Raw genomic sequence first — 230686 nt, 5'->3', positions numbered from 1 at the left:
AGATCCGGTCGACCTGGTGGACGACGCCGGGGCGGCGGTCGCCCGGGGACTTGTCAACTACGACGCGGTGGAGTTGCCCGGCCTGCTGGGCCGCTCCACCACGGAACTCGCCGCCGCCCTCGGCCCCGGCTACGAGCGCGAGGTCGTGCACCGCGACGACCTGGTGCTGCTGGTCTGAGCGACCCGGTGCCGCCGGTCCGAGCCGGCCGACCGGCGGGTGCCGGGCCGCCGGCTCGGGTCGAAGCCCGTCCGGTGGCCTCAGGCCGAGGCCCTTTCGGCGGCCCCGATCCGGGGGAAGGGCTCGGTGGAGAAGACCACCTCCACCGGGACCTCGAAGTAACGCGCTATCCGAAGTGCCAGGTGCAGGCTCGGGTTGTATTCGCCGCGTTCCAGGTAACCGACCGTCTGGTAGTGCACCCCGAGCGCGTCGGCGAGATCCCGGCGTGAGATCCCGCGCTCGGCCCGGAGCACCGCGATGCGGTTGTAGATCGCCTCGCTCATCAAGCGATCCTCTGCATCGCCTTCTCCTTCCGAGCGGCGACGCTCGAACCGGATTCCCGCCGGGCCATCCGGCGCAACACGATCGGCGCCACCACCAGACCCAGCACGACCCAGCCGGCGAGCATGCCGAACGTCTCCAGGTGCCGCCAGGACCCACCGATCTCGACCGCCGCCAGCTCGGGCGGCAGCAGTGCCGACCGGGTGCCCAGGCCCAGCCAGTAGACCGGGAACGCCTGGCCGATCCACTGCAACCAGCCCGGGAAGTTGGTGATCGGATAGAAGATCCCCGAGGTCGCGACGAGGCCCATCATAGGCAACATGATGACCCCGACGTTGCGGGGGTTGGCGAAGAGCGAGCCGAGGACCGCGCCGAGCGGCAGGCAGGCGACCAGGCCGAGGACGAGTACCCAGAGCAGGGTCAGCCAGGCGCCGGGACCGCGCAGTTGCACGCCGTCCACCAGGAACACTCCGGGGACCAACAGGATGACGGAGCTGATCAGCGCCATCCCGGAGACCTGCACCACCTTGCCGACCAGATAGCCGAGCATGCCGTTAGGGATCGCCTTGGCCCGCAGCAGGGTGCCGTCCTCGCGCTCCACGGTGAGCGTCATCATCATCGTCACCAGCGCGCTGAACGCCAGCCCGCCGCCGAGCAGACTGGGCAGCGTACGGCCGCCGAGCGAGAAGCTCGTGCCGGGCACCGTGGCGTCCCGCATGAAGAACATGACGACCAGGAACACCAGGTTGGGGAAGAAGTAGTTCCACAGGTCCTGCACGCTGACCAGGCTCTGCCGCACCTCGATCCCGCCGCGACGCAGCCCGGCCCGCAGCGCCGTCACCATCGGGTTCATCGGCCCGCCTCCTCGAACTCGCGCAGCGTGGCGAGGCTCCGGCCGGACTCGACCTCGCGGACCATCGCCATGTAGGTGTCCTCCAGGCTCGCCCGGCGGACCTCCAGGTCGGCGACGGCGTCGCCGTACTGCTGGAACAGCTCCCGGACGAACCTGGTGGCGTCGGTGGTGGCGTGCACGAACCGCTGCCCGTCCCGGCTCCACTTGACCTCGGCCTCCGCGGAGATCCGCCGGGAGAGCTGGTCAGCCGAGCCGTCGGCGACGATCGAGCCGCCGGCCAGGATCAGGATCCGGTCGGCCAGCTTCTCGGCCTCGTCAAGGTCGTGCGTGGTGAGCAGGATCGTGGTCTGCTCCAGGTCGGTGAGCCGGTGCACCAGTTCGTGGAACTCGCGCCGGGCCTCCGGGTCGAACCCGGCCGTGGGCTCGTCGAGGAAGAGCAGCTCGGGGCGGCCGACGATGCCGATCGCGACGTCCAGCCGCCGCCGCTGCCCGCCGGAGAGCTGGCCGACCCGCTTGCCGGCGTGCGCGTTGAGCCCGACGGCGTCGACCAGCTCGTCGACGTCCCACGGGCGGCGGATCCGGTCGGTCGAGTAGGGCCGGTAGTACGAGCCGAGGTGGGCGAGCAGCTCGCGCACCCGCCATTTGGCGTGGTCGCGCCAGGACTGGAGCACCACGCCCAGCCGGGCCCGCCACCGCTCGTCGCCGTGCGCCGGGTCCACCCCGAGCACGGTGACCTCGCCGGCCGACCGCATCCGGAACCCCTCCAGGATCTCGATGGTGGTCGTCTTACCGGCACCGTTGGGGCCGAGCAGCGCCAGCACCTCGCCGGTCCGGGCGGTGAACGTGACGCCGGTCAGCACGTCCGTGCTGCCGTAGCGCATCCGCAGATCACGGACGTCCAGCACGGGCTGCTCGACCGGCGACCCGACGGGCTCGGAGATTCGGCCCGGAGTCTCGGCCATGGTCATAGATCTACACCTCCTCGTCCAATAACTGTGCGAGAAGATAGTACATCTACTACATGAGGCATCAGGGATGCTGTCGGCAACGCGACGCGGGGCAGTTCCGGAGGGAACTGCCCCGCGTCGGGGTGACCGGGCCGGGCCCGGTGCGGATCAGTACGCCGGCAGCGACGGGTCGATCTGCTTGATCCAGGAGAGCACTCCGCCACGGACGTGCACCGCGTCCCGGAACCCGGCGGCCTTCAGCGCAGCCAGCGCCTCGGCGGACCGTACGCCGGACTTGCAGTGCAGCACGATCTGCCTGTCCTGCGGCAACGTGGCCAGGGCGGCGCCGGAGAGGATGTCACCCTTCGGGATCAGCGTCGCGCCGGGGATGCGGACGATCTCGTACTCCGCCGGTTCCCGGACGTCGACCAGGAAGATGTCCTTGCCGGCGTCCTGCCACTCCTTCAGCTCCCGGACCGTGATGGTGGAGTCGGCCACCGCCTCCTCGGCCTCCGGCGACACCCCACCGCAGAAGTCCTCGTAGTCGGCCAGCAGCTCGGTGACGGTCGGGTTCTCCCCGCAGAGCGCGCAGTTCGGGTCCTTGCGGACCTTGATCTTCCGGTACGACATCTCCAGCGCGTCGTAGACCGTCAGCCGGCCGACCAGCGGCTCGCCGATCCCGGTCAGCAGCTTGATCGCCTCGGTCACCTGGATCGCGCCGACCGACGCGCAGAGCACACCGAGCACACCGCCCTCGGCGCAGGACGGCACCATGCCGGGCGGCGGCGGCTCCGGGTAGAGGCAGCGGTAGCAGGGGCCGTGCTCGGCCCAGAACACCGACGCCTGCCCGTCGAACCGGTAGATCGACCCCCAGACGTACGGCTTGCCGAGCAGTACGGCCGCGTCGTTGACCATGTAGCGGGTGGCGAAGTTGTCCGTACCGTCGACGATCAGGTCGTACTGGCCGAAGATCTCCAGCACGTTGTCCCGGTCCAGGGTGGTGTCGTGGATCTCGACCCGTACCAGCGGGTTGATCTCGCGGATGCTCGACGCGGCGGACTCGGCCTTCGACCGGCCGATGTCCGAGACGCCGTGGATGATCTGCCGTTGCAGGTTCGACTCGTCGACGGTGTCGAAATCGATGATGCCCAGCGTGCCGACCCCGGCCGCGGCCAGGTACAACAGGGCGGGCGAGCCGAGGCCGCCGGCGCCGACGCAGAGCACCCGGGCGTTCTTCAGCCGCTTCTGCCCCTCGACCCCGACGTCCGGGATGATCAGGTGGCGTGAGTAGCGGCGGATCTCGTCAACGGTCAGCTCGGCGGCGGGCTCGACGAGCGGGGGCAATGACACGGTGGACTCCCCGGTTCGGATCCTCGCTCAGCGGGCGGCTGAGCGCATTGACAGTGGCATGTCCGGCCCATTGTTCCTCGCCGGAGCGCGAACCGGCCATGAGCTGAAACACCTGCCCGAAATCCGGGAGCGGGAATAGGACTGCCGGTCGGGGAATCAGCCGAGCGCTCTGCCCCGGTCACAGCGAGGGGCCGACGTACCGCTTCCCCGACAGGTACGGCCACGGGTTGGCCACGCAACCGTCGAGGAAGAGCGTCTGCTGCATCATCACCGGGGCGGCCCGACCGTCGCGGGGACAGCGCTCGTGCCCATGCCCCAACTCGTGCCCGACCTCGTGGTTGACCACGTACGTCCGGTACCGGTCCAGCGGCACCTTCGCCTCCACGTAGTGCGGAACGGACCGCATCCAGCGCTCCAGGTTGATGATCACCCGGCCGCTGCCCCGACACGAGGTGTACGGCTTGCCGCCGACCCGGATGTCGACCCCGGACGCCGCGCACATCCGGCGGGCCGTACCGGCGGTGACCAGGTAGACCGTGAAGTCGTGGCCCGCCTTGTCCGGCACCCGCTGCAACCGCAGCCGCCCGCTGCCGATCCAACTGCGCGGGTCGGCCAGCGAGTCGTCCACCTTCGCGGTGAACTCCGTGAGGTGCTCGTCGATGTTGCGCTCCACCGCCACCCGATAGCGCCGCACCGTCCCGGCCCGGCCCAGCACCTCGCCCCGGCCGGTGGCGTAGATGAAGCTACCCGGCCCGGTCGACGGCACCGGGCCGGCGAGCCGCAGTGCCGGGGTCACCGGCTGACTCGGGGTGGGGGTGGGGGTGAGTGTCGGGGCGACGGTCGCGGCGGCCGGGGTCGCCGCCGCTACGGCCGGCTCGGCGGCGGCCGGCTGCTCGTCCCCGGTCAACCGGTCGGCGGGTGGCACCAGGATCCCGACCACCGCGACCGCGCCGGCCAGGCCCACCATGAGCACCACCAGCCTCCGGCCGGCTCGGAACCGCCGGGCCCGGCGTCGGCCGGGCGAGCCGGAGGACGGCGCTGGGGCACCCGGTGCCGGGGGTTGGTAAGGCTCTCGTCTCCACACGCTTCTTTAGTACGCCTGGCCCACCCGGTCGGTTGCACCGGGCGTCCCGGATCACCCGCCCGGGTCGGCGGACGGCGGCCCCCACCGGACCCGACCGGCCGACGGCGGTCAGCCGCCCCCGAACCGGTGGCGGTCAGCCGGGCCCCCGAACCGGTGGCAGTCAGCCGGGCCCACTACCGACGGCGGGCAGCCGGGCCTCGGCCGACGGTGGTCAGCGGGAAACGGTCGGCAGCTGACTGGTCTCGTCCAGCAGCGCCAGCACCGCCCGGGCAACCGTCCGGGGCACCTCCATCTGCGGGACATGCCCGACGCCGGCCAGCATCAGCAGCCGGCTGTCCGGGATCGCCCGGGCCACCTGCGCGGCCACCCGGACGTCGACCAGCCGGTCCTGCCCGCCGCCGATCACCAGCGTCGGCGCGGTGACCAGGCCGGCGATCCGCCACAGCGAGCCGGACCCGGGCAGGTACGCCCGGACGAAACTGCCGACCAGGCCGCGCAGCGTACGCAGATAGGCCGCCGGATAGTGGGCGGCGGTGTACCGGATCCGGATCTCCTCGACCGCCTCCAACCGGCGTTGGTCGCAGATCCGGGTGGTGTCGGCGACACACGCCTCCATCACCTGCCGGGCGATCTCCTCCGGCGGCAGGTGGGTCAGCCAGCGCGACGCGAACCGTTCCGCTCCCGGCACCGCCAGCAGGGGCAGTACCCGACCCTGGAGAGACCGGCGCGGGTCGAGGAACGGCATCGCCGGTGCGACCAGGGTGAGCGTACGGACCAGGTCGGGGCGGAGCCCCGCGACGCGTACCGAGACCGCCCCGCCGAGCGAGTTGCCGAGCAGGTGCACCGGTCCCCGGCCGGAGTGCTCGAGGTACCGGATGACCCGGTCGGCGAAGGCCGGGATGGTGTACTTCCGGGCCGGGTCGCTCCGCCCGAAGCCGGGCAGGTCGATGGCGTGCCCGTCGAGCCGGTCGGCGAGCAGGCCGGCGAGGTCCGTCCAGTTCTGGGCCGAGCCGCCCAGCCCGTGCACGTAGAGCGCGGGCTCGGCGTCGGGGCGGGTAGCCGGGGTCTGGCGGACGTGGGTGATCGAGCCGTCGATCCGTACGTCCCGGCCGGGCCAGGGCGGCGGGACCTCGTCCCGAGCGATCGACTCGTCCGCCGCAAGCAGCGCACGCTTCATCCGTCAAGTGTGCCTACCGTTCCGCTGCCCCGTCGCCGGGGCGGTGCGGGACGGAGACAACTTCTGGACGCCTCCGCCCCGCTTCGTGCCGTTTGCCCCGCCGCTCCGGTCGCCGAGGCGACGGGTCAGGTGAGCAACGCCTCAAGCCGGCGGTTGACCGCCGCCAGGGTGGCTCGGACCACTGCCTGACGCGGATCGCCGGAGACCAGCGCCGAGCCGGCGAGCTGCTCGACCCAGCCGTCGCAGACCAGCAGCACCACCACGGTGGCCACCTCGCAGCTGCCGAACGGCACCACCGCGGCATGCTCGACGAAGCACCGGCCCCGCTCGGTGACCCGGGCGGAGGCGTTGAGCAGCTCGTCGATGGCGGCGGCCGCCGCGACGGCACAGAGTCGCAGTACGTACCCGTCGACGGCGGGACCGGTGGCCAGCCCGGCCGCCGGCTGTTTCCCGGCGGCGAGCCGTACCTCGACGGTGGCGTCCAGGCCGAAGGTGCTGACCTGCACGTGGTCGATGATCACCCGGGGTCCGGGCGGCGCGCCCGGGTTGAGCGGCCGGGACGGCGCGGTCTCGGTGGTGGTGACCGGGCTGCCGGAGTAGAAGGTGCCGCCGGTGCTGGTACCGGCGCTGGCCGGTGAACCGCTCCGGCCCGGCTCGGTGGGCTGCGCCGTCGGTGGCTCGCCGACCGTGGCCCGACCCCGGTGACCCGGTGCCTGGTGCCGGCGACGTGTCTCCTCGGGCGAGGGCTCGGCCCGGCGCTCCGGCTCGGCCGGTGGCCCGTGCCGGGGCTGCGCCGCACCGGGCCTGGGCGGCGCGGCGGTGCCGGTGAAGCCGGGCGCGGCCGGTGCCGGCGTGCCGGGCAGGTTCTGCGGGGCGGCGGCCAGCCCCATCCGTTCCTGTAGCAGCCGTGCCACGTGCCGGCTCACCTCGGCGGGATCGGCACCGTCGGCGAGGTCCAGGCGCAGGCTGTGCGCACCGGCCGGGGTGGTACGCAGCGAGGCGTCGCGCACCCCGGCGACTCCCCGAACCGCGTCCAGAATCGCGTTGACGTCGAAGCCGTCCGGTCGCTCGTGCAGCTGTGCCGCTCCGTCCTCCCGACGCAGATGGGTGGCGATCCGGGCCAGTTCGGGCGTTTCGGCGGGCGGCTCCACGGCGGGTGGCTCCGGCACGGTGGGTACGTCTGGCTCGGCCGGGACGCGTTGCGGCAACACGTCACCGAGGTCTGCCGGCCGGGCGGCGGGCGCGGGCTCCGCCGGGGCCGACTCCGGATAGCGGTACGGCGCACCGGGATGGCTCGGGCCGGTCGGCAACGCCAGCGCCTCCCGCCGGTACGGATATCCCGATGCCGGCCCGACCGGCGAATAGCGGGAGGATTCGGCACCGGGCGGCGGCCCGGCCGGCCCGGACGGATAGCCGGACGATTCGGCACCGGAGGCGGCGCCGGGCGGCGAATGGGCCGCCGACTCCACCCCCGGGCCGGACCTGGACGGCGGGCCCGAGGGCTCGGGGCCCGGCCCCGAGGGCGCCAGCCCGGCCGGACCGGAGAGGTAGCGGGACGGTTCCGGCCCGAGCGGACCGGTCAGCCCGCCGGGACCCGGCAGGTAGCCCGGCGCATCCGGCCCTGGGCCGGCCGGGCCGGGGTAGCCGGTGGGCTCGCTCGCGGTGGCCCGCCGGGTCGCGGCCTCGGAGGCCGGCGGGAAGCTCCGGGCCGCCGCCGGGTTCGCCGCGAACCCCGGGTTGACCGACGGCGGCAGGGCGGAGCCCTCCCGGGGGAACGGCCCGGCCGGGGACTCGGGTACCCGCTGCGCCGGATGGTCGGCCCAGCTCGGGGACCAGTGCTGCTGCTCCCGGCCGCCGGGGGTCTCCGGTTCGTGGGCCGGCTCGACCTGCGCGACGGCCTCGGCGGCGTGCTGGCTCTCCGGCTGTCGGGCGCCCTCCTGGTCGGCGGGCGCGCCGGCCGGGGCCCACGGCGGGGCCCAGCCGGACGACCAGCTCGCCGGCTCCTGGCCACGGGCGTCGGCTGGATGGACCGGCGCCGGCCCGCGCTCGTCCGCCTCCGCCGGACGCCAGCCGGGTGCCGCCGGGGCGACCTGTTCGGGGCCGGGTGGCGGGGTCGAGGAACGGTCCGGCTGCCGGGGTACGGCGGGCATCATCGCGGTCATCTCGGTCACCGGCGGATGGTCGGGCTCGGACGGCGGTCGGAAGCCACCACGCTCGAAGTCCGCCGCGACCAGGTACTCGGGTGTGGCCGCGTACTCGGGTGTGGCCGCGTACTCGGGTGTGGCCGCGTACTCGGGTGTGGCCGCGTACTCGGGTGTGGCCGCGCCGGCCCCCTGCCCGGGCGGTCCGAACGGCGGCCCGGAGGTCACGGCGGGCGGTCCGGAGACGGCGGCCGGCGGCCCCGAGGTCACCACCGGGGGTACCGGCGCGGCGCCGGGCGGCCCCGAGACCGCGACCGGCGGTGCGGAGGTGGGTCCCGGATAGGCGGGTGACGCGGGCTCCCCCCAGCGCGGCGGTTGCCCGGCCAGGCCCGTGCCGGCGCGTTCCGGCTCACCGTAACCGGGCTCCCCGAAGGCGTGCCGGGCGCTGCCGGACAGATCCGGCTCGCCCTGCGGGAGCCGTCCCTGCTGGGCCGGATGGTCCGGGCCGGCGCCACCCAGCGGCTCTGGCCCGGCGCCCGCCCGGCCGGCCGGGTCGGCCCCCTCCGCCTCGTACGGCTGGCCCGGCCCACCGCTCCAGCCCCGCTCCGGCTCGGGCGCCTCGCCCAGGTGCACGCCGTTGACCGGCTGCCGGAACTCCCGGATCGGGATGGCGGGTGACGCCGGTAGCGGCCGGGGACCGTAGGCCGCGCGGTCACCCCAGCCGCGGCTCACCGCCGGCTCGACCGTCTGGTGCCACTGCCGCCCGTTCGGATCGACGCCGGTCTCGGCGTCGGACCAGCCTGTGTCGGCCGCCCAGCCGTTGACCGGACGGGCCGGGTCACCCTGCGGGCCTGCCCCGTTACCGTGCTCTCCCGGTGTGGGGGCTCCGGGTTGCCCTGTTTCGTCCACCGTGCGCTCCTTGGTCGCCCCCGCTGAGGCTACCGTGTGGTGGCAGTGCCGATAAGTTACAGCGGCGGGCTAATTCGGCAGTCGAGTGACGGTCCCTGCTCCGGTCGGAATGAGGTCGACAGCGTGCGAGGCGAAGCGGAGGTGACCATGACCCAGGTGGGAAACGGCGCGCAGACGGCCGGCCGCCCAACGCGCCTGCCGCGCTCGGCACGGCGTAAGCAACTGCTGGCGGCAGCCCAGGAAGTGTTCGTCGCCCAGGGATACCACTCGGCCGCGATGGACGACATCGCCGAGCGGGCCGGCGTCTCCAAGCCAGTTCTCTACCAGCACTTTCCCGGAAAGCTGGAGCTCTATCTGGCGCTGCTGGACACGCACTGCGACGCGATCGTGGCCAAGGTCCGGGAGGCGATGGCGGCGACCACCGACAACAAGGAGCGGGTCAGCGGTGCCGTGCGGGCGTACTTCGACTTCGTCGACCATGCCAGTGGCGCGTTCCGGCTGGTCTTCGAGTCGGACCTGCGCAACGATCCGGCCGTACGCGAGCGGGTCGAGCGGGTGGAGCAGGGCTGCATCGCCGCCATCACCGACACCATCATCTCGGACACCGGCGTGAGCCGGTCCCGGGCAGAACTGCTCGCCTCCGGGCTCGTCGGCGCGGCCGAGACCGCGGCCCAGTTCTGGCTGGCCGGCGGGCGGCAGGTGCCGAAGGCCGAGGCCGAGGCGCTGCTCACCGGGCTGTCCTGGCGCGGGATCGCGAGCTTCCCGTTGCAGGGCGAGGCGAGCCTTTCCACGCAGGGTGAGGCGAGCTTTCCGTCGCGGGGCGAGACGAGCTTTCCGGCGCAGGGTGAGTCAGCCTGAACGCAACCGGCGCGGATCGGATAGCCTTTCCGACGGCGGATCTTTCGCCCCGAACGAGGAGGCCACGTGGAGGTCAAGATCGGCGTTCAGTACGCGCCGCGCGAGCTGGTCCTGGAGAGCGCGCAGACGCCGGCCGAGATCGAGCAGATCGTGACCGACGCCCTCAGCACCAACGACGGCACGCTGTCGCTGACGGACGAGAAGGGCCGCCGGGTCATCGTGCCGGTCGGCAAGGTGGCCTACGTCGAGATCGCCGAGGCGTCGCCCCGGGCGGTCGGCTTCGTCGCCCGCTGACGCCGGAACGCCGGCCGCCGGCCGGGCTCAGTTGCGGACATCGGCAGCCGGCCGGGCTCAGTTGTTCAGTCCGACGGCCGACATCCGGGCGGTGTGCGCGGCGGTCAGGCGCTTGAACAGCACCTGCACCCCCGACTGGTCGTCGAAGCCGGTCGCGATCAGGGCGGTCAGCGCCACCCGCTCGCTGGCGGTCCGGCCGGCCTGGGACAGCCCCTCGCCAACCAGGCGCCGGGCCCACATCGAGAGCCGGTTCGCGACCTTCGGGTCGGCCTGGATGGCGAGCCGGATCTCCTGACCGGCGAACTCCTCGTACCGGGAGCCGTGCAGCACGTCGAGTACGAGTTGCCGGTCGGGGTCGGCGAGGAACGCCGCCATCTCCCGGAAGAAGTCGTCGGCGACGGCGTCCCCGACGTACGCCTTGGTCAGTGCCTCCAGCCAGTCCTTCGGCTCGGTCGAGTCGTGGTACGACTGCAGCGCCGGCACGAACGGCGCCATCGCCTCCTCGGGCGGCACGCCGAGTTCGGTCAACCGGTCGGCGAGCCGCCGATAGTTGGTGATCTCGACAGCGGCCATCTCGCTCAGCACGGCACGGCGGGCCAGATCAGGGGCCAGCCGGGCGTCGGCGGCCATCCGGTCGAAGGCCACCAGCTCCCCGTAGGCGACCAGCCCGAGCAGGTCGACGACGGCGCCCGGGACGGTCGGGCCGACGGGTTCGGCGACGCTGGGACCGACCGGTTCGGCGAGGGCGGCTGAGGTGATCGGGGCGGGCTCTGCGAGGGCGGACACGCCCGCAGGTTACCGTCCGGGCGCCCGGGCGGGGTCCCGACGGCAGGAGACCGGAGATTCGTCCCGGTTTTCCGGCGACCGTCCTACCTGTCGGAAACCAACCACCTCCAGAAGCGTGACGTACGTCACATCACCGACCCCCGGGCGACGGCCGCGTCCCTGGACCGAGGACGCCGTATGCCGGGCTCAGGTAGCATGGATCAGTTGCCGAAGGAGGCAGAGGACCGGAAGGCCTCAACCGATTCCGAAATCTGCCCTGCGGCGCGCGTGTGCGGCCCGGTCTTCTACTCGGCGTTCAGCCGTCGACCGTGTGGCCCGCGCCATACCGATATCGCGCCCTACGGACGAACGGGGCGCACCACGAGAGGGCACCCCCACAACCACATGAGCGATCACATCGAAAACATCATGGCCGGCCAGGCGCTTGCCGCCGACGCGCCGGTCCGACCCGAGGCACCCACCTTCGCCGAACTCGGCGCCCGTCAGGAGACCGTGGCCGCACTCGAAGCGGTGGGCATCACCCGGGCCTTCGCCATCCAGGAGTACGCCGTGCCGATCGCGATGCGCGGCACCGACCTGATCGGCCAGGCACCGACCGGCACCGGCAAGACCCTCGGCTTCGGCGTACCGCTGCTGGAGCGGGTCTTCGCGCCGGACGAGGGCAGCGACGGGCTGCCGCAGGCGCTTGTCGTCGTACCCACCCGTGAGCTGGGACTCCAGGTCGCCAAGGATCTCGCCGCGGCGGGCCGGACCCGGGGGGTACGGGTCCTGCCGATCTACGGCGGCGTGGCGTACGAGCCGCAGGTCGAGGCGCTGCGCAAGGGCGTCGAGATCCTGGTCGGTACGCCCGGACGGCTGCTCGACCTGGCCAAGCAGAAGCAACTCCGGCTGGACCGGGTGCACGCGCTCGTCCTGGACGAGGCGGACCGGATGCTCGACCTGGGCTTCCTGGAGGACGTCGAGAAGATTCTGGCGATGCTGCCGGAGGACCGGCAGACGATGCTCTTCTCGGCCACCATGCCGGAGCCGATCGTCGCACTCTCCCGCCGGTTCCTCCGGCACCCGGTGAACATCCACGCCGGGCACACCGCCGAGACCGGGCCGTCGCCGCAGACGGAGCAACTGGTCTACCGCACCCACTCGATGAACAAGATCGAGATCGTCGCCCGGATCATGCAGGCGCGCGGGCGCGGACTGACAATGATCTTCACGCGTACCAAGCGGGCGGCCGACCGGGTCGCCGAGGATCTCGACTTCCGCGGCTTCGCGGTCGCCGCCGTGCACGGTGACCTGGGTCAGGGCGCCCGGGAGCGGGCGCTGCGGGCGTTCCGGGCCGGCAAGATCGACATCCTGGTCGCCACCGACGTGGCGGCCCGGGGGCTGGACGTCACCGGGGTCACCCACGTGGTGAACTACGACTGCCCGGAGGATCAGGACACCTACACGCACCGGATCGGCCGTACCGGTCGGGCCGGCGCCACCGGGGTCGCGGTGACCTTCGTCGACTGGGACGACATGCCCCGCTGGCGGATCATCGACAAGACCCTCGGGCTGGAGATGCCGGAGCCGCCGGAGACGTACCACACCTCCCCGCACCTCTACACCGACCTGGACATCCCGGCCGACGTCGCCGGCACCCTGCCGTCCGCCGAGCGGACCCGGGCCGGGCTCTCCGCCGAGGTCGAGGAAGACCTCGGCGGTCGGTCCCGGGGTGTCGGTGGCCGGCGTGGGCCCGGTCGCGGCGACGGCGGCGCGGGCCGGTCGCGCAACCGGCGCGGCGGCGGTGGCCGCAGCGCCGGCACCGCCGATCCGGTCGGCCCGGAGGCCGAGGTGACCGGCGGGGACGAGCCGCGCCGCCGGCAGCGTCGCCGGCGCCGGGCGGGCGAGGTCGTCGGGGGCCCGCAGGGCTCCCCCGACGCGGCCGAGGCAGCCGCCACCCGGACCGAGCCGACCGAGGCCGGCGGGGCGCCGGCCGCGGTGGAGGTCGACGCCGACGGATCCGCCAAGCCACGGCGTCGGCGCCGCCGCAGTCGGCGGGGCACCGGTGCCAGCGACGCCGCCACCGGCGAGTAGATGCCGCAACAGCTCGACGCAGCGCTCGCACAGGTGCGGGCGCTGCTGCTGGATCCCGGGTTGACCCGCGCCGTCGCCGCCGGGCGGCGACGCGGGCAGCTCCCCACCGTGGTACGCGCCGAGCTGCGCCCGGTCGCCCTCAAGTCCGGTGCCCGGCTCCAGATCGTCACCGACGACGGCGCCCGCCCGTTCACCCGAAACGTGGTGCCCGGCCCGGAGGCGGACGCGGCCGTCGACGCGCTGCTGGCCGAGCCGTTCGGCAACTGGCACGTCGAGACCGCCTCCGCCACCCTGCAACTGCGGGTGACCAAGCGGGGCGAGGCGCAGCTGCACCGGGTCGAGGCGCAGCGGGCGGGCGCCCCGGCCACCCCGCACGACCGGGCCCGGGAACACCTGCTCGACCCCGGTGATCCGCTGTTCGCCGCGATCGGCGGCAGCGCGGCCAAGCGACGGCAGGTCGACGCGTTCCTGCGGGCCCTCGCGGCCACCCTGCCGGAGGAGCTGACCGGCCCGCTGCGGGTGGTCGACCTCGGCTGCGGCAACGCCTACCTCAGCTTCGCGGCGTACCGCTACCTGGCCGGGCGGGGCATCGACGTGCGCCTGGTCGGCGTGGACGTACGCGAGGACCAGCGGCGCCGCAACAGCGCGCTCGCCGAGCGGCTCGGCTACGCCGACCGGGTGCGCTTCGTCGCCGGCACCATCCTGGAGGCGACGGTGGAACCCGCCCCCGACCTGGTGCTGGCGCTGCACGCCTGCGACACCGCCACAGACGAGGCACTGGCCCGGGCGGTGCGCTGGGGGGCCCGCTGGATACTCGCCGCGCCGTGCTGCCACCACGACCTCGCCGCGCAACTGCGGGCACACCCAGCCCCCGACCCGTACGACCCGCTGGTCCGGCACGGCATCCTGCGGGAGCGCCTCGCCGACGTACTCACCGACGCGCTGCGGGCGGCGCTGCTCCGGTTGCACGGCTACCGGGTCGAGGTGGTGGAGTTCGTCGACTCGCAGCACACCCCGCGCAACCTGCTGCTCCGGGCGCGGCACACCGGCGCCGAGCCGACCGACCGGCAGCGTGCCGACTACCGGGGGCTGATCGGCGACTGGCGGCTCACCCCTCGGTTGCAGACCCTGCTCGGCCCGCCCTGACCCGCGGTCGCGCCGGAATCGGCCGGCTGCGGACCCGGACCGTCAGCCGGCTGCGGAACCGGGCCGTCGCGGCACACAACGCCCGCGTCGGTCGGCACAGAACGCCGCGTCGATCGGCACACAACGCCCCGGTCGGCCGGAACACGCCGCCCCGTCGGCCGGCACACAACGCCCCGGCCGGGCCGCCTACCGGCGGTTCATCCGCCGTACCGGCGGAACTCTTCAGATGATCGGATAGTCAGGTCCGATGCCGGCCGACCGATGGTACGGGCGGGTGGGTGCGATCAGTCGGGTTTCCCCGACGGGGTTCCGGACTACTCTCAGAAGACCACCCGAAGTCCGGGCGAAAGGGTTTTCCGCTGAGCATCGGTGCCGCACAGGACTCGCCGCAGGCGGCCTTCGCCCGCTTCGTCCGGCGGGCCATCGACGATGCCAAGAGCGAACGCGGCTGGACCGTCAGCGACGTGGCCGCGCACACCGGTGTGGGCCGATCCACGCTGTTCCGCTGGCTCGCCGGGGACTGGCAGGACTATCCCGAGCTGGCGAAGGTGCGCGGGTTCTGCACCGCCCTGGACGTGCCGGTCGGGGTGGCCTTCCGGGCACTCGGCCTGCCCGACGGCGAGCAGCCCGGCCCGGCCCGGCGGGACCGGATCGAGTCGTCCGTGGACGCCGACCTCCGGGTGATCGTGACCCGGCTCGCCGACCCCGGCGTACCGCCGGAGGAGAAGAAGCTGATCCGCGACATGCTGCGCTATCTCGCCCACCGGCAGGTAAGGCGCGCCGGCTGACCCGACTCGCCCCGGCCTCAGGCAACCGCCATGGCCTCAGGCAACCGTCACGGTGAACTCGGCCGTCTGCACCGCGCCGGCCACCTGGAAGTCGAGATACATCCGGTACCGCCCGGAACTCGGTGCGGCAAGCCAGAACTTCACCGCGCCGCCCACCAGCTCGGGCTCCGGGTGGACGTGCACGTAACCCAGGTCGCCCTCGCGCAACGCCACCAGGTGCCCGTACGCGCCGAGGTAGGGCTCCAGGGCGGTGACCGGGTTGCCGCCTGCGAAGACCCGGAACAACATCGGCTGGCTGGCACCGGCCTGCGGAGTGCCCTCGTAGGTGACGGTGAACCCGGCGACCGTCGCCTCCCGGGCCGCCGCCGGCAGCGGTCGCGGGGCGTGGTCGCCGGCGACCGCCAGGTCCACCCCGAGGGTCAACGGCAGCTGCCCGCCGCCGCCGTCGAGCACGGCGAAGTCGGCGTACACCCGCCACACGCCGGCCGACGGCAGGGTCAGCGGCAGACTCCAGGTGCCGTCGGGTGCCATCGTCGGATGCAGGTGCTGGTAGCCGCTGAGATCCCGGCGGACCACGATCATGTGCAGTGGCTTCTCGTGCACCACCGCGAACCCGGTCACCGGCTGGCGATCCGGGCCGCGTACCTGGAATCGGAAGTCCTCGGCCCGGCCCGCGGTAAGGGTCGTGGTGGTCGGCACCAGCGTGTAGCCGGCCACACTCACGCTCAGCCCGCCCGCGTCGGCCGGATCGCCGGACGCTCCGGTGGGGTGCTCGTGCGGCCCCGTCCCCGGCGGATGGACGTGGCCGCCGGCCGGGTCGGTGGCGCCGGCCGAGGGCTGGGTGCCACCGCCGGCCGCCGGAGTGGCGCCGCCGTTCGCCCGACCCAGCCCGAACCCGGCGAGCAGGGCGAGCACCAGACCGGCCACGGTGAGCGCGAGGCGTACGGTGCCCCGGTCCGGCACCGCCGACTCGGCGGAACCGGCGGGGCCGGCCGGCCGGCGACCCCGGGCAGGGCCGGCCGGCGGGCGGGCAGCGCCCGCCGCCAGATCGGTCCGACCGGTCTCCGGCGCTGCCGGCTGGTCACGGGTCACGACCCGCAGGCTACCGTCCCGGTCCGGCGGTGCCACCCGGCGGTCACCGTCGCCCTCCGGAGGGCGACGAACGTCACGGTACGAACCTGAGCAGCCTCGATGCGTGGCCTCCGCCGGCCATCGATCGTTGGACAGGTCGTGCCGACCACCGCATTGCCACGTCGCGCCGCAGCCCTCGCCGCCGGGATGACCGTGGCGTTGTCGCTGGCCCCCGTACCGGGCCGGGCCGCACCGGTCTCCGACCCGGCCGAGCGGATCGCCCAGGCGGCGGAGCAGTTGGAAATCGTCGTCGAGCAGTACAACGACCTGCGGGAGGCGCTGCGGGAGACCCGGGCCAGCAGCGCGGCGATCCACGCCGAGATGGGGCCGCTGGAGCGCGCGATCGAGGCGCACCGTACCGAGGTCAGTTTGATCGCCGCCCGGGCGTACCGCACCGGCGACACCCGCGCGCTCGGGGTGCTGGGCACCCTGCTCGGCGCCGCCACCCCGGAGAACCTGGCGGGCCCGCTGATCCTGCTCGAACGGCTGAGCCGGGAGCGGCACCGGACGATCGCCGCGCTGACCGAGGCGCTCGACCGGCTGGCCCAGGCCCGGCGCACCGTCGATGCGCTCGTCGCCCGGCAGCGGAGCCAGGAACGGCAGCTCGCCGCGCGGAAGCTGGCGATCGAGACCGAGCTGGCCCGCCTCGCCCGACTGCCCGAACCCGACGAGCCGGCCGCCGAGGCGGTGCCCCGGCTGCCCGAGGCGGTTCCCGGGGCCGCCGGTCGGGCCGTCCGGTTCGCGTACGCCCAGCTCGGCAAGCCGTACCGGTGGGCCGGGGACGGTCCGGACGCGTACGACTGCTCCGGACTCACCTCGGCCGCCTGGGCGGCTGCCGGCGTACGGCTGCCGCACAACGCGGCGCGGCAGTACCGGGCGGTGACCCGGATCAGCCGGGCCGCCCGGCAAGCCGGTGACCTGGTCTTCTACTACCGCGACCTGCACCACGTCGCCATCTACGTCGGCGACGGGAAGATCATCCACGCGCCGCGTACCGGCACCCGGATCCGGATCGACCGGGTCGACTACCAGCCGATCGCCGGGTACGGCCGACCCGGCTGAGCCTCGCCCGCGGTCGGACGACTCAGCCGGCGACGGCGAGCGCGAACGGGAGCACCCCCGGCGCACCTGCCCGGCGCAGCAGGCGGGACACGACCGTCATGGTCCAGCCCGACTCGACGAGGTCATCGACCAGCAGGACCGGACCGGTCAGCCCGGCCAACTCCCCGACCAGCGGCGCGGGCAGCTCGAAGGCGCCGTGCAGCGCGCGTACCCGCTGGGCGCTGTTGCCCCGCGGTCCGCCGCCGGCCGGTCTGTCGCTGCCGCCCGCCCCGGCGCCGGCCGGACCGTCCCCGTCGTGCGGTCCGGCGCCAACCGGACCGTTGCCGGCCGGCACCTCGCCGAGCAGCGGCAGCCGGCCGACCCGGGCGATCCGGTCGGCCAGCCCGTGCACCAGCCGGGGCCGCCGACGCGACCCGACGGCGAGTACCGCGACCGGCCTGGCCGGCCACGGATCGTCGCCGTGCGCCCACGCCTTCAGCACCTCGACGACGGCCGCCGCCACGTCCTCCGGCACCTGCCCGTCCGGCGCCTCCGGCCCGGTCAACGCACGCAGCCGGGCACCCCAGCCGAGGTCGGAGAGGCGCCCGACGGCCCGCCCCGGATACGCCTGCTCGGCCGGACCGATCCTGCCACGCAACGGCACCCCGACCGTCTCCAGCCCGGTCGGCCAGAGCTTCTTCGGCGGGATCTCCACCCCGGGGCGGCCGAGGAACGCCTGCGCGGCGGCGAGCGCCGGCGCCGACACGTCGATGTCGAACCGAGCCCCGGTGCACCGGTCGCAGCGCCCGCAGGCGGTGGCCGCCGGATCGTCCAGGCAGCGGCGGAGGAACTCCATCCGGCAGCCGCCGGTCGAGGCGTACTCCCGCATGGCCTGCTGCTCGGCGGCACGGGCCTGCGCCACCCGGCGCAGCCGGACCGCGTCGTAGTGCCACGGCTCACCGGTGGCGAGCCAGCCGCCCCGGACCCGGCGTACCGCGCCGTCGACGTCGAGCACCTTGAGCATCAGCTCCAGCCGGGTCCGGCGCAGGTCGACGATCGGCTCCAGCGCCGGCGTGGAGAGCGGACGGTCCGGACGCAGCGCGGCGAGGACCGCCCGGACCTGCTCCTCGGGTGGGAAGGCCAGCGAGGCGAAGTACCGCCAGATGGCCTGGTCCTCGGCGCCGGGCAGCAGCAGCACCTCGGCCGTGCCGACCGCCCGACCGGCCCGGCCGACCTGCTGGTAGTAGGCGATCGGCGACGGCGGTGCGCCCAGGTGCACCACGAATCCCAGGTCCGGCTTGTCGAAGCCCATGCCGAGCGCCGAGGTGGCAACCAGGGCCTTCAGCTTGTTGTCCAGCAGGTCCTGCTCGGCGGCGCGGCGGTCGGCGTCGTCGGCCTGCCCGGTGTACGACGCGACCGGGTACCCCCGGCCGCGCAGGAACTCGGCGGTCTCGCCCGCCGCCGCCACGGTCAGGGTGTAGATGATCCCCGAGCCGGGCAGCCGGTCGAGCTGGTCGGCCAGCCAGCCGAGCCGGTGCGCCGGGCTCGGCAGGTCGAGTACGGCCAGCCGCAGCGACTCGCGGTCCAGCGGCCCGCGCAGCACCAGTGCGTCGCCGAGCTGCTCGGCCACGTCGTCGGTGACCCGGCTGTTCGCGGTGGCGGTGGTGGCCAGTACCGGTGTGCCGGCCGGCAGCCCGGCAAGGAAGGTACGCAGCCGCCGGTAGTCGGGGCGGAAGTCGTGCCCCCAGTCGGAGACGCAGTGCGCCTCGTCCACCACCAGCAGTCCGGTGGTGGCGGCGAGCCGGGGCAGTACGCCGTCCCGGAAGTCGGGGTTGTTCAGCCGTTCCGGGCTGATCAGCAGGACGTCGACCGCTCCGGCCTCGATCTCGGCGACGATCTCGGCCCACTCGTCGAGGTTGGCCGAGTTGATGGTGCGGGCCCGGATTCCCGCCCGGGCGGCCGCCTCCACCTGGTTGCGCATCAGTGCCAGCAGCGGCGAGACGATCACCGTCGGCCCGGTACCCCCGGCCCCGGCCCCTGCCCTGCCGGACCGCTGCCGCAGCAACGCGGTCGCGACGAAGTAGACGGCCGACTTTCCCCAGCCGGTCCGCTGCACGCAGAGCACCCGGCGGCGCCGCACCACCAGCGCCTCGATGGCCCGCCACTGGTCGTCCCGGAGCCGGGCGTGCTCGCCGGCCAACCGGCGCAGTACGGCCTCGGCCCGGTCGCGTACCGCCGCCTGCTCGGCGCCGCCGGGTCCGGCCCGGTCGCGCACCGCCGCGTGCTCCGCGCCGCCCGGCCCGGGCTCGTCCGGCGTCCGGTTCCCGTCCATCCGGCCTTTCTACCAGGGTCCGGCCCGGACCGGCCGCGCCGGCACCGAACGGGGCCCCGTCCGGCCTTGTCCGAACCAGCGACACTGTGGTGATCTGTGCAACACACCGAGCAACGGCCGGAGGCGGACATGCGTCCAGTGGCGACCCAGGGGCAGCCGACCACGGAACGGGAACGGTTGCCGTCCGGCGGTTCGGAGTTCCTCGCCCTGCTGGCCCGGCTGCTGCGCCGGCCACGCCGGGGAGACCGGCGGTTGCCGCTGATCTGGCTGGTCCGCTCGCCGGCCTCGCCGGACCTGATCGCCCTGCTGCGCCGGGTGCTCGGCCGGGGTCAGCGGCGGCGGATCCCGCACGCCACCCTCGACCTGACCGGCCGGGGCGACCGGCCCGAACCCGGTGGCGAACCGACCGCCACCGACATCACCGGCGCGCTGCGGGAGGCGCACCGGCAGCTCGCGCTGGAGGCGTTCGGCGGCGAGCGGCTGCGTTTCCGGCACTACCCGCTGGCCGACTGGCTGCTGCACCAGCCCGTACCGGAGTCTGCCGCCGAGGCGGGCGAGGACCGCCGGCCGGCCCTGGCCCGGCAGCTCCGGGACCGGCGCGGCAGCCGGCCGGGCAGTGACCCGGCCGGCGGCGGCGACGGCGACGGGGACCTCTTCCACACCGCGTACCAGCTCGCGTTCTGGCTGGTCCGGCGGGCGATCCCGAGCGCCGTGTTCCGGGTGGCGGTCTCCGGCCGGGTGCCGCTACTGGGGCCGCACTACCGGTGGTTCATGCGGCAGCAGTACCTGGCGCCACGGCAGTCGGTGACGTTCCTCGGGTTCGCCGAACGACTCACCGCCGGGTGGCGGGACGGGGAACAGCCGGAGCAGGTGGACAAGCTGCTCGTGCACGCGTTCCTGGAGGACCTCCGGCAGGCGTACCGGCGGCGGCTCTGGCGGCCGTCGAGCTGGCGACGGACGGCGTACCCGGTGCTGCTGCTGCCCGACGTGGCCGTCGGCGATCCGGGGCACACCCTGATCCGGCTGATCAACGACGTCCGCAACGAAACCGGCCGCAACGACCCGCTGCTGGTGGTGGCGGCCGGCGCCGAGCCACCGCCGGAGCTGCCCGAGCCGTACGCCCTGGTCGACGCCGAGGAGGCGTACGACGAATGGGTGGACGTGCTGCCGGAGACCCGGCGGCTGCGCCGCCCGGCGGCCTGGCTCATCGTCCTGCTGCTCGGCGACCCGAGCGCGGGCTCGGAGCCGAGGGGCGGACTGCTCAACTTCGCCCCACCGGGCCCGCCGTGGTGGAGTCGCCGGTTCCTGCCGACCGCACTCGTCCTGCTGCTGGTCGCCGTCGCCGGGGTGTGGGTGAACTCCCGCTGGAGCCTGGACTGCCACCCTCGGCCGTTCGACGGGTCGGTCTCGGTGGAGCTGGTCGGCGGCGAGTGCGTCGGCTACAGCGACACGGCCGGGCACGTCTTCAATCGCGACCCCGGGCAGGACCGGCTCCGGGCCGTGCAGCGCCGGATCTTCGCGCAGAACGCCGCCGCCGAGCAGGTCTGGCAGCGCAGCGCGCGACGGCGCCCGCTGGTCACCCTGATCTACCTCGGCACCCTGACCGGGAACCGGACCCGGGCCGACGAGGAGTCGTACGTCTCCGAGCGGGAGGAACTGGAGGGCATGGCGACCGCCCAGTACGCGCTGCTGCGCGAGTCGGCCGGTGCCGACGGCGCGGCGCTGCTCCGGGTGGTGGTGGCGAACGCCGGAGCGCAGATGCGGCATGCCGGCCGGGCGGTGGCGATGCTCGAAGGGCTGATCCGGGAGGACCCGACGGTACTCGGCGTGGTCGGGCTGGTGGAGAGCCGGACCAGCACCGCGGCGGCCTTGCGGGAACTCAACCGGATCGGCCTGCCGGCGCTGGCCCCGACCCTCTCCGCGGACGGGATGTACCAGAACTCCAAGCTCTACCTGCAGATCTCCGCGCCGAACCGGGACCAGGCCGCGCTGATCGACGAGTACGCCCGCCAGGTGCTCCGGGTCGACGGCGCGCACGTCTACTACACCACCGGGGAGTACAGTTCCCTGACCGAGGACCTGTACGTCGCCACCCTGGTCGACGACCTGCGCCAGCGGTTCGGCGACCGGCTGGACCGGGTCGAGGAGTGGCGTACCGGCCAGCGGATGACCCAGGAGTGCGGTTATTCCGGCGTACTCGTCTTCGCCGGCCGGTGGTCGGAGTTCGACGGCTTCCTCCGGGCGCTGAAGGAGTGCGGCCCGAACCCGCCCCGGCACCTGGTCGGCGACGACTCGGTCAACCGGTACATGGCCAATCCAGGGTTGCGGGCCAGCGCGCCGGGCAACCTTCCGGTCACGTACGTCTCGAAGGCGGCCCTGGCCACCTGCGCCGCGCTGCGTACCGCCCGGGACCGGCGCGACGACGTACGCGGCAGTTTCCTCGCCTGGATCCAGGCCGACGACCTGCTCGACCAGCCCCGCTGCCGGGAGGACGGCCCGAGCGCCCCGGTCGGTGAACGGGTCAGCCTCGCCTACGACGCCGCGACCATGGTGGTCCGGGCGGTGGAGAGCCTCGCCGCCCGGTTGCGGCACGGCAGCCCGCGCGAGGAGTGGAATCCGCGGGCCGTCAACCCGGCCGGGGTGCACACCGAGGTGCTGCGGCAAAACGCCGAGAACGGCTACCCGGGGGTGAGCGGCCTGATCAGGTTCCCGGCCGACTCGGGCGAACCGGTGGCGAAGCGGATCTCCCTGGTCCGGGTGGACCGGGTGACCGACGTCGACACCGAACCCGTCGAGGTGTTCCGCTGCGGCTCGGCCGACGACCCCGCCGACCAGGGCTGCCGGCCCGCACCGTCCGCCCCGACCCGACCGGCGTGATCCCCGGTCGCCCGAGGTGCTCGTCCCGTCCGCTCGGCGGTCACGACCGGTTGGCGGCGCCGCGCTGTCCGCCGGTTTCCGGCTCCGCACAGGCGTCCTGGAACGACTCGGCGATCTCCGACATCCACGGTTCGGGTGGCACCGCGCCGGGCCCGACCACCTGCATCGCGGCCAGCACGGTGAGCAGCATCCCGATGCCCAGGAAGTCCCGGGTCTCGACGGTGTCCGCCCCGGTGAGCTCCCGGACGAGCCGGTAGATCCGGCCGAAGCAGTCGCGCACGGCACTGCCGATCGCCGGGTCGGCGCTGGCCGCGAAGCCGTGCAGGAGTACGGCGAGCAGGTCCCGTTCGGCCAGCAGTTCGTCGTACGCCTCGCCGAGGCTCTCCAGGTCGGGCGAGCGCTCGGCGGCGCCCCGGAACACCTGCTCGATCCGGGCGGCGGCGTGCTCGACCGCGGCGATGAAGAGCCGTTGCTTGGAGCCGAAGAGCCGAATGACGTACGGCTGGGAGACACCGGCCAGCCGGGCCACGTCGTCGGTGGAGGTGCCGGCGTAACCGGAGACGGCGAACGCCTGCACGGCCGCGGCGGCGAGTTGCTCGCCGCGTTCGGCAGCGGTCAGCCGGGTCCTGGCCATTCTCGCCCCTAACTGCCGTCCGCTGGGTCGGACGCTCCTCGACGTCGGATGTTGACATGTTATCAGCGGATAGCTACTTTGGGGAAACCTAGTTATTAGTGAATAACAACTAAGGAGCGATCATGACCAGCGCACCCGTCCTCGACGGTGCCGCGCCACCGGCCCCGGGACGCCGCGGCGGACCCGCGGCCCGCCCGCTCGGCGCCGTACTCGCGGCGGTCGGCGTACCGATGTTCATGGTCACCCTCGACAACCTGGTGGTGACCACGGCGCTCCCGGTGATCCGGACCGAACTCGGCGCCTCCCTGACCGACCTGCAATGGTTCGTCAACGCCTACACGCTGCCCTTCGCCGCGCTGCTGCTCACCGCCGCCGCGCTCGGCGACCGGGTCGGCCGGCGGCGACTCTTCCTCGCCGGCATCGCGCTGTTCACCGTCGCCTCGGCCGCCTGCGCCCTCGCCACCGAACCCTGGATGCTCACCGCCGCCCGGGCGGTCCAGGGCACGGCCGGCGCGGCCGTGATGCCGCTGTCGCTCACCCTGCTCGCCGCCGCCGTCCCCGAGCGGCTCCGGGACGCCGCCATCGGGATCTGGGGCGGGATCAGCGGCCTCGGCGTCGCGGTCGGCCCGCTGGTCGGCGGCGCGGTGGTCGAGGGCCTCGACTGGACCTGGATCTTCTGGCTGAACGTGCCGATCGGGCTGCTCGCCCTGCTGCTCGCCGCGACCGTGCTGCGGGAGTCACACGGTCCGGCGTCCCGGCTGGACCCGGTCGGACTGGTCCTCTCCACGGCCGGCGTACTCGCCCTGGTGTGGGGGGTCGTGCACGGGCAGGAGCACGGCTGGACCTCCGGCCGGGTGCTGGCCGCCCTGATCGGCGGCGGCGTACTGGTCGGCGCCTTCCTCGGCTGGGAGACCCGGACCCCGGAACCGATGCTTCCGCTGCGCCTCTTCCGGTCCCGGAGCTTCAGCGTGGTGAACGTGGTGGCGTTCACCTTCTCGGTCGGCGTCTTCGGCTCCGTCTTCCTGCTCGCCCAGTTCTTCCAGGTGGCGCAGGGGCACAGTCCGCTCGACGCCGGCATCCGGACGATGCCGTGGACCATGGCGCCGATGGTGGTCGCCCCGCTGGCCGGGCTGCTGGTCGGCCGGGTAGGCGCGCGCACCCTGATCGTCACCGGGCAGACGCTGCTGGCCGTCGCGCTCGGCTGGCTCGCCCTGGTCAGCACCGCCGACGTCGGCTACGGGGTGCTGGCCGCCCCACTGACGCTGGCCGGGGTCGGCATGGGCCTGACCTTCGCGCCGGTCACCACCGTCACCATGGCCAGCGTGCCCGCGGAGTCCCGTGGCGTCGCCTCCGGCACCAACAACACCATCCGGGAACTCGGCGTGGCCGTCGGGGTGGCCGCGCTGGCCTCGGTCTTCGCCGCCAACGGCGACTACACCAGCCGTACGTCCTTCGTGGACGGTCTCGGCCCGGCCGTCCTGGTCGGCGCGGCCGTGGTCGCCACCGGCGCCCTCATCGCCCTCCGCCTCCCCCACCCCAGGCCGACCGGTTCGTGTTCTCCTGCTGCCCCCGGGCGGGCAGCAGGAGAACACGGTCCACTCGGGCTAACCGTCGCGGCGGGTAGGGAGGAGGGTGCGGAAGGGGGCGAGCCGGGTGGAGAGGCTGGCGAGGCCGCCGGGGAAGAAGTAGACCGCCAGGATGAAGACCGTGCCGAGCACGAAGAGCGGCTGGGACAGCGGCGCGCTCAGCACCCCGGGCAGCGAGTCCACTGCCGACGAGGTGCCGAACGCGGTCAGCCGGTGGTCCAGGTACATGTAGAGCACGCCGCCGAGCACCGGGCCCCAGCGGGTCCCCGGACCACCCAGCACCACCATGACCAGCAGCGACAGCGTCAGCTCGGAGGAGGTCACGTGCGGCGAGGCGCCACCGACCAGTAGGCAGTAGATCGCCCCACCGGCGGTGGCGAGCCCACCGGCCAGGGTGAAGGCGAGCAGCTTGAACCGGTACGGGTCGAGCCCGAGGACCCCGACCCGCCGCTCGTCGTCACGCAGCCCGGCGAGTACCCGGCCGGTCGGCGAACCGGCCACCCGGTGCACCACGAAGACGACCACGGCCAGGTACGCCAGCGCCAGCCAGTACAGGTTGACGGTGTTGCCGACCCCGACCAGCATCGCCGGCAGCCCCGACACGTCCAGCGACAGTCCCTCCTCGCCGCCGGTGAGCCCGCCGAAGTCCCGGGCCACCAGGATCGCGCCGACCTGCGCGAACGCCAGCGTCACCATGGCGAACGCGATCCCGGCGGTACGCAGCGCGATCGCACCGAGCAGCGCGGCCAGGGTGGTGCCGCCGACCAGGGTCAACAGCGCCGCCTGCCACAGCGGCAGCCCGGCCCTGGTGACCAGGATGTCGGTGCCGTAGACCCCGGCCGCGAAATAGAGCGCGTGCCCGAAGGAGAGCATGCCGGTCCGGCCGAAGAGCAGGTCGTAGCCGGCGGCCAGACCGCCGAAGACCAGGCAGATGGCGAGCAGTTGCAGGGTCCCCGGTCCGTTCAGCGGCCCGTCGAAGACCCCCGGCACGGAGAGCGTCGAGTACGGCAGCACCGCGAAGACCAGCAGCACCAGCAGCGGTGACCAGGTCCGCAGGGCCGATCGCCAGCGGGGTGCCGCCGGACCTACCGCCGATCCGGCGGTCGGCGGTGCCTCCGGCGGGCTGTCCGCCGCCGTCTTCAACCGGGTCACGCCGGCCTGCTCGGAACACCCGGTCACGCCGGCCTGCTCGGACCGCCCGGTCATGTGGTCGCCGCCCTTCCGGCGATGCCCTGCGGACGGAGCAGCAGCACGATCGCCAGCAGCGCGACCACGCAGATGTCCCCGGCCCCGGAGGTGCCGTAGTAGTTGACGAACTGCTGGAGCAGGCCCACCGCGACGGCGGCGTACGCGGACCCGACGACCGAGCCCATCCCGCCGATCACCACCACGATGAAGGCGAAGATCAGCAGTGCGCCGCCCTGGCTCGGCGAGACCGAGCCGAAGTAGACACCGCCGAGCGCCCCGGCCAGCGCGGCGGCGGCGCCACCGATCGCGAATACCAGGGTGAACGCCTTCCGGACGTCGATGCCGAGCGCGGTGACCATCTCCCGGTTCTCCACCCCGGCCCGGATCACCAGCCCGTACCTGGTGTAGCGGAGGAATCCGAGCAGCGCGGCCAGCACCAGCGCGGCGGCGAGGATCAGCAGGATGCCGGAGTTCGGCACCTTGGCGCCGAGGACCGAGGTGACCCGCTGGGTCCAGTCCGGGCGCGGGAACGGGCGTGGGTCCGCGCCCCAGGTGGCCTGGAGCAGCGCCACCCCGGCCAGCGAGAGCCCGACGGTGACCAGCACCTGTTCGATGGTGCGGGAGTAGAGCGGACGGATCATCACCAGTTCGACGGCGATCCCCACCACCGCACCGGCGACGACCCCGAACGCGACCGCGAGGACGAACCCGAACCCGGACGGGCCGGCGCCGGGCAGGCTCCCCGCCGCCCACCAGGTGGCGTACGCCCCGACGGAGAGGAAGAGCCCGTGCGCGAAGTTGAGCACGTCGGCCAGCCCGAAGACCAGGGAGAGTCCGGAGGCGACCAGGAAGTAGAGCGCGGCCAGGCCGAGCCCGGTCAGCGTCAGCAGCACGATGGTGCTCATCCCGCCGGCACCTCCCCGGCGACCTCGACCCCGGCCGGCTCGCCGGCCACGCCGACCCCGAGCAGGGATCTGGTCAACTCCGCCTCCCGCAGTAGTTCGTCGGCGGCACCGGACCAGGCGACCCGGCCGGCGGCGAGCACCACCGCGTCGCTGGCCAGCCGGCGTACCACCGCGAGGTTCTGCTCGACCAGCAGCACCGGCACGGCGACCGCGACCCGCTCCAGCACCTCGGCCACCTCGGTGACCACCTTCGGCGCCAGCCCCTTGGTCGGCTCGTCGACCAGCAGCAGCCGGTTGTCGTTCAGCAGCACCCGGCCGATCGCCAGCATCTGCTGCTGGCCGCCGGAGAGCGAGCCGGCCCGCTGCCGGCCGCGCCGCTTCAGCTCCGGGAAGAGCGCGAACACCCGGTCGTACGCCGGGGTGCCGCCGCCGCGCCGCTCGGCGAGCCGCAGGTTCTCGGTGACGGTGAGGCCGGCGAAGACGCACCGGTCCTCGGGGACGTAGCCGAGGCCGTCCCGGACCAGCCGGTGGGTCGGCTCGCCGGCCAGCGATCGGTCACCGATGCGCACGGTGCCGCGTACCTCGCCGCCGCGCGGGGTGAGCCCGAGGATCGCCCGCAGTGTGGTGGTCTTGCCGACCCCGTTGCGGCCGAGCAGCACCGTCACCCCGCGCGGGGCGACGGTGAACGAGACGCCCTGCAGGATGTGCAGCCCGGCGATCCGTACCGACAGGTCGGCGACGGTGAGGACGGGATTTTCACTCACAGCGCCTCACCCAGGTACGCCTCCTGCACTACCGGGTTGGCCATCACGGTCGCCGGAGCGTCGCAGGCGAGCAGCGCGCCGTGGTGCATCACGGCGATCCGGTCGGCGAGCCCGAGGATGACGTCCATGTGGTGTTCCACCATGAGTACGGCCCGACCACTGTCGCCGGTCAACGACCGGATCACCGCGACCAGCTCAGGTACGTCCTCGGCGCTCACCCCGGCCATCGGCTCGTCGAGCAGCATCACCCTCGGCTCGCCGGCCAGCAGCAGTGCGATCTCCAGTTTCCGCTTCTCGCCGTGCGCGAGCGTGCCGGCCAGCGCGTCGGCCCGGTGTGCCAGGCCGACCCGGTCCAGTGCCGCGTCGGCGGCGGCGACCACCTCCCGATCGGCCGCCGCCCGCCGCCACAGTCGCATCGAGCCGCCCCGGTGCGCCTGCACGGCCAGCCGGACGTTCTCCCGCACGCTCAGCGAGCCGAAGACCGAGGACGCCTGGAACGTCCGCCCCAGCCCGAGCCGGGCCCGCCGGTACGGCGGCAGTGCGCCGACGTCGGTGCCGTCCAGCAGCACCTGGCCGCCGGTCGGCCGGCGCAGCCCGGAGACCAGGTTGAACAGCGAGGTCTTGCCGGCGCCGTTGGGGCCGATCAGCCCGAGGAACTCCCCGGGGGCCAGTTCCAGGTCGACGCCGTCCACGATGGCGACCTCGCCGATCCGCCAGCTCAGGTCGCGGGTGGCGAGCACACCTCAGCCCTTCATCGTCACGGCCGGCGGCGCCGTCTCGTCCGGGGTGAGCACCTTCTGCGACTCCGCCGTCATCGCGTCTCCGGTGCCGCTCAGCCTGGCCTGGAACATCGGCTGGAGCAGCGCGTGGTCCCCGGCCCGGACCGTCATCTTGCCCTTGACCCCGTCGAAGCTCCAGCCCTCCAGCGCGGTGACCATCTTGTCGACGTCGTCGCCGCCCTCCTGGACCGCCCGCACGATCATCTGCGCCGCGGCGAAGCCGTCCGGGTGGAAGAGGTCCAGCACCCCGCCGGGTACGGCGGCCTTGGCCGCCTGCGCGGCCGGGTTGTCGGCGGCGCCGTCGAAGAAGTGCGACAGGAAGGAGATCTTGGTGCCGGCCGTCCCGAAGGTGGGCCAGGACGCTCGGATGTCGAGCCCGGTCACCACGGTGGTGGAGCCGAGTACGCCCTGCTGGTCCAGGGTCTGCCACATCGCCGGGGCGGTGGTGCCGGCCCAGGCCACGAAGAGCAGGTCCGGCTTGGCCGCCGTCAACTGGCTGGCGAACGGGGTGAAGTCGGTGGCGCTGGCCGGGGCGAGCACGCTGCTCACGGTGGCGCCGGCACCGCCGATGACCGCCTTGACGGCCGCCTCGTTGCTCTTGCCGAACGCGCTGTCCTGGGCGAAGACCACCACCTTCTTGCCGGTCGCGTCGCCGATGAACGACTTCGCGGTCAGCACGTCCTGGTACGACTGCCGCCCGGAGCGGAAGGTGTATTTGTTGACCCCGGTGGCGCCGTCGGTGGCGGCCGGACCGGAGATGAAGAGCACCCTGTTCTGCGCGGCGATCGGCGCGACCTGGAGGGCGACGCCGGAGGCGGTCGAGCCGGCGAGGATCCTGTAGCCCTTGCCGATCAGGTCCTTCCCCGCCGAGACCGCCTTCGCCGGGTCACCCGCGTCGTCGACCTCGGTCACCTCGACCGTACGGTCACCGATCTTGTTGGTGCCGTCCGTGGCGTACGCCAGCCCGGCCCGGAACCCCTCGATGTACTGCTTGCCGTAGCTGGCCAGCGCCCCCGACTGGGAGTAGACCAGGCCGACCTTGACCGGGGCGGCGCTGTCGCCGCCGCCGTTCGCGGTCTCCTGTGGGCTGCCACAGGCCGTCGCGGCGAGCACCCCTGCCAGCAGCGTGGCAGCGGTGACCGCTACCCGCCGCGTCGTCCGGACCGTCATCATCGCTCCACGTGAGGGTGAAGGTGGGAGAAGCATTGTCGGCCCACGGTAGAAGTGACGTCACGCACGTGCTATGTGGCGGAAACCCACAAGTGGCGGCCAGGGGATGGCCGGCGCAGCCAGGCAGCCGGCGAACCGAACCCGGGTGCGGACGGGCTCAGGCCCCGCCGGGGCCCGCGCCCGGGTCGCCGCCGGAACCAGGGACGGAGCCGTCAGAACCCGGGACGGAGCCGCCGGAACCCGGGGCAGAATCGCCGGAACCCGTGGCGGAGCCGCCGGAGGAGTAGCGGTCGGGCTTCGGGCCCTTGCCCTTCGACTGCTTGCCCGGGCGCTTGCCCTTCGAACCGGCGTCCTTCGGACCGCCGCCCTTCGGCTCCGCACCCGTCGGGCCGCCGCCCTTCGCGCCGGCAGCGGGGTCGGGCCGACCCGCGGACCGGTCTGGCGCGGGCGCCGGTGGCACCGCCCCGACCGCGTCACCGGCCGCGGTGCCACCGGTCTCGCCCGGCACACCGGAGACCCGGGCCGCACAGGTGGTCTCGCCGAGCCGGAACTCGACCGGCAGCGGATTGCTGCCGGAATGGTTGCCGGCCAGCCCGAACCGCACGGCCCCGCCGGCCGGCAGAATAGCCTCCGGGCCGCTGGCCGGCCGGAGCAGCACGTCCCGGCCCTGCTGGCGGGAGGCCGGTGACGGGTTCCGGGTCAGCACCTGCTCGCCGGGGAACGCGAAGTGCAGCGTCCAGTCCCGCACCGCCACGGCGCCGAGGTTGGTGACCGTGATCTCGGCTTCGAACGACCGGCCGGTGTCGGCGCGCAGCACGTAGTCGACCTCGCACCGGGCGGTGTCGCCCATCGCCAGGTTCGTCGCCTCGCCGTCCGGCGCCGATCCGCCGGAGTTGCCCGCCCAGACGGCGCCGCCCAGCGCGAGCAGGCCGACCCCGACCGCCGCGACCCGGGCCCGGTTGCCGAGCCGCACCGACGGTCGGCGGGGGCGGGCCGGCGGGGGCAGCGGGTCGGTCGCCGGCCGGGGCAGCATCGCCGTCTCCGAGCGCACTCGGGCGGCCAGCCGGGGTATGGCCGGTGCCGGCTCGGCCCGGTCGGCTGCCGGGACGATGTTCGGTGACCCCGCCCCCGATGCCCGGTCGGCCCGGTCGTCCAGGTCGGCCCGGTCGTCCAGGTCGGCCCGGTCGGCCCGGTCGGCCCGGTCGGCCCGGTCGGCCCGGTCGGCCCGGTCGGCCCGGTCGGCCCGGTCGGCCCGGTCGGCCCGGTCGGCCCGGTCGGCCCGGTCGGCCCGGTCGGCCCGGTCGGCCCGGTGCAGCGGCACGGCGGGCGCCGAGCCGGCCGCGACCGGTAGCACCACCCCGGCCGCCCGGGCCAGGGTACGGGCCAGCTCGGCGCTCTCCGGCCGCTCCTCCGGCTTCTTCGCCAGGCAGCGGGCGATCACCGCGGCCACCTCGGCCGGCAGCCCCGGTACCGGTGGCATCGGCGCCGGCTCGGCGTGCAGGTGCGCACGGAGCGCCTGGGTACGCGTCGACGCCCGCCACGGCATCCGGCCGGTCAACGCCCGGTAGAGCAGCAGGCCGAGGGCGTACACGTCGGTGGCCGGACAGACCTCGCCGAGGTTGAGCCGCTCCGGGGCGACGTACGCCGGCGTGCCGTAGAGGCCGTTGTCGGCGTCACCCTCCCGCTCGCCGACCAGCGCCGAGATCCCGAAGTCGACGACCTTCGCACCCATTTCGGTGAGCATGACGTTGCCCGGAGTGATGTCCCGGTGCACCACTCCCCGGGCGTGCGCGGCGGTCAGCGCGGCGGCGACCTGGGCGCCCAGCACCACCCCGTCCCACCAGGGCAGCGTCCCCTCGCCGTCGAGCCGGTCCGCCAGCGACTCGCCGTCGACCAGCTCCATCACCACGTACGGCACGGTCCGGCCGTACCGGACCGACTCGCCGTAGTCGTAGACGGCGGTGATGTGCGGGTGGCAGAGCCGGGCCGCGGCCCGGGCCTCGGTCCGGAGCCGGTTCCGGAACACCCGGTCGGTGCGCAGCCGCGGGGCGAGCATCTTGACCGCCACCGGCCGGCCCAACACCTCGTCGTGGCCACGCCAGACCACCGACATGCCGCCCTCGCCGAGTTCCTCGATCAGCCGGTAGCGGTCGCCGATCAGCTCCGTGCCGTGCCGCTGTGTTCCGTTCCACCTGCCCCACCCGGTCATGAGGATCTCTCTTGCCCGGACGGCACCCGACTACACCTGCCGGAGCCGATTCGTGCCCGGTGGCCGGCGGATGTCCGGTCTCCGGCCGCCCGCGGGAACGCTCCGGGACGCGCGGCGGGTAGGGCCCGGACGGGTGCCTGAGGCGCGGCGGCTCAAGGCGGGGGTGGCTCAGACGGGGTGGCTCAAGCGGGGTGGCTCAAGCGGAATGACTCAGGCGCGCGCGACTCAGGCGGGAATGGCTCAGGCGCGCGACTCAGGCGGTGGCGAGGAGCTGGTCGACCGGGGCGTACTCGTCGGTCAGCACCATCGCGTCGTCGACGAACTCGTCGAGCGCGGCACCGGAGAGCACGGTGACCGGCTCGTCCGCCGAGGTGATCAGGCGTTCCCGCACCCGCTCCACCGGCAACGGCCGATCCGAGGCGAGGATCACGAAGTTCGCGCCATGCGAGCCGGCCAGCGCGGCCGGCGGCGCGACCAGGGCGATGTGCGGAAACTCGGCCGCCACGGTGGCCACCTCGGACCGGATGAAGCGCAGCGGCGGATGGTCGATGACGTTCTGCGCGTAGATGCCGCCGGGACGGATCACCCGGCGGACCTCGGCGGCCATCTCCCGGGTGGCCAGGTGCCAGGGCACCACCAGGTGCCCGAACGCGTCCCCGACCACCAGGTCGGCGCTGCGCGCGGCCCGTTCGCCGATCAGCATCCGGGCGTCGCCGACCCGGGCGCGCAGCTGCGGGCCGGTCCGCACGTCCAGCTCGCGGCGGCCCAGCTCGACCAGCTCACCGTCGATCTCGTAGACCTCGTTGTGGGTCCCGGGTCGGGTTTCGGTCAGGTAGCGCGGCATGGTGAAGCCGCCACCCCCGAGGTGTACGGCCGCAAGCGGTGCCCCGACCGGCGCCATCACGTCCGCGACCGCCCCGATCCACTTCGTGTACTCGAACTCCAGGTGCCCCGGGTCGGCCAGGTCCACGTAGGAGTGCCAGGCCGAGTTGAGCACCAGCAGCCGGCCGGTGGAGTTGTCCGGGTCCGGTTCGACGGAGGCGCAGTGGTATGCCGTCTCCACGTCGCACGGGTTCGGCGCGACGGCGGAGAGCGAGGCGCCGGCCAGGCCGAGCACGGCCGCGGCCGCGGTGACCCGGGACGCCTTCGGCAACCCGGCCGGGGACTGCCGGCGCAGGTAGCCGGCGAGCGCCAGGCCGGTCACCCCGAGCAGGATCGCCAGGCCGAGAATGATGGCGGTGCTCGGCAGGGCGGCGACCAGGACGAATCCGGTGCCGAGGGTCGCGGTGATCGCACCGAGCGTGCCGATGCTGGAGAGCCGCCCGACCACCTGCCCGGTCTGCCGCAGGTCACCGAGTTGCAGCTTCACCACCAGCGGAGTGATCGCGGCGAGCAGGGCCGCCGGCAGGAAGATCGCCAGTGCGGTGAGCAGCAGGATGCCGACGGCGGCACCACCGCGCAGCACCTCGCCGGCGTACCGGACGATCGGCAGGGTCAGCGCGGTGCAGATGCCGGCGAGCACCAGTGCCGGGGCGAGGAGCCGGCGCGGGTCCCGGCGGTCGGCGAGCCACCCGCCGATCCAGGCGCCGTAGGCGATCGCGGCCAGCGCCACCCCGATCACCGAGCTGGTGACCTGGAGGGTGACCCCGACGTACGGGCCGACGAGCCGCAGCGACGCCGTCTCCAGGACGAGCACGGCACCGCTGGCGACGAAGACCAGGGTGGCGGCCAGGCCGGCCGGCAGGGCCCGGGCCGGTGCCCCGGGCTGCTCGTCCGCGACGGTGGCGCTGCCCGCCGCCCCAGGTGGTGAAGAGTCCATCGCAGCGATGGTACGCATTCCACCGCCGGCTCCGGGCTACAACATCGACAGATGAACGTGGTTCGTGTGGTCGGAAGCCGGGTCGCCGTTGCCGTTGTACGCCCGCCACCCGTTACCGGGCATCCAGATCTGCCGGTACCAGATGACGTAGAGCACCCCGAGCCGGCTGGCGTTCTTGACGTAGAACGCGGCGACGTTGTTGCCGTAGGTCCGGTCACCGCCGCTGGCGTCGACGTTCTTGAACCCGCCGGCCGCGGCCGAGAAGTCGCAGGCGCGCCCCTTGGGGTGCTCACCGCCGCCGCCGCTGCGGTGGCAGGAGGTGTGTCGCCGGAAACCGTTCGCCTTGGCCTGGTTGAGCGCGTGCAGGGTACGCGGCGTGATGCACCCGTTGGTGGTCGGGTCGTCGATGGTGCAGGACTCCTTCGGCCAGGAGCCGTCGGAGTTGCGCGGCGCGGGCTTGGCCAGCGGCGAGTTGGCGCTGATCAGCCCTCCGGTGGGGTTGCCGCCGACGGCGGCCAGGGCACGTTCGGCGTCCTTCTTCTTCCGGGCGATGACCTCGACCTGCCGCTGCTGCTCGCGGACCTCGGCGTCGATCGCGTTCTTCGCCCGGGTCGCCTGGTCCAGCGACTCGGCGAGTTCGCGGAGCTTCCGGTCGTCGCGCTGGGCGATCACTTCGAGCCCGGCGGCCCGCTCCACGAACGACTGCGGAGAGGCGCTGTTCAGCAGGGCCGAGATCGGGGTGAGCCGGCCCCGGCGGTACGACTCGGCGGCGATCACCGCCACCTCCTGGGTGAGGGTGGCGATCCGGGTCTCGACCTGCTTGAGCTGCGCGCCGAGCTGGCTCTGCCGCTTCTTGGAGGCGTTGAGCTTGGCGGTCGCCTCGATGTGCCCCTTGGAGGCGGACTCCAGGGCGTCCCGGAGCTTCTTGGTGCCGCCCTCGTCGCCGGGCGAACTGGGCGCGGCGGTCGCCGGAGCGGTGGCCGTACCGACCAGGGCCGCCGGGGCTCCGGCGAGGATCGCGGCGGCGGCGAGCAGCGCCGTGAACCGGCGTGGCCGGGAGAGCCGGGCGATGGCCGTTGTGCGCACGAAAGCCGTTCCTTCCGTCGGTCGCCGACCCGGGAGGGTCCACACTTGACCATTGGACCCTCTTCGACCTGCCCCGGGCGGTCAGCCGGACCGCACCGTCGGACGCGGTGCGTGAGCGCCGCGCGGTCCAGGTCGATGAGGGTCTACTCGCGGCGGCCACCGCCGGCACCGTTTACGGCGCCACCTGGCGGAGACCGCCGGTCAGCCTACCGGAAGCCGGCCGCGCTGTCGGCCCGGTCACGGCCGCCGCAATATCACATGAAAGCATCGCATGACGACCAAATCGGACGATTGATTGCCCTCGGCTGGTCCAGTCAGTGCGTGGCAAGTCTGGTCAGTGCGTGGCGAGTCTGGTCAGTGCGTGGCGAGCAGGGCCGCGTGCACGGTGTCCCAGACCGATTCGTTGGCGGCGACCAGCAGCCCGGCCCGCCCGTCGACCGGGTCGTACGGGCTGCCGTCGAGCCGCCGGACCACCCCGCCGGCCGCCTCGACCAGCAGCGCTCCGGGCGCGTGGTCCCAGGGCAGGGTCCGCCAGAAGATCGCGAACTGCTGCCGATTGTCCACAATATCCGCATATTCCTGACCAGCGCAGTGCTGCCCGGGTAGCACCGTGCCGATCCGGCCGGCACCCTCGGTCACCCGTTCCCGCAGCTCCACCGGGAGGAACCGGCTCGCCACCACGCCGCGCAGCGACCTGGCGGGAATCGACTCGCCGGTCGTCCGCACCGCGTTCCCGTCCAGGTACGCCCCCTCCCCGGCGCGCGCCACCAGCAGACGGTCCGCCATCGGGTCGAGGATCCAGGCCGCCTCGGTACGCCCGCCCCGCCGCAGCGCCGCCATCACCGCGAAGGGCTGCCGCCCGGCCGCGAAGTTCGCCGTACCGTCCAACGGGTCGACCAGCCACGCCTCGGCCGGCCCGGCGAGCAGGTCCAGGACCGCCGGATCGGCGGCCACCCCCTCCTCGCCGACCACCTCGGACTCCGGCCGCAGCCGGCGCAGCCCGGCGGCGATGATCTCCTCGGCCCGGTGGTCGGCGACCGTCACCACCTCGCCCGGGGCCTTCTCCGAGACGTCGGATTCGGCCAGGTGCCGGAACATCGGCAGGATGGCCTCGGCGGCGGCCCGGCGCAGCAGCGCACCGACCTGCTCGACCAGCCGCGACTCGGGGTCAGCCACGCGGCGGAAGCTTCACGACGCTGACGAAGAACTCGTCGATCTGCCGCACCACCGAGATGAACCGGTCGAAGTCGACCGGCTTCGTCACGTACGCGTTCGCGTGCAGCTGGTAGCTGCGCAGAATGTCCTCGTCGGCCTGCGAGGTGGTCAGTATCACCACCGGAATCCGGCAGAGCTGCTCGTCCCGTTTGATCTCGGCCAGCACCTCCCGGCCATCCCGGCGGGGCAGGTTGAGGTCGAGCAGGATCAGGTCCGGCGGTACCGCGTCGGCATACTCGCCCTCCTGCCGCAGGTAGGCCAGGGCCGCCGCGCCGTCGGAGACCACGGTGAGCCGATTGCGCAGCTTGTGCTCCTCGAACGCTTCCTGCGTCATCAGCACGTCACCCGGGTCGTCCTCGACCAGCAGCACCTCGATCGGGCTCTTGCCGTCCGCCGGTGCCGTCATCGGCCCCTCCTCGTCGATCCACTCATCAGTCAGACAGTCTGCTTCATGTCACCGGCCGGTTGAGCCGACTCACCCGACGGTGTGGCGTCGGCCTCGTCCACGGCCGGCGTGCCGGATGCCGGCGCGGGCAGGGCCGGCTCGGCCCCTTCCGCCCCGGGCGCCCCGGACGGCTCGATCGACTCCCGCAACTCCGGCGGTACCGGCAGGGTGAACCGGATCATCGTGCCCTCGGCCACCGCGTCGGGGTCCACCCAGACCCGGCCGCCGTGGTACTCGACGATCTTCTTGACGATGGCCAGCCCGATGCCGGTACCCGGGTAGGCGTCCTTGGCGTGCAGCCGCTGGAAGATCACGAAGATCTTGTCGGCGAACTCGGGCTCTATCCCGATCCCGTTGTCCTGGCAACTGATCTCCCACTCGTCGTCCACCCGCCGGGCCGAGACGTGCACCTTCGGCGCGACGTCCGGCCGGCGGAACTTGAGCGAGTTGCCCACCAGGTTGGCCAGCAGGTTGGTCAGCAGGGTCTCCTCGCCGCGGATGACCGGCAGGTCCGACCAGGTCAGCTCGCCGCCGACGTACCGCCGGGTGGCCTCGGTCTGGCCGGCGACCTCGTCCAGCACCGCGTTCAGGTCCACGTCGGTGAAACCGCTGGTGAGCCGACCGATCCGGGAGAACTCCAACAGGTCGTTGATCAACCGCTGCATCCGTTGCGCCCCGTCGACCGCGAACGCGATGTACTGGTCGGCGCGCTCGTCGAGCTTGCCCGCGTACCGGCGTTGCAGGAGCTGGCAGAAGCTGGCCACCTTGCGCAGCGGCTCCTGGAGGTCGTGCGAGGCGACGTAGGCGAACTGCTCCAGGTCCCGGTTGGACCGGACCAGTTCCTCGGCCTGCTTCTCCAGTTGGCTGTTGACCCACTCGATCCGCTCCCGGGCCTGGCGCACCTCGTCCAGGTCGGCGGCGATCCGGCGACGCATCCCGTCGATGTCGCCGGCCAGCGCGGCCAGCTCCGGCGGCCCGACCTGCTCGATCTCCCGCCGGTAGGCCCCGCCGGCAACCTCCCGTACCTGGCCGGCGAGCGTGGTGACCGGACCGATCACCAGGCGGTTCAGCGAGGTCAGCAGGGCCAGCCCGGCCAGCACCACCACGACCGCGGCCAGGATCAGCAGCAGTACCAGGGTGTTGCCGGTCTCCCGGGCTTTCGCGGCGACGCTGTTGCGCAGCTCCCGGATCGACTGCTGCAACGCCTCCATCTCGCCGCGCAGCTCGGTGAAGCTGTCGACAGCCTCGGCGGCCATGTGCGCCTGCGCCGCCTCCGGCCCAACCCGCACCGTCAGCTCGATCGCCGGCTCGGCCACCGCAGCCCGCCACTGCCGGGCATGATCCCGCACGGTGTGCAGCTCACGACGGATCTCCGGCTGGTCGTGCAGGAGCGCGTCCATCGAGGCGATCAGCGCTGTCTCCCGCCGCAGGCCATCCCGGTACGGCGCGAGATCGGCGTCGTCGCCGGTGACGGCGTAGCCGCGTACCCCGGTCTGCTGGTCGACCAGCGCGCTGAGCAGCGCCTGGCCGTCGGTGCGCAGCGGACCGGTCTTGGTGAGCAGGGTGTTCAGATGTTGCCGGTTGCTGTTGGCGACGACCGCGGCGCTGACCGCCAGCATGCCGAGCACCACCCCGACGATCACGCACAGCGCGGCGACCCGACGACGCAGCGTCCACCGTACCGGCGACCTCACCGCCCCTCCCCCCGGCTCACCAGCAACATCGCCACGTCGTCGGCGAGCGGGCCGCCGTTGTACTCCTCGGCCTGCTCCACCAGCCAGCCGGGCAGCTCCGGCAGACCCACCCCACCGGCGTCCGGGGTGGCCACCAGCCGGCTCAGCCCCGGTACGTCCAGCCGCTCGTCGCCGTCGCCGATCCGCCCCTCGATGAGCCCGTCCGTGTACATCAACAGTGACCAGTCCTCGGTGTCGAAGCTCAGCTCGTACGGCACCGGCGGCCGTGGGCGTACCCCCAGCAGCAGCCCGTGCGGCGCCGGCACCGGGGCCACCCGCCCCCCGGCGAGCAGCAGCGGAGGCGGATGCCCGGCCAGCCGGACGGTGGCCCGGTTGCCGGCCAGGTCCAGCCGGACGGCGGCGACGGTGGCGAAGATCTCCCGTTTCGACCGCTCGCTCATCAGTACCTGTTCGAGCGCCGGCAACACCTGCTCGTCGGGGACCCCTGCGAGTACCAGGGCCCGCCAGGCGACCCGGAGTTCGACGCCGAGCGCGGCCTCGTCCACCCCGTGCCCGCAGACGTCGCCGACGATCACGTCGATCCGGTCCGGGGTGGTCTGCACCACGTCGTAGAAGTCGCCGCCGATCAGCGCCTCGTGCCGACCCGGCCGATAGAAGGGGTGCACCTGCACCAGGTCGGTGTCGATCAGCGGCTGGGGCAGCAGGCCGCGTTCCAACCGGGCGGACTCGGCCTGGCGCAGCTCCACCTCGCGCAGCCGCCGGGTGTTCTCGTCGGCCCGCTTCCGCTCCACCGCGTAGCGCAGCGACCGCGCCAGCAGGACCCCGTCGACCTGCCCCTTGACCAGGTAGTCCTGGGCGCCCTCGGCGACCGCGCCGATGCCGAGGTGCTCGTCCGAACGGCCGGTCAGCACACAGACGGCGGCGTTGCTGGACATTCCGAGCACCTGCCGGAGCCCGTCCAGCCCCTGCGCGTCCGGCAGGCCGAGGTCGAGCAGTACGCAGTCGACGCCGCGGATCTGCGCCCGGGCGGCGTTCAGACTGGTCGCGACGAGCAGGTCGATGCGGTCACCGGTCTCGGCGAGCAGCTCGCCCACGAGGAAGGCGTCGGCGTCGTCATCCTCGATCAGCAACACCCGCAGCCGCTCCCGGGGCGGCAGTTTGGCGTGCCGCCCGAGCCCGCCGTGCGGGTACGCGGGTGCGGGTACGACGGACGATCCGGTCACCGGTCCGCCCCCCATCCGGTCACGACGCCTCCTCGCTCCGTTCCTACCGCCACCATCGAGCCACCCCGTCACCCGGCCCCCGGTGCCCCGTCCGATCGTCTCCGACCCGTACCCACCACGACGATCCGCGCCGATCCTGTACCACCCAACGCTGCCACACAACACAGGTGGCGCCGACGCGGTGTCGCGGCGTCACCGGGGGTGCCACACCTCACCCCGGGGCTTCCGCCGAACCGGCCGGGTCCCGCAGGCGTACCTGTTCGGCTTGGTGGGCAATCACCTGGCCGAGCACCCCGTGCAACCGGTCGCAGTCGGGGCAGTGCAGGTTCTCGTCCAGCCGGCGACTCCCGCAGCCCGCGCAGCTGCCCCGGTCGGCCGGGTCCCGGTAACCCGCCAGCGCCTCGGCCAGGGCCCGGGCCAGGTGCGGGGTGAGCGACACCGTCCCGGTCGCCCCGGCGCCACGGACCTCGACGACGCCGACCGGCGCGGCATCCGGTCCCGGGTCGTACGGCGCCACCCGGGCGACGAAATCGCGCAGTACGGCGACGGGATCGGTCATTCGGTACGTGGACATGCGTATCACGCTATGCGACCGGTCGCCAGCGAGCTGACCCGGCCGGCCGGCGAGCCGCCCACCCGCGATGATGGCAGCCACTGCCGACCCCTGGAGGCACCCGTGCCCGCCGCTGACCACCGCTCCCCCGCCGACCGGCCCCCCGCGATCCGGCTGCCCGCTTCCGAGCGGGCGCTGGCCCGGCCCCGATGCCGGTTCCCGGCCGCGCTGGCGGCCCTGGCCGCGCTGGCGGCGGTCGGCCTGGTCACCGGGCTCGGCCTGGGTACGCCGAGCCCGGCCGGTCTCGACGCACCGGCCGACGAGTTCAGCGCGGACCGGGCATACCGGCATCTCCGGACGATCGCGGCGGAGCCGCACGCCGCCGGCAGCCCCGCCGCGGATCGGGTACGGAGCTACCTGGAGAGCACGCTGCGTGGCCTCGGCCTCACTCCGGAGCTGCAGGACACCGTCGCCGAGGAGGCGGGGCAGCTGCGCGGCGGGGCGGGCGGGGCGACACTGGCCCGGGTCCGCAACGTGGTCGCCCGGATCCCCGGCACCGATCCCACCGGTCGGGTCTTTCTGGTCGCCCACTACGACTCGGTGCAGGTCGGGCCGGGCGGCAACGACGACGGGGCCGGCACCTCGGCACTGCTGGAGGTGGCCCGCGCGCTGACCGTGGGCGAGCGCCCCCGCAACGACGTCGTGCTGGTCTTCACCGACGCCGAGGAGGCCTGCCTCTGCGGCGCATCGGCGTTCGCCGCCGACCACCCGCTGGCCGCCGACGGTGGCGTGGTGCTCAACCTGGAGGCGCGGGGCAGCACCGGCCCGGTGATCATGTTCGAGACCTCGCTGCGCAACGCCGGCCTGGTGGAGGTCTTCGGCCGGGCCGCGCCGTACCCGACGGGTACCTCGTTCGCGGTCGAGGTCTACCGACTGCTGCCCAACGACACCGACTTCACCGCCTTCCTCGACCACGGCTTCACCGGGCTGAACGCCGCCTACATCGACGGTGCGGCGCTCTACCACACCCCGCTGGACACCCCGGCCAACGTCGACCGGGGCAGCCTGCAACAGCACGGGGCGAACACGCTCGGGCTGGCCCGGGAGTTCGGCGCGATCGACCTGACCCGGCTGGACGCCGCCGGGGACGCCACCTACTTCCCGCTGCCCGGCGGGCTGGCCCGGTATCCCGGCTGGCTCACCCTGCCGCTCGCACTGCTGGCGCTGGCCGGCGTCGGGGTACTCGGCTGGGCCGTCCGGCGGCGGGGGCGCGCCTCGTGGCCCCGGCTCGCCGCCGGGTTCGGACTGGCGCTGCTGCCGATCGTGCTGGCGCCGCTCGGGGCGCAACTGCTCTGGGCCGGGGTCACCGCGATCCGGCCGGGCTACGCGACGCTGCTGGACCCGTACCGTCCATTCTGGTATCGGCTGGCCGTGGTGGCGCTCGCCGCGGCAGTGCTGTTCGGCTGGTACGCGCTGACCCGTCGGCGTACCGGTCCGGCGGCCCTCGCCGTCGGCGGGCTGGGCTGGCTGGCCGTACTCGGGGTGCTGCTCGCGGCGGTGGCCCCCGGCGGCGCGTACCTGACCACCCTGCCCGCGCTGGCCGGCGTGCTGGCCGGACTGGCGGCCCTGGCCGTACCCCGGAACGGCCCGTGGCCGGTGGTCGCGGTGACCGCCGGTGCGGCGGTCGGGGTACTCGTGCTGCTCCCCACCGTCGTGCTGCTCTTCCCGGCGCTCGGCATGGCGATGGGCGGTGTCGGGGCACTCTTCGCGGTGCTGCTCGGGCTGGCCGCGCTGCCCGTACTCGACCTGCTGCACCCGGCGGCCGGCGGTCAGCGCGGCATCGCCGCGCTCCGGGCCCGGCGGCGCGGTGCGCTGCCCGCACTGGCCGCGCTGCTCGGCGCCGTGGCGTGCACCGGGACCGGCCTGGTGGTGGACCGGTTCGACGCCGCGCACCCGGTGCCGACCCACCTGATGTACGCACTGGACACCGACACCGGTACGGCCCGCTGGCTCAGCGAGGAGACCGACCCACAGCCCTGGACCGCCCGGTATGTCGACGGCCCGACCCGGGTCGGCGACACCTTCCCGGTCTTCGGCGACGAGGTGCTGCGCGCCGGCCCCGCCGAACCGGCCGCCCTGCCTCCGCCCCGGCTCGACCCGATCGCCGACGTCACCGACTCCGGGGTGCGTACGCTGCGCGTCCGGCTCGTCCCGCAGCGCCCGGTACGGTTCGCCGCGCTGCACGTCGACCCGGCGACCGCCACCGTCGTCTCGGCCCGGGTCGCCGGCCGGCAGGTCAGGGTCGACGGTCCGGAGGTCCGGGGCGACGACGGCCCGGCCGCCGACCGGGAGCCGTTCGGGGTGGTGTTCCACGCACCGCCGGCCGAGGGGTTCGAGATCGAGCTGCGGCTCCGCCCGGCCGGGGACGCTCCGGTACGGCTGCGGGCGATGGACGCCAGTGACGGCCTGGCCGGGCTGCCCGGCTTCCGCCCGCGCCCGCCGGGCGTCGGGATCGTCGGATCGCACAGTTCGGAACTGGTCGCGGTGGCCCGGACGTACCCGTTCTGAGCCGATCTCCGGGCCGGCGCGGGTTGTGACGCCGAGGGCGGGTCCATCGCTGTAGTAGCCGAGATGAGAAAACGAAACGCCTACCGGCTCGACCCGCCCGCCGCCGAACGCCTGCCCCGCGGCGGGCGGGTTCCGCCGCCGTCGAATCCGGATCCGCTGGGCGGCCGGCTCGGCACGACACGCGGCGGGAACGCCGCCCAGGTCCCCGATCACCGGGGGAACCGGGCGGCCCCGCACCGCGCCGAGCCCTCACCGCCGACCATCCGGCACCCCGGCGAGCCGGGCGCCACGAGTGACCGGCCGACCGCCCACGGCCAGCCCGTCATCGCGAGCCGGCCGGCGCCACAGGACCGGCCGACCATCGCGAACCGGTCGGCGCCACAGGACCGGCCGACCATCGCGAACCGGTCGGCGGCCCGGGTCCGGCCGGTCTTCGTGGATCGCACCGGCCGACGGCGACGGGTCGTCGTGCTCGCCGGTCTCGGCCTCGGGGCCGGCCTGCTGGTCAGCCTCGGACTGCTCGCGCTCGGGCTGCTGACCGGCGGGTCGGCCTCGGTGCCGGGGTGGCCGGATGCGGGCGGCGGACACCTCCGGGACGAGGCCGGGACGGGACGGTCCGGGACCGACGCTCCGGCCACCACGCCCCCGACCGGTGGGGCGGCCCGGACCGCACCGGCAGCGCCCGGGACGGCCCGCCCGGCGAACCCGACCACCCGCCCGGCACCGCCGTCCGGGACACCCGCGACCACCGATCGCCCCGGACAGGGCGACCTGCGCCGCAACCCGTCGCCGGGCAATCCGGCCGCCGGCACCGACAAGCCGGGCAAATCCCGCCGATCGCCAGCGGCCGGCTGACCGATGGCCCTACACGTGGCGCGACGGGACCCCCGGGCGCACTGGCTGCTGCTGGTGCTCGGCCTCGCGGTGCTGCTCGCCGCGCTGTCGTTCAACGGTTACGTCTCGATCGCCGGAGGCGGCTCCGGACGGGCCGCGGCTCATCCGGCACCGGCCCCCGACGCGCTGACCCGGGCCGGCCCGATCCTCCGGCTCGACGGTCCCACCCCGGTCAGCCGCTCGATGCCGGCCGGCACGATCGCACTGACCTTCGACGACGGCCCGGACCCGAGGTGGACCCCCGAGATCCTCGACGTGCTACGACGGCACCGGGCGCACGCCACGTTCTTCGTCGTCGGCGCCCGGGTCAACGAGCACCCGGAACTGGTCCGGCGGATCCTCGCCGAGGGCCACGAGCTGGGATCGCACACGTTCACCCACGCGGACCTGGCGGCCCTGCCGGACTGGCGGCGCCAACTGGAACTCCAGCTCACCCGGAGCGCCGTCGCCGGGGCCACCGGGCGCTCCCCGATCCTCTTCCGGCCGCCGTACTCGTCCGGGGCGGGCAGCCTGACCGCGGACGACGCCGACGCGCTGCGGGCGGCGGCCCGGGCCGGCCACATCGCCGTACTCGCCGACCGGGACACCGTCGACTGGCGTCGCCCGGGTGTCGACCGCATCGTCGCCGCCGCTGAGGGCAGGTCGGCCGGGCAGCCAGGTCGGGGCCGGAAGCCGGTGCCGGACGAGCCGGGCGCGGTCGTGCTGCTGCACGACGGGGGCGGGGACCGGTCCCAGACCGTTGCCGCGCTCGACCGGCTGCTACCGGAGATGACGGACCTGGGCTACCGGTTCAGTACCGTGTCGGAAGGGCTCGGCACGCCCCGTTCGGAGCTCGTCGCCTCGACCGGCGACCGACTGCGCGGCACCGCCCTCCGGTACGCCCAGGCCGGCGCCGGCTGGTTGGCCACCGTGATGGGCTGGCTGCTCGCCGTGGCGCTGCTGCTCGGCCTGGCCCGGCTGGTGGTCCAGGTGGCCTGCGCGGAGGTGCACCGGCGGCGGACCCGTGCCCGGTCCCGGGCCAGGCCGGCTGGCCGGTTCTTCGCCCCGGTGACGGTGATCGTGCCCGCCTACAACGAGGCCGCCAACATCGGCGCGACGGTGTGGTCCCTGGTCAACAGCGACTACCCGGCGATCGAGGTGATCGTGGTCGACGACGGCTCCACCGACGGCACGGCCGAGGTCGTGGAGCGGATGCGCCTGCCCGGGGTACGGGTCGTCCGGCAGGCCAACGCCGGCAAGCCGGCCGCGCTGAACACCGGCATCCGGCACGCCCGGACCGAGTTGCTGGTGCTGGTGGACGGGGACACGGTGTTCCAGTCGGACACGGTGTACCGGCTCGTCCAGGGCTTCGCCGACCCCTCCGTCGGGGCGATCTCCGGCAACACCCGGGTGGCCAACCGGCGCCGGTTGCTCGGCCGCTGGCAGCACCTCGAGTACGTCATCGGGTTCAACCTCGACCGCCGGATGTACGACGTGCTGCGCTGCATGCCCACCATCCCGGGCGCGATCGGCGCCTTCCGTCGGGCGGCACTGCTGGACGCGGGCGGCGTACCCGGGGACACGCTGGCCGAGGACACCGACCTGACCATGGCCGTGCTACGCGCCGGCTGGCGGGTCCCGTACGAGGGGCGGGCCATCGCCTGGACCGAGGCGCCCGGTTCGCTGCGCCAGCTGTGGCGGCAGCGCTACCGCTGGTGCTACGGGACCATGCAGGCGATGTGGAAGCACCGGCACGCCCTGGTGGAGCGCGGTCCGGGCGGGCGGCTGGGGCGACGTGCCCTCCCGTACCTCGCGGTGTTCCAGGTGCTGCTGCCGCTGACCGGTTCGGCCGTCGACGCGTTCGCGCTCTACGGGCTCTTCTTCCTGCCGTGGAGCCATCTCGTGCTGGCCTGGCTCGGCCTGTTGCTGCTCCAGGCGGGGACCGCGGCGTACGCGCTGCGACTGGACGGTGAGCGGCTCGGTCCGCTCTGGAGTCTGCCGTTGCAGCAGCTCGTCTACCGGCAGTTGATGTACCTGGTGGTCGTCCAGTCGACGGTCACCGCGCTGCTCGGCAGCCGGCTGCGCTGGCACCGGATGGTCCGGACCGGCGAGGCGGCGGCACTGGTCGGTCCCGGCACCGCCGACCGCACACCGGCCTGGCCGGGGAACCCGAACGGCTACCGGTCGGGCCGGCGCGCGCCGGCCTCGCCGGGTTGAGAACCCACCCACCCACAACGGGCCAGGTGCGGTGGGGCGGCCCCCGGCCGGCGGATGCCCGCAGGCCGGGGGCTTCGCCCGAGGTGGCGGGGGCCCGGGTGCTCCGGGCGCCCCCGCCAGCTCTCGACGGGCGGTCAGTGCCGGTGGTTGCGGGCGTCCCCGTTGTCCTGGTCGGCGATGAAGGCGGCGATCCAGGACAGCGGCGAGTTCCAGTTGATGGTCAGCTCGTTCGTCGCCCAGGACTCGATGTCGTCGATGTAGCAGAACTGCGGCGCGCAGCCGCGCAGCTTCTGCTGGGCGACCGGGTCCTGGATGGCCGAGTTCGGGCCGCCGGAGAGGGTGCCCCGGGGCGGGTTGGGCAGGTCGGGGTTGAGCTGGCGGGCGTACCAGCGGCTGTGCTGGTTGCGGGAGGCCACCTCGCCGTAGCCGGTCACGTACGACTGGTTCAGGGCGTTGCGGCCGAAGATGTAGTCCATCGTCTCCAGCACCCCGTCCCGGTAGCGGTCCCTGCCGGTCAGGTCGAACGCGGTGGCCAGCACGATGGCGTTGTTGACGATCAGGTTGTTGGAGCCCCAGTCGAAGAGGTTGTCCGACGGGTTGTACGGGATGCCGTACGGGTGTGCCCGCAGCGTGGCCAGGTACCGGTCGGCGCCCTGGGCGACCGAGGCGCGTACCCGGGCCCGGTCCGGCAGCCTGTTCGGCACCGTTGCCAGTTGCAACCGGCCGAGCGCGGCGGTGTTGCCCCAGTCCATCCCCCGCTCCCGCCAGACGTCGCCGGTGTGGTGCGGGGAGCGGAGCACGAAGTCGCGGTACTCCTTCGCCCCGGTGGTCAGGTACAGCTCGGCGGCGGCCCAGTAGAACTCGTCGGTGACGTCGGCATCGTTGTACGCACCGCCGCCGTTGGCGTCGGCCGGGTCGGCGTACCGCTCGGGGTTGGCCAGGGCGGCGGCCCAGGCGGTCTTCGCGGCGGCCAGGTTCCGGGCGGCGAACCTCCGGTCGTACGGCCGGAAGACCCGCGCGGCCTGCGCGGCGGTGGCCGCCAGGTTGAGCGTGGCGGCGGTGGACGGCGGGTGCAGCTCCCGCCGCTTGTCGTCGAGGTGCGGCAGCAGCGGCAGCCCGGTCCACGAGTCGTCGTGGATCTTGTGGTGGGCCATCCCGGCCAGCGGCTTACCGGCCGGTACCTGCATGCTGAGCAGGAACTCCTGCTCCCACCGTGCCTCGTCGAGGATGTCCGGCACCCGGTTGCCGCTCTCCGGCAGGTGCAGGGTCCGGTCGCCGAGCCGCCACGGCTGACCGGTACCGGCCCGGATCGAGCGCTCGTACTCACTCATCAGCTGGTGCACCGAGATGCCGCCGTTGACCACGTACTTGCCGTGGTCCCCGGCGTCGTACCAGCCGCCGGAGACGTCCAGGGTGTAGTCGCAGACACCTGGCTGGCAGGGTACCGCCGTGTCACCCTGGTTCGGCGCGACCCCGACGTGTCCGGCCGGCCGGCCGTAGCCGGGGCGGAGCGCGTCGGAGATCTCGATGCCGCTGCGCTGGGTGTAGTAGAACTTCAACGCGTCGGTGCGGAGCCGCTCGTAGAAGCCGGCGCCGATGTCGAACGGCCGGCTGGTCTCGCCGTCGGCGGTCAGCGTGTAGCCGGTGCCGGGCCGGGTGAAGTGCCCGAAGTCGATGGTGTGCACGTTCTGCCCGGAGGAGCGGTCCAGGCCGCGCGGCGTCGTCCGGCCCTGCTTCACGAGCCGGCCGGCACCGTCGCGGAGCTGGTAGGGCAGCGGCCTGGTCGCCTCGGTGACCACCGTGGCGTTCTTCGGCCCCTTCGGCAGGTAGCCGACCTGGTTGACCCGGACTCTCGGTCCGGTGTCGGGGACGTATACGTCCGGCTCGGCGCCGCCGGTCAGCGAGACGTTGTCCAGGCAGACCGTCCACGGCTCGGCGCTGCCGCCGAGTTGGAAGACGACCTGTGCGTTCGGCAGGTCGACCGGGGAGGTGAAGGTGTAGCTGTACTCGTTGCCGGAGACGCTCAGCTCGGGGCTGGCCGACAGGTACTGGGTGTACGGGTCGACGGGCATCTGGACCAGCGCCCGGCCGACCCTGTTCGGGTTGGCCTGGCCGAAGAAGCGGAACTCGTACGACTCACCGGCGACCAGCGCGACGTTGTCCTGGCCGATGATCACGTCCCAGGGGTTGACCGTGTCGCCGGGGACGTCGGCGCAGAGCTGACCGGTGCTGGAGTCGAGGGTGAGGTTGGCAGTGCCCCACCAGGGGGCGTGACCGTTGTCGAAGGTGCCGTTGACGATCTGCTCCGGCGCATCCTCGGCAGCGGAGGCGGCGACGGGCGTGGTCAGCACGGTGGCGGCCAGGGCCGCGACGGTGGCGACGGCGAGTGGAACGGTGTGCGGCGAGCGGGGTCTGAGCACGTCATTCCTTCCGGTGGGCGCGGTGACCGGTTGGCCGGCACCGCCGGGCAGGGGTGGTACGACGTGAACCGAGATCTATGGAAGCGCTCCCAGTCCGGGAATACCGGGAGATTGACATCGACTTTCCGGCATGTCAACAGGCCGCCGGAGAGCCCGGTGCCGGATGACGGCGATAAATCCCGCCGAAGCGGGACAGCCCGACCTCGGCAACCCCGCACGACCGACCGATCGGCCGACCGGGTGCCCCGCCCGACCGACACCCGCTCGACCCGACACCCGACCGACACGGCGCCATCCCGGCCAGGCGCCGTCCCGGCCAGGCGGGGCGCGCCCCTGGCCCTGGCGGCGACCGGACCAGCATCGATGCCCCGCCGCAACCCCACGAATCCTTACCATAACTTTCCGTAGTCACGGGAGATCCGAGGCGAGTGAAACTCCTGGTCTTGGCGAATTCGGCCAGCCCGGCGTCGGAGACTTCCGCCACCGACCGTAATTCGACACCGCAATTTCCACCCGGCGCCGCCGCCGGCGATTCCACATTGACATGCCGAGGTGCCCAACGACGGCCCCGCAACCGGATATCCGGCACCGCGCCCCCGCTCGACGGGTAAGACCTCCGTTAATATGGCCTAATGGCGATATCCCGACGGCCCGACGTTCTGGTTATCGGCGCGGGCGTCATCGGACTGTCCACCGCGGTCCGGCTCGCCGAGGCGGGACTCTCGGTCCAGATCCTGGCCGCCCGGCCCCCGCGGGAGACCACCTCCGCGTCCGCCGGTGCGAGTTGGGGGCCCTACGAGCTGACCGACGAGCGCGTCGTGCACTGGAGCGAACAGACCCGACTGACTCTGGAGAAGATCGCCGAGGACCCGTCGTCCGGGGTACGGCTCGTCCGTGGTCTGGAGGTGGCACCCTTTCCGCTTGAGCCGCCGGCCTGCGTGCGCAACCTGAACGACTTCGAACTCTGCCCCGCCGACCAACTGCCGCCCGGCTACGTCAGCGGCTGGCGTTACACCAGTCCACTGGTGGACATGCCCCGGTACCTCGAACATCTCACCCGACGCCTGGTCGGCTACGGCGTCGAAATGGAAATCGCCGCGGTCAACTCATTCAAGGAACTCACCGGCAGAGCCGCCGTGCTCGTGAATTGCACCGGCCTCGGCGCCCGCCATCTGGTCCCCGACGATCAGGTCTATCCCACCAGGGGACAACTGGTGGTCGTGGACAATCCGGGAATAGAGACGTTCTTCCAGGACTGGGCCGAACACGAGGACATGACCTACATCCTGCCGCACGGCAGTCACGTCGTACTCGGCGGCAGCGCGACCCCCGGCTCGGACAGTCTCACACCCGACCCGGTCAGGGCGGCGGCAATCGTCGAACGCTGCTCGGCTGTCGAACCGTCCCTCCGGCACGCCCGGATCCGGCAGATCCTGGTCGGGCTACGGCCGAGCCGGCCGAGCGTACGGATAGAACGTGACCTCGTCGACGGGAACGTTCTCATCCACAACTACGGCCACGGTGGATCCGGGCTCGCCCTTTCCTGGGGTTGCGCCGACGAGGTGCTGTCACTGAGCGAGCTGACCTGATCAGGCGGGCCCGCCCCAAGGCGACCCGCTTCCCGCCGGTACCGGCCGGAGAGCGCACCGCGACACCACCGGCCGGAGATCCGACCGCAGAACGGCAGATGTCCGACTGACAGGCGCCGCCCGCTGTCGCATCATCCCGACAGGACAAACCGGCGGTATCCGTCTCCGGTAGGCCGGCCACGGAAAGGCAAGAAAAATGAACATGATCCACAAGTACGGCAAGGCCCTCGCCGCCGTCGCCGGGGCGGCACTCACGGTCGCCTACGGCGCCGTCTCCGGAGACCAGCGCATCGAGCCGGACGAGGCGGTGCAGATCGCCATCGCCGCCGCCACCGCCGTCGGCGTCTACCTGGTGCCACTGACTCCGCAGTACCGGTGGGCCAAGACCGCCGTCGCCGTGCTGTTGAGCGTGCTCCAGGTGCTGGCCACGGTGATCCTCGGTGGACTCGACTCGAACGAGTGGATCGCGCTGCTGCTGGCCGCGTTGACCGTGCTCGGCGTCGGCGCCGCACCGGCGGTCTCCAGCAACGGAACCAGCAACGCGGCACCCCGCCAGCCCACCAGCACCACCAGCCAGCCGGCCTGACCGCACGACCTCGCCGCCGGGCGCGGCCCGTCCTGGACCGGGCGGGCCCGCCGCCCGGCGAAACCGCACGTCCGGCTCCCCCGGCCGAGCCGCCTCGCCGGGGAGCTCACCGGTTCAGGCGGGCGACCAGGAACGCCAGGGCCTCCCGAGCCGCCCAGGCACGAACCTCGGCTCGGCTGCCCGCCGGGCCGCGCAGGGTCAGGTGATCAGCGCCGGCCCGGTCCGCGATCCCGATGTGCAGGGTGCCGACCGGATGGCCGTCCTGCTCGGTCGGCCCCGCGACGCCGGTGGTGGAGATGCCGATCGAGGCGGCGAAGATGTCCCGCACCCCCACCGCCATCTCGATCGCGGTCTGCCAACTCACCGGGCCGTGCGCGGCCAACGTCGCGGCACGCACGTGCAGCACCTTCTCCTTCGCCTCGGTGGCGTAGGAGATGATTCCGCCCCGGTAGTAGCCGGACGCCCCGGAAACGGAGGTGACCAGATTGCCGACCAGGCCACCGGTAAGTGATTCGGCGGTGGCCAGCGACAAGCCCCGCCCCGACAGGAGTGGGCCGATCTCTTCCTCGTGACGCAATTGTCCTCCCTTCTCCCCGCTTCGATTCCTCGGCGGTCACGTGGTGTGATCGAACAGGCTTCGGCCGTTGACCTCGATGAGCTTGATCGCCTCGTCGATGTCCCGATAGGAGTACATCCTGATCCGGGGGATCTCCGGATGGGTCGACCGTGCCGCGCCTCTCAGTACGAACGGCAGCTCGACGTCCGTACGCCCCAGATAGACGGATGACTTACTCATGGCCAGCGCGATCCCGGCCTCCACCCATACGCTCGACACTCTCTGCTCCGGCACCACCATCAGGAAGAATCGGCTGCGCCGCAGCGCCCGGAGGTCGTTGCGCAACGCCACGTCCTCGGCCTCGAACTCGCTCGCGGTCGGCCGGTTCCGCCCGGCGTAGTAACACCGGTAGTTGCACCGTTCCTCTATCTTGCGGACGAGTTTGAGCAGGCCGTCGCGGTGCGCGGTGTAGTTGGCCTCGTCCAACGACGACATCGGAGAGGAGAGGAAGACGTCGAACTCGTACTCGATGCCCGGATCCGTGGCCGTGGCCGTGGCCGGAGCGGGGCCGGCCGGTGCCGCCTCGCTCGGAAGCGCCGCCTTGGTCGCGAGCAGGGCCTGCGGACGAAGCACCGCGACGACGAGCACCCCCGTCGTCAGGAGCAGCACCGCGACCAGCGATATCATGGTGATTCGATCGGCATCGGCGACCTGTCCGGCCGTCCGTAACAACACGGCCTGGACGACCAGTAGGGCAACGGTGAGAAACCCGAGAACGGTACGAACGCGGAAGATCGATTTCATGTCGATTGGTGCACCGCCTCTCGCGGACCGCCCGACATCCATGATCGAATGAAAATGATCCGGTGGGGGCGCCTTGACGTAGCACAGACCTGATCGTGGATTGGAAGCGTAGTCCACGCGATCAGTGGTCGCTATGGCCGGTCGCGGCGATGATGTGTCGGCTACCCGTCAACTGTGTGCACAGTGGAGAATTTGGTTCCGGAAGGCAATGGGAGCTGGCCATGGTCCCCGGTTTCCCCGCCGGGGACCTCCCTGTTCCGCCCGGGCGTGGCCTATTTCCAGCGAAAATGCACGAAAAGGCGGCCGAAGTTCTTGGAATCCTTCTCGACCCGGTGGTATAGCTGCTTGATCTCCTTCTGGTCGAGGAACCGCAGCACCCGCTTCTTCAGCTGCCCCGACCCCTTGCCCGGAATGATCTCGACCATGGTCGCCTTCTTGGCCACCGCCTCGTCCATGATCCCACGCAGCGCCCGGTCGATGTCGTGGCCACGGTTGAAGATGTCGTGCAGGTCCAGCTTGAGCTTCATCGGTGGGTCACCGGCCGCGCAGCGTCCATGACATCCGATCGTAGGCGGAGCCGCCGGGGAGCGGTCACCGTCGACCGCCGACCCGGTTCTCGACGCGCTCCAGTGCGATCCGGTAGTCGTCGTTCTCCGCGTACATCGCGGCGGCGATCCGGAGGTGGCGGAGAGCCTCCTCCGGTCGGCCGTCCCGCTCCAGGGTGCGGCCCAGCACATGGTGCGCGTAGTGGTCGCTCGGGTCGCGCTGCACCAGTGTGCGCAGCTGCTCCTCGGCTCGACCCAGCTGAGCCGTCTGGAAGTACGCGCGGGCGAGCAACTGCCGTACGGAGGCGTTGTCGGGCTCGGCCTCGACGATGGGCTCCAGCAACCTGACAGCTCCGGACGGGTCCCCGGTCTCGAAGTACAGGGTCGCCCGCCGGTACTCGGCGAGAAGATCCACTAGACCCACCTCCTCGTATCGCGACTACTTCCCTCGACGCTGGCACAACACCGCCAGTACCGCGACTGTTCCGGGCGACGAGATCACGACGGAAACCGGCGGGCCCGGAGCACCCGGCCGAGCGGTAACGCGTCGACCACCCGGCGGTCGGCCGGCACCGCCGACCCGGACACCAGGGGCGCTAGCGCGGATAACGCCTCTGGTGTCAGGGCCGCCGGGAGCCCATTTCCCAGGCGCGTACGCCGCCGAGGATGCCGGCGCTGTTCGGCACCACCACCACGTCGTCACCCATCCGGGCGACCTGCTCCGGCCGGACCAGCCGGGAGTTGCCGCCACCCAGGTAGAGCCGGTCCCAGAGGAAGACCGGGCGGAGCCCGTCCACCACCCCCCGGACCCGGCGCGACCAGAACGCGTCGCCGAGCCGGCGCCGCTCGTGCTCGCCGATGTAGGTGTCGTAGCTCATCCTCCACCGGACCGGCGCCTGCGACAGTTCCAGGTGCGGGGCGAGCCGTCCGCCGTCGAAGAGCGCGCAGCCCAGCCCGGTGCCGAGGGTGAGTACCAGCTCCAGGCCGGTCCCGGCGACCACCCCGGCGCCGTGCACCTCGGCGTCGTTGAGCACCAGTGTCGGCAGCCCGAACGCGTCGGTGAGCGCGCTGCGGACGTCGAAGCCGGACCACTCGGCGACCAACTCCGGATCCGGTCTGGTGCGCGGCCCGGCCCGGGTGACGTAGTGCGGGGTGGCCACCACGACGCCGTGCCGCAGCATCCCGGGCATCCCGACGGTGACCCGGTCGGCCGTCGGCAGCCGGCCGCCGAGATCCAGCAGCGTCTTGACGAAGAGCGCGGTCGGCAACGGGTACGGGGTCGGCACCCGCAGCGGCCGGGTACGCATCGTGCCGGCGTCGTCGAGCACGGACGCCTTGATCCCGCCACCGCCGCAGTCGATCGCCAACGTGGTCATCACAGGAATCAGTCTGCTACTCCGGCGCCGGGTCGCGGCCGGGCGGGCGGATAGCATCTGAGGTCTCATGAGCGCCACACTGAACCTTTTTCAACCTGAACCACGCGGCGCTCACACACCGCGTCCGACCTTGCGCTCCGACGGACCGCAAGGGGAGGTTGAAAAAGGTTCACTGATCGCCGAGGATCCCACCGACCCGTCGAGCCCGGTTTCTGCCGCCGTACGGCTGGGCAAGAACTACGCCATGCTCAGATGGGAGTACGCACTGTTGGTGCGGCGGCGCCAGCCCCGGTTGGACGACACCGGCTGGGAACTCGCCTACACCTGGTATGGCCCGGATGGTGCCGTGCTCGACGTCTCTCCGTACGGGGACACCGCGCTCGCCCACCTCAACCGGGCCGGAGCCCAGGGCTGGGAACTGGTCTCGGTGACCGAGGACGGCAACATGAAGGGGAGTGCGGAACTGCACCGGTACCACCTGAAACGAGTACTCCGGACGGCGACGCCCCGGCCGAGGCTGCGCAGCCTGGGGCGGGCCGGCCGGCGCGCCGGCACCGGCTGACGGCGGCGGGCCGGGGTGGTGTGGGCGGGTCGGAGTGGGCGGTGCGGCGAGTCGCCAATCGGCGGAAAGCGACCAACTCCACCGACCCGCCGGGGCGAGGCGTAGACCGGAGCATTCCGGGTAGCCCCGGCCGGGAGGTGGTGATGGTCGCGCAACTGCACAGGGCGCCCTCCGGGGAACGGTTGCGGGCGATCGACGAGTTCCTCGGCACGGCGTACGCCGACCTCGTCACGCACGACGACCGGCTGCGCGGCACGGCGGTGGAGGTACGGTTCGACCGCGGTGTCGCCCACCTGACCGGCGAGGCTGCCCACCGGGACGAACTGGCGCTGGTCCGGCGACTCGTCGGCCGGCTCGACGGCGTACTGGCCGTCTGGTCCCGGGTACGGGTGGCCGGGCGGGACCCGGTGGTGATGGATCTCGGCTGCGGCGCCGCCAAGCAGTACCCGGGCAACCTCGGCCTCGACCTGCGGGTGGCCCCGGGAGTGGACGCCCAGGCGGACCTCTCCGGCCCGCTGCCGCTGGCCGGCGACTCGGTCGACGTGATCTTCACGGTGCACATCCTGGAGCACCTGATCGACTTCCTGACCCTGGTCGACGAGTGCCACCGGGTGCTCCGGCCCGGCGGCGTACTGCACGTGATGAGCCCCTGGTGGGGACATGTCAACGCGGTCGCCGACCCGACTCATGTACGCCTGCTGGACGTACAGACGATCAAGCACATCTGCCATCGCCATCCCGGTGCGCCCCGGTGGTACCCGCTGCACGCCGGCTGCGACGGTGCGTCGATCTTCGCCGACCTCACCCCGCTGGGCCCGGACGACCCCGGCCCGGAACCCAGCCACCTGGCCCGGTTCTTCGACTGAGACCTCACGACTCGCCGACCCGGAATCCGGTTATCCCCCCCGGTGGGAAGGCATGCGGCGGAGTCCGGCGGGAATGCAGCCGGGTCGAATCGGGCGGAGTAGTCGGGGAGGGCCGGTAGATGCGTGCCGTCATGTCTGAGTCGTTTGGGGCGATGCCGCAGGTCCGGGAAATGCCGGAGCCGACGCCCGGCGACGGCGAGGTGAAGATCGAGGTACAGAGCTCGTCCCTGAACGGCTTCGACGCGAAACTCGCCGGTGGGTTCCTGGACGGCGAGGTCGAGCACCAGTTCCCGGTGGTGCTCGGCCGGGACTTCGCCGGCATCGTCACGGAGGTCGGGCCGGGGGTCAGCGGGTTCATGCCCGGCGAGAAGGTCTTCGGCGTGGTGACCAAGCCCGGGCTCGGCGACGGGTCGTTCGGCGAGTACGTCGTCGTACCGGAGGACATCGGCCTCGCGCCGCTGCCGGCCGGGCTCGACTACCGCTCCGCGGGCGTACTCGGTCTGGCCGGCGTCGCCGCGCTGGCCAGCGTCGACGCGGTCGCCCCGGCACACGGCGAGACGCTGCTGATCTCCGGAGCCACCGGTGGGGTCGGGCACTACGCCGTCCAGCTCGCCGCCGCGCGCGGCGCGACCGTGATCGCCACCGCCGAGTCCGGGCCGGCCGCCGACCTGCTGCACGAACTCGGCGCCGCGCACACCGTCGACTACCGGGGCGACCTGGCCGCACAGGTCCGGCAGCTCGCCCCGGACGGGGTGGACAGCGCCGTGCACCTCGCCGGCGATCCGGAGCTGATCGCCGACCTGGTCACTCCCGGCGGCCGGTTCTCCTCCACCCTGGGGGTGGACTCCGAGCAGCTCGGCGACCGTGCGCTGAACGTCACGGCGGTCGAGGCGATCCCGGACCGGATCGTGCTCGACCACATCGCCACCGAGGCCGCCGCCGACCGGCTGCGCCCGTCGATCGCCCGCACCTACCTGCTGGACGAGGTACCGCAGGCGTTCGCCGATTTCACCAACAGCGGTATCGTCGGCAAGCTCGCCGTGGCGATCGGTTCGGCCGGGTAACACCGGTGCGGCGTGGCAGCCGCTGCCGTCGAGATCCCGTGTGTGGCCCGTCGAGCATCACGTCACCGCCGCGTCGGCGCCGGTGGTCAGCCGTCACCGTGCACGGCGCGGGCGGCCAGGAGTTCGGGTGCCAGGACCACCACCGCGCCCGGCTCGACCCGGAGCAGCCCGGCCTCGGCGAGGGTCCGCAGCGCCCGGTTGACCGACACCCTGGTCATCCCGATCGACTCCGCCAGCCCCTGCTGCGCCCCGGGCAGCGGCACCCGGCGCCCGCTCCGGCCGGCCGCGGCGACCAGCCAGGCCGCCACCCGGGTCCCGGCATCGGCGTACGAGGTGCGTACCAGCTCCGCCTGCCGGTGGCGCAGCCGTTGGGCCAGGTGCCTGAGTACGTGCCGCCGCACCGCCGGTACGTCGTCGATCAGCCGGAGCAGTTCGCCGGCCGGTACCAGTCGGTAGCGCAGTACCGTGGCGGCCAGCCAGGTAGCGGTGTAACCGCCGCCGTCCAGTACTGCGCTCTTGTCGACCGCGCACGGGCCGGCGAAGTCACCGAGCCGCAGCCGCTTTCCGTCGGCGGTGTCGTGCACCCCGGTCAGGATGCCCGCCTGCACCACGATCACGTGCTCGGCGGGCTGACCGCGTACCGCCAGCACCGCGCCGGGGCGGGCGGCCCGGAGCACCGAGCGGTCGAGTAGCCGGCGCAGCCGCACCGGCCCGAGGGCGGCGAAGACGGGTACGGCGGCCAGCCCGCGCAGGTCCGTCGGTTCCATCTGACGAATTGTTCCCGACCAACCGGGACTGCGGCCCGCCGAAACGGCCCGATCGGCTGTATACCCGGTTACAGCGACGGCTCGGCGGGGGTACGTATGGTCCTGCACATGATCGTTGTGGAACTGCACTTCACCGGCGACCCCGCCGCCCGGCTGGCCGCCCGGCCGGCCCACCGGGAACTGCTGGCCCGGCTGCACGCCGACGGCGACCTCGTGGCGGCCGGGCCCTGGGCGGACGACTCGGGCGCGCTGCTGCTCTTCGACGCGGACGAAGCGGCGGTGCGGCAGACTCTCGGCGCCGACCCCTACTACCGGACGCCCGGGGTCGAGGTGGTCACGTTGCGGCACTGGGCACCGGCGGTCGGCGGCCTGGCGCCGTGACCCGACCGCGCCGTCCGACGCCGGGGTCGGTGGCCCGAGCGGAACCGGAGCGCGGGTCCGCTACCGGTGGGGTTGCGGTCGGCGGGACAGCGCCGCCTGCACGGCCCAGTTGAGCGCGTAGTCGGCGACCTCCTCCCAGCCGGGCTGCCCCAGGATGTAGTGCGATCGACCCGGGAACTCCTTGTAGCCGGTGACCGCGGTCGACTTCCGGTACTGTCCGGCGGTCGCCTTCGTCACCGAGGGTGGCGCCACGTGGTCGGCGCCGCCGGCGATCAGCAGCAGTGGCGCCCGCCGCTCGTTGCCGAAGTCCACCCGCAGCGCGGTCCGGGGGTTCAGGTTCGCCAGCGCCGACTCGAAGAGCACGTGCCCGGCGGCCGGTACGTGGTGGCGCTGGTACGCCTGCTCCGCCTCGTCCCGGGACATGGTGTTGGCGAAGGCGTAGTGGAACTCGTCCAGACTCAGCGGTACGGCCCGGTGCCGGTTCGCCGGGTTCCGCAGTACCGGCAGGCTGGCCTTGAGCGAGGAGAGCGGCATCCGGACGACTCCCTTGACCGCCGCCGAGTCGATCGCGACTCCGGCCGCGCCCAGCCCGCGGTCCAGCAGCATCTGGGCGAACGCGCCGCCGAACGAGTGTCCCATGATGATCGGCGGGCTGGGCAGTTCACGGATGATCCGCTCGTGGTGGTCGACGATCTGGTCCGAGGTCAGCCCGGCGATCGCGGCCGGGTCGCGGCGCAATGCCTCGACGTCGGAGTCCATGCCGGGCCAGGCTGGCGTCAGCACCTGGAACCCGGCATCCCGGTACCGGTCGGCCCAGTGCTCCCAACTCCGGGAGGTCATCCAGAGGCCGTGGATCAACACGATGGCGTCGGGTCGGCTGGGTTCATCGGGTAGCAGGGGCATGATGTCCTCTTCCAGGCTCGCTCTCGCCGCGCTGGCGTCCTGGGATACCCCTCACCGGCCGCCGCAACCCCGGCCGTACGCCCCGGCCGAGCGGGGCGTACGGCCGTCGGGCCGCCGGCTACCGGTCGAGTCGCCGGTACAGCCGCACCGAGAGCGGTAGGAAGATCGCGGTCAGCAGGATCGGCCAGCCCAGCGCCAGTGGCACGGCGTAGCGGTCGAGCCGGGAGCTCTCCCCCCAGCCGGGGTTCTCGAAGAGCTCCCGGGTGGCGGAGACCGTCGCGGAGAGCGGGTTCAACTCGGCCACGACGCCCAGCCAGCCCGGCATGGTGTCGGGGGCGACCAGAGCGTTGGAGAGGAAGAGTACCGGCCAGACCAGCACCTGCAACGCGACCAGCGCCTCCGGGTTACGCAGCAGCAGGCCGAGGTAGATACCCACCCAGAGCACCGCGAACCGCAGCAGCAGGAGCAGCCCGAACGCGGCCAGCGCGGCACCGACGCCGCCGTGCCACCGCCAGCCGACCGCCAGTCCGCAGCCGACCATCACCGCCAGGCCGAGCGCGGCGTGCAGCAGGTCGGCGACGCTGCGGCCGACCACCACCGCCGAGCCGGCCATCGGCATCGCCCGAAACCGGTCGGTGATTCCCCGGGCGGCGTCGGTGGCGACCGCGGCGTAGGTGGCCTCGATGCCGAAGAGCATGGTCATCGCGTACATCCCGGGCATCAGGAACTCCCGGTAGCCGCCACCGCCGGGCACCGCCATCCCGCCGCCGAACAGGTAGCCGAACATCAGTACCACCATGATCGGAAACAGCAGCCCGAGGACGACCTGCACCGGTTGACGGACCCAGTGCGCCAGGTCCCGGCGGGTGATCGTCCAACTGTCCGCGAGTACCCAGCGCAGCCGCTGCGCGGCGTGTCGCGGCGGGGACGGAAATGTCATGGTCGTCGTCGTGGTCACCGTGCCACCTCCCGGTTCTCCTCGTCGGCCAGGTCGCCGGTCGGGCCGGCCGGCCCGCCCCGACCACCGGCGCGGGCTTCGCCGCCGGTGCCATCGGTGAGGTGCAGGAACACCTCGTCCAGGGTCGGTCGGCGCAGCGCGATGTCCTCGGCCGCGATGTCCCGCTCGTCGAGCCCGCGCACCAGCGCGCCGAGTGCGCCGATCCGGTCCCGCACCGGGGCGCTGATCCGCCGGTCGTCGTCGTCCCGGTTGACCGGCCCGTCGGCGATCCGGCCGAGCAGTTCCGCCGCCTCCGGCAGGTCGGCGAGGCGGTGCAGCACGATGTCGATCCGGTCGCCGCCGAGCCGGCTCTTCAGTTCGTCCGGCGTACCGTCGGCGACGATCCGGCCGGCGTCGACCACCGAGATCCGGTCGGCGAGTTGGTCGGCCTCGTCGAGGTACTGGGTGGTGAGCAGCACCGTCGTGCCGGCGCCGGCCAGGTCGCGTACCGCCGCCCACATCTCGTTGCGCCCGCGCGGGTCGAGCCCGGTGGTCGGTTCGTCGAGGAAGAGCACCTCCGGGGCCAGGATCAGCCCGGCGGCCAGGTCGAGCCGGCGTCGCATCCCGCCCGAGTACCGGCCGACGGGCCTGTCCCCGCTGTCGGCCAGGCCGAACCGGTCCAGCAGTTCGTCCGCCCGGCGGTCGGCGACCGCACCGGGTAGGTGGTAGAGCCGCCCGAACATCGCCAGGTTCTGCCGGCCGGAGAGCACCTCGTCCACGGCCGCGTGCTGCCCGACCAGCCCGATCCGGTAGCGGACCAGGTCGGGCCGGCGGGCCACGTCCTGGCCGGCCACCTCGGCCCGACCGGCGTCGAACCGGAGCAGGGTGGTCAGGATGCGTACCAGCGTGGTCTTGCCGGCGCCGTTCGGCCCGAGCAGGCCGTGCACGGTGCCGGCCGGGACGTGCAGGTCGAGCCCGTCCAGGGCGAACCGCTCGCCGTACCGCTTGCGCAGCCCCTCGGCCCGGATCGCCGGTGTGTTGTCGTGCATGACCACCCCAAATCATGTACACCGTACAGAGTCAGGCGGCAACTATAGCGTACGCCGTAAAGAATTCAAGTCCGGGAGAATGACGAGGTGACGACGGAGTACAGCGGCAGTGGCGACCCGAAGCGAAGCATGGAGCTGCTCTGGGGCGTACCGGACCGACCCCGGCGGGGACCGAAACCCAAGCTCACGGTGGACCGGATAGTCCGGGCGGCCATCGGGATCGCCGACCGCGAGGGGCTGGCCGGCCTCTCCATGCGGCGGGTCGCCGACGAACTCGGGGTCACCGCGATGTCCCTCTACACCTACGTGCCGGGCAAGGCCGAGCTGCTCGACGTGATGCTCGACACCGTCCATGCCCGGGCCGCCGACCCGGACGACGACCGGGGCGACTGGCGGAGCCGGCTCGAACGGCTGGCCCGGGAGAACTGGGACCGCTACCGCCGGCACCCCTGGCTGCTCCAGGTCGCGACCAGCCTTCCGGTGCTCGGCCCCAACTCGATGGCCAAGTACGACCGCGAACTCAGCGCCGTCGCCGGACTCGGCCTGACCGACATCGAGATGGACCTCCTGGTCGGCATGCTCGCCGACTACGTGCACGGCGCGGTACGCGGCGCCGTGGAGGCCGCCCAGGTGCGGCAGCGCACCGGAATGACCGTCCAGGAGTGGTGGGAGCGCTTCGCACCCCTGCTGGAGCAGGTCTTCGATCCCGAGCGCTACCCGATGGCGGCCCGGGTCGGCGCGGCGGCCGGCGCCGAGCACAACGCCCCGGCCGACCCGGCCCGTTCGTTCGAGTTCGGGCTGCAACGGGTGCTGGACGGGATCGAGGCGTTCGTCCGGGCCCGGACCGCCCGGTAGGGGCGCGCAGGGGTCGACCGAAACCCCTGCCGGGTCGCAGGCACGCCGTTGCCCACCTAGCCGGTACTGGATATATTTACCTTCGTCATCACATGGGAGCGTTCCCACGCTGCCCTGTACCCGGAGCACAGACGGGGTGAGGTCGGCGCACATGAGCACGATCCGGCTGCTCGTGGCCAACGGCTGCAGCTTCGCCCGGGGCGCCGAACTGGCCGAGCCGGAGCGGGAGGCCTGGCCTGCCCTGCTCGGCCGGGAACTCGGCATCGGCGTGGTCAACCTGGCCTGCGACGGCGGCTCCAACCGGCGAGCCGTCCGCACCACCGTGCAGCACCTGGAGTCGATCCGGGCGGCGCACGGCGTCGGGTACGACCAGATCCTCTTCGTCAACATGTGGACCGCGCTGAGCCGCAACGAGTACTACGACAGCGGGATCGAGGACGGTCCGGTCCGACCCGACCTCGGGGTACGACCGGCGCTCCCCGGCGAACTGCACTGGCAGCGGGTGGCCGACTGGAAGGCCGCCGAGGGGGACCGGCCGTCGAAGGCGTACCTCCGGCACCTGTTCAACACCACCGGCGAGACCGTCAACTTCTTCGTCGACTGGCTGCTGCTGGAGCACCACCTCACCGGTCTCGGCGTGCCGAGCCGGTACGCGTTCGCCTGGGAGATCCTGCCCGACCCGATCCCGGCCGAGGCGGTACCGGTGATGCGCGCCCTCCGCGCCGACCTGGTCTTCGGAACACTGCCACCCCGCCCCGAGCAGACCTTCCGGGAGATGGTCTTCGGCCGGGTGCCGTTCGGCGACTGGGACCATCCGCTCCGGGAGGGACACCAGCGGTTCGCCGCCGCGATGTCGCGCTGGCTCGGCGGGGACGAACGGTTGCGCTTCCCGGCGACCGGACGGGCCGGGCGATGACCGTACCCGGGCTGGTGTCGGTGATCATGCCGACCCGCAACGGCGCCGCGACGATCGGCGCGCAACTGGCGGCGCTGACCCGGCAGACCTACCCCGGACGCTGGGAACTCGTCGTGGTCGACAACGGCTCCACCGACGGTACGCCGGAACTGGTCGCCGCCTTCGCCAGCCGGCTGCCCGGGCTCCGGCTGCACAAGGCGGTCGACCGGGCCGGCACCAGCTACGCCCGCAACGAGGGCTGCCGGGTGAGCCGGGGAGAACTGCTGCTCTTCTGCGACCAGGACGACGTGGTCGCGCCCGGCTGGGTGGCCGAGATGGTACGCGGACTCGCCGAGTTTCCCGCCGTCGGCGGACACGTCGAACGCCGGCTGCTCAACGACGAGGTGTCCCTCGCCACCCGGCCCGAGAAGCCGGCCGGCTCGCTCCAGGAGGGATTCGACTTCCTCCCCTACGCGCTCGGCGCCAACTGCGGGGTGCGCCGGACCGTCTTCGAGGAACTCGGCGGCTTCGACCCCGCCTACCGGTACGGCTCGGACGAGGTGAGCTTCTTCTGGCGGGCGCAGCTCGCCGGGTACCCGGTCGGGGCGCTGCCGGAAGCGGTGGTGCACTACCGGCTGCGTCGCCGGCTCCGGGAGATGGCCCGGCAGTACTACTCGTACGGCCTCAGCCACCCCCGGCTGTACCGGGACTTCGCCGCCGCCGGGCTACCCCGCTCGGTCCGGCCGGCCGCCCGGGAGTGGCGCTGGCTGCTGCGCCACCTGCCCGACCTGCTCCGGTCCCGGCGGGCCCGGGCCGTCTGGGTGACCCGGTGCGCGATGCGCTGCGGCCGGATCGTCGGCAGCCTGCGCCACCGGGTCGTCTTCCCTTAGCCCGGCCGGCCCGGCGTCGTCCCGGGCCGGACCGCCGTCCGCACCGGTCGACCGGCCGTCCGACACCGCCGGCCAGTCGTCGTCGGCCGGATAGCGCACCCCGGTCCGGGCCCGTACGGCGTCCAGGATCCGCAGCACCGCCACGGTGTCGGCCAGGGTGGCGAGCGGGCTCTCGGTCAACCCGGCCCGCAGGCAGCGCATCACCTCGACCGCCTCGTGCACGAACCCCTCCCCCTGGTACGGCACCTCGACGGCCCGCGGCTCGCCGTCCCCCTGCCGCAGGGTCAGCCGGGCGGGCCGGAAGAAGCCCCGGTCCAGCTCGATCCGGCCGCCGCTGCCGCAGACCGTGGCCGTCCACGGCGTGTCGGCGACGATCGAACAGGAGAGGCTGGCCAGCGCCCCGTCCGGGTAGCCCAGCACCAGCGCGGTGGTCTCGTCGACGCCGTGTCGGCTCAGCGTGGCGAGCCCGGTGACCGAGTCCGGCGCCCCGAGCAGCAGGTGGGCCAGGGTCACCGGATAGACGCCGAGGTCCAGCAGGGCGCCACCGCCGAGCGTCGGGTCCCGCAGCCGGTGGCCGGGGTCGACCGGCCCCACCAGGCCGAAGTCCGCCTGGACCAGCCGGGGTACCCCGACCGCACCGTCCCGGACCAGGGTGACCAGCCGGCGGATCGCCGGTACGCAGCGCATCCACATCGCCTCCATCAGGAAGAGGCCGGCGGATCGGGCCCGGGTGACCAGGTCGACGGCCTGCCCGGCGTTGAGCGTGAACGGCTTCTCGCAGAGCACCGCCCGGCCCGCGTCCAGGCAGAGCGCGCTGGCCGCGTGGTGGCTGGCGTGCGGCGTCGCCACGTAGACGACGTCGACCCGATCGTCGGCGGCGAGCCCGGCCCAACTGCCGTACCCGCGCGGGACCGCGTACCGGGTGGCGAACCGCTCGGCCGCCTCCCCGGTACGCGAACCGACCGCGACCACCTCGGCGTCCGGCAGCCGCCGCAGGTCCTCGACGAACCGGCCGGCCATCCAGCCGGTGCCGAGCACACCCCACCGGACCGGCCGGGCGGTCGCCTCCGGGGCGTTCCAGGCGGCGGTCGTCGGCGAGCCGGCGCTCACCGACCGGACCCCGCCGCACCGGCCAGCGCCGCGCCGGTCACGAGTTCCCCGGCCGCCTCCGCCGCCGCGTGCCGGCAGGCGAGGTCGTCGCGGAGCGCCAGGCAGTCGCGTACGTAGTCGCCGGCCCGGGCGATCGGCGGATGCGGATCACCGTCCCCGCAGTACTCGACACAGATCGCCGGTACGCCGAGCGAGTCCGCCTTGGTGATCCAGGCGTAGTTGTCCAGCACGCCGTCGGCGGTGTCCACGTTGAAGTCCGCCCGCCCGCCACGCGGGTGCAGGTTCTTCAGGTGGAAGTAGCCGAGCCGGCCGGCGAGCTGGTCGAGCACGGCGGGATCCCGGTCGGCCAGGCTGACCACGTAGGCGTTGCCGGGGTCCGCCGTGGCGACCACGGCCGGATGGTCCACCATCGCCAGCAGCTTCGCGGTACCGGCCACCGTGTCGTGCACCGAGCCGGGATAGACCTCCACCCCCACCCGTACGCCGTGCCGGGCCGCGTAGTCGCCGAGCCGGCGGTAACCCTCGGCGGCCCGCTCGTAGTGCACCTCCCGGGCCAGGGCACTGCCGTTGACCCGCCAGTCGTCCGGATCCCGTTCCAAGGTCCCGGACCAGCCGTTGACCAGTTCGATCCCCTGCCGGGCGGCGGCGGCGACGGTGCGCTCGGCCAGGGCCAGCGAGGCGGCCCGGGTCGCCGGGTCGTCGCCGACGAAATCTCCGGTGTAGCCGACACAGTGCACACCCACCCCGTAGTGCCGGCCGAGCGCCACCGCGTCCGCGACCTCGGTCTCGACCCGGGCCGGGTCGAAGTGGAAGTGGACCAGCTCGATGCCGTCCCAGCCGTACCGCGCGGCGACCGCGAAGACGTGCCGCAGGGGGTAGCGGCGGAAGGTGTAGCTGTGCAGGACGAGCTTCATGGGTTCTGCCCTCCGGTCAATGCCAACCGCACTCCGCCGTTGGCGACGCTTCGTTCGAGTGCGTGCAGCACCCGCAGGTCCCGCAGCGCGCGGGCGACCCCCACCTCGACCGGTACCGGCTGTCCGGCCGCGCTGGCGGCGAACGCCCGGTACTGGGCGAGGTACGGATCCACCGGCTCGGGGCGCAGCCAGCGCCGTCCCCGCTCGTCGCAGACCAGCACCGAGCCGCCGGAGTCCATCGCCCACGAGTTCCGGACCACCAGCAGGCCCCGCTCGCAGACGACGGTGTAGCGCGAGACGCCGGTCTCCGGTGGTTCGGTGAAGGACGACTCGACCTGGAGCCGCCGCTCCTCGCCGAACCACACGGTGGCCTCGACGAAGATCTCGGTCTGCTCCCGGTCACCGGCCGGGTAGCCGGTGGCCCGGCAGGCGGTCGGCGCCGCGTCGAAGACGTCGGCCGCGGTCAGCAACGGATAGATCGCCAGGTCGCCGAGGCAGCCGAGGCCACTGTCGGCCCGCCGGTTACGCCAGTCCCCCAGCCGGTGCCCGAGGTGGCAGGCGGCGATCGACCGGGGCGCGCCGAGCCGCCCGGAGCGGACCAGTTCGACCACCGCCCGGTTGAACGCGTTGTACCGGGACATGTAGCCGACCATCGCCGGTGCGCCGGAGGCGGTCGCGGCGCGCAGGATCCACTGCCCGCCCGCCACGGTGTCGGCGAGCGGCTTCTCCACCAGCGTCGGGATGCCCCGGGCCAGCGCCCGGCAGGCGTACTCGGCGTGCCGTCGGTTCGGCGTCGCCACGTGCACCCCGTCCAGCGGCGTACGCAGGAAGTCGCGGACGTCCGTCCCGGCCCAGATCTCCGGCACCTCGGCGGCCACCGCCCGCAGCGCCGCCTCGTCGGGGTCGAGTACGGCGACCAGCCGCAGGTCGTCGGCGGCGGCGATCGCCGGCAGCAGCGCCCGGCGGGTCAGGAACCCGGCGCCCACGATGCCGATCCGGAACGTCATCGGATCCGCCCCGGCGGGCCGGACCAGTGCAGCAGCAGGCTGCGTGGGGCGAGCGAACGGTGGGTGGCCACGGCGATCGCGTCCAGGGTGTGCCGTTGGGCCGCCAGCGCATCGTCCAGGGCCGGATCGCCGGTGCCGACCGGCAGCTCCGGGTCGAGCAGTACCGCCACCCCGACCGAGCGGGTGTGCCAGACCAGTTGGTACGAGTGGTGGTTCCAGCCGCTGCCCTCGTGCACCTCGACGGTGCGGCCGAGCCGCTGCGCCAGCCGTTCCGCCCGGACCGCACCGGCCGGGCCGGCGCCGTAGCCGACGACGTGCACGGCGGTGAGTTCGGGCCGCCGGGCCAGCCATCCGGCGAGTACGGTGGCGAGTTCGTCGCCGCCGGCCACCGCCCGGCTCCCGACGGGCCGGTCGGCCGCGGTCGGTGTCACCGGCAACAGCCGCTTGTACCGCTGCACCGCGTCGTGGGTGGCGAAGCGCAGCCCGTGCCGTACCGCGACACACACCACCAGGGCGGCGACCGCGTAGCAGGCGGCCATCGCGGCGGCGACCGCGCCGGCCGGTCCGCCGGGCCGGCACAGCGCGGAGATGCCCGCCGCCACGTCGACGACCAGCGCACCCGAGGACGGCTCGGCCGTCACGTCCGGCCACGGCCGGAACCGCTCGGACTTGCCGCCCCACCCCTGCCGGGCCGCCTGGAGGGTCCAGAGCCGCAGCCCCGGACCGGCGCCGGGCGGCAGCCGGAACAGCACCCGGGGCCGGCCGGTGGCCGGGAACCGGCCCGACTCCTCGCCGGCCCACTCGCCGATCGTCCGTGCCGCCCCGGCGAACGCCCGGTAGGCGGCGTCGAAGTGCGGCCCGCTCAGCATCCGGGCGGTGAGCAGCGCCGGCACCGAGAGCGGGGCGTGGTAGAGGGCCACCTGGTCGCGGCCGCCGCTCACCGAGAGCGTCCCGTCGCGCTCGCGGAGCCAGGCCGGGGCCGCTCCGCCGGTACGCTGCCGGACCAGCGCCAGGGTGGCTGCCAGCAGCCGGGTCTCCCGGGTACGCCCGGAGGCGCTGACCGCGAACCCGGCGGCGGCCCCCGGCCCGTCCCACTCGCCCAGGGTCCGCTGCACCGTCGCCGGGTCCAGGGAGTCCAGCACCCGGACCGCGCTCTGTCCCGGCACCGCCTCGCAGATCGCCCGCAGCCCGAAGGCCCAGCCGCCGGTGCCGGCGAAGACGGCCCGGCGGCAGCCGCGCAGCAGCCGTCCGCCGCCCCGGTCGGCGGTGAGCCGGGAGACCCGCGGCCAGGCCGGTGGGCGTACCCAGCCGAGTCGGGGCACTCCGGCGAGGCTGGCGAGCGCGGCGACCGTACCGGCCGGCCCGTACCGCTCGCCAGCGGCAGCGGCCCGCACGTACGCCCAGAGTTCGGCTCCGCTCGGCTCGGCCCCCCGGTGCGGCCCGGTCACGGCGTACCCCGTCGGGCCGGTATCGGCGGCGCCGGAGCCACCACGGTGCCGTCGAGCCGCAGGTCGACCACGACCCGCAGTGCGCAGCCGCCGGCGACCGTTCCGTGGTCGAGCAGTTCGGTCGCCACACCCGGCAGCGCGGGCAGCGAGACGAGGTGGCTGACCAGCGGCGCCAGGTCGACCGCGAGGGTGGCCGAGGAGGTGTCGCCGCCGGTCCCGGCGGGATCGGCGGGATCGGCGGGTGACGCTCCGGCGAGCAGGTCCCGGGCGGCGGTGAAGTCGCCGGCCCGACCGCCCCGGGAGCCGACCACGGTGCACCGGCCACCGGCCGGGTTCTCCACCACCCGACGCCCGCCGCCGGCCCGTACCGCCGCCGGGTCCAGCGCCGTGCCGCCGCCGGCCCGGAGCAGCCGGCCGGGCCGGAAACCCCCGAACAGGTGCAGGCCGGCCCCGTCGGCCAGCGCCGGCCAGGTGAGTTCGGCCGCCGCCGGCCCGCCGTCACCGGCCACCGCCAGCACGGCCAGCTCGGCACCGCGACCGGCGGTCACCGACCGGACCCCGGCGGCGAGCCCGGGACCGAGCGGCAGCACCGCGTCCGGGGCCGGCAGTCCACGCTGGACCGCCGCCCGTAGCCGCCGGTCGGTCCGGGCGGCCACGGTCACGGTACGGGCGCCACGGGCGCGGGCGACCGCCACGTGCAGCAGGCCGAGTACGCCGGCACCGACGACGAGGACGTCCCGGCCGGCCCAGTCGCCGGCGAGTCCCCGGTGCGCCCGCAGTACCGCCGCCAGCGGCTCCAGCAGGACCCACTCCGGGCCGCAGCCGGGCGGAAGCCCGACGAGCTGCCCCTGGGCCAGCGCACCCAGATCGGTGACGAGGACGTCCCGGAACACCCCGGGCAGGTTGTGGCCGAGCTTGAGGTAGTCGTCGGTGGGGTGGTTCGGGTTGAGCGTCACCAGGTCACCGGGGCGGAGCCCGGAGACCGACGTACCCACCTCGACCACCTCGGCCACGCACTCGTGCCCGAGCACCCCCGGCTCCAGACCCCGCTCGCCGCGCAGGATCTGCAGGTCGGTGCCGCAGAGGCCGGCGTACCTGGGGCGGAGCAGCAACTGCTCGCGGCCGCAGCGCGGTCGGGTGCCGGTGGTCAGGACCAGCCGCGACTCGCCGACCGGCTTGACCACCTCGCGGATCTCGGCCTGGCGCGCGGCGAGGTAGCCGGCCATCCCGGCCAGGGTGGCCCGGTCCGCGTCGTCGGGGACGTGCAGCAGCCCGTCCCGCTCGGCGGCCGTCCAGCCGGAGAACCAGCCGGCGTCGACGCAGAGCTTCGCCAGCCACTCGCGTAGCGCGGCGAACCAGGGCGCGCCGACGCCGTGCGCGAAGCCGCCGACCACCACCGCGCGGCAGAGCCCGAGCTGGGCGCAGACCTGCAGGAGCGCCACCGCGAGGTGCCGGGTCGCCGCGCGCAGCAGGTCGGTGACGAACGCGTCGCCGGTCCGGGCCGCGGTGGCGAGCGCCGGCCCGTCGATCCGGTCCGGGTCGCCGTCGACGAGCCGGTGCAGTAGCGACGCGGCGAAGTCGGCCGGGTGCCGCCGGGCCCGCCGGATCGCCGCCCGCAGCACGGCCGGCCCGGAGCTGTACGCGCAGAGGTCGGCCACCGCACCGCAGTCGCACCACGGAAGGTCCAGTGTGGCCAGTCGCTCACGGGCGGACCGGTCCCCGGCTGCGGCGGCCCGACCGAGCCGGGCGGCTCCGGCCGGCCCGCCGGGCACCGCGTCGAGCCGGCTCGGCTCGACCGGCACGTGCCCGATCTCCCCGCCGAGCCCGGCCGGGTCGACGAGCACCTTGGCGGTGCCGGGCAGTCGGTCGTCGAAGACCTTGACCGCCACCCCGGTGCTGACGGTGACCAGTGCGAACCGGCCGAGCCGCCGGTAGTGCCAGGCGGCCGCGGCGACGTCGTTGACCACCGTGACCCTGGCCCACGGCAGCCGCGCGCCCAGCGCCGCCCGTACGTCGTAGCCGGCCGACCGCGCCTGCCAGAGCACGCTCGCGTCCCGCACCACGCCCTCGACGGTGATCACCGCACCGAACGCGACCCCTACCTCCCGCCGTCCGGCGGGTCCGGCGGTCCGGTGCAGCCGGTCGGCCTCCTCGGCGATCCGGTCCATCAGGAGGTCGCGGACGGCGGCCAGCGGAACGTCCGGCCGGTCCCGCCGGTTCGGGGTGGCGAACCGGACCACCTCGCCGACCGGCCGACCCGCCTCGGCCAGCGCCAGCCGGGTCCAGGTGCCGCCGACGTCGACCACCACGCCCTGCGGCGCCGGCACCCGGGTCCACCCCTCCGGTTCCGTCCGTCCGGTCACGGCCCGCTCCACGCCGGGGCCGACACCACCGGCCCATCTCCGCCGGGCGGGATCGGCGCGCCAGCGGATGGGATCGGCGCGCCGCCGGATGGGATCGGCGCGCCAGCGGGCGGGACCGGCGCGCCAGCGGCAGGAGGGTCGCCGAGGGGCCTCCGGCGGCGCAGCGCCGACCAGGCCCGGTGCAGGTCCGCCGGACCGATCTCGTCGATCGAGTCGACGAACCCGCCGGCCCCGATCCCGACCGGTACCGCCAGGTGCAGTTCGCCACCCTTGTGCGGCAGTACGTGGGTGCGCAGTGCCCGCCACAGCTCGTCGGCGTCGCAGCAGTCGTCGTACGTCGGCAGCCCGATCCGGCGCAGCAGCCTCTCGGCGCGGTCGGCGACGGCGTACGGCAGCCGCCCCGCGGCAACGCCCAGCCGGCAGGAGAGCGCCATCCCGACCGCCACCGCCTCGCCGTGCCGCAGCCGGTAGCCGGACCGCTCCTCCAACACGTGCCCGAACTCGTGGCCGAAGTCGGCGAGCCGGCGCAGCCGCCGCTCCCAGGGGTTCTCCTCCAGCTCGACCAGCATCGCGGCGACCGCGCGCCGGAGCACCTCGTCGAGCACCGCCGCGGCACCGGGGTCGCGCAGCACGGCGTGGTGCTCCTCGACCAGGTGGTAGAGGCGGGCGTCCCGGACCAGTGCGATCTTGACGATCTCGGCCAGTCCGCAGCGGAACTCGACCTCCGGCAGGGTCTGCAGGAAACCGGCGTCGCAGAGGCAGGCCAGCGGCGGATGGTACGCGCCGAGCAGGTTCTTCCGGCCGTCCAGGTCGACGCCGACCTTCAGCCCGATCCCCGCGTCGACCAGCCCGACCAGGGTGGTCGGCACGCGCAGGTACGGCGTACCGCCGGAGTGGCAGGCGGCGACGTAGCCGACCAGATCGAGCACGGTCCCGCCGCCGACCGCCAGGATCCGGTCGGCGGGCCCGAGGCCGAGCCGGCGTACCCGGCGCAGCAGCCGCCCGGCCGCCTCGAAGGTCTTGCCCCGGGAGGAGCTGCGCAGCGGCAGTACCGTGCAGCCGGCGAGCCGCCCCTGCCGGCGGCGCCGGGCGAGCATGTCCCGGACTGCGGCGGTGACCGCCGGCGAGTAGTCGTCGACCACCGCCAGCACCCGGGAATGGGCCGGCAGGTATCCGGAGAGCACCGGATTGTCCGGGGCGAGAACCCGGGCGGTGAAGGTGACCCGGTAGCCGAGCTTCCGGATCCGGTGTGCCCGTACCGGCGCCGGCACCGACCCCGGCCACCCCGCTCCGCCCGACGTCCGCGCACCGTCCGTCATGGGTGCCACCCACACCGGGGACGCCGGCCCGGCGGTGGAGGCCAGCCCGGCGGTGGACGGCGGGGGCATCGGCGGCGCGTCGGCTGCCGGTGGGGGTGCCGGCCAGATCCGGCGGTCGCCGGGGCCGTGCCGGTGCAGCAGCCGGGCCACCGCGGCCAGCGCCGCCTGCCGGACCAGGGCCGGCTCGCGCGCCCGGTCCAGCTGGTCGGCGAGTACGTCGTCGTGGCCGGCGAGGTGGCGGATCGCCGACTCCTCGTCGGGACGCACCGGAGTGGGATCGGCCAGCAGGGTGTCCACGTCGACCAGCAACACCGGATCCCGCGCCTCGGCGGCGAGCGCCGGTTCGCCGGCCACCACCCGGGCGCTCCAGTGCAGGGAGGCCAGCAACGAGGACAGCCCGTCGTGCACCCGGACCGCGTGGGCGTACCGGCGGTACATCGCGGCGGCCAGCACGGTGGCGGCGGTTGCCGGCGGCCCGGCGAGGGAGACGAAGGCGTCCCGCCGGCCGAGCCCGGCCGCGAGGGCGGCCCGCACCACCGCGCGTACCGGATCGGGGTTCTCCGGCGTGGCGAGGTCACCGGCGTCGACCGTCCGGTACCGGTCCAGCGCACCGCGCTCCCGCCAGTATCCGAGATAGGCGTCCAGCCGGCGGCCCCGCTCGGGCCGGTCGCAGACGGCGAGGATCCGGCGCGCGCCGCCGAGTGCCCGCAGCAGCGTGGTGTCGCCGGGCCGCCACAGTCCCCGCCGCATCCGCAGCTCGAAGGTGTCGATCAGCTCGGCCCGCAGCGCGTCCTTGGGACCCGGCGGAGTCGCCGTCGGCCCGGACAGGTCGCGGGGTCGGGCCAGGGCCGGAACCGGGGTGGTCGACGACATCGCCTCACACCGGCGCTTGCTGGGCGCAGGCCCGGCGCAGCAGCTCGACCAACGGCCCGCGCGGCCGGCACCGGTCGAACCGGAACGAGGACATCATCTCGTCGATCGCCACCTCGTCCATGCCCCGGAACAGCTCACCGAACTCCGGCAGCAGGGCCTCGGCGAAGAGGATCTGCGGCACCAGCCGGCCGATCAGGAACTCGCTGCCGAACGGAAACGGCCGGTAGTCCGGGAACTCCCGGGCGAAGAGCTCCTTGAGCGGGCGCATCACCTGCTGGATCTGGTCGTGCCGGCCGCCCCACAGGTCGACGCCGAGCCGGGCCTTCTTCTCCAGTACCGGCCGAATCCGGCGCATCCACGGGCTCTCCGGGTCGACGGTCAGCGGTGCCGCCACCCCGATGTCCTTGTAGGGCCAGAACGCCCAGTTGGCCCGGTGCCGGGTGTAGATCTCGAACTGGTCGGCGAGCAGGTCGAGCCGCATCCGGTCGCGCTCGGGTTCGCCGGTGAAGACGACGTTGAACTCGCCGACGTAGACCGGGGTGCCGGTGCGGAGCATGTACTCGCTGCGCTTGAGGTAGGTCCGCTCCAGCACGCTCGCGTCGAAGTACTGGTCGCGGGACTGGTCCGGCAGCAGGATGCCGTGTTCGTAGCCGATGCCGTCCGGCGACTCCCAGACGTGCGTCAGGTGCGCCACACCCGGGTAGCGACCGTCCGGGACGTAACCGGGCGGCGCGTAGTCGTGGTGCGAGTAGATCACGTTGGGCAGCGGTTCGCCGTACACGTCGAAGTCGTTGGAGTAGCGGTTGCCCTCCAGGATCACGATGTGCTCCGGGTCGACCTCGCGGATCGCCTCGACCAGCCGCCGCGAGTACGGCCCGATCACCTCCCCGGTCGGGTCGGCCGGTTCGTTGACCGGGTTGTACGCGGCCACCCACGGCTCGTCCCGGTAGCGGCCGGCGATCGCCCGCCAGAGGTGTACGACCCGGTCCTGGAAGTGCGGGTGCTGCCAGAACTGGGCCACGTGGCTGGGGTTGTCGCTGTGCCAGTCCTGGTTCTGCCAGCCGGGCAGCGCGTGCAGGTCGATGATGGTGCGTACGCCGCACGCGGCGAGCAGCTCGATCGCCCGGTCCAGGTGACGGAATCCGGACTCCACGATCTCGAACGGTCGGCGGTCGTCCTCCAGGTGTCGGTAGTTGACCGGGATCCGGACCACGTTGCAGCCGAGCCCGGCGATGAACCGGGCGTCGTCGGCGGTGAAGAAGTGCTCCAGGAAGCGGTCGAAGAAGAACGCCGACCGCTCCGGCCCGAGTACGTCCCGCACGGCGCCCCGCATGCCCTGCTCGTACGCCGGGAAACCGGTCATCCAGTTCTCGAAGTTGAGCCAACCGGCGAGGCCAATCCCCCGCCAGATAACCGACTGTCCGTCGCCGTCAACTATTTGATCGCCATTGGTCCGGAGAAATCCTCCGGGGCACGCCAAAGCGAACCGGGACACGGACATGCCACCCCCTGCCTTTCCCGTCGTCGGGTGCATTGCCCGTTCGGATCGATATTGACTCAATACGATGGCGCGACAATCGTCAAGAGGTCCAGCATGATCAAATGGACGCGCTCCCACGGCGTACCTTCCGAGCCCGGAGCGTTGCGGCCCGCGTCGGGGTAGCCGGCCGGAGGCCAACCGGTCCAGGTTGTTGCCGGGCACGATCCGAGGCGATATTTTGCGCGGGGATGTTAGCTATCCCGCGCCCGGTCCCGCCGCACACCCTGGGGGGAAAATGGTTTGGCCGCGAGCCTTGGGCTCGGTCCTATCCGTCGTACGACGCCTGATGCGGCGCCGTCGGCGGCGCAACCCTCGTGACCCGTTTCTCTACAAGTGAACCCCGAGGAAACGGGAATCGTCCGCCGCGGTCGCGGAGCCACGGGCACCGAGCCTGGGCGGCCGGCGCATAGCATCGGCGGATGACGAGCGCTCCCGACCCGCCCAGACGTGATCCGCGGCTGCGCCGCCCCCGGATCGCCACCCTGGTCGCGCTGGTCGGCACGCTGCTGACCGCGCTGATGATGCCGGGGATCGGACTGGCCCGCGAGGCGGACCCGGTGTGGACCGTGCTCGGCGCGGTCGGCATCATCGCCGTCGCCACCGCCCAGATCGTGGCGCTGTACGTCCTGCTCACGCCCTGGCTGACCACGTCGGCCCGGCGCCGGGCGCTGGTCGGGTACGCCGGTACGGCCGTCGCCTCCGTACCGCTGGTCGGTCCGGTCGCCGGCGGCGGCTGGCCGACCTGGGCCTGGCTGGGTGCCTCCATCGTCGGTACCGCGCCGCTGCTGCTCGGCCGCCGGACCGCGGCCATGGTGGTGGCGGCGACCGTCACGGTCACGGTCGCGGTGGCCAGGTCGACCGGTGGCGAGGTGTCGGACCACCTCCTGATCACCGGCGGCATCGGACTCTCCGTGGCGGCGATCGGCTGGTTCCAGGTCTGGTTCTGGGATCTGCTGGTGGCCGCAGAGCAGGGCCGGGCGGCCCAGGCCCGGCTGGCCGCCACCCAGGAGCGGCTCCGGTTCGCCCGGGACGTGCACGACCTGCTCGGACACCATCTCTCGGTGATCGCGCTCAAGGCCGAACTCGTGGCCCGGCTCACGCCGATCGACCCGGACCGGGCCGGCCGGGAGGCCGCCGAGGTGCAGCGGCTGGCCGTCTCCGCCCTGGCCGAGGTGCGGGAGGCGGTCCACGGCTACCGCACGATCGACCTGCGGGAACAGCTGACGGCAACCGCCGAGGTACTGCGCTCCTCGGGCGTACGGTGCACGGTCGAGCAGCCGGCCGGCGACGTACCGGCCGGGGTCGCCGCCCAACTGGCCCCGGTACTGCGCGAGGCGAGTACCAACCTGCTGCGGCACAGCCGGGCCACCTGGTGCACCATCGAGGTCGGTCGGGACGCCGACCGGTTCCGGCTGACCGTCGCCAACGACGGGGCGGGGCCGGCCGCGCCGGACCGGCACAGCTCGGGACTGCGCGGCCTCGCCGACCGGCTGGCCGACGCCGACGGGACGCTCCGGACCGAGCACCGCGACGGCGTCTTCACGGTCGAGGCCGTCGTGCCGGTCACCGGCGGGGCGGACGAGGCGACCGCGGGACGGGCGGCCGAGAGGACCGCGGGACGGACAGCCGAGGAGACGGCAGGTCGGGCGGGCGAGTCGGGGCCGCGGGTTCCGAGATCACGGAGGGGAGGCGGCGGTGGAGACGACGGCGGTGGGCGGGACGGGTGAGCGGGGGCGCACCGGCGCGGGCCGGCCGAGCATGATCCGGGTACTGCTCGCCGACGACGAGGAGTTGATCCGGGTCGCCGTCGCCGCCCTGCTCGACCTGGAGCCCGACGTCGAGGTGGTGGCGCAGGCCGGTGACGGCCGGGCCGCGGTGCAGGCCGCGCTGGCGCACCGCCCGGACGTCGCGGTGGTGGACCTGGAGATGCCGGCGCTGGACGGGCTGGGCGTCGCCGCCGAACTGGCCAGGGCGCTGCCGTCCTGCGCGGTGGTCATCCTGACCGGTCGTGGCCGCCCCGCGCACCTGCGCCGGGCCCTCGCCACCGGCGCCCGGGGCTTCCTGGCCAAGGGCGCCCCGGGCGGGGCGCTGGCCGACGTCGTCCGGCGGGTGCACGGCGGGGCGCGGTACGTCGATCCGACGTTGGCGGCGGAGGCGCTGACCGCACCCGAGTGCCCGCTGACACCGCGCGAACTGGAGGTGCTCCGGCTGGCCGGTACCGACGCGCCGGTCTCGGCGGTCGCCCGGCGTGCCTCCCTGTCGCAGGGCACGGTACGCAACCACCTCGCCGCCGTGGTCGGCAAACTCGGGGCCGGCAGCCGGGCGGAGGCGTACCGGATCGCCGTCGACAACGGCTGGCTGTGAGCCGTCGGAACGACACGACGTGGCCCCTCGGCGGGAGCACCATGATCCCGAACGGGAATTGAGTCGGGTCGACTCAAGTTGTCCTAGGTGCCGGTCGGGACGACCGGCCAGATTGCACCTGAGGAGAGCAGCCATGAGCACCCTGTCGCTGTGGACCCGGCGGGACCCGTTCGCGGAGTTCGACGCCCTGGTCCGCCACGCCTTCGGCACCACCACCGGCTGGCCGGCCGACCGGTCGACCGGCTCCACCCCGTCGACCTTCACCCCGTCGGCCGAGATCGTCCGGGACGGTGACGACGCGGTGGTCCGGGTCGAACTGCCCGGGCTCGACGTCGAGCGGGACGTGACCGTGGAGGTCGAGTCCGGCCGGCTGGTCGTCCGGGGCGAGCGGCGCGACGAGCGGGCCGAGGAGCGGGACGGACGCACCCTGCGCGAGGTCCGGTACGGCTCGTTCCGGCGCGCGTTCCGGCTCCCCGCGCACCTGACCGCGGACGCGGTCACCGCCTCGTACGAGGCGGGCGTACTCCAGATCCGGGTCACCGGCGCGTACGCCGACGACACCGGCGGAGCCCGGCGGATCGCCGTCACCTCCGGCAGCCCGACCACCCCGGCCCTCGGCTCGGGCGACGGGCAGCCGACCACCTGACCTGACCGTTCCTGACACCCGCACCACCGTTTCCAACCCTCGCACTCGCGGGCCCGGCCGGCTCCCGGTCGGGCCCGCCCCATGTCCCGATCGGGAAGCGCCGGACGGGTGCCCACAGTAGGACGTCGCTCCCGTACCGTGATGGCTGTGCGTGGCGTGGGCGCGAGACTCGGCATCGACTTCGGCACCTACAACACCGTCGCGGTGCTGGCCCTGCCGGGGCGGGAACCCAGGCCCCTGCTCTTCGACGGTTCGCCGCTGCTGCGCTCGGCGGTCTGCGCCGACACCGGTGAGCGGCTGCTGGTCGGCCGGGACGCGCTGCACACCGCGCTCTCGCTGCCACAGTCCTACGAGCCCTATCCGAAGCGCTGCGTCGACGAGGGCACCGTCCTGCTCGGCGGTCGGGAGATGTCGGTCGAGGAGCTGTTCGCCGCACCACTGCGCCGGGTGGCCAGCGAGGTACGCCTGATCACCAGCGAACCGGTCACCGAGGCGGTGCTGACCTACCCGGCCGCCTGGGGTACGCACCGCCGAGCGACCCTGCTGGCCGCCGCCAACCGGGTGTTGCCGACGGTACGGCTGGTCGCCGAGCCGGTCGCCGCCGCCAACTTCTTCGTCGATGTCGCCGGCCGGGACCTGCCGGTCGGGCGGTACGCCGTGGTCTACGACTTCGGCGCCGGCACCTTCGACGTGACCGTGGTGCGCCGCAACGCCGACGGCTTCGAGGTGCTGGCGACCGAGGGGCTCGCCGACTGCGGCGGGCTCGACGTCGACGCCGCGATCGTGGAGCGGATCGGTGCCGTGATCGGTCGCCGGGACGAGGCGCTGTGGGCCCGGCTGACCAGTCCGGAAACCACCTCCGACCGCCGGGCCAGCCAGCAGCTCTGGACCAACGCGCGGGCCGGCAAGGAGATGCTCACCCGCAGCACCACGACCCTGGTGCACGTGCCGCTCTTCGACGTGGACATGCCGCTGGGCCGGGAGGAGTTGGCGGAACTGGCCGCCCCGGTCGTCGCGCGTACCGTCGCTACCACCCGCGCCCTGCTCGGCCGCCTCGATGACGGCGCGTCGGCGGTCGCGGCGGTCTTCCTCTCCGGCGGGTCCAGCCGGATGCCGGCGGTCGCGACCGCGCTGCACCAGGCGCTGGACATCGCCCCCAGCGTCGTGGAACAGCCGGAACTGGTGGTCGCCGAGGGCAGCCTGCGGGTTTCGGTCGACTCCGGCGGTCCCGCCACGGTCGGGGCGACGGCACCGCTGCCGCCGGCCGAGCCCGCGACGGCCGGGACGGGTGCCGACCCCGCGACCGCCGGGGCGGGTGGCGGGGCACCGGGCGGGCGGTTCGGCCGGTGGGTGGCGCTGTCCCGGTCCCGGCGGGTCCAGGTCGCGGGTGCGGCCCTGGCGGTCGCCGGCATCCTGGGGGCGGTCGCCGTCGCCGTCGCCGGGACCCACGACCAGAACAGGGGTACGGAGTCGGCCGGTGCCGCCCCGGTCAGCGCCGGCGGGTCGGTGACGCCCAGCGCCAGCGCGTCGCCCCACCCGTCCGGCACGCCGACGGTGTCCGCCGCCGGGGTGGACAGCTGCATGATCGGCACCTGGCGGAGCCTCGGCATGCAGTCGGAGAAGAAGATCGACAACCAGTCCGTGCCGTTCAGCGGTGGTGCCGGAATCATCCAGACCTATACGGCGGACGGCAAGGTCACACTGAACTTCAACAAGTCCACCGACGAGATCGCGACCTACCGAGGAGTCCGGTGGCGGGAGCGGACCCGGGGCACCGCCTCGGCCAACGTCTACCACCGCAACGGCATCGAGTACGTCAGCGGCGTACGGGCCAAGGGAACCATCGTGCTCTACCGGGGCAGCAGCCGTAACGCCAGCGTGCCGCTGTCGCTGCTGCTGACGCCGACCGAGTACGTCTGCACCGGCGACACGATGCGACTTTTCGGTGCCGGTCCCAGCGAATGGGCCCGGGTCCGCTGACCGCGCCACCTCGGCCGGCAGGCCGCGGCGCCGGGGCCCGGGTCAGGGGTCGGGGGTCAGGGGTCCGGGGTCCGGGGTCAGAAGAGGGTCAGCGGCTCGGCCGGGATCGGCTCCGGCAACGCGTCGAGTTCGGGTACCCGGGCCCGCACCTCGTCGTGGAACCGGCGGGCGAGCATCGGCGCGTCGGCGTTGTCCGGAGTGTGCACGAAGACGGTCGGCGAGCGACCCTCGCGCAGCCAGCCGACGGTGACGTCGACCCAGTGCCGCCAGCCCTCGACGGTCCGGGCGGGGTCGTCGCGACCGAGGTACCGGACGATCGGCCGGTCGGTCAGCGCCACCGTCCGGAGCGGCATCCGGGGTTTCTTGGTCCAGGCGTCCCGTTCCGCGTCGCTGGTCGGAGGATTCTGGAAGAACGCGGTGGTGTCGAAGGGGATCCACTCGGCGGCCGCGTCGGCGAGTACCCCTTCGAGCAGCCGCGTCGCGCGCGGGTCGACGAAGAAGGCAGGGTCGCGGACCTCCACCGCGTAGCGGTGCGCGCCCGGCAACCGGCGCAGGAAGCGAGCGAGCACGGCGACGTCGTCGGGGGCGAACGATCCCGGCAACTGGATCCAGAGCGCGTGCGCCCGGGGACCGAGCGGCTCGACCGCGTCCAGGAAGACCCGCAGCGGCTCGTCGACGCCGGTGAGCCGGTGTTCGTGGGTGATGGCCTTCGGAACCTTGATCACGAAACGGAAGTCGGGGTCGGTCTGCCGTGCCCAAGACGCCACGGTCTCCCGGGTCGGAGTCGCGTAGAACGTGGTGTTCCCCTCCACCGCGTCACACCAACCGGCATAGCAGCGCAGCCGCTCGGCGGCCGGCAGCGGATGCGCCAGGAACCGCCCCTGCCAGGACTTGTGCGTCCACATCGCACACCCCACGGCCAGCCGCATCACAGATCCCTCCGTCGACGGAGCGGCCCTGGACCGGCCCGCCCCGCACCGGTCGGCTGGTCCGCCGCAATTCCGGTACGGTATACCGGCACCGCGCCGGGTTCTGCGCGCGTACGACGGGGTGGATGCGTGGATCGACGGCGGCCGGGTGTCACCCGCGTCGGCCACCCGTACGAGGTCCGCCCCGGCACGGGCGTGCTCTTCGACGTCGGATACCCGGTCGCGGTCCAACGGAAGGTCCTGCCATGCGTCATACCCCCTATGTCGGCAGCGGCCCGTACTGCTACGCCAACTCCTTCGCGATGTTGCTCGGCGAGCACGCCCCGTCGACGGCGGTCATCGAGGTCGCCACCGGTGGACCGTTCGGCATGCAACTCGTCGGCGGTAAGACGGTGTTCTTCGACGCGTACGGCTGGAATCCCGAACTGGGTTTCGACCAGGCACTGGCGGCGATCGGCTGGACCTCGACGGTCAGTGCGGGCGGCGACGCGGCCCAGGCCCTCGCCCGGCTCGCCGACGCGGCCGCGAAGGGCCCGGTCTGGGTCGGTCCGCTGGAGATGGGCCACCTGCGCCACCATCCCGAGCTGACCGGACCGATCGGCGCCGACCACTTCGTGGTGGTCCTCGACGTCACCGAGCAGCGGGTACTCGTGCACGATCCGCACGGATACCCCTACGTTCAGGTACCGGTCGACGACTTTCTGGCCGCCTGGCGGGCGGAGACCGTCGACTACGGCGACCCGTACACGATGCGTACCGACTTTCGGATGGTCGCGGAGGTCGCCGACGCCGACGCGATCCGGTCGATCGTGCCGACCGCGATCCGGCGGCTCAGCATGCGGGCCGAGTCGACGATGCCACCGGGCAGCCTCGGCAACGGCGAGGCGGCGGAACGGGTCGCCCAGATGGTGGAGGCAGGTGCCGGCGACGGGCTGCGGGAACACCTGATCTACTTCGCGATCCGGGTCGGCGCGCGACGGCTCGGCGACACCGCGGACTGCCTGCTGCTGGCCGGATACGTCGAGGCGGCGGAGATCGCCGCGGCCCAGGCCCGGCTGGTGGGCTCGATGCAGCATCCGATGGTGGTCCGGGACTTCCCGGCGGCGGCAGCCGCACTCCGCGAACTCGCCCCCACCTACGACCGGTTGCACGCCGCCCTCGTACGGCCGCAGCCCGGTACGCCGTAACCGCCGGGCCGGCGGACGGACGGCGGGGTCCGCCGGGCTGCCCCGGCGGACCCCCTACGACCGAGCCCTCGTTCAGACGTCCACCGAGATGCTGCCGATCGCGGGCAGCGGGGTGAAGTTGGAGTGCCCGGACTCGTCGTGACAGGACTGGGAACTGCTGCTGTGCATGCCGAGCGCGATCCGGGTGCCGTCGGCGTTGAGCTCGTACCATCCGCCACCGCTGTCACCGCCGCAGGCATCCTCGTTGTCGACGCGCACCATGCCCCGCCGGTCGGGGTCGCTGACCGAGCCGATCACGCCGCAGCGGTTCGTCCCGGTCAGGTCGGTGGCGTTCGCGGCCAGGCACGCCGTCTCGCCCACCACGAACTGTGCCATCGAGGTCGCGGCGCCGTTGATCCGAATGAAACGGTTGGCCGAGTTGTGGGAGTAGATCCGGCCGATGCTGTCGTTGGCGTAGGTGGAGTTGGTCACCTCGATGAAGGACACGTCGACCCGCCCGCTGTTCGTGGCGCCGCGCAGCGGGCCGATGTTCGTGCCGCCGGTCGACCAGGTGACCCCGACGCCGGTGGAGCAGTGGCCGGCGCTCATCAGCCACCGCACGTTGGGGGTGCGGGTGTCGTGCGCCATCCAGCCCAGCGAGCACCCCGACGGCGCGACAATGAGGCCGGCCCGGAGGCTGTCGTTGCAGTTGCTGCGCGAGGTGCAGACGTCCGGCACGTCCCGCACGGTGCTTCGCGCCACCAGTGCCACTCCGTCCCCCGCTGCCAGGGAACCCAGCGCGGACAGCTGTCGCGCCGGTACGGCGACCACCACCTGGTTGGCCTTGACGTCGATGCCCACGTTGTCCTCGGCGGCAAGACCGAGGGCGTCGGTACCGGCGCGCAGCGCCTCCGCCGAGCGCTCGAGTTCGGCGAAGCTGCGGCTCACGAGGTGGGTCTGTACGCGGACACCGAGGTCACGGCCGAGTGCCGCCGTGGCCGCCTCGGCAGCCTTGGTCGTCGTCGCGACGTGCAGTACGCCGGACGGCGGGTCGAACCAGGCACCGCCGAACGTCGCCGGGTCCTGGATGACCTTGCTGTGCAGTTGCCTGCGCCTGGTCTGCTGCGCGGCGGCGCTGCGTGCCGCCGCCGGCGACATCTCGGGGTGCGCCGCACGATAGGCCCGGGCGATGGTCTCCACGGCTCCGCCGGGCAGGCCCTGGTCGACGGCGGGTCCGGTCAACGCCGCGTCCGACACCGCGTCCGGGGCAGCGGCCGCGCTCGCGGGTCCCGCCAGCAGTGCGGCGAGGAGCATGGCCGCGCCGGCGATCATCAACCCACGCGGGCGACCACCGGTCAGAGGGGTTCTGGGTTCCATTCGCTGTCTCCTCCTAGCGCCCATCGGTGAATCCCGATGGCTGTGCTCCGAGGATGGCGGCGTTGCGGCGCCGGCGGCAGGGCTCGCGGCCGTCAGGACTGTCGCTGACAGTCAGCCGACCGCGTCCCCACGCGACTGACACCCCGTCGGGCAGCTGCGATACTCACATCGATGGACGCCTTTCCGGTTGTGCGTGGGGGTGGCACCGATAGGACGGCTTAGGATGCCCCTGGTGCCGGACGGGCCGATCCGGCTCTACTACCAGCGGCTGCATGACCTGCACGCGTCGGCAGGCTGGCCGAGCATGCGCGAGTTGCAGCGGGCCAGCCGCAGCGAGCGCCGGCCCCGGGGGATCAACCCGACCACCATCCACGACGCATTCAGCCTGCCCCGCCTCGCCAGGTGGGCAGTGGTGGAGGAGATCGTGACCCGGCTCGGGGGCGACGTCGACGAGTTCGGCCGGCTGTGGCGGCATGCCCGGGAGGTGCAGGCCCGCGAGGCGGACCTGGCGGTGGTCGCTCCCGGCGCACCCCCGCCCCCCGCCGCCGTGCCGAGGGAGTTGCCCGCGGAGGCATTCGGCTTCACGGGCCGTCGGGACCAGCTCAAATGGCTGGCTGAGCTGGTGGCTGGCGACGGGACGCCGGTGGTGGTCGCGGTGATCGCCGGTACGGCGGGAGTGGGCAAGACGGCCCTCGCCGTGCACTGGGCGCACCAGGTCTCCGAGCGGTTCCCGGACGGCCAACTGTATGCGAACCTGCGCGGATACGCGCGAAGCGATCCGGTACTGCCGGTCGAGGCGCTCGCCCAGTTCCTCCGCAGCCTCGGCGTGCCGGCCGACGAGATACCGACGGAGCAGGAGTCGGCGGCCGCGCGGTACCGTTCGCTGCTGGCCGACCGCCGGGTACTGGTGGTGCTGGACAACGCGGCGGACGCCGCGCAGGTCCGGCCGCTACTGCCGGCCGGCGCGGGTTCGCTGGTGCTGGTCACCAGCCGGGACCGGCTCTCCGGCCTGGTGGCGCGCGAGGGTGCCCGCCGGTTGAGCCTGGACGTGCTCGGTGCCGACGAGGCGCACCTGTTGCTGGCCCGGATCCTGGGCGCCGACCGGGTGGCCGCCGAGCCCGACGCCACCGGCGAGTTGGCCCGGGCATGTTCGTTCCTGCCGCTGGCGCTGCGCCTCGCCGCGGCCGCGGTGATCGACCGGCCAGGGCGCCGGATCGCCGACCACGTCGCCGAGTTGCGCCGCGACACCCTGGCGGGACTGGAGATCGACGACGAGCAGTCCGGGGTGCGGGCCACCTTCGACCTGTCGTACCGGGCACTGGCCCCTGACCTGCGGCGACTGTTCCGGCTCTCCGGACTGGTACCCGGCCCCGACCTCACCCCCGAGTCCGCCGCCGCGCTGGTCGAGACGACGACGACCGTCGCCGGCCGGCTGCTGGAGCGGTTGGCGGCGGCGCACCTGCTCACGGAACATTCGACGGGCCGATACACCAGCCATGACCTGCTGCTCCAGTACGCCGCGGAGAGTTCACGAACGGAGGACACCGCGGACGTACGACAGGCTGCGCTGCGCCGGTTGTTCGACCGGTACCTACAGCGGGCCGACGCGGCGGCGAGGCTGCTCTACCCGGACCGGCTACGCCTTCCGGTACCGGTGGCGGCGGTTCCGGCACCCGCCTTCGACGACGCCGCGACCGCGATGGCCTGGCTCGACGCCGAGCGGGGCAACCTGGTCGCCGCCATCGCGTACGCCGCCGCACACGGACCCCGGTCGACCGCATGGTTGCTGGCCGACACGCTGCGCAGTTACTTCTGGCTGCGCATGCACACCGTCGACCTGACCCGCGCCACCCGGGACGCGCTGCGCGCCGCCGAGGCCGACGGCGACCCGCGGGCCCGGGCCAGCACGCTGCTCAGCCTGAGCAACATCGAGCACCGTCAGCGGCGGTACGTCGAGGCGATCGCGCACTGCACCGCCGCCCTCGCCCTCGCCGAACGCAGCGGGTGGGAGCAGGGGCAGGCCACCGCCCTCGGCGTACTCGCGACCGTGCACCGGGACGCCGGCAAGCTGGAGCAGGCCGCCGAGGTCTACGGTCGCGCGTTGACGCTGTACCGCCGGGTGGGTTCACTCGACGGCGAGGCACTCACCCTCAACCACCTCGCCCGAACGTACTGGTATCTGGCCCGGTTTCCCGAGGCTCTCGAGTCGGCCACCCGAGCACTGGCACGGCGGCGGCAGGCCGGATCACGCCAGGCCGAGCAGGCAGGATCACGCCAGGCCGAGCAGGCAGGATCACAGGCCGAGCAGGCAGGATCACGCCAGACCGAATCACGCCAGGCCGAGGCCGCGGCTCTCAGCACCCTCGGCGAGATCTGTCACGCCACCGGCCGGCTCGACGAGGCCCTGGACCACCTCAGCCTTGCCCTGACGCTGAACCGGCAGGCCGGCGACCGCGGCGCGGAGGCATACACCCTGCGCGACCTCGCCGAGGTGTACCGCGACCACGGACAGTCCCGGCAGGCGCTGGATCTGGCACGTACCGCGGTTGCTCAGGCCCGTCTGCTCGGTGACGTCCGGATCGAGGCTGACGCCTTGAACACGCTCGGCGCCGTCTACCACCACCTCGGCCAGGAGCGGGACGCCGTGCAGCACCACGAGCTGGCTCTCGAACAGACCCGCGCCAGCCACGACCCCTTTCCGCGGATCGAGGCGTTCCTCGGCCTTTCCGCCGCGTGGCACGGCCTCGGCCGGGCGGCCGAGGCCCGCGAGTACGGGCAGCGCGCGCTCACCGAGGCCCGCCGGACCGGGTTCCGGATCCTTGAGAAGCGGGCCGACAGGCTGCTCGGCTCGTGGGGCCGGGACGACCCGCAGCGCAGATCCGAGGATGCTCCGCACCCCGGCGGAGAAAGCGGAGCGGATGTTCCCCGAACTGGTCAGGCCCGGTGAGCAGGTCGAGGAAGGCGTCCTCCCCGCGCCGGGAGCAGCCGGGATCGATTGTCGGTGCCGAGCAGGCACCGCCCAGGAGCGCCGAATCGGCCGCAATCGACCTGGCGGTGCCTCAGTCCGGGCCGCCGCCGTTCCGGCGAGTCCCTCGGGCAACACTGTCCGACCGGTGGCAGTGGGGCGCAGCCCGCACGAACGGCTGCTTGAGGTGCGCGGTGGCGAGCAGGGCACGGCGGGAGCCGGCCTCGGCCAGCAGCGCCTTTCGGCTTCGGCGGGCAGAATCCTGGTCGTCTTCGTACAGGTAGCCGACGTCGGGGTTGACCAACTGCACGGCGTGCACCAGAACGTCGCCGGTGATCGCAATCTGTCGTCGGCTGTGCTCGACGAGCACGGACTGGTGCCCCGGTGTGTGTCCCGGGGTCGGCACCACGCGAACCCTGGTACCAGCGCGGCCGGCGGGTCCGTTCGAGCGCCCGACCAGCGAGGCCGCTCCCCGCACCTCCCATAGTTGCCCGGTCCGGCGAAGCGGCTCGACAACGTAGCTCAGCAGCGCCGGGTCGCCGGCTTCCAGAGCCATCACCTCGTTGCGCTGGAGCACATACCGGGCATTGGGGAAGACTGGCGTACCATCCGGCAAAACCGACCAACCGATATGATCGCTATGTACGTGCGTCAGCACCACCATGTCGACGTCGTTGACTTCGATACCTGCCTCAGCAAGCCGCTCTGGCAGGTGGCCCGGTACCGGCGCCCAGCTCGACGCCGGGCTGCCGACCGGGCCCACACCGGTGTCGACCAGGATCACCCGACCGCCCGGCCGCCGGATCGCGTAGCACCGGAAATCCAGGTTCCACTCGTCGTTCGGGCCGAACGCGGCGGGATCCAGGTCCGCGGCTGCCTTCCAGTCGGCAGGTGTCGCGGTGGGGAAAGCGGTCTGCCGGGTCGTAAAGAACGAGCCGGCCGCGTCGTACAGTGCCATGACGTCGAAGCCACCGACCGACCGGATGGCGGTCGCGGTGTGGCCGTGCCTGGTACCAGCTGTGGTGTGGCCGAGGCCAGCGACGGTGCTGGTCGCCGACGCGGCGGTCTGGCTGCCAAACTGGGACGCGCCGACGCCAAGGGCGGTGGCTGCCAGCAGGAATGTTCGGCGTGCGATCGGGTGACGGCTGTTGCTCACTGCTCTCCCTCGGGTAATTGACCGCCGAACGGTTCCGGTTCGGCCGGCGGGTTCGGCTCCGACCAGCGGTAGTCGATCGGGTGCGGGCAAGTCGAGCAGCCCGCGATGGTACAGCGCCAACGATTCGAGGATTTTCGAAAGTACGGGGGGTGTTTGGGCCTGTGATCAGCGTGAGGGTGGACGCCGCTGGCCTCGGCAGGTCAAGATTCGTGCTGTCCCGGCTTGCCGAGCTGACGAACGGGCTGGAGGTGCTGAGCCATCCTGAGCGAACGCCGTACGCCCAGTGGTGGGTAACGGCGACCCGGCCGCTGACCGACGTCGCCGATCTCGCGGTGCTGGTCGGACTGATAAACCACTCGTCGTGGTACGTGCCCGATTTCCTGGTGCCGGTCTCACCTGAGTACGCCCCCACGCTGGCGCAGGAACTCGAGGCGGTTTCCACCACGTCGCCGGAATTGGTGCGGCAGCAGCTGCAGATGGCGTTTCGGATCGGCGCACCCTCCCCGGAGGTGTTGCGCCGTACCGGTGCTCGGCCCGGCCATGACCCCCGCGCTCCGCTGTCGCCTGCGGTCGCCGACGTGCTCGCGGCCGGAGAATCCACGCTGGCCGAGTGCGTCGCCGAGCAGCTGGCGCGCTGTTGGCGGCGGATCATGGCCGGTTCCTGGCCTGGGCTTCACCAGATCCTCGACGTGGACGTTCGGCACCGAGCGGAGGTGGCCAGTCGGGTAGGGTTCGGCGCGGTCTTCAACGATCTTCATGCTCTCCTGGACTGGGACGGTACGCGGTTCACCATGCGACGTCCGCTCAACATCAACCTCGATGCGGCGACCGCCGTGGTCCTGGTCCCGTCGGTGTTCCTCCCCGGACCGGCGCTGTGGCTCGGAACAGCCGGCCAGGCAATGTTCGGCTATCCGGCGCGGGGGCGAGGTCGGGTCTGGGCCGCCCCGGACGCACCGGCGGTTGAATCGGCACTGCTCGGAATCCGCCGGGCCGCCCTGCTCGACGACCTGGACACACCTCGCTCAACGAGCGAACTGGCTGCCCGTCACCACCTCAGCGCGGCAACCGTCTCCTACCACCTCGCCCGGCTCCGCCGAGCCGGGCTGGTCACCGGACGACGGTCCGGGCATCGCGTGTTGTACCAACGCACCGAACAGTCTGCCGCGCTGCTCGCCGTGGTGGACGCTGCCGGCCATGGCGGCGAGCCAACATCGGCATAACCGGGCCGCTACCACCAACCCCGTCCACCAGGTCAAAGCCCGACGACAAGGTCACACACACTCCAGGCGCCAGGTGAACGATCAGCCGAGACCGACGACGCGGCAGACTGACGACGCGGCATTCGCCGGGGGTGCCGGTGGGCACGAACAGGCCCGTGCAGAAGACGGGTTCGCCGGGTCACGTGCATGAGAGGTTGGAGCCGTCACCTCACATTTTCTCGCCGGGAAGGTTGCTGGCCTGCTCGATCCAGGACCGGAGCTGGTCCTCGTCCAGGACGTCGCCATGGCGGATATCGACGTAACGCACCTCGGCGTGCTTGGACGGCTTCGGGGGCATCGGGTCGAGCGAGGTCCCTTTGAGGAACGCCACCTGCACGTACTGCGTGTAGCAGCGAAACGACAGGAACCAGCCCTTGTCTTTGTGGCCGTAGTAGGGCTGGTTCCACTTCACGGCCTTGTGGACGTCGGGCACGGTGCCGACGATCAGGTCATCCAGGCGCTGCCCGATGTCCTGTTTCCAGTCGGGCATGGCGGCGATGTAGTCGCGCACCGGGCCGTTCCCCTCGCCCTTGGGGATCTGCGGGTTGCCGCCCGAGAGCAGCTTGGGCTCGGCGTCGGCCTTCTTCTTGCGGTCTGTCATGGCTCAGCCCTTCGGTGCTTCCCAGACGAATCCGTCCGGGTCGGTGAACGCTCCGGCGTTTCCGCGGACCAGGAGTCGGTGCGATCCGGCGCCGCCTTCCGGGACGCCGCCGGTCTTGACGAGCGCGGCGCGCTTGTCCAGTGCCTGACCTAAGCCGCCGCAGCCCCAGAGCGACTTCGCCGCCGGCTTCAGCACCGTGGCACCGGCGCTGGCCGCGATGTCGATAAGACTGCGCACGGTGGCCGGCTGGGACACCACCAGCGACGAAGTGAACCCCCGGAAGCCGGTCGACGGCGCCTGCGACGCGCCCACCAACACCCGGTCAGCCACATCGAAGGCCCTGGTATGGAAGGCCTCCGCCGCGGCGGTATCAGTGACCTCGATAGTCACGAACTCGATAGTTGTTGCCATATCGGCGAATATATAGCGGGCAGCGTGCCGGCGTACTGTTGGCGCTGCGAGCTGCGGTCCCGCTGGGATCGGGCATAGGAGGGCTGGGCGGGTCGGCGGGCGTTTCCGCTGATCTTCGGGGTGCCCCCGGCGGGGCATGTCACAGAACTGCAAATAGTCACCGCCCCCGCCGTCGTCGTCGGGGGCGGTGTCGTCTGTGCTGGTGTGGCCGGTGGCGGTACGGGGACCGGCGACGGTGGCGTGGGTTAGGCGGGCCAGGTGTGGGGTGGCGTGTTGGCTGACGGTGGTTCGGAACGAGACTTGGTTGGTGCGGACGTCGTGGTGGATCTGCACGGCGAAGGCGTCCAGGAGGCGACGGAGACGGTCCGTGGGTAGCAGGCTGAGTTTGATTTCCATCTCGGGAAGGTCGGCGAGGATGTCGGCGCTGCCGGGGTCGGCCGGCATGGTTTCTTCGAGGTGGGCGAGTTCGGCTGTCTTGATCTCGCGGTCACGGTCGAGTTCGGCTCGTCGCTCGGCGATCTCCGCGAACACGCTGCCGTCTGGGTCGTCGTTCTCCTCGATGACCCGTAGGAGGCGACGGCGGCGAGCGGCGATGTCGTCCAGAGTCCGTCGCAGTACCGCGATTTGTCGCCGCTGTTCCTCGGCGGCTTGTTGGGCGGTGATGTCGAGGCTGCGGGTGGCGAGTTGGACTCGGTCGGGGCCAAGGACGTAGGTGTTGAAGAACCGATCGGCGAAGTCGAGCAGCACCTCTTCGGTCACGGAGATCATGTTCGGGTGGCCTTCGGGGATGGCCCTCTCTCGGGGTTGGCAGGAGTAGTAGGTGTACTGGGTGACGGTGCGGCCGAACATGCGCCGCTGGCACGGCGCGCACCAGACGTAGGAACGAAGCGCGTAGACCCGTTTGGTCTGGCGGTGCCGGTTGGGAGAACCGTGGCGGGCGTCGGCGCGGGATCGTTCCCGCGATCGGCCGACGTTCTGCGCGGCGAGGAACGTCTCTATTGGCACGATGCCCGGGTGGGTGGGCTGTTGGGAGACGACCCACTGTTCACGGGGGTTGACCTTGCCGGGGTGCAGTTTGTCTTTGGTCGAGCGTCGGTTCCAGACCATGTGGCCGGTGTACTTGGGGTTGACGAGGATCTCGCGGACGGCCGAGCCGGTCCATCGTCCGACCGCGCGGGCCGGGTCGACGGGTTGTGGGGGCGGGTAGCGGTCGAGGTCGGTGTTGAGCCGGTCGGCGATGGCTCGGTAGGACAGCTTCTCGTCGATGCGCCAGGCGTAGATCTGCTCGACCACCGGCCCGCGATCCGGGTCGATCTTCAGCTTCGTCTTGTGCTTGCCCTGTGCCCGCTTGCCGGGGACAGGGTGTTTGTGCTTCTCGGCGAGGTAGCCGTACGGGGGCTTGCCGACGTTCCAGCCCTGGCTGGTGTGTTCCTCGAAGCCGTCCCACGACTTCTCCAGCATCTCGATCATGTACCACTCGGCCACGCCCTGCTTGGTACGCCGCAGGAGGACCTGGGCGGCGCGTTTGCGGCTGTTCGACTGCGTGATCGGCTCGTCGGCGGCCAGCAGGGGCACCCCGGCGAGTTCGAGGTCGTGCTCGATCTTGGTGCCCTGGTGGGTCCAGCGGGCGATGCGGTCGATCGACTCGCAGATCACGACGTCGAAGCGGCGATCCGGTGAGGTGGCCTCGGCGAGCATGTCGGCGAGGCCGCCGTCGCGGCGGACGCCGATGTTGAACTTCTGCCACGCTGTGCTTCGGCCCCGCTGGCTGAGTTCCTTGCGGGAGGACTCCACGTCCCAGAACCACGCGACGATGACCATGTTGGGCAGGAGCGCCCGTTCGGAGTTGGTCAATTGCCGGGGGATGGACAGGGTGGGGTCCTGCTGCTCGTCGGTGGAGGTACGCCCGAGGAACGCGACCCGTATCGTGCGCTGGGGTACGGGCGTGGTGGCGGGTGGGCGTAGCCAGTCGGGCAGGGTGCTCGTCACTGGTCGCCTCCTTCGGTGATGAGTTGGGTCAGGGCGTTGATGTAGTCGACGCTGCGCAGTCGCCATGGCATGACCGGCAGCCGGTCACCGTCGCGGATCTCGGGGGCGTGGAGGAACTCGATGCCGGCGACCGCGAGCGTGCGCAGGAGCGCGGTCCTCGTCACCGTGTCGCGGGACAGGCGGTGGAGGTCGGTGCTGATCACGAAGTCGAATCGGCGTTCTGGCCGGTTCGCCTCGGTGAGCAGGTCATCCAGACCATCGTCACGGCTGATCTCCCGCTCGTGGTCGAGGAACAGGTTGGCGGGTGCCCGCCGGTCGTCAGGCCGGGTACCGAGTTCGGAGAACACGGCCGTGATCGCGCCGTCGGGCAGCACCGAGACGCACTGCTGGTACTGACCGCCGACCACGAGGGCCGCCGTGGCGAGGTCGCTGGCCTCGGCGGTCCGGCCGTAGAACGCCACACGCGGAAGCACTGTCGCGCGGTGGATGTTCATGCCTCGGCCAGAGTGCCGGTAGTGCGGTCAGCGGCCCCCGATGGGCAGATGGCGACGGTGACGGCCCCATCGTTCGGTGCGATGGCCGGCGTGTGGTTGGGGCCGTAGACGACGATGCGCCCGGTGTCGTCGCGGGTGACAGTGGCGTACATGACGCGCGTACCTCCTGCGGTTGGTTGGTGCCTGGTCAGGCCACGGGCCGACCGCCGGCGTTGCCGGTCGGCCCGTGGACGTCGATCACCGCTCAACTCGGTGAAGGGATCAAGACCGCCCCGAGGGCAACACCGGCCACGGCACGCCGAGTGGCCCGGAGGGCGCCCGGTCAGACGGGTTCGGCGTGGTGCCGCTGCTCGTGAAGCCAGGTCAGCACGTCGAGGATCACCTCGGCTTGCAGCATGGCCAGCCGCCGACCGGCGTCGCCGTCGAGCACGGTGACGTCGAATCGCACCTCCGGTGCATCACCGCGGGCGACCGTGACCTCTGCCGACTGCCCGTCACCGCGAGCCGGAGACTCCCGACCGGGCGGGGCCGACGCCCTGCGTTGTCTGCCGTCGCCGGGCTCAGGGGCGGACGGTTCGTACCCGTCCGGTACGCCCGGATCGGGGGTGCGGGGGACGTGGGTAGGGGGAAGGAGGAACTCGGCAGGTGCCGGTTGGGGTCGGTCGCCGGGGGCGGTGGAACTGGGCTTCGGCATGGGCGTGTGAGCCACGTCCGCCGACGAGCGCTGACACTAAGGGATTACAAATCCGGGCCTCGGATTGGAAACCGCGCCCCGCGCCGAACAACTCGCGTCCCCGAGCCGCCCAGGTTGAACAAGATCCTCAACGGGTTGAACACACAGGTCAGACCCCTGAGGTGCCGACTTCCGCCGGCACGGGAGCGGCCTGAAGCTCCAATGCGATCAGTGACAGGTTGCACAGAATCTCCACCTACTTAAACAAGATCATCTCTTGCTTGAACGCGTGGCCTGGCTGACCACCTCGGGCCGTGGACGAGATCGCCATGAGGTGCGGTGCGCCGACACGCCCCGTCCGCCGACCCCGTCCGCGCCTCGTCCTGCAAGGCCGTCCGCACCAACCAGTACGACCCCCACCGTCCCCGTCCGCCGTCCGCGCCGGACGGCCTTCGTCCCCGCCGCCTGCTCGCCCCGTCCGATCGTCCCCACCGCAGCAGCGCTCGTCACCACGGAGAGGTGATCAGCCGTAAGCCCTCCACAGTGAGGAGGCCTCGATCAGGGCTCGGATGCCCGCAGCCACCGGGCGCCTTCATCGGATCACGATCGGCACGTCGGGTCGGCAGATGGTGATCCTCGCCGTGGTGGGTCGGGTCTGCTGCTCTACGCGGTGGGCTGCGCCCCGCTGTTTAGAGCGTGTCTCAGGTGGTGAGTTTGAGGTAGCGGTTGTGGCAGGTCAGGGCGGCGGCGAGGGTGATGAATGCGCAGTACAGGCCGGGGTCGCGTTCGTAGCGGATGGTCAGCCGGCGGTAGCCGGTGAGCCATGCGAAGGTCCTTTCGATGACCCATCGGTGTCGGCCAAGGCGGTGGGGGGATTCGATGCCGCGGCGGGCGATGCGGGGTCGGATGCCGCGGGCACGGAGCATGCGGCGCAGGTGCGGGTAGTCGTATCCCTTGTCGGCGTGCAGTTTGTCGGGGCGTCGTCGGCGGGGCCCGCGCCGGGACTTGACGGCGGGGATGGCCTGAACGAGAGACTCCAGGCAGCGGCTGTCGTGGGTGTTCGCGGCGGACACGCCCATGGACAGCGGGAGGCCACCGCGCTCGGACAGGGCGTGGATCTTGCTGCCGGACTTGCCTCGGTCGACCGGACTCGGACCGGTCAGACCGCCCCCCTTTTCGCCCGCACGTACGCGGCGTCGGCGGTGGCCCGGGACCAGTCGATCAACCCCTTCGCGCCGAGCTGGTCCAGGGCGGCGACGTGCAGCCTGCGCCACAGCCCGGCTCGGGTCCAGGCGACGAACCGGCGGTGCGCGGTGGCCTTGGACACTCCGAACCCGGGTGGCAGGTGCCGCCACGCGCAGCCAGTGGTCAACACGTACACGATCGCGGCGAACACCGCCCTCGCGTCGATCGGCGGCGTGCCCCCGCCCTGCGGACGGCGAGGCGGTGGTGGGATCAACGGACCGGCCAGGTTCCACAACTCGTCAGGCACCCATTGCAGGATCAACCGCTCGTCCACAGTAGAAACGATCTACCAGACCAGGCCGCCCAACCGCCACCCGAGACACGCTCTTAGGACCACACCGGCCTCGCCACAAAGGAACGTCGCGGGTTGCTCGGCGAGACCGCACCGCTGCGACAAAGCCCGAATCCTTGGCGCCCGCCGCTTGCATCGGTCGAGCTGGTTGGCCTCAACACGTTCGCCGTTCAGGGTGAGGGTTCCAACGAGAGGTCTAACGAGTGATCCAACGAGGAACACAACGACCACGAACAGCCGGGTGAACACGCCCCCTTGAACACGTCGTACGAGCACGTCAACGGGGGTGAGGAGGACCGGTGGACCGGAACCGACTGATAAGAGATATCCCTCCTACCCGCACATCTGCCACCGGCAGTTCCCGCCTGGCGGCGTCCGTCGTGGCCGCCGAACCCGGCCGACTCACCCCCGAGAACGGCCCCTGCTCGGCGCGCTTCCAGAAGCCACGGATGGTGGTGTTTCGCCCGAGCTCCACGTTCGCGACCGAGCTGCGGGATGGCCGTGCGCGCCTACGCCTCGGATCCCGTCCCGGTCAGCTCGTGACCGTCGCCGTCGGTCGCCAACGCGAACCACGAGGTCGGGGCAGCACCCACCGTGGTTGGCGCGGTGCGGCGTACCCCTGAAGCGCCTGGTCGACGGCGCGGCAGAAATCCGTACTTGATAATCGTGGTGCCGGCCTCTTGGCGTCCGGAGCACGGCTCGACCTCACCGCACGTCACGCACTCTCCGGTCGGTCGGACCGTCAGGTGGCGTTCAAGTTCCGCCTGGGCTCGTTCGACCTCCTCCAGTGCCACGCTGGCCAGGTAAGTCGTGCTCATAGCGACCCCGATGATGGCGTAACGCGCAAGGCGCGCATCCAAACGAGTGTCGGTCGAGGGCTTGGGCCGAGCTGCGTGCCGTCTACCCGTAGCGCCAGACCGTCCCCGTTCAACGACCCGTGGCCGTGCATCCGGACCTGGTCACCGACACGGGTGGCTCGTGGAGTCAGACTATTGTTTCCGTTCATGTAGTCCTGCTTCCCGACCTCAATCACGTCGCCCAGCTATCACGGTTCCGGCCAGGTCGAGCGCTACGGAAAGTGGATCACTCGCCGTAGCTGGCAGGTAGCCCTGGTCTAACCCGCTCGCCTTGATCAAGGGGCGTAGCGTCCCTTGGTGTTCGGCCGCGACAGCCGAGTGATTGATGAGGTCGCGCGCCGCGTTCGCGTCCTCGTCGTGGATAGCATCTGCCACCAACTGTTTGATCAGGCCGTCTACGACATCGGTTGGCAAGCCCACCGAGAGGTCCAGGGCCGCCAGCCCGAGGCGAACGCGGAACACTGCGAGCCCGGGAGTTCGCGGTACGGCTGACACTCGATCGATGAGGTCAGCGTGGTCGACGGCGACAGTCCCCACGGCCAACTCCTGCCAGGTGTTGAGGAGCCGATGCACCGATTGCTCCCACGGCGTTTCGATCTTGGTGGCCGCGAGGAGGGCCGCTGCAGCCGGCCCTTCGTCTTGCAGGAGATGGGCGACGATCGCAACCTGTCGTCCATCAAGGAGTGTCGGTCCAATCCCGTCGTATCGGCGTACATGGTTCACGGCGTCGTTCCACCGTCCGGCGAGGGTTAGGGCACGGGTTCCGTCGGAGAGGAGTGTGCCGCGCAGCCAACTGATGATCTGGTGGAGTTCTTCGGGATCAGCGGGAAGTTGTCGAGGGTGTATCTCCAGGTCCTCGAGAAGAGCTGGAGTGCCGCCGACGATGGCTGCGTACAGATGAGTGAGTAGGCGGTACGCGCCGTCACCATCGCCTTCACGAATGCGCAGGCGAGCGAGGTTGACGACTGGTTCGAGAGCGAAGCGGGCCGTGTAGCCGTTCAGCGGGGCCCGGTTGAGGTAGAGACTCGCGTGGCGGCGGCACCAGGCGCGGGCAAGGTTGCGGTCGCCACAGTCGGAGGCGACGAGGGCCGCCCCGTTGAACACCATGGACGCCTTGTCCGGATCGCTCTCGCAGTGTGCGGTCTCGGCGAGCCTGACGAGCCGGTCTACCCGAGCGTCCAGTGGTTTGGCGGGCGGTCGTTTGCGGGCGACGAGAGGGAAGCGGGCGGCGATGGTGGCGGCAAGAGACGGAGTCATGGTGTCCTCATCTGCTGCGGAAGGGCCGCATGGTGGCAACGAGGTGCGTCCAGGTCGTGCGTGACGTCTCAGCTGCGCTCGTCCCTGCGGCGCCGGGGCGGGACAGGGCACCGCCCCGGCCTGGATGCGGTCAGAAGGAGATCGTGAGGATGGTGTCGGATCGGCTGATGTCGTCGCGTCCGGCGGGCCGGATTCCTGCGCGGTGGGCGGTGACGGTGGGCTGGTTGGGGCGGCCTGCGGCGTCCCATTGGTCGAGCAGGTTGGTCAGGTCGGTGGCGAGCGTGGTGGCATCCGGTCCGTGAGCGATCGCGCCGAGTTCGTGGTGACCGTTGCCCACATCCTGAAAGGCGAGGTAGGCGATGGTGCCGCCGTGGTAGATGGCGGCACCGGCCCACCGGTAGGCGGGAGTGACCAGCCCGCTGGTGCGGGCGGTGTCGCCGACGCCGAGGCGGCCGAACGGTCTGTTGGCGTGCACGAGGAGCCACAGGTCGAGGTGGCCGATCGGGTCGGCGTCGCTGACCTGGATGCCGGTCCAGCGTTCGAACCGGGGGTGACTCAGAGCCTTGGCGAGGGCGGCGCGATCGGGCTGGTCGGTGGCGTCGAGTTTGAGGACCACGTCGGCGTCGAGGCGTACGTGGTGATCGGTGTGTTCGGTGCTGCCGCGCATGGGAACGAATCCGCACACCAGCGGTGTCGTGGTGCTGACCAACTGGTCGGGGCCGGTGCGGTCGAAGGCGAAGCATCGGGTCAGGCCGCTCTCGTGCACGCGCAGGGGCACGACGATGCGGCCGTGGTCGGCGAGTTGTTTCCACCAGGCGGCGGCGATGTCCCAGGCTCCGGCGGTGACGATGATCCGGTCGTAGGGCGCGTGGTCGGGGTCGCCGAAGGCTCCGTCGCCGCAGACCACCTCGACGGTGTCGTAGCCGGCGCGGTCGAGGCCGGCGCGAGCGCCGGCGGCGAGGTCCTGGTCGAGTTCGATGGTGACGACCGTGCCGCCGGGGCTGGCCAGCTCGGCGAGCAGGGCGGCGTTGATGCCGGTGGCCGCGCCGATCTCCAGGACGCGGTGGCCGGGTTGGGGTGCGAGTTGTTCGAGCATGTCCGCGACGAGGCTGGGGCTCGACGCTGATGACAACGCCGCACCGCTGGGGTCTCGTTTGGTGACGATCTGGCGGCGGGTGTACACGGTTTCCAGGTCGACGCCGGGGAGGAACTGCTCGCGGGGGACCGCACGGAACGCGTGCGCCACGGCGGCGGAGCGGATGTGTTCGCGCTGTTCGAGCGTGCTGACGAGCTGTTCGCGCAGCGTCGCGGCACTCGACGGTCCCGGTGCGGTGGGGAAAGTGTTCACTGCGTTGACCCTACTGTCGATCTTGGCGGTGGGCTGATAGCCGGATGGGGTGTCGAACTGGTGGTGGAAGGTGACGGTCACGGCCGCCATCGCGAGCAGCCAGGCATCTGCGGCGGAGATGCCGAGCCGGTTGAACAGGAACAGAAGGTGGTGGGTCAGCACCTCGCGTAGGTCGCGGGTCAGCGCACCGTGCCGGTCGAGGAAGCCGAGGTCCGCGCCCGCCTGCTCGTGGGCTTGTGGCCAACGCGGGGTGACGGCCAGAGGGCTTCCGGCCGTGTCGTCGGCTGCGGTGATCAGGCGCTGCACCGCCGCGATGAGCCGTGGGCTCGGTGCGGGGGCGTTCGGCTGGTGCCGGCGGGAGGCGAGAAGCCGCCAGACGTCGCCCTGCTCGGAGAACTCCAGTCCGGCGGCACGCATGAGGCGAGTGGCGAGCAGGACGCCGAGTTCACGCCGATGGGTGCCGCCGGCGGTGGCGAGATGGCCGAGGATGTGGCGGCTATCAGCGTGGAAGAGGGTGTGGGCGATCGTCATTGCCTGGCCCCCGCCGAAGGCGTACGCCTCGGGCCGGTAGATGGGCTCGGTGATACCGCGGATGCGGTCGTCGTCGGTGATGGAGGCGAGGAGGGCGTAGACCTGGGCGAGCCGGTCGCCGGGCAGGAGCCGCAGCCGCCACGTCTCGTTCTTACGGATGAACCAGAAGGCGGTAATCGCCCGGTGGTCTTCCGCAGCGATGAGCTCAGCGGCGAGCCGCGTTGCGGCGAAATCCTCAGCGGTCTGCCAGTCCGAGAGGGTCAGGTTGATCTGGCGCCATCGGCTCGCCGGTGCCACGCCTGGTGGCTCGGTGTCGGGTTCGGAATCGAGATCCACGACGCTCCTCGTCTAGTTGATCAGTAGGCTGGTGGCCCAGCGGACATCGGTGTCGGTCGCGACGGTGTGCAGGGTGAGGGCGATTCCGGCGGGGCCTGTGATCAAGCCGGATCGCGCCGGGGTGGTGTCCGTGGCGTGCTGGATCAGCAGGCGCACGATCTGGGGCAGCTGTTTCTGGAGGCTGGTGGTGCGGGCGTCGGCGGCGGCGTACCAGGCCGTAGCGGCAAGCCCTGCCCAGCCGTGGCACAGCGACGGATCGACGATCCGGCCGAGTTGGAGGGGATCGGCCAGGCAGCGGGTCAGGGCCTCTTCTGCCACCTCTTGCCGGGCGGCGTCGTCGAGAGCGATCCCGGCTAGCTGCTGGGCGCGGGCGACTCCGGGGGTGCCATAGCACCAGGACGGCCGCGCCGGTCCGCTCATCGAGGGTTTCCCGGCGTGCAACTCCGCGACGGTGATCTTCTCCGGCCACCACGGTCCCGCAGGGCTTGTCTGCTGCCAGCGGTCGAGCCACGTGCAGATTCGGCGGATCGCCTCCGCGTGCCCCGGCACCCGGATGTTCTGCCGCATCGCCAGGGCCAGGAGAGCCAAAGGGCCGGTGATGCCGTGCGCCATGCCAAAGTTGGCATGCCCGCCCTGCTCCGAACCTTCGCGATCGGCGGGGTCTGCGCTCCACCAACCCGGTGCGAGTCGGCCTGCGGTGTCGTCGGTGTGCACCGGCTCGGTGAGTTGGACCAGGTACGCCAGCACCCGCCGGAGCAGAGGTCCGTCCGGGGTGCGGCGCAGCAGGTGGGCTCCCAGGCCGGTCAGCCCACGTACGAGGTCGAACTCCGACAGCGAGGGCCGGGCACGTGCTGCGAGGCGTGCCGTGGCAGCGGACAGACGGCGTTCCACCAGGTCATCGAGGGCATGATCAAGCGCTTCCAGCGCTGCGGGGCGGGCGTGCGGCATGGCCATGGTCAGCGCGTGGGTGACAGCGGGTGCGCCGAACCAGAGTCCGGCTCCGCTGCCGTTGTTCAGCGTGTCAGCGGTCGCCCGTCGCAGCCAGGCATGGACCGGTTCACACCCACCGTGTCCTGTCTGCGCTCGCACCCCATGCAGGAGTGCCACCCCGGCGGCACCCCGAGACAGCGACTGGGCGTACCAGCGGGTACTGCGTGGCCCGTAGTCGTCTGCTGCGAAATCCGGGGGCGGCGGCTCGGTCAGGGTGTCGGTGATACATGCGGCCATCGCCTCGGCCGCCCGTAGCAACGGTGTCCTCAGCGGTGTTTCAATCATTGAGATGCTCCTACGGCCCGAACCCGGCGGCGCACCGCCGCCAGCGCGACATGGCGAGCCAACCGATACGTGAGCTGCTCGGCGTCGTCGTCGGGACCGAGAGCGCGAACAAAATGCAGGTGCATCAGCGACGCGAGCACCGAGGCGGGGGTGACCGGGCCGGCGACGGCGGACAGTTCGGCGGCGTACCGGTTTGCGGCCCTGGAGCGTTCTTGCCATGCGTGCTGGATGGGCTCGGGAAGTTCGCTCGGGTCGAGGGTGACCGCTTGACGCAGTACATCTCGCTGGATCGGTGCCTGCCCGGTCTGCTCGGGACGCGCCACCAGCCACTCGCATCCGTCGGTGCGGCTGCCGAGGATCGAGGCGGCCAGATCGACCATGCTCAGTGCGGCCAGTGCCTGCCGATTGATCCCAGACTCGGGCTGCGCTACCAGCTGTGCCAGGGCTGCGGTGGAATCGGCGGCGAACAACTTCTCGGCCGCTGCCAGCGCGGTGCCGCAGCCGTAGCGACCGGACTCGGGATGGTAGGGGTCCAGGCTCCAATCGCCGGCAAGGCGCTGCTGTCGGAGCCCGGCGACCCACCGCCCGACCCGTACCGCCGCGTCGCCGTAGTCACCGGTGTGCAGTCGTAGTCGAAGATGCGGGGTGGGGCGTCGCATGCGGACGAACCACCACAGCGGCGGCTCGGGCCAGTCGGCGAACAGCGCGGGCAGCCCTCGGGCCAAGACCAGCTCCACCGTCGAAGGGTCGACGGCCACCGAAGCGGATAGCAGGTCACTGGCACCCGGTATGACCGGCTCGGGGGGAGCGGGTGGCGGCCATGCGCCTCGCGCGGTAACCGCAGCCGGCGCGGCAACGGGCGCAACCGTCGAGGCGACGGGCACGACGATCTCGTGGGCGCGGCCTGAGAGCCAACCGAAGTCCTCCGGGCTCGCCGCGTCCACCACGGTTACCGGTCCGACGCTGGCGTCCAGGTGGGCACGCAGCAGGGCACGATCCATGGACTGATCGAGGTGGAGCCAAAGCCGCTGGTCACCGTTTCCGACCTGCACCCATGCCGGCAGCCGCAGCCTCGTCCGAAGCGCCTCCCAAGCGGTCAACCATTCGCCATCGCCTGCGTTCGCACCGGGCAGGGCCGTCGGATCGACGCGCCACCGGGCCGCCGCCAGGAGGACGCGGCCGTACCTCAGCGCGGGTCGAAACGGCAAGCAGGAAGCCGCACCCCAGTCGAACGGTTTCAGCCGGGCATCCGTGGCTCGTGGCAGTTCCAGGAGGAACCGGCCGAGCAGCGGCATCGTGTGTACGGCGGCAGCATGCGCCACTGTCGGCTCCACCACCCGCCGCCGCGACATCGACACCAGCACCAGCCGATCGCGTCCGGCGGTCACACCGAGGTCGTCGAGGCCAAGCACGTTCTCGGCCACGGGCCGGTGCTCGGCCAGGCTGACCAGCCACGGGAGTACCTGCCGGGAGTTGAGCACGTTCTGGGCGTGTAGCTTGCGCGGCGGGAAGCTCAGCTGCGCAGGCATGGCCCCGGCCACCGCGACTGGAAGGCGTGCGAACTCCCGGCACATCAACTCCCGATCGGCGTAGGGCAGCCCGTCGAGGAAGCGCCCGCTCGTAGCCATCGCCGAGCGGCCCATGCCGGTCAGCGCGACCGTGAACCGTCCCTGGGTCAGCGCCTCCAGCGAGACCGCACGGACCTCTGCCGAGACGTCGACGTGAGGGCTGACAGGCCCGGCGACTCCGCCAGTGCCGGCGAGCCATTCGACGTCCATGTCATCGAGAACCACCTCACGAGCACCGTCGACCAACGCCTGCTGAGCCATCGCGAGCAGGCGCTCGTCACGGCCGGACAGCAGAGCCGCAGGCGCGTCGGCCACAGTGCCGAAGTGTTCGGGGAAGCCCAACCCGACGAGCGGATCTACCAGCCGATCCAGCGGCACCACCGCCGTCATCCCGTAGCGGTCGACGAACCGGGCACGGTACGCACGCCACTCGGGCCGCCCCGACGGATCTGGCGTCAGCCGTCGCAGCACCTCCACCGATGCCGCGATCTCGGCGGCGACCTGCTCCGGCAGTGCGACCTGATCTGCGAGCTGAAGATCCACCGCGAGTGGCTGGGTGGCTGGTGCCACGTTGCGCATGTGGTCGGCGAGCCCACGAAGGTATATCGCGCTCCCCGCGCTGGTGACACCGAGACGATCATGCAACGAGCGCAGCTCGACCCGAAGGGCTCGCTGTCCCTCAGGATCACCGTCGAACACCGCATTGAGGGTGTCCAGGACATGCCTGATCGGGTCCGTGCACGTCGATGGTGGTCGGAGAGCGGAGATCAACACTCCATGGTCCACCAGGCCGGCAACCATCGCGTCAGCGGACGCCCATGGGAAGTCTGGAAACGCAGCAGCGACCGTGTCGACCAGCTCAGCCCACGGCACGGGGGCGCGGGCGAGTGACACCGCCATCCGTACCGCTTCGGTGTTCCTCACCGAGGTCGACTCCGCACGTGCAGAGGCGTGCGGCCGGCGTGCCACGACGATCCGAGGCCCGTTCACCAGCGCCAGGTTGTTCGCCTGCAGGGGTAGACGGCGGCGTACGTCGGGTTCAGCTTCAAGGCGCGCGATCAGGGACGCGAGCCAACTCGCGTCCGGCCGTACCCGGATCGCCGGCTGTCCCGCCGGCACCACCGCAGCCACCGTGTCGAACCGCAGGGTCGCCACCCCCGAGAACAACCCGAAGGGTGTCGCCCGCCGCTGCGCACGGACCAGGTACCGCGCCAGCGCCAGCGCCATCCGCCACCCTCGGTCCGGAGTAGCGCCTCCTGTGGCGAGGACCGCTTCTACGCGAGCAGCGAACTCAGGGCTGGCCGCCCAGACGGCCTCGGCCAGGCCGACCTTCCGCCACGTTGCGTGCAACCAGTCCGCGATACCGGAGGCGTCGCTCCGCTCCGGCCAAGGCGCTGGGCCGTCGGGCCATGAGTGAGCGGCAATGCGGATCGTCGCGGCATCGACTGACCGAAACATGAGTCGTTCTCCTTCCGTCACGAGGCGCTTCTCCGGGGACATGGCTGGATGTGGGGGTGCCGGTTCCGGCAGGCATCGGGGGATCGCCTGCCGGAACCAGCGGGGGTGCTCGGTCAGCAGTCGCTGCCCTTCACGGTGTCGCAGCCGTCGTCCGTGTCGGCCAGCAGGGCGGCGGCGACCGGACCCTCCGTGACGATCTGCACGTCGAGCTCGAACGGGTCGTCGCTGACGGCGAGCAGGCTGTTCATGGCAACCTCCAATGGGACTGGATGGTGGGTGGGCAGGTAGCCCCCGCAGCTACCGGCACGTTGGCTGGCGGATCGATCCGCCTTTGCTGGAACGGCGTCCAAGGAGAACTCGCGACGTTCGGCCTGCCCGCCGCCACGCCCTCCCCGGCAGTGACAGCGGGCAGGGGCCTTAGGTATGCCGAACGGCTATCAGCGTTGCGCTCGTGGCGTCCATGCCGTTCCTCCCGCACCTCGGATCGTCGGGACTACGCCGCGAACCTGTCGCCGCGTGCCCCCATTACAAGCCGTAGACACATCGCTTGTGGTGCATCCACGATCGCGGTTCTTGCGTAGCCCCGGGAACACCGGCCAATGGGGAAAGTTAGGGGGAGACTTACCGGTCGCCGTGCGCTTGACCAGGGGTTTCTATGCGGAATGCATGATTGGCGCTGGCGGTGGTCGGCGAAACAGGCGCTACGCTCTCGTCGCCGGGCTCCAGGCAGGATGGACCACCGGGCTATTCGTGTCTCTCGCCGGAGGTGTCGGTGATCAGTCCATATGTTCGTCGTCGCCGGCTCGCTGCCGAACTCGTGCGACTGCGGGAGGAACACGGCTACTCCGCTGAGCGGCTCTGCAAAGAGACAAAAATTGCCAAGCAGAAGCTGAGCCGTTTGGAGAACGCGAGAGTCCGACCAGATCAAGACGAGATCATGCGAATCCTCGACCACTTCCGGGTTGACGAGCAGCGCTGGGAAGAGATCATGGCCATCGCTCGCGAGTCCCAGGAGAACGGCTGGTGGGAGAAGTTCCGCGTCGAGATGGGACCACGGCAGGCCCTCTACGCGGACCTGGAAGCCGGTGCGGAGCACATCGCTGAGTACCACATCACCCTGCTGCCGGGCCTGTTGCAGATCCCGGCGTACACCGAGGTCCGCGCGGTGGCAGATCGTGCTGCCTACCCCCGGAGATTCACGGTGGAGCGAGCACTGGAAGCCCGAGCTGCCCGGCAACGGGTCCTCGACAGACCCGGCGGACCCACCTACGAAGTGATTATCGATGAGCTCGCGATCCGTCGGCACGCCGCACCGCCGGAGGTCGTCCGCGCGCAGCTTGACCACTTGATCAACGTCGGTCACGAGAAGCGGAAGATCACGATCCGGGTACTACGGCTGACGGCGCGAATCGCTGGCAACGTGGTACCTCGGTCGTCGTACTTCAGCTACCGATACCCCGACCCGAGCGATCCGGTGGTCGTCGCGGTCGACACCATCACCAGCGACCTCGTCCTCACCGACCCGGACGAGGTTGCCAACTACGCCTGCCTGTACGAGCGCCTGCGTTCCGCGGCCCTCAGCCCCGCCGACAGCCTCAACTTCCTCGCCAGGGTGGCGGAGGAACTGCCCGACTACACCAGGAGATGACCATGTACCCCGAGAAGTTCACCAACTGGCGGAAGTCCAGCCGCTCCGGCGGTGGCGACAACTGCGTCGAGGTCGCCTTCGCGCTCGACGGCACCGTGGGGATGCGGGACTCGAAGGACCGGACGGGACCAGTGCTGGGGTTCACCCGGGGCGAGTGGACGGCGTTCACTGACGGCATCCGCGACGGTGATTTTGACGCACACTGAGCTGCGGTCTCGTCGGCGCGCCCGGGAAGCCGGGCGCGCCGCGCTGGCCTCGGCCCGGCATGGGTGTCACCGCTTGCAGGCGCAGTTCATGCTGGTCGGCGTAGTGCCCTGCCCGCCAATCTCGCGCCGGCTCGGAACAAGCCGGACTCCGATGCGAGCATGAAGTGGGAGTTGCGCGCTCCTGTCGACTTGTTCTCAGCTCAGCGCATCGAGACCAACGTCTGCTCGATGTGTTCGAAGATGTCCGAGTCCGTCTCCTGCTGCCACTCTGGCATGTCTGACCAGTCGGCCACGTAGGAAGCCTTCGGGTTGGGAAAGTGTTTGAAGATCTGCGCAATCCAGCACAGGGCGACGAAGCGTCCTTTCTGTTCACGGGTCAGCTTCGCGGTTGCGCCGTCGGCGGCCTCGATGAACTGGCGGACCTGCTCATAGACTGCGGCGGCACTGTCCCGTTCCCATTCGGGCGTATCATCCCAGGGCGTGACGTAGCCCGGTTTCGGTTCGCCGGGGTAGTGCTTACGGACTCCCGCGATCCACGCCTCCCGGAACACACGCCCCGGTTCTTCGACCTGCACGCTGATCCTCCCTCTGGTCGTGTCAGTTCCCTGCCCTTATCAGGGCATTGATCTGGCTGTTGAGATGCCGCACGTGAGTGTCGGCAAGGAACGGCTGCAAGTGGTGGTGTAGTCGGTTGAGTTTGGAGCCGACCACGCCGGAGCCGCTTTGGCGGGCAGTATCGAGGGCGGCGCTGCCGTAGAGCACGATCTGGTGTACGTCGCTACGGTGAACTCCGACCAAGGCGAGGTCTGTCAGGACGGTTCCGCGTCGTCGTGTGGAGAGGCTTTGCGACAGAGCACCGGACAACACCGGCTCGGCCAGGTCTGGGCGCCTCAACTCGACGTAGCAGGCCCCGCGTTCCTCGGCGAGACGGGAGCCGTCGAAGCGCAACCATCCGCCGTTGTGCACCTGGCCGGGCAGGTGGTTGACCTCTTCGGCTTGGTCGAGCGCCCGCCGGCATCCGCTGAGGTCGCCAAGGCCCGCGAGAGCCTGCGCCTGCACGGTTCGTGCCCAGTGCCGGGTCGACAGCGCGCTGTCCCCGTTCTGGGCCAGGCCGGCGGCCACGTCCAGCATCGGTGCGGCGTGCCGGAAGTCGCGCTCGTAGACGCTGATGAAGGCGTGACGGATCATCGCGCACGCCCAAAGATCGTAGGCAGCGGCTTCTCGGGCGGCGGTCGCTGCCAGCGTGTAGCAGTGCGCGGCCTCGCCGTACGCGTTCGCGTCGAAGGCGACCTCGCCCGCGAGCTGGAGCAGGTCGGCGGTGACCCCGCAGAGCCTGCGGTGCACGGGTGTCGTGTGGGAGCGACGTAGGTTGGCCGTGAGCGTCGTCAGCTGACGGTTGACCAGCGGTGATACTGCTGCCTTGGACTCGGCAGCGCCGAAGGCCGCCCACAGCTGGGCGTTCAGTCCCTCGTACTCGTCGAGGGTCGCTGGGTCTAGTCGCCTGTTCCCGTCACTGGAGGACTCGATGCGCGCCCAGTCGAGCTGGCTGCCAGGGACGGGCGCGGCCAGCAGCGCACCTGTCAGGCTTAGCAGGCGTAGCAACTCGCGGCGGTTCATGTCGCCAGTGTCCGTGATCTCCCTGCCGGTCAGCGACTCGCCGGGGTGATCATCACCGGCGGCGAGCGGCTCACTCGGGAGTATCCGGTGCGCAACGGGGTCAGTATGGCGTTGGCCACGGGTGATGTAGAAGCCCAGGTCGGCGTCCCGCGATGCCTTCAGCACCACCCGGAATGCCTCCCGGGTTGTGGGCTTGGGCCAGCGGTGTTCTCCTCGCTCAAGCTTCCCAACGTGGTTGGCGTCCATGCTGGTTCTCGTGCCGTAGGTGTCCCACAGGTAGTTGTTGACCGCCTCGGCGACCTCCTGCCGGGACATCCGTCGGCCTGAACCGCTTGGGGACAGAAGTCGGCGGCGGGCGTCGCTGAGCAGGGTGTTGGGGCCGTCTGACGCACCCGACTTCGGTGCCAACCCATCACCGCCCGCCGAAACTCGCTGTAATCCTCACGGGCGGCCCTGCAAGATCGCTGCCACCCTCATCCCTGGTCCGCTGAACCTCGGGCCTCCATTGCGGAACGAGGCGACCCGACGGACCGATTTGCCGGAATGCCAGCCCAGCATGCCAGCGTGACTACCTGATCACAAGACGAACTACCAACGGAACGTCAGGCTGACCGCAACCGTCCGGGTGACCTGCTCGCCCCTGACAAGCACGGCAGTGCCGCCAAGGGCTGCCGCAACCAAACGGGTCTACTGATCTGCCGCCAAGCGAGCGTCACGGTGAGTGATGGAGTTGGCAATAACACCGCCTTCCCAAGAGGCATCTTCGGGTGCCGCACAAGCAACATGTGGACGGCCTGCCGCACACAAGCAAAATGTTGACAATCTGGACCAGAAATTGCAATCCCTTTCCAGGGGTCACGCAGTATACATTCGCAGGCCCTGACAGCAGAAGCGCCACTTGAGCCCGCTACCACAAGGGCAGGATCGGTAAGGGCCGGAGGTATAACCACTCGGCACCTGTACCGCAGGGTCAATCTCATCAAATAGTGCAATACCAGGAGAGACCTTTATATTCATAGAGGGTTCGCCGTCAATCGACCAAGGATCGGTTGCAGAAGCGGAGCCAGCCTGTGGTACGAGGCAGCGCAACTCGTCTGAAGCCTTGCGGTGATGCTTGTACAGCTTAGTCCATGCGGTCAATGGATCACGAGACCCTTGAAAGCGGACCTTGTCAGCGAACACACCGATCGTCTCCCGTATGGCACTGTTCCAACCTAACTGTCCTGTGTGCTGATCCCAGAGCAATCGAGCACCGATAGCGAATGCGCTTTCCGTAAGCCCAATACCGATGCGCTGCAATACACCGCGGTTGGCTTCGCGTTCGGCTTTAACGAGTACGGGGCGAAGGACAGTCTCCTCCGTCTGGGCAAGCTGACGCGCATAATCGTCGCCGGGGCCAAATCCGGGTACAGCACGATACACTTCGTAGAGCTTCTCGCGAAAGTCCGCGAAAGTGTCATCATTTCGAACGTCGGCGACGATTCTTGGTGTTAGTCCTTTGAAAATCGGGAGATCGGAGTGCAGCAGTGCGTTCGCGACCTTCTGGTGTTCACTGCCCTCCAGTAGCTTGTCAAGCCCTCGCTTGCATAGGTACTGCTCGTATGCCCATGGTGCGATGTACTCAGCACCATAGCTCTGCGCCAACAGCCACTCGCGAGAGAAGTATCGAAGTGAACTATCAATCGCACGGCGAAGCTGATCTTCCGGATCTCCGCCAGCGAAAACGAACAACCCTCGCACACGGTCGTCTACGGCGAGATCGGCCGGATGAAAGCGGCGAGTGATGTCACTTGGCTGCGCGGTGAGGCCCTGCAATAGTTCGGCCCTCAGTTCGTTGATGGTAACGCTATGCCGGGCATAGAAGCTTTCCCCCGGGACCAGGACCAACGTTCCGGTTTCAATAAGGGGGCGCAATTCTTGCAGCGCCGGAATGACAAGAGCCAAAAAACGACGCGTGCCCAGCACATTTGGGCTGCCCCTGGTCATCAACAAACCCGCGCCGACTCGCCATCACGTGCTCATTTTGATACCGCTCCGGCGCAAACCAGTCGGAGATTGGGTCTTTTGCCACTACCTGACCACAATAAAGTAGCGACGACAAGACGAGCTGACTCTGGTCTGTCACAAAGAAATTCGCTGACGGCCAGCCGCCCAGGTAGGCCGGGAACTTCCGCACCTCCAGCTTCGGCGGATCGTAGGTTGCGGCGAACCGTTGCACCTCTTCACCAAGCCGCCATAAGTCACGACCGGACAGACCATCCACCGCAGATACGCGGCGGCCGATGAGGTAATTGTCAAGCACGTCTAAGATGGTGGCCAATCCTGACTTCTCCTTTAGCGGGCGATACCACTTATTCTCAGGCTATGCTCGTTGTGTGACAACAACGCCAAGGCACGTGGTCTCTACTGCGACATCTCCTCCGGATCGAGTATTGCAGCAAGATTCTCGATGCCCAGGAACAGCTCATCATAGGTGATGATACTCAGATCTTTCATTCCGTTTCGGAATATTTCGAACGAACGCCGTTGCAGTTCCAGCAGCGGTGACATCTGAGTGTCGCCGATGATTACGATCGCGGAAGGGCTATGTGCCGCGAGTTCTGGCGTATGGAACCTAAGTGAATGCAGGTGATTCATTAGGCTCATGCGATATTCGAGCGCCTGAACACAGGCGCCTATCAGCTCTGGTGAGGGTGGATAAACGCCCGATCGGTATTCTGGGCCAACCAGGCTAGCTGTGGGAGTCTTGAGCTCGATGAGCACCGCATTGCCTTGGCATTGAACAAGGAAGTCCGGCACCTTTCCATTGCGATTATCTATCGCCTTGCCGCCCACGTAGCACTTCTCGTTCAGCACATACGGTCGGCCACTCAAGGTCGGCATTAGTAGCTCCGGGCGATCGGCCAGCAGCCTCTGCCAGAAATCCTCCAGCTTATTTTGGCGTTCATGCTCCCAAATTGCCAGCGCTTCCCGGAACCGGTTGACGCGTCCAGGCTGCTCCGGCACGCCCTTTCTTGAAGCCAGAATGTTGGCAACTCGCTCGACATGCTGTTGACGTAAGAGCAACAACTTATCGGCGGAATACTCCTCGGGTAGACGATCGAAGAATTGATGGTGATTTGGGCACACCAAGACCATGTTATCGAGCGAATGAAGCGCTTCGAGCGACTTTGAAGGGTCGTAGCGGATACTGCCGGGAGCAAGTGTATTTATGAAGACGACTTCGAGTATCGGTGTACCGTCAGGAAGGCGAGACGGGTAAGGGCAGTCCCCGATTGTGCAGGTGCCACCTTGCTGAACGTAGAGTGCCTTGATTGCGGCTCTCGGGATGGACCGGCGGAATCGGTGCGCGGGGCGAAGGTCGACGTCTTGGGTCACAAACGGATTTTTCCATCTCCTTGTTGCGGCGTCGAGCCCAGGAGCCGAAACTAGCTAGCCGTCGCAGCTCGGGCCAACCTCGCATCGCAAGCTGCTACAGCAGATCAGCTCAATGACTCGCAGCGGGCCAGCGAACGACCGTTGTCACACCGGACGCGGGTCTGCGGGCGGGGCCAGCCAAGGCCGGGGCTGTCATAGCGGGCTTGCACCATGCCGATATGCCGATCCCGGGGACCAAGCCGAGTTCCGGAATGCTGCTGCGCGTACTAGGCAAGGTGGGACCGTGCCCAGGTTGCGCGCACCAGATGCTGTGGGTCTTGGCCCTACTGCCGGTTCACCGGCCGGCTGTCGGGGAGTTCGTCAAGGTCGACCAGGAGGGCGCCGTCGCGCTCGCTGAAGAAATCCTGCGCGGCGCCGGCCAGGCCCTCGTGGTGCGACGGTGGCGGCCCCGGCCGTCCGGCGCACGCGACGCGAGCTTCAACCCGAACACGTGTACTGACTGCGGCGTGCAGCCTGACTGGCACGACTTCGAGGCCGTGGTGGACGCCTCGATTTACGAAGGGCGCATCGAAGTGGCGCACGGGCGCGTCGGGGTACGCGAGTGGCGCCGCGCGGTCGGCGCTCAGCACAGCGTCATCTGCTAAATGCCCGAGGACTGACAACGACGTACCCGTCGACCGTCGCCCAGCCAAGTGATCATGGCCCGGGTGCTCGCCGCCCGTGTCGGCGTGGCGGGCGCCACGTCTCCCGGGCGACCAACGATGGCGGACGAAGGGCTCGGCTTCAACATGCTGGGGCGTAGCCGATTCGACACCCGGCGAGTTACCTTGCGGAGGGCGGCTTGATCATCGTACTGTTGTGCGCACGGTGGCCTGCGCTGCCGGTTTCTCCTGTCGTCTGCCGGCCCACGCTCGGCGATGCGGCACAGAGGGACAAGGCGATCGTCACGCAGATGAGGTGACTCCGGTACGTCCAACAAGCCGGTGGTCGCGTGGGGTCCATCGGGAAGTGGATGAACCGTGAGCAGGGACTATCTCGCTAAGCGCCTGGCTCGGCAGTTGGGCATTCCGTACGCCGAGGCGCTCCGTCGCATCCAGTCCGGCGGCGGAGCCGAGCCGCCGCTGGAGCAGCGTCTCCTCGTCGAGGTCAAGCGCCAGTGCTGGGACATGGTTGGCGACAAGGTCGCGTACCGCTTCGGGGGTGGCGTGGTGGCCGGAAAGCATTTCGCCGACGAGTTGCGACTGCCGTCCCCGCCGCGCGTCGAGCAGATGAGGGTCCACGTGATGGACCCCGATTACGCGACGCTGAAGTGGGAAGCCGTGGAGGTCGTCCCCGGCGTCCGGGCCGGGGGAACTGTTGTCGCCGAGGTCCGGTCGGGCTACGTGACGGTCGAGTCGCGGGTTGGATTCCGTTGCGTCATGAAGACCTCGAACCCGATTGAGGACTCGACGCTGGGGTTTCCCGACGAGTACGTTGACGAAGACCACGTCCTCGTCTCGCTCGAACGTGACGTCCTGCTGCGCTGGCACGCCGTCTTGGTCGAAGGCAAGGACCCTGACCTGATCTTCGGAAGGGGCGAGCCGCGCACCTCGTCGGCGCGGCGGTCCCTGGCCAGGTAGTCAGCGGTCCGGGGCCGACCGGCGACACTACGGCTGCCCTGGCTCCCGCTGGGCTTCGGTACCACGCAGGCGCACGAGAGGATGATGGCCCCGAGGGTGTGCACCTGGGGCCATCATCCTCGACTAGTCGAGCAGGAACGTGGCTTCTACGGTCAGGGACCGTTCCATCACGCCACGTTGTTGCAGTTCTGTGATGTGCCCCCGGCAGGATTCGAACCTGCGACACACGGTTTAGGAAACCGTTGCTCTATCCCCTGAGCTACGAGGGCGTCATGATCCAGGCTAGCTGGCGGCGGCTGTCAGCGTACCGCAGGGAGCTACCGGGGTGGTCAGCGCTGGCACCGCCACCAGCGGATCGCACACCGACCGCACGTGATCAGGGTTCCGCTCGACTGACTGCCACCGGCGGGCACGACCTCTCGACGTCACTCACTGCTGGTCATCGCACCGGAGCACGTCCCGGGCACACACGAAGATCGTCGATTGGGATCGCCTTGAGGGCGATCGTTGAGAGGTGAGCCGGGAACAGGGGGCGGCAGCGGGAGTGGACGGCCACTCTGCAGCGCCTCCAACGCCGAGGTCAGCTCCGTACGCCCTGTCATGTCAGGGCCGTGCGTGGTGGACATCTGGCGTGGTACGGCCGGGTCCTTGGGGGTTGCCCGGATTCGTACGATGGCAGCGGCATGTGTATTGCGGCGGTTGCCGCCAGCTACGGCGCCGGCAGCGGGTCGACGCCGTGACTCTAATCCCTTCGACGGAGGGCTCTGCGAATCATGTCGCAAACCGACGCCATCGGTAACCAGTTGCGGTCGATGCAGGCAGGTATCGACCGCGCCAGGTCGACCGCGTCCGCTACCGGGCAGGAAGCCGAACAGGTGGCAACGAGGGCGGCGGCTGCCGGATTTAGTGGAATCGTCGCCGGCATGTCTCAGGTGCGGGAGGCGATCAGGAACATCCAGGCTGGCCTGAGCAACGTCGGCGGGGCCGTTAACGATGCTTCCAGCTCTCTCGTGGCGGTACCCAAAGAGGCCTCGCCAGCGGAGGTGATCGAGGCGTTGAACCGCGCGGCGGACAGGGTGAGCACCGCGCACGACGGAGTTGGTTCGTCGCTGAGCAACGTTGACGAGGCCCGTACTCTCGTCGCCAGAGTCCTGCAGGGCGGCGATCCCGGACCGCTGCTTTCCATGCTTGGAACCATCAAGGAGATCCTCTTGTTGGTGGCGCAGCATGCCGGCGCGGTCAAACACTCGCTCGCGTCTGCTGTGACCGATGCTCGCCGGACGGGCAGCTCGGGAAACTGACCGGGGCTGGCGGCGCCTTGCCGGCCAGCCCGTCTCCGGTCCCGAGCACCGTCCCTGGCGCTCCTCCTCAGACAACCGACGGCCGCGCTGACTCGGCCTGGGAAAGACAGCCGACCGGCCACACCGGCGGATCGCCGACCGGTCCACGAACGAGGATCCGCGAGCGAGAAGATCCCGATGTGCGTCGATCGTTAGAACGAGAGAACGAGTGTGCCGATATTCTGGCCGCCGGCGGCTACCGCGTACACCAGAACCCGACTCGGCCTGAGGTGGCCGAGTCGCGGGAACGCACCGGTGATCGCGGCGACCCTCGGAAGGACCCCGATTATCTGGTCGAGGGTCACGTCTTCGATTGCTACTCCCCCTCGCCAGGGAAGGCTGTGCGTGGCGTCTGGACCGAGGTTCGCGATAAGGTGACGAGCCAGCAGACCCAACGGGTTGTACTGAACCTCAAAGACTGGCGCGGGGACGTCGGGACCCTGCAGAAGCAGTTCGACGACTGGCCGATACCGAATCTTAAAGAAGTGGCAGCGGTCACACCAAGTGGGGCGACCATTCAGATCGTACGGCGCGATTAAGGAAGGTGCCAAAGATGGCTATCGAATACCGATTGACCCTCGCCGGCGACATCCCACTGGAGCAGGTCGCTGACCTCGCCGCGCCGGAAGCCACTGAGGCACCACCGCTACAACGATCTCCGCGATTGCTTGTCGCAGACCTGCACGAGCGGTGCGGCTACGTGATCAGCATCCACGCGGGCCGCGATGGCTACTATGATGCCGAAGACGACGACTCGCAGTGGGAGTGGGAGCCGGAAACATACCTCAACGTCAGCTTCCGCATGGCGAAGAACGAAACATCCGACGAAGGAACACGGAACATGATCGCGGTCGTCGCGCGGGTACTGGCCGGGCGGAAAGAAGACGCGGCCTTGGTGTTGAATGGCAACTGGCTGCTGCTGGCGCGCGTGAACGGAAAGATCCGCAAATCCAGGCGGAAGTGGTGGGATACCTACAACGTCAACGACCTCATCCCTCAATCAGCCGAGTAGAGTCGCACTGTTGGGCTGGTGTTTGCGCGGCCGATGAAGATGCGCGGCGCTGCGACCACGGTCTGCACCCGGTGAGCCATACCAGTAAACGAGGGACTTAACACCGACCTTCAGGACATTGGCACGCCGGAGCACGAGCACCGACAGTCGGGAGGTGACAACTGGCCGGGCGACGCGTTCCTGCGGATCGTCGAGCTTCACGACATCCGCAATGCGCTTCGTCAACTGGGACGGACGTCAGTGGCTACACAACCGCCCCGGTAGATCACCTTTGCATGAGCAGCACAAGAGGGCTCTTCGAAGTTACTGTAAGCGGGGTTGAGGTTGTCCGCGGTGGCGTCGGGTGGTGGCGGTGCGGGTGCGTAGGCGCTGGTTCTCGGTGTTACGGAAGCCGTAGGCGTCGCGGGTGACGGTCTTGATCACACGGTTGGTGCCTTCGGAGCCGGCGTTGGTGACCCCGGTGGTCAGGAACGCCTGGATCTGTGGCCACCAGGTCTCGATGGTGCTGGCAAGCCGGTGGAGTTCGGGCAGGTCAGTGGTGGCGCAGCGGGTGTAGAAGCGGTGCAGCAGCCGGTGGACGTGTTCCCGGTTGGGCTGGGTGCGGGCGGTCGCGAGCAGGTCGAGTAGTTCTTCTTTGGCGTTCCACGCGGTCAGGATGGGGGTGCCGATCGCCGGCGGGAGGGCTTCGAGGATGTCGACGAGGCGGTCGACGTGCTTGCCGGGCATGCGGGCCGCTGATCGAGTCAGCCGGTTGCGCATCCGCCATTCCGGGTCGGTGCCGCGGCCGCGGCGTCCGCGCTGGGTGAGGGTGACCCGGCGGCGGACCTCGGTGACGGCCCGGTTGGCCAGCTGAACGATGTGGAAGTGGTCGACGACCAGCACCGCGTGTGGCAGCACTTGCCGGATGGCGGCCTTGAACACGGTGCACATGTCGATCGCCACCGCCGTGACCTGCTCGCGCCAGGCTGGTGGGCGAGCGGTCAGCCAGCCGGTGACCGCCGCGGTGGTGCGGCCTTCGACCTGCGCGAGCAGGCCCTGGCCGCCTGACAGGTCGCAGAAGCCGACGTGCCACCGATCCGCGGTGGTGGTCCACGAGCCGGCCTGCTCGTCCCGGCTCCAGCGGGGCTTGCCCCGACGGACCTCGTCGATGCCCAGCACCGTGACCGGCTCCGGCTCGGCCGGCAACACCCTGCTCGCGTGGGCGGTGAACGCGGCAGCGACGACCGGCCACGAGACGCCATGATCCCGGGCGGCCTGCACGATCGTGCGCCCGGCGTCGGCGACCGCCGCCCCGGCCGCTTGCCGCAGCCGGCTGGTCAGCCGTGAACGGGCCGGCACCTGGGCGACCTGCTCGGTGAACGACCTACGGGCACAGGCCGCGCTCGGGCAGTACCAGCGTCGTTTGCGCCAGCGCAGCCGCACCGCACGGCCACCCACCGGCAGGTCCCGCGGCCGGGTCGTGGCCCACTGCTTCACCCGGACCGCCCGTTGCCCACACTCCGGGCAGCATCGCGCCTGTTCATCGCCGGTGGACAGGTCCACCACCGGGACACCGGTGGCGTCCAACTCGACCCGCTCCACCACCAGGCCGTCCAGCCCCAGCAGCCGGGTCGTATCGTTGACCATGCTCGCAGCTCTTCACTTGTGACCATCCGAACTCGACACTCAGATGATCACCAATGAGCTGCGAGCCCTTCACATCCGGGGCCGGCCCTCCACCCGCGAACCCCGCTCAACTTCGAAGAGCCCACAAGAGTCCACTGCCCCGCTTGATGATGATTGCCTAGTCAACACCGGCTAACCTTGGAGAATTCGGCAGGGCCGGACCCCGAACGTCAAACCCTGGTCAGGACAAGTGACGACCGGTGGAACAGAACTGTCAAAAGATTAATCTACTTCAGACTGGCCTTGCAATCGAACCGTTCGATTACGTCGACAGCGAGACCAGGTCCGTCACGCCGCCGGCTTCGACGTCACAGTCGGCTCACGTACTCGTCGAGCCGGCTTTCGGCGTGGATCAGCAGGGCCTCCGCGTCGTGTGCCAACCGCGCAGCGCGAGCATGTCGTCGTTGCTGCCGCCGACGAATCGCGATCGTGCTCGTCTGCGTGGGGAGGGCCTGGGTGACAGGGGCGAGGTGAGTGCGAGCGGCGGCGAGTTCAGCGCGCGCTCGTTGCACATCGGCCTTGAGCGAGGCGATTGTGCCAGCCGGGACGAGACGCTGATCGGTATCCGCCCCTGGGTTGTCGATCGACGCTGCGCGGCGCTGGTCGAGGCGGTCAAGGCCGGTCCGTAAGGCGGTCGCGAGCAGTTGCCCACACGCGTAGCCGACGATGAGCACAAGGACAGTGGCTACGGGCTCCCAGCGCCGATGCACGGCAAAGGCAAGGGCCACAGCAACACCCGACATCTCAGCAGCTTTGACAGCGGCCAGCTGCCCGGGGCGAGGCGCCTTGAGTAGTTCTGCACACTCGGCGAGATATTGGGCAGCGAGGTCAATCCGGCCTGCGACGCCACCACCGACGAGGTGGCGCACGCTCAGTGTCTCGACGGTACGCTCAAAGGCGCGTCGGGCTGATGCTGCAGCAGCTCGCGTCTGCCAGCCGAGACGTTCGGCAGTCGCCGCATCGACGGTGACCACCGGAGAACTCTCAGTTGACACCTGGCCGGCGTCCTCGATTTGTTGGTTGTTAACTGCGGCTGCCTGGTCCGGTGATGGCGTCATGACGTCTCCCAGTACGAATGGGGCATCTTCCCGCGCCTCAGCGACCGCCTCGAGGTACAACTCGCGTAGCGGCGGTGTCCCGTCCTGTTCGACAAGGTCGCGAAGCTGGTGCAGCGTTTCTGCGGCTTCGCGGTGGCGCCCCAGCCGGGCGTGCTGTAGCGCGACAACTCCCAGGCACAGCGCCAGGTCTTCCCTGTGGGCAGCGGGGTCGACGGCGGCCAGAGCACGGTACATATCTGTGGCGGTGTACAGGTCAGGCATCGCCTCGTCGTCGCGGCCGGCATCGGCCAGATAGGTGCCACGCCGGCGTAACGCAATGGCCAGGCCCTCCCGATTCGCATCGGCGTCCTCGTCAACCAGTAGGGTGCGGATGGCAATGGCTTCGTCCAGATGCCCGAGAGCTTCGTCCAAACGTTCAGCGGCCAACGGAACGGCGAAATTGGCCAGCGTGAGTGCGAGCGCTGCTCGGTGTTTGGGGTCGGTGACGTTGTCGCGATGGATCGCGGCGGCCTCCCTGTACGCGGCGATTGCCTCGCCGTCGCGGTCAGTCTCGATCAGCCTGTTGCCCAGGTGGATGAGACCGTTGCCAAGGTCCGCCCGGTACACGGCCGGCCGGGCCTCGGCCAGCCGGCGGCGGATGGCCACACACTCCTCGGCGATGTCCACCGCCTCTGGCCCCTGGCCGGCCCCGCTCAGAATGGTTGCCAGGAAATCGAGGCTGTTGGCGAGCAGCACCGCGAAGGTGCCGGGATCATCATCGGTAAGCCGCCGTGCCACAGTAGCCGCCTCTCGCGCGTCGGCGAGCGCATCTTCGAGTCGGTCAACCGCCCTCGACCGGGCCGCAGACGTCGTAAGGGCCGACACGAGCGCGGATTCGTAGCTCGGCTCCTCCTCGACAATGCGCCGGTACGCATCGACGGCCCGTCTGGCCACCGTGCTGGCCTGGCCGCGTTGGCCGAGCGCCCACAACCCGTCGGACCATGCAGCCAGGTCGCCGGCGAGTGCCACCGCCTGGCCGTCAGCCTCGGTCCTCGCCAGGCGAGAACGAATTGCTGTGACTTCCTCCAGCGCCGTGACCGCGTCCTCCGGATGGCCTGCGGCCGCACAGGCGTCGGCCCAGCAACGCAGCGCGGCGGCGAGGTGTGGCTCGTGGGTGGCCTCGTCCCGGTCCGCCAACCACCGGTACAGGGTGACCGCAGCTTGAGCCGCGTCTGCCGCCCGGCTGTGAAAGCCGAGGCCAGCGGCGACAAGCGCCTCGACGTGACGCATCCATGCCAGTGTCGGCCGGTACGTGGCGGGATGGAGCCAGGCCGCCGCCTCCGCCCACGAACTGGCACCCTCAAGAACCTCGATTGCCTCTTCGTACCGGGCGATCAACCGCAGTTCGTCGGCGAGCCGGATCCGGGCATTGGTGATCTCGACCGATCGACGAGCCCGCGTGGAGAACGGGAGCTTCTGGTAGAGGTTTACCGCCTCCAAGCCGGCAGCCACAGCCTCCTCGTGGCGGCCCAGCCCGCTCAGGCGACCGGCAAGGCAATTGAGCGCATGAGCCAGACCGGCACGATAATCGACTGGCTCGCCCGGCAGGTGATGGCGCCAATCGGCTACCCCCGCCTGTGCGGCGCAAAGCGCCTCTTCGTCTCGGCCAAGCTGTTCAAGCACCAGCGCGAGGATCACCCGAGCACCGGCCAGACCTACTCTCGACTGCGGCGACGTGGTCGGGTCGCAGCGCTCGAACCGGCCGATCGCCTCGGTTATGTCGGTCAGCGCCGACTCGTAGGCGCCAAGGTCGTACTGGCATGCCGCATGGCGGGCCAGCGCCCGCGCATACAGCAGGCCGTGACCGCCGGTCGACGTGTGCAACCGGCGTGCCACTCCGACCGCCTCAGCGGCGGCGGCCGCAGCCTCCCGGGTACGGCCGCGGAACGTCGCACCGCTGGACCGGCGCAGCAGGGCCATGACCAGGGGAGGCTGAAGCCATCTCGGCCGCAGTCCCGCCAGCGTCCGAAGGGCCGCCATCCGAACACCTTGCCGGCTCATCCACACCACCGCACGGCTGGCACCCGAGGCAGCATCTGGCGACAACACTCTGCTCGCCGCACGTGGTCGATCAACTTATTGGCCTGCCGACGGCTGGTGAGCGTGATCAGCTGTGCGTGCGACCCATGCTCCTGGATCAAGTCACCGACCCTGGGCCTCATCGTCCGGCGGTAACCGAGGACGTACCGGATGAAGTTCCAGGTGATCCGGTCGTAGACGCCCTCCGTCCGGTGTTGGCCGCCCCGGTAACGCCAACGCCGTTGGAGGACGCCACGTAGGCAGGTCACAGCGGGCAGGTCAAGGAAGATTACCGTGTCGGCAGCGGCCAGCCGGATAGGCAGGGTGCCGGCGTAGTTGCCCTCGATTACCCACCGCTCGGCAGCGGTGAGCCTCTCCTGCTGGGCGACGAACTCCTGCTGGGACAACGGATTCCACCGCCCGTCGTAGTAGATCCCATCAAGATGGGTCAGAGGTAGATTGAGGATGCCGGACAAGCGTCGAGCGAGAGTTGACTTGCCGCTGCCGCCGCAGCCGACAACGGCGATTCTCTTCATGGTCCTCGACCCGCCCGAGAGGACAGTACTGGGCTGCTTCGCCTCTGGTTCAACACCCTGGGGTCGACTGACCCGTCTGTCGACAATTTCCTGATCGGCACCGTCATCCCCTTGGGAAGTCTCAAGCGCACCTCTCTGGTGCATCAATGGCTGGTTGGCGCGAGCGCGTCTCCCAACCCAGGCAGCAGGTCGGCTACGGCATGGTGGCGGTCGCAACGACGTAGGCCCGCGCAACCGGGCCGAACAGCTCGTGTCCTCACTGGTCATGGCGTTCGCTCCCGTCCTGGTCAGTTTGCTGATCGCGGAGGGTGTGGTCGGCGGCGGCGGGGGGATGCCGCCGCCGACCACCCGGCGCCGGTCCGGCTACCGGGCTCCGTCGGCAGCTGGCCGGCCCCGTACGCCGCACCGCGACGGATCGCCGTCACCGTGCAGTGGGCACGGGGTAGGTCTTCGGGCGTCTTCCTGACTGATCTGGGGCGTGAACCGGCAAATCGTTCAGGGGCAATTGGATGCGGTGGGAGGACGCCACATCGGGTAGAACTTACTGCCATTTGGCAGTTGGAAGGCGTCTCGTCCGACGTAGCCCAGTCGGGCGTAGAGATCGCGGCTGCCGCTGTTGCTTGCTTCGAGATAGGCCGGCATGCCGATGCGGTCCAGCCGAGCGTGGTAATGCTGCAGCAGAGCGGTTCCGCGTCCCGTGCACTGTTTATCGGGTGTGACGGCGAGGATCGCCAGGTGGTGGTGCGCCTCGGTGGGGTGGTGGGTGTCGAACAGCTTGTCGAGCGTGGCGAACCGCTCCGTGTACGGGCCGCAGGCGGCGGTGAGCCGTCGTTCGTAGTCGCCGGGTGGGGGTATTGGACTGGATCGGTCGAACCACACCGCGACGCCGCTGCCATCTTCGAGAATCTGGACCTCGCCGAAGAAGAAGGCATGCTCGAGCAGGATACGGAAGTTCGCGGCGAGGATGGTCTTGCGCTGCTCGGAATCGGGAACAAGCCAGGCGACGGGGTCAAGGTAGTGGAACGCTTCGGCAATCAGTGCGGCGATAGCGTTGCGCTCGCGATAGTTGGCTCTCACAATCCGCGGAAGACTGTTCACCGAGATACCCCCTGTCCGGAGGTGGGCAGGCGGCGGCCAGGAGTGCGGGAGGTTGGGAGGGTGGCGCTGCGGGCGCCGAGACCGATGGCTGCATACACGTCGGGGCGGGTGCGTTGGAGGATAATTCCCCACGCAGTACCGAGAACGGCGGCGGCGAGGTAGCCGGTAGGGACAAGCCAGGCGAGTATGTGGCCGTCCGGGACGCCGAGCAGGGTGGATACGTTGCCAATGGCGAGTACGACCACCGCAGCCAGAGCGACGGACGCCACGGTGGGCGCGATGAGGCGTCGGCGCATGGGTTCACCGTGTGGGCGTCGGCTGAAGAAGACGATGACGGCAACACTGGTGGTGGTGATGAGGAACAGCACGCCGAGTCCCCCGGAGGTGCCCGCCCAGAAAAATAGGTGGATGAGCGGGTCCCAGCCGGCGACCGCGTAGGTGACGATCACGGTCAGGCCGATGAGGCTTTGCCACAGGGAGGCCGTTCGGGGAGCACAGCTGCCTTGGGAGACGCGGCCGAGCGCGGCGGGTAGTACCCGCTCGCGGCCGAGGGCGAACATGTATCGCGCGGTGGTGTTGTGGAAGGAGATCATGGCGGCAACGATGCTGGTGGCGAACAGTACGTGTCCGACGTCTACCAATGTGTGGCCGAAATGGGTTCCGGCAAGCTGGAAGATGACCTCGGTTTGTTCGGTATGGGCCACCTCGACGATCCGGTCCGGGCCGGTCGCGACGGTCATCGCCCAGGCGGACAGGGCGTAGAGAACGGCGATCAGAACTACGGACAGGTACGTGGCGGTCCGCACGGTGCGCCGTGGGTCGCGGGATTCTTCGGAGAAGACCACGGCAGCCTCAAAGCCGATGAACCCGAGCACGGCCAGGGTGAGGATCGCGCCGACGCCGGGACCGAACAGATTGCTCGGCGCGAGGGTCTCGGTGGTGAGCTGCCCTTGGGCGGGGTGGGTCAGGCTGCCGACGTTGTAGGTCATGATGATGGCGACTTCAGCGAGTAGGAGAACGGCGAGGACCTGGCCGTTGAGATCGATCCTCCGTACTCCGAGCGCGGCAGTGATCGCCCATGCGGCCAGGGCAATGGTCCACCAGTGCGGGTTGATGCCGAGCCATTGCTGCAGCAGCGGCTGGGTGGCCGCGCCGATGGCCCCGTACAGGCCAACCTGCAGGGCGTTGTACGCCAGCAGCGCTACCCACGCGGCGCCCACGCCGATCGGGCGTCCGATGCCCTGGGCCACGTAGGAGTAGAACGCCCCCGCGTTCGCCACATGCCGGGCCATGGTGACATAACCGATCGAGAACAGGCCGAGCACGAGCCCGATGATGAGAAAGGCAAGGGGAATCCCAGTCAGGCCGGTGGTCGCGTAGCCGGTGGTGATGACCCCGGCGACCACGGTGAGCGGGGTCGCCGCGCTCATTACGAAGAAGATCACGGCGGGCACGCCGAGTCGGTTTGCCGCCAGGGTGGCCGTCACCGGACTGGTATGACCCGGCGGAGTGGACAGGGGCATCGAGAAGCCTCCGGTTTCGAGGGCGAAAGAGATGAGACGGGAGGGCAGGCGTCAGGTGCGGTAGGAAAGGATGGCCTCCCCGAGTGCGACCTGTGTGTGCGTGAGAAGTTCACGCAGCGGTAGCGGCAGGGTGCCGGTAAGACGCCGTAGGTAGTGACGGCTGGAGGTCGGAGCGTCGCGGAGCAGTTCCTCATCCAGACCAGTCGCCGCGGCAAGGCCAGCGAGGAACGCGTTCGCATGGCTCATCGACGCCTGCTCCCGAAGCTGGATCGACAGTCGGGCGGCGGGCCAGTGTGCGTTGTTCCAGTCGACTGGCACCCAACGCACACCGTTCGGGCGAAGCAGCCGCCGAGACTTCTCCCGCCGGACGTGTCCGGCACGCCACAACCGCTGCGCGACCTGGTCTACGGCGTCGCGCGAGAGGAAATCGAGCCAGATTCGCACGGTCGTGTGCTGCGGCTGGGCAACGAGTTGTTCCAGGACGGTATGCGCCAGGACATCCTTGGGGGGACCCTTGTCCACCACCCAGAGTTGCCCGCGGTCTGCGTCGATTTTCCCGATCCACATCAGCTCGGCCAGCAGAGCCGCTGCCAGGCCGAGTCCAGCGCCGCGCCCGTTCAGCCGAGGATTTCCGGAGACGTCATCGTGGGCGAGACGCCAGAAGTCGTCAGCGAGTTGCACGAATGTCCCCCCATCAACTGAACTCGGTAGATCAGGTCAAGCTCTGACAGCCGTCCGCCGTGCGGCTGACGCAGGACGTATGTCTCCTCTGGACGCCTGCATCCGACGTCGCACCTAATCGACGATCGCTGGTCAAACCGCAGGGGTCGAGACCGTACGTGCGGACAGTCGACTTGTCCGCACGATCCGTCGTGAAACGGTGCTCTATTCCGCACAGCGAACAGCGGCGGCGGCACGGCGAAGTCGGGCACGGTGTTGCCGTTAGGCACTCGTGCTCGCCTGTCCGGGACGCCGACCGGCAAGGAGTGGCGCACCCTCGATGTGATGAGGGAGGAGGGCACGGTGCTGAGTGAGCGAGGGGCGGTTCACCCACCTGCGGAGCGCTTCCCGGCCGTACGGAGCTGCGGGTCACGTCGTGCCGAGGCGCCGTTGCGACGATGGCATTTTCGACGCTGCCACCGGTCAGCCGCAGCGCCGACGTGGATCTCCCCCAGGCGGCGGTGTCCCGATGAGATCGGGCGGGTATGGGCATCAATGTTGCGCGTGGCGGCAGGATCGGCGACAATCAGCACTTGCTCGGTCGCTGTGCGCGATGTCACGAGAATGGCCATCCAGGTGGGACAGGCTCCGAAGCCGCTGTTGCCGACACGGTCGGTGCTCGACTACGTCGGCGCCCATATCCGCTACCTGCGGACCAGGTGTGGTCTGTCGCAGGCCGAACTCGGCGCACGGATCTTCGTCCACCGCGATCTCGTCCGCAGGATCGAGACCGCCGAGCGGCTACCGTCGCGCGAGTTGGTTGAGCGCTGCGATCAAGTGCTCAACGGCGGTGGTTCCCTGCTCCGGCTGCTGCCGGTGATCGAGCGAGAACGACTGCTGCGGTCAGGCCGCAACGGTGAGGTGCAGTCGACCGTGTTCCGTAGTGCCGCCATGGATCGCCCGGTTCTCGACTGGTTGCTCGCCACGCCGTCGAGCGGCCGATGCCCACCCGTTCAGGATGACGCTGTAACGAGGGCTGCTGCCACGCTGGAGCAACTACGCAGCCAGGACCACGTACGCGGCGCCGGCGCCACCTATCCCGTGTTGGCGGCAACGCTGCGCGGGCGGCTGCCAAGCCTCGCCACCACGGCGCCGCACGTCGCTACCGGCATGCTCGAACTGGCTGGGTACGAGGCGGTGGACCTGGGCGCCGACGGTCTTGCGCAGCGGCACTACCTGCACGCACTCGACCTCATGACGCGGTTCGGGAATCGGCTCTACGGCGGGTACCTCGTGGCGGTCAGTCTGGCCCACCTGGCATTGCACTGTGGCGACCCGCGCCAGGCATTACGACTGGCAACCGCCGGCCTTCAGGGAACGGAGGGACACGCCACACCCGCCGTGCGGGCCGCGCTCCGCACAGTGCTTGCCCGCGCTCACGCCCGCCTCGGCGACGAAGCCGCCTGTGCCGCCGCACTGCTGCATGTCGAGGCCGACCTCGCACGCAGCCGGCCCGGCGACGAACCTGAGTGGATCACCTACTTCGGCGAGGCTGACTTAGCCGACGAAAAGGCCCACTGCTTCTTCGACCTGGGGTTGTACGAACTCGCATACCGCGAGACCAACACGGCCCTGCACCTGCTGCCACCGGATCGGGCGCGACGCATCAGCATCGACACCGCCCTGCAGGCTGCGGCACTCACCCGCGCCGGCCGGCTCGATCAAGCATGCGTGACCGCTCGCCACGCGATCGACCACGCCGCCGGGCTGGCATCTTTTCGTACCACTCATCGCATCGTGCTCATGCTCGCTGAACTGCAGCCGCACGCTGATCTGCCTGAGGTGCGCGAGGTCGCCGACTACGCCTGCGCGACCCTGCAGCCGCTCGTTACGCCGGCATAGCAATCCCCATCTTCAGAAGCACCGTCCGGTAAGCGGCTAGCTCTGCATCAAGGGCGATCTGCTGCACGGATGCCGACAGATAGTGGCCCACCCCGTCGAGCCGCACCAGGTCAGCCAATAGGCCGCGTCGCCGCAAGGCTGCCGCCAGCCCATCAGCGTCGCCGACCGGCGCCACCTGGTCGGCGGCCCCGTGCACCAGCAGGACAGGCCGCCGCACCTGCTCCGCGACCACGGGCGACGTCGCCGAGGCGAGGATCGTCGCATGCGGGCGTTGAAACCGCGGTGCAGTCGTCCGCCACCGCTGCGGATCAACGATGGCCGAACGGGCGACCGCAAGCGCGAACGGGCCGTCCTCACACACCGCTTTGAGAGCGGTGTAGCCGCCTGCGCTTGCCCCTGCGATGAAGACCGCGTCCGGGCGGACCCGCCCGGACGCGATGAGATGCAGGGCGGCGTTGCGGCAATCCTCCACGTCGAAGCGGCCCCAGTTCCCGTCGAGTGCCTTGCGGAACGCTCGGCCATAGCCAGTGCTGCCCCGGTAATCGACCTCGGCGACCGCGAACCCGCGGCTGGTGAAGAACTGCACGTCACGATCCAGCCGCAGCTCGTTGTGATATGTCGGGCCGGCGTGCGGCCGCACCACCAACGGTGGTATCGCACCAGGAGCGGACGCAGGAGGATGGAACAGCACCGTGATCGTTGTGGACCCGTCGGCTGTAACCTGGAGCCGTTCGGGAGCCGACACTACAGGCTCTTCGACCTGAGCAGTTGGGCGTCTGACTACCTCGATCTTGTCACTGCCGTCCGTCGTCACCAACGCGATCTCTGGCGCCCGTGTCGGTGACGCGCCGATCAAGGCGACCCTGCCAGCACATGCCGTCAAATAGGGTTTGATCGATGTGTACGGCACTCGGATGGTTCGGCTGCTGCCATCGAGCTCAACAATCGTCAACTCCTGCTCCGGTCCGGACTGCGCTGTCATGGCGATTCGTCCTGCTGGCAGTAGGACGAAGTTGGCGTAGCTGGACTCCCAGGGCGCCGTAGCGCACTCGGCTGGCATCGGTGCCACTGCTTCCACGGGACCGTTACGCCACCGGTACAGATTCCACCAGCCTGAGCGATCCGACATGAAGTACAGGGTGCCGTCGGTGTCCCAGCACGGTTGGACCACGGACTCTGCGGGACCTCCGGCTACGCGCCTTGACTCACGGAGACCCTGACCAGGGGTGTAGTCGGCCACCCAGATCTCGCAGGAGTCCCACGGCATGACGTCGTTGGCCCATTGCGTCCACGCCAGGCGGCCGTCGTGGTAGCGGGGTGATGCGACGAAGCCGTCCGTGGCCAGCAGCACTCGCAGCTCGCCTGAAGTCGGGTCAAGGACGACGAGTTGATCGCCACGATCATGTTCGCGGACAACGAGCACCTGATCGTCGCAGCCGGCAAGGTCACCGTACGTGAACTCGTCGTTGGTACTTCCGAATGGAGCAATGAGCTGGCCAGTGGTGGCGCTCACCGCCACCAGAGTTCCCGAGGGCGTGAACACGTACGGCATCCCGCCGTACGCGTGCAGGGAACTGCCCACGCTCTGATCCCGCACGGTGTAGCCGGCGAGTCGGCCGGCGTCCGAGAGCATCGCGACGCTTCGACCCGTTGACGGCTGGGTTTCAACCCAACTCAACCTGGCGCCGGTGCTCGCCAACCAGTCAAAACCGGCGTCAGCTTCCGCCGACTCTGGATCAATAGGTACCGCCTCGGCCTCGACTCCCTCGAACGCCGAATCACCCATATCGCGCACCTCTCGATCACAGCACAGTATGGCTGGGAAGGGCAGAACGATCTCCTCGCCCGATTGGCCGAGTCCGCTGCCCGGGATGCGACGCGCCCGCAGGTGTCGCCGCTCCACTGGCTAGGGCCGAAGCACCACGAGGCTGACGAGTCGGTGTGGTCGACGACCAACCACCGTGATGCGGATCCCTCGACCTGTCGGCCTCGGCGTCCGGTCTGGTTGAGTCGGCCTGGGGCGCGGTGTCGGGATTGCTCCCGGTCCGTTTCCCCAGGCCGCTCGCCGAACCCGCCGTGCCGGTCTCCCGGCAGCGGGCTCTCCACGGTTTCTGCCGTCAGGCGTGGTTGGGTGTTGCCCATGGGTTGGGGATCTTGCTGCCGCGGTACCGGTACCGAGTGATCGGGACTGATGCGATGTTGAACAGTTCGATCCCGTCCGCCGTTGGTCGTGTCCACCGGCCGTTGCGGCCGATAAGGCGACGGCGGACGTCTTTCCACCTCCAGCGGTGTAGTCGCATCCACCATCGGATCACCCGGTGCCACACGAAGTTCTCCAGGGCGTCGAGGGTGTGTTTGCAGACTGCGTGCCGGAAGTAGTTTGTCAAGCCCCGGGTTTGATGGAGAGTTGGTTAGCTGGTTTCCAGGGGTGCGGTGACCGGCTGGGTCATCGCGTGTAGTGCCTCGTGCTCGGCGGGCGGGACGTGCCCGAGCTCGCCGTGTAGGCGCCGGTTGTTGTACCAGTCGATGTACTCGACGGTGGCCATCTCCAGGTCGTCGAGTCCACGCCACGGGCCTTTGTTGCGGACGAGTTCGGCCTTGTACAGGGAGTTGAACGCCTCGGCCATGGCGTTGTCGTAGGAGTCGCCCTTGGAGCCGACCGAGGCGACGGCGCCGGCCTCGGCCAGCCGCTGGGTGTAGCGGATCGCTCGATACTGGACTCCCCGGTCGGAGTGGTGGACCAGTCCGCCCAGGTCAGCGCCTTGATTCTCGCGGCGCCAGATCGCCATCTTCAACGCGTCGAGGGCCAGACCGGTGTAGAGACTCGTGGACACCTGCCAGCCGACGATCATGCGGGAGTGCACGTCGAGGACGAACGCGGCGTACACCCAGCCCACGCTGGTGCGCACGTAGGTCAGGTCCGCGACCCACAGCTGGTTCGGCCCGGCTGCGGTGAAGTCCCGTCTGACCAGGTCAGCAGGGCGGCTGGTCTCGGCTGCCGGGCGGGTCGTGCGTGGCGACTTGTCGCGCAGCAGCCCACGCAGCCCGGACTCACGCATCAGCCGCTCGACCGTGCACCGGGCCACCCGCACCCCTTGGCGGTGCAGCTCGTGCCAGATCTTGCGGGCGCCGTAGACGCCGTAGTTGGCCGTGTGGACCTGCTCGATCATCGCGGTCAGCTCCTCGTCGCGCCGACAGCGGGCGCTGGCGGGGCGGGTCTTGGCGGCGTAGTAGGTCGACGGTGCGATCTGCGCCGGCGTGTCTTCGAGCGCCCGCAGGACCGGCTGGACACCGTGTTCGGCCTTCTGGGAGTCGACGAAGTCGACCTTCATCGCGACGGACGGTCCAGCTCCGCCGCGAAGAAACTCGCCGCGGACTTCAGGATCTGGTTCGCCCGCCGCAGCTCACGCACTTCCCGTTCCAGGGCGGCGATGCGTTCGGCGTCGCCGCTGGTGGTCCCCGGCCGCTGCCCGGCGTCGGTCTCGGCCTGCTTCACCCACGTGCGCAACGCCTCCGGATGAACCCCGAGCTGACCGGCGATCCGCCGGATCGCCCCGACCGCGGACGCCGGATCCCGGCGGGCCTCGACCGCCAACCGGGTAGCACGCTCACGCAGCTCATCGCTGTACTTCTTCGGTGCCGGCATCGCTAGTGTTCCTCCCAGGTTTCGATGTCTCCATCAAACCCGGTGCGGAACAGTTGGCCCAGCCGCGCATGATCTGGTTGAGCCGGATCAGCGCGTCCCCGGGCGGCTGCTGCGACAACCTGTTCGTCAGGGCACGGACCTTGTCCTTCAACGACCGGATGGGCCGGTCGGCGATGAACGTGTAGACGTACCACTTGCTCGTGCCTCGCTTGCGGCGCCACTGGATGCGGAACCCCAGGAAGTCGAGCGATTCGCTCATGTGCACGATACGGGTCTTGGCTGGAGACAGCCGCAGACCCAGCGGAGCGAGCACGGTGGCGATGTCTTCGTGCAAGGTTTCGACGTCGGCGCGGGTGCCGTGCACGAGGATGACGAAATCGTCTGCGTAGCGGACGATCCGCCAGTTCGGCAGGCCCTTGGCTCGCGTCGGGCGCGTCGGCTAGGAGTGCTCATCATCCCGCCTTCCGACCATGGCCCGTGCGCGTGCTCATCGAGCGCGCTCAGGGCGATGTTGGCCAGCAACGGGGACAGGATTCCTCCCTGCGGCGTGCCGGTGAAGCTGTCCTCGTGCCGGCGGGTCTCGGTGAGAACCCCGGCCTTGAGGAACGCCTTCACCAACGCGAGCACGCGCTTGTCCTTGACTCTGGCCCGCACCCGGTCCATCAGGGCCGTGTGCGAGATCGAGTCGAAGCACGCCTCGATGTCAGCGTCGAGCACCCACTGGTATCCCTTGGTGCCGTAACGCTGGATCTCGGCGACCGCGTCGTGCGCCCGCCGCATCGGCCGGAACCCGTAGGAGACGGGCATGAAGTCCGCCTCGAAGAGGGGTTCTAGCACGAGTTTCAGCGCCGCCTGGACGACCCGGTCGGTGATGGTGGGGATACCAAGTTTCCGCACCTTCCCCGACCCGCCCGGTTTCGGGATCTTGCGTTCCCGCACCGGAAGCGGCCGGAATACACCGGCCTTGAGTTGGCCACGTATGTTGTCCAGGAACCCGGGCACGCCCACCACGGTCTCGACCTCAGCGGCCGTCAGGCCGTCGATGCCGGGAGTGTTGGCGCCTCGGTTACCCGCGACCCGGTCGAACGCCACGATCAGCGTCGCCGGGTCGTACACGAAGTTGAACAAGTCGTCGAACCTGCGGTCGGGATCGGCCGCCGCCCAACGGTGAAGCTTGGCCTGCATCTCCGCTACCCGCGACCACGGCCCAACGGGCGTCTGATCGGGTGCGCTGCCATTCGGCGGCGCGTCTTGCGGCATTGCAGCCTCCTATCTCTTCTCGAAACCGCTGCCGCCCTTCCCCATGTGCGCGGGCTTTCCCCGGCTCGGAGTACTACGGCGGCTCCGTCCCACCCCGGACCGGTCGACGGTCGACGCGCCCAGCCCAACCGGCCGCACCGGACGCGCGGCCGTGGGCAGGACCGGGATGGTTCCCGTGTTCACTGTGATTCGCTTGACGAAGGAGGAGCCCGACTCGGTCCCTGCGGCATCACCACGGCTACCCCGCAGCACTTCACCGTGGTCTCCCGGCCAGTCGCCGAAGCCCAGCCCAGGAGTTCCCCACCCGAACAATCCGGACAGGTGCGCACCGCTCCCGGCCCATATCCACCAGGTTCGAGCCGGTACACGCTTGAGAGACGTAAACGCCGGTTCCTCGCGTACTCCTTTCCGTCCCGCTCGCCAGGCCCGCACCATCTGGCAGTACTGGCACGACCTGGCTTTGTCAGGGCCGCTTGCCACCCTCCCCGGCGTCACCCGGGTCGGGCTGCCCTCAGCTCCACCTCCCTGCTGCAACAGGGCAGGCGGTGAAGGTCTCTCACCTCCACTCGAATCAACAGCGCCTCACGGCGCACTCGGCTCCGCCTGAAACTGACTCGTGGTTTCGGAACCCGCCCGAACAGAGGGTCAAGGTTGAACACCCGTGGGCTGCAAGATCAGCTTGGAAAGGCTCCAATGGTTGATCATTCCGGTCTGGTGCGAGTCGGTGGGCGTGCGGTAGCCGCCGATCGGTAGTCGGCTCGCTCCCGTAGCGGCGACGGCGACGCTACAGATCAGATGGTTAGGGGTTCCAGCCCCTTTGGGCCGCCCCCAAAATCAAAGCCGTGACGAGCGGAGACCGGGGTAGGTCAGTGTCTGCACGTGGGCGATGCCACCCTGGTTCAAGCAGTCAAGCGCCAGGTCGTACACCTGCTGGCAAAAGTCTGTCGACTCCGCGTCTGCTCGTACCGTCACCTCGATGGGCGTGTACTGGGCGAGCGGGATGGTGCTGCCCGAGTACGAGAAGTTCATCCCGTCGGTGGTCCAGAGCTGGAGCCGCTCGGTCTTGTTCCACTCGAACCCGACCCTGACCTCGTACTCACCGAGTCCCAGACGGTCGCTGGCCTCACGGATCAGGCCCATAAAGTCTGCGATCGCCACCTCGACGTCTCGCGACTCGACGACATGGTCATCGTTGTACTCGGTGCTCGAACGCCGGTGACCGCCGACCGCTGCCGCGAGGCTCACTGAGCCGTTGTCGTGGATGCTGATCCAGGCTTCCCTCCAGCGCTGGCTGTCGCCGTCGATCATGGGTCTAGCCGTCCATCGGCGGAGCCCGGGGCGGGGGTTGTTCCGGTCGACGTTCTCAATCGGGTGCAGGCTGCCTCGTCCGACGTAGACGAGTGCGTTCTTGCTCGCCTCCTCGAACGCCATCCTGGCTGCCGTCTGATCTGGCCGGTTCGCGAGCGCCGACGGCAGCCGCGGGTGCGCTACTGCCACGATCCAGGCGGGGCTGTCGGGTGAGCGCATGGCGGCCGACTCGGCGTAGAGCTTGTCGAGCACCTCGGTGGATCGCCGGCGCTCGTCGAAGCGCGCTCGGTACATCGTCTCGATCTGACGCTCCTTCATCCAAACGGTGTCTGCGTCGTTGCGGATGGGCGCACCGAAGTACTCTTTCTTGTAGATCAGGTGCGGGCCGTCGACACTGGATGGGATCACGACGACTACGCACTGGTTGCCCGGTTCGCCGAGTTGGAGTACCCCGAGCCCGAAGACCGGCGGGCTGATCGCTGTCACGGCGGCGCTGCGCAGGCCGCGCTCGTAGACCTCAGTCAGCTCGCCCGTGTCCTTGCGTCCGGTGGCTGTCTTCTGTGCTTCGGTTACGCCGAAGACCAGTGTGCCGCCACCGCTGTTGGCCATGGCAGCAACGTCCTTGGGGAAGTCGGAGTTCGGGATCGCGCCGAGCGGCGGCAGCTCGGATTTCCAGTCCAGGTCGTCCGTTTCGCGGAGGCCCTGAGCGACGGCGCGGTCGATCATCTCGCCTGTGAGCGGACCGGACGGATCGCCGAGGTAGCGATGGAGCGATGTGAAGGTCATCGAGGTACACCTACCAATCGCGGCTGGTCAGGTGGTCCGAGTCCGGTGTGGTCACCAGCGACCTCTGCGACGTCTCGAACTTGTCGAGGATCTTCTTAAGCCTCTCGATGGCGTGCTCGGACTTGGACTGTCGGGCGTACGCGAGCACCAACTCGCGGTCGTAGGCACCACCTGCTGCGAGATCCTTGAGGAAGCTGAGGGTCACTAGCTCATCGGTGCCCTTAGCCTCGATCCACCGATGAATGCTGGGTTGGTGGTGCCCCGAAGATAGAAGGTGCCCTCTGAGCTGGAAGGATAGGAGTTGCGAAGCTTCTATCGTCTGGCTCGAAAGGGCACCTCGCAGGTGAGACTACGCCATGACGCGCCGGTGGTGCGCGCGACGTTCGATGATCCGAATCTGGTGTCGTGTGCCGGCCTCGTTCCGGTGATGCGCCTGGCCCAGCAGGCGGGTCTGCACGACGCGGTCACCGACCGGGTCCGGCTGCCGACGGACAAGGGCGCCAATCCTGCGGGGAAGGTCGCCACGATCGTGGCCGGGATGCTCGCGGGCGCGGACAGCATCGACGACCTCGACATCGCCCGACACGGTGGCATGCGGTCGCTGTTCACCAGCGTGTACGCCCCGTCGACACTCGGGTCGTTCCTACGCACCTTCACGCACGGACACGTGCGGCAGCTGCAGGCCGCCGCCCGTGGCACCCTGATCGGCCTGGCCGGGCGGGCGCCGATCCTCGCCGGCGCCGACGTGCTGACCTTTGTGGATATCGACTCGATGCTGCGGCGGGTCTACGGCAAGCAGAAGCAGGGCATCGGGTTCGGCCACGCGAAGATCGGCGGCTACAACGTCTACCTGCGCGGCTACAACCCTCTCGTCGCCACCGTCTCCACACCGCTGTCAGCGCCGGTGATCGCTGCTACCCGGCTGCGTTCGGGCAACGCCGGCTCAGCCCGGGGCGCCGCGAGCATGATCGCCGAAACGATCACCACCGCCCGGGCCTGCGGGGCATCAGGGGAGATCGTCGTGCGAGCGGACTCGGCGTTCTACGCCAAGACCGTGATCGACACATGCCGACGCCGTAACGTCAGGTTCTCGGTCACCACCCGGATCGACGCGAAGATCCGCACCGCGTGCGACAGCATCACCGAAGGGCAGTGGGCCGACATCAAGTACCCGCAGGCCGTCTGGGACGAAAACGCCGGGCGGTGGATCTCCGACGCGCAGATCGCCGAAACCACCTACACCGCCTTCGCGGGCACCCGGCACCAGGTGACCGCCCGGCTGATCGTGCGCCGGATCCGCCGCGACGACCCGGCACAGATCCCCGGCCAGGAAGAACTGGTGCCGACCTACCGGTATCACGCGGTACTCACCGACAGCCCGTTCACCCTGGTCCAAGCCGAGGCCCAACACCGCGGCCACGCCATCATCGAGCAGGTCAACGCCGACCTGATCGCCGGCCCGCTGGCGCACCTCCCGTCGGGTCGGTTCGCCGCCAACGACGCCTGGCTGACCTGCGCCGCGATCGCACACAACCTCACCCGTGCCACCGGACACCTCGCCGGCAGCGCCTGCGCGACCGCCCGGCCCGCCACCATCCGCACCCGAATCATCACCGTCGCCGCCCGGCTCGCCCACCGAGCCCGCCGCGTCCACCTGCACCTCCCCGAACACTGGCCCTGGCAAGCCGGGTTCGACAACCTGTTCACCGCCGTCCACCCAGCACCCAGCTGACCACGCCACATCAACCGAAACCGGCGGCCCGACCACAGGCCACAACCCCTGCCCCACCCCCACAGCCGAGCCCGGAGCAAGCCGAACGCCGTGGTCGGCCGCTTCCACACGGCCGAAAGTCACTCAACACCGAAATGATCAACCAGCGTTCGACGACAACTGCGTCGGTGGATCGAGGCTTAGTCCAGCCGTTGTATCCCTCGGACACGATGCCCTCCAACACCTTGGAGATCTCGGCGCTCAGACCCGCGTCCATGACCTCGCCAGTCACGACGTTGTACGCGCCACGAAGCCTCGCCCAAGCGTCAAACTCGCTAGGGATCCACTCGACGAGCACCACCACGCTCCGATCCAGGCGCTGGATCTTCTCCATAACCTTGTAGGTCGGGCACCAGGCAAGGACCACGCCGCCATCTTGTGGGTGGCCGCTCCGCTCGGTCACGATGTCGAGCTTGGCGAGTTCGGGGTGGTGAGTCGCCGAGTTCTTGTCGGGCGCTACGACCGTCAGATGGGCGCTGCGCTCGCGCGCTACAGCAAGGCCGAGCCGCTTCGGAACCTGTCAAGATCAATGAGACAGGGATTGGTCACATTGTTTGTGTGGCGGCTGGTGGTTGGTTGATCCAGGCAGCGCCGGGGATGGGTGGCGGCGTGGGCTGCCGTGGGAAGCGGTTGGGGTTGGCCGCGTAGGCGGCGTTGAGGACCTCGGCTCGCTGGAGGCGGACCTGGTCGGCAGTGCCGAAGTGCACTGATGCCGGGGTGTGCAGGCCGATGCCGGAGTGCCGGTGTTCGTGGTTGTAGTAGGTGAAGAACTCCTGGCAGAACGCGCGGGCGTCGTGGATGGAGCCGAACCGGTCCGGGAACGCCGGGCAGTGTTTGAGGGTCTTGAACGCCGATTCGGAGTAGGGGTTGTCGTTCGATACTCGTGGGCGGGAGTGGCTGCGGGCGATGCCGAGGTCGGCCAGTAGCACGGCGACGGGCTTGGAGGTCATCGAGGTGCCGCGGTCGGCGTGGACCGCCTTCGGGGCGGCGCCGATACGGGCGATCGCGTCGGCGATGAACTCCTCGGCCAACTCGCCGGACTCTCGTGGCGCGACCTGCCAGCCGACGACGTACCGGCTGTAGATGTCGAGCATCACGTACAGGTCGTAGTAGACGCCCCGGTACGGGCCGTGCAGTTTGGTGATGTCCCAGGTCCACACCTCGTTTGGGGCGTGGGCGACCAGTTCGGGACGCACCCTGGGCGGATGCGCCGCTTGGCGGCGGCGCTCGCGCACCTCACCGTGGGCGCGCAGCAGCCGGTACATGGTCGCCTCGCTGCACAGGTAGGTGCCCTCGTCGAGCAGGGTCGCCCAGATCTGGGCCGGGGCCTTGTCGGCGAAACGGGGTGAGCGCAACACCGCCAGGACCTGCGCCTGTTCCGCCTCCGACAGTGCGTTGGCCGGTCTGCGCCGCGGCGCCGGCGGCGCCTTCACCGCCGCGGGCTTGGCCTGCCGGTAGTGGGTGGCCCGCGACTTGCCCAGCAGGTCGCAGGCTCGCTTGGTCGAGGTCAACGGCGCCAGTTCGGCGAACGCGTCGTCGATCACCCGCGCCGCCGCCGTTCGGGTGTCGGCTCCGCGCTCTCGGAGAGCAACCCCAAGAGCGCGTGTGCTTTTCCCACCACGTCCAGCGCCGCTTTCGTCCGCGCCAGCTCCGCCTGCAGGCGTTCGTTGTCCCGCCGCAGCCGCTCGTTCTCCGCCTGCTCCGGGCTCTTGCCCGGCCGCCGGCCCGGCCTGGACGCCGGCCCCGCCAAGGCTCCCGCGTCGCGGGCGCGGCGCCACTCGATGATGTGCGAGTGATACAGCCCCTCCCGGCGCAGCAGCGCACCCCGCGCGCCGGCCTCGGACAGGCCGTCGTACTCGGCCACGATCGCCAGCTTGTACTCAGCGGTGAACGTCCGACGCTTCGGCCGATCCGAGCGGGGTGAAGAGGCTGAACTCATCCGCCCATCCTCGCCCAGGCCGATGCCCATGTCAGCGATGCTCAAGGTCACGATCGTTGATGATCCCGTCTCGCCCTACTTCAGAAAATCCGGTTCTCCGGTGTCTCACAAGATCCTGGCAGAGAGGGCTTGCCAGGCTGGATCGTGTCCGTTTCGGTGCCACGCGGCACGTAGATGTAGCGATGCCTGAGCACCTCTTCCAGCTGGCCCGACACAGCAGCTCCCTCCAGGTCGTTCTGCTCAGGGAGGCTAGACGGCACCTCCGACAGTTCCAGCACAGCCCCGAACAGGCCCGGAAACCGTCACCGACCAGCCGCCTGGCGGCTGACTCGCATCCGCACGCTGACTTCGCCGCCAGGGTTGGCGAGGCCGCCGGCGTCGACACCGCCGTCCGCGCGGTCGCCGCCCTGGCACCGCTAATCGGGGCGGCCGGGATCCAGCGGGCCTACCCGATCGCCAAGGCCCGCGCCGACCTGACCGGGCTGCTGTACGCCGACGGCACCCACGACAGCCTCTACCGCTCCGGTGGCTGCACGCTTCTGACCGGACCGGTCGCCGAGGTGGCAGCGATCCGACCTGGCACCGCAGCCGCCGACCGCTACGACGAGGCAGCGAGAACAGCAAGGCAGCGCGCACCCTCATGACGAAGGGTGCGCGTCGCCGGCGTATGTCAGTGCGTGTGAAAGCCGTCCTCCAGGTCGAACATCGTGCCCTCGGCCTTGGCGCACAGCGCGGCGATCACCCGGCGGGCCAGCAGCGCCGACATCCGTTCCCGAATCTGATCCTGATCGCACCACGCCCAGCTGCGCAGCTCGTCCGGCGGCAGCTGGATATCAGCGGTGCCCAGCTCGTCGAGGGCGCCACCGTCGTAGACGAACATGACACCCTCGGTGCGTTCCGGTCGGGGCGGCACCCAGTCGGTCACCAGCAGCCGGCCGGGGACCATCGACTTGCCCAACTCCTCCTTGACCTCACGGACCGCCGCCCGCCAGGGCGACTCGTCGGCATCGACTCACCCACCGACGAGCTCCCAGTAGTCCTTGTAGATGGGCTCAACCAGCAGAGCCCGCCCGGCAGCGTCGGTGAGCAGAGCCGCGGCGCCCATGGGCTCGGTGGAAGCGTCGCAGCTCTGGCAGAATCTCGTCACAACTTCGGGACAGTTCCGGCTAGGTTCCGCTGCTGCTCCGTCGGCGGCACGACGAGCGGCATCGACTTGATGATCTTCGCGTTGATGCTCGGTTTGACGCCCGGCAGCGTTCTCGCCACGATCCACTCCCGGACGCCGGGATGGGTGAGGTACCAGGCCAGATACTCTGCTCGAATTCCTTCCTTCGCGCGGACTCGGATGCACGTATTGCCGACCAGCCAGCCGCTGTGCTGGTCATCTGCGACTGCGGTTCTGCTGGTCTTGCCGACTCGTACCAGCAGCACGTCACCCGCATGGATGCGATACCGCCGGTCGAGTCCGGCGGCGGTGGCACTGCTCACGGTGAATTTCGGAGCGGTGGCGATCTCGTCGTCACGGACGTTGGTGGCGGTGACGACTGGGACACCTCCGGCGGCCTTCTTCGAAGGGGGAAGGGTTTCGCCGCTTACTCCCGGTTGCACCTCGCAAAAGTCGCCGAGGGGGCGGTTCTGCCAGTCGTCCGGCACGAGGCCGAGCAACGTGTCCATGGTGCCGTCGGTTCGCGGCAGCGGCCGGGCACGAGGCCGGCCTGCGTCGACCTGTAGGACGTAGTCGTTGTCGCGTAGTTCGGGGATGCTGACGCTGACGGCGTCGACACCCGCCCGCGCCGGCGTGAGCACTTCGCCGTTCTGCCAATTCCGGTAGACGCCGACGATCGTCTCGATACCGTCTCCAGTCAGCGCCCAGTGGGTCTTCTCGGTCCTTCGGGTGGCGGCGCTGGCGTCGATCAGCAGGACGTCACTTTGTGCGTCGTCTGGATGACCCAGCATCCAGATGCTGACTGCTGTCTTCGCCTCCCGGAACATATGCTCCCGGAGCTGGATTACGCACCTGATGACGCCCGCCTCGACCATCGCCGCTCGGACGTTCTGGTCTCTGGTGCTGCTTGCCTCGGTGGCGCTGGCCGGCATGATGACAGCGGCCCGGCCGCCAGGGGCGAGCGACAGGGCGGCGGCTTGCAGCCAGGCAAGGCCGGTGTTGTGGGGGTTCGGCTTGCCGTACGGCCATGACTGCGCGTCGTCCGCCGGCTGCCATTGCTCGCGGCTGAACGGCGGATTGAGCAGGATGGTGTCGAACTGTTCGGGTTCGGCGACGACTGTCGATAGCCCGGCCGCGGTGTCGTCGGTGATGGCGGCTCGGTAGCCGTGCACGGCGAGGTTCATGGTGGCGATGTGCCGGGTTCGTTTGGTGGCGGCGCGGCCGCTGACGACCGCCAACTCGGTGCTGGCACGCGACATGTGCTCGGCGGCGGCGACGAGCAGACCGGCGGTGCCGCAGCACGGGTCGTGTACGCGGCTCCCGGGCCGGGGATCGACCAGCCGCACCATCAGCTGCGCGATCTCGGTGGGCACAAGGTACTGGTCGAGCGTCTTGTGTCGCGCTTTGGCGAACCGGTCGAGCAGGTGGTCGAAGATCAGGTGCGGCGGTTGCCGCCGCTCGGACAGTACGGCGTCGATCTCGGTTACGGCATTCCTCCACCAGGGGTCCTTGAACGTGGTGCGGATGCGTCCCGTGAAGTATGCCGCGGCGGTCGTGGCCCGGGCGTGCTTCGCGTGGACGAGGGTGAGGACCAGCCGCTCGAACAGCCACGCATCGCTGCTGCGAAGCATTAGATCCTCGAGTGGCGCCGACCATTGCGCGTCAATCAGAATCGCTGAATTGGTCCGATGCCGCGTGTCATGGCCGTGGATCGCCTTGCGGAACCGGTCCCCGTAAATCGTCCCGTGCTGCCGGTCGAACCACTCCGCTACGAGGGCCGTCGGATAGGTGTGCGTTCTTCCGGTGCTGCTCGGGCGGGGAAAGTCGGCGTACCGCCTAATCCAGTTGCTGACGGCCTGCTCCGTGACGCAGACCGCAGCGGCGATCTGCGACCTGGTCACCGTGTCCGGCGGGACAGGCGTCACCGGCCTTGCCCGTCCTTGCCCTGGGGGTTCCGCCAGGCGCCAATCAGCCGCGCCAGGCGACGGGTCCGCTGCTCATCCACAATCACCCAAGCGGCGAACGCCTCCACGGCCATGAAGAAGGCCATGGTCAAGTACAGAATCTCCGGCTCACTCAACACTTCGGCCAGCCTCAGGAGCATGCGGTTCCTCCGGTGTGGTCGGTCACTGCATCCGACGATAGGTATCCCGCTCCCCGCGAGCAGCCGCGTACTCCGATCGTTTCTAGATCGTTTTTGAGGCAGCGCTGCGATACCTCCCGACGGTCGGGCTGATGGCTCCGGGATGCTCACTACATCAATGGCCAGTCGTCAACTGACCTGACCCGATATCGGAGGGATTGGCGCAAATTGTTGTGCTGGTTGAGCACGTAGCGGTCGAGCAATCGGTGGGCGCGACGATGTGGCTCGCTTCGCAGTGGGGAAGGTGGCCAGGGCCTCCACCATTTTGCGCCACCGTGGTTGACGATGGCGAACACCCGGTGGTGCTGGCGAACCGACCCGGAACGGCGACCACCTCGGTCCGCAGACCCCATCCGGCAGGCTGGAGCCGGTCATTCCGCCCAACGCAGACAGACTGCCCGACAGTTCGACAGTGACCCGGCGGTGGTCACGGTCGCGTCTCCCGACGGATTGGGAGGCGGTCGAAGGCGGCGTGCAGCAGCGGGTTGCGATCGGCCGCGCCGCGGAACTGCTGCAACGCGGTGCCCAACTCCCAGGTCTGGCGTTCATCGCCAGCCCGCACGATCTCCTGCAGGATCGAGGAGGCCGACTGGTGCTGCCCGATGCTGATCAACTGCTCGATGTCGCGCAGCGGCGCCACTACGGTCGGCAGCGCCGGGGTGGGCAGGAATGTCCGGCCGAGACTGTTGGCGACGTACCATGGGTCGAGCGTCGCGACCATGCCAATGAACGGCCGGTCGGTCGGAATCTCCGCGAACTCGGGCGCACCAGCCTGGATCTTGTCGAGGGTCCGGCCGAGTTGGTCGAACGCCTCACCCAAAGTCTTGACGTAGGCCTCTTGCACCGTGGCGTCGGCAGCGCGGGCTGCCAGCGGGGAGCGCGTCGCCTTGGTCTCGACCAGCAGCACCAGGTCGTTGAACACCACGAACCAATCTGTACTCGCTGCCTGCTGTCTGCGCTCCCGATACATGATCTCCGGATACACCCGAGCGTCCGGGAGGGTCGCGAACTGCCGTCCGACGTAGTCCTCATGCAGATAACCCAGCTCACGCGTGAACGACGTCCCCCATCGGGCGACTCCTACGTAGTAGAGCTCCAGTGGCGTCAGGCGCCGCGGAATGAGGTGGCGGACCGGCGCGATGAGCCGGCCGTCCGAGAGCCGCACGAACGGCCGTGAGGTCAGCGGATCGAAGGCGTAGCGGTCGAGGTGCGGCAACGGTGTTCGCTGCTCAGCCGAAGTGTTCTCCTGGCGGAACTCCTCCATGGACTGCCCGAAGACCGAACGGATGACACCCAGGATCTCGTCCCGCGGCAGCACAGCGAGCAGCTCGGTGAACTGCGGCTGATCGAGCCAGGCCGGATCGAAGAAGCCGCTGTTGCGTTCCGCCGAGGTGGCGAGCATGACCACGATCTCCGTCGCGGTGACCGTCGGGGCACCGAGAAGCTGAGCAATCGCCTCCGGCGGGATCACCTTCAGCCGCCTGCTGCCGGCGTAGTCGTCAAAGAACACCACCGGACGCGCGAGCTCGGCCAGACCGTGCTCCTGGTACGGGAACTGTTCGTAGAGGGTGCGCGCCATGATCGCGAAGGCCGAGTTTAGGTGGGAGTGATCGAGCTCCTCCGGAACGAGGTTCTCATGCATCCAGCATGCCGTCACAATGTCCCGCTCCTGCGGCACGCTCCGCCGGTGCGAGTTGCCATGCAGGATGGACGCCTTCGCGACGGCGGCCAGCGCCCATGGCGGTGTCTCCATAAAAATCCGCGCACCGGGCTCCTCAGGGGACAGCCGCAACGGCACCCGCAGCGATCGCCGCGCGAGTGCCTGCAGCAAGGCTTTTTGATTAAAACGCCGCACGAACGAACTAAACTGCTGGTACGAGAACTCGGGGACAGGACTCTGAGTCACCAGACCAGAATCACATGCCCGACAAGCTGTTTAGCTGAAGGCGCTGTTGCGTTGGTGGATCGGTGGGCACGCCGAGCCGCGCCAGCGGGCACTGGCCAGAAGGGTTCTACCGCTTGGTCGGGGGCTACGAGGCACTGTCTACCGTGGTTCATTGCTCACTGTTGGAGCATAACGAGCAACGCGTAGCTGATCTTTCGCAAGCGATCGCAGCAAGGCCTTCCTGCGACCTGTATACACCAGGTAGAAAAAGAAAAGCCGCAGGTCAGCGACCTGCGGACACCGGCGGAGCGTCAGGTTAGGAAACCGTTGCTCTATCCCCTGAGCTACGAGGGCGTCATGATCCAGGCTAGCTGGCGGCGGCTGTCAGCGTACCGCAGGGAGTTCTGGAGCAAGCTCCGAGAGCACCAAGATCAGGTGGACATCCTGAACGCGTCGACACCGGTCAGCTCGGCCGAGAGCGCCCAGAGCCGCGCCGCCCCGTCCGCGTCCGTCTCATGGTCGACCACCGCACAGTCCTCGCAGTACCGCCCGCCGGTGCCGGCGAGCCGGGGTGAGGTGGCCGCCCACACCTGGGTCGCCGCGCCCTGCTCCGGCGTCTTGAACTCGGTGTCGATCAGGTTGCCGTCCGCGTCCACCCATCCGGCGTCGACCATCTCCGCCCGGCTGAGGTGCCGCTGGAGCGGGGTGAGGATGTGACCGGGGTGCACGGAGAACGCCCGCACTCCCGCCGCCCGGCCGAGTGTGTCGAGCCGGTCGGCGAACAGCACGTTCGCCCGCTTCGACTGGGCGTACGCCTGCCACTTGTCGTATCCGGAGGTGAAGTGCGGATCGGACCAGCGGATCGCCGACGGGTGCTGGGCGCGGGAGGTGAGGACCACGACCCGGGCTCCCCCGCTCTGTCTGATCGCCGGCCACAGCAGATTGACCAGCGCGTAGTGCCCGAGGTGGTTGACGCCGAACTGTGCCTCCCAGCCCGGGCCGACCCGGGTCTCCGGGCAGGCCATGATGCCGGCGTTGTTCATCATGATGTCGATGTTCCTGCCCGAGGCCAGGAACCGGTCCGCGAAGGCCCGTACGCTGTCCAGGTCGGCCAGGTCGAGGTCGTCCACCTCCACCCCGTCGATTCCGGCCAGGGCGGTGCGGGCCGCCGCCGGCCGCCGGGCGGGTACCACCACCCGGGCACCGGCCCGGACGAGCGCCGCCGTCGTCTCCCGGCCGACTCCGGAGTAGCCGCCGGTGACGAGCGCGAGTCTGCCGGCGAGGTCGATCCCCCGCAACACCTCGTCGGCGGTACTCCGTGCGCCGAACTCGACCGTCTCCCCGGCCCCGACCCCGACCCGGGTGGTTCCCCGGCCAGCACATCCAGTATCCGAATTGTCTGCTGTCACTGTCACATGGGCGAAGCTATTTGCTAGACCGTGCTCTAGGTCAACACGCGTATGCTCCGGCCATGCTCGACACTCCAGTGGATTTCAGCATCGGGCAGGTGGCCGAGCGTACCGGCCTGAGCGTGCACACCCTCCGGCTGTACGAGCGGGAAGGGCTGCTGACCGGCCGGCTACGCCGCAACAGCGCCGGGCGCCGCGTCTACACCCAGTGGGACGTGCAGTGGCTCCACAACTGTACGAAGTTCCGAGCCTCCGGAATGCCACTGGCCACGATCCGCCGGCTCGCCGAACTTGTCGGCGACGGTCCGGGCAACGAGGCCGAGCGCCTCGAACTGCTGCGTACGCACCGGCAGCGGGTTACGGAGCGGATCGCCGAACTCCAGGACTGCCTCGACCTGATCACCGGCAAGGTCACCGCGTACGAGGCGGCGGTCCAGCAGGGCACCGCCGACCGGCTCTGGGGCACCCCGTCGACCGGAGCCGACACCGCCTCGGACACCAACCCCGGCACCGGCGCCAGCGAACGCCGATGACAGCAGCCCGCACCGAGACGAGCCCGATGCGTGGTCCCGGGGGCGCGGGCCGGCCGACGCTCGGGCGGCGACGAGCAGCACGTCGGGCGGCGGGGACGGGATTCACTCGGCAGCTCCGCCGGGAGTGACCAGCCCCGTCTCGTACGCCAGCATCACCAACTGGGCGCGGTCGCGGGCACCGAGTTTGGTGATGATCCGGCTGACGTGGGTCTTCGCGGTCAATGGGCTCAGTTGCAGGACCCGGCCGATCTCGGCGTTGCTGCGCCCGCCCGCCACCAGCGCCAGTACCTCGCGTTCGCGGACCGTCAACCCGGCGAGCCGCTCCGTCGAGCCCTGCGGCGGCCCGGGTCGCCGGCCGAACTCCTCGATCACCCGGCGGGTCACGCCCGGGCTGAGCAGGGCGTCGCCGGCCGCGACGACCCGGACAGCGTGACACAGCTCCTCCCGGCTTGCGGTCTTGGCCAGGAAGCCGCTCGCCCCGGCCCGCAAGGCCGTGAAGATGTACTCGTCGATCTCGTACGTGGTGAGCACGATGACCCGTACCCCGGCGGTGACCGGATCCGTGGTGATCCGCCCGGTGGCCGTCAGTCCGTCCACTCCCGGCATGCGAACGTCCAGTAGTGCGACGTCGGGTCGGACCCGCCGGACCTGCCGCAGTGCCTCCGCGCCGTCGCCCGCCTCCGCCACCACCTCGATGTCGCCGTCCAGCCCGAGCAGGCCACGCAGCCCGGCCCGGACGAGCGGCTGGTCGTCGGCGAGCAGCACCCGGATCGTCATCGCACGGTCCCGCCCACGGCAGTGATCGCCCGAGGTAGCCAGGCTCGGACGGCGTACCCGCCCCCGGGCAGCGGGCCGGCGTGCAACGTCCCGCCCAGCCCGGTCGCCCGTTCCCGCATCCCGGTCAGCCCGTGCCCGTCGGCGGCCGCCCCGGAACCACCACCTGCCCCGGAACCACCACCCGCGCCGTCGTCGCGAACGTCGAGGACGACGCCGTCGGCGGCGTACCGGAGCATCAGCGTGACCGATCGGGCGTTGGCGTGCCGAATCACGTTGGTGATCGACTCCTGGGCGATCCGGTACAGGGTCAAGCCGACGGTGGGCGGCAGCGGCCGGGGCTCGCCCTCGCGGTCGAACGCCGTCGTCAGGCCGGCCTCGGCCGCCCGGTCGAGCAGCGTGCCGAGGTGCGTCTCGTCCGGCGGGGACCGTGGTTCCGGCGTGGTTGCGGCATCTGGCTCGCGCAGCAGGTGTATCGCTCGACGCAGCTCGTCGATTGCCTCCAGGTTGACTCCTCGGGCGCTGTCCAGCAGTTCCTGTGCGGCGTCGGGGTCCCGCGCAACGAGTTCCCGCGCCAGGTTGAGCTGGATTCCGACCACCGCGACGGTGTGCGCGGTGACGTCGTGCAGCTCGCGGGCGATCCTGATCCGTTCGGCGAGGACCAGCCGGGCCCCCTCCCGGGCCTGCTCCGCCTGCTCGGCGGCGAGCCGGGCGTCGGCCTCCCGGGCGTACAGCTCGGCGGTGCGGAACGCGGTGCCGGCCACCAGGGCCAGGGCCAGCATCGCGGCCTCTCGGAGCGCCCCGTCGAGCAGCCGGAGCGGTTCGACCCCGGCGTTCAGCACCCAGCCGGTGGAGACCAGCAGGGTGGAGACGCCGACCGCCGCGCCGATCAGCGGCTGGCCCGCCCGGGCGACCGTGTAGAGCGGGACCAGCAGCGGCCAGATCGGTGATACGCCGGGAAGGCCGGTCAGGTTGTAGCCCATGATGGCGACCAGCGACAGCACCAGCACCAGCACCGGGTACCGGCGCCGGAACAGCAGCAGGGCGCCGGTCCCGACCCCGAGGACGGCCGCGGCGACCGTCGAGTCCCGGCTCGACGGCTCGCCGGCCACCTCGGTCGCCAGTGTCATGGCGACGGCGCTGGCCAGCGCGAGCAGTGCGTCGAGCCAACGCATCGGACCTCACTTCCCGTGCCCCGGATGCGCACCGGCGAGGTCGGCCGGCACCCGGGCTTCGTCCCGAGCCGAGACGGTAAGGAATTGTCCCATCATTCCGGCGTCCTCATGGGCGAGCAGGTGGCAGTGGAACATGTACGGCATCCGTACGTCCGAGTGCGCCAGGAACCGTACGGCGAGCCGGACCCGGCCGCCCGGCGGTACGTACACGGTGTCCTTCTCCCCCACCAGGTACGGTGCCGGCGGCCGGCCGTCGACATCGAGCAGGTGGAACGCCGCGCCGTGCACGTGGAAGTTGTGCGGGATCCCACCGGTGTTGGCGATCTCCCAGGTTTCCACCGAGCCGGCCCGGACGACCCGGTCGATCCGGGTCAGGTCCATCACCCGCCCGTCGAACCGGAAGTCCCCCATCGTCATCCGGTACGGCTCGGCCCGGGTCGGCGCGGGCGACGGCGGCTCGGCCCGGGTCGGCGCGGGCGACGGCGGCGCGGCGGTCAGCCGGGGCGGCAGCGCGGGCGACGGCCGCAGCGCCGGCACCGCGACGATCTTCAGCAGGTCGAAGGTGTCGGCACCGCCGACCATTCGCCGGATCAGCCAATTCCCGCCCATCGGTGCCGGGAATCCGCGCAGCAGTACCTCCTCGCCCGGCCGGAACCGCACAACGATCTCGGCGCGTTCGCCCGGCGAGAGCATCAGCCGGCGCAGCGGCAGCGGCGCGTCCCGCATTCCCGTGTCCGTGGCCACCAGCGAGAATTCGCGGTCGTCGGCGAACCCGACGGCGAAGACCCGGGCGTTGGCGCCGTTGAGCAGCCGGAACCGGACCAGTTCGGCGTCGACCTCCAGGTACGGGTCGTAGCCGCCGTTGACCAGGATCCGGTCGCCGAGCAGGCCGGTGATGGAGAACCCGCCGAACTCCAGACCGGACTCGTCGAGCCTGCCGTCGTCGTGCAGTTTTCGGTCCTGGAGGATCAGCGGGATGTCGTCGACGCCGTACCGGCGGGGCAGGGGCAGCGCGTCGGTTTCGTCGTCGTCGACCAGGAACAGGCCGGCGACACCCCGGTAGACGTGCGCCGCGGTGCGCTGGTGCAGGTGGGGGTGGTACCAGAGGGCCGCGGCCCGCTGCTCGATGGTCCAGTACGGCTGCCAGGTCCGGCCGGGTCCGATCGGCTGGTGCGGACCGCCGTCCATCACCGCCGGCAGCTGCATGCCGTGCCAGTGCACCGAGGTGGTCTCGGGCAGGTTGTTGGTCACGTCGACGGCCACCCGGTCACCCCGCCGGGCCCGAAGCGTCGGTCCGAGGATCGGCCCGTTGGCACCCCAGGTGGCGGTGCTGGTGCCGGGGAGCAGTTCGGTGTGGCCCTCGGCGAGGGTGAGCCGGAACCGTTTGCGTCCGTCGGCGTCGACGGTCGGCGGCAGCAGCGGCGGGATCGGCAGCCGGTTGCGGAACGACAGCGTGCCGACATTGCTCCGTCCGGACTGCGCCCAGAGGTAGCCGCCGAATCCGGCGGCCGGGACGACGAGCAGGCCGGTGCCCGCGCCGAGCCAGCCGAGCACCTTGCGCCGGGTGCTCACCGCCGGCGCCGCGGCCGCAGGCTCCAGGCGACGAGTGCGACGCCGATGACGATCACCCACCAACCGAGCAGCGCCTCGGGCATCGGTACCAGACCGGGATCGTCGAGCCAGACGTGCGGCGGGACGAAGAACCAGCCGAGGTTGAAGGCGAGCCCGGTCAGTGCCACGACCAGCCCGACCCAGCGCAGACGACGTTCAGTCATGCCTCGACGCTAGGTAGCCGACCTGCCCTGGCGCGTCTGCCGATCGGAGTCGAAACCCGTACTCCCCCCGGTGTACGCCCCCGACCCAGCCTCGGGGGCGGGTGCCAGCGGGGCCCCGGTCCGGGGCCCCGCCGAGCCGTCTCCCGCTCGTCCGGAACCGCTGGACGTCAGCCGGTGGGAAGCTGGTCGACCCATGCCTGCCAGGCACGCTCGACCCGGGCCTGGTCCACGTCCGCGTCGAAGAGGTGGTGGCCGAGGACCAGCGCGCTGCCCCGCTCGGTGCCGGAGTGCAGGAACCGGTAGAGCGCGTCGTCGGTGCGTACCCCGAAGTAGGTGGGCAGGCCGGTGATGTCGACGACTCCCTCGACCGGCGGCAGGCCGGCGAGGGTGAGCCGGGCCGGCGCACCCTCGGTGATCGGGCCGGCGATGCCGAACGCCCGGGCCACGGCCGCCCAGACCTGGTCCGGCTCGCCGGCACCGGGCCGGAACGCGGCGACGGGGGTGCCGTGCCGGCCGGGGAAGTGCCGCACGTACGCGGCCAGGGTGGCCAGGTACATGCCCCAGCCGACCTGCATCGCCTCGTACTCCGTCTCCCAGTTGTCGCCGAGCACGCCGCTCTGCACCAGGCGCAGCACGGTGCTGCCCTGGTCACGCCCCTCGATCAGGTATTCGAGCGCCATGAAGGTGCCGTCCGGCCCGGGTTCGGTGCCGTACGCGAACCGTTTTCCGGGCTCCCAGGCGGTCACCGTCGACTCCTCGGTCTGCCCGGCCATGGTGAACGTGTTCCGTCCACCCTCGCGCGGGTCCACCTCGGTGTGCCCCATGAACCAGGAGTCGATGCCGGGGCCGGTGGCGATCGCCGCCCAGACCTGCTCCGGCGTCGCGGCCAGTTCGACTTCCTTGCGCAGTTCGAATTCGTGTCCCACGGTTGAACTCTCCAATTCACTGACGTAATGGACGGGCCGGTCCCACCGGCCCTGCGGGTGGTCGTTACGGCGGTGCGGGGTGTCTGCGCGCCGAGGTGTCTGTGCGGCGAGCGCCGCGGTTGGGGCGGGCGCCGCGGCTAGCTGGTCGCGCCCGTGCTCTCCTGGTCAGGGACGTGCGGGTGCAGCGCGACCACGACGCGATGGGGACGGCCGCCGGGGGCGGACTCGTCGTGGTACCGGCCGACCAGGGCGCTGACCGTCCCTGCCAACTCCTCGGCGAACGCGGCCCGGTCGGCCGCCGAGGCGAATCTCACCTGTGCGTCGATCGCGAACGTCGCGACCCGCTTGTCGGCCCGGTCGGCGCCGGTGATCAGCGCACCCACGTCCTGGACGAGCCGGGCCGCGACCGCCAGCAGCCACCGGGCCGACAGCCGGTCCGGCGGCTGGCTGGGATTGGGTCGCACGGCGGAGAGCGCCACCGGGGAGATCACGTATGACGCCGCGGTGGCCCGCATCACCCGTTCGGTGACGTTGCCCTTGCGGCGCTCCTCGACCAGCTCGATCAACCCGTGCTGTTCGAGTGCCCGGAGATGGTAGTTGACCTTCTGCCGGGCCAGGCCGACCCGGGCGGCGAGCATCGTGGCGGACGCCGGCTCAGCCAACTCGGCCAGCAGCCGGGACCGGATCGGGTCGAGCGAAGCCTCGGCCGCCGCCGAATCCTCGATCACTGCGATGTCGAACATGGGCCAAGCGTGCCACCGACAACTCTTCTTGTCAAGGAAAGCTGAACTGTCGGCAGGTGTCCACAGACGGGACGGCGAAATGCCCGCACCGGCCGTCGCTCCGGGGTCGACGGCAGCGAGCCGACGTTCGGCCGGTCCGCAGTCCCGCCGCCGACCACGCTCCCGCCCGGCAGCCCGATCAACGCGCCACCCCGGTGGGATCACCGCGATCCAGCATCATCCCTCGCCATCGACAGATATCACTCATGCCAGACAATGCAGGCGATCTGTCGGAAGCGAAAGTTTCGGTGCTCGACTCCAAGGGAAGCCCTCGACCCGGCCCCATGTGGTCGAACGCTTCCCACCAGCGATCAGACCGAGATCAGGCGCCTTCGCGAGATGGGCGCCAACTGTCCCCATCCGCACCGACCTCGATATAACCGGAGCATGGGGCGATTGAAGTTTCGGAATCTTTCCGTTAGCCTCCTAAGATCGAGTTCTGTCGATACAACGTAAGGTTGAGCGCGCCCTGCGACACCGTCCGTCGAGCCGGCACCGCAGCGGACGGACGCATCGACGACACACCCACACCATCCCTTCGCGGACCCGAGAGGCAACAGACCATGAGCGACAAGACCGTCCCCGACCCCAGACGTCTGATGGCGAGACCCGGCCCGCGCGCCGCCCTGGTCTCGCTCGCCGTCGGCGTCCTCGCCGCCGGTGCGGCCCTCACCTTCGCCGGCTCCGCCAGCGCCGCGACGACGCTCGGCGCGTCGGCGGCAGAGCGGGGCGGCCGCTACTTCGGCGCGGCCGTGGCGGCGAACAAGCTCAGCGACAGCACCTACACAACGGTGCTGAACCGCGAGTTCAACAGCGTCACCGCCGAGAACGAAATGAAGATCGACGCGACCGAGCCGCAGCAGAACAACTTCACCTTCGGCAACGCCGACCGGATCGTCAACCACGCCCTGAGCCGGGGCTGGAAGGTCCGGGGCCACACCCTGGCCTGGCACTCACAGCAGCCGGAGTGGATGCGGAACATGTCCGGCAGCTCCCTGCGGCAGGCCATGCTCAACCACGTCACCCGGGTGGCCAGCTACTACGCCGGCAAGATCGACTCCTGGGACGTGGTGAACGAGGCGTTCGACGACGGTAACAGCGGTGCCCGCCGCGACTCGAACCTGCAGCGCACCGGCAACGACTGGATCGAGGCCGCGTTCCGGGCCGCCGACGCGGCGGACCCGAACGCGAAGCTCTGCTACAACGACTACAACACCGACAACTGGACCTGGGCCAAGACCCAGGCGGTGTACCGGATGGTGCAGGACTTCAAGCAGCGCGGCGTACCGATCGACTGCGTCGGCTTCCAGTCGCACTTCAACAGCGGCTCGCCGTACAACAGCAACTACCGCACCACGCTCTCCAGCTTCGCCGCGCTCGGCGTCGACGTCCAGATCACCGAGCTGGACATCGAGGGCTCCGGCACCACCCAGGCCAACACCTACCGCAACGTGGTCAACGACTGCCTCGCCGTCTCCCGCTGCAACGGCATCACCGTCTGGGGCGTACGGGACTGCGACTCGTGGCGTAGCGGTGGCACCCCGCTGCTGTTCGACTGCAACGGCAACAAGAAGCCGGCGTACGACGCGACGCTCAGCGCGCTGAACAACGGCGTTACCCCGACCAACCCGCCGACGACCCCGCCGACCAGCAACCCGACGAACCCGCCCACGACCCCGCCCACGACCCCGCCGACGCAGGGGCCGGGCGGCTGTTCCGCGACGGTGTCGCTGAACTCCTGGAACGGTGGCTTCGTGGCAACGGTACGGGTGACCGCCGGCTCCTCGGGTACCAACGGCTGGTCAGTGGGGATGACCCTGCCATCCGGCGCCACCGTCACCAACGCCTGGAATGCGAACCGCAGTGGCAACAGCGGCGCGGTCACATTCACCAACGTGAGTTACAACGGCCGGATAGCCGCCGGCCAGTCGACCGAATTCGGCTTCCAGGGGACCGGCAGCGGCGCGGGGATGGCACCCACCTGTAGCGCCAGCTGACCCACCCACCAGCACACCACCGGTGCGGAGGACCACCACTGTGGTCCTCCGCACCGTCGTCTCCGCCAGCCCACCGCCGAGCCCAGCCCCACCACCGGTCAGAGTCGACGCGGTGGGGTCGCCGCCACCTCCCGACGGTGGTCGGCGACGAACTCGGCCACGATCCGCTGGGCGTAGGCCGACCGGTCCGGGTCGGCGGCCGAGAAGTCCTTCGGTGCGGGCACCCGCATGGCCATCCCCCAGCCCCGGCCTCGCGCCCAGGTGGCGTCGTCGACCGATAGCGCGGCCCGGAACACGGCACGGCTGCGCTCCGGCAGCAGCGTCCAGGCGACCATCAGGTCACAGGCCGGATCACCCACACCCAGGCAACCGAAGTCGATGACGGCACGGAGCCGGCCGTCGACGGCCAGCAGGTTTCCGGACGCGAGATCTCCGTGGATCCAGACGCCCCGACCGTCCCAGGCCGGTACCGCCGCCAGGGCCGCCTCCCAGACCGCTGTCAGGGCGTCGGTGTCGACCAGACCGGTCAGGGCCGCGACCCGGGACCGGACCACGTCGTCCGCCGCTACCGACGGCCGGCTGTCCCCGAGGGGTACGCCCCGATACGCGTTGCTGGCCTCCGGCGCCGGACCGTCGGTCGGGTCGATCCGACGTAGCGCGATGATGAACTCCGCCACGTCCCGTGCCAACCGGTCCGGATCGGCGCCGCCCCCGCGGGGCGGGTTCTCGCCGTCCAGCCAGGGATAGACCGACCAGCGGAACGGATAGCCCTCGGCCGGCTGCCCAAGCGCGAGCGGAACGGGGACGGTCAACGGCAGATGCGGGGCCAGTCGGGGCAGCCAGCGCTGCTCCCGGTCGACCTGCGGAGCCCACCTGGCGAAGCGGGGCAGGCGGACCACCTTGTCGTCGCCGAGCCGGTACATCGCGTTGTCGGTCCCCCAGATCCGGGTCCGACGGATGGGCAGTTCCGCCCACCGCGGAAACTGGGCCGCGAGCAGGCGTCGGACGAGAGCCTCGTCGGTGCGCACGTGGCCGGGCCAGGACTCGACTGTGGACAATCGGATCTCCTTCGGCACCGGCGACGACTGACGGTGGCCGTCGCCACTCGCAGGATAGGCGCCGCCGGATGACCGGCCCAGCTCTTTCCGGCTCCGCGGGAGGCACGGTCTGCTCCGAGGTGCCGACGAGGTGCGTCCGGGGCTCCGCCGGCCGGCATCCGGACGACCGTGACCCGCCGAGCCGGGGACCGGGTGAAATGATCGCAGGATGCCGATCGACCAACACCTTCTGCTGGCGTTCACCCTCACCACGATCGTCGCCATGGTCACGCCCGGGCCGGACATGCTGTTCGTGCTCGGCTGCGGGATGCGCGGCGGCTCCCGCGCCGGCCTGCTCGCCACGGCCGGGGTGGCGACGAGCGAAGCCGTCCACGTGGCCGTGGCGGCGGCGGGACTGGCCGCCCTCTTCGCGGCGGCGCCGACCGCGTTCGCGGTGGTCCGGATCGTCGGCGCCGTCTACCTGGTCTATCTCGGTGTGCAGCTGATCCGGCGCCGCCGGGACAACCGGGCCGAGCTGTCGACCGAGGCCGGTGGGATGTCGGGCCGGAAGGCGTACCTGAGCGGGCTGCTGACGAACCTGCTCAACCCGAAGATGGTCACCTTCACGATCGCGTTCCTGCCACAGTTCATCAACCCGGGGCTCGGGCAGGTCTGGCTTCAGTTCGCCATCCTCGGCGCCATCCTGATCGGGCTGGAGTTCCTGGTCGACGGTGCCGTCGGAGTGTTCGCCGGGCGGATCGGCGGCTGGCTACGCCGACGGGCCGCCGCACGGCGCCGGATCGACGCGGCGACCGGTGGCATCTTCATCGGCCTCGGGGTGCGCCTCGCTGTCGAGCGGTGAACCTCGGCGTCGAGCGGTGAAGATGATTCTCCAGCATCTGCTCCGGTGGCTTCGGGTTTCCCGGCTCTCCCCCGGGGTAGCAGCGATGCTGCGTACACCTCGGCGGCGTCTCGCCGGCAGGGAAGGGAGCCAGGGTGATCCATCCACACCGGCGGCACGGAACCTCGGCGGCGGCGACCCGGGGCGCCACCCGGGGCGTGCTCGCCGCGATGGCGATGTCCGGCTTCCGACAGGTGACCAACGGCCTCGGGCTGGTCCGGCGTACCCCGCCGGAGGATGTGCTGCGGCAGACCGCACCCGGCCTGTTCCGCCGGGTACCGATGGACCGCAGGCAGGCCGTGATCGAGCTGGTCCACTGGGCGTACGGTGCCGGCGGCGGGATGCTCTTCGGTCTGCTGCCCCGGTCGCTGCGCCGGCGGGGCTGGACCGGCCCGGCGTACGGCTTCGCCTTCTGGGCGGTCTTCGAGGCGGGCATCGCGCCGCTGCTCGGCATCGCCGAGCGCCCGCAGCACGATGCCCGGGAACGGGTGGCGCTCCTCGCCGACCACCTGCTGTACGGCGTCGTGGTGGCCGTCTCACCCTGGCCGCACGCCGACTGACGGGGATCCACCCCGCCCCCGATTCAACTCCGCGCGCCGCGCCGCGCGCGGCGGCGCCGCCGGACCAGCCACCCGGCCGCCAGGCAGAGCACCACCAGCGCGGCGAGGCCGGCGCCGGCCTCGCCCAGGTGGTTCTCGAGCCGCCGCCAGGAGGCGCCGGCCAGATAGCCGACCATCACCACGGTGGTCGCCCAGGCCGCGCCACCGAGGGCGTTGTAGAGCAGGAACCGGCGGTACGGCATCCGGTTCATCCCGGCCAGCGCCGGCACCAGGGTACGGAGTACCCCGACCCACCGCCCCAGCAGCACCGCCAACGGTCCGTGCCGGGCGACGAACCCCTCGGCCCGGTTCCAGCGTTCCTCGCCGACCCAGCGTCCGGGACGGCTGCGCCGCAGCGGCGGTCCGCTCCAGCGACCGATCTCGTATCCGACGCTGTCCCCGGCGATGGCGGCGACGGTGGAGACCACGACCATCGCCGACAGGCTCACCCGGCCGGTGGCGGCGAGCGCTCCACCCAGCAGCAGCGCGGTTTCCCCGGGCAGGAACAGCCCGACGAAGGCGGCGGACTCGCCGAAGGCGAGCGCGCCGACCACCAGCAGCGCAGCCCAGCCGGAGAGTGCGGTGAGGATGTCGATGACGCGGTCCACCCGGGCCGCCTGTCAACCGGCACCGGCAGCCGACCGGGCGGCGGAGCCACCCGGGTGGCTGCCCGGCAGACAGCCGAGGACGCCGCACCGCACCGCACCACCGGGCCGGCGAGCGGGCGTTCCGGCCGAGGCGAACCCCACCCGGCCATCGTGCCCGAGCGGATGAACCGAAACGCCAGAAATGCCGTTACTGGTGCCGGGACTGGCCGGCCGCCCCGTCCCGGTGTCCGGTGGCCCGGAGCACCGCGCGGGCGAACCGGCTGACCTGTAGTGCGGCGAGTTCCGCGGGGTCGAACCAGCCGACCTCGCCGACCTCGTCGCCGTCTGGACGCGGGATGCCGGCGACGATCTCGGCCCGGTAGACCGCGGTGACGTACGCGGCCCGGTCACCGTGCGGATAGGTCACCTCGAACTCCGGCCCGCCCAGTACGTCGAGCAGCCGGGTCAGCCGCACCTCGACACCGATCTCCTCCCGGGCCTCCCGTACGGCGGCCTCGGCCGGGGACTCGCCGGGCTCGACGGCACCGCCCACCAGGCCCCACCCGTCGGTGTGCCCCCGGTGGCGTACCAGCAACAGGCGGCCGACCGGGTCGACGGGCAGCACCGAGGCGCTGGGCAGGAGTAGCAGTTCGGCGGGCCCGACGGCGGCACGCAGCCGGGCGACGTGCGGCGGGATCGGCATGTACGCCACGGTAGGCGGAGCGGCGTGTCAGCCGCCCCCATTGCCCGGGTTGGACGGCCTGACGGCGACCGGGAGCGCGGACCTGCGACGAAACGGACTTTCCGGGGCTTTCCCGGCGATAGGCTCGGCGGCGTGCGCCCCACCATCCAGGAGGATCCCCGGCTGCGGCCGGTGGCCGCCGCCGACCGGGTCTGGACCGGCGTGACCACCACCGGCGACGGACGGGTCTTCGTCAGCTTCCCGTCGGCGGACGGCCCCGGGATCCAGGTCGGGGAGGTGGTCTCGGACGGCCGGGTCGTGCCCTATCCCGACGCGGCCTGGAACGAGGTGCGCGACGTCCTCGATCCGGAGGGCACCTTCGTGCACGTGAACGGGGTGCGGATCGGGCCGGACGGCAACCTCTGGATCGTCGACTCGGGCAGCCCCGGGATTGGCCTGCCGGTCGTACCCGGAGGTCCCCGGCTGATCGTCGTGGAGCCGGACTCCGGCACGGTGGTCCGCAGCTACGACCTCGGCCCGGCGCTGCGGCCGAACAGCTACGTCGACGACGTCCGGTTCAACGGTCGGATGGGTTACCTGACCGACGCCGGCGCGCCCGGGCTGATCGTGCTGGACCTGGCGACCGGAGGGTGCCGCCGGGTGCTCGACGGGCATGCCAGCACCGTCGCCCACCGGCCGCTGCGGGCCGACGGGGCGATGCTGCGCGACGTGCACGGCCGGGAGCTGCGGATCCACGCCGACCAGTTGGAGGTCTCGCCGGATGGCCGGTACCTCTACTACCAGCCGGCCTCCGGGCCCCTGCACCGGATCGAGACACGCTGCCTCGACGATCCGGAGATTCCACCGGAGATCGTCGCCCGGCAGGTCGAGCCGTGGGTGGACACCCCGACCACCGGCGGTACCGCGATCGACGCGGCCGGCGTGATCTACCTGAGTGACGTGGATCGGCGGCGCATCCTGGCCATCGGGCTCGACCGCCGGATCGAGACCCTGGTCGCGGACCCCCGGCTGGTCTGGGGTGACGCGCTCTGGCTCGACGGCACCGGCCAGCTCTGGATCCCGGCGGCCCAGCTCAACCGCACTCCTGGGCTGGCCGGCGGCGCCTCCGACGTCGACTATCCGGTGTGGATCTACCGGATGCCGGTCAACGCGGTGCCACCCGCCAACGATCACGCCTGACACCGACCCCGAGACACGGCGGGCCCGGCCCGGGTGGGCGACGATACGACGGGCCCTGACTGGCCGGTAGGGCGGGCCCTGATCCCCGGTCGGGCTGGAGGTGGCCCCGGAAGGGGGCGCGCAGACTCCCGGCCGGGCGTGTGTTGACCTCCGGAACGGGTCGCGCTGACCCCCGTACGGCTGTCACACTGACCCCCGACCGGCCGTCACGTGGCCTCCGTTCGATGGTCAGGTCACGTGACGGCCGGTCCGGCTGCCCGCAGGTGGGAGACGGCCGGTCACCAAGAGCAATCTGGGACAAATTAGCCGTTATGCCTCTGCTATTCTTCGGCTTCGATGCGTAGGGGCGCGGTCCGGTGTGGACGTGCTGCCGCGCGGCGGCGGAGCGACGGGAGGGCCGGGCACCCCATGTCTGTCTCCGCCGCGAATGCCTCCGTCCCGGTCGGCTCTCCCGGACCGGTCGATCCGGCACCGACCGGCGCCGAGATGCCGGCCGCCAGTGCGCTCGGCTGGGTCTACACGATCTTTCCGGCCCTGCTCCGGCTCACCTGCGGGATCGCCTGCGCGGTGCCAGCGCTCGCGGTGCGCACCCCGCCGGTCTCCACCCCGCTGCTCGTCGGCGTGGTGGGTCTGCTGACCGCCTGGTCGGTGCTCTTCGCGGCAATGGTGGTCCGGTGGCGCCGGCCGGCGCCCGCGATGGCCGTCGACATCCTGCTCACCGTCGGCACCTGTCTGCTGGTCCGGGACGTGGTCGCCGCCGAGGTACTGCCCGGCGAGGTGAGCTGGGTGGCGATCCAGTCCAGCACCTCGGTGATCGTCGCCCAGTTCATCCTGCCGACCGCCCGCTCGGTCCCGGCCGGGCTGCTGGTGGCCGTCGCGTACGGGATCGGCGTGCACCTGGCCGGCAACGACACCGAGGCGGTCGGGCACGCGATCACCCTTACCGTGCAGACCGGCTGCGCGGCCGCCCTGGCCGGGGTGGCCCGGCGCAGCAGCCGGCTCGCCGACGCCGCCTTCGCCGCGTACCAGCAGACCGCCCTGGCCGCCCTGACCGCGCGGGCCGCCCGCGCCGCCGAGCGGCAGCAGAACCGCGACCTGCACGACACCGTGCTCTCCACCCTCACCGTGGTCGGCCTCGGCGCGGTTCCCGCACGGTCGCCGATGTTGCGCGAGCGGGCCGCCGCCGACCTGCGCACCCTGGCCGGCCTGGCCGGCAACCAGCCGGTGGTCGCCCCCGAGCCGGCGGCGGAAGTCCGACTGATCGCCCTCGACGAGCGGCTGCGTGCGCTGCTCGGCCGGCTGCCCGAGCTACGGGCCAGCGCTGCGCTGGAGCCGTGCGAGGTGCCGGCTCCGGTCGCCGAGGCGGTCACCCACAGCACCGGCGAAGCACTGTCCAATGTGCTTCGACACGCCCCCGGGGCCAGCGCCTCGGTGCGGCTGTGCCACAGCGGCGGCACCGTCGCGGTCGAGGTGGTCGACGACGGGCCCGGCTTCGACCCGGAGGCGGTCCCCCGACACCGGTACGGCCTGCGGGAATCCGTGCACGGCCGGATGGCGACGGTCGGCGGCCGGGCCGAGGTCTCGTCCGCGCCCGGTCGGGGCACCCGGATCCGGCTGGAGTGGTCGGATGCCCACTGACCTGGCCGGCGGCGCCGCAGGCGCGGTCACCGCCACCGTCGAACGAGGTCCCCGGATCGCGGCCGTGCTGATCGCCTTCGGCTGGCACCTCGCCATCAACCTGCCGGCGATACTCGGCGCCTGGCAGCAGCTGCGGCTGCCCTGGGTCGTCGGTGCCGGCTGGCTGGTCTTCGGGGCGGTCGGCGCGGTCGCCGCGGTCAACCTGCTGCGCGGCGCGCCCTCGCCGACCTGGCCACTGGTCGGGGTGCTGCTCCTGGTCGACGTGGTGGTCTTCGCCTGCGTACCACCCTCGCTGGTCTTCGGCGCCGTCAACTTCGGCTGGTCGACCCTCGGCTGGTTCGTCGTGCTCCTGCTCTGGGGACGTCGGATTCCGGCCCTGGTCGCGGTGCTGGCGGTCGGCGCGGCGATAGCCCTGGTCGGGGTACTCACACTGCGCGGTACCGAAGCGGCGGACCTGAGCCGGTACGCGATGGCTGTCTACGGCAACGCGACACTGCCCATCGCGATGATGATCGCGATCAACCTGCTCGGCACGCTCGCCGGGACCACCGCCCAGGCGGCGGCGGCCCGGACGGCGATCGAGACCGAGCGGGCCACCGCCGGCCGGACGCACCAGACCCGCCGGGACCGGCTCGCCGCGCTGGACCGGACCGCCGGGGCCATCCTGACCGAACTCGCGCAGGGACGGGCCGATCCGGCCGATCCGGCGGTACAGCGCCGCTGCGCCCTGGAGGCGTCCCGGCTGCGCCGGCTGATCGCCGAGTCGGACGACGTGCCGGATCCGCTGCTGCACGAACTGCGCGCCTGCGTCGACGTGGTGGAGCGCAACGGCCTGCCGGTCGACTTCGTGGCCGTCGGCGCGTTGCCACCGCTGCCGGTGGAGATCCGCCGGCGGCTCGCCGAACCGCTGACCACGACGTTGGCCGCCGCGACCCGGTGGGCCCGGCTGACCGTGGTCGGCCAGCCCGACGAGGTCGTGGTGAGCCTGACCACACCCGGCACGTCGGTGATCACGTCCGAGCCGGTCGGCGCCGGTGACACCATCGGAGGTTCCGGCGACGACCTCTCCGGCGCGGACGGCAAGGTCGAGTACATCCACGAGGAGAACGAGGAACTGGTATGGGTGCAGACCCGGTGGCGGGCGGCGTGACCCCGAAGGGATCGCGGATCCCGGTCGCGATCGTCGACGACCACCCGGTGGTCATCGAGGGGATCCGCTCGTGGCTGGCCACCGAGCCACGGCTGGTGGTGGTGGCGACCGGCGAGGACCCGGACCGGGTACTCGCCCCGGAGCAGCCGCCGGCCGACGTGATCCTGCTCGACCTGCGGCTGCGCGGCCGGATGGTGATCGACAAGGTGGCCGAGCTGAGCGGCGCCGGCCGACGGGTGGTGGTCTACTCCGAGCACAGCGACCCCGACACCATCCTGGCCGTCCTGGACGCCGGGGCCGTCGCCTTCCTGGCCAAACAGGAGGGACGCGAGCACTGCGTCGAGACCGTCCTGGCGGCGGCGAGTGACCGCCCGTACGTGCCACCGGCGCTGGCCGGTGCGATCGTCGGCGACCGGCGCACCGGGCGGCCCGTGCTGTCGGACAAGGAACGCGAGGCGCTGCTGCTCTGGTTCCAGTCGATGTCGAAGGCATCGGTGGCGCGTCGGATGAAGATCAGCGAGCACACGGTCAAGCAGTACGTGGACCGGGCCCGGATCAAGTACGCCCGGGCTGGCCGGCCCGCCGCGACCAAGGCCGCACTGCTGGCCCGGGCCATCGAGGACGGCCTCGTCCGGGCCGACGAGATCGGCAACTAGTCGACCGGGTCACCCCTCGCCGCGCGCCCGCTCCCGCACGGTCGCCCCGCCGGCCCCTGTCCCATGACTTGCCGGCGCCGCACGGCCATAGATCCAGCGTGCGTCACCCAACGGCCGTGCCCGGGTCAGCCGAGCGTCCGACCCCCCAACAACCGTCGTGACAGCGGATCGGAAGTCCGCCAGCCTTAGAGGTACGACGTCCCGTACCCGGGAGGCCCTCCCCAATGACCGAGAACGCGTCCCCGTTCTTCATCCGGCCACATCGTTTCGACGATCCGAACCAGGACGACACCTACTTCCCCCGGCTCGACTGGCACCGTCGGCTGGTGCTGGACACCGACGAGCGGGTGTTGTGGCGTGACCGGGTCGACGTCGCCGGATACCTGCTCGCGCCCAGCGCCGGCCCGGACGAGCTGGCCTGGTCGCTGCCCCGGCCCGCCGAGGTCCTGGTCACCGACCGGCGGCTCGCGTACGTCTGCGTGGACTGCCACATCGGACCGGCGCCGGGGATTCCGGCGGATCCACGGCACCGGCGCCGGATCGGGCCGGTCGGCAGCCGGGTGGTGACCGGGCAGATCCGCTGGCAGTGGCCGGCCGGGTTGCGCATCCTCTCCCCCGGCACCGGCCCGGACATCGGTCCGGGTACGTCGGGTTCGGCCACCGCCGGATCGGCGGCCACCGAGGAGCGCCTGCTCGTGGTCTGCGACGCGGTACGCGCCACCGGGCGGCCGGCGCTCGCCCTCTCCGGCGGCCCGCTCGACTCGCCGCAGAGCGTACGCCGGCTGGCCACCGTGATCCGGCGAGCGGTGGCCGGGTTCCGGCTCGCCAATCCGGCCATGGTGGAGCTGGCCCCGCCGGAGTGGGACGCGCTGCTCACCCGCGCCGGGCTGGCACTGCACGCCGACGCCCTGGCCGATCCCCGGCGCGGCGTCGACCTGCCCGGATCGCTCCCGGTCGAGTTCGCGCACCGGGACGACTACTACCGTCGCTCGCTGCGCCGCCGCAACGCGCCGACCGCCAGTCGGAGTTCCGCCGCGCCGACCGGCAACTCGTCGACCCCGGGCGCGGGCTCGCCGACACCCGGCCGGAACCTGCCGCCGTCGGCCCGGAACCCGTCGGGCCGGATGCCGGTCGTCTCACCTGGCCGCTGGCCGGAGCGGCAGCCGGGCTCCGCCTCCTGACCGCGCCGCCTCCGACTACTCCGACCGCCGAACCGCGCCGCTTCGGCAGGCCGGGCGGCGCCGCTCACCGCCCAGGCCGCCTCGCCTCGGCACCCGAGCCGCCTCGACCCCCGGCACCCGCCGCCTCGACCCTGCCCGGCCGTCTCTCCAGGGGAGGCGAGGCGGGTGTCCAGCGTCGTCGGAACCGAACAGTTCGCCCCACAGCGGTAGGTGTCGCCCGGGCATCCGGCGGGTATCCGGGACGCCGAGGGTCGACTGGGAGGCGGACATGGGCAACGCGGCCGGTCGGTCGAACGGGTACGGTGGGCGCCCCGGCCAACTCCTGGACCGTCTCCCCTGGTTGGTGCGCTGGACGGTGCTGGCCAGCGCCTGCCTGCTCGTCATCACCGCCGGGGCGTACGTCCTGGCACGGATCGCCACCCGGCTGGCACCGCTGAGCATCGCACTCGCGGCCACCCTGTTCCTGGCCGCGCTGCTCGATCCGGTGGCCAGCCGACTGCGTCGGCACCGCTTCCCATCCGCGCTCGCCGCGCTGACCTCGGTACTGCTGTTGTTGGGGCTGCTCGGCGGCGCCGTACTGCTGATCTGGCGGTTGACCGCCGACCAGTTCTCCGATCTGATCAAGCAGCTCGACCAGGGGCTGGAGCGGACCCGGGACTTCCTCACCGGCGCGTTGCCGATCAGCGAGCAGCAGGTCGACAAGTGGACCCAGCAGGCGGTCTCCGGGGTGCAGAGGTCGGCACCGGACCCGGTCAGCGGTGTGGCCACCGTGGCGGAGGCTATCGGCGGCCTGCTGTTGGTCCTGGTGCTGTTGTTCTTCCTGTTGAAGGACGGCCGCTCGATGTGGCGGTGGGTGCTGGACCGGGTCGCGCAGGGGTCCCGGGCCCGGACGGCGGCGGCCGGTCGGGCCGGCTGGCACACGCTGGGCGCGTACACCCGGGGCACGATGATGATCGCCGCGATCGACGCGATCGGCATCGGGATCGCGCTGGTGGTCCTCCGCGTCCCGCTGGCGCTGCCGCTGGCGGTGATCACGTTCCTCGGCGGCTTCGTGCCGATCATCGGCGCGACCGTGGCCGGCGGGGTCGCGGTACTCGTCGCGCTGGCCGCGAAGGGACCGACCACCGCGCTGCTGGTGCTGGCGGCGGTGATCGCCGTGCAGCAGACCGAGGGGAACCTGCTCGAACCGCTGATCATGAAGCGGCAGGTCCGGCTGCACCCGGTGGTGGTGCTGCTGGTGGTCGCCGCCGGTACGCTGCTCGGCGGCATCGTGGGCGCCTTCGTCGCGGTGCCGATCGCCGCGGTGCTCTACAGCGTGGTCAACTCGGTGGCGGCGGACCGGCACGCCCGGACCAACGACGACAACCGGACCAACGACGACGACCGGACCGACAACGACGACGACCGGACCGACAACGACGACGGCGACCGGGCTGGCAAGGACGGCGCGGGGGCAGCCGGACCGGCGGGCGAGCCAGCGGGTGAGGCGAGCCCGGCGCCCGGCGACACCGGCCGGAGCAGCCCGGAGAGCTGAGCCGGCGGCTACGGTGCGCCGAGCCGGCTGTGCAGTTCGGCGCCGTCCAGGTCGGCGAGATAGATCGGGGTACCGGGCTGGTGCCGGCGCCCCTCGGCCAGCCGGCCGGCGTCCACCGGCTCGTACCCGATCTGCTCGATCAGGTCGGCGACCTGCCGTTTCGCGCTGACGTCGTCCCCGGAGACCGGAATGCCGTAACGGCGCTGCGCCGAGGACTGCCGGCCGTACTCGCGCAGGTGGTCCCAGCGCATCGTGTTGAACGCCTTCACCACGTGCGCCTTCGACAGGTACCGCTGGAGCAGCTCGCTGGAGGTGGTCCGGTTCTGGTCGAGCTGCGGATTGTGGCCGTCGCGCTCCGGGTAGTAGTTCCCGGTGTCGATCACCGTCTTGCCCGCCATCGGCTCGGCGGGCAGTTCGGCGTACCGGCCGACGGGTACCGAGACCACCACCAGGTCACCGAACCGGGCCGCTTCCGCCACGGTTGCCGGATGCACCCGCTCGCCCAGTTCGTCCGCGAGTTCACTGAGCGTGTCCGGGCCCCGGGAGTTGGACACCGCAAGCTCGTGGCCCGCCTTGTTGAACAATCGGGCCAGGGTCTCACCGACGTGCCCGGTGCCGACGATGCCGATCCGCACGGTCCTCCCCTTTCCACCGCCTTGGCCGGGGCTACCCGGCGGGTCGGCCGGCAAACGCCCGCCTCTACGCCCCGGGCCCCCGCCCCGTCCTGCCTCCGCATGACGTCCTCCGCCCGCCGACACCACCGCCCCGACCTGCCGCCGCACGCTGACGGGCGGGGCGGCGAAGCGCGGGCATAGGCTGGCCACGTCCCGGAAGGGAGGTGACAGGGTGCGGACCGAGCCGAGGTCGGAGTTGGTCGGGCGGCGTCCCGCGCCGGCACTGATCAGACGGCCGAGCCGGTACGTGGAAACAGGCAACGTCCCGGACTCGTATCGCCGACGCGCGGTCGCGTACGAGACGCCGGTGGCGGCTGCCCATCCCTCAGGTTCACGATCCCGACCATAGCTTCGCTGTTGAACGCTACTGACGACCGATATGCCAACAGCTGTCACCCCTCCTGACCCGGTGGGGAGGGCCGGGAGCGGTGCAGGACCGGTGAACCGTCCCACCCCGCTCCCGGGCCGTTGCTACGCGGCGCTGTAGGTCAGGCAGCGGTCCAACCGGACGCTGTCGTCGTGGCTCCAGTACTCGACGATCCGGTCGCCGTCGACCCGCAGGATGTCGACCCCGGAGCAGGCCACGACGATCCGGTGTGGACAGAGGCTGTCCGGGTCGTCGCCGTCCCGGGTGAGCTTCCACCGACCGGCGATCAGGTCGGGTCCGATGATCGGGCCGACCTCGACGGCCAGCCGCGCGTCCGGGCAGCCGGCGTGCCGGCCGGAGACCCAGGCGACCAGCGCCTGACGGCCCTGGACCTGCTCCGGCGACCCGCCGGGCACCGGCAGGTGGGCGAGAACCGTGGGTGCGAGGATCTCCTCGACGAGCGACCGGTCGCCGTTGCGCAGCGCCATCCAGTTCTGCCAGAGCATCGGTCGGGAGTCGACGGGGACCAGGACCGAGCTGTGGTTGGTGTTGATGGTCATCGCGAGAGTCCTCCCGTGGGCGGTGATCCGGCCCGGTCGCCGAGCGCGTCGGCGTGCCGGGCCGGCCTCGTCACCCACCATTCTCGACCCTGGTCAGGACAGCATCCTGTCCGCTTTTCCCACCGGATCCGCCCGCCCGGGCAGGCGCAGCGGGGTCGCCGGCACGTCGAGCCCGCCCCGCCAGGCGGGCTCGATCGACCGGGGCGGCGCGGTCTCGTTGGTCGGCGCCGCCCGGCGCATCCGGTCCAGCCGGAAGCCGCGTACCTCCTGGCGGAGCCGGCACCAACCGACCAGATACCACAGCCGGCCGGCGCCGAGCAGCTCCACCGGCTCGATCAGCCGCTGTGAGGCGGCACCGTTACGGTCGACGTACTCGATCGCCAGCACGGTGCGGCTGAGCAGCGCGTCGCCGGCGGTCCGGAGCACCTGCCGGGCGGGCAGCGCCGCCGGCTCCGGTTCCAGCGCCGCCAGCCGGACCCGGCCGGCGAGCTCGGCTGCCGTCTCCACACCGGACGGTGGCATCACCGCGAGGATCTTGTGCAGCACCGACCGCGCCGCGTCGAGGAACGGGGTGTCGGCCATCGTGCCCAGCGCGACGGCGACGGCGATCGCCTCGCGCGGGGTGATGTTCACCGGCGGGAGCGTGTAGGCCCGGTCCAGGGCATAGCCGCCGCCCCGGCCCAGCTCGGGATAGATGGGCACGCCGGACTCCTGTAGGGCGCCGATGTCCCGCCTGATCGTGCGCGCGTCGACCTCGAATCGGTCGGCGAGCCAGCGTGCACTGCGCGGCCGGGGTGCGACCGCGCGCAACTCCTCCACCAGGGCATAAAGCCGATCGGTACGGTTCACCTGCCAAAACTACCGATCGGGTACGACGTTTCCAGGTGTAGGAAGGGCGCGCCCGGGGCCGGGGGGTCAGGAGCCGCTGGACACCAACCCCGGCGCGTCGGCCAGCCGCAGCACGATGCCGGCCAGCACCGGGGTCCGGGTGTCTCGGGGATCGCTGAGGATCCCGGCCCAGAACCGGGCGTCCCGGGCCGCGTCCCGGTCACCGATCTCGTCGTACGCCCGAGCCAGCATGTTCAGCGTGGCCGCCTGGGCCGACGGCATGCTCATCTCCTCGAACGTCCGTACGCAGCGGCGCAGCACGCCGACCGCCGCCGCGGCCCGCCCCTCGCCGATCCAGCTCACCGCCAGATCCCGGGCCAGGCCGGTGGCCCAGGGGCGGTCCCCCAACTGCACCGCCAGGTCGTGACTCTGCTGGAGCCGGTGCACCGCCTCGGCCCGCCGGCCCAGGCAGATCGCCGCCGAGGCGAGGTGGCGCAGGGCGGCCAGCAGCACGTACCGGTCGTTGACCGTACGCAGCAGCGCCACGGCCCGCTCCGCGGCGGCGTACGCCAGCGCCGGCTCGTCGCGGAGCAGCCGGGTGACCGCGAGCGCGTTCAGGCAGCGGGCGGTGACGATCTCGGCGGCGCCCAGCTCGCCGGCCTCGTCCACCGCCGCCTCGTCCACCGCCAGCGCCTCGTCCAGCCGCCCCAGCCCTCGGTACGCGGCGGAGAGCACCGGCGCGGCGAGCAGGGCGCCCAGCGGGTCCCCCTCGGCCCGAAACAGCGCCACCGCCCGCTCGGCGGTCGACGCGGCGTCCTCGGCGCGGTTCTGGTAGTCGTAGAGCACCGCCTCGTCGCTGAGCAGGCAGGCCAGGCCGTGCCGGTCGGCGAGTCGCTCGTACCGGTCCCGGCCGTCGCGCAGCCGCTGCGCCGCGCCCGCCAGGTCGCCCCGGGCCAGTTGGAGCAGCCCGATGACGAAGTCGGCCCGGGCGATGGTCCGGTCGTCGCCGATCCGCTCGGCTGCCTCCCGGGCCAGCCGCTGCACGGCCTGGAGCTCCGTCCAGTGCCCGTGCACCCAGCAGTACGGGGCGAGCCGCTCGGCGAGGTCGATCCCGGCCCGCTCGGCACCGCACCGCACGGCGAGCCGGAGCAGGCCGGTGAGGAAGTCGAGTTCGGCGGTGAACCAGCCGAGCGGGTCGGCGGCGACCCGCTCGGCGGCTCGCGGCGGGGGTACCCGCTCGGCCGGCTCTGCCAGACGGGCCCAGGTCAGGGTCCGGGGCAGCCGGCGGGCGGCGCTGCCGGCGAGCGCGGCGGCCGTGGCCACCAGCCGGCGCAGCGCCTCGGCCCGCCGCCCCGGCTGCCCGGCCGCCACGGCGACGGGACTGGCCGGGGCTTCCACCACCCCGGCGGCGCACCCCGCTGTCGCGGGTGGAGGGTCGTCGGTCACGGCGAGTTCCTCGGCGTAGACCCGAAGCAGGTCGTGCAGGCGGTAGCGGGGTTCGCCACCGCCGGCCGGCCGGGCCACCTCCAGCAGGCTCGCCTCGACCAGTTCGTCCAGCACCTGGTCGGCGTCGGCGCGCTCAAGCAGTGCGGCGACCGCCCAGACCGCGAAGCTGACCGGACCGAGCGAGCCGAGCAGGCCGAACGCCTCCCGGGTCGGCGCGGAGAGCGCCTGCACGCTCAGCGCCAGGCTGGCCCGGACCTGGAGGTCTCCGGCGGCCAGTTCGTCGAGGCGCTGCCGCTCGTCGTCGAGCCGGTCGGCGAGGATCGCCAGCGGCCACGATCGGGTGGCGAGCCGGGTACCCGCGATCCGGACCGCGAGCGGCAGGTTGCCGCAGGCGGCGGCGATCCTGGCCGCCTGGCCGGGCTCCTCCGCCACCCGTTCCGGGCCCACCACGTCGGCCAGCAGTTCCCGGGCCTCGTCGTCGCTGAGCGGGCCCACCGGCAGGTGCCGGGCGTCGATCAGACCGCTGAGCCGACGCCGGCTGGTGGTCAGCACGGCGCTGCCGGGGGTACCCGGAAGCAGTGGCCGGACCTGGGCGGCGGTGGCGGCGTCGTCGAGGACGACCAGGACCCGCCGGTCGGCGAGCCGGGCCCGGTAGGCGGCGGCCAGCGCGGAGAGGTTCTGCGGCAACGCCGAGCCGGACACACCGAGCATCCGGAGCAGGTCGGCCAGGACCGCGGCCGGGTCCCGGGGCGCGGCCGAGGCGCCGGCCAGGTGTACGAAGAGCTGCCCGTCCGGGAACCGCTCCCGGATCCGGTGCGCCACCGTCACCGCCAGCGCGCTCTTGCCCACGCCCGGCTGGCCGGAGACGGCCACCACCGGCACCCCGCCGGCCGCCGAGGTCAGCATCCGCTCGATCCGCTCGATGCTGCCGCCCCGGCCGACGAAGCCCGCCAGGGCCGGCGGCAACTGGCAGACCGGGAACGGCGACCGGGGCGCGGTCTCCGGCCGGTTGCCGGATCGGGCGATCGACGGCTCCTCGCCGCGCAGGATCGCCTGGTGCAACCGGCGCAGTTCGGGCCCCGGCTCGACACCCAGCTCGGTGACGAGGATCTCCCGGGCCCGCTGGTACGCGGCCAGCGCGTCGGCCCGGCGACCGGCGCGGTTCAGCGCCACCATCAGCTGGCCGTACGGCCGCTCCCGCATCGGGTGCTCGGTCACCAGTTGATGCAGTTCGGCGAGGACGGTGGCGAGGTCGCCGTCGGCGCTGAGGTCGGCGTCGACGCAGTCCTCCTGCGCGCCGACCCGTTCGAGTTCCCACTGCGCGAGTTCGGGCTCCAGCGTCGGCACCGTCAGGTCGGCCAGCGGGCGCCCCCGCCACTGCCGCAGCCCGCGCCGGAACCGGTCGGCGGCCAGCGCCGGGTCGCCGACCGCCAGCGCCGCCCGGCCGTCGGCGACCTCACGGCGGAAGACCAGCACGTCGACGTCGTCGGTCCGCACCCGCAGCAGGTAGCCGTCGCTGCGGTGCTCGATGCTCAGCCCGGGCAGGCGCTCGCGGAGCCGGGAGACGTAGGTCTGCAGGTTGGAGGCGTACGAGGCCGGTGGACGGTCACCCCAGAGCGTCTCCACCAGCCGGTCGACGGTGACGAGCTGGCCGGCACCGACCAGCAGCGCGCTCAGCACGGTGCGCTGGTGCCGGCTGCGCAGCACCACCTCGGTGCCGGAATCGGTGCAGACCCGCAGCGGCCCGAGCACCCCGAACTTCACGCGCCGTCTCCTGAGTACCGCCGGCAAATCACGGACATGAAACCGTACTACGGTGTCTGCCCAGGATGTGGCGGTGTACCGGCGCCGCCGTCGCATGGCGTGTGGCAATCGTGTGGCGGTTGTGTGGCGGGCATCCCCAAGCTGCTAGAGGCCCGCGGGGGGCGGGTCGGTCACGGGGGCCGGCGGTCGGGGGCTCGGGTACCGGGGGAGGTGTCCCCGACCCCTGCCCGAGCGCCGGGCACCCCTTGCATCCGGTGTGTACCGTGCCGTCCGGCCGAAATTCCGGCTGGAATTCCGGCCGGGTCGGGCAGACTGGCCAGGTCCGGCGGGCGGATCGGGCCCCTCCTGCCGTTGCGCCGACCGGTGCACCGACGACGCCCCGACCGTAGCCGACCCCGACTCACCGACCCCGGTAACCGATCCCGGCCATCCAGGTCCGGACGGCTCCCCCATGATGCAGTTCTACCGTGAAAGGCAATGATGTCCACATATCCACCACCGGGCTACGGCCCCGGTGAGCCGTCCCACGACCCTCGCCACTCCGGCCAGCCCGGCGGGTACGGCAGTCCGGCGGGCGGTGGTGCGGGCTACCCGCAGTCACCCGACTACCCGGCATCGGGCGCGTACCCGTCGGCGCCCTCGTCGCCGGCCGGACCGCAGGCACAGTTCGGCACGCCGGTTCCGCCGAAGAAGAGCAAGGCACCGCTGATCGTCGGCGTCGTCCTCGGCGTACTGCTGCTCTGCTGCGGCGGGAGCACCGCCGCGTACCTCTGGGCCGGTGACGACGATCCGTCGAACGTGGCCGCCAGCGACGAGACCCCGGGCCCGAAGACGAGCGGCAAGACGACCCCGCCGAAGGGCAAGCCCTCGCCGTCCCCGGACGAGGACTCGATCGAGGGCAACCTCGACCAGTTCAAGAAGGGCGACTGCCTCACCATCGACAAGGTGACCTCCGAGGTCGAGGAGGCGAGCTGCGGCGACAAGGGCGCGCTCAAGGTGCTGCTGCGCAAGAACGGCACCATCAAGGAGGCCGCGTGCGAGTCCACCGACTACACGCAGTACCTCTACCAGGACGGCACGATCGGCACGCTCAACGACTTCATCCTGTGCGTCGCCCCGGCGAGCTGATTCATCCTGTGCGTCGCCCCCGGCGAGCTGATTCATCCTGTGCGTCGCCCCGACATCGGGGGGTGCGGTGGCCCGGAGCGGGGAGCGTCCGGGCCACCGCACGGTCGCTTCCTTAGCCGCCAACCAAGCGATTCTTAAGACTGAACTAAGCGGGCCGCTCGGGCTTGGCTTCCGGTAGGCCGACCGGTACATATTCTTCGTGACTCGTCGTCGGGATGTCGAAACGGCCGAGCCGCTCACCGAATGGGTGACCGGCCTGCTTCCCCGGGTGCCGTCCGAGGACCCCTACGACCGGCCACCCCGGGGGCGGGAGCGCGAACCGTACGACGAGTTCGAGCGCTACGCCACGGCCGAGCCGGCACGGTCACAGGGTGGCTGGTCGACCCGGACACGTGACCGCGAGCCCTGGTCGTACGCCGAGGAGGCGCCGGCGCACCGGCCCAACCCGATCAGCGGGGCTGCGGAGGCGGCCCGGCACCGGGAGACCGCCGAGGTCGAGCCCTACGACCGCAGTGGCCGGCTCTTCTTCCACATCGTCTTCTGGTCGGCGCTGGCCACCAGCGTCGAGCTGTGGTGGCTGAACACCCCGGCCGGGTCGATCCGGACCACCGCCGACATCCTGATCGCCGCTGGTCGGCTCACCGGCATGGTCGGCGGGTTCCTGCTGCTCGCCCAGGTGCTGCTGATGAGCCGGGTGCGCTGGCTGGAGCGCTGGATCGGGGCGCGCTCACTGCTGATCTGGCACCGGGAGCTCGGCGCCTTCCTGCTGCTCGCCATCCTGGCGCACGCCGGGCTGATCGCGGTCGGCTACAGCAAGCTCACCAACACCCCGATCGTCGAGGGCACCTGGTCGCTGCTGAGCACGTACGAGGACATGATCAGCGCGACGGTCGCCACCGGCATCCTGGTCGGCATCGCGCTGCTGGCCATCCGGGCGATCCGCCGGATGATGAACTACGAACTCTGGTACTACCTGCACCTGAGCACCTACCTGGTGCTGCTGTTCAGCTACGGCCACCAGTTCGCCGCCGGGCAGGAGCTCTCCAAACCCGGCTTCGGGCAGTACTTCTGGGCCGGGCTCTACCTCTTCGTCATCGCCTGTGTCCTCTGGGGACGGATCATCTCCCCGATCGCGTTCAACCTTCGACACCGGCTGCGGGTCGAGGACGTGGTGCCGGAGGCGTTCGAGATGGTCTCGATCTACATTTCCGGCAACCGCCTCGACGAGCTGGACGCCCGGGCCGGCCAGTACTTCCGGTGGCGGTTCCTGACCAAGGGCTGCTGGTGGCAGGCACACCCGTTCTCGCTCTCGGCCGCGCCGAACGAGCAGTGGCTGCGGCTGACCGTCAAGGTGGTCGGCGACCACACCGAGTCGTTGCAGTACCTGGAGCCGGGTACCCGGATCTTCGCCGAGGGGCCGTCCGGGGTCTTCACCGCCGACCGGGCTATCCGGCCCCGCGCGCTGCTCATCGCCGGCGGCAGCGGCATCGCGCCGATCCGGGCGCTGCTGGAGGACCTGCCCGAGCAGACGGTGGTGATCTATCGCTCCCGCAGCGAGGAGGAGCTACTCTTCCGCGACGAGCTGGACTTCCTGGCCCGGTCCCGCAACGCCCAGGTCTGGTACGTCATCGGTTCCCGCGACGACCCGGCGCCCCGGCACCTCTTCACCGCCAAGGGCATGCGCGAGCTGGTGCCGGACGTACGCCGCCGGGACATCTACCTGTGCGGACCGCCCGGGCTGGTCGACGTCTCGATGCGGACGATGCGCAAGCTAAGGGTGCCGCGCCGGCAGATCCACCTCGATCCGTTCGAATTCTGATCCCCCGCACACCACCCCAACGGAGGTACATCCCGTGCGTCGCGCCGCCTTCGCCGTCCTCGGCACCGCCATCGGCGCCAGTCTGCTGATCGGAGCCAAGCTCGGCACCCCGACCGACGACCCCGGCACCCAGGTGGCGCTGGAGGAGGAGACCGGCGACGCCACCGCCAGCCCGGCGCCGAGCGGCAAGGCTCCGGCCGGGAAGAAGACCACCGCGCCGCCGGCCAAGAAGCCGGCCGCCAAGGCACCGGCGGGCGGCCTGAAGGACGGCACCTTCGTCGGGGCGGCGGCGAACTACGACTACGGCGCCGTCAAGGTGACCATCACGGTTGCCGGCGGCAAGGTCACCGCCGCCAACGCGACCTATCCCGAAGAGGACCCGACCAGCGCCACCATCAACGAGGGCGCGATCCCGAAGCTACGCAAGCAGACGCTCGCCGTCACCAGCGCCAACAAGGTGAACACGGTCTCCGGGGCGAGCCTGACCAGTGCGGCGTACAAGGCGTCGCTCCAGTCGGCGCTCGACAAGGCGAAGGCCTGAGTCCGATGGGTACCGCGGGGCTGCGCCGGGTCGAACAGATCATGGGTACGCCGATCAGCGTGCAGCTCACCGATCCGCTGCCGGCCCGGCGCCTGGAGGTGCTGGCCGAGCAGACGTTCGACTGGTTCCGCGAGGTGGATGAGCGGTTCAGCACCTACAAGGAGCACAGCGAGGTCAACCGGTTCGACCGGGGCGAGCTGTCCCTCCAGGACTGCTCCGCCGACCTGCGGCTGGTGGTGGAGGCCTGCGCCGACCTGTGGCGGGAGACCGACGGCTACTTCGACGCGTACGCGACCGGCCGGTTCGACCCGTCCGGTTACGTCAAGGGGTGGTCGGTGCAGGTGGCCTCGGATCGGCTGCTGGCCGCCGGCTGCCGCGCACACTGGATCAACGCGGGCGGAGACATCCGGGCCCGGGGCGGTCCCCGGCCCGGCGAGCCGTGGCGGATCGGCATCCGGCACCCCTGGCAGGCGGACAAGATCTGCTGGGTGCTCGGCGGCAACGACTTCGCGGTCGCCACCTCGGGGACGTACGAGCGGGGCTTCCACGTGATCGACCCGTACCGGGGCGCCCCGGCCACCGAACTGACCTCGGTCACCGTGGTCGGTACGGACCTCGGCCGCACCGACGCGTACGCGACGGCGGGGGTGGCGATGGGTCAGGCCGGGCTGCGCTGGCTGGCCGACCTGCCGGACCACGAGGTCGGCATCGTCACCTCCGACGAGCTGTGCTACCGCACGGACGGCTTTCCGGTGCTCCCCACCGAGCCGGCACGGCGGCCCAGCACCATCCGCTCCGACCTGCCCGGCCAACCGGCGCCCCGGCTGGGCTGACCGGCCGGCTCGGCTGACCGCCCACCCCTCAGGCGTGCTCGGTTCCACCAGCCGCTATCGACGAGGTGTCCAGTGAACCTTTTTCAACCTCCCCTTGCGGTCCGACGGACTGCAAGGTCGGAGGCGGTGCATGAGCGCCGCGCGGTTCAGGTTGAAAAAGGTTCAGTGTGGAGTCGCCGACGAACCGGGACCACGTCCCGCCGTCGAGCAGTCCGACGTCCCGGGCGAACTGCCGCATCTCCGGCGGCAGCCCGGCGGTACCGTACAGCGCCACCGCCAGCCCGGGATCGAGTCCGCCGTGCCGTCCGGCCGCAACGCCGTCCGGGCCGACCGGCAGCGGATGCTCCCGGCGGGCGTCCCGGAGCGTACGCCCGCCGGAAAGGGTAAGGCGGGGCAGGAACCAGCCGGCCATCCCGACCAACGCCAGCACCACCAGCAGGCCGGCTCCGACGCCGAGCAGGTCGGCCGTGACCAGCCGGGCAACCACCAGCGGCAGGACGAGCACCAGCGTGGCCGGCACCAGCAGCCGACGCCAGGCCGGGCGGAGCAGCCCCAGCCCGATCAGCCCCTCCCGCTGCTCGGCCAGGGCCTGCCGGACCCGGCGCTGGCTGGCCACCTCGCACGGTGACATCGAGCCGTACAGCGCGGCGAAGAGGGCCCGTTCCAGCGGCTCCGCGTACGCCGGCATGCTGCCGGTCCGGCTGAGCGCGCCGGGCCGGGCGGCTGACACACTGCCCCGGCCGTGCAGCATCACCAGTGCGGCCCGGACGGCGCCCCAGGAACCGCCATTGAGATAGCCGAGGTCCGTCGTGCTCAGGTCGCCGGGCGCCGCCGTCATCCTTCGAGTATGGAGAACGCATGCACGTCTGTCTCGGGCCGCCCGGTCGGGGCGCGGCTGGACCGGTACTGTCCCGGCCGCCCGGTCGGGGCGCGCTAGACGGTACTGTCACGCCGGCAGGTGGCCGACGAACCACTCCGCCGCCTGCCGGGCCACCTGGTCGAGGGTGCCGGGCTCCGAGAAGAGGTGGCTGGCGCCGGGCACCACCCGCAGTTCCGCGCTGGCGTCGAGCTCGGCCAACGCCTGCTCGTTGAGCCGCAACACCTCGTCGTCGAGGCCGCCGACCAGCAGCAACGTGTCGGCACGTACCCGGGGCAGGTCGGCGCCGGCCAGGTCCGGGCGGCCGCCCCGGGAGACGACCGCGTACACCTGCTCCGGGCGTTGTGCGGCGGTGGAGAGCGCGGCCGCGGCTCCGGTACTCGCCCCGAAGAGCCCGATCGGAAGCCGCCCCGCCGGCTCGCCGGTGGACAGCCAGTCGACGATGCTGACGAGCCGGCCGGTGAGCAGGCCGATGTCGAAGCGCAGCGCCGCGGTACGGTCGTCGACCGACTCCTCGTCCCGGGTCAGCAGGTCGACCAGCACGGTCGCCAGGCCGTACCGGTTGAGCGCCTCGGCCACCATCCGGTTGCGCGGGCTGTGCCGGGAACTGCCGCTGCCGTGTGCGAACAGGATGACCCCGCGCGCCTCGGCCGGGACGACCAGATCGCCGCTGAGTCGTACGTCTCCGGCCGGAATCGTGGTATCGCTGGCCCGGAGCTCCATCCGGCTGCCTCCCATGCCTCTTCCCGGCGCGACCTTCCGGTCCGGGTCGGTCGTGCCGCCACGCCGCCCTCTCCGCCACGCCGCCCCTTGTCGCCTTACCGGGCGGCCCTTGTCGCCTTACCCGGCGGCGTCGGGCTCAACCACGCGCCGGTAGCCGCTGCGGTGGTCGGGTTTGCCGGTACCCAGTCGGGGAAGGCCGGATCGTCCGACCAGGTACCGGAACGGCGTTCGCGCCGACCGGCAGAGGAACGTGAGGGACGTCATGGCCCGCCAGAAATCCGGCAAGGCGAAGTCCGGCTCGGCCCGCGCCGACGAGGCGGGGCAGCAGCAGAATCCCGACCGGAGCGAATGGGCGGACGAGGCGGCCAAGGCGAGGTCGCTGGACGACCCGCGCCGGACGCCGCCCCGCGACGCGGTGGGGATGCCGTCCAGCGGTGAGCGGTACTCCGAGGACCCCCGCGACCGCTGACCGCCGCCGGCCGGGGTCGACGGTTCTGCGGCGTGCCGCTCCTCAGGTCCGGAAGGTACGCCGGTAGGTGTCCGGCGGTACGCCGATGGTGCGCTGGAAGTGGCGGCGCAGGGTCGTCGCCGTGCCCATGCCCGCCGCCGAGGCGATCGTGTCGACGCTGTCGTCGGTGGTCTCCAGCAGCTCCTGCGCGCGGCGGATCCGCTGGGTCAGCAGCCATCGCAGCGGGGTGGTGCCGGTCACCGCGTGGAAGTGCCGGGCCAGGTGGCGTGAACTCATCCTCGCCTGGCGGGCCAGGTCCTCCACGGTGAGTGGCTGATCCAGCCGCCGCATCGTCCAGGGCAGCAGTTCGGCCAGCGGATGGTCGTCCTGGGCGGGCACCGGGGTGGTGACGAACTGCGCCTGGCCGCCGGCCCGGTGCGGCGGCACGACCAGGCGCCGGGCGACCACGTTGGCGACCGCCGAGCCGTGGTCGCGGCGGACCAGGTGCAGGCAGAGGTCCATCGCGGCGGCCTTGCCGGCGGAGGTGAGCACGCTGCCGTTGTCGACGTAGAGCACGTCCGGGTCGACCTCGACCCGGGGGTGGCGCGCGGCCAGTTGCGCGGTGTGCGCCCAGTGCGTGGTCGCGCGCAGCCCGTCCAGCAGGCCGGCTGCGGCGAGCACGAAGGCGCCGGTGCAGAGCGAGACCACCCGGGCGCCCGACTCGTGTGCCGCCCGTACCGCCTCGACCAGGTCGGCCGGCGGCTCCTCGTCGACGTCCGCCAGGGCCGGGACGATCACGGTGTCGGCCTGCGGCATCCGGTCCAGCCCGCAGTCCGGCTCCAGCAGGAACCGGCCGACCCGGACGGCGTGCGTGCCGCATACCCGGACGTCGTACCAGGGGCCGGGCAGGGCGTCCGGGGCGGAACCGAACACCTCGTAGGCGAGGGCCAGCTCGAAGTGCAGCATCCCGTCGGTGGCGGCGATCACGACGGAGCGCGGGCGAGAACTCATGTCGGAAATTGTACGGGTCGCGTCGTTCCGGACGCTGGCACCGGTGAGCTGACGGGGACAGGATCTTCGTAGCGGATCACTACGAGCTGGTGGGAGCGGTAATGGGATCGGGTCGGCAGGTGGCGGTGTTCGGCGCGTACGGGCACACCGGGCGGTTCGTGGTCGCCGAGTTGCGCGAGCGCGGGTACGCCCCGCTGCTCCTCGGGCGCGACCGGGACCGGCTGCTGGCACTGGCGCAGACCCGACCGGGGCTGGACGGGCGGCAGGCGTCGGTCGACGATCCGATCTCGCTCGACCGCGCGCTGGACGGCGCGGCCGCCGTGATCAACTGCGCCGGACCCTTCGCCACCACCGCCGCCCCGCTGGTCGAGGCGGCGCTGCGCGCCGGCATCCCGTACGTCGACGTCGCGGCCGAGATCGAGGCGAACGTCGACACGTTCGCGCACTTCGCCGAGCGGGCCCGTGCCGCGAACATCGTGGTGGTCCCGGCGATGGCCTTCTACGGCGGCCTCGGCGACCTGCTGGTCACCACCGCGATGGGCGACTGGACGGCGGCGGACGAGGCGCACGTCGCGTACGGCCTGAGCGGTTGGCACCCCACCGCCGGAACGCTCGCCTCGGGCACGGTCTCCGGGCAGCGCCGGGGCGGCCGGCGCGTCCGCTACACCGGCGGGCGGCTGGAGTACCACGACGACGCGCTGCCGACGCTGGAGTGGCCCTTCCCGGCTCCGCTCGGTGCCCAGGAGGTCATCGGAGAGTTCTCGATGGCCGACATCGTCACCGTGCCCAGCCACCTGGCCATCCCGGAGGTGCGCAGCTACCTGACCGCCAAGGCGGCCGCCGACCTGTCCGCCCCGGACGCCCCGACACCGACCGCCGTCGACGAGCGCGGCCGCTCCGCGCAGACCTTCGTCGTCGACGTCCTCGTCCGCTCCGCCGGCACGGAACGCCGGATGGTCGCCGCCGGCCAGGACATCTACGCGATCAGCGCACCGCTCGCGGTGGAGGCCGTCGACCGCATTCTCACCGGCCGGACCAGGACCACCGGCGTCGCCTCCGCGGGCGCGGTCTTCGACGCCCCGGACTTCCTTCGCGCCCTCGCCGCGCACCTGGAGCTGCACACCGAAGCCCGGTAGCTGGAGCCGCTGCCCGCTCAGCCTCAAATGGCCGAGTGATCTCCTCGCTCGGGCAGGTCAGCCCTGCCCGAGTCCCGGCGGAGTCGAGGTTGCCGTGCAGAAACGGCTTTTCGATGGTATCCGTTCGTGCTATCTGAGCCGGTAGGCGCGGATGGTGGTCTGGTCCACCGCGTTGCCGTCCGTATCGGTGGCGCTGACCCTCAGCGACACGTAGTCACCTGACCGCCCTCCCGAGGGCGGCGTGACCCGCCACCCGTCTGCGGCCTTGTAGACGGTGAGCGCTTGCCAGGTCCGGCCCTCGTCGAGCGACGACCACGCGCGTACCCGGTCGATCGTGGCCGGTTTCGCCATGGGCTGACGGGCGACCGAGATGGTGAAGGGTTCCTGGTGACCCGCCCGCGCCGTGTTCGACTCGTCGAGCGGGACCCGGCAACTCACCACCAGCAGCGGTAGGGCCCCGTCCGTGGGCGTCGACCGGAACGTCCAGGTGGCGCTGGTCCGCGTGGACAGCGGCCAGGCAGGCGAGTCGCGGACGCTGTCCAGCCGCAGTTGGTACGTCGCGGTGTCTGCGGGCACCTGCCACTCGCCGCGATCGGTCCTCCCCGGTTCGCCGATCTCCTGGCCGTTTCGACTCAGGCGGAGCGTGCCGCTGTCGTAGGCGGAGGCGATCAGCCCGTACCGGCCGGCAGTGGCGTCGGAGTATCCCCTGACCACCGTCGAGATGGTGTTTCCCGACCTGAGCGCGGCCGGCACGTCCGCGCCGGTCCCGGTCGGGACGGGCACGAGTTTGGGACCGATCACCGGGACGTTCCACTCCGAGTGATACCAGTCCCGGGGCCGGTAGGTCACCGGTTCGCTGGCCTGGATCGCGTCCGCGCCGTCCAGGTGGAAGTGCGCGAACCACTCCCCCGGGGTGTAGTAGCTCAGCCGGCGCATCGGCAGGTCGACGGTTAGCCCACTCACGAAGCCGGGAAACCCGCGCGGGAAGTCGAAGAGCCGTGCTGAGCCCTGGCTCGGTTCGCCGAGCGCACGGTACCGGGTGTCGACGGTGGCCAGTCGGGTCCGATCGAAGCGCCGGACCGCTCCGGCGGGCAGGCCGCGGTGCTCGACCGCCGCCAGGTGGTACGAGTACGGGCTGCGCTCGGCGTACCCGTGAATCTGGACGGTTGCCGGGTCGGCTGCGCTGAGTGCGGCGAGCCGGTAGAACGAGGAGGCTCTGGTGGCGAGCACCGGCACTGCGGTCGGCTCGAAGAAGGGCAGAGGGAAGATCCCCGACTGTGGATAGAGCGCCGCGGTGGCGCCCGCACGGACCACCGCGTCGAGCTGTTCGGCAGGGGCGATGCTGTCGTCGAGCCGGAGCAGGACGAGCTTTCCCCGCACGTCCACCTTGGTGAGGTCCTCTGGCCGCCCCAGAACCGCGTCCACCACCCGGTAGGTCCGGTCGCCCGTCACCCGAGGGCTGGTGTCGGCGTACCGGACGGGGAGTGCGAACTGCTCCGGTGCGGAAACCGTGAGTGTCAGGTCAGGGCGTGCCCAGGTGGCAAAGGTGTAGTAGTCCAGGCCCTCGATGTCACGGGCGCCCACCGCGTAGAACGGCAGATCCCCCCCGGTTATGGCGCCGAACTCGAAGGTGGTGGTGCCCAACCGGTAGGCGATGGCGTCGCTGCGCAGCACCTGCCGGGCGGTCGGCTCGCCGGCCACCCGCACCTCGACCGGCTGGCCGGCGCGCGCGTCCAGCGTGACGGTGGTGTCCCCACCGATGTCGAACTTCGGCTGGATCACCGCCGTTGCCGAGGCCGCCGATCCGTCGTTCGCCGGGGTGGCGATGAAACCGGCGATCGCGTACTCGCCCTTGGGCAGCCGCAACACCGCCTGTCCGTCCGCGTCGGGAAACGGATACTGGGCCGGCGACGAAGGGTCTGCCGGTAGAACACCCAGATCGACCAGGTCCGTCGGCCGGCCGTCCCGGCCCAGGGTACGCAGCGTCAGGTGGTAACTTTCGACTTCGAAGCTCGCCCCCAGCACGATTCGCACCGCCTGACCACCGGCGGAGGTAGCGGTCAGGGCCCCGCCGAACAGGCCTGGCGCGGCATCGGTCGGGTCGACCGTGACGGCTGCGGTGGCAGTGCCGCCGGCGGGCACGGTCAACGATGCGGGAGCAACCGAGAACACGCCTCCCGGGGCAGGTGCACCGCTGGAGTCACGGGTGCCGAGGCCGAGCGTCAGCGTCTCCGGCTCGGATCCGTCATTGCGAAACGTGATCTTTTTCGTTACCGAGCGCTGCGCGGAATAGGGCCAGCTGAACCGGCCAAAGCTGAGTGATCCGACGTCGGTGGAGATCGGCTGCCGGGCCGCGGCCCCGACGTCGATCCGGCCGGCGCCCTGCGCGTACACCGAGTGGCCGGTGGCGGGACGGGCGGTCGTCATCAGCGCCGTCTTGAGCCGGTCGGCCCGCCAGTCCGGGTGTTTCGCGGCCAGCAGTGCCGCGGCTCCGGCCACATGCGGTGCCGCCATCGAGGTGCCCGACAGCCGGGCGTAGTGGTCGTTGACCGGCGCGCGGTCACCGTCCGGAGTGCCGGCCGCGCGCGCAGCCACGATGTCGCTACCCGGTGCGGTGACGTCAGGCTTGACCGCGTCGTCACCGACGCGCGGCCCCTGGGAGGAGAATGCGCTGATGTCGTCGGTCTTGGTAACGCTGCCGACGGTCAACGCGGCGTCGGCGGCGCCGGGCGTGCCCACCGAACCGGCGGTGCCGTCGTTGCCGGCTGCGACGACGAAGAGCGTGCCGGATTCGCGACTGAGCTGGTTGATCGCCTCGCTGAGCGGGTCGGTGCCATCGGTCGGTGGCCCGCCGAGGCTCATGTTCACGACCCGGGCGTGCCGGTCGACTGCCCACTGCATGCCGGCGATGATCCAGTCCTCGAACCCGTGCCCGTCGTCGCCGAGCACCTTGCCCACCAGCAGTTTGGCGCCCGGCGCCGTGCCGGTGTATCGGCCGCCCGAGGCGGTGCCGCGTCCGGCGATGATGGATGCCACGTGGGTGCCGTGCCCCGTCTGATCGGTCACGTCCTGCCCGCCAGCGTCCGTGAATCCCCGCGCGTCGTCGACCGCACCGACCAGATCCGGGTGGGTCGCGTCGTAGCCGCTGTCGAGCACCGCAACGGTGACGCCGTCACCACGGAGTCCGTCCCGCCACACCTCGGGCGCGCCGATCTGCGGCACGCTCTGGTCCAGGGACGCCGCCACCCGCGCGTTGAGCCACACCTTGGCCACCCCGGGCGCGAGCGTTGGCGCGTCCGGCTGCGCCCCCCGCACCGTGCGCCAGAACTCCCCCGCCCTGCGCTTCGGCTCGGTCACCGCCGACATGCGCAGCCTGGGCAGGTCGCGACTGATCCTGGCCCCGGATGTCCGAACAGCGGCCGGCGCGGACCTGCCCGCCGTAAAGGAGACCAGCAGCTGGACGTCGCGGCTGTGAGCATCGTCGAAGCCCTGCTCGGCGAGAGCGGTGACGTCGAACAGGCGCCGGTCCAGCCGTCCGGCGGCCAGCGGCGCCCGCACGTCCTCGGGGATGACCACGACGTGCCCGGCGCCGTCTCGGTGGTGCTGGAACAGCAAGCTGTCCCGGCCCGGACCGGGGTCCACCGCCACAGCGTCCCGACCGTGCGCCGAACGGGTCAGGATGACCCGGTCCCCGGTGATGAGCGTGACGGACTGCCCGGACATTTGGGACGCCAGCACGGCGCGCTCGGGACCGGCAGCCAGGCCGGACGCAGGCGAATCGGCGACTGCCAGCGCCGTCGCCATGGCCAGCGCCACCGCGAGCACAGACTTCTTGAGTGTCATGCCCATCCAGACGCGCGTGCGCGCCCAGGTGCTGCCACCCGGATGGTGACGATCATCAAGCAGCAGCCGCGGCCCAGGCTGCGTCTATTGGGCATGACTGAACAACGCGCCCCCGCTTGCTGGCACCTGAAGCGTCTCCGGCACCTGAAGCGGTGGTCAGGTGGACGCTGAGACCGAGCGCGAATTCGTGTCGTTCGTCGAGGCCCGGTCTCACGTGCTGTTCCGTACGGCCCTGGCCCTGGCCGGGGACCGCCATCACGCGGAGGACCTTCTCCAGACAGTCCTGGCGAAAGCGCTGCGGCACTGGAAACGCATCCAGGGCTCGCCGGAGGCGTACCTGCGCCGCGCCATGTATCGCCAGCAGGTCAGCTGGTGGCGGCGGCCGGGACACAGCCGTGAACTGAGCACGGATCGTGTTCCGGACCAGCGGACGGCACCGGACGCCACCGCCCGGATCGATCTGAGCCTGGCATTGCAGGACGCGCTACGTCAGCTCGCGCCGAAGCACCGTGCGGTGCTCGTGCTGCGCTACCTCGAGGATCTTGCCGACGACGAGATCGCGCACCTGCTCGGCTGCAAACCCTCAACGGTCCGCAGCCAGACCACGCGGGCCCTCAGCCGGCTGCGCGCACTCTGCCCAGACCTTGACAGCCTTGAGTTACGGGAGACCCGACGATGAGCACCGACCTGGACCGAGCTGTGCGTGAGGCGTTCCACCGGCTCGGCGCCGTACCGCCGCCGGTTGGTATCGGACCCGCCGTCGTGCGCCGGGTCCGGCGCGAAAACCGCGTACGCATGGCCGTGACCACCGGCGCCCTCGTAGCGCTCGTCGCCGCCGCGGTCCCCCTCGGCCTGGGGGCGGCCGGCGGGAACAACTCGCAGTTCGGTGGCGCGACGAGCTGTCCGCTGGTCGTGAGTGCCTACAGCACAACCGACCCGCAGGACGCCACGACGAGATCCCTGTTGCGCAACGCTACCGGGACGTACATCGAGCTGCCGTACCAGAGCGTGGTGCCGTCTCCGGACGGGACCCGGGTGCTGGTGCAGGGAGGCCAGGACACCCCGACCAGCCCACTGCGCAGTGGCATCCTCGACCCGACCGACCCGGACGCTGTGCGCTGGATCGACGGCTACACCGGGCCGGGCAGTTGGTCGCCCGACGGCACGGAAATCCTGTTCACCGTAGCCCCGCGGCTCGGCGACCAGGGCTTCGCCATCGTCGACGCTGTGACGTTGAAGAGCGCCTTCGCCAAGGTGGACCTCTATGCGGACAACACCGGCGCCCACGGCTTCGTCTGGGCAGACGGCGGCAACCAGGTCGCACGCACCATCACCCAGGACGGCGGCGAAAGCCAGGCCGACCAGGTGACCGGCATCCGCTTCTACGACCGCTCCGGGCGGCTGGCGCGCACCCTGCCGGCGACCGCCGCACTGACCTCGGCGGACGCCTTCTCCCCCGATGGCACCCGGATCGCGCTGCACAACCCTCTCCCTGACGCCCCGATCAGGATCGTCGCGACGGACACCGGAGCCGCCCAGCGGACCATCCGGCTGAGCGGGCAGAACCAGATCATCGCCTGGATCGACGACGAGCATCTCGTTCTCCGGCACTGGACCGATGGCTTCGAGGGGTCGGAGGTGCGGGCCGTCAACCTCGCCGGCCAGGTCGTCCAGGTTGTGCCCCTGCGCCCCGATGCGGTGACTGCCAACGACATCACCGTCACCTGCTCGTAACTGGGGATCGAAGGTAGGGGTTCGACTCCCTCCGGACACTCCGGCTGGGTGCCGCCACGCCACGGCGGCACCCAGCGGATCGCGGCGCCGGGGGTCGGCCGGCGCCCGTACCGTTGGGATCGTCCGCTAGCGCAGTTCCGCGATCCTGGCCCGGGTGTTGGCCGGGGCATCGGGCTGCCCGCGCTCGACGTCGGCCCGGACGTCCGCCACGCTCTTACCGGCCAGCTCCCGTCGCCAGGCCAGCTCGGCGCCACGCATCGCCTGGGCGAACGCGCAGGACTGCCGATAGTCGACGCCGGCATGCTCCCCCGGCCCCTTGCGGAGGATCTGGTCGCACCGGAACAGCTCCTCCGGGCCCTCGATCGCGGCGACGATGTCCAGCAGGGAGACCTCCTCCGGGGCCCGGGCCAACCGGAAGCCCCCGCGAGGCCCCGAGGTCGAGGTCAGGATCCCGGCCCGGACCAGGGCCTGGAGCTGCTTGTTCAGGTATGCCGGCGGTAGCTCGTAGAACGCCGCGAGCGTGCCGGTCGGCACCGGGTCGTCCAGCCAGCTCAGGTTGAGGCACGTGTGGAGGGCCCATTCGACGCCCTGACTCATCCGCATAGTTCTGGACTCTACATGTCCAGAAACTGTGACGCCGGTCATGATCGCTAGCGCACACCAATCCTGGACTCGTAGTGTCCAGGAATCAGCGAGCAACGAAGGAGCCGACAATGACCCTGGTACGCGCAGCCGAAGCCGAGGTTCTGGAGAGCGACCCAACCAGCGTGATCACCCTGCTACTCGACCCCGAGCACACCGGCGGCACCCTGACCAGCAACCGCACCCTGCTCAGGAGCGGCACCGACGGCGCACCACCGCACCTGCACACCCGCTCCGGCGAGCTGTTCTTCGTGCTCGACGGCGCCCTCGAAATGCTCGTCGGCGACGAGCTGCACACCCTGAACAAGGGAGACACGCTCTTCGTTCCGCCCAACACCCCGCACGCCTTCGCCCCCGCCGCCGGTCAGGACGCCGACTTCCTCGTCGTGATCACCCCTGGCAAGCCCCGGTTCGACTACTACCGGCTCCTCGACCGGGTGCACCAGGGCGAAGCCACCTGGCAGGAGGTCGGCGAGACCCAGGACCGCTACGACAACCACTACGTGGAGAGCCCGGTGTGGGCGGCACGCGGCTGACCACGACCTCAGCTGGCCCCGGTGGATGGGCCGGGCGGCCGCAGATGACCGCCCGGCCCGGTGTCGCGTCGCTACCGGGCCTACCGACGGTCAGCAGGTCTGGGCGCAGTTGCGCAGGCCGTACCGGATCTTCAGTTGGGTACCGCCGTTGCCGTCCCAGTCATCGGCGTAGACGACCGTGAACATGCCGGTCGGATCCATCCCGATCGCCGGCTGGTCCTGGCGGTTCGCCGTGAAGACGCTCAGCCGGCTCTCCGGAAACGTGTTGCCGTTCGCCCCGTCCGGACCGATTCCCCGGGCCCAGACCTCGGTGCCGCTGCTGGCACTGGTCAGTCCGGTCACCTGGCCGCTCTCCTGCCAGGTGACCACGGCGTTGCCCGAGCCGTCCACCGCGATGTCCGGACGCGCCTGCCGGCCCACCCGGTCGGACTGGTACGGAGTCTGGGTGGTGACCTGGTAGGCGCCGTTGGCACCGGTACTCCACCGGTGGATCGGGCCGCTGATGGTCCGGGGCGCGAAGGCGGCCGTGGAGCCGGTGAATCCGCGTACGTAGATCTGTGACTGCGGGTTGCCGTCATAGCCGGTCCGGCCGGTGTGCCCGTCGTACCAGGCGACGTACCAGGTGCCGGACTCCGCGACGGCCACCGCCGGATCGCGCTGCTGACCGTCGGAGAGCGATCCGGTGTGCACCGCCACGGTGCCGCCGAAGGCGCCCGCCAGGGTGCCGGTCTTGGCCCGGATGCTGTACCCGCCGTTGCCGTCCTCGTCGTCCTCCCAGGCGATGGCCACCGTGCCGGCCGAGGTGACGGCCACGTCCGGCTTGCGGTAGGTGCCACCGGGCACGGCCTGGACCGGGGCGTCGTAGCCGCCGGTCAGCGGGGAGAGCCGGGCGTCGGACGCCGAGAACGAGGCGTACCGGATGGAGCTTGCACCGGCCGTCGAAACGTCCTGCCAGGTCACGGCGTACCGCCCGTCCGGCAGGACCGCGATCGACGGCTCGCTCTGGTCACCGTCGGCGATCGAGTTCACGTTGACCACCGGGCCCAAGGTGCCGTCCGGGCGGACCCGGCGGGCGCGGATCTCGTACCCGCCGTTGCCGTTGCTGTCGTCGGCCCAGGTCACCACCGCGTCACCGGTGCTGGCGAGGCCCACATCCGGAGTGCGGTAGTTCCATCTGGTGCTGCCTCCGGTCCGCACGACCACCTCGGACCGGCGGACTCCGTCGACGAACCGGCCCAGCCGGATCTCGTTGTTCAGCCCGCTCGCCGTGCCGGAGGCGAACGCGGACACGGTGACGTTCCGGCCGGCGGAGTCGCGGATCGAGGCGACCGCGGGGGTGAACTGGTCACCGGTCGCCACGGCGTTCGCGGTCGCGAACCCGGCGTTCGGGTACCGGTCCGGAGAGATGGTCACCGCCGCGTTCTTGATGGCGTTGAAGTCGGCGACGAATCCGTCGTAGATTTCCGGGTTGTCCAGGCGCATGAAGGTCTCGTCGTTCTTCTTCAACGCGCCGTTGGTGAGGTTCTGGGTGCCGGTGTAGACGTACCGGTGCGGCTGGTTGTCCTTGCGGGACACACCCTGGACCAGGAGGTACTTGGAGTGGATGCTGCCGTCGGAGCACTCGCCGTTGACCCCGGCCTCGACGGTGAAGAACGACTGCCGGCATCCGCCGGGATCCATCGCGTAGACACCGATGCCGCGTGCGGTCAGGCCGGGCAACGCGTCCTGGTGCTCGCCGGTGGCCACCTCGACGGTGCATCCGGCAGCCTGCTTGTCACCCAACGCGTCGATCACCTCGGGCCGGGCGGCCCGGAAACCCCACATGGCCATCCGGATGATGTCGTCGGAGCTGCCGGTCGAGCACTGCACGTCGTCGATGGCGGCGGCAACGATGTCGGAGCGACTGCTCTGCGGGTTGAACGACTCCGCGATCGTCGCGCTCTCGCTGGCGCTCGGCGACTCGCGTGGCGAGAACCAGAGCCGTGTGCTGCCCGCGTCGACGTGCCCGCGCTCGTACGACTTCGCCGTTCCGGTGACCTGGAGCTTCCGGCCGACGTAGCTGCGGAAAGCGCTGGCCAGCGCCGGGTCGTTGTCGACCCGCACCTGGTTCTGCCACATCTGCTGCTGGGGCTTGGTCGGGTTCGCCGAACTGACCACGGTGACGTCGGTACGCCCGTCGGAGAGCTCGCTGAACACCCAGAACTTGTTGTGGTTGATGCCGGTCCCGCCGGACGAGCAGGAGATGCGGCACTGCCAGGTCCAGGATCCGCCCGCGCCGACACGGTAGCTGCCCAGCTCGGTGACGAGTCGGTTCACCTGGTTGGACAGCGCCCCGCAGGACGCGGTGGTGCCGCTGGTGCAGGCCTCGACGATGAGCCGTACGCTGACGCCGCGGGCGTGCGCCGCCAGCAGGTTGTCGGTGATTCCCTGGTCGGAGAAGGTGTAGAGCGATCCGTACACGGTGGAGCCGGGGGCGGCGAGCGCGACCAGGTCGGCGATCTGATCCCGGAGCCCGGGGGTCTGGTAGGGAAGGAAGCGCGCGCCGTTCCGGCCGGGGTCGGGGGTCGCGTAGACCGAGTCGGGCACCGGGTCGAGGTTCGGCCGCAGGAAGAGCACGGTGCTGTCACCACTGGTGACGGTCGCGACGGAGGCGGCGGCGGGGGTGGCGGGCAGAATGCCCGAGCCGGCCGCGACGATGACGCCGAGCAGGAGCGATCGAAGACGCCGAGGCATGGATACTCCCCTCTGGGGTGGCGACGGAGGCCGCCGAAGGCCCGGCGGCGGATCAGGCTACCAAGATCGCCCTCGATTTCCAGCCCGTCCGTCGCACCGGCACCGCCGACGTACCTCCCGGCACGCCCCGAGGCAATTTCCACGCCGGATCACTCCGAAATCCACCTGTTCGACCCAGTTGATCAGGTACGCTGACCCCGGTCTCGCCCGGTGGCGCACCCCTCCGCGCCGGCGTGACCGCCGCCGAATCACTCTCGGGTGAGCCGGGGACCCAGGTAGGTGGGGTGAGTCCGCAACCGCGGTAGGGACTTGTTCCGTCCCGAACCCGTCAGCTAACTCGGTAGGCGGGCGACGGAGGGACATGCATGACGGGATCCACACGTCGGCGGCTACCGCTGGCCCTGGCCCTGCTCGCCACGTTCGGCGCGCTCACCGGGGCGGCGCTCCGGCCCGGCGTGGCGGAGGCGGACAGCCCCGCCATCCTCGGCGACGAGGGCGACACGCCGCTCCTGCGCGACCTGCTCGAATCGACCGGCCGAGGCTACCTACAGGCAAAGAACGCGCTGGCCAACGCCCAGGCTCGGCAGGCGAGGATCGCCGCCGAACTCCGCCGGGTGCAGGCACGCATCGCGGAGCTGCGCCCCCGGGTGGAACAGGTGGCCCGGGCGGCGTACCGGACCGGCCGGATCGGCCCGGTGATGGTACTGCTGCACAGCGGCTCGGCCGACGAACTGCTGGAGCGCGCCCGTGGCCTGGAGGCGGTGGCCCTGCGGGACAACGACGCGCTGCGCGGACTGCACCAGGCCCGGGAGCGGGCCACCCGGGCGAAGCAGGCGCTGGACGCCGAGGTACTCGAGGAGCGCCGGCAGCTCACGATCATGCTGCGGCAGAAGCAGGCCGCCGAGCGGGCGCTGGCCCAGGTCGGTGGCGCCTCCACCGGAGGCTTCGTCAACGCCAGGTCACCGGTGGCCCGGCCGGCGCCACGCGCCGCCGACGGCTCCTGGCCACCACAGTCGTGCAGCCTGCCCGACCCGACCACCACGGGCTGCGTCACCCCGCGCACCCTGCACGCCTACACCGAGGCGCGCCGGGCCGGCTTCACCCGGTTCACCGGCTGCTACCGCTCCGGCGGCCCGTACGAGCACCCGAAGGGGCGGGCCTGCGACTTCTCCGCCGAGAAGGGCGGCTTCCGGGGTGCCGCCAAGGGTGCCGACCGGATGTACGGCAACAACCTCGCCGCGTTCTTCGTCCGCAACGCCGACCGGCTCGGTGTGCTGTACGTGATCTGGTACCGGCAGATCTGGTTGCCGACGACCGGCTGGAAGTCGTACGGCGGGGCGCACGGCGACCCGTCCAGCGACCACACCAACCACGTACACCTGTCACTGATCTAGGTCCGCCGCCCCCCGGGGCGGGTCAGCTCGGCTCGCTCTCCGGGGTGCGGCGGGCCGGGGCGCGGCCGGCGGGCTGGGCCGGCTGCGGGCCGGTCGGGCGGGCCGGCGGGATGGGCCGGGTCGCCGACTCCTCGCAGCTGATCCGGACCTTCTCTCCGTGGTGCAGCAACTCCAGGGCGTCGTCCTGCTCGCCGTCGCGCAGCGAGTACGTCGCCTCGTCCCGCCGTACGTCGACCCGCAGGTGCACGCCCCGGTAGCGGAGCGAGAACTCCAGCCGGTCGATCCGGCTCGGCAGCCGGGGGGCGAAGGAGAGCGTCTGGGTGTGGTCGCGCATCCCGCCGAAGCCGGCCACCAGGGCGATCCAGGCCCCGCCCAGCGAGGCGACGTGCACGCCGTCCCGGGTGTTCTGGTTCAGGTCGTGCAGGTCCATCAGGGCCGCCTCGCCCAGATAGTCGTGCGCGAGTTCGAGGTGCCCGGTCTCGGCGGCCAGTACCGCCTGGGTGCACGCCGACAGCGACGAGTCGCGGACGGTACGCCGCTCGTAGTAGGTGAAGTTGGCCGCCTTCTCCTCGTCGGTGAACGCGTCGCCGCGCCAGTGCATCGCCAGCACCAGGTCGGCCTGCTTGATCACCTGTTTCCGGTAGAGGTCGAAGTAGGGGTAGTTGAGCAGCAGCGGGTACTGCTCCGGCGGCGTGCCGGCGAAGTCCCACTCCTGGAAGCGGGTGTAGCCCTCCACCTGCGGGTGCACGCCCAGGTCCCGGTCGTACGGGACGTGCATGTCGTGCGCCGCGTCCCGCCAGGCGGCCGTCTCCTCGTCGTCGACGCCGAGCTTCCACGCCTCCTCGGGATGCCGGGCGGCGGCGTCGGCGGCGGCCAGCAGATTCCGCTGGGCCATCAGGTTGGTGTAGACGTTGTCGTTCTTCACCGCCGTGTACTCGTCCGGCCCGGTCACCCCGTCGAGGTGGAACCGGCCGTGCCGGTCGTGGTGCCCCAGCGAGCGCCAGAGTCGCGCGGTCTCCACCAGCAGTTCGAGCCCGACCTCGCGTTCGAACTGCTCGTCGTCGGTCGCCTGCACGTATCGACGCACCGCGTCGGCGATGCCGGCGGCGATGTGGAATCCGGCGGTGCCGGCCGGCCAGTACGCCGAGGTCTCCTGGCCCCGGATGGTCCGCCACGGGAACGCGGCGCCGCGCAGTCCCAGCGTCCGGGCCCGCTCCTGGGCCAGGTGCAGGGTGGAGTGCCGCCAGCGCAGCGCGGAGTCGACGGCCGACGGCAGGGTGTAGGTCAGTACCGGGAGCACGAACATCTCGCTGTCCCAGAACGCGTGCCCGTCGTACCCCGGCCCGGTCAGCCCCTTCGCCGAGATCGGCCGCAGTTCGGCGCGGGCGCCGGCCTGGAGCACGTGGAAGAGTCCGAACCGGACCGCCTGCTGCACCTCCGGGTCACCCTCGAGCTGCACGTCGGAGTCGTTCCAGAAGGTGTCGAGATAGCCGCGCTGCTCGGCGCAGAGCCCGTCCCAGCCGGAGAACTTGGCGCCGGCCAGCGCCGCCGCCACCTGGTCGCGCAGCGCCGGGCGGGAGCGGCGGCTCGACCAGCCGTACGCGACGAACTTGACCAGGCGGAGCTGCTCACCCGGCTTGATCACCGAGGTGACGGTGGTCCGGGCCCAGTCCTCGTACGCCTCGGTGCCGACCAGCTTGCGTTCCGGCCCGTACACCTCGTGGCTCATCGAGACGGCCACCCGCAGTCCGCTCGCCTTGGTGCGGTGGATCATCAGCGCACCGTCGGTGTGCACCAGGTGCTCCTCGGACTGCAACGGCGACTCCAGCACCGCCGCCACCCGGGGATCCCGGCTCTGCGCCGGAAGCTGCTCGTTGGCGACCAGTTCCGACTGGATGATCAGCCGCATCGGGCCGTCCACCGGCTCCACCCGGTACTCGATCGCCGCTACCGAACGCTGGGTGAACGAGACCAGCCGGGTCGAGCAGATCCGCACGGTACGCCCGGCCGGAGAGCGCCACTCGACCGACCGTTGCAGGGTGCCGGCACGCAGGTCGAGCACCCGCTCGTGGTTGAGCAGTTCGCCGTAGCGGACGTCGAACGGCTCGTCGTCGACGAGCAGCCGGATCGGCTTGCCGTTGGTGACGTTGACGATCGTCTGGCCGGACTCGGGGAAGCCGTAGCCCGCCTCCGCGTACGGCAGCGGCCGCAGCTCGTAGAAGGAGTTCAGGTACGTCCCCGGCAGGCCGTGCGGCTCGCCCTCGTCCAGGTTGCCGCGCAGTCCGATGTGCCCGTTCGAGAGCGCGAACACCGACTCGGACTGGGCCAGTACGTCCAGGTCGAGCCGGGTCTCCCGGACCCGCCAGGGCTCGACGGGATAGGCCCGTTCCCGGATCATCGGCGCCTCCTCGCAGTCACCGGACCACCTCCGGCCCGGCCCCCGCCGTTCCGGCACCGCCCCGACCGGCTGCCGCCGGGTGGCCGCCATCCGCCTCGGGGAGTAGTTCGGACAGGTCGCGCACCACGATGTCGGCGCCGTGCTCGCGTAGCGCGTCGGCCTGGCCCACCCGGTCGACCCCGACCACGAAACCGAAGTTGCCGGCCCGGCCCGCGGCGACCCCGGCCAGCGCGTCCTCGAAGACCGCGGCCCGGTCGGGGCGGACCCCGAGCAGCGCGGCGCCGGCCAGGAAGGTGTCCGGCCAGGGCTTGCCGCGCAGCCCTTCCCGTCGGGCGACGACGCCGTCCACCCGGGCCTCGACCAGCGGTTCGAACCCGGCCGCCGCGACCACGTCCCGGGCGTTGGCGCTGGCCGAGACGACGGCCCGGCGCAGCCCGGCGGCCCGCGCGGCATGCAGGTAGGCCACCGATCCCTGGTACGGCAGCACCCCGTCGTCGTGGATCCGCTGGAGCAGGATGACGTTCTTGCGGTTGCCCACCCCGTTGACGGTGTCGACGGTCGGCGGGTCGTCCGGCTGGCCCTCCGGCAGGGTGATCTGCCGGGAGGCGAGGAACGTCCGCACCCCGTCGGCCCGGGGGCGGCCGTCGACGTACCGGTTGTAGTCGTCGCCCGGGTCGTACGGCCGGAACGGCTCGCCGGTGGCCTCGGCCCAGCGGCGGAGGAAGTCGTCGAAGGTCTCCGCCCAGGCGGCGTTGTGCACCCGGGCGGTCTGGGTCAGTACGCCGTCGAGGTCGAAGAGGCAGGCGGTCACGTGCGCGGGTAGGCCCAACACGCCTAACAACCTAACCGGGAAGGCCTCGTGCGGCACGTTTTCGGGTTCGGCCACGCCGACGCACGCGGGGCGGGCTCCCGCCCGGCCGATGCACGCGGGGCGGGCTCCCCCGGCCGACGCACCGGGGCGGGCTCCGCCGACGACCGTGCCGCCGGGCGGAGCCCGCTGGTTCAGCCGTGGGCGTGGCCGTGCCCACTCGGCGGTCGTCCCGGTCGCTGGCCGGGCTCGACCACCACGAACTGCCCCATCATCCCCTGGTCCTCGTGTGCCAGCAGGTGGCAGTGGTACATGTACGGCATGTTCGGGTCGGCGTGGTCGGCGAACCTGGCAATGATGCGCACCGAGTCCCCGGCGGCGAGCAGCACGGTGTCCTTCCAGCCGCGAAGCTCCGGCGGCGGCTCCCGACCGTCCACCGAGAGCACCTGGAACTGCACGTCGTGTACATGGAAGCTGTGCGGGATGCCGTCCAACTTCTTGATTTCCCAGATCTCGGTGGTGTCCCGGGTGACCGCGAAGTCGATCCGGTCCATGTCCATCGACCGACCGTTGATCTGGAAACCGGCCAACTGGAACCGGCGGGTCTCGACGGCCGACGCCGGGTCGAGCCGTTCGACCGGTACCAGCCGGTCCGGCGTCTCCGGTGCCGGCGTGAGGCTGCCGGCGGCCCGCAGTTCGAGTACGTCGAAGGTGTCGTCGCCGCCGGTGAAGCGGTCGACGGGGAAGCCGACGCCCTGGTCCGGCGGGTAGCTGCGCAGCACCAACCGCTCCGCCGGCCGCACCGACACCACGACCTCGGCCCGCTCGCCGGGGGAGAGCCGGATCCGGCCGGTCCGGTGCGGGCGTTCCAGCAGGCCGCCGTCGGTGCCGATCAGGTCGAACGCGCGGTTGTCGGCGAAGCCGAAGTCGTACGTCCGGGCGTTGGAGCCGTTGAGCAGCCGCAGCCGGACCCGTTCGGTGGTGACGTCCAGGTACGGCCCGACGGTCCCGTTGACCAGGAGTGTGTCTCCGAGGATGCCGACGCCGCCGAACGAACCGCTGTCGTCGAATCGCCCGTCGGACGTGAACTGCCGGTCCTGCACGATCACCGGGATGTCGTCGACGCCGTACCGGCGGGGCAGCGCCAGCGCGGCCGACGGCTCGTCGTCCAGGATGAACATCCCGGACAGTCCCCGGTAGACGTGCTCGGCGGTCTCGCCGTGCGGGTGCGGGTGATACCAGAGCGTGGCGGCGGGCTGGTCGACCTTCCACCGCGGCGACCAGGTGGCGCCGGGCCGGACCATCTGGTGCGGGCCGCCGTCCATCGCCGCCGGCAGGTGCATGCCGTGCCAGTGCACACTGGTCGGCCGGCCGATCCCGTTGACGACGTTGACCATCACCTGCTCGCCGCGCTTGGCCCGCAGGGTGGGGCCGAGGTAGTCGCCGTTGAAGCCCCAGGTCGGGGTCGGGCCGCCCTGGCCGAAGTCACGCTGGCCGGGCTGGGCCCGCAGGTCGAAGACCCGGCGTCCCTGGTCGTCGATCCGCGACTGCGCCAGCGGCGGTACGGCGAGCCGGTTGACGAAATCCACCTCGCCACGGGTGTCGACAGCGCTGCGGGTCCAGACCCAGGTGCCGACCGCCGTGCCGATCCCGCAGAGCAGTAGTACGACCGAGAAGACTCCGAGCAGCACCCGCAGCCACAGCCGCGATCCCCCGCCGGCCATGCCGACACCTCCCCATAACTCAGATGACTACATGTAGCCTGCCTTCATATCGGGGCGGTCGTCCATTCCGGGCGGCGGAAGTCAGGGACGGTTCAGGGAGACCCGGACAGAGCCTCGGGGAAGCACGTCCCCGGGGGCGCCGGGCGGTCAGCGCGGCTTGAGCGTCCAGTACAGGGCCATCTCGGTGGTCGGCACGCCGTCCTCGGTGCCGATCACCACCGGGATGGGGATCGCGGGGCGGGCGCCGGTCTCGAACTCGGCGCCCGCTTCCGCGGCCGGGCGGGCCCGGCCGGGCGGTCGCCCGGACCGGGCCCATCGCCAGCCGCCGGTTGCGGATCTCCGCCCGGGCAAGGCCCGGGGCGGCTTCAGAAGAGGCTGCCCAGGCTACGCAGAATCTCCGCGTAGAAGTTGCCGTCGATGGTGCGGAAGAACGCGAACGGCTGTGCCGGGTCACCGAAGAACGGCCGCAGCGTCCAGGCCAACTGGGTACCGACGAACCCGAAGAGCAGGATCCAGATGTAGAGCAGGGTCATGCTGGCCGGGCGGGGACCGTCGGACGGGAACTGCGCCACTCCCGGGCGGCCGATCGGGTACGGGTCCGCCGCGCGGTGGCCGTACGGCATCACGTGGTGCGCCGGCGCCGGCTGAGCCGGGACCAGGCCGGGAGCGGGAACCGCCGCGTCGGCCGGCGCCGGTGCGGTGGCCGCAGGCGCGGCGGGGGTGGCCGGTGCGGGCTGGGCGGGGGCGGCCGGCCCGTCCCCGTTGGCGGTGGTAGCCGGCGTCTCGCCGGGCAGCGCACCGACCGCGACCGGCACCGGCTCGGCACCGGGCCGGGCACCGCCCTGGGTGGTGGCGGCCGGCTGCACCGCCGGCTGCCCGGCGCCCGCCGCGACGGTCGCGGCGCCGGCCGACCGGGCTGCGGCGGTCGCGGTGCCGGCCGACCGGGCGGCGCTGGCGGTGAGCAGGCCGTGTGCGTTGAGCACCTGCATGCCGCCGGTCAGGAAACGCAGCCCGACCAGGGCCGACAGGGTCAGGATCGCCACGTTGAGCAGCTTGAAGAAGGCGTAGTCCGGTGCGGTGATCAGGAAGAAGAGGCTGATCGGCGCGAACGCCACGGCCAGCATCGAGGTGACCGTGATCGCCACCATCACCATCGAGATGGCCTGCCGCACCGAGAGCCGGGCCCCGAAGACCAGATTGAACAGGTACAGCGTCGGCAGGCAGATGGCCAGGGTGACCAGGAACAGCAGCGGCAGCTTCACCGCCGAGGTCAGGGCCATCAACACGCTGTGGAAAGCACCGAGCACGGCGCCGTAACAGGCCAGCGCGATCGCCGAGCTGGCCAGCATCTGGCCGGTGAGCGCATTGAGGTCGCGCTCGGCGACGATCTGCTGCCAGACGCCCTGCCGGTCACGGAGGATCCGCTCGATCACGAGCAGGCCGGGTCGTTCCTGTGACACGAGCGGCTCTCCTAACGGGGACAACCATGGATGGGAAATCGACAGACATTAAGGGATGCGGGTCGGTCAGCGCCACCCCACGTCGATCCGGTCGCCGCGCTCGTCGAAGAAGTGCACCGCGTCCATCCGTACCGAGACGGCCATCGGGTGGCCCGAGGTGACCGCCGGGTACGGCGCCAGCCGTACCGCCAGCTCGGCCGGGCGGCGGTGGTGCCGGCCCGGATCGAGCACGCTGCCCCGGCCGCCGCGCTCCTCCTGGGCCGGCTGCGCGGAGCCGACGCTGCGCCCGGTCAGCCGCTGCATCACCTGGCCGAGCCGGCGCAGCCCCCGGCCCCCGCCGGCCGGGCGCTCGTCGGTCACCGGGCCGCCCAGGTCGTCGACGACGATCGCGGTCGCCCCGATGTCGAGGAACGCCAGCGACTCGTGCCCGTGGTGCTCCAGGTACCGGATGCGCCCCTGCAACACGTCGCCCGGCGTGTCCGGAGCCACCGGGGTCAGCGCCTCGGCCCGCATCCCGACCACGATCCGCTCGCCGTGGTAGTGCGCCACCGCCCGGGCCCGGATGTCGTCCCAGGGCAGGTAGAGCGCCTGCTCCCCGAGGTTGAGCGCGACGTACCGGTCGAGGTGCACGTAGACGGTCGCCTCCAGCAGGTTCATCCGGGGGCTGCCCAGGAACGCGGCGACGTAGAGGGTGGCCGGCCGGCCGTACACCTGGGTCGGGGTCCCGACGTCCTGCAGGACGCCCTTGCGCATGATCGCCACTCGGTCGGCCATGGTCAGCGCCTCGGCCTGGTCGTGGGTGACGTAGACGGTGCTCACCCCGAGTTCGCGGACCAGTCCGGAGATCTCCGCCCGCAGCTCCGCCCGCAGGCCGCTGTCGAGGTTGGAGAGCGGCTCGTCCATCAGGAACAGCCCGGGGCGGCGGACGATGGCCCGACCCATCGCCACCCGCTGCCGCTGCCCACCGGAGAGTTGACTGGGCTTGCGGCCGAGTACGTCGGCGATGCCGAGCGCACTCGCCACGTCGGCCACCCGCTCGGCACGCGGCCCTTCCTCGACACCGGAGAGCCGGAGCGGGAAGGCAATGTTGGCCCCCACCGACATGTGCGGATACAGCGCGAAATCCTGGAAGACCATGGCAATTCCGCGGTCCCGCGGCGGCAGGTCGTTCGCCAGTTCACCGTCGAGCAACACGGCGCCGGTGGTCGGGTCCTCCAAGCCGGCGACCATCCGCAGTACTGTCGATTTTCCGCAGCCCGAAGGCCCGAGCAACACCATGAACTCGCCGTCGTTGACGTCGAGACTCACGTTGTCTACCGCCACGGTCCCATCCGGGAATACCTTCGTGACGTCTTTGAGCGCGACGGTGGTCACCGTCACCTCCCCGCAGCGTTATGGCCGGCCCCGGGAATGACTGTGACGAGGATCATCACGGAAGCCCATCGGGTAAACGTGCCATGTTCACGTTGTGACATGACGGTTACCAGACTCGATTCAACCCCCGCTGATGAAACTTCCACCGGCGGGTCGACGGCGCCGGATCGGTGCCGGAGCTGCCGAATTCGGCGTGCCGGGGCAGTCCGGTCCACTGCGCGCCGCTGTCCCGGAGGAAGTACTCCAGTCCGGGATCCCAGGTGTGCCCGGCCGGCCGGCGGCGGTAGACGTAGCCGAGCGGATGTGTCCGGTAGACCAGCCCACCCGCCCGGCGGACCCGATCGAGCAGGCCCCGGTCGACCGAACTCGGCACGGGGCGCCAACCGCCGACCTCGGCCAGGTCGCCCCGGCCGATCAGGATCGTGCCGCCGGCGACGGCCGGGGCGAAGCTCTCCGCGGCCCCGGCGTCCCGCCGTACGGTGGTGTCCAGCGCGCCGATGTAGACGAACTCGGCCGCCTTGCCGACCAGCGTCGCCCCGGAGTGGTGCCGGGCGAGGACGAGGTCCCAGACGTGTTCCGGCCCGTACGTGTCGTCGTCGTCGACCTTCGTCACCAGGGTGCCCCGGGCCCGGGCGGTCGCCGCGACCATCGCCTCGCCGAAGCTCTGCCCGGCCGGCACCTCGACGACCTCGACCGGCCGCCCGCAGTCGACCAGCCGCTGGCGCAGCTCGACCGGCAGGCCGACGCCGTGCAGGCAGAGCACGATCTCCAGCTCGGGATAGCTCTGTGCCGCCACCGCCGCGACCGCGTCGAGGACGTGCTCCAACCGGCGGGTCACCAGCAGCACCGAGACCGACGGCAGCCCGCCGAGGCCGGGAAAGGTGGCCGCCGCCAGCCTGGGCAGCGCGAAGCCCCGGGCGTGCCGGCGCAGTACCGCCCGGCGCTGGCGTACCGCCCGGGCCTCCCACTCCAGCTCGCCCCGCGGGTCGGGCCGGCCGGCCGGATGGTCCGGCAGCGGGGCGCGGAGCAGTTCGACCACCTCGTCGGCGAGCTGCGCCCGACAGGACACCGGCAGGCCGGGGGCCCGCAGCAGTACGCCGGTCAGCGCGAGGTGCAGCAGCAGGGCGGCCTCGGCCCGGGGCCGCAGCCCGGGGATCGGGCCGCAGTCGAGCAGCCCGATCCCGGCCAGCGCCGACCAGTCCCGCTCGGTCAGCCACGGCCGGTCGAGTCGACCCCGACAGTCCAGCCCGGCCGGTCCCCGGATCCGCCAACTTGCGCCGTCCGGCCCGGGTGCGAAGGTGAGTTCGGCCCGGGGCGCGTCCGGCCCGAACGGCCCGTACCGGCCGACCGGGACCGCGTGTTCGGCGTCGAGCAGTACCGGCCCGGTCCGGCCACCGTTCCCGGTCGCCGGCACGCCGAGCCGGTCGCCGTCCCCGATCGCCGGCACGCCGAGCCGGTCGACGGTCAGCCGCGCCCGGTACGCCGTCCGGGCCATGTCCCCGGCCACCGCCGGCTCGCCGCCGTCCGGCCGGAGCACCAGGTCGTACGGCCGGACGGCCGGGTTGCCGGGCAGCTCCCCCGCGACGACCGCGAGCCCCGGCCCGGCGCCGAGCCAGCCGGGGAGGACGTCCTGGGCGGTCACCTCCGGGCTGCCCGGGGTCGGCAGTGGACGGATCGGGGTGAGCAGCGGTAGCACGGCCGCCAGCACCGAGCGGAGCGGTACGGACCAGCGCAGCTCGATCTCGACCGCCGCCCGGCCCCGGTCGTGCCGGGGCAGCGCGATCCGCTGGGCGAGCAGGTGCGGCACCGGGCCGAGCCGGCCGGACCAGCCGCGCTGCGGGATCTCCCAGTCCTGCACGACGACGGCGACCCGGCGTACCCGGACCAGCCCGGCCGGATGGTCGAGCAGGTGTCGCAGCCAGGTCACCGACCGGGCGGTGACGGCCATCCGGCCGACGAACATCCGCTGCCAGGCGGGTCCGGCGCGGTTCTCGGCGGACCGGTCGGCCGCCGCCCGGTCCGGCGTGGCCTGGTCGGGGAGTCGGGTCGACGCCGACGGTCCGGGTATCTCGGTGAGCCGGGAGCCGAGCGTGCCCAGCGGCCACCGCCGCCGGCCGCGGGGTTCGCCGACGGCGATCCGCCAGCGGAGGTACTTCTCCGGGTCGTCCCTGCCTGGCACGCCGATCCCTTCGTCGGCCGACACCAACACCACGCTACGTGTCGCTATCACGAAGGCACTCACGGTAGTCGGCGCGGAGCCGATTTGGACCGACCCCCGCCACGCGGCGCGCGATTGTCAGCTCTGAGCAATCATATGATTACACTGTGCCGCGTGCCCATCCGCCCCCGGGCCGCGACGGCCCATCCGCCAATCCGGTTGTTCCGGAACGACTGGAGTCGGCTCACCCCACCCGAGCTGGGCGACTGGCAGCCGACCCGGTCCGTTTCGCTGATCGTCCCGGCCCACGACTGCCAACCCGCCCTCGACCTCACCCTGGCCGCGTTGTCCGCGCAGACGTACCCGTCCGGGCTGCTGGAGGTGGTGGTGGTCGACGACGGCAGCGACCCGCCGCTGGTCCTGCCCCGGATCCGCCCCGACAACTGCCGGCTGCTCCGGGTCGCCGACCACGCGGCCGGCTGGGGCCGGTCGGCCGCGCTGCACGTCGGCGCGGAGCACAGCGAGGGCGAGATCCTGCACTGGCTCGACGCCGACATGGTGGTCTTCCCGGAGCACGTGGCGGCGCAGGCTCGCTGGCAGCACGTCAGCGACGAGGCGGTCACCCTCGGCTACAAGCGCTTCGTCGACGCCGACTGGCCCACCCCGGAACAGGTCGCCGAGAGCTGCGCGGCCGGCACCGCCGATCGGCTCTTCCGGCTCGACGACTCCGAGCCGCACGACTACGTCGAACGCCTCATCGACGACACCGACCAGCTCCGGCGCGGTGACCACCTGAACTTCCGGGCACACGTCGGCGCCACCGCCGCCCTGGCCCGCGCCCTCTACACCGAGACCGGCGGCCTCAACCCCGAGCTGCGGCTCGGCGAGGACACCGAGTTCGGTTACCGGCTGGCCCAGGCGGGCGCGGTGTTCGTCCCCGAACCCCGGGCCCGGAGCTGGCACCTCGGGCCGTCGCACATGATGACCCGTGGCGAGGCACTGCGGCGGTACAACCGGCCGTTCCTGGCCGACCTGATGCCGCAGCCCCGCTACCTGCGCCCCGCCGCACACCGGAGCTGGGCCGTACCGCTGGTGGTGGCGGTGGTCCGGGCCGACGGGCCGTACGAGATGGTCCGCACCTGCGTCGACCGGCTGCTCGCCGGAGACCAGACCGACCTGCGGGTGGTGCTGGTGGCGCAGTGGACGGAACTGACCGACGACCGCCGATCGGTACTGGTCGACCCGCTGCTGGACCTGCGGCTGCTCGCCGCGACATACCGCTCCGAACCCCGGGTGGAACTGGCCGGGCAGCCGCCGACGACCGCGTACCCCGCGCCGTACCTGCTGGAACTCGGACCGCACCTGGGGGTCGACGCCGACACCGTACGCCGGCTGGTGGCGGTCGCCGACCAGTGGCAGGTCGGCCTGGTCCGGCTGCTGCCGATCGGGGCGACGGCACCGGACGACGGGCTCTCGCTCTGGCGCACCTCGGCGCTCAGCCGTGCCTTCCGGGTGCGCCGACCGGACGAGGCCCTCGACGAGGTGGTCGCCGAGGTGGCCGGGCGGCGCTGGGTCAGCGGCGACGACTTCGGGGTGATCGACCTGCGGCTGCTGCCGGAGAACAAGTGGGTCTCCCCCCGGCCCCGGCTGGTGGTCCGGCCGGACAAGCGGGCCCGGCGGGCCGCCCTGGCCGGGGTGGAGACGATCCCGGTCGGCGGGATCCGCTCGCTCGCCTCGGCCACCCGATTCGTCGCCGGCCGGTACGCCGGCCTCGCCGCCGAGAGGGTCCGGCAGCGGGTACGCCGCCGGTCCGCCCCGGTCGACTGACCGGATCTCGGTCGTGCCCCGTTCGACCGACCGGATCCCGGTGGTACCCCGCTCAGTCGGGCTCGTCGAGGAAGACCCGCCGGACCACCCGCTCGGCTGCCCGGCCGTCGTCCAGGGCACAGAAGCGGTCCCGGAAGCGCTTTCGGGCGAGCGCGGCCGGCGGGGCGTCCACCGCGTCGGTCCGGAACGCCGCCAGCAGTTCGGGGAACTCCGTCACCGCCGCCCCCGGCGCCTCGGCGAGCACGTCCAGGTAGACCCCGCGCTCGCGCCGGTACTCGGCCCAGTCGGGTGCGTAGACCACGATCGGCCGGTCCAGCGTGGCGTAGTCGAACATCGCGGACGAGTAGTCGGTGACCAGCACGTCGGCGGCGAGGTAGAGATCCTCCACCGAGGGATGCTCCGTCACGTCCCGCACCCGGTCCCGACCGTCCGGCGACGCCGGGGCGGGCCGGGCGCCCGGGTCGAGATAGTGGCCCCGGACCAGCAGCCGGCCCGCCGGACCGAGCGCCTCCAGCAGCGCACCGGGATCGAACGGCGGCGAGTACCCGGGCCGGTGCTCCCGATGCGTCGGCGCGTACAGCAGCACCCGCTCGCCGGGTTCGATGCCGAGCCCACGCCGGACCGCCTCGACCTCGGCGGGCCCGGCGTTCACCAGCCGGTCGTTACGCGGATAGCCGACCTCCAGGGTCCGGTACTCCGCCGGATAGGCCCGCTCCCACATCTGCGTGGAGAAGGTGTTGGCGCTGACGCTGTAGTCCCAGCGGTCGATCCGGCGCAGCAGCCCGGGAAAGTCCAGCCCGGCCGCGCCGTACGGATAGCGCTGCTGGTCCAGCCCCATCACCTTGACCGGGGTGCCGTGGTGGGTCTGCACGTGCACCGAGCCGGGCCGCTTGACCACGTAGTCCGGGAAGTTCACGTTGTTGACCAGCCACCTCGCCCGGGCAAGCGCCCGGAAGTAGGCCCGGCTGCCGGCCACCACGTACGGCACCCCGGGCGGCAGGCCGGCGACCCGGTCCCGGCGTACCACCCAGACGCCCCGGATCCACGGCGCCAGCTCGCGGGCCTTCCGGTGGATCGCCGCCGGATTGCAGGCGTAACCGCGATACCAGTACGCGGCGTAGAGCGCCAGCGCCGGATCGAGCCGCCGCCCCAACTGCGCGTGGTAGTACGCCCGGAGCAGCGCCTTGCGGGCCAGCCTGGCCGCCTTCGACGGTGCCGCCGGCAGCCGGACGGGCTCCGACAGTGCCGCCGGCAGCCGGACGGGCCCGGACGGTGCCGCCGGCAGCCGGTCCGCACCCACCGGCTGCCGCGCCCGGGACGCCGGGCGCCACGACGGCAGTACCGGCAGAACCCGCCGGACGAGGCGCCCTGCCCCGCCCCGCCGCGAGTGGTGCAGCGCACGCAGCACCGCGTATGTCCGCCAGTGTCCGCCGGCCACCAGCCGGTGCTTCAGCCCGTCGATCCCGCCCGGCATCCGGTAGCCGCCCGGCGGCAGCCAGCGCCGGTAGTCCGCCACCACCTGGTCGAAGAAGTTCCGGCGCAGCCGCGGGGAGAGCCGTCGCCCGTTGCCGAGCACGATCAGGTAGTGCCAGACCATCCGCTCGAAGATCAGCGGCCGGAGGTCGTCGTACGCCGGCCCCCAGCGCGCCATCAGCTCGAAGACCCGATGCCAGTGCGGAAAGACCTCGAAATGCCGGTCGTCCCGGGTCCGGGTGATGGCTCCGGAGCGCCGCTGGCGGTAGTTGACGCAGACCTGGTCCAGCACGCTGATCCGGTCCGCGGCGAGGAGCACCGGATAGCCGAAGGAGACGTCCTCGTACCAGCCGGGGCCGAAGCGCAGGTCGACCTCGACCAGGAAGCGGCGGCGTACCACCTTGTTCCAGGCGGTGTGCAGCACGCCGAGCACCTCCGGCCGGTCCCGCACGGCGAACACCTCGTCGCCGGAGTCCGGCACCGTCCGGTCCAGGCCGCTGCCGAGCGTCCGGTGGTCCCAGTACGCCCGCACGTGGTCGACGACCAGCACCTCGGGTTCGACCCGGCGCAGCCGTTCGGCCACCGCCGGCAGGCAGCCGTCGGCCAGCCAGTCGTCGCTGTCCAGGAACCAGACGTACTCGCCGGTGGCCCGGTCCAGGCCGATGTTGCGGGCCTCGCCCAGCCCGACGTTCCGGTCCAGGCTCACCACCCGGACCCGGTCGTCCCGGGCCGCGTACTCGGCGATGATCTCGCCGCAGCTGTCCGGCGAGCAGTCGTCGACCACCACCGCCTCGACGTCGCGCACCGGCTGGCCCAGGATCGAGTCGAGGCACTCCCGCAGATAGCCCTGCACCCGGTAGACCGGTACGACGAAACTGATCAGCGCCATCGGCGCCGTACTCCCGCTGGCAGCGTCATGCGTCCCTTCCCGCCGCGCGCCGCCCGCACAGGTGCCCGGTCACCTCGAAAGCGGCGTCATCCGTCCCACTCCCGCCGCTCCGGCGTCCCGGTCCGGTCCGGCCGTCCCGGGGCCGCGGCGTTCCCCTCCCCCGCCCCGGCGGGCGCGAACCGGTCGGGGGCGGCGGGGTGGCCACCGGACCCGACGGCGGCGTCGGCCGGCTGTCGTGGCGCGGGAATGTCCCTGGGTACCCAGCCACGGAGCGCGTTCACCAGGAAAATCACCGACAGGTAGCCGGCGAGCGACACCAGCGCCACCCGACCGACGACCGGACCGACGAGTACGGCGACGGCGAGCAGGATCAGCCGGCCGTCCCAGCCCAGCCCGAGCGCGTGCATCAGCGGTGCACGCTCCCGCTTCTCCAGCCGGGCGGTGAGGTCGTAGTGCCGCAGCGCCAGGACGAAGAGCAGCGCGAAGATCACCATTCCGTCCGCGTCGACCAGCAGCCCGGCCCCGATCACCAGCAGGTACTCGGCGGCCCGCAGCGCGGCCGGCACCAGCCAGTCCAGCGCGCCGCCGTGCGGTGCCGCCGCCGGTAGCCCGGCGACCAGCCCGACCAGTACCGCGAGCGGCACCAGCCAGCGCGCCGGCCCGGTGCCGACACCGGCCAGGCCGGCACCGAGCAGGGCCAGACCGGCCGCCACCCCGACCAGGGCGAGCGGCAGTGGCCCGGGCAGCCCGGCAGCCCGGCCGAGCGCGGCAAGCCAGCGGACCGCCGGCCCGTCGTCGCGGTGCAGCGTGGTGTCGACCCCGGTCAGCACCGACACCCGCATCGACCGGGCCCGCAGGGTACGCAGCGCCAGCGTGTACGCGGCCGCCAGAGCGCCCCAGACCAGTACGGCGACCAGGCTGACCAGCGGACTGAAGATCGCCACGGTCAGCGCGATCAGTGCCCACCGCTCGCCGATCGGGAAGACCACGGTGCGCTTCGCCCAGTACGTCAACGAGCCGGTGTCGGCCTGCACCCGGTTCGACGCCTGGCTGAGCCGGTCGCCGAGCCCGCCGGAGCCGGCCGGCTGCCCGGCCGGGCGGGGGCGCCTGGCCGCCTCGTCGTGCAGCGCGCCGTACCAGGTGTCGGTCATGTGCCGGACCGTCTGCAGGGTGATCGCCGCGATCGCCAGCGCCCAGCCGGGCCCGCCGGCCCGCTCGACCCCGATGCCGAGACCGGCGTAGACCAGGTATTCCTTGGCCCGGTCGGCGATGGTGTCCAGCCAGCCGCCCCACGGGCTGAAGTGCCGGGTGTACCGGGCCAGCTGCCCGTCCACGCAGTCGAGTACGAAGCCGAGGTAGAGCAGGATCGCGCCGCCGACCAGGGCAGGCCGGCCGCCGACGGCGAAGAGCACCGCCGCCGCCAGCGCGAAGGCGACCGAGATCGCGGTGACCCCGGTCGGGGTGAGCCGGAGCCGGGCACAGAGCTTGGTCACCCACGGCGACCAGGTGCTGACGAAGTAGGTGGTGAAGAAGTCGTCCTTCTCCTTGACCGAGAGCCGCAGTTCGGCCCGGTCCGGGTCGACCGCCGCCACCGCCGCCTCGGCCTCGGCCAGCGCCGTCGGGTCGGCCACCCGGCGGGCGACGAGCAGGCGTACCCGGTGGGCGAAGATCGTGATGCCGGTACCGGCCGCCGGGTTCCCGGTGTCGGCCGGTTCGGAGCGGGCCAGCGCGGCGAGCAGCCGGTCCAGCAGCGGGACCGGGTCGACGCCGCCGGTGACGGCCGCGGCCGTGTCGGCGGGCGCCCCGGCGAGGGCCGCGGCCGTGTCGGCGGGCGCCCCGGCGACGGCCCGGGCCGCGGCGACCAGGGCGGGCAGGTCGGAGACGCCGACGCGTACCGCTCCGCCGGAGGCGCCGGTCGGGGCGGCGGTCAGCGACCCAGCGGCGCCGACCTCCCCCCGGGGCCCGGCGGCGACGACCTGGTTGCGGTCCTCGACCACGCCGACCGGGCCGGCGCCCGGCTCGGGCAGCACCAGGGCAACGGTGCCGGGCATCGGACTGGTGGCCAGGTGCCGGAGTACGGCGGTGTGCGCGACCAGGTCACCGGAGCAGAGGAGCACCGGCTCCCGGGCGGTGCCGGCCAGCACGGCGACCTGGCCCGGGTCGTCGGTGATGACGACGTCCCGGGCACCGGCCGCGCGCAACTGCTCGCGGAGTCGGGCGGCCAGCGGCATGCCGTCGGGGCGGGTCAGCGGCCCGCCCGGCCGGGTGGGGGTGAGCAGGATCGCCAGCATCAGGGCCTGACCACGTCGTGGTATGCGTCAAGAGCCTCGCCTATGGTGCCGTCCACCCGCAATCGTCCTCCGTCGAAGTAGAGTCCCCGGCTGCAGAACCGGGTGAGATCGTTCTCGTTGTGCGAGACCAGCATTACGGTACGGCCCTCGGCGATGAGCCGGTCGATGGTGTCGTAGCACTTTTTCCGGAAGTCGGCGTCGCCGACCGCCGTAACCTCGTCCATCAGCAGCACCGGGTGCTGGAGCTGGGCGATCACCGAGAAGCCGAGCCGCACCTTCATCCCGGACGAGTAGTGCCGGACCGGGGTGTCGATGGCCTTCGCGATCTGTTCCCCGGCGAACTCGATGATCTCGTCGAAGTGCCGGCGCAGGAAACTCGGGCTGAGCCCGTGCAGCGAGCCGACCAGGTGGACGTTCTCCCGCCCGGTCAGGTCGCTGGAGAAGCCGGCGGAGAGTTCCAGCAGCGGCGCCACCGCGCCGCCGACCCGGATCCGTCCCTCGTCCGGGATCAGCACCCCGGCGATCAGCCGGAGCAGGGTGCTCTTGCCGGTGCCGTTGCGGCCGATGATCCCGACGGTGTCGCCGGGAGCGACCGAGAACGAGACGTTGCGCAGCGGCCAGAAGACCCCGGCGGCGGGCTGCCGGCCGCCCCGGTGGATGAAGATCTCCCGCAGCCGCAGGTTGCGCCGCCGGTTCCGGACGAACCGGATGCCCAGGTTCTCCGCCTGCACCATCGCCCCGGGCATCACAGCTCCTTCAGGACCGCGGGTTCGAGTCGGCGGAACACCCACCAGCCGGCGAGCAGCACGAGCAGGCTGCCGCCGACCGCCACCCCGAGCAGCCGGGCGTCGGGGAACTCGTCCGGGTACCAGATCGCGTGGTGGAGCTGGAAGATCCCGACCAGCGGGTTCAGCTCGTACCCGATCTTGACCCAGTCCGGCAGTGAGGAGTCCCGGACCAGGGCCAGCGGGTAGATGATCGGGCTGGCATAGAAGAGTACCCGGGTGACCAGCCGCATCAGCCGCTCGATGTCCCGCATCAGCACGTTGAGCGAGGAGAGCAGCAGCGCGACCCCGATCAGCAGGGTCGCCTGGATCAGCACCGCCAGCGGCAGCGCCAGCAGCGACACCCCGAACTCGATCCTGTCGAGCGAGGCGTAGGCGATCGCGACCGCGACCAGGATCGGCAGCCCGGCGAGGTACTCGGCGAACCGGCCGGCGACCCGGCCGATCGGGAAGACCTCGCGGGGCAGGTTCATCGTGGTGATCAACCGGGCCTGCCCGGTGAGCGCGGCGGTCGCCTCGCCGATCGCCGCGCTGGTCCACATCCAGGCGAAGATGCCGGTGATCAGGAAGAGCGGGTACGAGTCGGCGGCGTCACCGAGGTGCCGGTCGGTGGCGGACCGGTAGAGCACCCCGAAGACGAAGAAGTAGATGACGCCCATGCCGAGCGGCTCGATCAGCGACCAGAGGTAGCCCAGCACCGACTGCTGGTATTTCACGGCCAGGTCGCGGCGGACGAGCAGCCGCAGCGTGTTGCGGTGCGACCAGACCGCCACCACGCCAGACGCCACAGCCGCCTCCCGCGCTCGTCATGGTCCGACCGCTCGCGGCCGGATCCCGGCCCACGGCGGCATCCCGGACCGCGGCGGCACCGAGGCCCGAAAGCCCGACATAGGGTAGCAGTCGGAAAAATCGCCCAAATGAGGGTTGACCGGGCTGCGCCCCCCCTCCCCGGTAACGTGCCAACGCTACCCGACCGGCTTCCCCGACCGGGTCAGCCAGGGCTCAGCACTCGATGACGTTGACCGCGAGGCCACCCCGGGCGGTCTCCTTGTACTTGACCTTCATGTCGGCGCCGGTCTCCCGCATCGTCTTGATCACCTTGTCCAGCGAGACCGCGTGGTCCCCGTCGCCGCGCAGCGCCAACCGGGCCGCCGTGATCGCCTTGATGCTGGCCACCGCGTTCCGCTCGATGCACGGAATCTGCACCAGACCACCGACCGGATCGCAGGTCAGCCCGAGATTGTGTTCCATGCCGATCTCGGCGGCGTTCTCGACCTGGGCCGGCGTACCGCCCAGCGCCTCGGCCAGCCCGGCGGCCGCCATCGAGCAGGCGGACCCGACCTCGCCCTGGCAGCCGACCTCGGCACCGGAGATCGAGGCGTTCTCCTTGAACAGCACCCCGATCGCGGCGGCGGCGAGCAGGAAGCGCAGTACGCCCTCGTCGGACGCCCCGGGCACGAACCGGGTGTAGTAGTGCAGAACCGCCGGGATGATCCCGGCCGCGCCGTTCGTCGGGGCGGTCACCACGCGGCCACCGGCCGCGTTCTCCTCGTTGACCGCGAGCGCGAAGAGCGTCACCCAGTCCATCACCCGCAGCGGGTCGGTCGAACCGGGGTCGGCCTCCAGGCTCCGCCGCAGCTCGGCGGCGCGGCGCCGGACCCGCAGCCCGCCCGGCAGCGTCCCGGCCCGCCGGCTGCCCCGGTCGACGCACTCCCGCATCACCCGCCAGATCTCCAGCAGGCCGGAGCGGATCTCCGACTCGCTCCGCCACGACCGCTCGTTGGCGAGCATGATCCCGCTGATCGGCAACCCGGTCTCGGCGGTCAGGGCCAGCAGGTCGACTCCGGTGCCGAAGGGATAGCGGACCCGGGTGCTGTCCGGCTTGATCCGGTCCGCGCCGCTCGCCGTCTCGTCCACCACGAACCCGCCGCCCACCGAGTAGTAGGTCCGGGCCCGCACCGGTTCACCCGCCGGGTCGTACGCGGTGAAGGTCATCCCGTTCGGATGGAACGGCAACGAACGGCGGCGATGCAGCACCAGGTCCCGGTCCGCGTCGAAGTCCACCTCGTGCGCACCGAGCACCCCCAACCGGCCACTGGCCCGGATCCCGGCCACAGTCTCGGCGACCCGGTCCGGGTCCACCGTCTCCGGCGCCTCCCCGAGCAGCCCGAGCAGGACGGCCGGCCCGCTGCCGTGCCCGTGCCCGGTGGCGCCGAGCGAGCCGAAAAGCTCGGCGCGGACCCTGGCCGTCCCGGCGAGCAGCCCGTCGGCCTTGAGACCGGTCGCGAAGGTCCTGGCGGCCCGCATCGGACCGACGGTGTGCGAACTGGACGGCCCGATCCCGACCGTGAACAGGTCGAAGGCGCTGATCATCGAAACCCCTCCCGGGTCGGCCCCGTTGCCGACCCTGGCCCCGGGCAGTCGCCGGGACTCTCCCCAGCATCGCCCCTGAGCTGCCGGTCCGCGAGCCTACCCGGCTCCGCCCCGGCCCGTCGCCGACGGCATCGGCCGGAGCCCGGCGGCCATGTGCATCGGAGTCCCACCCCCGGCCGGGACTGCCAGAATCGTGTTCACGGATCTGGTACGCGCCGGGCGAGGAGAAGGCATGAGTGACTGGAACGACAAGATCATCGCTGAGTTTCGCGCCAACGGTGGGCAGGTGGGCGGTCAGTTCGCTGGCGCGCCGCTGCTGCTGTTGCACACGGTCGGCGCCAGGAGCGGCCAGCCTCGGGTAAACCCGATGATGTACCAGAAGGTGGACGATGGCTACGCCGTGTTCGCCTCCAAGGGAGGTGCGCCCACCAATCCGGACTGGTACCACAATCTGCTCGCGCATCCGCAGGCCCAAGCGGAGATCGGTACGGAAAAGGTCGAGTTGGTCGCCAGAGTCGCCGCCGGGGACGAGCGGGAACGGATCTGGAGCGCACAGAAGGCCGCGTATCCCGGCTTTGCCGACTACGAGCGGAAGACCACCCGCCAGATCCCGGTCGTCGTACTGGAACCTGCCCCGCGAGCATGATGACCACGAGGATGTGGCCGTGCGTTCCGGCCGGCCCTCCTACGAGGAATCCGCCAAGGCCGCACAGCGCCTGCAAGAGCCAACCGACCCGAGCGGCACGGGCCTGAGACGAATGCTTAGTTGCGAGCCGAGTTCGCTGAAGCCGAGCAAGCAGGGGTTGCCGAATCGCTGCTCGGACCTGTCGCAGGTGTCCGCCGGCCCCGCCCGGGTAAGTACCTACGGGTACGCGGTGTCTGGATCCGTCTGGAGACCGAGGGCGGCGCAGCCATCCGTTCCTACCGTGGAATCAGCCGCCCGTCTGAACGAAGCAGAGGAGACGTCGATGAGCCGCAAGCTCACCCGCCCCCGGGACAACCGCATGATCGCCGGTGTCTGCGCCGGCCTGGCTCGCCGCTTCGGCATGTCCGCCGGAATGATGCGGCTGCTCTTCGTCCTCTCGCTGCTGCTTCCCGGCACGCAGGTGGTCATCTACCTGGCGCTCTGGATCATCATGCCGAACGAGGACCGTTACTACGCCGGAACGCACTGACAGTGGGACGGTCGACTTCCGAGCCGGATACCTGACGATCTCCCCGCCCTGAAGGACGGGGATTCCCTCCGTGCTGCGCGCGGAACGCGCGGCGCCCGGGTGGATTTCTACTTCGTTGCGCGGTGCCGGCACGAGTGCCGGTGTCCGCACCGAGCCGCCTGAACAGATCCTTGAAACCGCAGGTCACAGCCGCTTTGACTGACGCAGTTTGGTCGACAACGATGTATGTACTCGCGAGTCCACCAGATGAGAGAAGGTGGTAAGACTCATGTCCAAGAACGAAGTCAAGGTGCCGGTGCGCGAGACGCGCAAGCCGCGGAAGGTAGAGATCCGGAAGCTCGACAAGATCGAGACGACCGTGCTCTGCAACGGAGCGAGCGCCTGACCGTTGCCCGGTCGAAGGCTGGGCCGGCGCCGACGTGTGCGGCGTCGGCCCGACGGTTAGGGATGCGGGTGGCGCATGCAGAAGCCGCGGGTGAAGTCTGAGCACGAGCCGTACCGACTGGCCGATGGCCGGATCCGGATCGGGGGCGGAGTATTCGGGATTGCGGCCGAGATCTCCGACGCCGACGGCGTGGCCTGGGCCACGCTGCAGGCTATGGACGGTACCCGTAGCCTGGACGAGATAGCGGCCTATGTGTGCGAGCAACACCCTTGGCTGTCTACACAGGAAGCCGTGGCGGTAACAGACCAGCTGATCGCCTCGGGGTACGTGGAGGACGCAGCTGCTGCCGTACCGGACGCGTTGAGCCCCCGTGAACGCGAGAGGTACAGCCGCAGCCAGGCATTCTTCCGCTGGGTCGATCTGCGCCAGCAGGCCCATGGCTGGCAGGCTCAACTGAGGCTGCGCGATGCCAGCGTGCTGGTACTCGGCCTGGGCGGGACCGGTGCCACCGCGGCGTGGGCGTTGGCGGCTTCCGGGGTCGGACGACTCCATTGCGTCGACGCTGACGTCGTCGAGTTGTCGAATCTCAACCGGCAGATGCTGTACACCGAGAGCGACGTCGGCCGGGCAAAGGTCGACGTCGCGGTGGAACGCCTGCGCCGGTTCAACTCGGATATCGCGGTGACCGGCGAGCGGTTGCGGGTGACAGCGCCAGAGGATCTGACAAAGCTGCTGGTCGGGTGCGATGTGCTGGCCCTGTGCGCGGATGAGCCCCGGGGCGCCGACGGGATCCGGGCGTGGACGAACCGTGCCTGCGCCGCTGCCGGCGTTCCCTGGGTCGGCGCCGGATACAACGGACCGCTGGTGACGGTCGGTACTTTCACGCCCGGCGGCGGAGCCTGTTACGAGTGCCTGGTGAACTCCGAGCGCGAACGGCAACGTGCGCAGGCCGAGCGCGACGAGGCGTCGATGGACTTCGTGCTGGGGTTGGGCGGCCCCGGCGTGATGGCCGCCTCGGCGGGAATCTCGGGCCATCTCGTCGGGCACGCGGTGATTGCGGTCCTCACCGGGGCGCCGGAGCTCCCGACCGGCTGCGTCTACGGAGTCAACCTGGTGGCGCCTGATCATCTGGTCATGACGGGGTCCCCTGGCCGGCAACCTGGCTGCCCCGTCTGCGGATGACCACGATGATCATCGAGGGATCGTCCGCGGTACGGCTCCATGAGCTGCATATCCGGCCCGATGGCGACGAGTGGGTCGTAGGTCGGATCGACATCGGGGAGTTTGTGGCCCTACCCGTCGTCGGGGTGCGCGCCATCGATCTCCTCCGCGAGGGTTGCAGCGTCGAGGTGAGTCAGGATCGCCTAGTTGCGGAAGGACTCGGCGAGATCGATGTCGCGGACTTCGTCACCGAGCTTGCCGAACTAGGGTTTGTGGCCGCGATCGATGGGCGCGAGGTGGCGTCGTTGCCGCCGATTCGGCCAACCTTCCCCTGGCTGCGGCCAGCCCACACCCGGTGGGTGCAGGGCCGCGCGATACGCGTCATCGTCGGCGTCGTGATCGCCGCAGGGCTGATCGCGGCGGTCACGCATCCTCACCTGCTCCCAACGCCCGAGGTGATGGTGTGGAGCACCAGCGGCAGCCTGGTGCTCCTCGGGCAGGCCATCCTGTTCTGGACGTTGATCTTCATTCACGAGTTGGCTCACCTGGCCGCTGCGCGAGCCGTCGGCGTTCCGGGCCGGATTCGGTTGAGTACACGCCTCCATTTCCTCGTCGCCCAGACGGATGTGACCGGAATCTGGGCCGCGAATCGAACGCAACGGATGACCGTCTACCTGGCAGGTATGGCGCTCGACGCCTCAATCGCATCGATCGCGACGCTGGTCGTAGTGGTGGCGAACCCAACCACGGCGGTGCACCGGATTTCCGCTATCGTCCTGCTGAGTGAGGTTCTCCTGCTCGCCCCGCAACTCCTGATATTCATGCGGACCGACCTCTATTTCGTACTGCAGGACCTCACTCGCTCGCGCAACCTGTACGCAGACGGTTCCGCTTTCGCGACGTACCTCGCCGGGAGGCTGTGGCGAAGGTCGGCGGCGATCGATGATCCGAGCCGGCAGCTGCCACGCGGCGAGCGTCGTGCGGTGCGCGGCTACACCGTGCTGCTCGTCGTCGGTACGGCAGCATGCCTGGGCGTCGCCGTCGGCGTGAGTCTGCCGGTTGCCCTCCATCTGATCTGGCAGGCTGTCCATGCGTTGAGCGCCGGCAGCGCCTGGCTGGAGATCGCCGATGCCCTCGCCACGATCCTCGTGGTCGTCGGTTTCCAACTCCTCTGGTGCCGGCTCTGGTGGCGTCGGCACGGGGCACGGATCCGCCGGTGGACCAGCGACACGGCCGCGCACCTCACCCGTCGGTCTACGGCTGGACGTAGGTGACGGTCACCTGCTCGTAGCCGAGTGACCGGAGCATCTGGTCCAGCATCTTCCGGGTGTTCTCCTGGGCGCGCTCGCCGAGCCCGCTGCTCTTGGCCGCCTCGCCGATCTTCTGCTCGGCCTTGAGATAGACCTGCCGCTGCCGGTTCGGGTCGCCGCCGAAGACCTCACCGAGATGGTTGAGTATGCCGCGATCCTCGGCGAAGATGTAGCTCCGCTCCAGGTCGAGGTTGACCTCGCCGAGCTGCGGTGCCGGCAGCTTGATCTCCACCGACTTCCGGTCCTCGGAAACCACCACCGCGTCGTCACCGAGCGCTCCGAAGTCGACGTACGCGTCGACGGTGCCGGCCCCGACGAAGAGGGTCCGCTCGCCGAGGAGGAAGTCCGGGACGTACTTCCGGTCGTTCTCCAGGTCGACGACGACCTCGAAGTTGCCCTCCGCCGCGACGAACCGGCTGAGGTCCTGGATCGACTTCAGCAGCGGCGGCTGGCTGCGGTCGGTCTGCTCCTTGGCGAACGGATTACGCCAGTCCGGCAGGATCCCGCTGACCTGCACGCCGAGCACCAGCACGGCGACCACGCCGATGATGCCGACCAGGACGAACACGCCACGGCCCCACCGGCTGCCGCCCGACGGCTCCGGGTCGGACTGCTCCGGTCGGGCCTCGTCCGCGTCGAACGGCCGGGTGTCGTCGTGCGTCGTGCCGTCGGCCCAGGGGTCGGCCGGGCCGGGCGGCGTGGCCTGCCCCTTCGCATAGCCGGGGAACTCACGCGTGGGCTGGTTGACATCGCCTTCTCGGGACATCGGCCCTCACCGTCCTTGTCCAAAGGAGCATCTGAGGAAAACGGTACGGCCCCGGTGCGACACTCGCGAGTCGAGCCTTACCGACCCGGATCGGCCGGACGTTCACGCAGCTCAGGAGGCTACTGTCCGCCCCTGCGGCGCCAAGGACCGGCCCAGACCATCAAGGCTGTTGCGGAACTGTTCCGGTGGAGGCGATGAACGCGCACCACGCGGCCGAGGTGAACGTCAGCACCGGGCCGCCCTGGTCTTTGCTGTCCCGGACCATGACCACACGGGGCGCTGTGGCGACCTCGACGCAGTTGCCGCTTGAGCCGGACCTAGTGCTCTTGCGCCAAATGACGCGAGCCATGCCGTGCCCTCCTAGGTGCTCAGGTCTGCCGCAATCGCACGCAGCGTATCTCGCGTGGGCTTGGGTGCCAGCGCAAGGGCTTGCAGTTGCTCGTGTGCCGCGGCGTACGCCGTAACCTCCCCAGGCTGTTCCAGGTACAGCGCTCCGGTCAGAGTGTCGACGTACACCATCCGGTCTTCGGCCGCGTCCGGGTACGGGGCCGGCATCGGCGGGAAGTCGAGGATCACAAAGCTGCCGTCGAAGCCCACTCCGGCCGCGTAGGGAAGTAACTGGATGTGGACGTTGCTCCGGGTCGAGTCTTCGACCAGCCGGTTGAGCTGCCGTTGCAGTACCTCGGGACCGCCGACCATCCGGCGAGCCGCACCCTCGTCGATGACCACCCGCAGCATCGGTGGATCGTCGCCCGTCAGAATGGCTTGCCGCTCCATCCGTAGTGAGACTTGTCGTTCCACCTCGCCGTCTTGCATCGGGACGGGGGCGCCCTGGAATGCTGCCCGCGCATACTCCTCGGTCTGCAGCAGGCCGGGGACCATCTGGCACTCGTAGGTCCGAATGACGGATGCCTCTGACTCCATCCCGACGTATGCGGCGAACCAGTCCGGCAAGACGTCGCTGTACCGCTGCCACCAACCGCGTTGCTTCGCTTGCCGGGCCACCGTGATCACGGCTTCGGCCTGGTCACCCTCCACGCCGTACAGCGTCAGGAGCGCCCGTACGTCGTTCGGATGTGGGCGGACCTCGGCTGTCTCGATCCGGCTGAGCCAACTCGCGTCGTGATCAACGCGCCTCGCGGCTTCTGATGACGAGATCCCTGCCCGCTCGCGGAGCTGGCGCAGGGTCAGCGCCAGGCGCCGCCGCCTGACGGTAGGGCTCTGGCGTTGACGCATGCCGTCATCTTGCCATGCGGAAAACCTGAGTGCTGATCACAAGATGCGATCCGCATTTTTGTAATCCGCATATTGCGGATCGCTCTTTTGCGTGGGACGGTGATGCCGGGTGCGGTGGTCGGATGACCAACCCGAAGGCCCGGCCACCGCGCTCCCGACCGACGGGAGGTCCGGGCGTGTTCTTGATCCGCTGGTGCTTGCGGGAGTTCATGCTGTGGGCACGCAGGCGACACGGGCCGGTGTGGTCACATCTCCACGACCGAGGGTTCTGTCGGTGCGGGGACGACTGGCCGTGTCGTCAGTACGGGGAGGCGTGGTACCGGAGTGCGCGGCGCAGCCGGGTCAAGGACTACCGGTGGCATGAAGGCCGCTGGGTGCGGGTCCGATGAACCGCGCGCCCGTGCCCGGGGACGTGATCGGGGTCGGTGCAGCGGCCAGCGTTCAGTTCGGGGGAGAACGGAAGTTGAGAATGCGGGTCGTCGCGGTGGACTTCCGCGCGACCTACTACGGGTATGCCTGGATCGCCGGCTACATGCTCGACCGGGACGGCATGGCGATTGACAAGCGGGAGATCTTCGTCCAAGTCGCCGGACTGGTGCTGTTGCGACCTGCGGCAAGGCGCACCTGACCCGCGCTGCCTCCGACCCCTGATGTCGTTCGGCTGGAACGGCGGCCGCTGCCGACGAGTCGTGCGGGTCGGTCGCCGGGGCGATCACTCCCCGGGTCGGCGGGGTCGGCCCGACCACCGTGGCGATGCTGTTCCACAACGCCGTCGAACTGGCCGAGCGGCAGAGCTGTCAGTAGTCGATGTAGACGCGGACCCGCATGCCAGGCTGACACATGATCGTTGAGTACCCACGTTCTCGGAGCTCCCCGCGGGTACGCTGCCCCCGGCGGCCGTGACTGGCGTCGGGTGGAGCACCACCGGGAAGCGGACGCCGGACTCGACTCCGTCGCCGTACGCCTGGGTGTCGGGGCTTTCCCCGTCGAGAGGAAGCCCCGTGCCCATGTCCGAGACCCGCACCGAGGCCGCGACCCACACCGCCCGGCTCCTGCCCGGCGCCCCCGTCGCCGAGGCGGTCTTCGCCGACGTGACCGTCCGGGTCGCCGCACTGCGCCGCAGCGGTGTCGCGCCGAGCCTGGCGACGATCCTGGTCGGCGACGACTCCGCCAGCGCCGGCTACATCCGGATGAAGCAGCAGCGCGCCGCCGACCTCGGCTTCGCCTCACCCCACGTCCACCTGCCCGGCAGCGCGAGCCAGGCCGACCTGCTCCGGGCGATCCGCGAGTTCAACGAGGACCCGACGGTGCACGCCATCCTGGTCCAGCACCCCACCCCGGCCCACCTCGACTATCCGGCGGCGGTCCTCGCGATCACCCCGGCCAAGGATGTCGACGGGCTGCACCCCGAGAACCTGGGCCGGCTCGCCGCCGGGCTGCCCGGCCCGGTGCCGTGCACCCCGGCCGGAATCGAGGCGCTGCTCGCCTTCCACGAGATCCCGGTCGCCGGTCGCGACGTGGTGATCCTCGGTCGCGGTACGACCCTGGGCCGCCCGCTCTCCCTGCTGCTGGGTCGGAAGCGACCGACCGCCGACGCGGCGGTGACCGTCGTACACAGTGGGGTGCCCGGCTGGGAGCGGCACACCCGGCGGGCCGACATCGTGGTCGCCGCGGTGGGCGTACCCGGAATCGTGCGGCCGGAGCACCTGCGGCCCGGCGCGGTCGCGATCGGCGGCGGTGTCCGCTACCGGGGACGGCGGCTGCTGCCCGACCTCGACGAGTCGTGCGCGTCGGTCGCCGGGGCGATCACTCCCCGGGTCGGCGGGGTCGGCCCGACCACCGTGGCGATGCTGTTCCGCAACGCCGTCGAACTGGCCGAGCGGCAGACCACCGCTTCGATGGGTGATCTGAAACACCTCGACCGATAGGTTCGAGGTGCAGCGAATCGACGGCGGCCGGCGTTAGGAACGCGGAGGAGGAGCCTGATGGCCCACGGTGCGTTCAGCGACGCCGAGGAGTTCGCTCGGGCGCGGTTGGACGCTTTGCGGCGGTTCGCGTACCTGATCAGCGGCAGCGCGGCCGAGGCGGACGACCTGGCCCAGATCGCGGTGGTCGAGGTCTGGCAGCGGTGGCCGAAGGCCGGCCAGAACCCCGAGGCATACGCGAGACAGGTGATCGTGACCCGCAACGTGAGCCGGTGGCGGCGGTGGCGCCGGGAGGTGCTGACCGACGACATCGAGCACCGGCCCGACGACCCGGCCGCGACCGCGGTGGGCAACGGCGCGCTGTGGCAGGCGTTGCAGCAGCTCGGCAAGGCGGAACGGACGGTCGTGGTGCTGCACGTGCTGTACCGGTACACGTTCAGCGAGATCGCCGGCATCTGCGACGAGCCTCCGGGCACGGTTTCCAGCCGGTACGCGAGGGCCAAGCGCGTGCTGCGGGCGCACCTGGCGCCCGCACAGTCGACGATTCGGAGCGGACGTGGTTGACGAGGAAGGTCCGGTGGACCAGCGGCTGGCCGAGGAGCTGGCCGTCACCCTGACCCAGGCCCAGGATGCCCTGCCGGCGAGCGCTCCCGGTGCGCTCGCGGCGATCCGCCGGCGCTACCGGCGCAGGCGTCGGCAGCGGGCCGGGTTGGCCAGTCTGGCGGTGGCGGTGCTGGTGATGGCCGTGACCCTGACCGGCGCGCAACTGCTCCGGGCGGTGCCGTCGGTGCCGACGGCCGACGATGCGGCGCAGGGGACGATCCGGGTCTGGGCGATCACCCAGCCGGGCACCGAGCCCGCGCTGCGCAGGTTGGTGAATCGGTACAACCGCGGCGCCGAGGTCGACGTGGATCTGACCACCTTCGGCAACGAGGAGTACAAGGAGAGGCTGGCCAGCGGAATCGGCTCGCCGGACGGCCCGGACGTCTTCGCCAGTTGGGGTGGCGCGACCCTGGCCGGGCTGGCCCGGGACGGGCTGCTCGTCGACCTGACCCCGATGTGGAACGAACCCGCCGTCGCCGACCGGTTCCTGCCCAGCGCGCTGGCCGGCGGCATGGTGGACGGTCGGCAGTACGGCATCCCGATGGGCGGCACCCACCCGGTGGTGCTCTTCTACCACAAGGGCATCTTCGAAGAGGCCGGCGTGCGGCCGCCACGCAGCTACGCCGAGTTGCTCTCCCTGGTGGAGACGTTCCAGGCCCGGAAGATCACCCCGATCGCGCTCGGCGGCGCCCAGGGCTGGACCGAGCTGATGTGGGTGATGTACCTCGCCGAGCGGCTCGGCGGCCCGGGCATCACCGCTGACATCGTCGCCGGCCGCCCCGGCGCCTGGTCGAAGCCGGCGGTGATCCAGGCGCTGCGCGAGGCGCAGGCACTCGCGCAGCGGGGCGCCTTCGGTACCGACTTCGCCACGACCGGCTACGACGACGGCGCCGCACCCGGGCTGCTGGCCCGCGGCCGGGCCGCGATGCAGCTGATGGGGACCTGGGAGTACCCGACCCAGCTAGCCCGGAACCCGAGGTTCGTCGCCGAGGGCGAGCTGGGTTTCGTGCCGTTCCCGGCGGTCGCCGGCGGGGTCGGGAACCCCGCCGACCTGGTCGGGGTGCCGACCCACTACTTCTCGGTGGTCGCCGGCAGCCGGCAGTCGGCGGCGCTGGAGTTCGTCCGGACCGTCGCCTCGGACGACTACCTGGACGCGCTGGCCGCCGACGGCGAGGTGCCGCCGGTGACCGACGCGGCCGACCGGCTGCGGGGAACCGAGCACGCCGGGTTCGGCAGCGCGGTGCACGAACTGGTCACCGCGGCTCCGTCGTACGGGCTGGCCTGGGACCAGGCGCTGGAGCCGGCGGCCGCGACGGCGCTCCTCGACAACCTGCGCCGGCTGTTCCAGGCGGAACTGACCCCGGAGCAGTTCGTGGCGGCGATGGCGGAGGTCGACTGAGCACCACCTCCGGTCCAATTAGCATCTCTGGCCCCCTTGAGGAAGATCGAACCGCCGCTGCAAAGTGTCGGATCTCTGACAGTTGTTTCGGCAGCAAACCCGGGGCCGACCGGCGTTCCGGTAGGGATCGACGTGCATCCGTCCGCCGCGCGCCGATCCCCGCCGGTCCCGGCCGGCGGCTGACGAACCACATCCTGGAGGCCTTGTTTCGATGAGAAAACTTCGGATAGCTCTGGCCGGCGTGCTCGCGGTCGGTGTGATCTACACGGTCGGGCCGTCGACCGCCACCGCGGCCCCGGCCCAGGCGCCACTCGCCGTCGCACAGGCCAAGGGCGGCAACTCCGCCGCACACGCACACGGACCCGGCCGGACGTCCACGGACCTGCCGCTGCGGGTGCTGGCCAGGAAGCACGGCCTGGGCGTCGGTACCGCGATCGACATGGCCGCCCTGGAGTCCGACGCCGTGTACCGCGAGCGGGCAGCCCGGGAGTTCTCCGCGGTCACCGCCGAGAACGTCATGAAGTGGGCCGAGCTGGAGCCGACCCGGGGCCAGTACAACTGGGGCCCGGCCGACGAGCTGGTCGAGTTCGCCCGGCGCAACGGGCAGAAGGTGCACGGCCACACCCTGCTCTGGCACAGCCAGGCCCCCACCTGGCTGACCGACGGCGTCGCAGACGGCTCGATCGACTCCGCCGAACTGCGCACCATCGTGCGCAACCACATCACCACGGTGGTGAAGCACTTCCGGGGCAAGGTCCGGGCCTGGGACGTGGTCAACGAGGCGTTCACCGACGGCGACGCCCCGGTGCTCCGGGACACCATCTTCCGCCAGCACCTCGGCCCGAACTACATCGCCGACGCGCTGCGCTGGGCGCACGCGGCCGACCCGCGGGCCAAGCTCTACCTCAACGACTACGCCATCGACAACATCAACCCGAAGAGCACCGCCTACTACGAGCTGGCCAAGCAGCTCCGCAAGCAGCGGGTACCGCTGCACGGCATGGGCTTCCAGGGCCACCTCGACCTCCAGTACCCGCTGCCGATCGACGCCCCGCAGAACCTGGCCCGGTTCGACAAGCTCGGCCTGGAGACCGCGTTCACCGAGGTCGACGTGCGGTTCTTCCTGCCGGTCGACACCTACAAGGAGGCCGGGCAGGTCGGTAGCTTCAACACCCTGCTCCAGGCCTGCCTGCTCACCCCGCGCTGCGTGATGTTCACCGTGTGGGGCTTCACCGACAAGTACTCCTGGGTTCCCGGCTTCTTCGACGGCCAGGGCTCGGCCACCCCGTTGGACGAGAACTTCCAGCCCAAGGCCGCCTACCAGGGCCTCCAGCAGGTACTCGCCGTCGCCTCCGGCTCCAACGGCAGGCGCGGCTTCTAGGAGGTCGGTCGGGAACGGGTCCTGCCCGTGCCCGTTCCCGGCCGCCTCGCCACCAGCAGCCATCCCACCACCACCCGGTCTCCGGCCGGTCCGGTTTCCCACGGCCGGGCCGGCCGGAGCGGGCCTACTCCGCCCAGCGGGTGTTCGGCCGGGGCATCTTCTCGCCGTCGACGAAGATGTCCGTCTTCTCGTCGAAGAACGCCACCATCCCGGCGATCGGCTGGATCAGCTGGCTGGGAAAGTCGTACGCCCAGGCCACGTCCTGGTGTGTGGTGTCGCCGACCCGGACCGACCAGTAGTTGCTGGTCCGACCCTTGTACGGGCAGACGGTCGCGGTCTCGGTGGGAATCAGCCGCCCGAGGTCCACCTCGGCGCGGTTCAGGTAGTAACGGGTGGGTACGCCCGTCTCGAAGACCAGCACCGGCGACTGCGACTCGGCCAGGACCTGCCCGGCGATCTCCACCCGGACCCGCCGGGTCGACCGCAGCGCGTCGATCCGGGTGTACGGGTCGCGCGGGTGCACGTAGACCTCCTCGTCCTCCTCGAACCAGGTGTCCAGGGCGTCCCACTCGAAGCGCACCATGTTGGCCAGCCCCTCGACCGACTTCTCGGTGTGCACCCGGACGGAGCCGGGCCGGTAGCTGTCACCCACCTGGAGGCCGTACTGCCGGGCGGCACCCCCGCTGAACTGCTGGACGTCGTGCTCGTCGACCAGCAGGTCCTCGCGGACGTCGGCGAGCGGGATGTAGTAGTGCGGGTAGTGCTGCCATTCCCAGACGTACCGGGCGCTGTTCGTGTCGAGGACCCACTCGCCGTTCAGTAGGGCGCGGATGCGCCGGGGACAGGGTTCGATGTGGTCGATCGGAACGATCGCGCGTGGATAGAGGGACATCAGCTTCCTCTCTCCGCCGGTGCCGCCCCGGCCGGGGCGGTGGTGAGTTCCCAGGCCGCACCGATCAGTCCGACGTGCGAGAACGCCTGCGGAAAGTTCCCGAGTTGCTCCCCGGTGTGCGGGTCGACCTGCTCGGCGAGCAGCCCGAGGTCGTTGGCGACGCCCGCCACGTTCTCGAACATCGCCGCCGCCCGGTCCCGTTCGCCGGCCAGCACCAGACACTGGACCAGCCAGAAGGAGCAGATCGTGAACGCCGCCGGATCGCCCGCCCAGCGCCGGACGAGGCCACCCCGGGAGAGTCGCTCCTCGATCAGCCGGATGGTCGCCCGCATCCGGACGTCGGTGGCGGGCAGGAAGCCGACGATGGGCATGAGCAGCGCACTGGCGTCGAGCCGGTCCGAGCCGAAGGCGCCAGTGTAAGCACCGACCTCGGCGTTCCAGCCGTCCCGGAGTACCGTCTCCCGGATCTCCTCCCGGGCCGCCGCCCAGCGGGCCAGGTCGTCCGGGGCGCCCAGCCGGTCACCGAACCGCATCGCCCGGTCCAGCGCCACCCAGCACCCCACCTTGGACGACAGGTAGTGCCGCTCGGTGTCCCGGGCCTCCCAGATCCCGGCGTCCGGCTCCCGCCACCTCGCCACCGTCTGGTCGGCGAGGTCGCGCAGCAGGTCGCGGACCTCCGCACGCATCGGGTCGAGATAGTCGCGCAACCGCCAGGCCGCGTCCAGCAGCTCACCCGGCACGTCGAGCTGGCGCTGCCGCCACGCCTCGTTGCCGACCCAGACCGGGCTGCTGTCCGCGTACCCGCGCAGCGTCTCGATCCGGCGCTCGGTCAGGTCCCGCTCCCCCTCCACGCCGAACATGATCGGCACCGGCTCGCCGTCGGTCCGGCCGACGGCCGAGGCGACCCAGCCGAAGAGCCGGTTCGCCTCGGTCGGGCAGGCCGCGACCCAGAGTGCCCGCAGGGTCAGGCTGAAGTCGCGCAGCCAGGCGTACCGGTAGTCGTAGTTGCGGTCACCGCCGAGCGCCTCCGGCAGCGAGGTGGTCGCGGCGGCCACCACCGCGCCGCTCGGCGCGTAGGTGAGCCCCTGCAACACCAGGGCGTTGCGCCGGACCAGCTCCGGATAGCGGCCCTGGTAGTCGTGGTGGGCGGCCCAGGACCGCCAGCCCGCGACCGTGTCGCCGAGCGGGTCGGCGGCGTCGACCTGGTGCGACGCCACCTCGTGGAAGGTCGGCCGGTACGCGAGGACGAAGGTGTCCCGCTGTCCGGCGCCGACGGTGAACCGGGCCGTCGCCTCGGATCCCCGCACCGCCAGCGGCATCGGGGCGGTCAGCGTCAACGTCGTCGGCCCGGAGGTCGCGACCAGCCGCCCGTCCCGCCACACCAGGTACGCGATCCGCCGGCCGTACTCGAACCGGGGCGAGTACGACAACACCATCGGAACGATCCCGGAGAGCCCCTCCACGATTCGGACGAGTACTCCGGGGGAGCGACAGCCGATCCCGTGTCCCCGGGCGCCCGGCTCCAGCAGCAGTGCGTCGGTCAGCGACACCTCGCCCTGCTCGGTCCGGAACACCGTACGCAGCACCAGGGTGTCCGGCAGGTACTCGCGGCGCACCTCGAAGCGCCCGGCCGGCCGGATCCACCAGTGCCCACCGGCGACGTCCAGCAGCCGGCAGAATACCGAGGGCGCGTCGAACCGCTCCGGGCACCACCAGTTGACCGAGCCGGAGCGGTCGACCAACGCGGCGCTCCGGCCGTCGGCCAGCAGCCCGTGCGCGGCGATCCCTCCGGCCTCCACGCGACGGCCTACCCCCGGACCACCGGCTCTAATCCGGAAGCGCTGCGGGAGGTCACGGGCCCTTCGTGCTGCGCCGACCGTCGGATGCCCGCGACTTGACAACCACAACTTAGGTCAGGCTAACCTACCCACCGGGCGAGCGCAGGCCGCCCGGACCGACAGTTCCGCTGCGCGCAGCGCCCAGCCAAGGAGCACCACGACATGCCGCACCCTCGCCAGTTCAGCCGCCGGAACCTGCTCGGCGCGGCCGGCGCCCTCGGCCTCACCGCCCTGCTCGGAGCCTGCGGGCAGGACGACGATCCGGGCACGGACACCGGCGCCGGTGGCGCGTGGAGCTTCACCGACGACCGGGGCCAGACCGCCTCCGCCGCGAGCCGGCCCGACCGGGTCGTCGCGTTCGTCGGCACCGCCGCCGCGCTCTACGACTTCGGCGTCACCGACCAGATCGTCGGGGTCTTCGGCCCGACGAAGCGCGCCGACGGCAGCCCGGACGTACAGGCCGGCGACCTGCCGGTGGCCGAGCTGACCGTCATCGGCAACACCTGGGGCGAGTTCAACATCGAGGCGTACGCCGCGAGCAAGCCCGAACTGCTGGTCACGCACGAGTACGAGAAGAACTCGCTCTGGTACGTGCCGGACGAGAGCAAGGACCAGATCGTCCCGCTGGCGCCGACCGTGGCGCTGGTCGCCTCCCGGACCCCGCTGGACAAGGTGATCGGCCGGCACGCCGATCTCGCCGCCGCGCTCGGCGCCGACCTGAACGCGCCGAAGGTCACCGAGGCCAAGGCCCGGTTCGAGGCCGCCGCCGTCAGCATCAGGGAGGCCCTCGCCGCCAACCCCGGGATCCGGGTGCTCGCCTGCTCCGCCGCCGAGGATCTGTTCTACGCCTCCAACCCGGGCGTCAACTCCGACATCAACTACTACAAGTCGCTGGGCGTGGACATCACCGTGCCGGGCAAGCTCGACGACGGCGGCTATTTCGAGAGCCTGAGCTGGGAGAACGCCGACAAGTACCCGGCCGACCTGCTGCTGCTGGACAACCGCAGCTCCACGCTGCAGCCGAAGGACCTGACCGGCAAGCCCACCTGGCAGCAGCTCCCGGCGGTCAGGGCCAACCAGGTCGTCGGCTGGAACAGCGAGCCCCGGTTCTCGTACGCCGGCAGCGCCGCCGCCCTGGAGACGCTGGCCACCGCGCTCCGCACCGCCCGCAAGGTGGTCTGACCCGGACGCCGCCACGACGACCACGGCCGGCAGTGCGCTCGCCGGGCTAGCCGCCGAACGCGGAGAGCCCGGTGAGCCGCTGCCCGATCACCAACTGGTGGATCTCGGAGGTCCCCTCGTAGGTCAGCACGCTCTCCAGGTTGTTGGCGTGCCGGAGCACCGGGTACTCCCCGCTGATGCCGTTGGCGCCGAGGATGGTCCGGCACTGTCGGGCGATCGCGATCGCCTCCCGGACGTTGTTCAGCTTGCCGACGCTGACCTGCTCCGGTCGCAGCCGCCCGGCGTCGGCCAGCCGGCCGAGGTGCAGCGCCAGCAGATAGCCCTTCTGCAACTCGACCGCCATGTCGGCCAGCTTGGCCTGGGTGAGTTGGAAGCCGGCGATCGGCCGGCCGAACTGCTCCCGGCCGGTGGCGTAGTCGAGCGCGGCGTGCAGGCAGTCCCGGGCCGCGCCGAGCGAACCCCAGACGATGCCGTACCGCGCCTCGGTCAGGCAGCCCAGCGGGGCCCGCAGCCCGGCCGCCTCCGGCAGCAGGGCGTCCGCCGGCAACCGGACCTCGTCGAGCAGGATCTCCCCGGTCGAGGAGGCGCGCAGCGACATCTTGTGCCGGATCTCCCGGGCCGTCACCCCGGGCGTCGCCATGGGTACGACGAAGCCGCGCACCCCCTCGTCGGTGCGCGCCCAGACGACGGCGAGGTCGGCGACCGGCGCATTGGTGATCCACATCTTGCCGCCGGTGAGCACCCAGTCGGAGCCGTCCCGGCGGGCCCGGGTCGTCATCGATGCGGGATCGGAGCCGTGGTCCGGCTCGGTCAACCCGAAGCAGCCGATCAGCTCGCCGGTCGCCATCCGGGGCAGCCAGTGCTGCTTCTGCTCCGCTGATCCGTACCGCCAGATGGCGTACATGGCCAGCGATCCCTGCACCGAGACCAGCGACCGTACGCCGGAGTCGCCGGCCTCCAGCTCCAGGCAGGCCAGCCCGTACGCGACGGCCGAGGCGCCGGCGCAGCCGTACCCGGTCAGGTGCATGCCGAGCAGGCCGACCCGACCGAACTCGACCGCCAACTCGCGCACCGGGGCCTGGCCGGTCTCGTACCATCCGGCGACGTGCGGGCGTACCCGGCTCGCCACGAGCCGCTCCACCACGGACCGGATCTGCCGGTCCTCCTCGGTCAACGAACCGTCCAGGTCGAGCAGGTCGAGCGGGGATGTCCCGGAGGTCGCCTCGGTCATGACCGCCACCCTAGTCAGCGCGGCCCACCCGGATCAGGAGGCCGGCAGCACCAGGACCCGGGCGTGGATCTGGTTGCGCTGCTGGAGTGCGGCGCGCAGTGCCCGGTGCAGTCCGTCCTCCAGGTAGAGGCCACCGCCCCACTGCACGACGTGCGGGAAGAGGTCGCCGTAGAAGGTGGAGTCCTCGGCGAGCAGCTTGTCCAGTGCGAGTTCCCGCTTGGTCGTGATGAGTTGGTCGAGGCGCAGCGGGCGTGGCGGGATCTCTGCCCACTGCTTCAAGGTGAGCCCGTGGTCCGGGTAGGGACGCCCGTCCCGAACCGCTTTGAAGATCACGACGGCACGCTCCCCTCCCCATGGCCGTGCTGGCCCGACCCCTTGCCGCTACTCCGGCGGCCCGCCCGTTTCGCGCGCCGCACCGTACCAATGACGTCCGTCAGCCTAACGACCTCCGACTAGCCCGTGGTTTGTCCACGGATGTCAGTTTCGTTACTGCCTCCCGGTGACATCGTGGACCAGCGTGGGTAGCGGTGTCAGCCCCACCGTCCCCGGTGCACCACCTGCGCCAGCGGCCGGCGACCACGACGCAACGACGATGATCGATGATCCGGCGCCGGATAACCGATGCTGAGCGCGCCGATCGGGGTGAAGGTGTCCGGCACCCCGAACGCCTCCCGGAACGACCCGGTCCGTTCCGGCGGGATGCCGAAGAAGCACGCCCCGAGCCCGGAGTCCACCGCGGTCAACAGCATCAGCAGGGCGGCGAACCCGGCGTCGACGTACCAGTACGGCACCGGCCAGCGGGACTCGTCGCGATCCGTCCACCCCTTGTCCGGCTCGGCGTACCGGTCGAGGTAGGCGGAGCGGTTCGCCAACGGTACGACGATCAGCGGCGCCCGCCGCATCCCGGTCAGCCACCGGTTGCGGACGGGCCCCCGCTTGTCGTTCCCGGTAGCTGAAGGGCCCCCTCCGGACACCTCAGCCCGGGGCGGGGTGGTCGCCGCCCAGAACAGCTCGCGGTCCGCCGGCTCGGTCAGCACCAGGAACGCCCAGCCCTGGGCGAACCCGGCGGACGGGGCCCGGACGGCGTGCTCCAGCAGCCGATCCACCAGCTCCGGCGGCACCGGCCGGTCCGGGTCGTAGTTGCGCACCATCCGTCGCCGCCGGACCACCGTCGAAAACTCCATCGCCCGCCCCCTGTCGTGTCAGGTGCCGGGCCGGATGCCCCAGCTCCCCTGCCAGGTCTGCCCCGGTTCGAGGACGATCACGTCCCGCCCGGAGCGGAACGCGTCCGGCGGGCAGGTCATCGGCTCCACCGCGACCGACCGCCGGTAACGCTCCCCGACCAGGGTGTCCCCGGTGAAGACCTGCCACCAGCCGAACGACCGATCGGCCCAGATGCTCACCGCCGTGGAGTCCGGGCCGGAGAGGGTGACGCTGGACCCCCACTCGTGCATCAGTGCCGGGTCGAGGTCCCCGAAGGCCAGGTCGAGCACGGCCGGCCCGATCCGGCGCGGCTCGGTGAAGTCGTACTCCCCGCCGGTCACCTTTGCCGCCCCGATCGGCAGCAGCCGGCCGTCCAGCAGCAGCCGGCTGCGGCCCGGTAACCGCAGCCGCATGTCGTCGACGGCGACCCCGGGCAGCCGCAGGTAAGGGTGCACCGAGAAGCCGAACGGGCAGGGCACCGTGCCGACGTTGGTCGCCTCGTGGCGTACCCGCAGCCCGTCGGCACCGATCTGCCACTGCGCGCGCAGCGACAGCGGCCACGGATAGCCGATCTGGGCCGGCATCTCGCAGCTCACCACCACCGCCTCCGGGGACTGCTCGACCAGCCGCCACGGCAGCCAGTTGACCAGGCCGTGTATCGCGGTGTGCCGCTGCGGCTCGGTCAGCGGAAGCTGCAACTCCTGGCCGGCGAAGGTGTACCGGCCGTCGCGGATCCGGTTCGGCCACGGGGCCAGCACCTGACCGGCGCTGCCCGGCGGCAGCTCGTCCTCCGCGTACCCGTCGAGATAGTCGACGCCGTTGGCCCGGTACGCCCGCAGCCCCCCACCGACCTCGACCACCACGGCCTCCTGGCCGGCGGCAGAAATCGTCCACTGTGCACCGGAGAGCGACCGGGCCGTCGTTGTGACGTTGTCCATGCCGGGACGATAGCCGTTACCCGGCGGCGGCGCCCGGGTGGCCGGACGCCGCGCCGCTCCCCGTCCCGGAACCGGCCGCCCCGGAACCGACCGCCGCGCCGCTCCCCGCCTCGGAACCGACCACCTCGGAACCGACCACCTCGGAACCGACCGCCGCGCCGCCCGGCCCGCTACCGGTGGGCTGGCCCGGCCGCGCCTCCCGCCGCACCGGCCCGGCATCCTCGTCGTCGGGGTGCGGCGCCCGGTAGCGCACCAGCGCCGGGAAGAGGATTCCCAGCAGCAGCGCGAGTACGGCCGCGACCACCCCGCCGCCGACCCAGGCGAAGCCCACCCCGAAGGCGGCGGCGGTGGTGCCGGCGCGCAGGTCGCCCAGCCGGGGTCCACCGGCCACCACCGTGATGTTCACGCCCTGCAACCGGCCGCGCAGCCGGTCGGGGGCGTAGACCTGCAACATCGACTGCCGGAACACCGCGCTGACCAGGTCGGCAGCCCCGGCCACCGCGAGCAGCAGCACCGCCAGCCAGAGCTGCCGGGCCAGCCCGGCGACGGCGATCGCCACCCCCCAGCCGACCACGGCGCAGACCAGGGCCAGGCCCTGCCGGCGGACCCGGCTGATCCAGCCCGAGGTGAGTCCGCCGAGCACCGACCCGATCGCGATCGCGCTGAACAGCCAGCCGACCGCCGAACCACCGCCGAACCGCTCCTGTGCCACCTCGGGAAAGAGCGCCCGGGGCATCGCCAGCACCATCGCGATGATGTCGACGGCGAACGAGAGCAGCAGCACCGGAGTGGTGGCCAGGTACCGGAACCCGTCCACCACGCTGGCCAGGCCGACCCGCCGGGGCGACCCGCCGTCGTCCAGCGGCGGCATCGGGGGCAGCCGGTAGGTGGCCCAGAGCGAGACGGTGAAGAGCAGTGCGTCCACCCCGTACGCCACCGGCAGCACCGCCTCGACCGGCCCGGCCGAGAAGACCAGGCCGGCGGCGAGCGGACCGAGTACGCCACCGGCGGTGGAGGTGGTGTAGCCGAGCGTGTTCGCGGACGGCACCAGGGCGGCGGGGACCAACCGGGCGATGATCGCCTGCCGGGCGGGTGAACTTATCGCGAACGCGGTCGTCTGCACCCCGACCAACGCCAGCAGCAGGACCGGGCTGCCGACCCGGAAGAGCGCCTGGAGCAGCAGGCCACCGGTGGAGAGCCACATCAGCACCGAGCTGGCCAGCAGCAGCTTGCGGCGGTCCACCGCGTCCGCGACCGCACCGCCCCAGAGGCCGAAGAGCAGCAGCGGGACGAACCCGGCGATGCCCAGCAGACCGACCCAGAGGGACTTCTGGGTCAGCGCGAACATCTCCACCGGTACGGCGACCGCGGTGAGCTGGAACCCGAACATCGACACGCCGTTGCCGATCCAGAGCCGCCGGTACGCCGGCACCCGCAGCGGGCGGACGTCCATCGCCCACCGGGAGAACCGACCCGCGGTCCCGGCGGCGGTCCGGGCGGCGGTCCCGTCCGGGGGTACGGGGGAACCGGTGTTCGACGTCGGGTCACCGCCGACCCGACCGGTGCCGGGGTCAGCACCGGTCAAGGCGCCAGCCGCTCAACGATCCAGTTGTCCGCACCGGTGCGACGGTAGCGCAGTCGATCGTGCAGCCGGCTGGCCCGGCCCTGCCAGAACTCCACCGTCGTCGGCACCACCCGCAGGCCGCCCCAGTGCGGTGGCGGCGGCACCGGTACACCCTCGGGGAACCGCTCGACGGCCGCCCGGAACCGGTCGTCGAGCCCGGCCCGGTCGGGAAGCACCGCCGACTGCGGGCTCGCCCAGGCCCCGAGCTGCGACCCGCGCGGGCGGGTGTCGAAGTACGCCTCCGTCTCGGCCCGGTCCACCGGCCCGATCGTGCCGCAGATCACCACCTGGCGCTGCATCGGGAACCACGGCAGCAGCAGGCTGGCGTACGGGTTGACCCGCGCCTCGACGCCCTTGCGCGACTCGTAGTTGGTGTAGAAGACCAACCCGCGCTCGTCGTACCCCTTCAGCAGCACGGTCCGGCTGCTCGGCCGCCCCCGCGCGTCGGCGGTGGCCACCACCATCGCGTTCGGCTCGGGGAGCCCGGCCGCGACCGCGTCGAGGAACCAGCGGTGGAACTGCGTCCACCAGTCGGGTGCCAGGTCCGCCTCGGCGAGCCCGTCGGCCGACCCGTACTCCCGGCGCAGCCCGGCCGGGGGTGTGTCCCGCATCACGTCACATCCTTGTCCGTCCGTCGGTGAGCCGGGACCCGCGCCGACCCGGTCGGCCGGCGGGCGGCCCGGGGCGAGCGCGTCCGCGCCGCCCGTGTCGCGCGTAGCACAGCCGTGACCTCTCGCAAAGTTAGTTACCCAGGGGCAAGATGGCACGAATACATCGCTGAGTTCCGAAGGGATCGCCCCGGGTACCGCCGGGCGGGCCCTGAATGCACGGACGACCGATCCAGGAGCGCGCATGTCCGACTTCAAACCGGGGCTGGAAGGCGTGATCGCCTTCGAGACCGCCATCGCCGAGCCCGACAAGGAAGGGGGGTCGCTGCGCTATCGCGGAGTCGACATCGAGGACCTGATCGGCCAGGTCTCCTTCGGCAACGTCTGGGCCCTGCTCGTGGACGGCCGGTTCGGTCCCGGCCTCCCCCCGGCCGAACCGTTCCCGGTGCCGGTGCACTCCGGCGACATCCGCGTCGACGTGCAGTCCGCGGTGGCGATGCTGGCACCGTACTGGGGGCTGTCCCAGTTCCTCGACATCTCCGACGAGCAGGCCCGCGAGGACCTGGCCCGGGTCTCGGTGACCGCGCTCTCCTTCGTCGCCCAGTCGGCGCGCGGGCTCGGCCTGCCTGCGGTACCGCAGAAGGAGATCGACAAGGCGGAGACCATCGTCGAGCGGTTCATGAAACGCTGGCGCGGCGAGCCCGACCCGCGACACGTCAAGGCCGTCGACGCCTACTTCATCTCCGCCGCCGAACACGGCCTGAACGCCTCCACCTTCACCGCCCGGATCGTCGCCTCGACCGGTGCCGACGCCGCCGCCTGCATCTCGTCGGGGATCGGCGCGCTCTCCGGCCCGCTGCACGGCGGTGCACCGTCCCGGGTACTGCACATGATCGAGGCGGTGGAGCGCAGCGGCGACGCCGAGGGGTACGTCAAGGGCGTACTCGACCGGGGCGAGCGGCTGATGGGCTTCGGGCACCGGATCTACCGGGCCGAGGACCCGCGGGCGCGGGTGCTCCGGCGTACCGCCAAGGAGCTGGGCGCACCCCGCTTCGAGATCGCCGAGGCGCTGGAGAAGGCCGCACTGACGGAGCTGCACGCCCGCAAGCCGGACCGGGTACTGGCCACCAACGTCGAGTTCTGGTCGGCCGTGGTGCTCGACTTCGCCGAGGTACCGGCGCACATGTTCACCTCGATGTTCACCTGTGCCCGGATGGGCGGCTGGAGCGCGCACATCCTGGAGCAGAAGAAGCTGAAGCGACTGGTCCGGCCGGCCGCCCGGTACACCGGCCCGGGGCCGCGCAAGCCCGCCGAGGTGGAGGGCTGGGAGGCCGTTCGACACAACGTCTGAGCTGCGGAAAGGGCTCCCTCCCGGCGCGTGGCGCGGCCGGGCGGGAGCCCTCGTTCGCTTCGGGCGAACCGGCCGGTGCGGATGTGGGGCAGAACTCAGCCGCCGCCGTGGGATCGTCCCCCGGACCGCGCGGCGCAGGTGCGAGGATTGGGCAACGGCAGCGTCGCCGGACCAACCGCTCGGCTCCCGGGCCCCCAGGCCCATCGGCTCTGGGCCTCCAGGCCCATCGGCTCCCGGGCCGCCTCGGCCCATCGGAAGGATCTTCGTAACCGTGGCTGACGTATCGACCATTCGGATTCCCGACGAGATCAAACCCGCTGACGGCCGGTTCGGCTGCGGCCCGTCCAAGGTGCGTCCGGCGGCGGTCTCCGCGCTGGCCGAGGTCGCCACGACGTACCTCGGCACCTCGCACCGGCAGAAGACCGTACGCGACCAGGTCGCCCGGCTGCGTCGCGGCATGGCCGAGTTCTTCTCCCTGCCCGAGGGCTACGAGGTCGTACTCGGCAACGGCGGCACCACCGCCTTCTGGGAGGTGGCCACCTTCGGGCTGGTCCGGGACCGGGCACAGTTCGCCAGCTTCGGCGAGTTCGGCGCCAAGTTCGCCAAGTCGGTGAAGGACGCGCCGTTCCTGGGCGAGCCGACCGTGCGCAAGTCCGATCCGGGCAGCGCACCGTCGCTGGTCGCCGAGGCCGGCGTCGACGTCTACGCCACCCCGCAGAACGAGACCTCGACGGGTGTGGCGGTGCCGATCCGCCGGGTGTCCGGCGCCGACGACGACGCGCTGCTGCTGGTCGACGCGACGTCCGGCGCGGGTGGCCTGGAGGTGGACGTCCGGGAGACCGACGTCTACTACTTCGCCCCGCAGAAGTGCTTCGGCTCCGACGGCGGGATCTTCCTCGCCCTGATGTCGCCGGCCGCGCTGGCCCGGGCCACCGAGATCAGGTCCTCGGGGCGCTACATCCCGGCCTTCCTCGACCTGGTCACCGCGATCGACAACTCGCGGCTGGAGCAGACGTACAACACTCCGGCACTGGCGACGATCTTCATGGCCGCCGAGCAGACCGACTGGATGAACGCGCAGGGCGGACTCGCCTGGGCGACCAAGCGCACCGCCGAGAGCGCCGCCATCCTGTACGGCTGGGCCGAGCGCTCCACCGTGGCGACACCCTTCGTGACCGATCCGGCACTGCGCTCCAACGTGGTGGCCACGGTCGACTTCGCCGACGGTGTCGACGCGACCGCGATCACCAAGGCGCTGCGGGCGAACGGGATCGTCGACACCGAGCCGTACCGCAAGCTCGGCCGCAACCAGCTCCGGATCGCGCTCTTCCCGGCCGTCGAGCCCAGCGACGTGGAGGCCCTGACCACCTGCGTCGACTACGTGGTCGACCGGCTCTGAGCCGTACCGTCCCTCGGGTCGGGCCGGTCGACCGGGCCGCCCGACCCGAGTGATCAATTCGTGCAGCTCACCCGCGACATGCGGGCGCGCCTCTCCCCAACGGGTGACGGAGCAGCGTACCGTGTGACGAGGACGCCCGGGTGTCTGACCTGTGGCGTGGGGCCAGCGAGGCGGGACGGAGGCAACGCGATGCGGCCAGTACGCTTCGTCGCCCTCTCCGAGGACGGCCAAGCTATGGTGCTCACCGACGAGGTGGGCCGTCTTCTCGCGCTGCCGATCGACGAGCGGGTCGCGACCGTCCTGCACAGCGAGCCCGGCAGCGCACCACTGGTCGCGGCCGGTTCCGGCACCGAGCCGGCGCCCTCGCTGTCGCCACGGGACATCCAGGCCCGGATCCGCTCCGGTGAGTCCGCCGAGGACGTGGCCCGGATCGCCGGGGTTCCGGTCGACCGGGTGCTGCGCTACGCCGGGCCGGTGCTCCAGGAGCGGGCGATGCTCGCCCAGCACGCCCGGCGGACCCGGCTGAAGAACGCGGAGAACCAGGCGCCGCTCGCCGAGATCGTCGACGGCCGGCTCTCCCAGCACGGGATCGACACCGAGAAGATCTCCTGGGACGCCTACCGGCGCGACGACGGCACCTGGCGGATCATCGCGACCTGGCCCTCGGGCAAGGCGACCGCCCAGGCGATCTGGGATCTCGACAAGGCCCGCCAGGCGGTGACCCCGCACGACGACATGGCGCAGTACCTCTGCGCCGAGCGCCCCGCACCGCTGCTCGGCCAGGAGCCCGCGCCGGAACGCGGCGGCCACGCCCTGCCCGGTCCGTCCCGGGTGGAGCCGAGTCGTGGCGGGCACGGCCTGCCGGCGGCAGCCAGCGACCACGCCCGGCCCGGCCGCGATCCGATCCGGGCCGGCCGGGACGCGTTGCTCGCCGGGCTCGACCGGCCACTCGGCTCGACCGCCGGTCGCGGCCTCGACCCGGCCGCGTCGATGGCGTCGCCGGACGCGCCCCGACAGCGTCCGGTCTCCGGCGGTGCCGCCGCGCTGCTCGGCGGCGGCTCCGGTTCCGCGTTCGACGACGACGCCGACGCCCCGAAGGAGGTCCCGGCGGTGCCGTCGCTGGCGGTGCTCCGGCCGCGCCGCGCCGCCGCGGCCGGCTCCGGCGAGTCCGGTGACGCCTCCGGCAAGCCGCGCAAGCGCCTGCCGAGCTGGGACGACGTCCTTTTCGGCAGCGGCCCCGCCGCCCGCGAAACGTCCTGACCGCCCGCCGGGCCTGCCTGTCGATCCACTCGCTCCCGGGGCTGGCCCGGCTCGGCCTCCTCCGGACAGGGTCGCTACAACGGCCAGGTCGCGAGCCGGTCGTACGTCGGCCGGGGGCCGAGGTGGCTGCGTACCAGCACCAACTCGGTCGCCGGCCAGGACGGTCCGAGGTACCCGTCGAGGGTGCGCAGGTCCTCGTCGAGACTGTCCCGGTCCAGCCGGTCGCCGGGGCGGGCCAGGGTCAGGTGCGGTCGCAGCGGTCGGACGTCGAACGGGACCTTGGACCGGCGCAGCTCCCGGCGGACCGCCGCGGCCAGCCGGCGCAGGGCGTCGACCTCGCCGAGCAGCCCCACCCAGAGCACGGTGAACCGTCCCCGCCCGAACCGCCCACCACCGCCGAACTGAAGCCGAGGCGCCCGCTGCCGCGCGCACTGCGGCTCCCCGACCCGCTCGACCGGAGCAGGCCGGCGTTCGGCCGAGCGGCGGCGCCGGACCGGTGGGTGGTGCCACAGCGCGACGGCCCGGGAAAGCGCCTCCGCCACGGCCGGGAGCCGGTCGTCCGGCACCTCACCGAGAAACGCGACCGTCACGTGCAGGTTCGACCGGGCGGCCAGCCGTACGTTGATCCCGGCGTCGGCCGCCGCCCCGATCCGGAGCCGGCGGGTCTGCGCGACGATGTCGTCCAGTGCCTCGGGCGGCGGGTAGACGGCCACGAAGAGCCGCATCTCAACCCCGCTCCGGGCATCGGGACGCCGGTCGGCGGCTCAACCGCTGCTCTGGCGCGGCCCGGCGTGCGGGGACGGCAGGACCAGACCGGCGGCCTGCAACTCGCCCTCGACGCGTACCCGCTCGATCTCCAGGTCCATCCCGTCGAGATCGGCGAGGTGTTCCGGCACACCCAGGCATCGGCTGGCCAGGCGCAGCCGGTCGTCGTACGCCTCCAGCACCGCGTCCTGCCAGAGCCGGGACCGCCCGGCGAGGCCGAGCCGCTGGTCGCCCAGCCGGCGCAGGTCGGCGGCGATCCGCTCGATCGCCGGATGGCCCGGCTGGTCGAACTCGGTGATCTCGACCTCCCGGGCGGGCACGTCCACTTCGAACGCCCGGTCTAGGCGGCTCAGCGTCTGGCGTGACCGGCGGCTGTCCCGGCGGTCGACGGACCAGCGGACGAAGTTGCCGATCAGCTCGTCGGCGCAGATCAGGGCGGCCACGGCGACCGGCAGGCAGGCTACGGCAAGAAGGGCCAGCGGCAGCGCGAAAGCATGCACGATGGCCATGTCCTCCGACGCTAACCGGCGTCAACCGGGCCCGCCACCGGTTTTGCAATCAGGAGCATTCATCGGGTAGCCGGGGCAAGGGCCAGGCGCAGCCGGTCGACCGCCGCCCGGTCGCCAGCCCAGCTGACGGCGTCGGCGGCGGAGCGCCGCCAGAGCCAGAGCAGCAGCCGGTCCGCACTCGCGCTGACCGTCGCCGCCGGCTCGACCTCGGTCGGCGGCTCGTCCCCCGTCCCGGACGCCTCGTCGGCGGTCGCCGCCGAGCGGTCGCCGCCGACACCTGTCGACCGCATGACCGGTGCCTGGTCCGGGGCGGCGTACCGCGGCGTCGGGAGCCGGCCGGACGCCGCTCGGCCGGACGCGACCGTCGCACCCTCCGGACCGAGCCGGACCAGCCAGCTCGCCGGGCCGGCGGTGGCCCGGACCTGGACGGCGGGATCGGGGAGAACGTCGGTGAACTCCTCGGGCCACCGCCGGGTGCCGTATCCCAGGAAGAGCCGCAGCACCTCGTCGATGCCGTCGGCGGCGAGGTCACCGGGGATCTCCGTCACGGGCTGGGCGGTCGCCAGCTCCGCGTCCACCCGGTGGATGACCGTCTCCTGCGCCATCCGCCGCAGCCAGAAGCCGACGGTCTGGTCCGGGTCGTACCAGGTGGGGGCGAGCGCGGCCGGGTCCCGGCTGTCGAACTCGGCGCGCAGCGCGAGACAGGCCCGGTCGAGCAGCGCCAGCGGCTCCTCGCCGGACAGGTCCGGCGGCCACGACGACGGAATCCGGCCGGTCCGCATGCACTCCACCTTGTGCAGGTAGACCAGGGCGACGTGCCGGACCAGGTCGGCGACGGTCCAGTCCGGACAGCTCGGCACCGTGGCGGCCAGATCGGCGGACGCCACCTGTCGCAGCCGGGCCTGGTCGGCGGCCAGGCACTCCAGAAGTCGCACGCGCAGCATGAGGCCAGCTAACCAGAGGGGCCCGATGCCCGCAGGGCGCCGCGCGCATCGACGTCACCCGCCGCGGCGCCCGGCAGACCTCCGCGGCGTGCCTCAGGTGTCGACGGGGTGCACCACGTAGAAGCGCGGCAGCGGCAGGATGCGCAGCCGGAGCCGGGTATTGGTGCGGTGCAACTGCCAGATCAGCGCCGCACCGGCGGTGGCCAGCGAGATCAGGCCGCCGATCCAGATGCTC

General features: G+C 71.3%; 192 protein-coding genes, 1 tRNA gene, 7 pseudogenes and 2 riboswitches (2 of these 202 only partly in view). Of the genes and pseudogenes, 73 read left to right on the top strand and 127 right to left on the bottom strand.

Annotated features, from left to right (window positions below; translation table 11 throughout):
- A protein-coding gene (gene proB / locus EV371_RS10515) for a glutamate 5-kinase (RefSeq protein ID WP_130461875.1) crosses the window boundary here: on the top strand, window positions 1–178 show its 3' portion. It extends 1013 nt beyond the left edge of the window; only the last 178 of its 1191 coding nucleotides appear in the window; its start codon lies off the left edge, out of view; it ends in the stop codon at window positions 176–178.
- An 80-nt stretch (window positions 179–258) separates the two neighbouring features.
- Here proB and EV371_RS10510 read toward each other — a convergent pair whose 3' ends face one another.
- The 7 genes from EV371_RS10510 to EV371_RS10480 all read right to left on the bottom strand — a co-directional run bounded on the left by EV371_RS10510 (window position 259) and on the right by EV371_RS10480 (window position 8960).
- On the bottom strand, window positions 259–501 hold the full coding sequence (locus EV371_RS10510) for a helix-turn-helix domain-containing protein (RefSeq protein WP_130461874.1): 243 nt from the start codon (window positions 499–501) through the stop codon (window positions 259–261).
- Window positions 501–1352: an ABC transporter permease gene (locus EV371_RS10505; protein ID WP_130461873.1), complete on the bottom strand. Its 852-nt coding sequence runs from the start codon at window positions 1350–1352 to the stop codon at window positions 501–503. The genes EV371_RS10510 and EV371_RS10505 overlap by 1 nt, the downstream gene beginning before the upstream one ends.
- Complete coding sequence (locus EV371_RS10500) at window positions 1349–2320, bottom strand: ABC transporter ATP-binding protein (protein ID WP_130461872.1); 972 nt, start codon at window positions 2318–2320, stop codon at window positions 1349–1351. The genes EV371_RS10505 and EV371_RS10500 overlap by 4 nt, the downstream gene beginning before the upstream one ends.
- A 147-nt stretch (window positions 2321–2467) precedes the next feature.
- Window positions 2468–3649 carry an adenylyltransferase/sulfurtransferase MoeZ gene (gene moeZ / locus EV371_RS10495; protein WP_130461871.1) on the bottom strand — a complete coding sequence of 394 codons (1182 nt, stop codon included), beginning with the start codon at window positions 3647–3649 and terminating at the stop codon, window positions 2468–2470.
- A 178-nt stretch (window positions 3650–3827) separates the two neighbouring features.
- Entirely contained in the window at window positions 3828–4616 is a 789-nt protein-coding gene (locus EV371_RS10490; protein ID WP_130465811.1) for a DUF3152 domain-containing protein, read from the bottom strand.
- A gap of 328 nt (window positions 4617–4944) precedes the next feature.
- The gene (locus EV371_RS10485; RefSeq protein WP_130461870.1) at window positions 4945–5910 is read right to left on the bottom strand and encodes an alpha/beta fold hydrolase; all 966 of its coding nucleotides are present in this window, start codon (window positions 5908–5910) and stop codon (window positions 4945–4947) included.
- A 125-nt stretch (window positions 5911–6035) separates the two neighbouring features.
- Entirely contained in the window at window positions 6036–8960 is a 2925-nt protein-coding gene (locus EV371_RS10480; protein ID WP_130461869.1) for a hypothetical protein, read from the bottom strand.
- A gap of 147 nt (window positions 8961–9107) precedes the next feature.
- Between EV371_RS10480 and EV371_RS10475 the strand changes: the two genes are divergently transcribed.
- The gene (locus EV371_RS10475; protein ID WP_349338386.1) at window positions 9108–9818 is read left to right on the top strand and encodes a TetR/AcrR family transcriptional regulator; all 711 of its coding nucleotides are present in this window, start codon (window positions 9108–9110) and stop codon (window positions 9816–9818) included.
- 66 nt (window positions 9819–9884) lie between these two features.
- Window positions 9885–10112, top strand: a complete 228-nt coding sequence (locus EV371_RS10470; RefSeq protein WP_101368237.1) for a DUF3107 domain-containing protein — start codon at window positions 9885–9887, stop codon at window positions 10110–10112.
- Between the two features lie 57 nt (window positions 10113–10169).
- Here the strand turns inward: EV371_RS10470 and EV371_RS10465 are convergent, their stop codons facing one another.
- Window positions 10170–10898: a ferritin-like fold-containing protein gene (locus EV371_RS10465; RefSeq protein ID WP_349338385.1), complete on the bottom strand. Its 729-nt coding sequence runs from the start codon at window positions 10896–10898 to the stop codon at window positions 10170–10172.
- A gap of 384 nt (window positions 10899–11282) precedes the next feature.
- On the opposite strand from EV371_RS10465, the gene EV371_RS10460 reads away from it, so the two are divergent.
- The 3 genes from EV371_RS10460 (at window position 11283) to EV371_RS10450 (ending at window position 14905) form a co-directional block, all read left to right on the top strand.
- Window positions 11283–12971 carry a DEAD/DEAH box helicase gene (locus EV371_RS10460; RefSeq protein WP_130461868.1) on the top strand — a complete coding sequence of 563 codons (1689 nt, stop codon included), beginning with the start codon at window positions 11283–11285 and terminating at the stop codon, window positions 12969–12971.
- Window positions 12972–14117 carry a class I SAM-dependent methyltransferase gene (locus EV371_RS10455; RefSeq protein ID WP_130461867.1) on the top strand — a complete coding sequence of 382 codons (1146 nt, stop codon included), beginning with the start codon at window positions 12972–12974 and terminating at the stop codon, window positions 14115–14117. It abuts the gene before it with no gap.
- Between the two features lie 365 nt (window positions 14118–14482).
- A complete protein-coding gene (locus EV371_RS10450) occupies window positions 14483–14905 on the top strand; it encodes a helix-turn-helix domain-containing protein (protein ID WP_130465809.1) in 423 nt (140 codons plus the stop codon).
- 36 nt (window positions 14906–14941) lie between these two features.
- Here the strand turns inward: EV371_RS10450 and EV371_RS10445 are convergent, their stop codons facing one another.
- A complete protein-coding gene (locus tag EV371_RS10445) occupies window positions 14942–15997 on the bottom strand; it encodes a hypothetical protein (RefSeq protein ID WP_349338383.1) in 1056 nt (351 codons plus the stop codon).
- Between the two features lie 138 nt (window positions 15998–16135).
- Between EV371_RS10445 and EV371_RS10440 the strand changes: the two genes are divergently transcribed.
- Window positions 16136–17098 carry a C40 family peptidase gene (locus tag EV371_RS10440; protein ID WP_165436657.1) on the top strand — a complete coding sequence of 321 codons (963 nt, stop codon included), beginning with the start codon at window positions 16136–16138 and terminating at the stop codon, window positions 17096–17098.
- A gap of 22 nt (window positions 17099–17120) precedes the next feature.
- Here the strand turns inward: EV371_RS10440 and EV371_RS10435 are convergent, their stop codons facing one another.
- Entirely contained in the window at window positions 17121–19409 is a 2289-nt protein-coding gene (locus EV371_RS10435; RefSeq protein ID WP_130461865.1) for a DEAD/DEAH box helicase, read from the bottom strand.
- Between the two features lie 129 nt (window positions 19410–19538).
- Between EV371_RS10435 and EV371_RS10430 the strand changes: the two genes are divergently transcribed.
- Complete coding sequence (locus EV371_RS10430; protein WP_130461864.1) at window positions 19539–22286, top strand: type 1 periplasmic-binding domain-containing protein; 2748 nt, start codon at window positions 19539–19541, stop codon at window positions 22284–22286.
- A 40-nt stretch (window positions 22287–22326) separates the two neighbouring features.
- On the opposite strand, the gene EV371_RS10425 is transcribed toward EV371_RS10430, so the two are convergent.
- Window positions 22327–22920: a TetR/AcrR family transcriptional regulator gene (locus tag EV371_RS10425; RefSeq protein WP_130461863.1), complete on the bottom strand. Its 594-nt coding sequence runs from the start codon at window positions 22918–22920 to the stop codon at window positions 22327–22329.
- A gap of 122 nt (window positions 22921–23042) precedes the next feature.
- Between EV371_RS10425 and EV371_RS10420 the strand changes: the two are divergent.
- Window positions 23043–24329, top strand: a pseudogene (locus EV371_RS10420) (DHA2 family efflux MFS transporter permease subunit); the annotation flags it as partial.
- 195 nt (window positions 24330–24524) lie between these two features.
- Here EV371_RS10420 and EV371_RS33765 read toward each other — a convergent pair.
- The 13 genes from EV371_RS33765 to EV371_RS10350 form a co-directional block, all read right to left on the bottom strand.
- Complete coding sequence (locus EV371_RS33765; RefSeq protein ID WP_207230455.1) at window positions 24525–25712, bottom strand: branched-chain amino acid ABC transporter permease; 1188 nt, start codon at window positions 25710–25712, stop codon at window positions 24525–24527.
- Window positions 25709–26599, bottom strand: coding sequence for an ABC transporter permease subunit (locus EV371_RS10415; RefSeq protein ID WP_130461861.1), 891 nt, complete (start codon window positions 26597–26599; stop codon window positions 25709–25711). The genes EV371_RS33765 and EV371_RS10415 overlap by 4 nt, the downstream gene beginning before the upstream one ends.
- Window positions 26596–27363, bottom strand: coding sequence for a branched-chain amino acid ABC transporter ATP-binding protein (locus tag EV371_RS10410; protein WP_130461860.1), 768 nt, complete (start codon window positions 27361–27363; stop codon window positions 26596–26598). Before EV371_RS10410 ends, EV371_RS10415 begins: the two co-directional genes overlap by 4 nt.
- Window positions 27360–28103: an ATP-binding cassette domain-containing protein gene (locus EV371_RS10405; protein ID WP_130461859.1), complete on the bottom strand. Its 744-nt coding sequence runs from the start codon at window positions 28101–28103 to the stop codon at window positions 27360–27362. The genes EV371_RS10410 and EV371_RS10405 overlap by 4 nt, the downstream gene beginning before the upstream one ends.
- 3 nt (window positions 28104–28106) lie before the next feature.
- Window positions 28107–29312 carry a substrate-binding domain-containing protein gene (locus EV371_RS10400; RefSeq protein WP_130465807.1) on the bottom strand — a complete coding sequence of 402 codons (1206 nt, stop codon included), beginning with the start codon at window positions 29310–29312 and terminating at the stop codon, window positions 28107–28109.
- Between the two features lie 157 nt (window positions 29313–29469).
- A complete protein-coding gene (locus tag EV371_RS33760) occupies window positions 29470–31521 on the bottom strand; it encodes a protein kinase domain-containing protein (RefSeq protein WP_207230454.1) in 2052 nt (683 codons plus the stop codon).
- 253 nt (window positions 31522–31774) lie between these two features.
- A complete protein-coding gene (locus tag EV371_RS10380; protein ID WP_207230453.1) occupies window positions 31775–33340 on the bottom strand; it encodes a fused MFS/spermidine synthase in 1566 nt (521 codons plus the stop codon).
- 36 nt (window positions 33341–33376) lie between these two features.
- Entirely contained in the window at window positions 33377–34426 is a 1050-nt protein-coding gene (locus EV371_RS10375) for a coiled-coil domain-containing protein (protein WP_486484568.1), read from the bottom strand.
- Between the two features lie 354 nt (window positions 34427–34780).
- Window positions 34781–35602, bottom strand: a complete 822-nt coding sequence (locus EV371_RS10370; RefSeq protein WP_130461858.1) for an inositol monophosphatase family protein — start codon at window positions 35600–35602, stop codon at window positions 34781–34783.
- On the bottom strand, window positions 35595–36047 hold the full coding sequence (locus EV371_RS10365) for a response regulator (RefSeq protein ID WP_130461857.1): 453 nt from the start codon (window positions 36045–36047) through the stop codon (window positions 35595–35597). The genes EV371_RS10370 and EV371_RS10365 overlap by 8 nt, the downstream gene beginning before the upstream one ends.
- 29 nt (window positions 36048–36076) lie before the next feature.
- Entirely contained in the window at window positions 36077–37780 is a 1704-nt protein-coding gene (locus EV371_RS10360) for a sensor histidine kinase (protein ID WP_486484567.1), read from the bottom strand.
- A complete protein-coding gene (locus EV371_RS10355) occupies window positions 37777–39018 on the bottom strand; it encodes a SpoIIE family protein phosphatase (protein ID WP_130461856.1) in 1242 nt (413 codons plus the stop codon). Before EV371_RS10355 ends, EV371_RS10360 begins: the two co-directional genes overlap by 4 nt.
- Window positions 39019–39214: 196 nt before the next feature.
- Window positions 39215–39577 carry a hypothetical protein gene (locus EV371_RS10350; protein ID WP_486484566.1) on the bottom strand — a complete coding sequence of 121 codons (363 nt, stop codon included), beginning with the start codon at window positions 39575–39577 and terminating at the stop codon, window positions 39215–39217.
- A 12-nt stretch (window positions 39578–39589) separates the two neighbouring features.
- On the opposite strand from EV371_RS10350, the gene EV371_RS10345 reads away from it, so the two are divergent.
- The 3 genes from EV371_RS10345 (at window position 39590) to EV371_RS10335 (ending at window position 45214) form a co-directional block, all read left to right on the top strand.
- Window positions 39590–42124 carry a M28 family peptidase gene (locus tag EV371_RS10345; RefSeq protein ID WP_130461855.1) on the top strand — a complete coding sequence of 845 codons (2535 nt, stop codon included), beginning with the start codon at window positions 39590–39592 and terminating at the stop codon, window positions 42122–42124.
- Window positions 42125–42187: 63 nt separating this feature from the next.
- The gene (locus EV371_RS10340; protein ID WP_130461854.1) at window positions 42188–42979 is read left to right on the top strand and encodes a hypothetical protein; all 792 of its coding nucleotides are present in this window, start codon (window positions 42188–42190) and stop codon (window positions 42977–42979) included.
- A gap of 15 nt (window positions 42980–42994) precedes the next feature.
- Window positions 42995–45214, top strand: a complete 2220-nt coding sequence (locus EV371_RS10335) for a glycosyltransferase (RefSeq protein ID WP_349338368.1) — start codon at window positions 42995–42997, stop codon at window positions 45212–45214.
- Window positions 45215–45348: 134 nt separating this feature from the next.
- Here EV371_RS10335 and EV371_RS10330 read toward each other — a convergent pair whose 3' ends face one another.
- A complete protein-coding gene (locus EV371_RS10330) occupies window positions 45349–47634 on the bottom strand; it encodes a glycoside hydrolase family 9 protein (RefSeq protein WP_130461852.1) in 2286 nt (761 codons plus the stop codon).
- A 632-nt stretch (window positions 47635–48266) separates the two neighbouring features.
- Here EV371_RS10330 and EV371_RS10325 point away from each other — a divergent pair.
- On the top strand, window positions 48267–49223 hold the full coding sequence (locus EV371_RS10325) for an FAD-dependent oxidoreductase (RefSeq protein ID WP_130461851.1): 957 nt from the start codon (window positions 48267–48269) through the stop codon (window positions 49221–49223).
- A gap of 196 nt (window positions 49224–49419) precedes the next feature.
- Window positions 49420–49809: a hypothetical protein gene (locus EV371_RS10320; RefSeq protein WP_130461850.1), complete on the top strand. Its 390-nt coding sequence runs from the start codon at window positions 49420–49422 to the stop codon at window positions 49807–49809.
- Window positions 49810–49915: 106 nt separating this feature from the next.
- Here the strand turns inward: EV371_RS10320 and EV371_RS10315 are convergent, their stop codons facing one another.
- From EV371_RS10315 to EV371_RS10295, 5 genes are all read right to left on the bottom strand, one after another.
- Complete coding sequence (locus tag EV371_RS10315; RefSeq protein ID WP_349338367.1) at window positions 49916–50386, bottom strand: CinA family protein; 471 nt, start codon at window positions 50384–50386, stop codon at window positions 49916–49918.
- A gap of 36 nt (window positions 50387–50422) precedes the next feature.
- The gene (locus EV371_RS10310; protein WP_130461849.1) at window positions 50423–51052 is read right to left on the bottom strand and encodes a hypothetical protein; all 630 of its coding nucleotides are present in this window, start codon (window positions 51050–51052) and stop codon (window positions 50423–50425) included.
- A 389-nt stretch (window positions 51053–51441) separates the two neighbouring features.
- Window positions 51442–51696, bottom strand: coding sequence for a Smr/MutS family protein (locus tag EV371_RS10305; RefSeq protein WP_130461848.1), 255 nt, complete (start codon window positions 51694–51696; stop codon window positions 51442–51444).
- 64 nt (window positions 51697–51760) lie between these two features.
- Window positions 51761–52129, bottom strand: a complete 369-nt coding sequence (locus EV371_RS10300; RefSeq protein ID WP_130461847.1) for a tetratricopeptide repeat protein — start codon at window positions 52127–52129, stop codon at window positions 51761–51763.
- Between the two features lie 205 nt (window positions 52130–52334).
- Window positions 52335–53093, bottom strand: a complete 759-nt coding sequence (locus tag EV371_RS10295; RefSeq protein ID WP_130461846.1) for an ROK family protein — start codon at window positions 53091–53093, stop codon at window positions 52335–52337.
- 241 nt (window positions 53094–53334) lie between these two features.
- Here EV371_RS10295 and EV371_RS10290 point away from each other — a divergent pair, with 241 nt between their 5' ends.
- The 3 genes from EV371_RS10290 to EV371_RS10280 all read left to right on the top strand — a co-directional run bounded on the left by EV371_RS10290 (window position 53335) and on the right by EV371_RS10280 (window position 55582).
- Complete coding sequence (locus EV371_RS10290; protein ID WP_130461845.1) at window positions 53335–53652, top strand: hypothetical protein; 318 nt, start codon at window positions 53335–53337, stop codon at window positions 53650–53652.
- Window positions 53653–53795: 143 nt separating this feature from the next.
- Entirely contained in the window at window positions 53796–54518 is a 723-nt protein-coding gene (locus EV371_RS10285; RefSeq protein WP_130461844.1) for a BON domain-containing class I SAM-dependent methyltransferase, read from the top strand.
- 131 nt (window positions 54519–54649) lie between these two features.
- Window positions 54650–55582: an alcohol dehydrogenase catalytic domain-containing protein gene (locus tag EV371_RS10280; protein ID WP_207230452.1), complete on the top strand. Its 933-nt coding sequence runs from the start codon at window positions 54650–54652 to the stop codon at window positions 55580–55582.
- A gap of 86 nt (window positions 55583–55668) precedes the next feature.
- On the opposite strand, the gene EV371_RS10275 is transcribed toward EV371_RS10280, so the two are convergent.
- A complete protein-coding gene (locus EV371_RS10275; protein ID WP_130461842.1) occupies window positions 55669–56349 on the bottom strand; it encodes a helix-turn-helix domain-containing protein in 681 nt (226 codons plus the stop codon).
- A gap of 108 nt (window positions 56350–56457) precedes the next feature.
- Between EV371_RS10275 and EV371_RS10270 the strand changes: the two genes are divergently transcribed.
- Window positions 56458–56730, top strand: a complete 273-nt coding sequence (locus tag EV371_RS10270) for a YciI family protein (RefSeq protein ID WP_130461841.1) — start codon at window positions 56458–56460, stop codon at window positions 56728–56730.
- Between the two features lie 60 nt (window positions 56731–56790).
- On the opposite strand, the gene EV371_RS10265 is transcribed toward EV371_RS10270, so the two are convergent.
- From EV371_RS10265 to EV371_RS10255, 3 genes are all read right to left on the bottom strand, one after another.
- Window positions 56791–57633, bottom strand: coding sequence for an alpha/beta fold hydrolase (locus EV371_RS10265; protein WP_130461840.1), 843 nt, complete (start codon window positions 57631–57633; stop codon window positions 56791–56793).
- A 118-nt stretch (window positions 57634–57751) separates the two neighbouring features.
- Window positions 57752–58573 carry an ABC transporter permease gene (locus EV371_RS10260; RefSeq protein ID WP_130465801.1) on the bottom strand — a complete coding sequence of 274 codons (822 nt, stop codon included), beginning with the start codon at window positions 58571–58573 and terminating at the stop codon, window positions 57752–57754.
- 14 nt (window positions 58574–58587) lie between these two features.
- Window positions 58588–59619 carry an ATP-binding cassette domain-containing protein gene (locus EV371_RS10255; RefSeq protein WP_130461839.1) on the bottom strand — a complete coding sequence of 344 codons (1032 nt, stop codon included), beginning with the start codon at window positions 59617–59619 and terminating at the stop codon, window positions 58588–58590.
- An 87-nt stretch (window positions 59620–59706) separates the two neighbouring features.
- Between EV371_RS10255 and EV371_RS10250 the strand changes: the two genes are divergently transcribed.
- The 3 genes from EV371_RS10250 (at window position 59707) to EV371_RS34250 (ending at window position 62259) form a co-directional block, all read left to right on the top strand.
- A complete protein-coding gene (locus tag EV371_RS10250; protein ID WP_486484565.1) occupies window positions 59707–60474 on the top strand; it encodes a TetR/AcrR family transcriptional regulator in 768 nt (255 codons plus the stop codon).
- 151 nt (window positions 60475–60625) lie between these two features.
- Window positions 60626–61390 carry a DUF6071 family protein gene (locus EV371_RS10245; protein ID WP_130461838.1) on the top strand — a complete coding sequence of 255 codons (765 nt, stop codon included), beginning with the start codon at window positions 60626–60628 and terminating at the stop codon, window positions 61388–61390.
- Window positions 61387–62259, top strand: coding sequence for a glycosyltransferase (locus tag EV371_RS34250; RefSeq protein ID WP_130461837.1), 873 nt, complete (start codon window positions 61387–61389; stop codon window positions 62257–62259). The genes EV371_RS10245 and EV371_RS34250 overlap by 4 nt, the downstream gene beginning before the upstream one ends.
- Window positions 62260–62349: 90 nt before the next feature.
- Here the strand turns inward: EV371_RS34250 and EV371_RS10235 are convergent.
- The 7 genes and pseudogenes from EV371_RS10235 to EV371_RS10210 form a co-directional block, all read right to left on the bottom strand.
- Window positions 62350–63297, bottom strand: a pseudogene (locus EV371_RS10235) (Gfo/Idh/MocA family protein); the annotation flags it as partial.
- 68 nt (window positions 63298–63365) lie between these two features.
- Window positions 63366–64283 (bottom strand): sugar phosphate isomerase/epimerase family protein, encoded by a 918-nt coding sequence (locus EV371_RS10230; protein WP_130461836.1) that lies wholly within the window; start codon window positions 64281–64283, stop codon window positions 63366–63368.
- Complete coding sequence (locus tag EV371_RS10225; protein WP_165436656.1) at window positions 64280–65290, bottom strand: Gfo/Idh/MocA family protein; 1011 nt, start codon at window positions 65288–65290, stop codon at window positions 64280–64282. The genes EV371_RS10230 and EV371_RS10225 overlap by 4 nt, the downstream gene beginning before the upstream one ends.
- Window positions 65287–66738: a hypothetical protein gene (locus EV371_RS33355; protein WP_165436655.1), complete on the bottom strand. Its 1452-nt coding sequence runs from the start codon at window positions 66736–66738 to the stop codon at window positions 65287–65289. Before EV371_RS33355 ends, EV371_RS10225 begins: the two co-directional genes overlap by 4 nt.
- On the bottom strand, window positions 66735–69101 hold the full coding sequence (locus tag EV371_RS33350) for an ROK family protein (protein WP_165436654.1): 2367 nt from the start codon (window positions 69099–69101) through the stop codon (window positions 66735–66737). Before EV371_RS33350 ends, EV371_RS33355 begins: the two co-directional genes overlap by 4 nt.
- Window positions 69098–71293, bottom strand: a complete 2196-nt coding sequence (locus tag EV371_RS10215; RefSeq protein ID WP_130461833.1) for a 3-dehydroquinate synthase family protein — start codon at window positions 71291–71293, stop codon at window positions 69098–69100. The genes EV371_RS33350 and EV371_RS10215 overlap by 4 nt, the downstream gene beginning before the upstream one ends.
- A 4-nt stretch (window positions 71294–71297) precedes the next feature.
- Window positions 71298–72656: a cellulase family glycosylhydrolase gene (locus EV371_RS10210; protein ID WP_207230451.1), complete on the bottom strand. Its 1359-nt coding sequence runs from the start codon at window positions 72654–72656 to the stop codon at window positions 71298–71300.
- A 596-nt stretch (window positions 72657–73252) separates the two neighbouring features.
- Here EV371_RS10210 and EV371_RS10205 point away from each other — a divergent pair.
- The 4 genes from EV371_RS10205 to EV371_RS10190 all read left to right on the top strand — a co-directional run bounded on the left by EV371_RS10205 (window position 73253) and on the right by EV371_RS10190 (window position 77823).
- Entirely contained in the window at window positions 73253–74560 is a 1308-nt protein-coding gene (locus EV371_RS10205; protein WP_130461831.1) for a histidine kinase, read from the top strand.
- A gap of 31 nt (window positions 74561–74591) precedes the next feature.
- Window positions 74592–75197 carry a response regulator gene (locus EV371_RS10200; protein ID WP_130465798.1) on the top strand — a complete coding sequence of 202 codons (606 nt, stop codon included), beginning with the start codon at window positions 74592–74594 and terminating at the stop codon, window positions 75195–75197.
- A gap of 133 nt (window positions 75198–75330) precedes the next feature.
- Window positions 75331–75843 carry an Hsp20/alpha crystallin family protein gene (locus EV371_RS10195; RefSeq protein WP_130461830.1) on the top strand — a complete coding sequence of 171 codons (513 nt, stop codon included), beginning with the start codon at window positions 75331–75333 and terminating at the stop codon, window positions 75841–75843.
- Between the two features lie 147 nt (window positions 75844–75990).
- Window positions 75991–77823, top strand: a complete 1833-nt coding sequence (locus EV371_RS10190) for an Hsp70 family protein (RefSeq protein WP_165436653.1) — start codon at window positions 75991–75993, stop codon at window positions 77821–77823.
- Between the two features lie 77 nt (window positions 77824–77900).
- On the opposite strand, the gene EV371_RS10185 is transcribed toward EV371_RS10190, so the two are convergent.
- A complete protein-coding gene (locus EV371_RS10185; protein ID WP_207230727.1) occupies window positions 77901–78728 on the bottom strand; it encodes a DUF72 domain-containing protein in 828 nt (275 codons plus the stop codon).
- A 269-nt stretch (window positions 78729–78997) separates the two neighbouring features.
- Between EV371_RS10185 and EV371_RS10180 the strand changes: the two genes are divergently transcribed.
- The gene (locus EV371_RS10180; protein WP_130461827.1) at window positions 78998–79939 is read left to right on the top strand and encodes a cysteine peptidase family C39 domain-containing protein; all 942 of its coding nucleotides are present in this window, start codon (window positions 78998–79000) and stop codon (window positions 79937–79939) included.
- Between the two features lie 72 nt (window positions 79940–80011).
- On the opposite strand, the gene EV371_RS10175 is transcribed toward EV371_RS10180, so the two are convergent.
- Window positions 80012–81295 carry a chymotrypsin family serine protease gene (locus EV371_RS10175; protein ID WP_130461826.1) on the bottom strand — a complete coding sequence of 428 codons (1284 nt, stop codon included), beginning with the start codon at window positions 81293–81295 and terminating at the stop codon, window positions 80012–80014.
- 223 nt (window positions 81296–81518) lie between these two features.
- On the opposite strand from EV371_RS10175, the gene EV371_RS10170 reads away from it, so the two are divergent.
- Window positions 81519–84242: a tetratricopeptide repeat protein gene (locus EV371_RS10170; RefSeq protein ID WP_130461825.1), complete on the top strand. Its 2724-nt coding sequence runs from the start codon at window positions 81519–81521 to the stop codon at window positions 84240–84242.
- Between the two features lie 112 nt (window positions 84243–84354).
- Here EV371_RS10170 and EV371_RS10165 read toward each other — a convergent pair whose 3' ends face one another.
- Window positions 84355–85416, bottom strand: a complete 1062-nt coding sequence (locus tag EV371_RS10165; protein ID WP_486484564.1) for an MBL fold metallo-hydrolase — start codon at window positions 85414–85416, stop codon at window positions 84355–84357.
- 17 nt (window positions 85417–85433) lie between these two features.
- Between EV371_RS10165 and EV371_RS10160 the strand changes: the two genes are divergently transcribed.
- Entirely contained in the window at window positions 85434–86636 is a 1203-nt protein-coding gene (locus EV371_RS10160; RefSeq protein ID WP_207230450.1) for a DUF5937 family protein, read from the top strand.
- Between the two features lie 208 nt (window positions 86637–86844).
- On the opposite strand, the gene EV371_RS10155 is transcribed toward EV371_RS10160, so the two are convergent.
- The 11 genes from EV371_RS10155 to EV371_RS10090 all read right to left on the bottom strand — a co-directional run bounded on the left by EV371_RS10155 (window position 86845) and on the right by EV371_RS10090 (window position 101258).
- A complete protein-coding gene (locus tag EV371_RS10155) occupies window positions 86845–87276 on the bottom strand; it encodes a DUF1801 domain-containing protein (protein WP_130461824.1) in 432 nt (143 codons plus the stop codon).
- Window positions 87277–87279: 3 nt separating this feature from the next.
- A complete protein-coding gene (locus EV371_RS10145) occupies window positions 87280–89676 on the bottom strand; it encodes a recombinase family protein (protein ID WP_486484563.1) in 2397 nt (798 codons plus the stop codon).
- The gene (locus tag EV371_RS10140) at window positions 89673–90149 is read right to left on the bottom strand and encodes a hypothetical protein (RefSeq protein WP_486484562.1); all 477 of its coding nucleotides are present in this window, start codon (window positions 90147–90149) and stop codon (window positions 89673–89675) included. The genes EV371_RS10145 and EV371_RS10140 overlap by 4 nt, the downstream gene beginning before the upstream one ends.
- 17 nt (window positions 90150–90166) lie before the next feature.
- Complete coding sequence (locus EV371_RS33345; protein WP_165436652.1) at window positions 90167–90322, bottom strand: hypothetical protein; 156 nt, start codon at window positions 90320–90322, stop codon at window positions 90167–90169.
- Window positions 90323–90492: 170 nt separating this feature from the next.
- Complete coding sequence (locus EV371_RS34245; protein ID WP_486484561.1) at window positions 90493–90618, bottom strand: hypothetical protein; 126 nt, start codon at window positions 90616–90618, stop codon at window positions 90493–90495.
- Window positions 90619–91544: 926 nt separating this feature from the next.
- A protein-coding gene (locus EV371_RS10120; RefSeq protein WP_486484927.1) for an IS5 family transposase occupies window positions 91545–92350 on the bottom strand; the annotation gives its coding sequence in 2 pieces (ribosomal slippage) (window positions 91545–92006 and window positions 92009–92350; 804 coding nt in all).
- 1055 nt (window positions 92351–93405) lie between these two features.
- Complete coding sequence (locus EV371_RS10110) at window positions 93406–94494, bottom strand: hypothetical protein (protein ID WP_130461820.1); 1089 nt, start codon at window positions 94492–94494, stop codon at window positions 93406–93408.
- A gap of 130 nt (window positions 94495–94624) precedes the next feature.
- Window positions 94625–96709 (bottom strand): methyltransferase, FxLD system, encoded by a 2085-nt coding sequence (gene fxlM / locus EV371_RS10105; protein WP_130461819.1) that lies wholly within the window; start codon window positions 96707–96709, stop codon window positions 94625–94627.
- A 12-nt stretch (window positions 96710–96721) separates the two neighbouring features.
- On the bottom strand, window positions 96722–97936 hold the full coding sequence (locus EV371_RS10100; RefSeq protein ID WP_130465793.1) for a lanthionine synthetase C family protein: 1215 nt from the start codon (window positions 97934–97936) through the stop codon (window positions 96722–96724).
- 44 nt (window positions 97937–97980) lie between these two features.
- The gene (locus tag EV371_RS10095) at window positions 97981–101010 is read right to left on the bottom strand and encodes a lantibiotic dehydratase (RefSeq protein ID WP_130465792.1); all 3030 of its coding nucleotides are present in this window, start codon (window positions 101008–101010) and stop codon (window positions 97981–97983) included.
- 113 nt (window positions 101011–101123) lie between these two features.
- Entirely contained in the window at window positions 101124–101258 is a 135-nt protein-coding gene (locus EV371_RS10090; RefSeq protein ID WP_130461818.1) for an FxLD family lanthipeptide, read from the bottom strand.
- Between the two features lie 524 nt (window positions 101259–101782).
- On the opposite strand from EV371_RS10090, the gene EV371_RS10085 reads away from it, so the two are divergent.
- Both EV371_RS10085 and EV371_RS10080 read left to right on the top strand, forming a co-directional pair.
- Window positions 101783–102658 (top strand): Scr1 family TA system antitoxin-like transcriptional regulator, encoded by an 876-nt coding sequence (locus tag EV371_RS10085; protein WP_130465791.1) that lies wholly within the window; start codon window positions 101783–101785, stop codon window positions 102656–102658.
- A complete protein-coding gene (locus tag EV371_RS10080) occupies window positions 102655–102864 on the top strand; it encodes a DUF397 domain-containing protein (protein ID WP_130461817.1) in 210 nt (69 codons plus the stop codon). The genes EV371_RS10085 and EV371_RS10080 overlap by 4 nt, the downstream gene beginning before the upstream one ends.
- A gap of 200 nt (window positions 102865–103064) precedes the next feature.
- Here EV371_RS10080 and EV371_RS10075 read toward each other — a convergent pair whose 3' ends face one another.
- The 5 genes from EV371_RS10075 to EV371_RS10055 form a co-directional block, all read right to left on the bottom strand.
- Window positions 103065–103439, bottom strand: a complete 375-nt coding sequence (locus tag EV371_RS10075) for a hypothetical protein (RefSeq protein ID WP_130461816.1) — start codon at window positions 103437–103439, stop codon at window positions 103065–103067.
- Between the two features lie 22 nt (window positions 103440–103461).
- Window positions 103462–104796, bottom strand: a complete 1335-nt coding sequence (locus EV371_RS10070; protein WP_130461815.1) for an NsdA family TPR-like regulatory protein — start codon at window positions 104794–104796, stop codon at window positions 103462–103464.
- Window positions 104797–105336: 540 nt separating this feature from the next.
- Complete coding sequence (locus EV371_RS10065; RefSeq protein ID WP_130461814.1) at window positions 105337–106467, bottom strand: SEC-C domain-containing protein; 1131 nt, start codon at window positions 106465–106467, stop codon at window positions 105337–105339.
- The gene (locus tag EV371_RS10060; RefSeq protein WP_130461813.1) at window positions 106379–106801 is read right to left on the bottom strand and encodes a hypothetical protein; all 423 of its coding nucleotides are present in this window, start codon (window positions 106799–106801) and stop codon (window positions 106379–106381) included. Before EV371_RS10060 ends, EV371_RS10065 begins: the two co-directional genes overlap by 89 nt.
- A gap of 83 nt (window positions 106802–106884) precedes the next feature.
- On the bottom strand, window positions 106885–107859 hold the full coding sequence (locus tag EV371_RS10055; RefSeq protein ID WP_130461812.1) for a Shedu immune nuclease family protein: 975 nt from the start codon (window positions 107857–107859) through the stop codon (window positions 106885–106887).
- A gap of 305 nt (window positions 107860–108164) precedes the next feature.
- On the opposite strand from EV371_RS10055, the gene EV371_RS10050 reads away from it, so the two are divergent.
- Both EV371_RS10050 and EV371_RS10045 read left to right on the top strand, forming a co-directional pair.
- Window positions 108165–108503: a hypothetical protein gene (locus EV371_RS10050; protein ID WP_130461811.1), complete on the top strand. Its 339-nt coding sequence runs from the start codon at window positions 108165–108167 to the stop codon at window positions 108501–108503.
- 375 nt (window positions 108504–108878) lie between these two features.
- On the top strand, window positions 108879–109478 hold the full coding sequence (locus EV371_RS10045) for a hypothetical protein (protein ID WP_130461810.1): 600 nt from the start codon (window positions 108879–108881) through the stop codon (window positions 109476–109478).
- A 196-nt stretch (window positions 109479–109674) separates the two neighbouring features.
- Here the strand turns inward: EV371_RS10045 and EV371_RS10040 are convergent.
- Window positions 109675–109747 (bottom strand) — tRNA-Arg (locus EV371_RS10040).
- Window positions 109748–110251: 504 nt separating this feature from the next.
- Between EV371_RS10040 and EV371_RS10035 the strand changes: the two genes are divergently transcribed.
- From EV371_RS10035 to EV371_RS10025, 3 genes are all read left to right on the top strand, one after another.
- Window positions 110252–110779 carry a DUF6244 family protein gene (locus tag EV371_RS10035; protein WP_130461809.1) on the top strand — a complete coding sequence of 176 codons (528 nt, stop codon included), beginning with the start codon at window positions 110252–110254 and terminating at the stop codon, window positions 110777–110779.
- A 179-nt stretch (window positions 110780–110958) separates the two neighbouring features.
- Window positions 110959–111357, top strand: a complete 399-nt coding sequence (locus tag EV371_RS10030) for a CdiA C-terminal domain-containing protein (RefSeq protein WP_130461808.1) — start codon at window positions 110959–110961, stop codon at window positions 111355–111357.
- Window positions 111358–111371: 14 nt separating this feature from the next.
- Complete coding sequence (locus EV371_RS10025) at window positions 111372–111830, top strand: SitI3 family protein (RefSeq protein WP_130461807.1); 459 nt, start codon at window positions 111372–111374, stop codon at window positions 111828–111830.
- Between the two features lie 303 nt (window positions 111831–112133).
- Here the strand turns inward: EV371_RS10025 and EV371_RS10020 are convergent, their stop codons facing one another.
- The 6 genes from EV371_RS10020 to EV371_RS09995 form a co-directional block, all read right to left on the bottom strand.
- Complete coding sequence (locus EV371_RS10020; RefSeq protein WP_130461806.1) at window positions 112134–113456, bottom strand: ISL3 family transposase; 1323 nt, start codon at window positions 113454–113456, stop codon at window positions 112134–112136.
- Between the two features lie 347 nt (window positions 113457–113803).
- Window positions 113804–116512, bottom strand: a complete 2709-nt coding sequence (locus EV371_RS10015) for a tetratricopeptide repeat protein (protein ID WP_165436651.1) — start codon at window positions 116510–116512, stop codon at window positions 113804–113806.
- A 77-nt stretch (window positions 116513–116589) separates the two neighbouring features.
- Window positions 116590–117147 carry a GTPase domain-containing protein gene (locus tag EV371_RS10010; RefSeq protein ID WP_130461804.1) on the bottom strand — a complete coding sequence of 186 codons (558 nt, stop codon included), beginning with the start codon at window positions 117145–117147 and terminating at the stop codon, window positions 116590–116592.
- A 495-nt stretch (window positions 117148–117642) separates the two neighbouring features.
- On the bottom strand, window positions 117643–118245 hold the full coding sequence (locus tag EV371_RS10005) for a GNAT family N-acetyltransferase (protein ID WP_486484560.1): 603 nt from the start codon (window positions 118243–118245) through the stop codon (window positions 117643–117645).
- Complete coding sequence (locus EV371_RS10000; protein ID WP_130461803.1) at window positions 118242–119768, bottom strand: APC family permease; 1527 nt, start codon at window positions 119766–119768, stop codon at window positions 118242–118244. The genes EV371_RS10005 and EV371_RS10000 overlap by 4 nt, the downstream gene beginning before the upstream one ends.
- Before the next feature lie 51 nt (window positions 119769–119819).
- Window positions 119820–120449 carry a GOLPH3/VPS74 family protein gene (locus EV371_RS09995; protein ID WP_130461802.1) on the bottom strand — a complete coding sequence of 210 codons (630 nt, stop codon included), beginning with the start codon at window positions 120447–120449 and terminating at the stop codon, window positions 119820–119822.
- A gap of 603 nt (window positions 120450–121052) precedes the next feature.
- Here EV371_RS09995 and EV371_RS09990 point away from each other — a divergent pair.
- On the top strand, window positions 121053–122330 hold the full coding sequence (locus EV371_RS09990) for a helix-turn-helix domain-containing protein (protein WP_165436650.1): 1278 nt from the start codon (window positions 121053–121055) through the stop codon (window positions 122328–122330).
- Here the strand turns inward: EV371_RS09990 and EV371_RS34240 are convergent.
- From EV371_RS34240 to EV371_RS09960, 7 genes and pseudogenes are all read right to left on the bottom strand, one after another.
- Window positions 122317–124116 carry a S9 family peptidase gene (locus tag EV371_RS34240; protein ID WP_486484559.1) on the bottom strand — a complete coding sequence of 600 codons (1800 nt, stop codon included), beginning with the start codon at window positions 124114–124116 and terminating at the stop codon, window positions 122317–122319. The two genes, EV371_RS09990 and EV371_RS34240, sit on opposite strands and share 14 nt — an antisense overlap.
- Window positions 124117–124447: 331 nt before the next feature.
- A complete protein-coding gene (locus tag EV371_RS09980; protein ID WP_130461800.1) occupies window positions 124448–124717 on the bottom strand; it encodes a group II intron maturase-specific domain-containing protein in 270 nt (89 codons plus the stop codon).
- 24 nt (window positions 124718–124741) lie between these two features.
- Window positions 124742–125976: pseudogene (locus EV371_RS09975) on the bottom strand (IS3 family transposase).
- On the bottom strand, window positions 125948–126340 hold the full coding sequence (locus EV371_RS34235; RefSeq protein WP_486484558.1) for a group II intron maturase-specific domain-containing protein: 393 nt from the start codon (window positions 126338–126340) through the stop codon (window positions 125948–125950). The pseudogene EV371_RS09975 and the gene EV371_RS34235 overlap by 29 nt, the downstream one beginning before the upstream one ends.
- The gene (locus EV371_RS09970; protein ID WP_486484557.1) at window positions 126232–127236 is read right to left on the bottom strand and encodes a reverse transcriptase domain-containing protein; all 1005 of its coding nucleotides are present in this window, start codon (window positions 127234–127236) and stop codon (window positions 126232–126234) included. Before EV371_RS09970 ends, EV371_RS34235 begins: the two co-directional genes overlap by 109 nt.
- A gap of 834 nt (window positions 127237–128070) precedes the next feature.
- Window positions 128071–129330, bottom strand: a complete 1260-nt coding sequence (locus tag EV371_RS09965; protein ID WP_130461799.1) for an ATP-binding protein — start codon at window positions 129328–129330, stop codon at window positions 128071–128073.
- Between the two features lie 10 nt (window positions 129331–129340).
- Window positions 129341–129535: a hypothetical protein gene (locus EV371_RS09960; RefSeq protein WP_130461798.1), complete on the bottom strand. Its 195-nt coding sequence runs from the start codon at window positions 129533–129535 to the stop codon at window positions 129341–129343.
- A gap of 138 nt (window positions 129536–129673) precedes the next feature.
- Here EV371_RS09960 and EV371_RS09955 point away from each other — a divergent pair, with 138 nt between their 5' ends.
- Window positions 129674–131062, top strand: coding sequence for an IS1380 family transposase (locus tag EV371_RS09955; protein ID WP_165436649.1), 1389 nt, complete (start codon window positions 129674–129676; stop codon window positions 131060–131062).
- A 10-nt stretch (window positions 131063–131072) separates the two neighbouring features.
- Here the strand turns inward: EV371_RS09955 and EV371_RS34230 are convergent, their stop codons facing one another.
- Window positions 131073–131504: a hypothetical protein gene (locus EV371_RS34230; RefSeq protein WP_486484556.1), complete on the bottom strand. Its 432-nt coding sequence runs from the start codon at window positions 131502–131504 to the stop codon at window positions 131073–131075.
- A 142-nt stretch (window positions 131505–131646) separates the two neighbouring features.
- Window positions 131647–133070, bottom strand: a protein-coding gene (locus tag EV371_RS09945; protein ID WP_486484910.1) for an IS3 family transposase whose coding sequence is annotated in 2 segments (ribosomal slippage) — window positions 131647–132719 and window positions 132719–133070 — 1425 coding nt in all. Because the reading frame shifts where the segments join, the coding sequence is not laid out codon by codon here.
- Between the two features lie 152 nt (window positions 133071–133222).
- Here EV371_RS09945 and EV371_RS09935 point away from each other — a divergent pair.
- Window positions 133223–133684, top strand: a complete 462-nt coding sequence (locus tag EV371_RS09935) for a hypothetical protein (RefSeq protein ID WP_486484555.1) — start codon at window positions 133223–133225, stop codon at window positions 133682–133684.
- A 26-nt stretch (window positions 133685–133710) separates the two neighbouring features.
- Here EV371_RS09935 and EV371_RS09930 read toward each other — a convergent pair.
- From EV371_RS09930 to EV371_RS09910, 5 genes and pseudogenes are all read right to left on the bottom strand, one after another.
- Window positions 133711–134040, bottom strand: a pseudogene (locus tag EV371_RS09930) (NUDIX domain-containing protein); the annotation flags it as partial.
- Between the two features lie 143 nt (window positions 134041–134183).
- Window positions 134184–136130, bottom strand: coding sequence for a type I restriction-modification system subunit M/S (locus EV371_RS09925; protein WP_130461797.1), 1947 nt, complete (start codon window positions 136128–136130; stop codon window positions 134184–134186).
- Window positions 136127–136309, bottom strand: a complete 183-nt coding sequence (locus EV371_RS09920; RefSeq protein WP_130461796.1) for a hypothetical protein — start codon at window positions 136307–136309, stop codon at window positions 136127–136129. Before EV371_RS09920 ends, EV371_RS09925 begins: the two co-directional genes overlap by 4 nt.
- Window positions 136310–136775: 466 nt before the next feature.
- Window positions 136776–138254: a hypothetical protein gene (locus EV371_RS09915; RefSeq protein WP_130461795.1), complete on the bottom strand. Its 1479-nt coding sequence runs from the start codon at window positions 138252–138254 to the stop codon at window positions 136776–136778.
- Window positions 138255–138664: 410 nt separating this feature from the next.
- Window positions 138665–139648, bottom strand: coding sequence for an oxidoreductase (locus EV371_RS09910; RefSeq protein WP_486484554.1), 984 nt, complete (start codon window positions 139646–139648; stop codon window positions 138665–138667).
- A gap of 56 nt (window positions 139649–139704) precedes the next feature.
- Between EV371_RS09910 and EV371_RS09905 the strand changes: the two genes are divergently transcribed.
- On the top strand, window positions 139705–140175 hold the full coding sequence (locus tag EV371_RS09905) for a MerR family transcriptional regulator (RefSeq protein WP_130461794.1): 471 nt from the start codon (window positions 139705–139707) through the stop codon (window positions 140173–140175).
- Window positions 140176–140277: 102 nt separating this feature from the next.
- Here EV371_RS09905 and EV371_RS09900 read toward each other — a convergent pair whose 3' ends face one another.
- From EV371_RS09900 to EV371_RS09875, 6 genes are all read right to left on the bottom strand, one after another.
- The gene (locus tag EV371_RS09900) at window positions 140278–140952 is read right to left on the bottom strand and encodes a response regulator transcription factor (protein WP_130461793.1); all 675 of its coding nucleotides are present in this window, start codon (window positions 140950–140952) and stop codon (window positions 140278–140280) included.
- Complete coding sequence (locus tag EV371_RS09895; RefSeq protein ID WP_130461792.1) at window positions 140949–142124, bottom strand: histidine kinase; 1176 nt, start codon at window positions 142122–142124, stop codon at window positions 140949–140951. The genes EV371_RS09900 and EV371_RS09895 overlap by 4 nt, the downstream gene beginning before the upstream one ends.
- A 6-nt stretch (window positions 142125–142130) precedes the next feature.
- Complete coding sequence (locus tag EV371_RS09890) at window positions 142131–143696, bottom strand: multicopper oxidase domain-containing protein (protein WP_207230449.1); 1566 nt, start codon at window positions 143694–143696, stop codon at window positions 142131–142133.
- Entirely contained in the window at window positions 143693–143899 is a 207-nt protein-coding gene (locus tag EV371_RS09885; protein WP_130461791.1) for a hypothetical protein, read from the bottom strand. The genes EV371_RS09890 and EV371_RS09885 overlap by 4 nt, the downstream gene beginning before the upstream one ends.
- A gap of 167 nt (window positions 143900–144066) precedes the next feature.
- Window positions 144067–144825, bottom strand: a complete 759-nt coding sequence (locus EV371_RS09880; RefSeq protein WP_130461790.1) for an SRPBCC family protein — start codon at window positions 144823–144825, stop codon at window positions 144067–144069.
- A 137-nt stretch (window positions 144826–144962) separates the two neighbouring features.
- A complete protein-coding gene (locus tag EV371_RS09875; RefSeq protein ID WP_207230448.1) occupies window positions 144963–145568 on the bottom strand; it encodes a winged helix-turn-helix domain-containing protein in 606 nt (201 codons plus the stop codon).
- A 602-nt stretch (window positions 145569–146170) separates the two neighbouring features.
- Here EV371_RS09875 and EV371_RS09870 point away from each other — a divergent pair.
- Entirely contained in the window at window positions 146171–147604 is a 1434-nt protein-coding gene (locus EV371_RS09870; protein ID WP_486484553.1) for a glycoside hydrolase family 10 protein, read from the top strand.
- 98 nt (window positions 147605–147702) lie between these two features.
- Here the strand turns inward: EV371_RS09870 and EV371_RS09865 are convergent, their stop codons facing one another.
- On the bottom strand, window positions 147703–148662 hold the full coding sequence (locus EV371_RS09865) for an aminoglycoside phosphotransferase family protein (protein WP_349338331.1): 960 nt from the start codon (window positions 148660–148662) through the stop codon (window positions 147703–147705).
- A gap of 208 nt (window positions 148663–148870) precedes the next feature.
- Between EV371_RS09865 and EV371_RS09860 the strand changes: the two genes are divergently transcribed.
- Window positions 148871–149503 carry a LysE family transporter gene (locus EV371_RS09860; RefSeq protein ID WP_130461788.1) on the top strand — a complete coding sequence of 211 codons (633 nt, stop codon included), beginning with the start codon at window positions 148871–148873 and terminating at the stop codon, window positions 149501–149503.
- Window positions 149504–149637: 134 nt separating this feature from the next.
- Window positions 149638–150102 carry a hypothetical protein gene (locus EV371_RS09855; RefSeq protein WP_130461787.1) on the top strand — a complete coding sequence of 155 codons (465 nt, stop codon included), beginning with the start codon at window positions 149638–149640 and terminating at the stop codon, window positions 150100–150102.
- Between the two features lie 23 nt (window positions 150103–150125).
- Here EV371_RS09855 and EV371_RS09850 read toward each other — a convergent pair whose 3' ends face one another.
- Both EV371_RS09850 and EV371_RS09845 read right to left on the bottom strand, forming a co-directional pair.
- Entirely contained in the window at window positions 150126–150749 is a 624-nt protein-coding gene (locus EV371_RS09850) for a VTT domain-containing protein (RefSeq protein ID WP_130461786.1), read from the bottom strand.
- A gap of 187 nt (window positions 150750–150936) precedes the next feature.
- Entirely contained in the window at window positions 150937–151431 is a 495-nt protein-coding gene (locus EV371_RS09845) for an NUDIX domain-containing protein (protein WP_130461785.1), read from the bottom strand.
- Between the two features lie 132 nt (window positions 151432–151563).
- Here EV371_RS09845 and EV371_RS09840 point away from each other — a divergent pair, with 132 nt between their 5' ends.
- From EV371_RS09840 to EV371_RS09815, 6 genes are all read left to right on the top strand, one after another.
- Window positions 151564–152610 (top strand): L-dopachrome tautomerase-related protein, encoded by a 1047-nt coding sequence (locus EV371_RS09840; RefSeq protein WP_130461784.1) that lies wholly within the window; start codon window positions 151564–151566, stop codon window positions 152608–152610.
- A gap of 486 nt (window positions 152611–153096) precedes the next feature.
- On the top strand, window positions 153097–154248 hold the full coding sequence (locus EV371_RS09835; protein ID WP_130461783.1) for an ATP-binding protein: 1152 nt from the start codon (window positions 153097–153099) through the stop codon (window positions 154246–154248).
- Window positions 154238–155398: a hypothetical protein gene (locus EV371_RS09830; protein WP_130461782.1), complete on the top strand. Its 1161-nt coding sequence runs from the start codon at window positions 154238–154240 to the stop codon at window positions 155396–155398. Before EV371_RS09835 ends, EV371_RS09830 begins: the two co-directional genes overlap by 11 nt.
- Window positions 155368–156054 carry a response regulator transcription factor gene (locus tag EV371_RS09825; protein ID WP_130461781.1) on the top strand — a complete coding sequence of 229 codons (687 nt, stop codon included), beginning with the start codon at window positions 155368–155370 and terminating at the stop codon, window positions 156052–156054. Before EV371_RS09830 ends, EV371_RS09825 begins: the two co-directional genes overlap by 31 nt.
- Before the next feature lie 224 nt (window positions 156055–156278).
- A complete protein-coding gene (locus EV371_RS09820) occupies window positions 156279–157235 on the top strand; it encodes a hypothetical protein (protein ID WP_349338328.1) in 957 nt (318 codons plus the stop codon).
- A 268-nt stretch (window positions 157236–157503) separates the two neighbouring features.
- Complete coding sequence (locus tag EV371_RS09815) at window positions 157504–158769, top strand: AI-2E family transporter (protein WP_207230447.1); 1266 nt, start codon at window positions 157504–157506, stop codon at window positions 158767–158769.
- A gap of 8 nt (window positions 158770–158777) precedes the next feature.
- On the opposite strand, the gene EV371_RS09810 is transcribed toward EV371_RS09815, so the two are convergent.
- The 4 genes from EV371_RS09810 to EV371_RS09795 all read right to left on the bottom strand — a co-directional run bounded on the left by EV371_RS09810 (window position 158778) and on the right by EV371_RS09795 (window position 164408).
- Window positions 158778–159404: an NADPH-dependent F420 reductase gene (locus tag EV371_RS09810; protein WP_130461780.1), complete on the bottom strand. Its 627-nt coding sequence runs from the start codon at window positions 159402–159404 to the stop codon at window positions 158778–158780.
- 510 nt (window positions 159405–159914) lie between these two features.
- The gene (locus tag EV371_RS09805; RefSeq protein WP_165436648.1) at window positions 159915–160370 is read right to left on the bottom strand and encodes a nuclear transport factor 2 family protein; all 456 of its coding nucleotides are present in this window, start codon (window positions 160368–160370) and stop codon (window positions 159915–159917) included.
- Between the two features lie 93 nt (window positions 160371–160463).
- Entirely contained in the window at window positions 160464–161219 is a 756-nt protein-coding gene (locus EV371_RS09800) for a WYL domain-containing protein (protein ID WP_130461778.1), read from the bottom strand.
- A gap of 66 nt (window positions 161220–161285) precedes the next feature.
- Window positions 161286–164408, bottom strand: coding sequence for an AfsR/SARP family transcriptional regulator (locus tag EV371_RS09795; RefSeq protein ID WP_165436647.1), 3123 nt, complete (start codon window positions 164406–164408; stop codon window positions 161286–161288).
- A 477-nt stretch (window positions 164409–164885) separates the two neighbouring features.
- Between EV371_RS09795 and EV371_RS09790 the strand changes: the two genes are divergently transcribed.
- The 4 genes from EV371_RS09790 (at window position 164886) to EV371_RS09775 (ending at window position 168729) form a co-directional block, all read left to right on the top strand.
- Window positions 164886–165536 (top strand): LppU/SCO3897 family protein, encoded by a 651-nt coding sequence (locus tag EV371_RS09790; protein ID WP_130461776.1) that lies wholly within the window; start codon window positions 164886–164888, stop codon window positions 165534–165536.
- A 199-nt stretch (window positions 165537–165735) separates the two neighbouring features.
- The gene (locus tag EV371_RS09785) at window positions 165736–167355 is read left to right on the top strand and encodes a ferric reductase-like transmembrane domain-containing protein (RefSeq protein ID WP_130461775.1); all 1620 of its coding nucleotides are present in this window, start codon (window positions 165736–165738) and stop codon (window positions 167353–167355) included.
- Between the two features lie 34 nt (window positions 167356–167389).
- A complete protein-coding gene (locus EV371_RS09780; RefSeq protein WP_130461774.1) occupies window positions 167390–167896 on the top strand; it encodes an FMN-binding protein in 507 nt (168 codons plus the stop codon).
- A gap of 41 nt (window positions 167897–167937) precedes the next feature.
- Window positions 167938–168729: an FAD:protein FMN transferase gene (locus EV371_RS09775; RefSeq protein ID WP_130465783.1), complete on the top strand. Its 792-nt coding sequence runs from the start codon at window positions 167938–167940 to the stop codon at window positions 168727–168729.
- A 28-nt stretch (window positions 168730–168757) separates the two neighbouring features.
- On the opposite strand, the gene EV371_RS09770 is transcribed toward EV371_RS09775, so the two are convergent.
- Both EV371_RS09770 and EV371_RS09765 read right to left on the bottom strand, forming a co-directional pair.
- Window positions 168758–169567 (bottom strand): TIGR04222 domain-containing membrane protein, encoded by an 810-nt coding sequence (locus tag EV371_RS09770; RefSeq protein WP_130461773.1) that lies wholly within the window; start codon window positions 169565–169567, stop codon window positions 168758–168760.
- Window positions 169568–169675: 108 nt separating this feature from the next.
- The gene (locus EV371_RS09765; RefSeq protein WP_486484552.1) at window positions 169676–170344 is read right to left on the bottom strand and encodes a dienelactone hydrolase family protein; all 669 of its coding nucleotides are present in this window, start codon (window positions 170342–170344) and stop codon (window positions 169676–169678) included.
- 247 nt (window positions 170345–170591) lie between these two features.
- Between EV371_RS09765 and EV371_RS09760 the strand changes: the two genes are divergently transcribed.
- Window positions 170592–170798: a hypothetical protein gene (locus EV371_RS09760; RefSeq protein WP_130461772.1), complete on the top strand. Its 207-nt coding sequence runs from the start codon at window positions 170592–170594 to the stop codon at window positions 170796–170798.
- Between the two features lie 42 nt (window positions 170799–170840).
- Here EV371_RS09760 and EV371_RS09755 read toward each other — a convergent pair whose 3' ends face one another.
- On the bottom strand, window positions 170841–171788 hold the full coding sequence (locus tag EV371_RS09755; protein ID WP_130461771.1) for a helix-turn-helix domain-containing protein: 948 nt from the start codon (window positions 171786–171788) through the stop codon (window positions 170841–170843).
- Between the two features lie 101 nt (window positions 171789–171889).
- Here EV371_RS09755 and EV371_RS09750 point away from each other — a divergent pair, with 101 nt between their 5' ends.
- Complete coding sequence (locus EV371_RS09750) at window positions 171890–172924, top strand: saccharopine dehydrogenase NADP-binding domain-containing protein (RefSeq protein WP_130461770.1); 1035 nt, start codon at window positions 171890–171892, stop codon at window positions 172922–172924.
- Between the two features lie 129 nt (window positions 172925–173053).
- Here the strand turns inward: EV371_RS09750 and EV371_RS09745 are convergent, their stop codons facing one another.
- Window positions 173054–176773: a S8 family serine peptidase gene (locus EV371_RS09745; protein WP_130461769.1), complete on the bottom strand. Its 3720-nt coding sequence runs from the start codon at window positions 176771–176773 to the stop codon at window positions 173054–173056.
- 154 nt (window positions 176774–176927) lie between these two features.
- Between EV371_RS09745 and EV371_RS09740 the strand changes: the two genes are divergently transcribed.
- Window positions 176928–177446, top strand: a complete 519-nt coding sequence (locus tag EV371_RS09740) for a SigE family RNA polymerase sigma factor (protein ID WP_130461768.1) — start codon at window positions 176928–176930, stop codon at window positions 177444–177446.
- Entirely contained in the window at window positions 177443–178501 is a 1059-nt protein-coding gene (locus EV371_RS09735; protein ID WP_130461767.1) for a hypothetical protein, read from the top strand. Before EV371_RS09740 ends, EV371_RS09735 begins: the two co-directional genes overlap by 4 nt.
- A 126-nt stretch (window positions 178502–178627) precedes the next feature.
- Here EV371_RS09735 and EV371_RS09730 read toward each other — a convergent pair whose 3' ends face one another.
- Complete coding sequence (locus tag EV371_RS09730) at window positions 178628–179098, bottom strand: Rrf2 family transcriptional regulator (protein ID WP_130461766.1); 471 nt, start codon at window positions 179096–179098, stop codon at window positions 178628–178630.
- A gap of 116 nt (window positions 179099–179214) precedes the next feature.
- Here EV371_RS09730 and EV371_RS09725 point away from each other — a divergent pair, with 116 nt between their 5' ends.
- Entirely contained in the window at window positions 179215–179679 is a 465-nt protein-coding gene (locus EV371_RS09725) for a cupin domain-containing protein (RefSeq protein WP_130461765.1), read from the top strand.
- Between the two features lie 90 nt (window positions 179680–179769).
- Here the strand turns inward: EV371_RS09725 and EV371_RS09720 are convergent, their stop codons facing one another.
- A complete protein-coding gene (locus EV371_RS09720) occupies window positions 179770–182412 on the bottom strand; it encodes a phospholipase D-like domain-containing protein (RefSeq protein ID WP_130461764.1) in 2643 nt (880 codons plus the stop codon).
- Window positions 182413–182643: 231 nt separating this feature from the next.
- Window positions 182644–182774, top strand: a riboswitch (cyclic di-AMP (ydaO/yuaA leader).
- 3 nt (window positions 182775–182777) lie between these two features.
- Between EV371_RS09720 and EV371_RS09715 the strand changes: the two genes are divergently transcribed.
- The gene (locus EV371_RS09715) at window positions 182778–183806 is read left to right on the top strand and encodes a VldE C-terminal domain-containing protein (protein WP_130461763.1); all 1029 of its coding nucleotides are present in this window, start codon (window positions 182778–182780) and stop codon (window positions 183804–183806) included.
- Between the two features lie 22 nt (window positions 183807–183828).
- On the opposite strand, the gene EV371_RS09710 is transcribed toward EV371_RS09715, so the two are convergent.
- From EV371_RS09710 to EV371_RS09685, 7 genes are all read right to left on the bottom strand, one after another.
- A complete protein-coding gene (locus EV371_RS09710; protein WP_130461762.1) occupies window positions 183829–186204 on the bottom strand; it encodes a glycosyl hydrolase family 65 domain-containing protein in 2376 nt (791 codons plus the stop codon).
- A 16-nt stretch (window positions 186205–186220) separates the two neighbouring features.
- A complete protein-coding gene (locus EV371_RS09705; protein ID WP_130461761.1) occupies window positions 186221–187036 on the bottom strand; it encodes an HAD-IA family hydrolase in 816 nt (271 codons plus the stop codon).
- Window positions 187037–187206: 170 nt separating this feature from the next.
- Window positions 187207–188736, bottom strand: a complete 1530-nt coding sequence (locus tag EV371_RS09700) for a multicopper oxidase domain-containing protein (RefSeq protein ID WP_130461760.1) — start codon at window positions 188734–188736, stop codon at window positions 187207–187209.
- A gap of 147 nt (window positions 188737–188883) precedes the next feature.
- Window positions 188884–189087: a hypothetical protein gene (locus tag EV371_RS33340; protein WP_165436645.1), complete on the bottom strand. Its 204-nt coding sequence runs from the start codon at window positions 189085–189087 to the stop codon at window positions 188884–188886.
- Window positions 189088–189101: 14 nt separating this feature from the next.
- Window positions 189102–190196, bottom strand: coding sequence for a hypothetical protein (locus EV371_RS09695; RefSeq protein WP_130461759.1), 1095 nt, complete (start codon window positions 190194–190196; stop codon window positions 189102–189104).
- A gap of 66 nt (window positions 190197–190262) precedes the next feature.
- Window positions 190263–191570 carry an ABC transporter ATP-binding protein gene (locus EV371_RS09690; RefSeq protein ID WP_130461758.1) on the bottom strand — a complete coding sequence of 436 codons (1308 nt, stop codon included), beginning with the start codon at window positions 191568–191570 and terminating at the stop codon, window positions 190263–190265.
- A 106-nt stretch (window positions 191571–191676) separates the two neighbouring features.
- On the bottom strand, window positions 191677–193773 hold the full coding sequence (locus tag EV371_RS09685) for a hypothetical protein (RefSeq protein ID WP_165436644.1): 2097 nt from the start codon (window positions 193771–193773) through the stop codon (window positions 191677–191679).
- A 129-nt stretch (window positions 193774–193902) separates the two neighbouring features.
- Between EV371_RS09685 and EV371_RS09680 the strand changes: the two genes are divergently transcribed.
- Window positions 193903–195555 carry a glycosyltransferase gene (locus tag EV371_RS09680; protein ID WP_165436643.1) on the top strand — a complete coding sequence of 551 codons (1653 nt, stop codon included), beginning with the start codon at window positions 193903–193905 and terminating at the stop codon, window positions 195553–195555.
- A gap of 52 nt (window positions 195556–195607) precedes the next feature.
- Here EV371_RS09680 and EV371_RS09675 read toward each other — a convergent pair whose 3' ends face one another.
- The 5 genes and pseudogenes from EV371_RS09675 to EV371_RS09655 form a co-directional block, all read right to left on the bottom strand.
- Window positions 195608–197917, bottom strand: a complete 2310-nt coding sequence (locus tag EV371_RS09675) for a bifunctional glycosyltransferase family 2 protein/CDP-glycerol:glycerophosphate glycerophosphotransferase (RefSeq protein ID WP_130461755.1) — start codon at window positions 197915–197917, stop codon at window positions 195608–195610.
- 188 nt (window positions 197918–198105) lie between these two features.
- Window positions 198106–200208 (bottom strand): annotated as a pseudogene (locus EV371_RS09670) (DUF5941 domain-containing protein); the annotation flags it as partial.
- Entirely contained in the window at window positions 200208–200942 is a 735-nt protein-coding gene (locus tag EV371_RS09665) for an ABC transporter ATP-binding protein (protein WP_486484926.1), read from the bottom strand. The gene EV371_RS09665 and the pseudogene EV371_RS09670, both read right to left, overlap by 1 nt.
- 11 nt (window positions 200943–200953) lie before the next feature.
- Complete coding sequence (locus EV371_RS09660) at window positions 200954–201781, bottom strand: ABC transporter permease (RefSeq protein WP_130461753.1); 828 nt, start codon at window positions 201779–201781, stop codon at window positions 200954–200956.
- Between the two features lie 214 nt (window positions 201782–201995).
- Window positions 201996–203366, bottom strand: coding sequence for an L-serine ammonia-lyase (locus tag EV371_RS09655; protein WP_130461752.1), 1371 nt, complete (start codon window positions 203364–203366; stop codon window positions 201996–201998).
- A 232-nt stretch (window positions 203367–203598) separates the two neighbouring features.
- On the opposite strand from EV371_RS09655, the gene EV371_RS09650 reads away from it, so the two are divergent.
- From EV371_RS09650 to EV371_RS09635, 4 genes are all read left to right on the top strand, one after another.
- Window positions 203599–204012 carry a nitroreductase/quinone reductase family protein gene (locus EV371_RS09650; protein ID WP_130461751.1) on the top strand — a complete coding sequence of 138 codons (414 nt, stop codon included), beginning with the start codon at window positions 203599–203601 and terminating at the stop codon, window positions 204010–204012.
- 322 nt (window positions 204013–204334) lie between these two features.
- Window positions 204335–204541: a PspC domain-containing protein gene (locus tag EV371_RS09645; RefSeq protein ID WP_130461750.1), complete on the top strand. Its 207-nt coding sequence runs from the start codon at window positions 204335–204337 to the stop codon at window positions 204539–204541.
- A 460-nt stretch (window positions 204542–205001) separates the two neighbouring features.
- Window positions 205002–206108: a ThiF family adenylyltransferase gene (locus EV371_RS09640; RefSeq protein ID WP_130461749.1), complete on the top strand. Its 1107-nt coding sequence runs from the start codon at window positions 205002–205004 to the stop codon at window positions 206106–206108.
- The gene (locus EV371_RS09635; RefSeq protein ID WP_130461748.1) at window positions 206105–207361 is read left to right on the top strand and encodes a hypothetical protein; all 1257 of its coding nucleotides are present in this window, start codon (window positions 206105–206107) and stop codon (window positions 207359–207361) included. Before EV371_RS09640 ends, EV371_RS09635 begins: the two co-directional genes overlap by 4 nt.
- On the opposite strand, the gene EV371_RS09630 is transcribed toward EV371_RS09635, so the two are convergent.
- The 3 genes from EV371_RS09630 to EV371_RS09620 form a co-directional block, all read right to left on the bottom strand.
- Window positions 207342–208163: a DUF4230 domain-containing protein gene (locus EV371_RS09630; RefSeq protein WP_130461747.1), complete on the bottom strand. Its 822-nt coding sequence runs from the start codon at window positions 208161–208163 to the stop codon at window positions 207342–207344. The two genes, EV371_RS09635 and EV371_RS09630, sit on opposite strands and share 20 nt — an antisense overlap.
- Window positions 208164–208323: 160 nt before the next feature.
- The gene (locus EV371_RS09625; protein ID WP_130461746.1) at window positions 208324–208512 is read right to left on the bottom strand and encodes a DUF397 domain-containing protein; all 189 of its coding nucleotides are present in this window, start codon (window positions 208510–208512) and stop codon (window positions 208324–208326) included.
- A gap of 11 nt (window positions 208513–208523) precedes the next feature.
- Window positions 208524–209399 (bottom strand): Scr1 family TA system antitoxin-like transcriptional regulator, encoded by an 876-nt coding sequence (locus EV371_RS09620; RefSeq protein ID WP_130461745.1) that lies wholly within the window; start codon window positions 209397–209399, stop codon window positions 208524–208526.
- Window positions 209400–209784: 385 nt separating this feature from the next.
- Here EV371_RS09620 and EV371_RS09615 point away from each other — a divergent pair, with 385 nt between their 5' ends.
- The 6 genes and pseudogenes from EV371_RS09615 (at window position 209785) to EV371_RS09590 (ending at window position 214707) form a co-directional block, all read left to right on the top strand.
- On the top strand, window positions 209785–210027 hold the full coding sequence (locus EV371_RS09615; protein WP_130461744.1) for a hypothetical protein: 243 nt from the start codon (window positions 209785–209787) through the stop codon (window positions 210025–210027).
- 53 nt (window positions 210028–210080) lie between these two features.
- Window positions 210081–210203: pseudogene (locus EV371_RS09610) on the top strand (bifunctional 5,10-methylenetetrahydrofolate dehydrogenase/5,10-methenyltetrahydrofolate cyclohydrolase); the annotation flags it as partial.
- Window positions 210204–210288: 85 nt separating this feature from the next.
- A riboswitch (ZMP/ZTP riboswitch) is annotated at window positions 210289–210376 on the top strand.
- A 30-nt stretch (window positions 210377–210406) separates the two neighbouring features.
- Window positions 210407–211327, top strand: a complete 921-nt coding sequence (locus EV371_RS09605) for a tetrahydrofolate dehydrogenase/cyclohydrolase catalytic domain-containing protein (protein WP_130461743.1) — start codon at window positions 210407–210409, stop codon at window positions 211325–211327.
- Window positions 211328–211384: 57 nt separating this feature from the next.
- Window positions 211385–211888, top strand: coding sequence for a sigma-70 family RNA polymerase sigma factor (locus tag EV371_RS09600; RefSeq protein WP_130461742.1), 504 nt, complete (start codon window positions 211385–211387; stop codon window positions 211886–211888).
- The gene (locus tag EV371_RS09595) at window positions 211881–213326 is read left to right on the top strand and encodes an extracellular solute-binding protein (protein ID WP_130461741.1); all 1446 of its coding nucleotides are present in this window, start codon (window positions 211881–211883) and stop codon (window positions 213324–213326) included. The genes EV371_RS09600 and EV371_RS09595 overlap by 8 nt, the downstream gene beginning before the upstream one ends.
- Before the next feature lie 211 nt (window positions 213327–213537).
- On the top strand, window positions 213538–214707 hold the full coding sequence (locus EV371_RS09590) for a glycoside hydrolase family 10 protein (protein WP_130461740.1): 1170 nt from the start codon (window positions 213538–213540) through the stop codon (window positions 214705–214707).
- Between the two features lie 124 nt (window positions 214708–214831).
- Here the strand turns inward: EV371_RS09590 and EV371_RS09585 are convergent, their stop codons facing one another.
- Together EV371_RS09585 and EV371_RS09580 are read right to left on the bottom strand one after the other, a co-directional pair.
- The gene (locus EV371_RS09585; protein WP_130461739.1) at window positions 214832–215599 is read right to left on the bottom strand and encodes a DUF427 domain-containing protein; all 768 of its coding nucleotides are present in this window, start codon (window positions 215597–215599) and stop codon (window positions 214832–214834) included.
- Complete coding sequence (locus EV371_RS09580) at window positions 215599–217398, bottom strand: glycoside hydrolase family 15 protein (RefSeq protein WP_130461738.1); 1800 nt, start codon at window positions 217396–217398, stop codon at window positions 215599–215601. The genes EV371_RS09585 and EV371_RS09580 overlap by 1 nt, the downstream gene beginning before the upstream one ends.
- Window positions 217399–217599: 201 nt before the next feature.
- Between EV371_RS09580 and EV371_RS09575 the strand changes: the two genes are divergently transcribed.
- Window positions 217600–218619: an ABC transporter substrate-binding protein gene (locus EV371_RS09575; RefSeq protein ID WP_130461737.1), complete on the top strand. Its 1020-nt coding sequence runs from the start codon at window positions 217600–217602 to the stop codon at window positions 218617–218619.
- A gap of 46 nt (window positions 218620–218665) precedes the next feature.
- Here EV371_RS09575 and EV371_RS09570 read toward each other — a convergent pair whose 3' ends face one another.
- From EV371_RS09570 to pdxH, 6 genes and pseudogenes are all read right to left on the bottom strand, one after another.
- Window positions 218666–219850, bottom strand: coding sequence for an acyl-CoA dehydrogenase family protein (locus tag EV371_RS09570; RefSeq protein ID WP_130461736.1), 1185 nt, complete (start codon window positions 219848–219850; stop codon window positions 218666–218668).
- A 33-nt stretch (window positions 219851–219883) separates the two neighbouring features.
- Window positions 219884–220183: a type II toxin-antitoxin system VapB family antitoxin gene (locus EV371_RS09565; protein ID WP_130461735.1), complete on the bottom strand. Its 300-nt coding sequence runs from the start codon at window positions 220181–220183 to the stop codon at window positions 219884–219886.
- A gap of 197 nt (window positions 220184–220380) precedes the next feature.
- Complete coding sequence (locus EV371_RS09560) at window positions 220381–221034, bottom strand: nitroreductase family protein (RefSeq protein WP_130461734.1); 654 nt, start codon at window positions 221032–221034, stop codon at window positions 220381–220383.
- 18 nt (window positions 221035–221052) lie between these two features.
- Window positions 221053–221991, bottom strand: a complete 939-nt coding sequence (locus tag EV371_RS09555) for an aldose 1-epimerase family protein (RefSeq protein WP_130461733.1) — start codon at window positions 221989–221991, stop codon at window positions 221053–221055.
- 235 nt (window positions 221992–222226) lie between these two features.
- Window positions 222227–223444: pseudogene (locus tag EV371_RS09550) on the bottom strand (MFS transporter); the annotation flags it as partial.
- Between the two features lie 128 nt (window positions 223445–223572).
- Window positions 223573–224226 (bottom strand): pyridoxamine 5'-phosphate oxidase, encoded by a 654-nt coding sequence (gene pdxH, locus EV371_RS09545; RefSeq protein WP_130461732.1) that lies wholly within the window; start codon window positions 224224–224226, stop codon window positions 223573–223575.
- Between the two features lie 241 nt (window positions 224227–224467).
- Between pdxH and EV371_RS09540 the strand changes: the two genes are divergently transcribed.
- The 3 genes from EV371_RS09540 (at window position 224468) to sepH (ending at window position 228233) form a co-directional block, all read left to right on the top strand.
- Window positions 224468–225574 (top strand): citrate synthase, encoded by a 1107-nt coding sequence (locus EV371_RS09540; RefSeq protein WP_130461731.1) that lies wholly within the window; start codon window positions 224468–224470, stop codon window positions 225572–225574.
- A gap of 271 nt (window positions 225575–225845) precedes the next feature.
- Window positions 225846–226973, top strand: coding sequence for a phosphoserine transaminase (gene serC / locus EV371_RS09535; protein ID WP_130461730.1), 1128 nt, complete (start codon window positions 225846–225848; stop codon window positions 226971–226973).
- A gap of 189 nt (window positions 226974–227162) precedes the next feature.
- Complete coding sequence (gene sepH / locus EV371_RS09530) at window positions 227163–228233, top strand: septation protein SepH (protein WP_130461729.1); 1071 nt, start codon at window positions 227163–227165, stop codon at window positions 228231–228233.
- Window positions 228234–228307: 74 nt separating this feature from the next.
- On the opposite strand, the gene EV371_RS09525 is transcribed toward sepH, so the two are convergent.
- From EV371_RS09525 to EV371_RS09510, 4 genes are all read right to left on the bottom strand, one after another.
- Complete coding sequence (locus EV371_RS09525) at window positions 228308–228958, bottom strand: 2'-5' RNA ligase family protein (protein WP_130461728.1); 651 nt, start codon at window positions 228956–228958, stop codon at window positions 228308–228310.
- Between the two features lie 39 nt (window positions 228959–228997).
- Window positions 228998–229507: a hypothetical protein gene (locus EV371_RS09520; RefSeq protein ID WP_130461727.1), complete on the bottom strand. Its 510-nt coding sequence runs from the start codon at window positions 229505–229507 to the stop codon at window positions 228998–229000.
- Between the two features lie 59 nt (window positions 229508–229566).
- Complete coding sequence (locus EV371_RS09515; protein ID WP_207230446.1) at window positions 229567–230442, bottom strand: maleylpyruvate isomerase N-terminal domain-containing protein; 876 nt, start codon at window positions 230440–230442, stop codon at window positions 229567–229569.
- A 102-nt stretch (window positions 230443–230544) separates the two neighbouring features.
- Window positions 230545–230686, bottom strand: partial view of an MFS transporter gene (locus tag EV371_RS09510; protein ID WP_130461725.1) — the end only. The gene runs 1145 nt beyond the window's last position; only the last 142 of its 1287 coding nucleotides appear in the window; its start codon lies beyond the right edge, outside the window; it ends in the stop codon at window positions 230545–230547.

The organism is Plantactinospora sp. CNZ321 (assembly GCF_004217235.1).
This window is presented reverse-complemented; position numbering and strand designations above follow the sequence as displayed.

What these genes read in the sequence shown, in the direction of transcription:
- EV371_RS10510 (WP_130461874.1), bottom strand. Translation starts at nt 501, where the DNA reads ATGAGCGAGGCGATCTACAACCGCATCGCGGTGCTCCGGGCCGAGCGC.
- EV371_RS10505 (WP_130461873.1), bottom strand. Translation starts at nt 1,352, where the DNA reads ATGAACCCGATGGTGACGGCGCTGCGGGCCGGGCTGCGTCGCGGCGGG.
- EV371_RS10500 (WP_130461872.1), bottom strand. Translation starts at nt 2,320, where the DNA reads ATGACCATGGCCGAGACTCCGGGCCGAATCTCCGAGCCCGTCGGGTCG.
- EV371_RS10490 (WP_130465811.1), bottom strand. Translation starts at nt 4,616, where the DNA reads ATGGTGGGCCTGGCCGGCGCGGTCGCGGTGGTCGGGATCCTGGTGCCA.
- EV371_RS10485 (WP_130461870.1), bottom strand. Translation starts at nt 5,910, where the DNA reads ATGAAGCGTGCGCTGCTTGCGGCGGACGAGTCGATCGCTCGGGACGAG.
- EV371_RS10475 (WP_349338386.1), top strand. Translation starts at nt 9,108, where the DNA reads ATGACCCAGGTGGGAAACGGCGCGCAGACGGCCGGCCGCCCAACGCGC.
- EV371_RS10460 (WP_130461868.1), top strand. Translation starts at nt 11,283, where the DNA reads ATGAGCGATCACATCGAAAACATCATGGCCGGCCAGGCGCTTGCCGCC.
- EV371_RS10455 (WP_130461867.1), top strand. Translation starts at nt 12,972, where the DNA reads ATGCCGCAACAGCTCGACGCAGCGCTCGCACAGGTGCGGGCGCTGCTG.
- EV371_RS10435 (WP_130461865.1), bottom strand. Translation starts at nt 19,409, where the DNA reads ATGGACGGGAACCGGACGCCGGACGAGCCCGGGCCGGGCGGCGCGGAG.
- EV371_RS10430 (WP_130461864.1), top strand. Translation starts at nt 19,539, where the DNA reads ATGCGTCCAGTGGCGACCCAGGGGCAGCCGACCACGGAACGGGAACGG.
- EV371_RS10425 (WP_130461863.1), bottom strand. Translation starts at nt 22,920, where the DNA reads ATGGCCAGGACCCGGCTGACCGCTGCCGAACGCGGCGAGCAACTCGCC.
- EV371_RS33765 (WP_207230455.1), bottom strand. Translation starts at nt 25,712, where the DNA reads ATGACCGGGCGGTCCGAGCAGGCCGGCGTGACCGGGTGTTCCGAGCAG.
- EV371_RS10415 (WP_130461861.1), bottom strand. Translation starts at nt 26,599, where the DNA reads ATGAGCACCATCGTGCTGCTGACGCTGACCGGGCTCGGCCTGGCCGCG.
- EV371_RS10400 (WP_130465807.1), bottom strand. Translation starts at nt 29,312, where the DNA reads ATGACGGTCCGGACGACGCGGCGGGTAGCGGTCACCGCTGCCACGCTG.
- EV371_RS33760 (WP_207230454.1), bottom strand. Translation starts at nt 31,521, where the DNA reads ATGACCGGGTGGGGCAGGTGGAACGGAACACAGCGGCACGGCACGGAG.
- EV371_RS10380 (WP_207230453.1), bottom strand. Translation starts at nt 33,340, where the DNA reads ATGGACTCTTCACCACCTGGGGCGGCGGGCAGCGCCACCGTCGCGGAC.
- EV371_RS10365 (WP_130461857.1), bottom strand. Translation starts at nt 36,047, where the DNA reads ATGACGGCACCGGCGGACGGCAAGAGCCCGATCGAGGTGCTGCTGGTC.
- EV371_RS10355 (WP_130461856.1), bottom strand. Translation starts at nt 39,018, where the DNA reads ATGGGGGGCGGACCGGTGACCGGATCGTCCGTCGTACCCGCACCCGCG.
- EV371_RS10350 (WP_486484566.1), bottom strand. Translation starts at nt 39,577, where the DNA reads ATGTCCACGTACCGAATGACCGATCCCGTCGCCGTACTGCGCGATTTC.
- EV371_RS10345 (WP_130461855.1), top strand. Translation starts at nt 39,590, where the DNA reads ATGCGACCGGTCGCCAGCGAGCTGACCCGGCCGGCCGGCGAGCCGCCC.
- EV371_RS10340 (WP_130461854.1), top strand. Translation starts at nt 42,188, where the DNA reads ATGAGAAAACGAAACGCCTACCGGCTCGACCCGCCCGCCGCCGAACGC.
- EV371_RS10325 (WP_130461851.1), top strand. Translation starts at nt 48,267, where the DNA reads ATGGCGATATCCCGACGGCCCGACGTTCTGGTTATCGGCGCGGGCGTC.
- EV371_RS10320 (WP_130461850.1), top strand. Translation starts at nt 49,420, where the DNA reads ATGAACATGATCCACAAGTACGGCAAGGCCCTCGCCGCCGTCGCCGGG.
- EV371_RS10310 (WP_130461849.1), bottom strand. Translation starts at nt 51,052, where the DNA reads ATGATATCGCTGGTCGCGGTGCTGCTCCTGACGACGGGGGTGCTCGTC.
- EV371_RS10305 (WP_130461848.1), bottom strand. Translation starts at nt 51,696, where the DNA reads ATGAAGCTCAAGCTGGACCTGCACGACATCTTCAACCGTGGCCACGAC.
- EV371_RS10290 (WP_130461845.1), top strand. Translation starts at nt 53,335, where the DNA reads ATGCTCAGATGGGAGTACGCACTGTTGGTGCGGCGGCGCCAGCCCCGG.
- EV371_RS10285 (WP_130461844.1), top strand. Translation starts at nt 53,796, where the DNA reads ATGGTCGCGCAACTGCACAGGGCGCCCTCCGGGGAACGGTTGCGGGCG.
- EV371_RS10280 (WP_207230452.1), top strand. Translation starts at nt 54,650, where the DNA reads ATGTCTGAGTCGTTTGGGGCGATGCCGCAGGTCCGGGAAATGCCGGAG.
- EV371_RS10275 (WP_130461842.1), bottom strand. Translation starts at nt 56,349, where the DNA reads ATGGAACCGACGGACCTGCGCGGGCTGGCCGCCGTACCCGTCTTCGCC.
- EV371_RS10270 (WP_130461841.1), top strand. Translation starts at nt 56,458, where the DNA reads ATGATCGTTGTGGAACTGCACTTCACCGGCGACCCCGCCGCCCGGCTG.
- EV371_RS10265 (WP_130461840.1), bottom strand. Translation starts at nt 57,633, where the DNA reads ATGCCCCTGCTACCCGATGAACCCAGCCGACCCGACGCCATCGTGTTG.
- EV371_RS10260 (WP_130465801.1), bottom strand. Translation starts at nt 58,573, where the DNA reads ATGACATTTCCGTCCCCGCCGCGACACGCCGCGCAGCGGCTGCGCTGG.
- EV371_RS10255 (WP_130461839.1), bottom strand. Translation starts at nt 59,619, where the DNA reads ATGCACGACAACACACCGGCGATCCGGGCCGAGGGGCTGCGCAAGCGG.
- EV371_RS10245 (WP_130461838.1), top strand. Translation starts at nt 60,626, where the DNA reads ATGAGCACGATCCGGCTGCTCGTGGCCAACGGCTGCAGCTTCGCCCGG.
- EV371_RS34250 (WP_130461837.1), top strand. Translation starts at nt 61,387, where the DNA reads ATGACCGTACCCGGGCTGGTGTCGGTGATCATGCCGACCCGCAACGGC.
- EV371_RS10230 (WP_130461836.1), bottom strand. Translation starts at nt 64,283, where the DNA reads ATGAAGCTCGTCCTGCACAGCTACACCTTCCGCCGCTACCCCCTGCGG.
- EV371_RS10225 (WP_165436656.1), bottom strand. Translation starts at nt 65,290, where the DNA reads ATGACGTTCCGGATCGGCATCGTGGGCGCCGGGTTCCTGACCCGCCGG.
- EV371_RS10215 (WP_130461833.1), bottom strand. Translation starts at nt 71,293, where the DNA reads ATGTCGTCGACCACCCCGGTTCCGGCCCTGGCCCGACCCCGCGACCTG.
- EV371_RS10210 (WP_207230451.1), bottom strand. Translation starts at nt 72,656, where the DNA reads ATGACCGGTTTCCCGGCGTACGAGCAGGGCATGCGGGGCGCCGTGCGG.
- EV371_RS10205 (WP_130461831.1), top strand. Translation starts at nt 73,253, where the DNA reads ATGACGAGCGCTCCCGACCCGCCCAGACGTGATCCGCGGCTGCGCCGC.
- EV371_RS10200 (WP_130465798.1), top strand. Translation starts at nt 74,592, where the DNA reads ATGATCCGGGTACTGCTCGCCGACGACGAGGAGTTGATCCGGGTCGCC.
- EV371_RS10195 (WP_130461830.1), top strand. Translation starts at nt 75,331, where the DNA reads ATGAGCACCCTGTCGCTGTGGACCCGGCGGGACCCGTTCGCGGAGTTC.
- EV371_RS10185 (WP_207230727.1), bottom strand. Translation starts at nt 78,728, where the DNA reads ATGTGGACGCACAAGTCCTGGCAGGGGCGGTTCCTGGCGCATCCGCTG.
- EV371_RS10180 (WP_130461827.1), top strand. Translation starts at nt 78,998, where the DNA reads ATGCGTCATACCCCCTATGTCGGCAGCGGCCCGTACTGCTACGCCAAC.
- EV371_RS10175 (WP_130461826.1), bottom strand. Translation starts at nt 81,295, where the DNA reads ATGGAACCCAGAACCCCTCTGACCGGTGGTCGCCCGCGTGGGTTGATG.
- EV371_RS10170 (WP_130461825.1), top strand. Translation starts at nt 81,519, where the DNA reads ATGCCCCTGGTGCCGGACGGGCCGATCCGGCTCTACTACCAGCGGCTG.
- EV371_RS10155 (WP_130461824.1), bottom strand. Translation starts at nt 87,276, where the DNA reads ATGACAGACCGCAAGAAGAAGGCCGACGCCGAGCCCAAGCTGCTCTCG.
- EV371_RS33345 (WP_165436652.1), bottom strand. Translation starts at nt 90,322, where the DNA reads ATGTACGCCACTGTCACCCGCGACGACACCGGGCGCATCGTCGTCTAC.
- EV371_RS10110 (WP_130461820.1), bottom strand. Translation starts at nt 94,494, where the DNA reads ATGACTCCGTCTCTTGCCGCCACCATCGCCGCCCGCTTCCCTCTCGTC.
- EV371_RS10100 (WP_130465793.1), bottom strand. Translation starts at nt 97,936, where the DNA reads ATGGCCGCATGTATCACCGACACCCTGACCGAGCCGCCGCCCCCGGAT.
- EV371_RS10095 (WP_130465792.1), bottom strand. Translation starts at nt 101,010, where the DNA reads ATGTTTCGGTCAGTCGATGCCGCGACGATCCGCATTGCCGCTCACTCA.
- EV371_RS10090 (WP_130461818.1), bottom strand. Translation starts at nt 101,258, where the DNA reads ATGAACAGCCTGCTCGCCGTCAGCGACGACCCGTTCGAGCTCGACGTG.
- EV371_RS10080 (WP_130461817.1), top strand. Translation starts at nt 102,655, where the DNA reads ATGACCATGTACCCCGAGAAGTTCACCAACTGGCGGAAGTCCAGCCGC.
- EV371_RS10070 (WP_130461815.1), bottom strand. Translation starts at nt 104,796, where the DNA reads ATGTCCCGGCAGGAGGTCGCCGAGGCGGTCAACAACTACCTGTGGGAC.
- EV371_RS10065 (WP_130461814.1), bottom strand. Translation starts at nt 106,467, where the DNA reads ATGACCAGGGGCAGCCCAAATGTGCTGGGCACGCGTCGTTTTTTGGCT.
- EV371_RS10050 (WP_130461811.1), top strand. Translation starts at nt 108,165, where the DNA reads ATGCTGTGGGTCTTGGCCCTACTGCCGGTTCACCGGCCGGCTGTCGGG.
- EV371_RS10035 (WP_130461809.1), top strand. Translation starts at nt 110,252, where the DNA reads ATGTCGCAAACCGACGCCATCGGTAACCAGTTGCGGTCGATGCAGGCA.
- EV371_RS10025 (WP_130461807.1), top strand. Translation starts at nt 111,372, where the DNA reads ATGGCTATCGAATACCGATTGACCCTCGCCGGCGACATCCCACTGGAG.
- EV371_RS10020 (WP_130461806.1), bottom strand. Translation starts at nt 113,456, where the DNA reads ATGGTCAACGATACGACCCGGCTGCTGGGGCTGGACGGCCTGGTGGTG.
- EV371_RS10015 (WP_165436651.1), bottom strand. Translation starts at nt 116,512, where the DNA reads ATGGCCCTGCTGCGCCGGTCCAGCGGTGCGACGTTCCGCGGCCGTACC.
- EV371_RS10010 (WP_130461804.1), bottom strand. Translation starts at nt 117,147, where the DNA reads ATGAAGAGAATCGCCGTTGTCGGCTGCGGCGGCAGCGGCAAGTCAACT.
- EV371_RS10000 (WP_130461803.1), bottom strand. Translation starts at nt 119,768, where the DNA reads ATGCCCCTGTCCACTCCGCCGGGTCATACCAGTCCGGTGACGGCCACC.
- EV371_RS09990 (WP_165436650.1), top strand. Translation starts at nt 121,053, where the DNA reads ATGGCCATCCAGGTGGGACAGGCTCCGAAGCCGCTGTTGCCGACACGG.
- EV371_RS34240 (WP_486484559.1), bottom strand. Translation starts at nt 124,116, where the DNA reads ATGGGTGATTCGGCGTTCGAGGGAGTCGAGGCCGAGGCGGTACCTATT.
- EV371_RS09970 (WP_486484557.1), bottom strand. Translation starts at nt 127,236, where the DNA reads ATGCCGCAAGACGCGCCGCCGAATGGCAGCGCACCCGATCAGACGCCC.
- EV371_RS09965 (WP_130461799.1), bottom strand. Translation starts at nt 129,330, where the DNA reads ATGACCTTCACATCGCTCCATCGCTACCTCGGCGATCCGTCCGGTCCG.
- EV371_RS09935 (WP_486484555.1), top strand. Translation starts at nt 133,223, where the DNA reads ATGCCTGAGCACCTCTTCCAGCTGGCCCGACACAGCAGCTCCCTCCAG.
- EV371_RS09920 (WP_130461796.1), bottom strand. Translation starts at nt 136,309, where the DNA reads ATGCTCCTGAGGCTGGCCGAAGTGTTGAGTGAGCCGGAGATTCTGTAC.
- EV371_RS09905 (WP_130461794.1), top strand. Translation starts at nt 139,705, where the DNA reads ATGCTCGACACTCCAGTGGATTTCAGCATCGGGCAGGTGGCCGAGCGT.
- EV371_RS09900 (WP_130461793.1), bottom strand. Translation starts at nt 140,952, where the DNA reads ATGACGATCCGGGTGCTGCTCGCCGACGACCAGCCGCTCGTCCGGGCC.
- EV371_RS09895 (WP_130461792.1), bottom strand. Translation starts at nt 142,124, where the DNA reads ATGCGTTGGCTCGACGCACTGCTCGCGCTGGCCAGCGCCGTCGCCATG.
- EV371_RS09885 (WP_130461791.1), bottom strand. Translation starts at nt 143,899, where the DNA reads ATGACTGAACGTCGTCTGCGCTGGGTCGGGCTGGTCGTGGCACTGACC.
- EV371_RS09875 (WP_207230448.1), bottom strand. Translation starts at nt 145,568, where the DNA reads ATGTTCGACATCGCAGTGATCGAGGATTCGGCGGCGGCCGAGGCTTCG.
- EV371_RS09870 (WP_486484553.1), top strand. Translation starts at nt 146,171, where the DNA reads ATGAGCGACAAGACCGTCCCCGACCCCAGACGTCTGATGGCGAGACCC.
- EV371_RS09860 (WP_130461788.1), top strand. Translation starts at nt 148,871, where the DNA reads ATGCCGATCGACCAACACCTTCTGCTGGCGTTCACCCTCACCACGATC.
- EV371_RS09845 (WP_130461785.1), bottom strand. Translation starts at nt 151,431, where the DNA reads ATGCCGATCCCGCCGCACGTCGCCCGGCTGCGTGCCGCCGTCGGGCCC.
- EV371_RS09835 (WP_130461783.1), top strand. Translation starts at nt 153,097, where the DNA reads ATGCCGGCCGCCAGTGCGCTCGGCTGGGTCTACACGATCTTTCCGGCC.
- EV371_RS09830 (WP_130461782.1), top strand. Translation starts at nt 154,238, where the DNA reads ATGCCCACTGACCTGGCCGGCGGCGCCGCAGGCGCGGTCACCGCCACC.
- EV371_RS09825 (WP_130461781.1), top strand. Translation starts at nt 155,368, where the DNA reads ATGGGTGCAGACCCGGTGGCGGGCGGCGTGACCCCGAAGGGATCGCGG.
- EV371_RS09820 (WP_349338328.1), top strand. Translation starts at nt 156,279, where the DNA reads ATGACCGAGAACGCGTCCCCGTTCTTCATCCGGCCACATCGTTTCGAC.
- EV371_RS09815 (WP_207230447.1), top strand. Translation starts at nt 157,504, where the DNA reads ATGGGCAACGCGGCCGGTCGGTCGAACGGGTACGGTGGGCGCCCCGGC.
- EV371_RS09805 (WP_165436648.1), bottom strand. Translation starts at nt 160,370, where the DNA reads ATGACCATCAACACCAACCACAGCTCGGTCCTGGTCCCCGTCGACTCC.
- EV371_RS09790 (WP_130461776.1), top strand. Translation starts at nt 164,886, where the DNA reads ATGATGTCCACATATCCACCACCGGGCTACGGCCCCGGTGAGCCGTCC.
- EV371_RS09775 (WP_130465783.1), top strand. Translation starts at nt 167,938, where the DNA reads ATGGGTACGCCGATCAGCGTGCAGCTCACCGATCCGCTGCCGGCCCGG.
- EV371_RS09770 (WP_130461773.1), bottom strand. Translation starts at nt 169,567, where the DNA reads ATGACGGCGGCGCCCGGCGACCTGAGCACGACGGACCTCGGCTATCTC.
- EV371_RS09765 (WP_486484552.1), bottom strand. Translation starts at nt 170,344, where the DNA reads ATGGGAGGCAGCCGGATGGAGCTCCGGGCCAGCGATACCACGATTCCG.
- EV371_RS09760 (WP_130461772.1), top strand. Translation starts at nt 170,592, where the DNA reads ATGGCCCGCCAGAAATCCGGCAAGGCGAAGTCCGGCTCGGCCCGCGCC.
- EV371_RS09755 (WP_130461771.1), bottom strand. Translation starts at nt 171,788, where the DNA reads ATGAGTTCTCGCCCGCGCTCCGTCGTGATCGCCGCCACCGACGGGATG.
- EV371_RS09750 (WP_130461770.1), top strand. Translation starts at nt 171,890, where the DNA reads ATGGGATCGGGTCGGCAGGTGGCGGTGTTCGGCGCGTACGGGCACACC.
- EV371_RS09745 (WP_130461769.1), bottom strand. Translation starts at nt 176,773, where the DNA reads ATGGGCATGACACTCAAGAAGTCTGTGCTCGCGGTGGCGCTGGCCATG.
- EV371_RS09735 (WP_130461767.1), top strand. Translation starts at nt 177,443, where the DNA reads ATGAGCACCGACCTGGACCGAGCTGTGCGTGAGGCGTTCCACCGGCTC.
- EV371_RS09730 (WP_130461766.1), bottom strand. Translation starts at nt 179,098, where the DNA reads ATGAGTCAGGGCGTCGAATGGGCCCTCCACACGTGCCTCAACCTGAGC.
- EV371_RS09725 (WP_130461765.1), top strand. Translation starts at nt 179,215, where the DNA reads ATGACCCTGGTACGCGCAGCCGAAGCCGAGGTTCTGGAGAGCGACCCA.
- EV371_RS09720 (WP_130461764.1), bottom strand. Translation starts at nt 182,412, where the DNA reads ATGCCTCGGCGTCTTCGATCGCTCCTGCTCGGCGTCATCGTCGCGGCC.
- EV371_RS09715 (WP_130461763.1), top strand. Translation starts at nt 182,778, where the DNA reads ATGACGGGATCCACACGTCGGCGGCTACCGCTGGCCCTGGCCCTGCTC.
- EV371_RS09710 (WP_130461762.1), bottom strand. Translation starts at nt 186,204, where the DNA reads ATGATCCGGGAACGGGCCTATCCCGTCGAGCCCTGGCGGGTCCGGGAG.
- EV371_RS09700 (WP_130461760.1), bottom strand. Translation starts at nt 188,736, where the DNA reads ATGGCCGGCGGGGGATCGCGGCTGTGGCTGCGGGTGCTGCTCGGAGTC.
- EV371_RS09675 (WP_130461755.1), bottom strand. Translation starts at nt 197,917, where the DNA reads ATGGCGCTGATCAGTTTCGTCGTACCGGTCTACCGGGTGCAGGGCTAT.
- EV371_RS09665 (WP_486484926.1), bottom strand. Translation starts at nt 200,942, where the DNA reads ATGGTGCAGGCGGAGAACCTGGGCATCCGGTTCGTCCGGAACCGGCGG.
- EV371_RS09655 (WP_130461752.1), bottom strand. Translation starts at nt 203,366, where the DNA reads ATGATCAGCGCCTTCGACCTGTTCACGGTCGGGATCGGGCCGTCCAGT.
- EV371_RS09650 (WP_130461751.1), top strand. Translation starts at nt 203,599, where the DNA reads ATGAGTGACTGGAACGACAAGATCATCGCTGAGTTTCGCGCCAACGGT.
- EV371_RS09645 (WP_130461750.1), top strand. Translation starts at nt 204,335, where the DNA reads ATGAGCCGCAAGCTCACCCGCCCCCGGGACAACCGCATGATCGCCGGT.
- EV371_RS09640 (WP_130461749.1), top strand. Translation starts at nt 205,002, where the DNA reads ATGCAGAAGCCGCGGGTGAAGTCTGAGCACGAGCCGTACCGACTGGCC.
- EV371_RS09635 (WP_130461748.1), top strand. Translation starts at nt 206,105, where the DNA reads ATGACCACGATGATCATCGAGGGATCGTCCGCGGTACGGCTCCATGAG.
- EV371_RS09630 (WP_130461747.1), bottom strand. Translation starts at nt 208,163, where the DNA reads ATGTCCCGAGAAGGCGATGTCAACCAGCCCACGCGTGAGTTCCCCGGC.
- EV371_RS09625 (WP_130461746.1), bottom strand. Translation starts at nt 208,512, where the DNA reads ATGGCTCGCGTCATTTGGCGCAAGAGCACTAGGTCCGGCTCAAGCGGC.
- EV371_RS09620 (WP_130461745.1), bottom strand. Translation starts at nt 209,399, where the DNA reads ATGCGTCAACGCCAGAGCCCTACCGTCAGGCGGCGGCGCCTGGCGCTG.
- EV371_RS09615 (WP_130461744.1), top strand. Translation starts at nt 209,785, where the DNA reads ATGAACCGCGCGCCCGTGCCCGGGGACGTGATCGGGGTCGGTGCAGCG.
- EV371_RS09605 (WP_130461743.1), top strand. Translation starts at nt 210,407, where the DNA reads ATGTCCGAGACCCGCACCGAGGCCGCGACCCACACCGCCCGGCTCCTG.
- EV371_RS09600 (WP_130461742.1), top strand. Translation starts at nt 211,385, where the DNA reads ATGGCCCACGGTGCGTTCAGCGACGCCGAGGAGTTCGCTCGGGCGCGG.
- EV371_RS09590 (WP_130461740.1), top strand. Translation starts at nt 213,538, where the DNA reads ATGAGAAAACTTCGGATAGCTCTGGCCGGCGTGCTCGCGGTCGGTGTG.
- EV371_RS09585 (WP_130461739.1), bottom strand. Translation starts at nt 215,599, where the DNA reads ATGTCCCTCTATCCACGCGCGATCGTTCCGATCGACCACATCGAACCC.
- EV371_RS09575 (WP_130461737.1), top strand. Translation starts at nt 217,600, where the DNA reads ATGCCGCACCCTCGCCAGTTCAGCCGCCGGAACCTGCTCGGCGCGGCC.
- EV371_RS09570 (WP_130461736.1), bottom strand. Translation starts at nt 219,850, where the DNA reads ATGACCGAGGCGACCTCCGGGACATCCCCGCTCGACCTGCTCGACCTG.
- EV371_RS09560 (WP_130461734.1), bottom strand. Translation starts at nt 221,034, where the DNA reads ATGGAGTTTTCGACGGTGGTCCGGCGGCGACGGATGGTGCGCAACTAC.
- EV371_RS09555 (WP_130461733.1), bottom strand. Translation starts at nt 221,991, where the DNA reads ATGGACAACGTCACAACGACGGCCCGGTCGCTCTCCGGTGCACAGTGG.
- pdxH (WP_130461732.1), bottom strand. Translation starts at nt 224,226, where the DNA reads ATGCGGGACACACCCCCGGCCGGGCTGCGCCGGGAGTACGGGTCGGCC.
- EV371_RS09540 (WP_130461731.1), top strand. Translation starts at nt 224,468, where the DNA reads ATGTCCGACTTCAAACCGGGGCTGGAAGGCGTGATCGCCTTCGAGACC.
- sepH (WP_130461729.1), top strand. Translation starts at nt 227,163, where the DNA reads ATGCGGCCAGTACGCTTCGTCGCCCTCTCCGAGGACGGCCAAGCTATG.
- EV371_RS09525 (WP_130461728.1), bottom strand. Translation starts at nt 228,958, where the DNA reads ATGCGGCTCTTCGTGGCCGTCTACCCGCCGCCCGAGGCACTGGACGAC.
- EV371_RS09520 (WP_130461727.1), bottom strand. Translation starts at nt 229,507, where the DNA reads ATGGCCATCGTGCATGCTTTCGCGCTGCCGCTGGCCCTTCTTGCCGTA.